The 230,686-nt window shown below is 41.2% G+C and carries 174 protein-coding genes, 1 tRNA gene, 10 pseudogenes and 2 riboswitches (2 of these 187 running past the window's edge); of the genes and pseudogenes, 82 read left to right on the top strand and 103 right to left on the bottom strand.

Annotated features, from left to right (window positions below):
* From NLP_RS02170 to NLP_RS02160, 3 genes are all read right to left on the bottom strand, one after another.
* Positions 1 to 1,107, bottom strand: the 5' end (the start) of a protein-coding gene (locus NLP_RS02170) for an FUSC family protein (RefSeq protein WP_104904951.1). Its footprint begins 1,182 nt before the window's first position; the window shows 1,107 of its 2,289 coding nt (coding positions 1-1,107); its start codon is at positions 1,105 to 1,107; its stop codon lies beyond the left edge, outside the window.
* A gap of 108 nt (positions 1,108 to 1,215) precedes the next feature.
* Positions 1,216 to 1,404 (bottom strand): hypothetical protein, encoded by a 189-nt coding sequence (locus NLP_RS02165; protein WP_104904950.1) that lies wholly within the window; start codon positions 1,402 to 1,404, stop codon positions 1,216 to 1,218.
* Positions 1,405 to 1,473: 69 nt separating this feature from the next.
* Positions 1,474 to 2,826 (bottom strand): hypothetical protein, encoded by a 1,353-nt coding sequence (locus tag NLP_RS02160; protein WP_199784741.1) that lies wholly within the window; start codon positions 2,824 to 2,826, stop codon positions 1,474 to 1,476.
* 339 nt (positions 2,827 to 3,165) lie between these two features.
* On the opposite strand from NLP_RS02160, the gene NLP_RS02155 reads away from it, so the two are divergent.
* On the top strand, positions 3,166 to 3,690 hold the full coding sequence (locus NLP_RS02155) for a hypothetical protein (protein WP_234017175.1): 525 nt from the start codon (positions 3,166 to 3,168) through the stop codon (positions 3,688 to 3,690).
* A 96-nt stretch (positions 3,691 to 3,786) separates the two neighbouring features.
* Here the strand turns inward: NLP_RS02155 and purU are convergent, their stop codons facing one another.
* The 7 genes from purU to NLP_RS02120 all read right to left on the bottom strand — a co-directional run bounded on the left by purU (position 3,787) and on the right by NLP_RS02120 (position 11,010).
* Entirely contained in the window at positions 3,787 to 4,641 is an 855-nt protein-coding gene (purU, locus tag NLP_RS02150) for a formyltetrahydrofolate deformylase (protein WP_104904949.1), read from the bottom strand.
* A 26-nt stretch (positions 4,642 to 4,667) separates the two neighbouring features.
* On the bottom strand, positions 4,668 to 5,294 hold the full coding sequence (locus NLP_RS02145; protein WP_104904948.1) for a DUF4340 domain-containing protein: 627 nt from the start codon (positions 5,292 to 5,294) through the stop codon (positions 4,668 to 4,670).
* A gap of 50 nt (positions 5,295 to 5,344) precedes the next feature.
* A complete protein-coding gene (locus NLP_RS02140) occupies positions 5,345 to 7,159 on the bottom strand; it encodes a GldG family protein (protein WP_104904947.1) in 1,815 nt (604 codons plus the stop codon).
* 249 nt (positions 7,160 to 7,408) lie between these two features.
* On the bottom strand, positions 7,409 to 8,221 hold the full coding sequence (locus NLP_RS02135) for an ABC transporter permease (protein ID WP_104904946.1): 813 nt from the start codon (positions 8,219 to 8,221) through the stop codon (positions 7,409 to 7,411).
* Positions 8,222 to 9,226 (bottom strand): ABC transporter ATP-binding protein, encoded by a 1,005-nt coding sequence (locus NLP_RS02130; RefSeq protein ID WP_104904945.1) that lies wholly within the window; start codon positions 9,224 to 9,226, stop codon positions 8,222 to 8,224.
* A 346-nt stretch (positions 9,227 to 9,572) separates the two neighbouring features.
* A complete protein-coding gene (locus NLP_RS02125; protein WP_104904944.1) occupies positions 9,573 to 9,800 on the bottom strand; it encodes a hypothetical protein in 228 nt (75 codons plus the stop codon).
* Positions 9,748 to 11,010 (bottom strand): RNA polymerase sigma factor, encoded by a 1,263-nt coding sequence (locus NLP_RS02120; protein WP_104904943.1) that lies wholly within the window; start codon positions 11,008 to 11,010, stop codon positions 9,748 to 9,750. Before NLP_RS02120 ends, NLP_RS02125 begins: the two co-directional genes overlap by 53 nt.
* A 198-nt stretch (positions 11,011 to 11,208) precedes the next feature.
* On the opposite strand from NLP_RS02120, the gene NLP_RS02115 reads away from it, so the two are divergent.
* The 4 genes from NLP_RS02115 (at position 11,209) to NLP_RS02100 (ending at position 13,055) form a co-directional block, all read left to right on the top strand.
* Positions 11,209 to 11,640, top strand: coding sequence for a YciI family protein (locus tag NLP_RS02115; RefSeq protein ID WP_234017174.1), 432 nt, complete (start codon positions 11,209 to 11,211; stop codon positions 11,638 to 11,640).
* Positions 11,641 to 11,675: 35 nt separating this feature from the next.
* The gene (locus NLP_RS02110; RefSeq protein ID WP_104904941.1) at positions 11,676 to 12,119 is read left to right on the top strand and encodes a YybH family protein; all 444 of its coding nucleotides are present in this window, start codon (positions 11,676 to 11,678) and stop codon (positions 12,117 to 12,119) included.
* Positions 12,120 to 12,141: 22 nt separating this feature from the next.
* On the top strand, positions 12,142 to 12,552 hold the full coding sequence (locus tag NLP_RS02105; protein WP_104904940.1) for a VOC family protein: 411 nt from the start codon (positions 12,142 to 12,144) through the stop codon (positions 12,550 to 12,552).
* Between the two features lie 95 nt (positions 12,553 to 12,647).
* Complete coding sequence (locus tag NLP_RS02100) at positions 12,648 to 13,055, top strand: VOC family protein (RefSeq protein ID WP_104904939.1); 408 nt, start codon at positions 12,648 to 12,650, stop codon at positions 13,053 to 13,055.
* Positions 13,056 to 13,194: 139 nt separating this feature from the next.
* Here the strand turns inward: NLP_RS02100 and NLP_RS02095 are convergent.
* Positions 13,195 to 13,422, bottom strand: a pseudogene (locus tag NLP_RS02095) (transposase); the annotation flags it as partial.
* A 438-nt stretch (positions 13,423 to 13,860) separates the two neighbouring features.
* On the opposite strand from NLP_RS02095, the gene NLP_RS02090 reads away from it, so the two are divergent.
* The 8 genes from NLP_RS02090 (at position 13,861) to NLP_RS35945 (ending at position 20,069) form a co-directional block, all read left to right on the top strand.
* Entirely contained in the window at positions 13,861 to 14,148 is a 288-nt protein-coding gene (locus NLP_RS02090; RefSeq protein WP_104904938.1) for a Mo-dependent nitrogenase C-terminal domain-containing protein, read from the top strand.
* A 194-nt stretch (positions 14,149 to 14,342) separates the two neighbouring features.
* The gene (locus NLP_RS02085; RefSeq protein WP_104904937.1) at positions 14,343 to 15,017 is read left to right on the top strand and encodes a response regulator transcription factor; all 675 of its coding nucleotides are present in this window, start codon (positions 14,343 to 14,345) and stop codon (positions 15,015 to 15,017) included.
* A gap of 305 nt (positions 15,018 to 15,322) precedes the next feature.
* On the top strand, positions 15,323 to 16,291 hold the full coding sequence (gene arsM / locus NLP_RS02080; protein ID WP_104904936.1) for an arsenosugar biosynthesis arsenite methyltransferase ArsM: 969 nt from the start codon (positions 15,323 to 15,325) through the stop codon (positions 16,289 to 16,291).
* A 140-nt stretch (positions 16,292 to 16,431) separates the two neighbouring features.
* Positions 16,432 to 17,397, top strand: a complete 966-nt coding sequence (locus NLP_RS02075; protein WP_104909741.1) for an inorganic phosphate transporter — start codon at positions 16,432 to 16,434, stop codon at positions 17,395 to 17,397.
* A 43-nt stretch (positions 17,398 to 17,440) separates the two neighbouring features.
* Positions 17,441 to 18,448 (top strand): arsenosugar biosynthesis radical SAM (seleno)protein ArsS, encoded by a 1,008-nt coding sequence (gene arsS, locus NLP_RS02070; protein ID WP_104904935.1) that lies wholly within the window; start codon positions 17,441 to 17,443, stop codon positions 18,446 to 18,448.
* Between the two features lie 272 nt (positions 18,449 to 18,720).
* The gene (locus NLP_RS02065) at positions 18,721 to 19,491 is read left to right on the top strand and encodes an SDR family NAD(P)-dependent oxidoreductase (protein WP_104904934.1); all 771 of its coding nucleotides are present in this window, start codon (positions 18,721 to 18,723) and stop codon (positions 19,489 to 19,491) included.
* Positions 19,492 to 19,553: 62 nt separating this feature from the next.
* Entirely contained in the window at positions 19,554 to 19,871 is a 318-nt protein-coding gene (locus NLP_RS02060; RefSeq protein WP_234017173.1) for a hypothetical protein, read from the top strand.
* Positions 19,872 to 19,967: 96 nt separating this feature from the next.
* Positions 19,968 to 20,069, top strand: a complete 102-nt coding sequence (locus tag NLP_RS35945; protein ID WP_442946640.1) for a ribbon-helix-helix domain-containing protein — start codon at positions 19,968 to 19,970, stop codon at positions 20,067 to 20,069.
* Between the two features lie 155 nt (positions 20,070 to 20,224).
* On the opposite strand, the gene NLP_RS02055 is transcribed toward NLP_RS35945, so the two are convergent.
* The 3 genes from NLP_RS02055 to NLP_RS02045 all read right to left on the bottom strand — a co-directional run bounded on the left by NLP_RS02055 (position 20,225) and on the right by NLP_RS02045 (position 23,769).
* Positions 20,225 to 21,145, bottom strand: coding sequence for an alpha/beta hydrolase (locus NLP_RS02055; protein WP_104904932.1), 921 nt, complete (start codon positions 21,143 to 21,145; stop codon positions 20,225 to 20,227).
* A 437-nt stretch (positions 21,146 to 21,582) separates the two neighbouring features.
* Positions 21,583 to 21,807 (bottom strand): hypothetical protein, encoded by a 225-nt coding sequence (locus NLP_RS02050; protein ID WP_234017172.1) that lies wholly within the window; start codon positions 21,805 to 21,807, stop codon positions 21,583 to 21,585.
* 258 nt (positions 21,808 to 22,065) lie between these two features.
* Positions 22,066 to 23,769: a hypothetical protein gene (locus tag NLP_RS02045; protein WP_104904930.1), complete on the bottom strand. Its 1,704-nt coding sequence runs from the start codon at positions 23,767 to 23,769 to the stop codon at positions 22,066 to 22,068.
* An 87-nt stretch (positions 23,770 to 23,856) separates the two neighbouring features.
* On the opposite strand from NLP_RS02045, the gene NLP_RS02040 reads away from it, so the two are divergent.
* Positions 23,857 to 27,108: an alpha-mannosidase gene (locus NLP_RS02040; protein ID WP_104904929.1), complete on the top strand. Its 3,252-nt coding sequence runs from the start codon at positions 23,857 to 23,859 to the stop codon at positions 27,106 to 27,108.
* A gap of 632 nt (positions 27,109 to 27,740) precedes the next feature.
* On the opposite strand, the gene tnpA is transcribed toward NLP_RS02040, so the two are convergent.
* The gene (gene tnpA / locus NLP_RS02035; protein WP_104904928.1) at positions 27,741 to 28,142 is read right to left on the bottom strand and encodes an IS200/IS605 family transposase; all 402 of its coding nucleotides are present in this window, start codon (positions 28,140 to 28,142) and stop codon (positions 27,741 to 27,743) included.
* Between the two features lie 46 nt (positions 28,143 to 28,188).
* Between tnpA and NLP_RS02030 the strand changes: the two genes are divergently transcribed.
* Complete coding sequence (locus NLP_RS02030) at positions 28,189 to 29,313, top strand: RNA-guided endonuclease InsQ/TnpB family protein (RefSeq protein ID WP_104909740.1); 1,125 nt, start codon at positions 28,189 to 28,191, stop codon at positions 29,311 to 29,313.
* A gap of 58 nt (positions 29,314 to 29,371) precedes the next feature.
* Here the strand turns inward: NLP_RS02030 and NLP_RS32675 are convergent, their stop codons facing one another.
* The 3 genes from NLP_RS32675 to NLP_RS02020 form a co-directional block, all read right to left on the bottom strand.
* Entirely contained in the window at positions 29,372 to 29,749 is a 378-nt protein-coding gene (locus tag NLP_RS32675; RefSeq protein ID WP_158680253.1) for a hypothetical protein, read from the bottom strand.
* 484 nt (positions 29,750 to 30,233) lie between these two features.
* Complete coding sequence (locus NLP_RS02025; RefSeq protein WP_104904927.1) at positions 30,234 to 30,785, bottom strand: DUF2231 domain-containing protein; 552 nt, start codon at positions 30,783 to 30,785, stop codon at positions 30,234 to 30,236.
* Between the two features lie 33 nt (positions 30,786 to 30,818).
* Complete coding sequence (locus NLP_RS02020) at positions 30,819 to 31,559, bottom strand: LmeA family phospholipid-binding protein (protein WP_104904926.1); 741 nt, start codon at positions 31,557 to 31,559, stop codon at positions 30,819 to 30,821.
* Positions 31,560 to 31,814: 255 nt separating this feature from the next.
* Here NLP_RS02020 and NLP_RS02015 point away from each other — a divergent pair, with 255 nt between their 5' ends.
* The 4 genes from NLP_RS02015 to NLP_RS02000 all read left to right on the top strand — a co-directional run bounded on the left by NLP_RS02015 (position 31,815) and on the right by NLP_RS02000 (position 34,976).
* A complete protein-coding gene (locus NLP_RS02015) occupies positions 31,815 to 32,381 on the top strand; it encodes an HD domain-containing protein (protein ID WP_104904925.1) in 567 nt (188 codons plus the stop codon).
* A 184-nt stretch (positions 32,382 to 32,565) separates the two neighbouring features.
* Positions 32,566 to 33,102, top strand: coding sequence for a hypothetical protein (locus NLP_RS02010; RefSeq protein WP_104904924.1), 537 nt, complete (start codon positions 32,566 to 32,568; stop codon positions 33,100 to 33,102).
* A 42-nt stretch (positions 33,103 to 33,144) separates the two neighbouring features.
* Positions 33,145 to 33,981, top strand: a complete 837-nt coding sequence (locus NLP_RS02005) for a CheR family methyltransferase (RefSeq protein WP_104904923.1) — start codon at positions 33,145 to 33,147, stop codon at positions 33,979 to 33,981.
* Between the two features lie 215 nt (positions 33,982 to 34,196).
* Positions 34,197 to 34,976 (top strand): hypothetical protein, encoded by a 780-nt coding sequence (locus NLP_RS02000; RefSeq protein ID WP_104904922.1) that lies wholly within the window; start codon positions 34,197 to 34,199, stop codon positions 34,974 to 34,976.
* A gap of 300 nt (positions 34,977 to 35,276) precedes the next feature.
* Here NLP_RS02000 and truB read toward each other — a convergent pair whose 3' ends face one another.
* Positions 35,277 to 36,161 (bottom strand): tRNA pseudouridine(55) synthase TruB, encoded by an 885-nt coding sequence (gene truB / locus NLP_RS01995; RefSeq protein ID WP_104904921.1) that lies wholly within the window; start codon positions 36,159 to 36,161, stop codon positions 35,277 to 35,279.
* Positions 36,162 to 36,379: 218 nt separating this feature from the next.
* Complete coding sequence (locus tag NLP_RS01990) at positions 36,380 to 36,757, bottom strand: hypothetical protein (RefSeq protein WP_104904920.1); 378 nt, start codon at positions 36,755 to 36,757, stop codon at positions 36,380 to 36,382.
* A gap of 123 nt (positions 36,758 to 36,880) precedes the next feature.
* Between NLP_RS01990 and NLP_RS33970 the strand changes: the two genes are divergently transcribed.
* On the top strand, positions 36,881 to 37,054 hold the full coding sequence (locus tag NLP_RS33970; protein WP_199784740.1) for a hypothetical protein: 174 nt from the start codon (positions 36,881 to 36,883) through the stop codon (positions 37,052 to 37,054).
* An 89-nt stretch (positions 37,055 to 37,143) separates the two neighbouring features.
* On the opposite strand, the gene NLP_RS01985 is transcribed toward NLP_RS33970, so the two are convergent.
* The 4 genes from NLP_RS01985 to NLP_RS01970 all read right to left on the bottom strand — a co-directional run bounded on the left by NLP_RS01985 (position 37,144) and on the right by NLP_RS01970 (position 43,532).
* On the bottom strand, positions 37,144 to 37,803 hold the full coding sequence (locus NLP_RS01985) for an alpha-ketoglutarate-dependent dioxygenase AlkB family protein (protein ID WP_104904919.1): 660 nt from the start codon (positions 37,801 to 37,803) through the stop codon (positions 37,144 to 37,146).
* A 700-nt stretch (positions 37,804 to 38,503) separates the two neighbouring features.
* The gene (locus tag NLP_RS01980; protein WP_104904918.1) at positions 38,504 to 40,324 is read right to left on the bottom strand and encodes an ATP-binding protein; all 1,821 of its coding nucleotides are present in this window, start codon (positions 40,322 to 40,324) and stop codon (positions 38,504 to 38,506) included.
* Between the two features lie 306 nt (positions 40,325 to 40,630).
* Complete coding sequence (locus NLP_RS01975; protein ID WP_104904917.1) at positions 40,631 to 41,104, bottom strand: response regulator; 474 nt, start codon at positions 41,102 to 41,104, stop codon at positions 40,631 to 40,633.
* Positions 41,105 to 41,156: 52 nt separating this feature from the next.
* Positions 41,157 to 43,532 (bottom strand): ATP-binding protein, encoded by a 2,376-nt coding sequence (locus NLP_RS01970; RefSeq protein WP_104904916.1) that lies wholly within the window; start codon positions 43,530 to 43,532, stop codon positions 41,157 to 41,159.
* Positions 43,533 to 43,844: 312 nt separating this feature from the next.
* On the opposite strand from NLP_RS01970, the gene NLP_RS01965 reads away from it, so the two are divergent.
* Together NLP_RS01965 and NLP_RS01960 are read left to right on the top strand one after the other, a co-directional pair.
* Positions 43,845 to 44,087, top strand: a complete 243-nt coding sequence (locus NLP_RS01965) for an AbrB/MazE/SpoVT family DNA-binding domain-containing protein (protein ID WP_104904915.1) — start codon at positions 43,845 to 43,847, stop codon at positions 44,085 to 44,087.
* Positions 44,081 to 44,524, top strand: coding sequence for a type II toxin-antitoxin system PemK/MazF family toxin (locus NLP_RS01960; RefSeq protein ID WP_104904914.1), 444 nt, complete (start codon positions 44,081 to 44,083; stop codon positions 44,522 to 44,524). Before NLP_RS01965 ends, NLP_RS01960 begins: the two co-directional genes overlap by 7 nt.
* Positions 44,525 to 44,636: 112 nt before the next feature.
* Here the strand turns inward: NLP_RS01960 and NLP_RS01955 are convergent, their stop codons facing one another.
* Positions 44,637 to 46,346: an alpha/beta hydrolase gene (locus NLP_RS01955; RefSeq protein ID WP_104904913.1), complete on the bottom strand. Its 1,710-nt coding sequence runs from the start codon at positions 46,344 to 46,346 to the stop codon at positions 44,637 to 44,639.
* A gap of 501 nt (positions 46,347 to 46,847) precedes the next feature.
* Positions 46,848 to 47,768 (bottom strand): DMT family transporter, encoded by a 921-nt coding sequence (locus NLP_RS01950; RefSeq protein ID WP_104904912.1) that lies wholly within the window; start codon positions 47,766 to 47,768, stop codon positions 46,848 to 46,850.
* A 279-nt stretch (positions 47,769 to 48,047) separates the two neighbouring features.
* Between NLP_RS01950 and NLP_RS01945 the strand changes: the two genes are divergently transcribed.
* A complete protein-coding gene (locus NLP_RS01945; protein ID WP_104904911.1) occupies positions 48,048 to 50,201 on the top strand; it encodes a cytochrome-c peroxidase in 2,154 nt (717 codons plus the stop codon).
* Positions 50,202 to 50,425: 224 nt separating this feature from the next.
* Here the strand turns inward: NLP_RS01945 and NLP_RS01940 are convergent, their stop codons facing one another.
* Together NLP_RS01940 and NLP_RS01930 are read right to left on the bottom strand one after the other, a co-directional pair.
* Positions 50,426 to 51,748 (bottom strand): serine hydrolase, encoded by a 1,323-nt coding sequence (locus tag NLP_RS01940; protein WP_104904910.1) that lies wholly within the window; start codon positions 51,746 to 51,748, stop codon positions 50,426 to 50,428.
* Between the two features lie 1,164 nt (positions 51,749 to 52,912).
* Positions 52,913 to 54,091 (bottom strand): GNAT family N-acetyltransferase, encoded by a 1,179-nt coding sequence (locus NLP_RS01930; protein ID WP_104904908.1) that lies wholly within the window; start codon positions 54,089 to 54,091, stop codon positions 52,913 to 52,915.
* Between the two features lie 567 nt (positions 54,092 to 54,658).
* Here NLP_RS01930 and NLP_RS01925 point away from each other — a divergent pair.
* On the top strand, positions 54,659 to 54,979 hold the full coding sequence (locus NLP_RS01925) for a DMT family transporter (protein ID WP_104904907.1): 321 nt from the start codon (positions 54,659 to 54,661) through the stop codon (positions 54,977 to 54,979).
* Between the two features lie 53 nt (positions 54,980 to 55,032).
* Here NLP_RS01925 and NLP_RS01920 read toward each other — a convergent pair.
* Positions 55,033 to 55,404 (bottom strand): annotated as a pseudogene (locus NLP_RS01920) (NAD(P)/FAD-dependent oxidoreductase); the annotation flags it as partial.
* 33 nt (positions 55,405 to 55,437) lie between these two features.
* Complete coding sequence (locus tag NLP_RS01915) at positions 55,438 to 55,647, bottom strand: hypothetical protein (protein WP_104904906.1); 210 nt, start codon at positions 55,645 to 55,647, stop codon at positions 55,438 to 55,440.
* A 412-nt stretch (positions 55,648 to 56,059) separates the two neighbouring features.
* On the opposite strand from NLP_RS01915, the gene NLP_RS01910 reads away from it, so the two are divergent.
* The 4 genes from NLP_RS01910 to NLP_RS01895 all read left to right on the top strand — a co-directional run bounded on the left by NLP_RS01910 (position 56,060) and on the right by NLP_RS01895 (position 59,639).
* Positions 56,060 to 56,488, top strand: coding sequence for a class I SAM-dependent methyltransferase (locus NLP_RS01910; RefSeq protein ID WP_234017171.1), 429 nt, complete (start codon positions 56,060 to 56,062; stop codon positions 56,486 to 56,488).
* Positions 56,489 to 56,666: 178 nt separating this feature from the next.
* On the top strand, positions 56,667 to 56,894 hold the full coding sequence (locus tag NLP_RS01905; RefSeq protein WP_234017170.1) for a hypothetical protein: 228 nt from the start codon (positions 56,667 to 56,669) through the stop codon (positions 56,892 to 56,894).
* Between the two features lie 192 nt (positions 56,895 to 57,086).
* Positions 57,087 to 57,215 (top strand): hypothetical protein, encoded by a 129-nt coding sequence (locus NLP_RS35445; protein ID WP_267894904.1) that lies wholly within the window; start codon positions 57,087 to 57,089, stop codon positions 57,213 to 57,215.
* 159 nt (positions 57,216 to 57,374) lie between these two features.
* Positions 57,375 to 59,639, top strand: coding sequence for a cation:proton antiporter domain-containing protein (locus NLP_RS01895; protein ID WP_104909739.1), 2,265 nt, complete (start codon positions 57,375 to 57,377; stop codon positions 59,637 to 59,639).
* Positions 59,640 to 59,826: 187 nt separating this feature from the next.
* Here NLP_RS01895 and NLP_RS01890 read toward each other — a convergent pair whose 3' ends face one another.
* The 7 genes from NLP_RS01890 to NLP_RS01860 form a co-directional block, all read right to left on the bottom strand.
* On the bottom strand, positions 59,827 to 61,413 hold the full coding sequence (locus tag NLP_RS01890; protein WP_104904905.1) for a GMC family oxidoreductase: 1,587 nt from the start codon (positions 61,411 to 61,413) through the stop codon (positions 59,827 to 59,829).
* An 87-nt stretch (positions 61,414 to 61,500) separates the two neighbouring features.
* A complete protein-coding gene (locus tag NLP_RS01885) occupies positions 61,501 to 61,686 on the bottom strand; it encodes a hypothetical protein (RefSeq protein ID WP_104904904.1) in 186 nt (61 codons plus the stop codon).
* A 654-nt stretch (positions 61,687 to 62,340) separates the two neighbouring features.
* Positions 62,341 to 63,753: a TolC family protein gene (locus tag NLP_RS01880; protein WP_104904903.1), complete on the bottom strand. Its 1,413-nt coding sequence runs from the start codon at positions 63,751 to 63,753 to the stop codon at positions 62,341 to 62,343.
* A 116-nt stretch (positions 63,754 to 63,869) separates the two neighbouring features.
* Positions 63,870 to 64,541, bottom strand: a complete 672-nt coding sequence (locus tag NLP_RS01875) for an ABC transporter ATP-binding protein (protein WP_104904902.1) — start codon at positions 64,539 to 64,541, stop codon at positions 63,870 to 63,872.
* Between the two features lie 23 nt (positions 64,542 to 64,564).
* Positions 64,565 to 65,845, bottom strand: a complete 1,281-nt coding sequence (locus NLP_RS01870) for an ABC transporter permease (protein WP_442946639.1) — start codon at positions 65,843 to 65,845, stop codon at positions 64,565 to 64,567.
* A gap of 22 nt (positions 65,846 to 65,867) precedes the next feature.
* Positions 65,868 to 67,490, bottom strand: a complete 1,623-nt coding sequence (locus NLP_RS01865; protein ID WP_104909737.1) for an efflux RND transporter periplasmic adaptor subunit — start codon at positions 67,488 to 67,490, stop codon at positions 65,868 to 65,870.
* 99 nt (positions 67,491 to 67,589) lie between these two features.
* A complete protein-coding gene (locus NLP_RS01860) occupies positions 67,590 to 68,141 on the bottom strand; it encodes a hypothetical protein (protein WP_104904901.1) in 552 nt (183 codons plus the stop codon).
* Positions 68,142 to 68,561: 420 nt separating this feature from the next.
* On the opposite strand from NLP_RS01860, the gene NLP_RS01855 reads away from it, so the two are divergent.
* A complete protein-coding gene (locus tag NLP_RS01855; RefSeq protein WP_104904900.1) occupies positions 68,562 to 69,455 on the top strand; it encodes a tetratricopeptide repeat protein in 894 nt (297 codons plus the stop codon).
* A 248-nt stretch (positions 69,456 to 69,703) separates the two neighbouring features.
* On the opposite strand, the gene NLP_RS01850 is transcribed toward NLP_RS01855, so the two are convergent.
* Complete coding sequence (locus NLP_RS01850) at positions 69,704 to 70,102, bottom strand: response regulator (RefSeq protein ID WP_069073372.1); 399 nt, start codon at positions 70,100 to 70,102, stop codon at positions 69,704 to 69,706.
* 284 nt (positions 70,103 to 70,386) lie between these two features.
* Here NLP_RS01850 and gyrA point away from each other — a divergent pair, with 284 nt between their 5' ends.
* The 3 genes from gyrA to NLP_RS01835 all read left to right on the top strand — a co-directional run bounded on the left by gyrA (position 70,387) and on the right by NLP_RS01835 (position 73,864).
* Positions 70,387 to 72,894 (top strand): DNA gyrase subunit A, encoded by a 2,508-nt coding sequence (gyrA, locus tag NLP_RS01845; RefSeq protein ID WP_104904899.1) that lies wholly within the window; start codon positions 70,387 to 70,389, stop codon positions 72,892 to 72,894.
* A 157-nt stretch (positions 72,895 to 73,051) separates the two neighbouring features.
* Positions 73,052 to 73,369 carry a GNAT family N-acetyltransferase gene (locus NLP_RS01840; protein WP_104904898.1) on the top strand — a complete coding sequence of 106 codons (318 nt, stop codon included), beginning with the start codon at positions 73,052 to 73,054 and terminating at the stop codon, positions 73,367 to 73,369.
* Positions 73,370 to 73,678: 309 nt separating this feature from the next.
* Positions 73,679 to 73,864: a chlorophyll a/b-binding protein gene (locus NLP_RS01835; RefSeq protein WP_104904897.1), complete on the top strand. Its 186-nt coding sequence runs from the start codon at positions 73,679 to 73,681 to the stop codon at positions 73,862 to 73,864.
* A gap of 133 nt (positions 73,865 to 73,997) precedes the next feature.
* Here NLP_RS01835 and rpoD read toward each other — a convergent pair whose 3' ends face one another.
* From rpoD to gyrB, 3 genes are all read right to left on the bottom strand, one after another.
* A complete protein-coding gene (rpoD, locus tag NLP_RS01830; RefSeq protein ID WP_104904896.1) occupies positions 73,998 to 75,167 on the bottom strand; it encodes an RNA polymerase sigma factor RpoD in 1,170 nt (389 codons plus the stop codon).
* A 1,534-nt stretch (positions 75,168 to 76,701) separates the two neighbouring features.
* Complete coding sequence (locus NLP_RS01820) at positions 76,702 to 77,331, bottom strand: fasciclin domain-containing protein (RefSeq protein ID WP_104904894.1); 630 nt, start codon at positions 77,329 to 77,331, stop codon at positions 76,702 to 76,704.
* A 297-nt stretch (positions 77,332 to 77,628) separates the two neighbouring features.
* Complete coding sequence (gyrB, locus tag NLP_RS01815; protein ID WP_104904893.1) at positions 77,629 to 79,566, bottom strand: DNA topoisomerase (ATP-hydrolyzing) subunit B; 1,938 nt, start codon at positions 79,564 to 79,566, stop codon at positions 77,629 to 77,631.
* 196 nt (positions 79,567 to 79,762) lie between these two features.
* On the opposite strand from gyrB, the gene miaA reads away from it, so the two are divergent.
* Positions 79,763 to 80,665 carry a tRNA (adenosine(37)-N6)-dimethylallyltransferase MiaA gene (gene miaA / locus NLP_RS01810; protein WP_104904892.1) on the top strand — a complete coding sequence of 301 codons (903 nt, stop codon included), beginning with the start codon at positions 79,763 to 79,765 and terminating at the stop codon, positions 80,663 to 80,665.
* A gap of 60 nt (positions 80,666 to 80,725) precedes the next feature.
* Here the strand turns inward: miaA and NLP_RS01805 are convergent, their stop codons facing one another.
* Positions 80,726 to 81,433 carry a Uma2 family endonuclease gene (locus NLP_RS01805; RefSeq protein ID WP_104904891.1) on the bottom strand — a complete coding sequence of 236 codons (708 nt, stop codon included), beginning with the start codon at positions 81,431 to 81,433 and terminating at the stop codon, positions 80,726 to 80,728.
* Positions 81,434 to 81,853: 420 nt separating this feature from the next.
* Between NLP_RS01805 and NLP_RS01800 the strand changes: the two genes are divergently transcribed.
* The 13 genes from NLP_RS01800 to NLP_RS01735 all read left to right on the top strand — a co-directional run bounded on the left by NLP_RS01800 (position 81,854) and on the right by NLP_RS01735 (position 97,460).
* Positions 81,854 to 82,357: a WD40 repeat domain-containing protein gene (locus NLP_RS01800; protein ID WP_234017169.1), complete on the top strand. Its 504-nt coding sequence runs from the start codon at positions 81,854 to 81,856 to the stop codon at positions 82,355 to 82,357.
* A 237-nt stretch (positions 82,358 to 82,594) separates the two neighbouring features.
* Positions 82,595 to 84,067 carry a glycolate oxidase subunit GlcD gene (glcD, locus tag NLP_RS01795; protein WP_104904889.1) on the top strand — a complete coding sequence of 491 codons (1,473 nt, stop codon included), beginning with the start codon at positions 82,595 to 82,597 and terminating at the stop codon, positions 84,065 to 84,067.
* A 223-nt stretch (positions 84,068 to 84,290) separates the two neighbouring features.
* Positions 84,291 to 85,529 carry a glycoside hydrolase family 10 protein gene (locus NLP_RS01790; protein ID WP_104904888.1) on the top strand — a complete coding sequence of 413 codons (1,239 nt, stop codon included), beginning with the start codon at positions 84,291 to 84,293 and terminating at the stop codon, positions 85,527 to 85,529.
* On the top strand, positions 85,529 to 86,092 hold the full coding sequence (locus NLP_RS01785; protein ID WP_104904887.1) for a hypothetical protein: 564 nt from the start codon (positions 85,529 to 85,531) through the stop codon (positions 86,090 to 86,092). The genes NLP_RS01790 and NLP_RS01785 overlap by 1 nt, the downstream gene beginning before the upstream one ends.
* A gap of 325 nt (positions 86,093 to 86,417) precedes the next feature.
* Positions 86,418 to 88,667, top strand: a complete 2,250-nt coding sequence (locus NLP_RS01780; protein ID WP_104904886.1) for a sensor histidine kinase — start codon at positions 86,418 to 86,420, stop codon at positions 88,665 to 88,667.
* A gap of 63 nt (positions 88,668 to 88,730) precedes the next feature.
* A tRNA-Lys gene (locus NLP_RS01775) sits at positions 88,731 to 88,802 on the top strand.
* 672 nt (positions 88,803 to 89,474) lie between these two features.
* Entirely contained in the window at positions 89,475 to 91,118 is a 1,644-nt protein-coding gene (locus tag NLP_RS01765; protein WP_234017168.1) for a type I restriction-modification system subunit M, read from the top strand.
* A 130-nt stretch (positions 91,119 to 91,248) separates the two neighbouring features.
* Positions 91,249 to 91,530 carry a hypothetical protein gene (locus NLP_RS01760; protein WP_104904885.1) on the top strand — a complete coding sequence of 94 codons (282 nt, stop codon included), beginning with the start codon at positions 91,249 to 91,251 and terminating at the stop codon, positions 91,528 to 91,530.
* A gap of 474 nt (positions 91,531 to 92,004) precedes the next feature.
* Positions 92,005 to 92,262 carry a DUF2281 domain-containing protein gene (locus NLP_RS01755; RefSeq protein WP_104904884.1) on the top strand — a complete coding sequence of 86 codons (258 nt, stop codon included), beginning with the start codon at positions 92,005 to 92,007 and terminating at the stop codon, positions 92,260 to 92,262.
* Positions 92,259 to 92,681: a type II toxin-antitoxin system VapC family toxin gene (locus NLP_RS01750; RefSeq protein WP_104904883.1), complete on the top strand. Its 423-nt coding sequence runs from the start codon at positions 92,259 to 92,261 to the stop codon at positions 92,679 to 92,681. The genes NLP_RS01755 and NLP_RS01750 overlap by 4 nt, the downstream gene beginning before the upstream one ends.
* Before the next feature lie 20 nt (positions 92,682 to 92,701).
* Complete coding sequence (locus NLP_RS01745) at positions 92,702 to 93,952, top strand: restriction endonuclease subunit S (RefSeq protein WP_234017167.1); 1,251 nt, start codon at positions 92,702 to 92,704, stop codon at positions 93,950 to 93,952.
* Positions 93,949 to 97,131, top strand: coding sequence for a type I restriction endonuclease subunit R (locus NLP_RS01740; RefSeq protein ID WP_104904881.1), 3,183 nt, complete (start codon positions 93,949 to 93,951; stop codon positions 97,129 to 97,131). The genes NLP_RS01745 and NLP_RS01740 overlap by 4 nt, the downstream gene beginning before the upstream one ends.
* Positions 97,128 to 97,460 (top strand): M48 metallopeptidase family protein, encoded by a 333-nt coding sequence (locus tag NLP_RS01735; RefSeq protein WP_104904880.1) that lies wholly within the window; start codon positions 97,128 to 97,130, stop codon positions 97,458 to 97,460. Before NLP_RS01740 ends, NLP_RS01735 begins: the two co-directional genes overlap by 4 nt.
* Positions 97,461 to 97,468: 8 nt before the next feature.
* On the opposite strand, the gene NLP_RS01730 is transcribed toward NLP_RS01735, so the two are convergent.
* From NLP_RS01730 to petH, 4 genes are all read right to left on the bottom strand, one after another.
* The gene (locus NLP_RS01730; protein WP_104904879.1) at positions 97,469 to 98,083 is read right to left on the bottom strand and encodes a type II toxin-antitoxin system PemK/MazF family toxin; all 615 of its coding nucleotides are present in this window, start codon (positions 98,081 to 98,083) and stop codon (positions 97,469 to 97,471) included.
* 9 nt (positions 98,084 to 98,092) lie between these two features.
* Positions 98,093 to 98,578, bottom strand: a complete 486-nt coding sequence (locus NLP_RS01725) for a type II toxin-antitoxin system antitoxin SocA domain-containing protein (protein ID WP_104904878.1) — start codon at positions 98,576 to 98,578, stop codon at positions 98,093 to 98,095.
* Between the two features lie 530 nt (positions 98,579 to 99,108).
* Positions 99,109 to 100,395, bottom strand: coding sequence for a homoserine dehydrogenase (locus NLP_RS01720; protein WP_104904877.1), 1,287 nt, complete (start codon positions 100,393 to 100,395; stop codon positions 99,109 to 99,111).
* Between the two features lie 195 nt (positions 100,396 to 100,590).
* Complete coding sequence (gene petH, locus NLP_RS01715) at positions 100,591 to 101,937, bottom strand: ferredoxin--NADP reductase (protein WP_104904876.1); 1,347 nt, start codon at positions 101,935 to 101,937, stop codon at positions 100,591 to 100,593.
* 1,389 nt (positions 101,938 to 103,326) lie between these two features.
* Between petH and NLP_RS01710 the strand changes: the two genes are divergently transcribed.
* Both NLP_RS01710 and metK read left to right on the top strand, forming a co-directional pair.
* Positions 103,327 to 104,331 (top strand): phosphoribulokinase, encoded by a 1,005-nt coding sequence (locus NLP_RS01710; protein ID WP_104904875.1) that lies wholly within the window; start codon positions 103,327 to 103,329, stop codon positions 104,329 to 104,331.
* 262 nt (positions 104,332 to 104,593) lie between these two features.
* On the top strand, positions 104,594 to 105,868 hold the full coding sequence (metK, locus tag NLP_RS01705; RefSeq protein ID WP_104909735.1) for a methionine adenosyltransferase: 1,275 nt from the start codon (positions 104,594 to 104,596) through the stop codon (positions 105,866 to 105,868).
* Positions 105,869 to 106,195: 327 nt separating this feature from the next.
* Here metK and NLP_RS34550 read toward each other — a convergent pair whose 3' ends face one another.
* Positions 106,196 to 106,675: a DUF6985 domain-containing protein gene (locus tag NLP_RS34550; RefSeq protein ID WP_234017166.1), complete on the bottom strand. Its 480-nt coding sequence runs from the start codon at positions 106,673 to 106,675 to the stop codon at positions 106,196 to 106,198.
* Here NLP_RS34550 and NLP_RS01695 point away from each other — a divergent pair.
* A complete protein-coding gene (locus NLP_RS01695; RefSeq protein ID WP_234017165.1) occupies positions 106,660 to 107,130 on the top strand; it encodes a hypothetical protein in 471 nt (156 codons plus the stop codon). The genes NLP_RS34550 and NLP_RS01695 overlap by 16 nt on opposite strands.
* A gap of 18 nt (positions 107,131 to 107,148) precedes the next feature.
* Positions 107,149 to 107,286: a hypothetical protein gene (locus tag NLP_RS32670; RefSeq protein WP_158680252.1), complete on the top strand. Its 138-nt coding sequence runs from the start codon at positions 107,149 to 107,151 to the stop codon at positions 107,284 to 107,286.
* A 34-nt stretch (positions 107,287 to 107,320) separates the two neighbouring features.
* Here NLP_RS32670 and NLP_RS01690 read toward each other — a convergent pair whose 3' ends face one another.
* From NLP_RS01690 to NLP_RS01675, 4 genes are all read right to left on the bottom strand, one after another.
* Positions 107,321 to 108,505 carry an anion transporter gene (locus tag NLP_RS01690; RefSeq protein ID WP_104904872.1) on the bottom strand — a complete coding sequence of 395 codons (1,185 nt, stop codon included), beginning with the start codon at positions 108,503 to 108,505 and terminating at the stop codon, positions 107,321 to 107,323.
* Positions 108,502 to 108,852, bottom strand: a complete 351-nt coding sequence (locus NLP_RS01685; protein ID WP_267894926.1) for an MFS transporter — start codon at positions 108,850 to 108,852, stop codon at positions 108,502 to 108,504. Before NLP_RS01685 ends, NLP_RS01690 begins: the two co-directional genes overlap by 4 nt.
* A gap of 534 nt (positions 108,853 to 109,386) precedes the next feature.
* Positions 109,387 to 109,842, bottom strand: coding sequence for a pentapeptide repeat-containing protein (locus tag NLP_RS01680; RefSeq protein ID WP_094353507.1), 456 nt, complete (start codon positions 109,840 to 109,842; stop codon positions 109,387 to 109,389).
* 302 nt (positions 109,843 to 110,144) lie between these two features.
* Complete coding sequence (locus tag NLP_RS01675; RefSeq protein WP_104904871.1) at positions 110,145 to 111,008, bottom strand: alpha/beta fold hydrolase; 864 nt, start codon at positions 111,006 to 111,008, stop codon at positions 110,145 to 110,147.
* Between the two features lie 159 nt (positions 111,009 to 111,167).
* On the opposite strand from NLP_RS01675, the gene NLP_RS01670 reads away from it, so the two are divergent.
* The 9 genes from NLP_RS01670 (at position 111,168) to NLP_RS01635 (ending at position 119,835) form a co-directional block, all read left to right on the top strand.
* A complete protein-coding gene (locus NLP_RS01670) occupies positions 111,168 to 111,866 on the top strand; it encodes a DUF1206 domain-containing protein (RefSeq protein WP_325034712.1) in 699 nt (232 codons plus the stop codon).
* Positions 111,847 to 112,038, top strand: coding sequence for a DUF1206 domain-containing protein (locus tag NLP_RS35745; protein WP_325034750.1), 192 nt, complete (start codon positions 111,847 to 111,849; stop codon positions 112,036 to 112,038). Before NLP_RS01670 ends, NLP_RS35745 begins: the two co-directional genes overlap by 20 nt.
* A gap of 33 nt (positions 112,039 to 112,071) precedes the next feature.
* Positions 112,072 to 113,226 carry a glycoside hydrolase family 10 protein gene (locus NLP_RS01665; RefSeq protein WP_104904870.1) on the top strand — a complete coding sequence of 385 codons (1,155 nt, stop codon included), beginning with the start codon at positions 112,072 to 112,074 and terminating at the stop codon, positions 113,224 to 113,226.
* A gap of 30 nt (positions 113,227 to 113,256) precedes the next feature.
* Positions 113,257 to 113,667 (top strand): DUF2358 domain-containing protein, encoded by a 411-nt coding sequence (locus NLP_RS01660; protein ID WP_442946655.1) that lies wholly within the window; start codon positions 113,257 to 113,259, stop codon positions 113,665 to 113,667.
* A 419-nt stretch (positions 113,668 to 114,086) separates the two neighbouring features.
* Entirely contained in the window at positions 114,087 to 115,082 is a 996-nt protein-coding gene (locus tag NLP_RS01655; protein WP_104904868.1) for a helix-turn-helix transcriptional regulator, read from the top strand.
* A gap of 273 nt (positions 115,083 to 115,355) precedes the next feature.
* Entirely contained in the window at positions 115,356 to 118,049 is a 2,694-nt protein-coding gene (locus NLP_RS01650) for a TonB-dependent receptor (RefSeq protein WP_234017163.1), read from the top strand.
* Positions 118,050 to 118,058: 9 nt separating this feature from the next.
* Complete coding sequence (locus tag NLP_RS01645) at positions 118,059 to 118,292, top strand: TonB-dependent receptor plug domain-containing protein (protein WP_158680251.1); 234 nt, start codon at positions 118,059 to 118,061, stop codon at positions 118,290 to 118,292.
* Positions 118,293 to 118,595, top strand: a complete 303-nt coding sequence (locus tag NLP_RS35940) for a hypothetical protein (protein WP_442946638.1) — start codon at positions 118,293 to 118,295, stop codon at positions 118,593 to 118,595.
* An 85-nt stretch (positions 118,596 to 118,680) separates the two neighbouring features.
* On the top strand, positions 118,681 to 119,835 hold the full coding sequence (locus tag NLP_RS01635) for a PepSY-associated TM helix domain-containing protein (RefSeq protein ID WP_104904866.1): 1,155 nt from the start codon (positions 118,681 to 118,683) through the stop codon (positions 119,833 to 119,835).
* 290 nt (positions 119,836 to 120,125) lie between these two features.
* Here the strand turns inward: NLP_RS01635 and NLP_RS01630 are convergent, their stop codons facing one another.
* The gene (locus tag NLP_RS01630) at positions 120,126 to 121,304 is read right to left on the bottom strand and encodes a PepSY-associated TM helix domain-containing protein (protein ID WP_234017160.1); all 1,179 of its coding nucleotides are present in this window, start codon (positions 121,302 to 121,304) and stop codon (positions 120,126 to 120,128) included.
* Between the two features lie 80 nt (positions 121,305 to 121,384).
* On the opposite strand from NLP_RS01630, the gene NLP_RS33965 reads away from it, so the two are divergent.
* From NLP_RS33965 to NLP_RS01615, 3 genes are all read left to right on the top strand, one after another.
* Positions 121,385 to 121,639: a hypothetical protein gene (locus NLP_RS33965; RefSeq protein WP_199784739.1), complete on the top strand. Its 255-nt coding sequence runs from the start codon at positions 121,385 to 121,387 to the stop codon at positions 121,637 to 121,639.
* A gap of 646 nt (positions 121,640 to 122,285) precedes the next feature.
* Positions 122,286 to 124,079, top strand: a complete 1,794-nt coding sequence (locus NLP_RS01620) for an ABC transporter ATP-binding protein (RefSeq protein WP_104904865.1) — start codon at positions 122,286 to 122,288, stop codon at positions 124,077 to 124,079.
* Positions 124,076 to 125,890 carry an ABC transporter ATP-binding protein gene (locus NLP_RS01615; protein WP_104904864.1) on the top strand — a complete coding sequence of 605 codons (1,815 nt, stop codon included), beginning with the start codon at positions 124,076 to 124,078 and terminating at the stop codon, positions 125,888 to 125,890. The genes NLP_RS01620 and NLP_RS01615 overlap by 4 nt, the downstream gene beginning before the upstream one ends.
* 155 nt (positions 125,891 to 126,045) lie before the next feature.
* On the opposite strand, the gene NLP_RS01610 is transcribed toward NLP_RS01615, so the two are convergent.
* From NLP_RS01610 to NLP_RS32665, 35 genes are all read right to left on the bottom strand, one after another.
* On the bottom strand, positions 126,046 to 127,599 hold the full coding sequence (locus NLP_RS01610) for a glycosyltransferase family 39 protein (RefSeq protein WP_104904863.1): 1,554 nt from the start codon (positions 127,597 to 127,599) through the stop codon (positions 126,046 to 126,048).
* 102 nt (positions 127,600 to 127,701) lie between these two features.
* Positions 127,702 to 128,463 (bottom strand): class I SAM-dependent methyltransferase, encoded by a 762-nt coding sequence (locus tag NLP_RS01605; RefSeq protein WP_104904862.1) that lies wholly within the window; start codon positions 128,461 to 128,463, stop codon positions 127,702 to 127,704.
* Between the two features lie 242 nt (positions 128,464 to 128,705).
* The gene (rfbA, locus tag NLP_RS01600) at positions 128,706 to 129,626 is read right to left on the bottom strand and encodes a glucose-1-phosphate thymidylyltransferase RfbA (protein WP_104904861.1); all 921 of its coding nucleotides are present in this window, start codon (positions 129,624 to 129,626) and stop codon (positions 128,706 to 128,708) included.
* A gap of 46 nt (positions 129,627 to 129,672) precedes the next feature.
* A complete protein-coding gene (locus tag NLP_RS01595; RefSeq protein WP_104904860.1) occupies positions 129,673 to 130,782 on the bottom strand; it encodes a DegT/DnrJ/EryC1/StrS family aminotransferase in 1,110 nt (369 codons plus the stop codon).
* Positions 130,782 to 131,225, bottom strand: coding sequence for a sugar 3,4-ketoisomerase (locus NLP_RS01590; protein ID WP_104904859.1), 444 nt, complete (start codon positions 131,223 to 131,225; stop codon positions 130,782 to 130,784). Before NLP_RS01590 ends, NLP_RS01595 begins: the two co-directional genes overlap by 1 nt.
* A gap of 7 nt (positions 131,226 to 131,232) precedes the next feature.
* Complete coding sequence (locus tag NLP_RS01585; RefSeq protein WP_104904858.1) at positions 131,233 to 132,204, bottom strand: glycosyltransferase family 2 protein; 972 nt, start codon at positions 132,202 to 132,204, stop codon at positions 131,233 to 131,235.
* A 49-nt stretch (positions 132,205 to 132,253) separates the two neighbouring features.
* Positions 132,254 to 132,640 carry a GtrA family protein gene (locus tag NLP_RS35935; RefSeq protein ID WP_104904857.1) on the bottom strand — a complete coding sequence of 129 codons (387 nt, stop codon included), beginning with the start codon at positions 132,638 to 132,640 and terminating at the stop codon, positions 132,254 to 132,256.
* A gap of 88 nt (positions 132,641 to 132,728) precedes the next feature.
* Positions 132,729 to 134,093 carry an MATE family efflux transporter gene (locus NLP_RS01575; RefSeq protein WP_104904856.1) on the bottom strand — a complete coding sequence of 455 codons (1,365 nt, stop codon included), beginning with the start codon at positions 134,091 to 134,093 and terminating at the stop codon, positions 132,729 to 132,731.
* A 4-nt stretch (positions 134,094 to 134,097) separates the two neighbouring features.
* Positions 134,098 to 135,129 carry a sucrase ferredoxin gene (locus NLP_RS01570; RefSeq protein ID WP_104904855.1) on the bottom strand — a complete coding sequence of 344 codons (1,032 nt, stop codon included), beginning with the start codon at positions 135,127 to 135,129 and terminating at the stop codon, positions 134,098 to 134,100.
* A gap of 44 nt (positions 135,130 to 135,173) precedes the next feature.
* On the bottom strand, positions 135,174 to 136,379 hold the full coding sequence (locus NLP_RS01565; RefSeq protein ID WP_199784738.1) for a tyrosinase family protein: 1,206 nt from the start codon (positions 136,377 to 136,379) through the stop codon (positions 135,174 to 135,176).
* A 297-nt stretch (positions 136,380 to 136,676) separates the two neighbouring features.
* Complete coding sequence (locus tag NLP_RS01560; protein WP_104904853.1) at positions 136,677 to 137,240, bottom strand: siderophore biosynthesis protein; 564 nt, start codon at positions 137,238 to 137,240, stop codon at positions 136,677 to 136,679.
* Positions 137,240 to 137,710, bottom strand: a complete 471-nt coding sequence (locus tag NLP_RS01555) for a hypothetical protein (RefSeq protein ID WP_104904852.1) — start codon at positions 137,708 to 137,710, stop codon at positions 137,240 to 137,242. Before NLP_RS01555 ends, NLP_RS01560 begins: the two co-directional genes overlap by 1 nt.
* A 109-nt stretch (positions 137,711 to 137,819) precedes the next feature.
* A complete protein-coding gene (locus tag NLP_RS01550; protein ID WP_104904851.1) occupies positions 137,820 to 139,289 on the bottom strand; it encodes an aspartate aminotransferase family protein in 1,470 nt (489 codons plus the stop codon).
* Positions 139,290 to 139,318: 29 nt separating this feature from the next.
* Complete coding sequence (locus NLP_RS01545; protein ID WP_234017159.1) at positions 139,319 to 140,224, bottom strand: class I SAM-dependent DNA methyltransferase; 906 nt, start codon at positions 140,222 to 140,224, stop codon at positions 139,319 to 139,321.
* Between the two features lie 145 nt (positions 140,225 to 140,369).
* On the bottom strand, positions 140,370 to 143,465 hold the full coding sequence (locus NLP_RS01540; RefSeq protein ID WP_104904850.1) for a thioester reductase domain-containing protein: 3,096 nt from the start codon (positions 143,463 to 143,465) through the stop codon (positions 140,370 to 140,372).
* Positions 143,466 to 143,571: 106 nt separating this feature from the next.
* Positions 143,572 to 146,967 carry a non-ribosomal peptide synthetase gene (locus tag NLP_RS01535; protein WP_104904849.1) on the bottom strand — a complete coding sequence of 1,132 codons (3,396 nt, stop codon included), beginning with the start codon at positions 146,965 to 146,967 and terminating at the stop codon, positions 143,572 to 143,574.
* On the bottom strand, positions 146,964 to 153,503 hold the full coding sequence (locus NLP_RS01530; RefSeq protein ID WP_104904848.1) for a non-ribosomal peptide synthetase: 6,540 nt from the start codon (positions 153,501 to 153,503) through the stop codon (positions 146,964 to 146,966). Before NLP_RS01530 ends, NLP_RS01535 begins: the two co-directional genes overlap by 4 nt.
* Before the next feature lie 218 nt (positions 153,504 to 153,721).
* Positions 153,722 to 154,765, bottom strand: coding sequence for a guanitoxin biosynthesis L-enduracididine beta-hydroxylase GntD (gene gntD / locus NLP_RS01525; RefSeq protein WP_104904847.1), 1,044 nt, complete (start codon positions 154,763 to 154,765; stop codon positions 153,722 to 153,724).
* Positions 154,766 to 154,933: 168 nt separating this feature from the next.
* On the bottom strand, positions 154,934 to 155,881 hold the full coding sequence (locus NLP_RS01520) for a class I SAM-dependent methyltransferase (protein WP_104904846.1): 948 nt from the start codon (positions 155,879 to 155,881) through the stop codon (positions 154,934 to 154,936).
* Positions 155,882 to 155,946: 65 nt separating this feature from the next.
* Positions 155,947 to 157,338 carry a hypothetical protein gene (locus tag NLP_RS01515; RefSeq protein ID WP_104904845.1) on the bottom strand — a complete coding sequence of 464 codons (1,392 nt, stop codon included), beginning with the start codon at positions 157,336 to 157,338 and terminating at the stop codon, positions 155,947 to 155,949.
* Positions 157,339 to 157,414: 76 nt separating this feature from the next.
* Positions 157,415 to 158,560, bottom strand: a complete 1,146-nt coding sequence (gene vioD / locus NLP_RS01510) for a capreomycidine synthase (RefSeq protein WP_104904844.1) — start codon at positions 158,558 to 158,560, stop codon at positions 157,415 to 157,417.
* Positions 158,561 to 158,589: 29 nt separating this feature from the next.
* Positions 158,590 to 161,979 carry a non-ribosomal peptide synthetase gene (locus NLP_RS01505; protein WP_234017158.1) on the bottom strand — a complete coding sequence of 1,130 codons (3,390 nt, stop codon included), beginning with the start codon at positions 161,977 to 161,979 and terminating at the stop codon, positions 158,590 to 158,592.
* Between the two features lie 55 nt (positions 161,980 to 162,034).
* Positions 162,035 to 163,105, bottom strand: coding sequence for an LLM class flavin-dependent oxidoreductase (locus NLP_RS01500; protein WP_104904842.1), 1,071 nt, complete (start codon positions 163,103 to 163,105; stop codon positions 162,035 to 162,037).
* A 96-nt stretch (positions 163,106 to 163,201) separates the two neighbouring features.
* Complete coding sequence (locus NLP_RS01495) at positions 163,202 to 167,872, bottom strand: type I polyketide synthase (RefSeq protein WP_104904841.1); 4,671 nt, start codon at positions 167,870 to 167,872, stop codon at positions 163,202 to 163,204.
* Between the two features lie 104 nt (positions 167,873 to 167,976).
* On the bottom strand, positions 167,977 to 170,676 hold the full coding sequence (locus tag NLP_RS01490) for a TonB-dependent siderophore receptor (protein WP_104904840.1): 2,700 nt from the start codon (positions 170,674 to 170,676) through the stop codon (positions 167,977 to 167,979).
* Between the two features lie 186 nt (positions 170,677 to 170,862).
* Positions 170,863 to 174,111, bottom strand: coding sequence for a non-ribosomal peptide synthetase (locus tag NLP_RS01485; protein ID WP_104904839.1), 3,249 nt, complete (start codon positions 174,109 to 174,111; stop codon positions 170,863 to 170,865).
* 317 nt (positions 174,112 to 174,428) lie between these two features.
* Positions 174,429 to 182,327 (bottom strand): non-ribosomal peptide synthetase, encoded by a 7,899-nt coding sequence (locus NLP_RS01475; RefSeq protein WP_158680250.1) that lies wholly within the window; start codon positions 182,325 to 182,327, stop codon positions 174,429 to 174,431.
* A 44-nt stretch (positions 182,328 to 182,371) separates the two neighbouring features.
* Positions 182,372 to 183,442, bottom strand: a complete 1,071-nt coding sequence (locus NLP_RS01470) for an HAD-IIIC family phosphatase (protein ID WP_104904837.1) — start codon at positions 183,440 to 183,442, stop codon at positions 182,372 to 182,374.
* 3 nt (positions 183,443 to 183,445) lie between these two features.
* Positions 183,446 to 184,630, bottom strand: a complete 1,185-nt coding sequence (locus tag NLP_RS01465) for an acyl-CoA dehydrogenase family protein (RefSeq protein WP_104904836.1) — start codon at positions 184,628 to 184,630, stop codon at positions 183,446 to 183,448.
* A 40-nt stretch (positions 184,631 to 184,670) separates the two neighbouring features.
* Positions 184,671 to 184,919: an acyl carrier protein gene (locus NLP_RS01460; protein WP_104904835.1), complete on the bottom strand. Its 249-nt coding sequence runs from the start codon at positions 184,917 to 184,919 to the stop codon at positions 184,671 to 184,673.
* 19 nt (positions 184,920 to 184,938) lie between these two features.
* Entirely contained in the window at positions 184,939 to 185,793 is an 855-nt protein-coding gene (locus NLP_RS01455; RefSeq protein ID WP_104904834.1) for a 3-hydroxyacyl-CoA dehydrogenase family protein, read from the bottom strand.
* Between the two features lie 63 nt (positions 185,794 to 185,856).
* Positions 185,857 to 191,718: a type I polyketide synthase gene (locus NLP_RS01450; protein ID WP_104904833.1), complete on the bottom strand. Its 5,862-nt coding sequence runs from the start codon at positions 191,716 to 191,718 to the stop codon at positions 185,857 to 185,859.
* A complete protein-coding gene (locus NLP_RS01445; protein WP_104904832.1) occupies positions 191,711 to 197,041 on the bottom strand; it encodes a non-ribosomal peptide synthetase in 5,331 nt (1,776 codons plus the stop codon). Before NLP_RS01445 ends, NLP_RS01450 begins: the two co-directional genes overlap by 8 nt.
* Positions 197,042 to 197,535: 494 nt before the next feature.
* On the bottom strand, positions 197,536 to 198,528 hold the full coding sequence (locus NLP_RS01440; protein ID WP_104904831.1) for a DUF3102 domain-containing protein: 993 nt from the start codon (positions 198,526 to 198,528) through the stop codon (positions 197,536 to 197,538).
* A gap of 303 nt (positions 198,529 to 198,831) precedes the next feature.
* A complete protein-coding gene (locus NLP_RS32665) occupies positions 198,832 to 199,026 on the bottom strand; it encodes a hypothetical protein (protein ID WP_158680249.1) in 195 nt (64 codons plus the stop codon).
* 364 nt (positions 199,027 to 199,390) lie between these two features.
* On the opposite strand from NLP_RS32665, the gene NLP_RS01435 reads away from it, so the two are divergent.
* The 5 genes from NLP_RS01435 (at position 199,391) to NLP_RS01415 (ending at position 202,491) form a co-directional block, all read left to right on the top strand.
* Entirely contained in the window at positions 199,391 to 200,116 is a 726-nt protein-coding gene (locus NLP_RS01435; RefSeq protein ID WP_104904830.1) for a VOC family protein, read from the top strand.
* 52 nt (positions 200,117 to 200,168) lie between these two features.
* The gene (locus tag NLP_RS01430) at positions 200,169 to 200,504 is read left to right on the top strand and encodes a hypothetical protein (protein WP_104904829.1); all 336 of its coding nucleotides are present in this window, start codon (positions 200,169 to 200,171) and stop codon (positions 200,502 to 200,504) included.
* Between the two features lie 15 nt (positions 200,505 to 200,519).
* Positions 200,520 to 200,846, top strand: a complete 327-nt coding sequence (locus NLP_RS01425) for an MbtH domain protein (RefSeq protein ID WP_104904828.1) — start codon at positions 200,520 to 200,522, stop codon at positions 200,844 to 200,846.
* A 317-nt stretch (positions 200,847 to 201,163) separates the two neighbouring features.
* Positions 201,164 to 201,391, top strand: a complete 228-nt coding sequence (locus NLP_RS01420) for an MbtH family protein (protein ID WP_104904827.1) — start codon at positions 201,164 to 201,166, stop codon at positions 201,389 to 201,391.
* A 281-nt stretch (positions 201,392 to 201,672) separates the two neighbouring features.
* Entirely contained in the window at positions 201,673 to 202,491 is an 819-nt protein-coding gene (locus NLP_RS01415) for a thioesterase II family protein (protein ID WP_104904826.1), read from the top strand.
* Positions 202,492 to 203,303: 812 nt separating this feature from the next.
* Here NLP_RS01415 and NLP_RS35930 read toward each other — a convergent pair.
* A pseudogene (locus NLP_RS35930) lies at positions 203,304 to 203,510 on the bottom strand (IS630 family transposase); the annotation flags it as partial.
* A gap of 11 nt (positions 203,511 to 203,521) precedes the next feature.
* Between NLP_RS35930 and NLP_RS35925 the strand changes: the two are divergent.
* Positions 203,522 to 203,674: pseudogene (locus NLP_RS35925) on the top strand (penicillin acylase family protein); the annotation flags it as partial.
* Here NLP_RS35925 and NLP_RS35740 read toward each other — a convergent pair.
* Entirely contained in the window at positions 203,607 to 203,789 is a 183-nt protein-coding gene (locus NLP_RS35740; protein WP_325034710.1) for a hypothetical protein, read from the bottom strand. The pseudogene NLP_RS35925 and the gene NLP_RS35740 overlap by 68 nt on opposite strands.
* A gap of 40 nt (positions 203,790 to 203,829) precedes the next feature.
* Between NLP_RS35740 and NLP_RS01405 the strand changes: the two genes are divergently transcribed.
* The gene (locus NLP_RS01405) at positions 203,830 to 204,651 is read left to right on the top strand and encodes a hypothetical protein (protein ID WP_199784737.1); all 822 of its coding nucleotides are present in this window, start codon (positions 203,830 to 203,832) and stop codon (positions 204,649 to 204,651) included.
* Here the strand turns inward: NLP_RS01405 and NLP_RS01400 are convergent.
* The 3 genes and pseudogenes from NLP_RS01400 to NLP_RS01390 form a co-directional block, all read right to left on the bottom strand.
* A pseudogene (locus NLP_RS01400) lies at positions 204,580 to 205,394 on the bottom strand (ribonucleotide-diphosphate reductase subunit beta). The gene NLP_RS01405 and the pseudogene NLP_RS01400 sit on opposite strands and share 72 nt — an antisense overlap.
* Before the next feature lie 200 nt (positions 205,395 to 205,594).
* Positions 205,595 to 206,182: pseudogene (locus tag NLP_RS01395) on the bottom strand (IS630 family transposase); the annotation flags it as partial.
* A gap of 63 nt (positions 206,183 to 206,245) precedes the next feature.
* Positions 206,246 to 207,340 carry a ribonucleotide reductase N-terminal alpha domain-containing protein gene (locus NLP_RS01390; protein WP_234017157.1) on the bottom strand — a complete coding sequence of 365 codons (1,095 nt, stop codon included), beginning with the start codon at positions 207,338 to 207,340 and terminating at the stop codon, positions 206,246 to 206,248.
* 314 nt (positions 207,341 to 207,654) lie between these two features.
* A riboswitch (cobalamin riboswitch) is annotated at positions 207,655 to 207,802 on the top strand.
* A gap of 375 nt (positions 207,803 to 208,177) precedes the next feature.
* Here NLP_RS01390 and NLP_RS01385 point away from each other — a divergent pair.
* Both NLP_RS01385 and NLP_RS01380 read left to right on the top strand, forming a co-directional pair.
* On the top strand, positions 208,178 to 208,432 hold the full coding sequence (locus tag NLP_RS01385; RefSeq protein ID WP_104904822.1) for a hypothetical protein: 255 nt from the start codon (positions 208,178 to 208,180) through the stop codon (positions 208,430 to 208,432).
* Between the two features lie 23 nt (positions 208,433 to 208,455).
* A complete protein-coding gene (locus NLP_RS01380) occupies positions 208,456 to 209,457 on the top strand; it encodes a methyltransferase domain-containing protein (protein WP_104904821.1) in 1,002 nt (333 codons plus the stop codon).
* A gap of 1,152 nt (positions 209,458 to 210,609) precedes the next feature.
* Here NLP_RS01380 and NLP_RS32650 read toward each other — a convergent pair.
* The 3 genes and pseudogenes from NLP_RS32650 to NLP_RS01365 form a co-directional block, all read right to left on the bottom strand.
* Positions 210,610 to 210,795, bottom strand: a complete 186-nt coding sequence (locus NLP_RS32650) for a TonB-dependent receptor (protein ID WP_234017156.1) — start codon at positions 210,793 to 210,795, stop codon at positions 210,610 to 210,612.
* A gap of 108 nt (positions 210,796 to 210,903) precedes the next feature.
* Positions 210,904 to 211,851: pseudogene (locus NLP_RS01370) on the bottom strand (TonB-dependent siderophore receptor); the annotation flags it as partial.
* 314 nt (positions 211,852 to 212,165) lie between these two features.
* Entirely contained in the window at positions 212,166 to 213,212 is a 1,047-nt protein-coding gene (locus tag NLP_RS01365; RefSeq protein WP_104904818.1) for a helix-turn-helix transcriptional regulator, read from the bottom strand.
* 80 nt (positions 213,213 to 213,292) lie between these two features.
* Positions 213,293 to 213,436, top strand: a riboswitch (cobalamin riboswitch).
* Between the two features lie 388 nt (positions 213,437 to 213,824).
* On the opposite strand from NLP_RS01365, the gene cobW reads away from it, so the two are divergent.
* The 3 genes from cobW to NLP_RS01350 are packed head-to-tail and all read left to right on the top strand — an operon-like array spanning position 213,825 to position 216,210.
* A complete protein-coding gene (cobW, locus tag NLP_RS01360; RefSeq protein ID WP_104904817.1) occupies positions 213,825 to 214,883 on the top strand; it encodes a cobalamin biosynthesis protein CobW in 1,059 nt (352 codons plus the stop codon).
* Positions 214,867 to 215,331 carry a hypothetical protein gene (locus tag NLP_RS01355; protein WP_104904816.1) on the top strand — a complete coding sequence of 155 codons (465 nt, stop codon included), beginning with the start codon at positions 214,867 to 214,869 and terminating at the stop codon, positions 215,329 to 215,331. Before cobW ends, NLP_RS01355 begins: the two co-directional genes overlap by 17 nt.
* Before the next feature lie 18 nt (positions 215,332 to 215,349).
* Positions 215,350 to 216,210: a class I SAM-dependent methyltransferase gene (locus NLP_RS01350; RefSeq protein ID WP_104904815.1), complete on the top strand. Its 861-nt coding sequence runs from the start codon at positions 215,350 to 215,352 to the stop codon at positions 216,208 to 216,210.
* A 25-nt stretch (positions 216,211 to 216,235) separates the two neighbouring features.
* On the opposite strand, the pseudogene NLP_RS34530 reads toward NLP_RS01350, so the two are convergent.
* Positions 216,236 to 216,544: pseudogene (locus NLP_RS34530) on the bottom strand (methyltransferase family protein); the annotation flags it as partial.
* A gap of 51 nt (positions 216,545 to 216,595) precedes the next feature.
* Positions 216,596 to 216,947: pseudogene (locus tag NLP_RS34525) on the bottom strand (energy-coupling factor ABC transporter permease); the annotation flags it as partial.
* Between the two features lie 459 nt (positions 216,948 to 217,406).
* Here NLP_RS34525 and NLP_RS01340 point away from each other — a divergent pair.
* Genes NLP_RS01340 through NLP_RS01330 form a run of 3 tightly spaced genes read left to right on the top strand, consistent with a single transcriptional unit; the run spans position 217,407 to position 220,389 of the window.
* The gene (locus tag NLP_RS01340) at positions 217,407 to 218,987 is read left to right on the top strand and encodes a DEAD/DEAH box helicase (protein ID WP_104909731.1); all 1,581 of its coding nucleotides are present in this window, start codon (positions 217,407 to 217,409) and stop codon (positions 218,985 to 218,987) included.
* Positions 218,917 to 220,131 carry a DUF790 family protein gene (locus tag NLP_RS01335; RefSeq protein WP_104904814.1) on the top strand — a complete coding sequence of 405 codons (1,215 nt, stop codon included), beginning with the start codon at positions 218,917 to 218,919 and terminating at the stop codon, positions 220,129 to 220,131. The genes NLP_RS01340 and NLP_RS01335 overlap by 71 nt, the downstream gene beginning before the upstream one ends.
* 15 nt (positions 220,132 to 220,146) lie before the next feature.
* The gene (locus NLP_RS01330; RefSeq protein WP_104904813.1) at positions 220,147 to 220,389 is read left to right on the top strand and encodes a hypothetical protein; all 243 of its coding nucleotides are present in this window, start codon (positions 220,147 to 220,149) and stop codon (positions 220,387 to 220,389) included.
* Positions 220,390 to 220,630: 241 nt separating this feature from the next.
* On the opposite strand, the gene NLP_RS01325 is transcribed toward NLP_RS01330, so the two are convergent.
* A complete protein-coding gene (locus NLP_RS01325) occupies positions 220,631 to 221,323 on the bottom strand; it encodes a PD-(D/E)XK nuclease family protein (protein ID WP_104909730.1) in 693 nt (230 codons plus the stop codon).
* A gap of 614 nt (positions 221,324 to 221,937) precedes the next feature.
* Positions 221,938 to 222,165: a hypothetical protein gene (locus NLP_RS01315; protein WP_234017155.1), complete on the bottom strand. Its 228-nt coding sequence runs from the start codon at positions 222,163 to 222,165 to the stop codon at positions 221,938 to 221,940.
* A gap of 191 nt (positions 222,166 to 222,356) precedes the next feature.
* Between NLP_RS01315 and NLP_RS01310 the strand changes: the two genes are divergently transcribed.
* The 3 genes and pseudogenes from NLP_RS01310 to NLP_RS01305 all read left to right on the top strand — a co-directional run bounded on the left by NLP_RS01310 (position 222,357) and on the right by NLP_RS01305 (position 225,760).
* On the top strand, positions 222,357 to 222,728 hold the full coding sequence (locus NLP_RS01310) for a hypothetical protein (RefSeq protein WP_104904812.1): 372 nt from the start codon (positions 222,357 to 222,359) through the stop codon (positions 222,726 to 222,728).
* A 78-nt stretch (positions 222,729 to 222,806) separates the two neighbouring features.
* Complete coding sequence (locus NLP_RS35920) at positions 222,807 to 223,043, top strand: NB-ARC domain-containing protein (protein WP_442946637.1); 237 nt, start codon at positions 222,807 to 222,809, stop codon at positions 223,041 to 223,043.
* A gap of 32 nt (positions 223,044 to 223,075) precedes the next feature.
* Positions 223,076 to 225,760, top strand: a pseudogene (locus NLP_RS01305) (tetratricopeptide repeat protein).
* 465 nt (positions 225,761 to 226,225) lie between these two features.
* Here NLP_RS01305 and NLP_RS32640 read toward each other — a convergent pair.
* On the bottom strand, positions 226,226 to 226,420 hold the full coding sequence (locus NLP_RS32640; protein ID WP_234017154.1) for a hypothetical protein: 195 nt from the start codon (positions 226,418 to 226,420) through the stop codon (positions 226,226 to 226,228).
* Between the two features lie 13 nt (positions 226,421 to 226,433).
* A complete protein-coding gene (locus NLP_RS01300; RefSeq protein ID WP_267871505.1) occupies positions 226,434 to 226,688 on the bottom strand; it encodes a type II toxin-antitoxin system HicB family antitoxin in 255 nt (84 codons plus the stop codon).
* Positions 226,689 to 226,914: 226 nt separating this feature from the next.
* Between NLP_RS01300 and NLP_RS01295 the strand changes: the two genes are divergently transcribed.
* Positions 226,915 to 227,196 carry a hypothetical protein gene (locus tag NLP_RS01295; RefSeq protein ID WP_234017153.1) on the top strand — a complete coding sequence of 94 codons (282 nt, stop codon included), beginning with the start codon at positions 226,915 to 226,917 and terminating at the stop codon, positions 227,194 to 227,196.
* Between the two features lie 148 nt (positions 227,197 to 227,344).
* On the top strand, positions 227,345 to 227,554 hold the full coding sequence (locus NLP_RS01290) for a hypothetical protein (protein WP_104904811.1): 210 nt from the start codon (positions 227,345 to 227,347) through the stop codon (positions 227,552 to 227,554).
* A gap of 248 nt (positions 227,555 to 227,802) precedes the next feature.
* Here NLP_RS01290 and NLP_RS01285 read toward each other — a convergent pair whose 3' ends face one another.
* Positions 227,803 to 229,566 carry a Rieske (2Fe-2S) protein gene (locus tag NLP_RS01285; protein WP_104904810.1) on the bottom strand — a complete coding sequence of 588 codons (1,764 nt, stop codon included), beginning with the start codon at positions 229,564 to 229,566 and terminating at the stop codon, positions 227,803 to 227,805.
* Between the two features lie 503 nt (positions 229,567 to 230,069).
* Positions 230,070 to 230,686 carry the 3' portion of a zinc metalloprotease HtpX gene (locus tag NLP_RS01280; protein WP_104904809.1) on the bottom strand. It continues 253 nt past the right edge of the window, so the window shows 617 of its 870 coding nt (coding positions 254-870); its start codon lies off the right edge, out of view; its stop codon occupies positions 230,070 to 230,072.

Genomic DNA, 230,686 nt, shown 5'->3' with positions numbered 1-230,686 from the left:
ATCAGTATGAATTTGCTCTGCCAGCTTTGTCAGACTGGCTGTAATTTTCCCAAGGTTAACTAGATCGGAATATTCATCTGTCTGAGCAGTGATGGTTTGATTGAGGACTTGAGAACGCAGAACTTGCCTTTGGTGTTCTAGTGCTTCAATACTTCGATCCAGATCCCCTAAGTGAGGTGAGTTTTTTCCTTTAGCGATCGCTCGTGATAACATTTGCAGAGCAATTGCCAATTGTTCTATCACTTGCTGAATTTCTGGCTGTAACCGAGAAAATAGTTGATGTTCGGATGCGATCGCTAATAGTTCGTTCAGTGCTACAACAGAATTGACAATTTGATTTATATCCTCAATTAATACGAGTAACTGATTTCCTCGTAGGTTAGCTCCTCTTTGCCTAGTCCAGATAGTTGTCCAGACGCTACGGGCAGATGTCAAGTTCTGAATGAGTGTATCCTGAGCTTGCAAAAATTGCTGTTCCCACTGCTGACGATCTTTTGGATTTAATGCTCTGTGGCCTGCCAAGTCCACAAAATTGCTTAATGAGAGATAACAGTTAGCGACTATCTGCATTGCAGGTACATAAGGACGCACCACCCACAGTCCTAATGACAAGACAGTTGTCCATGTTCCACCAGCCAGACATAGCCCACAGTGTTGAATAAGAGTAGACAAATTAGAAAATGCAGCGAATCTAGCCAGCGCAATCACAAACATGATCGAAGTAATCAAGCTGACAGATGCAGCCACGTTGCCATAGAGATTTGCTAAACCTGTGATAAATATTACCAAGAATGTGGTCGGGACAGCTAACCAGAGATGACTGCTAACCAGACTTGCGATTAGGAACATCACAGTTACCCCAATCGTAGCTGCGATCATCGCAATCGCTCGCTGACGGTAGGCTCCGTCAACATTTACCATCCCAACGAACCAAGCTGCCATAGTGGCGATCGCACTTTCAGCAGCATGACCTGTAATGATTCCAATTCCAATCGGGACACCCAGTATAAAAAGGCTACGCAATCCAGAGGAAAGGGCGGGCTTACCTGGCTGGAGTTGAAACTGCTGCAACAACCAACCCAGAGGACGTTTATCTGTAAATTGCATTATGAAACTGGCGACTATAACAAAGCGCGATCGCTTCTTAAAGCATTTTAGCCAGATATAACTGCGTGGAGGATGGTTGTAATATGTCTTTTGAGGTCATTCAGTTGTTTAATTTTTACTATCACTGGTGCATTTACTGAGAATGACTTCTAGCCCATTTTGTACTTGCTCAAGTTCTTGGCGCTTTTGGTAAATCCACATCTTTTCAGCCTCACGTTGTTCCAGGGTTTCATTGTGAGCTTTTTCCTGCTGTTCGAGGAGATTTTCGTAAAGTGCGATCGCTTGTGAGTGTATCATCTTCATCAATTCACCATCGTCAGGAGCAAGCTGAGAGAACCGCTTTCTTCTGAGCAATAGATTAAGGTTTCAACGAACAATCTTCATCGTGTGCACCCCGCGCGTGACCGGAACGGAGTAATTTGTCTTGACCAGTTCGACGCGCTGCGGCTCGGTGCGGCTTTCAACGAGCCGCCAAAAATCTATCGAACCACCCTTTTGCTGCTGGTCGAAATCGGTGAAGTTAGTGACGGCAAGATAGCGACTGGAGTTGTCGAACACCGCTGTTTCTGGCAATACGCCGTCGAACGCGAAATCGCCGACGCGGTTTAAGAAACCGTTTTCGGAATCGAGCCGCAGCAGCGTCAGCGACGAGAAGAATTCCTGACGCGGATCGTTTGGGGCAAACGTGCTGTTTTCAAGATTGGTCGTCACGATCCATCGTCCGTCGGGACTGATGTTTAAGCCTTCAGGGATAAAACCCGTGCTGGCTCGCGCAATCATCCGGTGAATAGGCGTACCGTCCGCCGCTGTATCCGCCGCGAGCCGGATGCTCTGCACCGAGCCGCGCGGCGAAAAGAAATACGAGCCGGGACCGGTGATGGCAGCTCCAGTGTAAGCCGAGTTGATGATGGCGCAGCGTCCGTTCGGAGTAAAACGCATCTGAAACGGATTGAATTCTATCTGAATCGTATTGCCCCAAGGCGCGAGTGTGATGCCGCTTCCGTTATCGCTTACTCGAACGAATGAGAGAGTCGGCTTTGTCTCGTTGACCAGCGCGAGAATGTTCTCTGTCGGGTGAAACTCAACGTGCGATAGCGAATCGCCCGCCGTCCAGCCAGGAATCTGCGGCACGAGCGGCGCACTCAGTTTGCCATTTTGCAAACGGTAAACGGCGAGCGGTGTCGTTTTGCCGTCGCCGCCCGGTCTGTATGAAACGGCGACGAGCGTACCGTTGTAGTTGATCGCCACCGCTATCGGCTGCCGAAAGCCTTCGATTTGCTGACTGACGCGCGGACGGTCGGGGTTGGACAAGTCAACGACTGTGATTGTGCGCCCTAAAGGAAGGTCTTTGAGCTTTTGATCTGACCTACCTGCCGTGCGCTGTCCGAGTGTTTCGATGACGACGGCGTATTTGCCGTTGGGCGTGACAGCGAGAGATGAGGGAGGACCCGTGACCGAATTGCTGGCAGGAATTTCGATCGCTTTGAGTTCGCGCAGCGGTCTGTCCAGGCGAATGACCGAAAGCGCGTCCGCCCCGTCCACCGCACCGAGATTGCCGTCAATATACGCCGAAGGAACCATATCTGCGTCCGACACCGAGACGAGCAGGCGACCTTTAAAATCGAATCCCGGAGCGGCGGCGCTTTCCTGACCGACAACTGCAAAGGCCGCGGCAAAGAGCAGCCAAGCAGCGCAATTCATCAAATTCACCAGTTTCATATTTTCCTCATCGTCTAATCTCATCCTACAAAAGCTACACCGAAATTTTCGCGGAATTTTTCAGTCCATTCGCGTTGCGGCTTTGACCGCAAACCACAGCGGAACCTCGGAAAATCTGAAATAGGGGATTTTGCCGTTCATCACTAGAGCCAGAGAAACAGCCAAAAAAAGAGATACTGTTTTAGCATCTGACTTTTACCGTAAAGTCTCGAAAAGCTTACTGACTAGCACCGAATTTTAATTACTGTACCGTATATGTTGTACTTTCTCTTAAATCTATTGTGAGTAACCCTTTGAAGACTTAATGGGAAAAGTCAGGTACAGAATGAGGTTTCAGCAGTGAGCGATCGCCTCATCCTACTCCAAGATAAAATCTGTCAAGATGCTCTCACTGTAATTAATCGTTGTGAATCACATGATGAGCTTGATTTTCTCTTTCCCGAAATTATCCGCATTAAAAATCATGATTTAGCAGTATTGGATTCGTGGCAAAATCATATTAATTGGATACAATCGCTTCCTTCATCAGAATTAAAACTTTTAAGTAGCGCTGATTTTAATAACTCAGATACTCACTACTCCACAATCAATTTAGCAGAACCGCCAGAACAATTAGTATATGAGAGTTTAGCCGAAAAATCTCATTTTTATTCGCTTCGTGACCAGTTACTATTTATATTCGAGCCTGAATTACGTAGAGAGTACGAATTTTATATTAGTGAACAAGCTGTAATTACTGGTTATAAAACATTAGTTACATCTAATTTGCAACAGGCATCAGACCTAACTGTTGGTAATCTTTATTACTACTTTAAAATCAGAGATGAATCGAAAGATGAGACAGAGGTAGTTTCAGCTAACTAAAACAGCTACGGCAATTCTTTAAATAACTATTTTCTAAAGTCCGCGTAGGCGGACTTTGTTTGTATAGTCCCGAATTAAATTCGTTCGGATATAAAATCACTCAAATACTACTGTTCTATTACCATACACTAATACACGATTTTGTAAGTGCGATCGCACTGCTCTTGCTAATACAATTCTCTCCAAATCTTTGCCTTTTCTCACCAAATCATCAACTTCATCACGGTGACTGACTCGCACCACATCTTGTTCAATAATTGGGCCTGCATCTAAATCAGGAGTGGCATAATGGGCTGTTGCGCCAATAATTTTCACACCACGTTCAAAAGCTCGGTGATAAGGGTTGGCTCCAATAAAAGCTGGTAAAAATGAATGATGTATATTAATAATTTGCGGAAATTGACTAATAAAACTTGCACTAACAATCTGCATATACTTCGCCAATACAACTAAATCTATTTTGTATTTACAAAGTAATTCTAGTTGTTGAGCTTCTTGTTCTGATCTATTATCTTTATTGATGGGAATGTGCTGAAATTCGATATTAAATTGTTCTGCCACTACATTTAAATTAGAATGGTTACTAATAATTAAAGGAATTTCAGCAATAAATTCTTTGGCGCGTTGTCTCCAAATTAAGTCAAATAGACAATGGTCTTGCCGACTTACCCAAATAGCAATGCGTGGTACTGTATCAGAAAAACGTAATTCCCATTTAGCACCTAAAGGTTGTGCGATCGCATTAAAAGCCGGGGCAATAAATTCTCGTGGCAAATTAAACCCATCTAGCTGCCATTCAATGCGCGTAAGGAATAACCCAGCAGCAAAATCTGTGTGTTGATCTGCATGGATAATATTACCACCGTTAGAATAGATGAAATTGGCAAATTTTGCCACTAGTCCCCTTCGATCGGCACAGGAAATCAGCAATGTTGCTGTCGGATTTGTCATAATAATATCGCCAGAATTGGAATTAATTATTTGCTGTTTGTCGGAGTCGGATTGGGAATGGTGAGCGGAGGAAGTTTCTGACTATTATCTACAGGTTGTTTCCACTCTGATAGTTCCCGATTCACGGCATTGGCAAAATCTGTAGATACCAACAGCACATTTATATTTCCATCAGGTTTCGCAGTAGGGTCAGCTTGAGCATACAAGAAACGACCGTTAAAGTTAGATTTACCCAAAATAAACTGATGGCTTTGTCGGTTTTTCAGGGTGATATTAATAGTTGCTTGGGGTGGTTCTAAGGCAAATTCTTCAAGCTGTTTTGCTGGAGTTGGTAAAGTACGCTCGCTATTACCCTTGACCAACAAATCCATTAAATAAGAAACAATAGCATCATTTGCTGGCCCAGATATCGGAGATTTGATTAACCACTTGGGGTTACTAGAAGATTCAGGGTTACCTTCCAGATTCAGGGTGAGTTTTTTTGTCTTGACTGTTAAAGACTGCACATCATTTTCTCCAAAAGAGAAAATTTTCTGCTTTTGCTCTTTTGTTTCTTCTCGCACAGTTGCACCCCGAATTTCATAGAAGTAAACAAAACCACCTAAACCCAGTGCTACCAGTATCAAAATTAAAGTCGTTCGCGGCAATTTCATTTTTTAGTCATTTGTCATTTGTCATTGGAATTGAGAGAGAATTCTTCACTCTACCGTCGTTTCCACCAAATAATAACTGCGATCGCAAACCCAATTAAAGGTAAAAGCAACAGAGATGACAATATTAAAAGATTACCTTGTGTGGTTGTCAGGGTTATCCGCCGATTTTTCGGTTCTTTGGGACGAATGGAAAGGGGTTGCTCATCCTGTTGACTCAGCCAAGTAACTGAGTTGAGGAATACATCTCCATTTAATTGCTGTTGAAACAAACCATCGGTGGCGAAATCGGAATTTCCTAAAACTACTAACCGTGACTCCGTAGCTGTTTGAGATGAGGGAGTAGGGGCAGGAGCGGGGGGGGAGGCAGGGGGAGTAGGGGAAGCCTTACTTTGAGTGGTTGGTGATGGTAGAGGTAACGCTTGCGGAGTCTTGGGGGAAGGGGAAGCAGTAGGGCTAGCCTTGCTTTGAATGGTTGGTGATGGTAAAGGTAAGGCTTGCGGAGTCTTGGGGGAAGGGGAAGCAGTAGGGCTAGTCTTGCTTTGAGTGGTTGGTGATGGTAGGGGTGAAGGTGTAGGTGCAGCTTGGGGAGTGGAAGCAGATTTGGGTGTTTGTTTTCTTGTTAAGGCAACGCCCAAGGTTAAAGGCCCTTTCAGGTCTTTATCTGCATTAAACTCCAATTTTTCGCTTTGGAGGTCGCTTTCTGCCCAACTGCTGGGGTAGGGTTTGGTTCGTAGCAGTGGAGTAGCCTGAACACCAGGCACAGAGGTAATTTCCAGTGGGCGGGCAATCGGATAAAAAGAATTACCGTTACCGAAATCTTTGGTAATTGGATGTTTTCCGTATTCTGTTACTAAGGGCGCAGCAGGGCCAAGTCCTACAACGCTTTCGCCAGAGACATCGACTGCTAAACGATTATCCAGACGAACACCCCACTCTTGTAGCAAGCTATTAAGTTTGGGATCGGTATTAGGATCAATCATCAGCAGTAAGTTACCGCCGCGATTAAGATATTCTTGCAAAGCTTTGACTTCACCCTCAAACAGTCCTCGTTTGGGGCCAGCTAGTATTACGACAGCCGCATCTTGAGGAACTTTGGAAGTTTCTCCTAAATTCAGGGGTGATGTTGTGAAATTTTTATCGCCTAATCCCTGAACTGCTTGTGATATTGCATCTTTACCAGGCGAAAGTTGGCGTTCGCCATGACCTTGCAGTAAGTAAACTTTGGCTGTGGTTGAATTTGTTAGTTGTTGCAGGCGACTAGTTAATCTGATTTCTGACAAACGCTCATTTTGATTTACTGTTTGTACTAATTGCCGTTTATCGCCAGATTCTAAATAAACTTCCCCGTAATCTTTGACGCCAAACTTTTCTGCAAGTCCTGGTCTAGCTTGGGGGTCGATATACTCGTATTTAAATTTTGAGCTTTGGCGTTGATAATTTTCTAGTAGTTCTCTGTCTTGGGGATTTTGGTTAATATCAAATACCCATACTTTAACTGGCTGTGGTAAAACCCTTACTAATTCACGTGACTGGGGTGCGAGGGTAAATAATTGAGCTTCTGTTAAGTCTGCCCGCAAGTGATAGCGAGTTCCCAAAAAGTTAATCAATCCCAAAATTGCTAATATTGCCAGAGTTGCCACTAGGGCATTAGTCCCAGCTTGGGTAGAACGACGGTTCCACCAGTTACTCTGGTAGCTTTGCCATATTAAGCCTAACCCACTGATGACAATTCCCCCAATCAAAAATACTAAGGGAATTAATCCCCACTGTTCAGAGACTAACCCAACTGTTAAGCCAACAGTAATTAGGAATGGGCCCAACCAAAACAGATATTTCCACAGTTTCTTTTTTGCAACTATCTTCATATTATTAGACTGAAGTGAGGAGTTAGGAGTTAGGAGTTAGTAGTTTTAACAAAACACAATTCAGGAGTCAGGAGCTATAATTCAGAACTAATTTAATTATGTATGACTGCTGGATAGCGCAGTGTCTCATAGAGAGCGTCTGAAAAAACGGGTTTAAGTCTCACACTTTCTTGTTCTGAATTCTGTATTCTGTATTCTGGATTTTTCTTAAACTCCTTACTCCTAACTTTTAACTCATAACTTATATAACTACTGCCTTTGAAAGCGCAGTGCATCAATTGATTGAGCTGTGAGAAAAATGCCAAAAAAAATGTAACTGGCGAATAAAATCAAGGCGCTGGTATCAAAAATGCCTTGAATAAAAGTGTTGTAATGTTTCAGCAACGACAGATAACTTAAAGCTTCGCCCACGGGACCAGGGACAATTTTGGCGATTAAATCAATCAATAACAATAATAAAATTACTGCAAAGGTAAAAACGGCAGATAGAATTGTGCTGTCTGTTAATGAGGAAATAAACATTCCTACAGATAAAATTGCTGCTGCTAGTAAGATTAATCCAAAATGACCGAGCAAGGGAATTGAGGGTGTCATTGGTGGATTTGAGCCACTGATGGCGATCGCTTCCAACACTAGCATAGGTAGAACCATTGTGATAAAAAATGTGACCACACCTAATAACTTACCTACAGCTACCGCCCAATTGGTGATTGGTGACGTGGCTAATAATTCTAAAGTGCCCCGCTTACGTTCTTCGGCATAGAGTCCCATCGAAAGTATTGGCAGGATAAACAACAATAGCCATCCCATACGATCTAAAAATGCCCGGATAAATTCGTAGGGGACATCTATCGGTGGTACTGGTACTCCCAGTTGTTGCCCTTGTGCATCTATTGCCGCGACTCCAACCAAAATGCCGTCTGGCCCTAGCAAAATCATTACGAAGAATAACCCGGCGATGAACCAAAATATGCCTGCGATCGCATAAGCCAAAGGTGATACAAAATAACTCTGTAACTCTCGGCGATAAATGGCAATAATATTACTCAGCACTATACCCATTTACGCTGCTTCTCCTTCGTTGTCTGCTGCTAAGTCTACCTCAGTATCGAAATTTTTCTCTTCTGTGGTCAGTTGCAAGAACACATCTTCTAACGTGGCGTTAACTCGCCGCAGTTCATGTAAACCAAATCCTGCACGCACTAATGTTGTGGCAATATCCTTTCCTGGTTCTTTTCCCGGTTGCGATATTACCCGCAGGTAAGCGCGATTTTCCTGGGGTTGATGACCTCCGGCTGTGGGAATTGATTCTATCAAACTTACACCCGCGACTTTTTGCAATACCTGTTTCGCTAGAGCAGCTTCTCCTTCTATTTCCAACTCATACCCTGAACCGCCTGTCAACTGAGTCATCAGATTTTCTGGTGTATTAGTTGCCACAACTTTACCGCAATTAATAATGGCGACACGGCTACAAGTCATACTTACTTCTGGCAGAATGTGCGTGGAAAGAATAATTGTGTGAGTACCAGCAAGGCTTTTAATTAAATTCCGCACCTCAATTATTTGCCGGGGATCGAGTCCGACGGTGGGTTCATCTAAAATGATCGCTGGGGGATCGTGGACGATCGCTTGAGCAATTCCTACTCTTTGGCGGTATCCTTTAGAGAGTTTACGAATAATCACCCGCCGCTTGTCTTCTAAGTTGCAGCGTTCGATGGCGCCTGTTACCTTGTTGGGGCGATCGCCTGCTGGAACTCCCTTAATTCGGGCGACAAAATGCAAAAATCCCTCCACCGTCATGTCTGGATATAACGGCGGTGTTTCGGGCAAATAACCAATGCGTTGGCGCACAGCGAGGGAATTTTCATGGACATCATAACCAGCAATCCGCGCATTTCCATTAGTTGCCGGTAAATAACCAGCCAGAATCCGCATGGTTGTAGTTTTACCAGCGCCATTGGGGCCCAATAACCCTAAAATCTCCCCAGGTTCGACGCTAAAAGTGACATCAGTAATCGCTGGGGTGGAGCCGTATATTTTACTCAGATGTTCAACTTCAATCATCGGTATAGTGGCGATCGCAATTTATAATATACCCAACAATCTTAGATCGCAATATTGGGTATGGGGGACTGGCACTAAGATTAGCCGACAACGGGTAAAGTTCCTGAGAAATCTCTTTATATCAAAATAATTGATAATTCATAATTGATTATCTATATGAAATTAAAAGAACTAATTGCATCAGTTCTATTAATTACTTTTATTTTTGGTTGTACAGATTGTGAGGCTAAAAAAACAAACATCTGTAATCTCTGCATTTGTTCCACCAAAAACAACGAATTTCTGAGACAACGGTAAGACATAAGCTAGCTTCTCCATTTAGAACTTTTGTAGAGATGTAGCACTGCTACGTCTCTACATTCTTTTGTAAATGACCTGGAAATGCGATCGCTAATAAAGAGATGCCAACACCAGTAATTAGAACCGCAGGTAAGACAAAACAGACGCCTGACACAATCAGCCCCAGCCATCCTGCACAGATGTATCCTATATGAATGCTTCTTGGTAAAATTCCCCTGTCCTTAAGGCTGAACTTCGCGCCGCCGACGCTCCAGAAAGCGGCGTTCGCTGTCATTAGTGACTAGCATGAGCGCGATCGCGTAGCTCTGTGCGGCTGACGCTGAGGCTCCGATGCGGCGCAGCATCTCGGCACGGGTGGCGTGAAATAGATGGTAGCCATTAAGTTGGGGGGCAAGCCGATCAATCAGTTCGAGGGCCGTCTGAGGACTCTCTATCATTGAAATCGCCACCGCCCGGTTCAGCGACACAATTGGCGAGGGCTGCAAGCGTTCGAGCAAATCGTAGAGGCGGACAATTTGTAACCAGTCCGTTTCTTCTGCTTGTGCTGCCTGACAATGTAGTGCCGCGATCGCTGCTTGCACTGCAAACGAACCAATCTCGCCCCCCAGTGCCTCTTCAACGAGCGGTAGCGCCTCAGCAATCTGCTGTTGGTTCCAGCGACGACGATCCTGATCTTCGAGCAACACCAGATCGCCTACCTCATCCAAACGGGCATCGCGCCGGGAGTCGTGCAGCAACATCAACGCCAAGAGTGCAGTCACTTCTGAGGGCGGTTGCGGTGCCATCAACGTCCTTACGAGGCGACCCAGCCGAATCGCTTCTGTGCAGAGGTCAGCCCTCACCATCATCTCGCCCCTAGTTGTCGCGTAGCCCTCATTGAAAATCAGATAGATCGCCGTCAGCACTGCGTCTACCCGCACAGACAGATCGGTTGTGTCCGGCACTTTATAGGGAATACCTGCATCCCGAATCTTGCGCTTGGCACGTACCAGCCGTTGCGCCATCGTTGCCGTGGGTACGAGAAACGCCCGCGCAATTTCATCTGTTTCAAGTCCGCCCAGGAGGCGCAGCGTCAAAGCCACCTGCGCCTCAATCCCTAGTGCTGGGTGGCAGCAAGTAAAGATCAGCCGCAGCCGATCGTCTGGAATTTTGTCTGTGTCGTAAGTTGGCTCCTCGCGAGTTGGAATCAACCCGGAGGCGGCGTACCATTCCAGTTTTTCCGTCAGCCGTGTCCGCCGTCGGAGGCGATCGATGGCTTTGTATCGGGCTGTTTTGACGATCCATGCACGTGGGAGATCGGGCACGCCGCTAGACTGCCATTGATTCACGGCGGCTATAAAAGCTTCCTGTACCGCTTCTTCAGCCACATCGAAATCTCCCACCAACCGGATGAGGATGGCGACGATCCGCCCCCATTCAGCCCGATAAAGGGAGGCGATCGCTTGGTTTACGTCTGTTTTTGCGTTTGGGATTATACCTGACATAAAAAATTTTTGGCGAGGTGTCGATTTGAGGCAGCACCGTTCGACTTACGAAAAAAGGGAATAAGGGAGGTATACCCCGATCGTACTAAACGATCAAAATTTTTGGCGGAGTGTTGTCGATTTGAAACAGCACCGTTCGACTTACGAAAAAAGGGAATAAGGGAGGTATACCCCGATCGTACTAAACGATCAAAATTTTTGGCGGAGTGTTGTCGATTTGAAACAGCACCGTTCGACTTACGAAAGAAGGGAAATAAAGGAGGCAACCCGATGAAATATTTGCTGCTGATTTACCTGGAGGAAAATGCCCTGAGCCAAACCGAACGGGAACATTGTTATGTAGAATCCGCGCAACTGGCACAACAACTCAACTCGAAGGGGCAGTATCTTGCAACCGCCCCACTCCATCCTGTGGCAACTGCAACCAGCGTTCGGCTGCGCGACGGCAAACCGCTAGTAACTGACGGACCGTTTGCAGAAACTCGCGAACAATTGGGCGGTTTTTTTCTGATTAATGCTCAGGATCTCGACGAAGCGATCGCGATCGCCGCGCGGATTCCAGGCGCACGCGTCGGCACCGTTGAAATTCGACCTGTAATTGAAGTTGCAGGCTTACCAGAGAATTCGTAACTGCACTCAACTTCAACCCAAAAGGAGAGATGACAATGACAACCAAAAGCACGATCGCAACTAATGAAGTTCAGATTCGCCAACTAATTGCCGAGCAACAACGTGCCATCTGCACCAAGGATGTTGAGCAAATCATGTCCTATTATGCCACCGAGGTCATCATCTTCGATGTTAAACCTCCTTTCCAAACCCAAGGAAAAGATGCTTGGGGTCAAGTGTGGTCAGAATGTTTGCCTTACTTCCCCGACACCTTTGAGATTGAAACACGAGACCTCAAGATTACCGTCAGTGAAGACTTAGCAGTTGCACATTGGCTATTTCGCTTCACAGGAACCCAAGACCATCCAGCAATGCAGACGTGGATGCGCGTCACCGTTGTCTGCCAGAAAAATCAAGGCGAATGGCAGATATTACACGAACATCTCTCGGTTCCATTCGATCCAGAGACTTCTCAAGCTGTATTCACGCTAAACCCATAGGCTAATCTACTGAGCCAACGCCATGAAACTCAATCCTTATCTCATGTTCAACGGCAACTGTGAAGTAGCGTTCAAGTTCTACGAACACTGTCTTGGTGGCAAAATTGTCATGATGATGACCCACGGAGATGCACCCTCAGCCGAGCATATACCTGCCGGATGGCATGACAAAATCATGCACGTCTGCCTCGATCTGGGCGATCGCCTCTTGATGGGTTCTGACAGCCCGCCTGGGTATTTTGATACACCCCAAGGCTTTTACGTGCAAATCAGCGTTGACGAGCCAGCAGAGGCAGAACACATTTTTCATACCCTAGCAGAAAACGGAAAAGTGAAGATGCCGATCGATCAAACCTTTTGGTCTGTCCGCTTTGGCATGTTGGTCGATCGATTCGGTATTCCGTGGATGGTCAATTGCCAGAAAACTGCTTGACTTGTGGGGAGGCGCTTATAGGCATCTTCCCTAGAGTAAAACCTCAGCGCTTTTTCGCCGATCTTTCACTGTGCAATAATTCAAAAGAAGAACCCATGAGTACTCAAATTTTCGTTAATCTGCCAGTCAAAAACCTCAATCAATCGATCGAGTTCTTTACTCAACTAGACTTTGAGTTTAATTCTCAATTCACTGACGAAACTTCCACCTGTATGATTGTGTCCGAAAACATTTTCGTCATGCTCTTGACCCATGAGAAGTTTAAAACGTTTACTCCCAAAGAAATTTGTGATGCGACAAAAAGCACAGAAGTGCTTGTGTGTTTATCTTCTGATAGCCGAGAACAAGTCGATGAAATAGTTCGCAAGGCTGTCGCTGCTGGTGGAACAACCTACAATGAACCGCAAGATCATGGTTTTATGTATGGACATGGATTTGCTGACTTAGATGGCCACATTTGGGAAATTATCTACATGGAGCCAAGCGCAATAAATCAAGGTTGAAAATGTAATGTTTGAAGAATTCCCATTCAGATGCTGTACAACGTTATATCGCATCTGAATGGGAACCGCCATATAGGACTAATATTTGATTTCTGAAAAATCTCCGTACATTTGAAGAGTGGTAAAATCACTTTTGCGATTCTTCTTCCGGTAAACCAAGATTTACCTCGGCTAAAAAGTCAAGGACTTCATGGGAACGATGGTAAGAAGCACCATCCCAAAAAATAAGTAATTGTTGCTTAGGGGACTGGTCTAATAAATAACGTAGATAATCAATCGTATTTTCTGAGTTACCTGCACCATAGGCTTTAAGAAGTAATTCGCCTTTGAGATAGTCAACTGCTCCGTAGTACGTCTGCTGAGTCCTATAGAAGCATAAAGTATTGTCAGTGACCTGAAAAATTCTGCATCGTTAAGGTATTGAGCCGAAATGTTTGTCAAATAGTGCCAATTGGCTGAAAAGCATTATCCTGTCTACATTTCTGCCCTGAAAATCGAGCTTTCTTCGACTTGTGTGTATACCGTAGCTTATCAGGGGAGAGACTTTGATTTTTCCCCCTTCCCTACTAGGGAAAAGTTAGGGGGTTAGGTTTTAGGTTGGTTTTTCAATATGAAGTGAAAAGTCAGGACAAATTCTCAGGAACTGTAGTACTTGAATGTGTAGTTAACAGTACTCCATCTACCTCTGTAGAGAACCAAATAAAAAGTAATAAGTGCATAAAACTACAAAACCTAACTGTATTTATTTATAAAGGTTCAAATACAAAAAACTCAATCTAGTTTGAAATTATCAAGGTGAAAAACTATGACAAGCTTTATTCAAGTTCACTTACACAACGATTCACTACACCCAGTCCGCGAGTGGTTGGAAACCATAGAAATTCATAACTCCAAATTGGCTCATTTCCTATGCAAAGCTATTCCTGCTCAGTGTCCCTTTGAGCGAGACATCGCGCTGTTTGGTCGGAAGTTATTTCATATTCCACCTATGTGTAAATTAAATCCCCTATACGAGGAAGTGGTTGGTTTGCGTTTTAGAGCGCTCTGTTATCTTGCCGATGAATGTGGTGAAGATATCACAGCTTATTGCTAATAGCCAGTTGGATTGTTCTTCGATCGAGCAGCGATCGGTAATTGCAGATTTACGGTTGTTACTTATCTTAGGTTTATACTAAGCTAACGTACACCTAATTAGATGTTTGGCTATGTAAGTAGCTGACACCTCACTAAAGTGTTTCCAGACCGTATTGTTGCTTACCGTATCCTGCTGAAATCATTAACATCATCATGACGCACATCTTACTGATTGAAGATGAGGTCAAACTGGCACGATTTGTCGAATTGGAATTGAATTATGAAGGCTATCAAGTCAGTATTGCCTACGATGGATTGACTGCACTCACCGCAGCGCGTGAGTTACATCTGGATTTAGTAATTTTAGACTGGATGTTGCCAGGTTTGTTGGGGTTGGAAATTTACAGCCGTCTGCGAAATATTGTTGATAAAGTGCCGATCATCTTATTAACCGTCAAAGATGAAGTGAGCGATCGCATTGCAGGCTTAGACGCTGGTGCTGATGATTACCTCGTTAAACCCTTCAGCATTGATGAATTATTAGCCAGAGTCGGCGCTCACCTGCGAAGAAGCAAGCAACCAGAGACCGCAGATGTTTTAGAATTTGAAGACCTAAGTTTAAATCGTCGCACGCGGGAAGTGTATCGAGATCGGCGGTTAATTGAGTTAACTGCTAAGGAATTTGATTTACTAGAATATTTACTGGCTCATCCGCGACAGGTAATTAGCTGCGATCGCATTTTAGAGGAAGTCTGGGGTTACGACTTTATCAGCGATGCCAACATCATTGAACCTTACATTAACTACCTGCGGCTGAAACTTGAAGCCAATAACGAAAAATGTCTCATTCAAACTGTGATCGGTGTTGGCTACACATTGCATGATTGAATTGGGCATTGGGCATTGAGAAAGAGGAGGCAGAAGGCAAAAGTTCTTTAATTTTGAATTTTGTTAGCGCAGCATTAGCGAGTCCGTGAGCGTCATTTTTAATTTTTAATTGATTTCTCCCTCATCTCCTCTTACTTCTTCTTGGTCTTCCAGTGTCAAATAACGGTAAAACCCCAAATCTTTCTATCACAGAAGGATTTGGGGTTTTTGGCTATCTCAGCAAAAACTCATCCAACTCAGAGTTAATTATATTAGGATGCACAAAGCTGTGCTCGTCAAAATAAAAGTTAAAAACCCAAAATGGCATGACCTATCTAGAAACAGCAGCGCAATTCTATCGTGAAGTTGCCCAAACCCCGCAAGTTGGACTTTGTTGTGTACAAAGTACGCCCCTGCAACTACCAGGATTGAAAATTCCTTTGCCAATGCAGGAAATGAATTATGGTTGTGGCACTACTGTTCACCCGACTGAACTAGGAAAGCAACCTACTGTGCTGTACGTCGGCGTTGGCGGCGGCTTAGAAGCATTGCAATTCGCTTATTTTTCCCCCTATGCAAGTGCTGTAATTGCCGTTGAACCGGTTGGGGCTATGCGGGAAGCAGCTACACGTAATCTGGAAATTGCTGCTCAAGAAAATCCCTGGTTTAACACCAGCTTTGTAGAAATTTGCGAAGGTGATGCTTTTAACTTACCTGTTGCTGATGCTAGCGTTGATGTTGTGGCACAAAATTGCCTTTTCAACATCTTTGAACCAGAAGATTTAACTCGTGCTTTAAAAGAAGCATATCGCGTACTAAAACCAGGTGGACGCTTACAGATGAGCGATCCAATTGCTACTCGTCCCATTCCAGCACATCTTCAACAAGATGAGCGACTGAGAGCCATGTGTTTATCAGGCGCACTCACATATCAACAGTATACTGAAAGGATTATAAATGCTGGTTTTGGTCAAATTGAAATTCGTGCCCGTCGTCCTTATCGCCTACTAGATTCCCAGACTTATAATTTAGAAGAAAACCTACTTTTAGAAAGTCTGGATTCTGTCTCATTTAAAGTTGTAATTCCAGAAGATGGTGCTTGCATTTTCACTGGAAAAACGGCAATTTATGCTGGTTCTGAACCCTTCTTTGACGATTTAGCAGGTCATATACTTCAGCTAAGTATTCCGGCTGCGGTGTGTGATAAAACTGCTGCTAAACTTGCTGCTACCAAGCCAGCAGAAATAATTGTTACCGATTCAACCTGGCACTATAGCGGTGGTGGCTGCTGTTAATTTATCTAAGAAAGAATTCAGGTGTCAGGAGTCAGAATTCCGAATGGTTCTGTGCGACTGGGTAATGAATGCATAATTGGAATATTTCACTAATTACATTCTGGATTCTAAATTTTGACTTCTTCTTTATAAACTCCAAAATGCTGTTAATTAGTCTGTTTTTAGCTACGCTTTTTTTAGCATATTCAAATGGAGCAAATGATAATTTTAAAGGTGTAGCGACGCTATTTGGTAGTAGAACTAGCAGTTATCAAACAGCAATTTTGTGGGCAACTTTTACAACTTTTGCTGGTGCAATAACTGCGGCTTTTTTGGCAGGAGAATTAATTAAAAACTTCTCTGGAAAAGGACTATTACCTGATGCGATCGCTAATGCCCCAGAGTTTCATCTGGCAGTAGCGATCGCTACTGGATTGACTGTACTCATTGCTACCCTCATGGGGTTTCCCATTTCCACAACTCACAGTTTAACAGGTGCGTTGGTTGGGGCTGGATTAGTGGCGATCGGACTACAAGTTAATTTTGCCGCTTTGGGAAATTCGTTTATTTTGCCTTTATTACTCAGTCCAATTATTGCTATTCCCTTGGGAGCAGGAATTTACAGATTATCTGGCTATATTAATTCAAAATGGCATCTACCAGTCAACCAAAAAATGATTGATGCTTGTCATTTTCTCAGCGCTGGAATTGTCAGTTTTGCTAGAGGATTAAATGATACTCCTAAGATTGTTTCACTCCTCCTAATTATTGAGTATTTCTCGATTCAAGGAGGAACGATCACAATAGCGATCGCAATGGCACTTGGCGGTTTACTCAACTCTCAAAAAGTTGCAATAACCATGAGTGAAAAGATTACCTCAATGAATCCTACTCAAGGCTTATCAGCAAATATAGTAACTGGGGTTTTGGTCATTGCAGCTACTCGGTTTGGGCTTCCAGTTTCTACCACTCACGTTTCAGTTGGTTCTATTTTTGGTGTAGGATTAATTAGCAAAACATCTAAATCTAATACTCGTGTTTTTTATCAGATTTTACTATCGTGGATTTTAACTTTACCAACTGCTGCAATTATTAGTGCAATCACCTACAGATTATTGCAAGGTTAGAAAAATTGAATATTGTTGTGCAATTGTTTAGGAGTAGTAACTAATGCAAACTCAAACAAAAATTCTACTAGATACAGCAATCACAGCCTTTAAAAACAAACTCAGTTCACCCTTGAGCAAAAAAGGAATCACTGTTTTACAAATTAATCTAGGTAAACGTTGTAATCTTGCCTGTACACACTGTCATGTCGAAGCCGGTCCAAAACGTACAGAAGAACTTTCTCCTGAAATTTGCGAACAATTGATTTTACTAATCCATAAATTTCCCGAAATTAAAATTGTGGATTTGACTGGTGGTGCACCCGAAATGAATTATGGATTTAAGCCACTTGTAGAAGCAGCAAAAGCAACTGATAAACAAGTGATTGTCCGGTCTAATTTAACCATTTATTTTGAAGATGGATTTGGCGATTTACCAGAATACTTTGCCCAAAACCAAGTAAGAATTGTGGCTTCTCTACCTTGTTATTTAGCAGATAATGTTGATAAAATGCGTGGTACTGGTGTTTTTGATAGTTCCGTCAAAGCTTTACAGTGGCTTAACCAACTCGGCTATGGTAAAAACCAAAATTTAATTTTGGACTTGGTTTTTAATCCCCAGTTGCCCACCGATGAAAAATTTTCTTTAGCTCCCGAACAGAGTAACCTAGAACAAGATTACAAAATGTTCTTACAAGAACATTTTAATATTGTATTTAACAACCTCTTCACCTTTACTAACCTACCAGTTGGTAGAACCAAAATGCATTTAGAACGGAGAAAACTATACACCAGCTATTTGCAGTTTTTAGAGTCGCATTTTAATCCCAGCACAGTTGAACATTTAATGTGTCGCGATGAACTTTCAATTGACTATCTGGGCAATGTATATGATTGTGACTTTAACCAAATGATGAATTTGCCTGCAAAAACCCGCAATGGTGAAACCTTGACAGTTGGCAAATTGTTAGAAGCTGGCAGTTTAGACCTGATTAGTGAGGTACAAACTGCTGCTTATTGCTATGGTTGTACTGCTGGATGTGGTTCTAGTTGTGGTGGCGCTTTGCTCTAAGAACTAGAGCATTTACTTTTCTGGCCCGACATCTCTCAGGAAGAGTCAGCATTTGTACATGGCTTTGCAGTTCAACACTGCTGGCTTGATCTGTTGAACACGCACAAACACTTAGTAAACGTTATTTACGTCTAGATTGCGATGATTCGCGTCCGCGCCTGAGAGCAGTATATCAAGGCTTTGCTTTCCGCGATCGCAGCCAGAGACAAATTGGTGCTTATTTCGTCTCTCGCTATGAGTATCAAATACCTCCACAAATTATCTAAATTGATATGTCTTTTATTGATGAAATTAATCCTGTCAATGCTTTGATTGTGGGAGCCAGTCAAGGTATTGGTTTGGGTTTTGTGAAAAATTTGCTACAAGATCACAGAATAGCTAAAATTTATGCAACTTCTCGTCAACTGGAATCGGCCTCAGAGTTAATAGCTCTTGTAGACAAATATCCTGAGCGATTAATTTGTTTGGAGATAGATATTACTGAGGAGTTGCAGATTATTGAAGCTGTTCAAAAAATACATACTCAAGTTGACAAACTGCATTTGGTAGTCAACTGTGTAGGACTGTTACATGAAGATACTTTGCAACCTGAAAAAAGCTTAAGACAGATCAATTCAGAAAATTTGCTGCGCTACTTTCAGATAAATAGTATTGGTGGTGTCTTACTGGCTAAACATTTATTGCCTCTGTTTCGTCATGGAGAACGCAGCGTGTTCGCCACTATTTCTGCTAAATTGGGCAGTATTGGCGATAACCAACTTGGTGGATGGTACGGCTATCGGGCTTCTAAAGCAGCACTCAATATGTTGATGCGAACTGCGGCAATTGAGTATAAAAGAAGTTGTCCGAAAGCATTAATAGTAACATTGCATCCTGGTACAACTGATACCCGCCTTTCTCGTCCTTTCCAGGGAAATGTACCTGCGGAAAAATTATTTTCAGTGGAACGTACTGTTACCCAATTATTGGCTGTCATCGAACAGCTTCAAGAAGGCGATAGTGGACACTTTTTCTCATGGGATGGAAGCAGATTGCCTTGGTAACTGCGTTACGCTGGTGCTAATGAAACCTACGTTATTTGTAACCTCAGCCTATGAAGTTTTTTGTGCCAGCAGCCAAGGATGATATCAAAGCAGAGCAGGTATATAGTGCGATCGCTCAGTCTCTTAAAGCACCAATAACCGAAAAGCGTATTTGGAAGTTACAGTGGCGTGATAACGAAATTGATATGGAATGCGAGGTAGGGAAACCTTTACCATCCTCTTACCAAACAGGGAAAGAGCTAGTTCTGGCAATCTTTGAGTGTGAAAATCTTTATAAGATTTGTACTCTTACCCGTGGAGGAGTAAAGGGAGAACCTATTTTGGTTGGAAAAAACTCTCAATCCTCAGCAATATATTTTTCGGATAATACAAACAATTGACTCTACATTTAAAGGTGCGATCGCCTGTTTGATGGAAGTGGATGCGATCGCAGTGCTAACGTAGTAGAGAAAATCGCCCACCAGATATCTCAAGGTATGACTAACATTCAGATTTCCTTACCTGAGTCGATGAAAGTCTTTGTCGAGGAACAAGTAGCTAAGGGCGGTTATAGTTCAGCCATCAGCAGTGGTTCTTAAATCACCTTTGATAACATCAGATACCAAAATAAAGTACTACTTAGAAAAATACAATATAATTCCAGGTATTATCTCTTAGAACTATTAGATGTCTACGACGCGCTACGCTTACGCATTAGTTGACGATAGAGTAATCAAACCTCATGTACTGAAAGCTAAGAATTAGGAAACTCTAACTCAGCGCTTCCCCGTCCTAACTGCACCACCTCAGATGGTAGGTGTCGCTCTAACCAATCCTCTAAATCACCCATTACCTCGCGGTAATTTATGTCACTTTGAATCTCATGATAGGCTCCCGTATACTCAATTCTCAGCTTATCTGTGCAGTTTACCCGTTGGTAAAAGATGTCACTTCCCGCAGGTAAAGCTACTCGGTCTGCACCACCGTGAAGAATCAACAATGGTAATTGCCAATCACCTGCGTGAGCATTAATCCAATCAACTGTTGCAAAGAATTCTGTAGCCAGACGGGCAGTAGCAAGGGTATGTCGCATTGTATCCTGAGCAATGGCGGCTAAAACCTGCGGATCTCGTGAAGCAGCACTGATGTCAATACCTGTATTCAGGGTGAAACGCGGCCACACCCGTGAGAGCATTTTTCCTAAAAGTACCCGAATAGGTGAAACCCCAACTTTCCCCAAGGTTGGTGCAAGAGCGATCGCACCCTGCAATAATGATGCTTGTTGGGGATAGCGCAGAATGTAATCTAAGACAATCACTGCGCCTAAACTGTGACCCAAGAGAAAAACTGGACATCCAGGATTCTGAGTCTGAATTAACTGTAAAAAAGCTCCTAAGTCTTTACAAAACTCACTCCAAGCGTTGATATAGCCTTGCTGACCTGGTGAGCGTCCATGACCGCGCAAGTCTAAGGCGTAGACAGCGTATTGCTTGGGTATCAAATGCTCAATTATATTACTGTAGCGATCGCTGTGCGCTCCGAGTCCATGCACAATGGCTAATATTGCCCGTACTTTACCCTCTGGATGCCAGCTTTGGTAATACAGTTCAAGTCCTCCAACACCTTGGAATCTGCCTTCTTTACGAGAAGCTAGGCGATCGCTATGGTCAATCATCTGGTTAATTTTTTACGTATTTTCCCAACAAGTTACTAAAAAGTCAACATCTATATAATTATGTACAAGTCTACAAGAATTCAAATTATGAAGATTGGGTAAAGAAGCTTACCTGACTTTGCTTCAGCAATCAAAAAACAGGGAACAAGAAACGAGGAGCCAACATTGTATTCTGATTAAGAGTAAGCAGTTCTTGCTGGAGGAAAGAAGTATTAACAAAAACTTTATTTCTCAGTATAAAGCTCAGTTGAAAAAGAAGATACTGCTATGATTTGAACCTGTGGCATTTTGTCCAGGATATATGCGCGGTTGTGCTTTTCATGGCGACTTTGCGATCGTCGGAGTTTCTTAGCCCAGGCACAACAAAACTTTTTATCATGAACCAACAGGATTAAAGCTTTTAGCTTATTTTCTCAATCATATATTGTGGTGAGAGATTATTGTTCTAAAAAGTTTGTAACTTTGAAATTTGATGTTCCCTCCCAACAGTGGTTCAAAAATGCGTTTACCTGAGCATCTGCTGCATCAACCGATTCCCTAGATGCATTAAATTGCACTGCTGTCACAATGTACTCAAAGATAATTACAAACTCCTTTTGGGGTGAAATTCTTTCGACTACAATTGTTTCACCTATCTTCGGTATTTGAGGCAGATTTACCACAAACGTCTCAATTTTCGGTTTATCTAATGGATTTTTGAAATTAAAGTATTTACAGTAGACAATAATTTTTACTTAGACAACTACCAATAACATTATAGATAATCTTGATTATCCTTAAATTGAAAAATTGCTATATTATAATAGTTTATTAAAAAATCTCTGCCAGCTTATACAAATTCGCCAAAATTAGGCTACAGATGTAAACCTGGAAACCCAGATGCAATCTGACAAATCTTAATTACGAATTACGAATTACTATTATTTCCCTTGCCATAGCTGCCGCAATGACTGAAAAATCTTTACAAATCTCTCTTCTAGCCAGACCATAACATAATCAAGCCATTCCAAAAGTTGCTCTAAGGGGTGCTTTTCATAGCCAGTTGAAGTTGCTTTGGTTTCTATCCAGTCTGGCTGCGCCTCAACTTGACTGCTTTGATTAGACTGCTGTTGCAAAATTTCCCCTTTACGACTCTCACTTTTAGTTTGGGAAATGCTGGTTCGGGTTTGTTTTGCAGAGGCGACTTTTCCAGAGGTTTTTTGACTTGAGGTAAGATTACTACTTGGTTGTTTTCTTTTTACCAAGCCAGATCCAATTTTAGGTTGTTTTACACTCAAATTCTTTTGTGGAAAATGCCCTACTGATAAACTTGGGGCTAAAGCAGGATTTATCTTCCCAGAAAATTTAATTGGCTTATCAACAACGGCTTCGGTGTCACCAAATAAATCATTCAACCTTAGCCAAGGATCATCTGTTAAATCCTGATTCTCTACCAGAGGGCTTTTGGACAAAGCTTTTCTAAGGCGTGATGGAAATAGTTTACCTGGCAATCTCTCATTACTGGTTGTTGTCTCAAGTGTTTTTCTATTACCAACACCAAAAAAGTAATTAAGCGCCGCCTCAATCAAAGCCTGAAAATTCTGTGAATGAGTTTCTAAACCATCAGCGTTGGGTGCAATTTCTCCTTTGGTAGCTAATTGCTCTTTGCCATAAAGAAATATGTTTAACTGAGTTTGGGCAACTTGGACAATTTCCTGGCTACGTTCTTGCACTGGGACTAAAGCATTCGATTCCAACTTAGCAATGGCTATATCTAGAAATGTTAATAATCTATCTGTATTGAGTAAATCTTTTGGTATATCCTCCGCTAAAACTGGAATTTCATCTGGATTTGCGTCAGTGAGTTTTGCTAATAATCGGTCAATTTGTGGTAATAGCTCCGTTTCTTTTTGAGCTACAATCAAACGCTTTTCCTTCTCTACCAGAGGCTGCGCCAACGGAACGCTACGCGAACGCGCAGCCTCTCGTAGAGAAGACTGCCAGTACTTAGCAACTTCGTTAATAATTCGATCTTCTAATTTTGCCTGTTGTTCGGGTGTTAAGATATCTAGAATTTCATTGTCGGCAGTAACAAGTACTAAATTTCGACTGATCAAATTTGTGGCAATTCCTCGCACTATTGGAAGACGCTGTTGAAGGGCATTTTCTAATTGTGAAGGGTTGAGACTGACAGCTTGATTATCTGTAATATTTGATGATTGAATAAGATTAGAGTTATTTTCAACGAATTTCAGCCGAAAAACTCCCAATAAAGCCAAGGGATTCAAATGTTTAGATGCTTTCGTAGGAGTCGAGGCGGGTTCATCTGATGACAGGTAATTGACTGCCTCTAGTACATTTTGAATGGGAGTATCAGCATTGGGTAGAGTTTCAGGCTGGAAATCGGTATCATTTGGTTGTAACTTTAATCTAGCTTGTGGTTCTTTAGTATGTAGCGTTTTCCCAGATGATTCAGATGACTGAAACAGTAGATACACGGGGTAAAGTAGTACCTCGACACCCCACTTAGTGGCAACTTGCAAATGCCGAAAGGTATGTTCCCACTGTTGTGTCACCCGCCGAGATTGCTGGTGGACAAAGTTAAATAGTCTGCTTTGATAACGACCAGAGGAACCAGAAGACATAGTAGTAATTTTTTAGTTCAAGTCTTGTTAAGTTGTGAGACTCGCGCCAAACAATAAAAATAACCAACACCTCATCTTAGCGAATATATGACCCCGACTGTCTCTCAATCCCAGACCAAATTTATCTCACAAGCAATTGAGCAACTGCGCTCTTTTTGTCAAGTTAATCTTCAGTCTACGTGGCTGTATCAGGAATCTAACTTAGTTATTACTGATGTTGTAGCTGCTGATTTGTCTCATTGGCAACCAGTCCAGTTGAATGCTAAAGAACATATTGCTTGGACGGGCGGGAAAAAAGTGCTATGGCTAGTGCAAAGATTGGTAGTTCCCCAAGATTTACACGGTTATCCCTTAGCTGGGTTATCTTTGCGGCTGGCGCTGGTTTGGTGGGCGGATTCTGCTGAGATTTATGTAAATGGCAAGTTAGTGCTGGAGGGTGATTTATTTGATTCTTCGCCGAGAGTACTTCTCAGTCAAGGCGTAACGCCAGGGGAAGAATTCATTGTAGCTTTGCGATTAGTGAGTCCGGGACATTGTGATGGTGCTTTAGTGCGATCGCTCCTAGTTTATGAGTCTACTGTTGATAATAATCCCGATCCGGGTTTTGTGGCTGATGAGTTAGCTGTAGTGCAGCTTTATTTGGAAAAGTTTGCGCCACAGAAGTTGGATGTTTTGGCGGCGATGGTGGGGGAAGTTACGAACCACAGAGGCGCAGAGAACACGGAGGAGAATAAGGGAGGGTTGGTAAAGTCGTTTTTATCTCTACGCCAAAATTTAATTCAATCCAAAATCCAAAATCCAAAATCTAAAATTTTCCTGTTGGGTCATGCTCACTTAGATTTAGCATGGTTATGGCCTGTGAGTGAAACTTGGAATGCGGCGCAAAATACTTTTGAGTCGGTTCTGAAGTTGCAAGAAGATTTTCCTGAGTTAATTTTCTGTCATTCAAGTCCCGCACTTTATGCTTGGATTGAAGAACATCGCCCGGATTTATTTAGGGCGATTCAAGCACAGGTAGCTGCTGGACGTTGGGAAGTTGTCGGTGGAATGTGGGTGGAACCAGAACTCAACCTAATTGCTGGTGAATCAATAGTCCGTCAGCTACTGTATGGTCAACGCTACATCCAGGAGAAATTTGGCAAGCTTTCAACTGTGGAATGGGTTCCAGATTCTTTTGGTTTCTGTGCAACTTTACCGCAGTTTTTCGCTAATGCCGGAATTGAGTATTTTGTGACGCAGAAGTTGCGGTGGAATGATACTACTAAATTTGATTATGGGGCTTTTTGGTGGCGATCGCCTGATGGCAGTGAAGTCTTTAGTTTGATGTCTGCACCCATAGGTGAAAGCATTGACCCAGTTAAAATGGCAACTTCTGCTCTTGAATGGCAAACCCAAACTTGTTTATCAGAATCCCTCTGGCTTCCCGGTGTCGGCGACCACGGCGGCGGCCCCACCCGTGATATGTTAGAAACCGCCCAACGCTGGCAAAAGTCGCCTTTCTTCCCAGACTTAGAATTTACCACGGCTAAAAAGTATTTACAGCAAATTAGTAAAGGAGGCAGGAGGCAGGAGGCAGGAGATAATAGTGATGATTCTCCCTTATTTCCTACTTGGAATGACGAACTATATTTAGAATTTCATCGCGGTTGCTACACTACCCACGCAGATCAAAAACGCTGGAATCGTCGTTGTGAAAATTTATTATATCAAGCTGAACTATTTGCTACCTTGGCAACTGTAAGCTGTGGTGTGAGATATCCCAAGGCAGAAATTGAAGCAGCTTGGAAATTGGTGTTATTTCAACAGTTTCACGATATTTTACCTGGTTCTTCAATTACCCAAGTTTACACAGATACCTTGCCCCAATGGCAACAAGTAGAACAAGTAGGAACGAAAATATTACAGGAATCACTTTTAGCGATCGCATCTCACATTACCCTATCAGAACCACCAAAACCCGATAGTCTGCCTATTTTTGTTTTCAATTCTCTCAATTGGCAACGTTCTGAGGTAGTCTCTGTACCCTTACCCACACCACCAACAACTACCCAAGAATGGCAGATTTACGATGCTTCTAACAAGCAGCTTGTCTCCCAATTATCTGAACCATCAACGCTACTATTTCTCGCCAGCGAAATTCCACCCGTAGGCTACCGCATATTTTGGCTTTCCCCTTCACTCCCCAGTACAGACGAGATTAATCGCGTCTCTCCCTCATCTCCCCCACTCCCCCCAGACTGGATTTTAGAAAATGAATTCTTGCGAGTTGTTATAGATCCTGACACCGGAGATTTATCAAGTGTTTTTGACAAAACTTATCAACGAGAAGTTTTGAGTGGGGCGGGGAATCAACTGCAAGCTTTTAAAGACAGTGGGCAATATTGGGATGCTTGGAATATAGACCCCAATTATGCTCAACATCCCTTACCCTCAACAAATCTTCAATCTATTCAGTGGTTAGAACAAGGCCCGGTGCAAAGTCGTGTACGCGTGGTGCGTCAGTTGGGTGAATCGGAATTTTGCCAAGACTATATTCTGCAAGCTGGTTCACCTCTGCTGAACATCGCTACAACTGTCAATTGGCAAGAAAATCATGTATTAGTGAAAGCTGCTTTTCCTCTAAATATTGAAGCCGACTTTGCTACTTATGAAATTCCCTGTGGCGCGATTCGCCGCCCCACTAAACCGCAAACCCCGGCAGAACAAGCAAAATGGGAAGTTCCTGCTTTGCGTTGGGCTGATTTAACAGCAGAGGACAGACAGACAAATACCGCAATCCCAAATCGTTATGGTGTCAGTTTGCTCAATGATTGTAAATACGGTTATGACAGCAAACCAAATCAACTCCGCCTAACGCTGCTACGCAGTTCTAATTGGCCAGACTCAGAGGCTGACCGAGGTTTTCACGAATTCAAATATACCTTGTATCCTCATGCTGATAGTTGGGAATCAGCCCATACAGTACGGCGTGGCTATGAATTAAATATACCGTTGCAAGTGATATTGAATTGGCCACTGGCTCAACCCTCCACTACCGCTAACAGCACTATTGAAGGAGTGAGTTTCCTAGATTTATCAGCTGAAAATTTAATCTTGATGGCCTTGAAGCCATCTGAAGATGATCCACAGCAGTTAATTCTGCGATGTTATGAATCTCACGGAGAAACAGCCGAGTTATCTTTGCAAAGTGATTTAGGGTTGAATCTCGGAAATCCAGTAGATTTATTAGAGCGTTCTGCCAGTACTGAATTTTCATCTCAGCAACAAATATTAATGATACAACCTTGGAAAATCGCCAATTTCAAGGTGATACCAGCGATTAATCCCAGGCTGGAGTGAGCCACTATAGTTAATGGTTAGTGATTAATAGAACAACCACTAACCATTAAAGAGACATCTGGTGAAATTAAATATGTGTTATCCAAACCTTTGTAGAGATGTAGCAGTGCTGCGTCTCTACATTCTTTTTCACCAGATTTCTATTAACAATTGGCTTATATAGCGCTTCTCGTTTGTGTGAGGTACACCTGTAGGGGCACGGCACTGCCGTGCCCCTACACCCCGCGATATAATGTTGTACCGCATCTGAATGCGAACCGCTATATCATGTCCGGCTAATTAGTTATAATTCCCAAATCTATGCAGAAAGAAAGACCAAAAACCCGTCCCCTCTACCCCTCTGCACCTTTGCCCCTCTGCGGTCTTAATGATAAGTCTTTAACCGGACACGATATTATTTGTATCACCAGTCCTCAATAGACATCTCTCGAAACTAATTATCTGCCTTATCCAAAATCCTTAGTAGGCAAAATTCATGTAGCCGAAGGCTTCCTATACCACTTGGTGGAAGCAAGCTACGCGTAGCGTCTCTGTTATGAGAAGGGTATTATGCCTACGTCATTTTTACGAGTCGTGATGCGTAAAGCCCCCGTACTTCAGTCGGGGGATATAAGCGAACGCGCTGAATTTATTCAGCCGTGATGTGGATCATTGATATAGTCCAGTACTTTTTGTGTGCTGACTTTTCCTGTGGTATCAAACATATAAGAATGTGTCCACAAACTAGGAAGCTTAAGTAAATCAGGAAATTCTTGCCTCAAAATCCGTGAGGAGCGTCCTTTAAACGCTTTCACAACCTGAGCAATTGAATGATGCGGATCGTATTCTACCAGCAAGTGGATATGATCTGGTGCAATTTCTAAAGCTTTGATAACCCATTTATTGTCATTGGCGACAGACTGAAATACTTGAATACATCGAAATTTCAAGTCTTCGTTATTTGCAAATACCCTTCTACGCCTGCATGGTATCCAGACTAAGTGAACAGTTGCTAACCCTAAGCTGTGATTGTAATGATTGTATACAGTTTTCATGTAGATGAGTATTGATTATCTACATGATAAATGGTATTATGTTTACATGAAGACATTAAAGTTTAAGTTGTACCAACACAAGCGAAATAGATACCTCAAAGCTAATATTAATGCTGCTGGGGTAATTTACAACTATTGTATTGCTCTCCACAAAAGATATTATCGGATGTGGGGAAAACACTTAAACTGTGCAAAACTTCAAGCTCATATTGCCAAGATACGCAAGCGTAAAGAGTTTTGGCAGTCGGTTGGCTCTCAGGCAGTGCAGGATATTTGCCAACGCATAGAGAAAGCCTACCAACTATTTTTTAAGCACAATAAATCATGTGTCAGACCCCCAGGATTCAAGAAGGTTAAGAAGTATAAATCATTCACCCTTAAACAAGCTGGCTATAAGTTCTTAGGTGGCAACAGAGTAAAAATTGGTAATCGAATATATCAATTTTGGAAGTCTAGAGACGTTGAGGGAACAGTCAAAACGTTAACAATTAAACGCACCCCATTAGGTGAGTTATTTATGGTTATTGTTGTTGACGATTGTTTTGAACCAGAAATTAAATCCACGACTGGTAATATAGCGGGTTTTGACTTTGGACTCAAGACATTCCTCACTTGCTCAGATGGTACAAAAATTGAATCTCCCCAATTCCTCAAACAGTCTTTAAATGCGATTAAGAAAGCAAGCATTCATCATTCCACAAAGCTAAAAGGTTCCTCCAATCGGGAACGGGCGAGGAAGAATCTAGTACGCAAATACGAGGATATTTCTAACCGTAGGCGCGATTGGTTTTGGAAGTTAGCCCATGAATTAACCAATAAGTTCGATGTACTGTGTTTTGAAACGCTGTACCTCAAGGGAATGCAACGTCTTTGGGGTCGCAAAATATCAGATTTGGCTTTTGGTGAGTTTCTGCAAATCCTAGAATGGATTGCCAAAAAGAAGAATAAGCAAATTGTATTTATTGATAGGTGGTATCCATCCAGTAAAACTTGTTCTTGTTGTGGTCATGTTTTAGAAAGTCTTGATTTGTCAGTTAGAGAGTGGCGCTGTCCTTATTGTCAATCAGTCAATGGAAGGGACGAAAACGCAGCGCGGAATATTTTCAAAGTCGGGGCATCGACTGTTGGGTTAGGTGATGTCAGACTGGCTATGCCAGCATTCGCTGCTTGAGCCTAGAATCCCCCGAATAAAGCGCTAGCTGATTCGGGGGAGTATGTCAATCATATCTCTAATACCGTCGTCGGAAATTTTCGTATCGTCCGTAAGGCTGCCGTCGTTCGATTCGCTGATATCGTCCGTAAGGCTGCCGTCGTTCGATTCTCTGATATCGTCCGTAAGGCTGCCGTCGTTGGATTCTCTGGTATCGTCCGAAGCCCTGCCGTCGTCGCATTATCTGCCGTCGTCGGATTCTCTGGTATCGTCCTGACCGCCGTTGAGCAATCAAAAGCTCTCCGGTTTGATTTCCAACCAGGTTAGCATCTCGTGCAACGCTCTGTTCACTCAGAGCATTACTTAAAGAAATATCTTTCGCTTCAGCTAATGAGGGCGGGGACACAAAGGCAAATAGCAATACTGCTATTGAAGATAACTTCCTGAAACCTTTCATGTTTTTGCTTCTCTAAACTTTCGGTAATAACTTTATTAAAACACTTTAAAATCGGAAATTTACCGCTTGTACACTTTTTTAAACTGAATTTAGGATGAAATTAAATATTACAATTTCACCCTTTTGTACAATTGTAATTTTTATAAGCTTGTGTATATAAATAGTTAGGATCTAACGGGATGTAACTTTTTTTACTATACAGATAAAGTATACAGTTATTAAATAAATAAGCTACATTTTTTCTTGTGAGATGGGTTCAAAAGCCTTATTGGTTAAGGAAAATATCTTCCATAATTTTTATTTAGGAAAACTTTATATCGGACTTATCTCCATCCCACAAGATATATCAAAACTGTATCAAATACAAACGAGAACTGCTAAATATTCTTAGCGGAAGCTGTAAATAATAATCTGTCACTAGGTTTGTAGCTCCGACTAACTATCTTGTTAAGTGCTGCATTTTTCCTATCTTCCTCCTTTTCCTTTAAGGATATCTTTTGCTACCTCCACCTACTACACCAATTTTGTGGCGATAGGAAAGTTCAGCACCGAACCAACCAGAAGCACTGGTTAATGTACCAACAACGAGCGAGATTAATAGTCCCCAAGGTACTATTCGGGACTCAGCGTCGCCCAAACGTAGGAGAAAGTTAACGAGTGATAAAACTAGTATAGAAACGTTAAGTATCAAATGCGTCCAACCGGCGCTGCGTTTGCGGACTCGTTCAATTTTCACAAAGTCGCTAAGACCGATCGCAGATGCAAGGACACCTCCAGCTAATCCAAGTCCGATTAACCATAGCGAAGCCCTAGCCCAAAAGAAATCGCTAGTTAACCAGTAACCAATGTCACTTCCCAAGGCGGCGGCTAAAAAGGCTATGGGAAAAATCACACTCAACGGGTGTAGGGGATGTCCAGCGATCGCAACTGTACTCGGTACACCAGTATCACGATACTCACTGTCGTTACTTTCAATAACTGGTGGAATATTTGGGAAAGGTGTTGAACCTATTTGCGTTGTTTCTGTAGTTTCCATTATTAGTATCCTGAATTTATCAACGTTACATTTTTAAGCTGAAGGAATTTTTTCCACATGAGCTTCAGCCTGTAAGATTAATTTGCCTACTTCTACTTTTAGTTGATTGACTTTTAGAGTCATACCTTCTAAATCAAAGTTACTTAAATTCAAAATTTCGCTAGTTTGATCTACCAAAGCTTTTGTCAAATCTGGCGATATTTCCTCACTTTCGCCATACTCAATATTTTCCAAAGTCACACTTTTTCCATTGCTGTTAATTTTAGGAACTGCGGAAAAAGCAACTTGCTGATTTTCACCAGTTTCTACTAATTTGATGCTGGCATTCAGTGCTACTTTCCCATCACCCGGTAATCGAAACTCCACTTCTTGAGGTTCAATAGTCGTCAGCTGTCCGTTAATATGTATTTTTTGACTTTGCAATTGCGATCGCACATATTCTGAGTTGAAAGCACGATTGATATCAGCTTCGGTTAATACAACCCGTGTATGAGCTTCAGTCGGTTTAGTGAGTTCAATTTTGCCAAAAGCCACACTTAGAGGATTAATAGCAACATTAGTCATTTGCATTTCAAATTCCTCTATGCGAAGGTCTTTCTGCATAACTAAACCTTCACCTTCAATCGTGACTTCATCCACCTCTCCCTGAACCAGTTTCAGCGGGTCTGTCTTGATGTCTACATCTAAATTTTCTACTTCATCTAATTGACTAGATAATCCTATTTCTGCCGCTTTATTGAGCGCTTGCTCTCCTAATCCAGGATTGTCTGACATTATGTAAGTTAACTCCTAATTTAAAGTACATCCTTGAGTAAATTTAATAAACTAACAGCAGAGTTTTATCTATCTGGCGATGGAATGTAGATTTAAATGTTGTCTATCTAACTAATTTCAAATTTTAAATTGAAATTTTACCTCTATACCCCTTTCATCTTTTATTACCTCTGCACTTGGAGCGATTTGTTATAAAATTGACACAAACCCAATATTTCGGTTAAATTCTTCTGACTGCTGGATTTTTTTTATACAATGCTCTCCGAACGTTTTACCGTAGCCCTTACCTACGCTACCCAACTTCACGCTAACCAAGTTCGTAAAGGTTCAGGTGTCCCCTATATTGCCCATTTATTAGGTGTCACCAGTATTGCTTTAGAATACGGGGCAAATGAAGATGAAGCGATCGCAGCTCTGTTACACGATGCGATCGAAGACCAAGGTGGTGCTGCAACACGAGAAGAAATTCGCCGTCGCTTTGGTGACAATGTAACGGCAATTGTAGATGGTTGTACTGACGCTGATACAACTCCAAAACCCCCTTGGCGACAGCGCAAGGAGGCATATATTGCCCATATTCCTACTGCTTCTCCATCAGTTCTGCTTGTGTCATTAGCGGATAAACTTTACAATGCCCAATCTATTCTCAAAGATTATCGCATTTTGGGCGAATCACTTTGGGAACGTTTTCATGGGCGTAAAGAAGGCACTCTTTGGTATTATCGGGCGCTTGTAGATGCTTTTAAAAAGACTGAAAGTCCTGTAATTATTGAAGAATTAGAACGGGTGATTTCGCAAATTGAGGTGTTAGCATCTAAATAAAAATTTTATTCCCCCAGAAGTAGATAAAAGATTTACAAAAATTACATAAATAGCTTTTTTACAGACACAATATAGTGATGTATCTCACGAATAAATTTTGGCTTTTAGGTTCTCTCTCTAGATAAAAAATCTTTCTCTCGGTAGATAGGTGTACTGATATTATTCTGACTGCTAAGTTACTAATATGACGATAGTAAGAAAAAACACCCTAAATCCAACTGTAAATCCTTCTGTAAGTCCTCCAGAAAACTTGGCAGAAAAGTATATGGAAGCAGAGCGTATGCATGATGTTCTGCTTTTACTGCAAAACTTGATTAACAGTGAAGAAGCCACTGTGAAACTAATTCTGGATTGTCTTTATGATGTTGGTTCAGTGAATCTGATCAATCAAAAGCTTCGCTTGAAACCCTTAAATAGGGTGATGAAATTAATTGCCCGAATGTCCAAACCAGTTTTTAAAACCTTAGCTTTAAGTTGGTTTAAAAAAAATTGTCCCCAACTGATTACTAATTGGTTACATACGCAAGTCTCTTTTGAAAAGCCTCAAAAGACACCCGAACAAGTACCTATCGAAGTTGTAAAACTGGAACCATATTCCATACCACAGACAGAAAATCTGAGCCAAGAGATTAAAAATCTGCGCTATCAGGTAAGATGGCTAGCCGGAATTTCAATAATTGCGATCGCTGTTTTAGTAGTAAAAGCCACTTGGTTAAACTGAAACCTATGAATGATGAATTATGAATGATGAATTATGAATATTATGTCTCTGCCAAAACCGCTCTTGGAGGATATAGAAATACACCTGCTCTTAGAGGGTGTGTATCAGTACTATGGTTATGACTTTCGCAATTATGCTCTTTCCTCACTCAAGCGTCGTATTCAGGGCTTCATGCAATTAGAAGGGTTAGCAAATGTTTCTGCATTGCAAGAGCGGTTACTCCACAATCGTCCCTATTTAGAACGATTTTTGCTTGCTTTGACAGTGAATGTAACATCAATGTTTCGCGATCCCAGCTTTTATAATACCTTCAGAAATCAGGTTATTCCCTTCTTACAAACCTATCCGTTTATTCGCATCTGGCACGCTGGATGCTCAACTGGTGAAGAAGTCTACTCAATGGCAATTTTACTGCAAGAAGAAGGACTTTACCACCGTTGCCGCATATATGCCACTGATACGAATGAGAAGGTATTACAAAATGCCAAAAGTGGGATTTTCTCGCTGAAAATGATGCAAGAATATACTCATCTTTATCTGAAAGCAGGCGGCAAGAAGTCTTTTTCAGAATATTATACAGCAGCTTATGATAATGCTATTTTTCGGTCGTCCCTAAGAGAAAATGTTGTTTTTGCCCAGCATAATTTAGCCACTGATAGTTCTTTTAATGAGTTTAATGTGATTCTTTGTCGTAACGTCCTCATATATTTTAATCAGGTACTTCAAAAGCGGGTACATGAACTATTTTATAATAGCCTTTGCACCTTTGGTATTTTAGGTTTAGGAAGACAAGAATCTATCAGGTTCACCTCTTATGAGCAGTACTACGAAGAGTTAATTAAGGGTGAAAAAATATATAAGAAAATAGCAGGTGGGTGAAGAGAGTGCTTTGAGTAGGGAACTGAATTAGGAATTATCCTAAAATAACTAATGCCCAATGCCCCAAAAATTATAAATAAAATTGCGTAGGCGTAGCCCATTGTAGATATCGCTGTCAAAAGACAGTCTGTCAAACATTTTTTATTGTGTTCATAAGATAAATTTAGCGATCGCTTAAGGTAAATTACACATTAAAGTCTTAAAGGAGATTGTCGATGCAACTTCTCGAATGTCCTGCTGTTGCAGTCATTGCTGGAGAAAATGCGGTTCATATTTCTCAACTACCTTCTACATGGCAAGACATTGCTAGAGGAACCACGAGCGTTGGACTTTCCCAACCCCAAAGCTATGTTGAGATGGCACAGTTATTTTTGTATAAATTAGAACATGGCGATGTTGATTTATTTAGCGATCGCCCCCAACTAGCTCACCTAATACCATCATTTTCCCAGTTATTTGCACAACTAGCATGGGAAACCTTAGAGTTTTTTGGGCAAGACTTTCTCAAACACAGCTATCCGAACTTTGCAGAAATTCTCCGTGATGTGGAGTCAAAAGGAATCGATTACGCTGATGAAGTAAAAGTGGCTCGTATTGGCATAGATTTGTTCAATGAATTTGGTTATGAACTACCTGCTAGCTTTTATCACGTGCATTTAGCACCAATTTACCGCGATCATGTTTTTGAAGAACGAGCCTTGCGATATGATCGGCGCGATATTGAGCATAAACGTGCTTGGGATGCCATACTCCATGCAGGTAAGGTGTTTGCTATCCAAATGAAGGTGCAAAGTATTGCTTCTCAATATGGTTTTACTTATCAGCATGGCTGCGGTTGCAACTCTCATCTATCTTCTATTGATGTATCTCGTGGCGCGTTTGAATATGAATTGAGTCTCGACAAGCGTCAGCGATGGATTCGCAGTTTCATCTGGACTGCTTGGTACGAGTATGCCTTCTTTGCGATCGTACCTAATACAAGTTATTTGGTTTAACAATAAAGAATTCAGGAGTCAGGAGTCAGAATTCAGAATTAAATTGTGTGCGACTGGTGGATAGCGCAAGGGTAGCGAATCCGCCTACCCTTGCAGCGAACAAACCAAGCTACACGCAGGGTCTTGTAGAGAACATTTTGATTCTTACCGGAGGCGGGGTGTCTCCGGCTACACTCCTAAATTCTGACTTCTGAATTCTTCTTCAATAAGACTTATGCAAAAACTCTCTGAAACTCTTGTTCCTTTGTGTCCTTTGCGTCCTTTGCGGTTCGTTTTTTCATGATTTTGCGTAAGTCCTGTTCAAGAAATTGGTTCAAAAACCATTTGAGGAATTAACACTTCATCTTGTAATTGTCCAACACCTAAAAAGCGAGTCTCTTCTTGATAAACTCGCACTATCCCAGTAACATCAGAATTTAGAGAAACTCGCTGACCTTGACACCATTTTTGAGCAGATGTTGCTGGTAAAGTCACAGACAACAAATGTTGTAAGGCTGCATCAGGGGTAAGAGGTTGAAATGTCCCGCCTTGCAATTTAGTTTCTAAGTCGGTGAAAGTGAGACTATCTGTTAAATCGAAACCACTGCTTTGGGTACGGATCAAAGCCGCAAGAGTGCCACCAGTTTCTAAGATTGCACCTAAGTCACGAGCGATCGCTCTAATATATGTACCAGATCCACAGGCGATCGCCACATCCAATTCGGGAAAATCTCCTTCTCTCCAGTCCAAAACTTCTATCTGAAAAATTTCCACTGTCCGCACTGGAACTTCTACTATTTTCCCTTGGCGTGCTAAGTCGTAGAGACGTTTGCCATCCACTTGAATTGCACTGTAATTCGGTGGTATTTGCTCAATCTTGCCTTCAAATTGTGCCAGTGCAGTTTTAACCTCTGCCAAACTCAATCCAGCACAAGCTTGAGAAGTGATGATTTCACCTTTTAAATCATCAGTTGTAGTCCGCACACCCAGCCGAATGGTAGCCTTGTAAGCTTTGTTTTCTGGCAGATATTGCAATAATCTTGTGGCTTTACCAAGTGCGATCGGTAACACCCCAGTAGCTGCTGGATCTAAGGTTCCTGCGTGTCCCACACGTTTGAGGCGCAACAATTTTCGCACCCGCGCTACGCAGTCGTGGGAAGTCCAGTCAAATGGTTTGTTTAAGTTGAGAAAACCTTGAAGTAACACAATAGCAATAGTTTTATTTTTTTCTGTCTCAAATACTCATCTAATGCTCAAATATCTTAATTTCAGCATAAATATAAAATCATACTCGTTAATCATGCTCATAAAATGCTCGTTCGTTTAAGGTTATTGGTGGGGTGTTGTGTTATGTAGAGACGTTGCATTGGAACGTCTCTACAAGCGTTATCGATAGACAAATGATCTTATCCTAACCCTATTGATTACTGACTCAGTAACCCGATCGCCATTTCAAGATACATTTTTGCTTTATGCAAAGCTAGCAGTTTTTCTTGGGTGTACCTATCTGGGTAATTCATGATTTTTCCTTCCATCGTGATTTTGATCAGTGCAGCTTGCTCATCTGTAGGAGCATTTATCTCATCTATAGCGTTACTCAGTGCTTGCATGAAAGCAAAGGTAGGAGGTTTTAACCCTTTACCTGTCTCGAATTGAGATAATGCCATTCGAGGGAATACCATCAAAGATGTAATCCATGAGGTCTTGTACCCTTTATTCCCAGTTGGTTTGATACCGTAGCGTAAGCATAAGTCATGAAGTTCTTTGATGGTTTTGATTTCGAGTTCCGAACGTGTAAACATAGAGTTACCATTTCTCAAAAGTGGTATCGGTGAGTTACAAGTTTTCCAGACAGTACGCTCACCGAGTTAAAACTATACACCGATGGTTTCGTCGGTCTAAAGCTATATTTACATCTCTAAACAATGTCTGACCGCAAGGGTAAACCTGAAAATTTTGGTAATCCACAAAGTAAAGAACTAAATCAGCAGCTTAGTTTTCGTGTCACTAAGGAAATGAAGGATGCGGTTAAAGCTAAGGATGACCCGCCTGAATTTTGCCGTCAAGCTATTCAGAAGGCACTAGATGAGGGTGTGTAGTTAATTGTTCAATAACTTATTGAATATAGAAAAACCTTCCTACTGTGTAAGGGAGGCTGTATATTGCAAATGATTGTTTCCAAATATCATCAACGGCAATGACCAATTACCCTGAAAGTTAGATTAATTCTTGGTTGAACCTTCTTCGATGTTTTTGGGATCTGATGCTGCCAAAAATGCTGCGTTGCTCCCGCCATAACAAGGAGGCTGCCATGTATTAACTCAATTTCTGCTTTCAAATCCTTATCGTGCTTATGCCTAAACATAAACCTTCTTACTCCACCAAAACTAACAGAAGCAATTACAGGATTGTTACCTAATTCGGGTTCAGCATCAGTGTGCCAGGAAATTCCATCATTTCCATCTCGGTAAAGGTTGAGCAAAACGCTGTTAAACTTAACTTTTGCAATTTCATCAACTTTCTCTTTTACTTGTAGCAATGTAGGTGTCCAAGGTTCTGGTTCGAGATGAATACCTGAGAATGTATATGACTTGTTTCTATCTCCATACCAAGCAGTTTTTCTTGGCAAGTTTACTTCCTTACCGTAAATCTTCATCTTGTCTTGTCGCCATTTGATTTCGTTAAACAAGGTTTGAAAAAGCTCGTCGCTCTCTTGCTGATTGAAAAAATTACGATAGAAAATCACATCTGCATCTGGCATAGATAAGACTTCTTTCTCTGCACTATTCTTTGGCTCATTGATAGCAGAGTCAAACCCAGAAAATAAGTCACCTTGAATTGTATTCATAGCTGATATATTTTTTGTAAAAGCTTATTTAAAAGTTTTATAGTAAACTGTCTTTCATATTTTTTTATTTCTCTGATTTCAAATTTACTACTTTTAACATAAAAAACTTCTTTGGTAATTGCTATACTGGTATGAAATGAATCTTGAACTTTAGGAAAATTGTCGAATAAATTATAAAAAGTATCTATTCTGGAGTTTGCTTCATATCGTGACGGACTTGTGCAAATAATACGATTGTTTCCTTCAAAGCAATTAATTATTAGTTGATACAGTTTTTCTCGTTACCCACATTTTTTAATCTCTGGCTTCGTTGCCAACCCGTCTCTTAATCAATTCCCTCTCTTATCCTAAAGTTCTCTTGAGTAGACTTGAGTTATGAGCCGCTGAACTTAAGTTCTGGGCTAAATGTGGGACAGCAGGATAATTTTACTGTTACAAAAATGTAAGTAATTAGGACTTACGCACTGTACAAATTAATCATAGTATGTTTCACGAAAATAGGTCGTTTTAGCCTTTATTAATTGTTCTTTGATGATCAGTAAACCCGCGCTGTAGGGGCACAGCATTGCTGTGCCCCTACGACAGATGTGGTTTTTAAAGCCTTACATACTATGTATTTTGTGTCAATGCGTAAGTCCTAGTAATGACAAGCTTTTAAGTACGGAAATTAATTGATAACTGATAACCAAATTGCCACAAGTCAAGTAGATGATGAAGATAGTTTATTTGTTGGGTACATCTTTGGTAAGCTAACTGTAACTTTAGTTCCTTGCCCTACTTCACTTGACAAGGCAATATTGCCACCATGTAACTCGACACAAGCTTTAGCGATCGCTAGCCCTAAACCTGTACCAGGAATGGTGTCAACGTTACTTGCACGACTGAAGGATTGAAATAAATTTTCTTGATCTGCCATCGGGATACCAATTCCCCGATCTTTGATGTAAAAAATTGCTTCTGATTCTTTGCCGATCAGGTGGAATTCTACACTACCTCCATCTGGAGAGTACTTAATTGCATTGGACATTAAGTTAATAAAAATTTGCTGCAAAAGTCCGCGATCGCCCCAAAATCCATGATTATTACCAGTAATTTTAAAAATTAATTCGTGGCGCTCATTTGCTGTTTCTCGCTCTTGTTCAATGAGGTCAGAAAAAAATTCTAGTAAATCGACAGAGATTGGCTTAAGCTTGGGTTTTTCCAGTTCAAGTTGGTTAACCAGAAGCATATTATCCACGAGTTTGGACATATACCTTGCTTTCTGTTCAATGATTCCCAAGAACCTCTGTTGTTTAGACTCATCCAGTTGCTGGCTATGTTTTACCAAAGTTGATGCAGCAGCCAGAATTGAAGTTAGCGGCGTTCGATACTCATGGGAAACCGTTGCAATTATTTGGGATTTAAATAGATTGAGTTGCTTTTCTTTGGCAAGAGCTGCTTGAGTTTGGGCTAACAATTCCGCCTGTTGAATAGCAATTGCTAGTTGCACTGATACTTCATTGAGCATTTCTGCATCATCAGTTTGCCACTCTCGCTCCCCAGAATTATGGTGAGCAATCAATAAACCCCAAAGCTTGGGGGTTGGGTTCCCATTGTTGCTCAGATTAATCGGAACTACCAGATTTGCCTTAGTATTAAATTGCTCTTCTAGGTTGACACAATTACACAAGCCAAGCTCATAGATATAAGGGATTGGAGATTGTGGATTGGGCATAAGAGGCACAGGGGCACAGGGGCACAGGGGCACAGGGGAAAGACCTACTGCAACTTCCCCTTGGTCACTGAGCGACTTGCCCTCTTGGTAGTCGTTGGCGCAGCCTCTCGTAGAGAAGGGAGCCGAAGTGCTGCTCCCCTGGTTACTGAGCGCAGTCGAAGTATGCTCCCCAATCCCAGTGCCAACGCGATCGCACAATGCCACAGTACGGTATGACTCAATTGATGAGGCAACTATCTTACCATCTGTATCGGGGGCAAACTGATACACTATCACGCGTTCGCACTTCAGAAGTTGCTGTACCTCGGCTACAGCCGTATTCAAAATTTGCTCTAGATTAAGAGACTGGCGAATTCGTAAAGCAGTTGTGGCAATTAGGCGTTGTCGCTCTTGAGTTTTGATCAGTTGGGCTTGCAAGCACGATTGCTTGATGGCGTTGCGGACTGCTAGTTGCAGCACATCCTGTGTCAAATGTTGCTTGACTAAATAATCTAAAGCACCCCGTTTCATTACCTGCACAGCGATTTCTTCATCGCCGCGCCCTGTCAACATAATCACGGGGACAGAAGTCTTAAATATCTCCTGCTGTATGCGATCGAAAAGTTCTAACCCACTCATATCAGGTAGGCAAAAATCCAGCAGTATGACATCACAGCGTTCTTTTTGGCACAAAGCAAGTCCTTCTTCTGCACAGTCTGCCTCCAAAATCTTGTAGGACTGATGCCGATCTTTCAAAAGATATCGACGATAGATTTTCCGATCTGCGGCACAATCATCGATGATAAGTAGCGTCCATGTGTCCAACATAAGGTTATGAGGATCAGTGAGCGATGTAGATCCCTTTTATCCAGATTGTGTTTTTATTGCATAATTCTAAAACTAATATAAAAGTAGTATAAATAAATAAATAAATAAAATCTAAATTCTTTAGTGATTTTAAAGCAATACAAGCAGTTGAACACAGTCGGAAAAACAGAACGATCAGAAAACTCATCTACAACAGATAAGTAGACACAGTGACTCAAAGAGGAAAATATGGCTGTGCCCTGTGAGCCGTCTTTCTTGTTGTCCTTTTGTCCCTACTGCTTCATCAATAGAAAATAAATAAACAAATTAATCGAAGACTGGCGGTGTATTGGCTTCAAGCCAGTAGTCCACAAACGCCTGGATCGTCTTTTTTAGTTCCTGAGCATCCATCGGTTTTACCAGATATCCATTTGCGCCCTTTTGGTAGCACAATTCAATATCCTTGGGGTTAGATGATGTGGTAAAAACAACGATGGGGATTCCCTTGAAACTCTTGTCTTGCTTGAGCCGATCTAAAATGTCACGGCCATCAATACCTGGCAAATTGAGATCGAGCAAGATTACAGAGGGTCGTAATGCTACTTTAGAATTGGGTAGGTCTTTGTCTTGAGCGTAGGCATTGTTTCCCTGTTGAGAAAGGAACTCTAAAACCTCATCTCCATTAGTACAACGGTGTATGGGGTTCTGGACGGACATACGCTGCATCAGACGTTGTAGCATCCGAAAATCTTCATTGCTGTCCTCAACAACGAGCAGCGGTTCATGAAGTTTTTTTGTCATTCGTGGTCTTAAAAGAACTTAACAAAAATATATATTTAGTCATTATCTTAAACTATTGCAGCGTAAAATAGAACATCGAGCCAATGCCTACGTTAGATTCAACCCAAATTTGACCGTTATGAAGCTCAACAATCTTCTTAACAATAGCTAGTCCCGCACCTGCTCCTCCACCGTATTTTTCCTGAGAGTGGAGCCGCTTAAATAATCTAAAGATGATTTTTAGGTGATGCTCTGGAATTCCAATACCGTTATCGCGTATATAAAAGATTGGGCATGGGGCATGGGTTATTCCTCTTGTCTCCCCCTGCCCCTCTGCTCCCCCGGTCAGCGTTAGGGGTTCCTGCCATAGACCTCTGCCCCCCCGGTCAGCGTTAGGGGTTCCTGCCATAGACCTCTGCCCCTCTGCCTCTTCTTGAGAAAAGTAGCCAATCTCAACCCATTTTTCCGCCTTATCGTTGTATTTGAACGCATTCCCAAGCAGATTACTGAAGACTTCATTAACGAGAACTCGGTCGCATAAAACTGTTGGTAAAGGCCGAGGAATGCGAATATCCACAAGCTCAGAGTCTTGGCGACTAGCACGAAAAACGTCAATTACTTGGTTGAGTAATTCGTTGAGGTCAGTTGCTTGCAAACGCAGTTGTGCTTGTCCTAACTGCGATAACCGCAGCAGAGCATTAATCAGAGTTTCCATGCGTACAGACAAGGCGACTACTGTTTGCAAGCACTCAATTCCCTCATCATCTAATACTTGGGCATAGTCTTCTAGCAGCACTGTCGAGAAGTTATAAATGCCCCGCAAAGGTTCCTTGAGGTCATGGGAAGCGGCGTAGGCAAAGGATGCTAGTTCTTGGTTGCTGCGCTCTAACTCCAGGTTGATTTTAGCTAATTCATCCGCTTTCGAGAGTACAATACCAACGATCGCATTATTCAAAGCGATCGCACTGTCAAGTTCACAAGGTTTCCAGGGTAGAGAAGTTAATCTAACCGTTTCTTGCCATTGTTCAAAGGATTTTCGTACAGACAGGGTAAAGCTACCATCTGCCTGTGCTTGCATGGATTTTTGTGGATTTCCTGCCCAGTGTACTGTTTGGATAACTTCGGGGCGAAACCAAAGGATGTAATAGCGCCGGACTTTAGAAATCCGCAGTAGCAACAAGCCACTAGCAGTATCTTTAAATATCAGCGCCTCTTGGTAAAGCTTCGGCAGAGAATCAGTAGAAAACAGGTTGTCACTAACTTGAGTATCCGCCCATTCAATCAGCGCCCTAACTTCATCAATATTCGGTGTTGTCCCCACAAGGTTAATTTCATTATCTAGACAAACCGCCGCTCCTGAAGCACTAACAAGATCCAACAAGCGGATTTCCGGTTTGATTAGGGCATCGATAAAATTGTCGGCTTGGGAAATAGATTCTAGAAAATCAGACTGTAGCGATTTGAGCTTTACTTTATAATCCCATTCCGAGTAACTGATTTTGTGCGCTAACTCTGAAGACGCAATCTGTCCCAAAAATTCGCACATCTTGCGGACTTCGTAAGAAATATACTTTGGTGTTTGATGGTGACAGGATATTAATCCCCAAAGCTTCTGCTCTTGAATAAGTGAAATCACCAAAAGAGCTTTTACTCCCATATTTTGATGATATTCAGTACAACACCAATCAAAACTCCGTAGCAGACAGTAGCTTAAGTCAAGATGCTGATGTGTTGTCGGATTTTCCGTTGGAACTAGTTTGACAGGTTCGGCAGTCAAATCGGGGAGAAATCTCAAAAAGCAGCGCGTGTATAACTCCCTAGCCTGCGCTGGAATATCTGTAGCGGGATAGTGGAGTCCTAAATAAGGTGATAAATCTTCCCGTTTAACTTCTGCAACAACAGAACCCGCTTCTGACTGGTCAAATTGATAGACCATCACCCGATCAAAACCGATGATTTTTTGGATTTCTTCAGCGACCAGATGCAAAAATTCTCCCAGATTAGATGTGCTTTGCATTTTTGCGATCGCTTCACTCGCCAAACTATGAAAGTTTAAGAAACTCACCTCAGATTCCGAGTCAGTTGGTTCTAGCTCCAGAATCACAGCTTCTTCTGTACGATGAGCAATAGCATCAAAGTATATTTCCCCATATAAAGTATGTATTAGTACTTTAAAAGCATTAGCACTGCCAATCTTTTTTACTAAGCACTGCTTGACAATTTCCACTTGCTGAGGGTCAAGTAAATAGCTCAAAGGTTGACTGAGCAAATCTTCTGGAGCTTTGCCCAAATACACTTGGGTATTGTTGCTAACTTGCAGTATCTCTAGCTGAGTACTGAGTGCCAGGAGAACGCCATGAGGTTGAATAGAGCCAGGTATGTGAATAGGTTTGCGATCGTGGTTAGTCAGGGCATTAGCTTGGGCTGTAGTATATTCAGGCTGGCTCATAACTGAACTTATGTAAAGCTGACTTTTACAATAGCGCAATTAAATGTCACATTTCTTTAAAGTATATGTCGAGAAGTATGAATGCGATCGTATATATCTGTGCTGGTTACAGTTTTTACAGTAATTAAGCCAAGTGCAAATAATTAGAACATGGTGTAATTAGGTGGCAAGGCTTCCGTAACATAGCGAAAATACAAATTATGGTATATTCAAAGTAGATACGTAAAATAGTCTAAAATAGGCGTGTCAAGCTTTGAAAGTTTTATGTTTGGGTGTGAAATTGTCTAAGAAAGCATTTATTTTGAGGTACTTATGACTATAGTTGTTGCTAAGTGGGGAAACAGCCTAGCTATTCGACTTCCGAAAGCTTTGGCTGAACAAGTTAATGTCAAAGAGGGGACAGACATAACTTTCAGCATTTCAGGCAATAGTATTGTCATCACGCCGCAGCAGCGAAAAAAATATACGCTTGATGAATTATTGGAAGGTATGACTCCAGATAATTTCCATTCTGAAATAGATACTGGATCTGCTGTGGGGAATGAAGTTTGGTAGTTAAACCATACATTCCAGATAGAGGTGATATTGTCAAGTTGGACTGCGGAACTACAAAGCAAATTACGGCTGATTCGATCCGACGTGTATTAGCCCTGAGAACATCAGGAATGTCATTTGAAGATATTGCTGAAACACTTAATGCTGAACTAAAACCTCAAGGGCGTGAGCAGATGGGCTATCGTCCTTTTTTAGTTATGTCGCCATTAAAATATAATCGAATGGCTTCTATAGTTCTAATTTGTCCAATTACTAATCAAAAAAAAGGTCTTAACTTTGAGGTTCCGCTTCCTGACGGAATAATAACCAGTGGCGTGGTGCTAGCCGATCAGATCAAATCACTAGACTGGAAAGTTAGAAAGGTTTTGTTTGTCGAGAAAGTTGAACAAGAGCTAATTGAAGAAATCCAAGCAAAAATTGAGCCTCTAATTTTATAAAGACGCAAATAAACTTATACAGACGTAATTAATTACGTCCGTACAAATCAAATAAAAATCATCACATGCAGCAATGCAACACCAATATCCAACATCCAAAATCCGAAGCTGACTATGGTGTTGGGAACTTTTTTTTTACGAGTTTGGCTCCTTTAATATCCAATAATTGCGCTAATTCGGTTGTATTCAATGACTTGACGAGACTCAAACCAAGAGACTTACTAGAAATGCTTTGAGTGTAGGCGGCGTTCAAGTACGGTGTGTATTGCGGCTTTCCTGAAATGTATGTTTGGAAGAAAGGTAAACTTAAAACATTCATATAACGACGTGCTTGAGAAGCATCGCCAATCATATCGGCAGGTAATGCTACTTGTTGATTTGCAGGGTTTGCATTGCCAATGATGGAAAAGTGTGTGCCACCAACAAGCATGACGAGATACTTTTGGGAATTTGCCAACCAGGAGAAAGGTAAAATTTGCTCGGATAAAGCTGGTGCAACTGTATCATCACTACTGCTGACAATCATCACTGGAGTTTTAATTTGACTTAAACCAGCTTTGCCGAAAATCGAACTAGTAATGGGATTAACTGCGATCGCAGCTTTCACTCTCTCATCCCGCAGGTTATAATCTTTGCCAGACTTGCTAATGCTCAATTCTAAAGCGCGACACTGGAGCAGTAAAGACATATTCCAGGTTTTTTGCAGTGCTGCTGGTTGACAGTCTTGTTTTAGCTGCTGAAAGTTAATTTTAGCGCCTGCCAAGGCCAAGGCTGTGTAGCCTCCCAAAGATTGACCAAATACTCCAACTTGTTGCAGATTTAAGCGACCTTTAAATCGTGAATCAGATTGATTGCCTTTTTGCAATTGATTCAGTATATATGTTATGTCCATTGGTCGGTCTTGAAATTCGCTTGGTTCTGCTACTTCAATGGCGCGTCCTTTTAACAGAGAATGCAATTGTTTCGCATCGCTACCAGGATGATTGGGAACAACGACAGCAAATCCGTAAGAAGCTAGATGAGTAGCTAAATATTGAAAGTTACTGCTGTCTAAACCCAAGCCGTGAGAAATTACAATTACCGGTGCAGTTTTCTGGACATTGGGAATGTAAACATCAGTCAATAAAAGCCGATTGCGGGTTGAGTCGAAAAAGTTCAGGGTGTATTTTTGCGACTTAAATTTTCCCGGAACCTTTAAATCGGGCAATTGCGAGAAATTTGGTTGGGAAATGCTATCAGCTTCTATTTTAGACTTTTGGGAAACAGCTGCGATCGCCCGATGGGTTTGGTTAACAAGTCCCTCTAATTCCGTACCTATTTCCAAAGTCTCGGCGACATCAAGGCGAATGCTGCTGGTGGGATATTTACGCAACACATTTAAAAGTGTCAAGCCTCCCGATTCACCAGAGGCTAAAATTAGCGCCGAACGCAAAGTACCCAATTCTGGTTCTGGTTGACTAGTTTTAATCACTTGCGCCAACCGATGCAGCAAAAATTCTCCTTGCGGTGTGTAGAGAAGTTGCGAAACTACTACCGGACTAACTTTCACACGATTAAGTAAAATCCGCCGCAATTCTTGAAGCTGTTCTAAAGGCAGATATTGCTGATAGGCTGCTAAGTCTTCGTTAATTACACCTGTTTTGGCGTAGTTCTCTAAAGTCGTGACTGAAATCGAAAGCTCCAAAGCTGAATAAGATGCATAAATCCGCTCTGCTGCCAAGACGGAATTACTAATTCCAAATGTTGGCAGCACCATTGAAAGAACCAGCAATAAAGAATTTTTTCTGAGGGTGCTGGCCCAATTACCAAACAAACTATTCATCGCTCAACTATTTCGGTGGTCTGGTTTTATCGGGTGTTGGCTTTGGTAGTTATTCGGGCGCCCTGCTTAATTTACTTAAAGTTATTAGCCTCAATTTTATCAAAACAGAATTTAGGAGTCAGGAGTTATAAATCAGGATAAATTATGTATGAATTGCGAATGTAGCTTGCTTATAATGATGGGTTTGAAATCCCTACTAAATCTTAGTTTTGGTAGTTTTAAAAAGTAGTAATTCCTAATTCCCTAGTAATGTATTCTGACTCCTAAATTCAGATTTTTGAATTCTTATTCAAGGATATTTCGGCTAGAAAGTCAACAATTAAATACTACAAAATCACGCAGATGGATAAAGTATCTGGCTGACTTCAGTAGTTTGCCTTCACTATTAAATCATAACAAATAAAAAATAGTCTGCCTCAGTATTTATGTTGTAGCTTTGAATATTGCACAAAATCACTAGCTGAAAAATCTAGTAAAAATCTGGAAAAACATTGCAATTAATCAGCTTTTTCCCAAGGCGATCGCTACTGAACCTGTAACTACTAAACCCGCTCCAAATATTGCTATGAGGGTGAAGTGTTCTGGTGGTGTCCAAGAAGGTGCAATAACTGATACAACCGCGACTGATATTAATGTCACAATGGGAGCTAAAGCTATTACTGCACTTACTCGTGATGCTTCCCAATGTTGTAATGATTCAGAAAAAGCACCGTAAGCGATAAAGGTATTTAAGGCACAAAAAATCAACATTCCTAAATGGAAAGTATCAAGTATAAAAAGTGATTTAATTTTAGCTAGAGGAGTGAATAATAAAGCACAGCCTCCATAAATGATCAACATGATGCTGGTGGAAGATAAAGATTGTAATAACTGCTTTTGTGCCAAAGCATAAATAGCCCAAGCTGTCGATCCTAGCGCGATTAAAACACTACCTAGTATATATGTGCCATGTGCTGTAATTAAATTCGTTAGTTGTTCGTGGAAAAATAAAAGATAACCGCAAATCATTACACTAACGCCAATCCATTGAGACAGCCGATAACGTTCTTTAAAAATTACTAACCCTCCGAAACCTAATAAAAGGGTAGATAATTGAATGAGAACTTCAGCATTAGCAGGCGATGTTAATGCTAAACCTTGGGTAAATGAAAAGTAATTAATCCCTAAGAATATTGTGGCGATCGCTAATAATTTTCCAGAAGCAGAGCGCAGTTGTCCTAATTTTGGTAATTTGCCGCGTATCCCTAAATACATAGCAAGCAGTATAAATGATACCAAAAAGCGAAACCAAATAACGGTATAGACATCAAGTACTTGCAGAGTTACTGCTAGGGCAATAGGTAAAATTCCCCACAATAAGACCGTCAATAGCGATAACGCTAGCCCTAAGCGCCACCGACCAGAACTTTGATGTAGTAACATTTAAATCTCCTACACAAAGTAGGGCTAATAATAAGTTTGAGATATACCTAACTGATTTTATCAAACTCTTGTTGAGAAAATATATTAATAGCTTAGTTGATGCAAATTCAATATAAAATAATCTACTGATCCAACTTAATTTATTATTCGTAGCCGAAAGAGGGTGTTTTTTTTGTTCACGTAAAATTCGTAATTTATGTGCTTATTTTACATGAATCTTAAATTTCAAACTTCCTCGTAAATGTATACTTTATCTCGGTGTTACTTTATAAAACAACTATGGGGATTATACCCATAATCAGCTTAGTAATCTTGACCACTGCCTTATCAAGTTGCTTACTGCTGACCTCAAGAGGTCGATTTTTGCTCAAATCTTTGGTGACAAAAATAAAGCGGCAAGAGTGGAGATTCAGATATGGCAAGCCCAACTACTTGAGATCGAGATTTTCAAGGACTATAACAATTGCTGCCATTATTCTGGTAGCAGTAATAGCCGGAAATACTGTATCAGCAGAGGTTACAGGCCCGTCTCCAGTTTCGCTCAAGAGCGTATCGGTTCCAGAACCTGACAATCTTGGAGACTTCGTAAAAGACAAAACAGCTGCAATCAAGTTAGGAAAGACTCTTTTTTGGGATATGCAGGTTGGGAGCGATGGAAAGACCTCCTGTGCGAGTTGTCACTTCCATGCTGGAGCCGACAACAGATCCAAAAATCAGATCGCTCCTGGGCTTTTGCGGGTCAACGCCGATGGTACAGAGAATCCAGATTCAGTTTTTAATATCGGCGGGCTACCAAACTATCAGCTCAAACCAGAAGATTTTCCCTTCCACAAGCTGTCAAACCCAAATGATCCTACGACTATTGTATCTGACAGTAACGATGTCACTTCTTCTCAGGGGATCTTCAATACGAAGTTTGTGGATGTCACACCTGGTAATGCAGAAGACAAAGTTACAAACGAGCCAGATCCGGTGTTTCACGTGGGAAGTATCAATGTGCGACGCGTCGAGCCGCGTAACACGCCAACCGTGATTAATGCCGCATTCAACTTCCGTAACTTTTGGGATGGAAGGGCACAAAACATCTTTAATGGGGTGAATCCCTTCGGTTTAAGAGATCCTAATGCCGCTATCGCCAAGGCTGTAAACCCAATTAGTAATCTAGAATTTGTGAAAGTCAGCCTGAAGAACTCGTCTTTGGCATCCCAAGCAGTTGGGCCGCCACTTAGTTCCTTTGAGTCGTCCGCAGATGGTCGCACTTTTCAAGAAATTGGTGATAAGTTCGGGCGAATTGACATAAGATCCCTCAGCGTTAGTAAGGGTAAAAAGCTCCCTCGAAAACTTGCGAAAAAGTTATTACCTCTTAGACCACTAGATAAACAGCTTGTTCATCCACAAGACAGCGTTTTAGGTGAATATAGTAGATCGCCTAAACCTGGACTTAGAGATAGAACCTACACTCTAATGATTCAAGATGCCTTCAAGCCTGAGTGGTGGAAGTCTAATCAACTCATCCAAATTGACGCTGACGGTAAACGCACTGTCATCAAGAAACTTGATCGCTCCTTGGAGACTAATGAGTACACATTGCTAGAGTACAACTTCTCGCTATTCTTTGGGCTGGCAATTCAGTTGTACGAGTCTACACTCATTGCCAATGATACGCCCTACGATCGCTTTTTGGAAGGAAACACCAGCGCTCTAACCGCGCAGCAACAACAAGGGAAAGGACTGTTTGAGGGCAAAGCACTGTGTATTGCTTGCCACACTGGAGTAGAATTAACAGCGGCTTCAGTAAGCAGCGTGGCTAAAGACGGACGAATCAAACGTGCGCCGTTCGGGACAAAATCCCCTGAAGATACTGGTTTCTTCAATATCGGTGTCAGACCGCCCACAGACGACCCCGGCTTGGGTGGTAATGACGGTGTGCAGAATAACAGTCAACGTTATCCGCTTTCAGAGGCACGATTGGCTCAGTTGGGCAAATTTAAGGATCTCCTTGGCGAAAACCCCCCAACCCTTAATCCACCGTTGAATTCCAGTGAAACTGTGTTTGCAAAAGGAGCTTTCAAAGCACCTGGACTTCGCAATGTGGAACTCACTGCTCCCTACTTCCACAATGGAGGTCAGGCGACTCTAGAGCAATTGATTGATTTTTACAATCGGGGTGGTGATTTTGGAGTACTTCCGCCGCTAAATCTCTCACCAGAAGAAAAACAGCAATTGGTCGCCTTTTTAAAAGGGCTGACTGATGACCGAGTTCGGTATGATAAAGCGCCCTTTGACCATCCACAATTGTTTATCCCTGATGGACATGTGGGTAACTCTAATAACGTTGTCAATGACGGCACTGGTAAAGCTAAAGATGACACAGTGGAAATTCCTGCTGTTGGTAGGAATGGTAATAGTGGTACACCAAATTTCCTGAGTTAATCTCATTTCACGACGAAATACCTGAATACAGATAGATATGTAGGGATGTACAGATGTACGTCCCTATTTTTGCGATTTGGTGCAATAGTGGTGGTAGTTTGTCCGATTTAAATATGATCAGTTTGTAGTCAGCACAAAGCGTGCTTAAAAATCCAGGACTAAAGTCCTTACTACGAACTTATTCACCCGCCAAAGTTGATCTGGTGGACTAGACGATCGCTTGACTAACGAGTGCGTAGGCGTAGCCCGCCGGAGGCATCGCCAAGTATCGGTTGTATATTGCTAATTTTGGTATTGTCTAGGTAATTATAGACTCTTCTGGAAACTTCACGGACAAAATCTCCAGCTTTGGGATCGTAGTTTGGTCTTTGCACCAAAACACCTGCTAAATAGCTTTTGCCATTGGGCATTTGAATAATACCCGCATCACCAATGATAAATCTCAACGTACCAGTTTTGTGGGCGATGGTAGCTCCTTGTCCGATACCAGCTGGTAGTAAACTATTGGTTTTGACATGGCGCATAATGCCTAAAACTTGATTGCGGCTAGTTGGGGATAACAAACGATTATTAGAAACTAACGCCGCCAATCTGACCAAATCTTTAGAACTAGTTGTATTTGTGCCAGCGATGTCTGGAAGTAGATTCCGAAGTGCTGTATTTTGCAATCCCCAGCTCCGAAAACGCTGACTAACTTTTGCAGCACCACCCAAGCGATCGAGAACTAGATTTGTGGCGGTATTATCGCTGATTGTCATCATCAAGGTAGCAGTTTCCAGGACACTAAATTTAGTGCCGATAGGTTTGTATTGCATAATTCCAGATTCACCAACCTTTAAATCGCGCCGCATCACTAATTTATCGGTGAGTTTAATTCTACCTGCATCTATTTCTTGGAAAAGAGCCACTAATAAGGGAAATTTGATTGTACTAGCAGCAGCAAATCTTTTTTCGCCATTAATATCTATATAGTTTCCTGTATCTAAATCCAAGAAAAATATTCCTGGATTCAATGTTTTATAACTTGCTAACAAACTGCGAATCTGAGAAGTGATACCAACCATTTCTTGACCAAGATTCACAACTCCAGCAAATGTCGATGCATCTGTGGATTTGATGGCAATATCTTCTCTGTTTTCTCCCACAATGGGATTACTTTGGCGGTTAAATGAATTGAATTTGAAAATCCAATGAGAACGGGAATCTCCTTTAATTGATATATTTTGGGGAGTAACATCATAACCAGGAGCTAACTCGACGACAAAACGAGTGGTTTGAGAGTCTGGTTTGCCGAGGCGAATTTCTTTCACCGCCTTACCAAAACTTTGTTTGACAGTATCAGAATTAAAATTAGTTCCAGGTAAGTCAATCACCAATCGATTAGGATTATCTAATAAAAAGGCTTTTGGTTCTATTCCCGAAGTGGTAGTTAAGTCTAATTGATTTTGGCTAGAATCATAGTACCAAGACTGTAATTGTGACGCTTTAGCTTGTCCTGCAACTAGAACCAAACTACTTAAACCAATCGCCAGTAGATGTGATTTCATTTTGTGAATGTGGGTGTGCAAGTAAGGATCGACTAATCAGGTTTACTTAGATTGTTTTCTGATGACTGTGCTGAACTTCCGGAGAAAAAGTCATAAATCTCGGTGAGTTATTTTTTGAGATGAGTTTTGAGATTAGATAAGCACGATAAATCATCATTACTTATTAAAAGTAAATCGCTGACAGTTTTATTTATGGTGTGAGTTGACAACAATAGAAATTGTTAATCTAGCGGAAGGACGAGCGAAGGATTAATTATGTTTCCAACTTATGTTTTGTAGAGAGAGAAAGTAAAGCCCATTCACTAAAACCCTAATACATATAGATTTCGCGTAGGGGCTGATATTGAGTTCATTCACTTACGGTTACTCACCGCGTCATCCCACCCCGGTTTTGTCTAAAGCCCAATAACCGCCCCTCCCCGATGCCTTGGGGCTACGGTGTACACACAAGTCGGAAACAGCTGATTAACCAGGGTTTTTCCCCACCCTAACCCTCCCCGATGCATTGGTGAGGAAACTAGATTTCCGGCTTCCACCCAATGCATCGGGGGGATTGAGGGGGGTAATTTAACTGTGTGTACACCGTAGTCTAAAAGGAGAGAGGCTTTGAGGCTTACTCCCCTTCCCTCTCTTCTTTACGAGACGCTGCGCGAACGCAGGGAAGGAGCTGGGGGTTATATCTGTATTTCCCGCAATTGAGAACCGCTATATTTGTTATTTCGGCGAACGCATTTGTTATTTCGGCGAACGCATTTGTTATTTCGGCGAACCCATTTGTTATTTTGGCGAACCCATTTGTTATTTTGGCGAACCCATTTGTTATTTCGGCGAACTCATTTGTTATTTCGGCGAACGCATTTGTTATTTTGGCGAACCCATTTGTTATTTCGGCGAACCCATTTGTTATTTTGGCGAACTCATTTGTTATTTTGGCGAACCCATTTGTTATTTTGGCGAACTCATTTGTTATTTCGGCGTGTCCATAACGCACTCTACTAGCGTGTCATTACTCAAATGTTGCAATTTTCCCACTTTTCCTATCTTTTTGACGAGACGAAGCGAAGCGTGACAAAATTGAGACGGGATCGGCTGGTTTAACTACACATTACTGTCCCCCCTTACAGACTTGAACTGACGCAGAGAAAGGTTGGTTGACATCTCACGTTAAAAGAAATCAGCCACCCAAGGAGAACTACCTGCAAATATTTGCGTAGCTGCTGAAATAGCTGTTTCTGTTCCATGCAGTTTTCCGGCTATTTGCAAATGGTAGGGAGAGAACAAACTTGTATATAGTGGTGCTAGTTCTCGGACATCTAACTGTAACTCACCTTTTCCACCTTTTGTAACTTCACCGCGTCCATTGGCAACAGAAAGAATGAATTTACCATTGTTTGCATCTAGCAAATTATCTTGAATATCTAGGTGCAGTTCAGTTTCAATTCCCGATGGATAACCCCGCATCTCCAGCGCCTTGACTACATCTACTACCCGCAGCAGCCAACGCATCGTATGCTTGAGCTTGGCAGTTTGCTCTGGTAGCAGCAATGTCAAGGAATCAATTGCAGAACTCCTCCATCTCACCTGTTCAATTTGGGAGCGATGACTGGCAAGAAAAGACCAAAATGTTTGTGCAGCCGCAGTTGTGAGAATTACCCAATCCTTTACCCGCAGGATTGCGCCATCCTCTGTTGAATGTTGACTAAAAAGGATGTAGCCTTCAGGTTTCTCTTTTGTACCGATAAAATATGCGTAAAATGTTTCCTTGTCATCTGGTTGAATTAAGCGCTCCCAGATTGCGGGATGTCGGTCTAAATATCCATGCGTTAATCTGGCCTGCTGCTGATAGAGTGCGTGAAAGACTTGATGATTGATGCTCGCTATTGGTTGTAAAGGTAGGGGTTGGCCCCGCACTTGGATACTTTTAGTCGGAACTTCCCAATTACACCAGCTACCCCCCTGCTCATATCCGACTTTTCGATACAAGCCTTGAACTGCTGGATAAAGAGCAGAGAGCGGTATACCTCTAGCATAAAGTTCCTTGAGCGTCTGCTGCATGAGAGCGATCGCAGCTCCCGAACCACGATACTCTGGAGCAATACCCACTACAGCAATTCCCGTCATTGGTACACGCTCACCACCCCACCACTGACCCATATCCAGAGTTGCCAATCCACCAACTAATTGCTCTGCATGACGAATAATGCGAAAGTTTTCTATGCCAACCTGGTTGATATAAACTTCCTCAGTGCCAAGTGTGTTGACAAAACACTGGTCAAAGATAGCCCCAAGCTGCTGAATATCCTGTGGATGGGCAAGAGTGCTGTATTCAAATTGAGCCGTCATCTCTTATACCATTAGTAGGGCAAAAACACAATCATACTACAGCAGATGTTGCCCCAATGCTTGAGCAATTTCATCGCCATAAAGCCCCGGAATCAGCCTCAATTATACTACTGCACGTTTGGTTTAAAATGTTGGCACACTTGTATCACAATCAATAGATATCTTGCACAAATGCAAAATTTGCCCACCCTGCGGGATCTTGCTACATCCCCTAACCCCTTCTCCCAAACTTGGTAGAGGGATTTAGGGTGAAAGCTCATTGATTCATGTAAGAAGTCTAATATGTTCAATTAAAGGTTATTGGTGTAGATAATTAGTCTTTCAAAACGCGATAAATCCGTGATAAATCGCGTCTGTACATTTGGGTTTTGTTGCTCATTCTGAACTGTATTTACTTAGATCGTTTCTTTGTCATGCTGCATATATTTACCCTCACCTACGCCTTGCCCCCAAAGCATCTTCATCGAGAATTGATATTATACTTGTAAAAATTTTTCATGAGTTACTTCAGGACTGTTTATTCTATTTTTAGGGCCAGTTGCTCTTAACAAACCACTTACAAAAAATATGTCAACAAGTTGGATTTACCTTATATTAGCAATCCTTTTTGAGGTTTCAGGCACAACTTGCATGAAATTATCACAGGGATTTACCAAAATAGTTCCTTCAATATTAATATTTGTCTTCTATGGACTTTGTTTTACTTTTTTGACCTTTGCCCTCAAGAGACTTGAAGTGAGTGTCGCCTATTCTGTCTGGGCTGGATTGGGAACTATTTTAATTGCTCTGATTGGTATTATTTGGTTTCGGGAATCTGCCACATTAATCAAACTTGTGTCGATCGCCTTAATCATCATCGGCGTAATTGGCATCAACGCAAGTCAATGAAGGAGGCAGGGGAGAAGGTTTGCAGATTTTACACAGCTTAGTAGCTGCTTTAGCTAAACATTACTTAGGTAGCGGTGAACAAATTGAATGGCGATCGAACCTTCTCCCACACCGGATGCCACCCGTTTAATTGAGCCGTAGCGGACATCTCCGGCTGCGAAGATTCCGGGAATGTTGGTTTCTAATAAGAAAGGAGAGCGTTCCAAAGGCCAACCACGAGGAGATTTGCCATTATGCATCAAGTCTGGCCCTGTGATGATAAACCCCTGAGCATCGCGTTGAATAACGCCATCGAGCCAATCAGTTTTGGGGCTAGCACCAATGAAAATAAACAGCGACGCCGATACAGTTTCCGTTTGTCCAGTCTTGGCATGGGCGATCGCTATTGCTTCTAAATATTCTTCTCCCTTGACTTCCACGACGCTGCAACTGTCTTCAAAAATTTGTCGTCAAAATATCTACTGTTTAACCAGTTGCTTTAAACGAAAGTATGCTTCTTCTGGTGTCAGAGGTTCCGATTGACTTTCATTGGGTATATAAAATACCCAAGTATCAGGAAAGTAATGTACCACAAAGCTGGGAATTAAACCCAACTTTACTGCTTGCTTTCCGAGTTTTTCAGTTTGTTCCTCTAAACTCAGTTGGTCATGAAATGGGTGTTCAACCATACTTTTTCATCTCCCTGTACTTTATTTGACTCTGGAAGAAGGTTCAAAACCAGTATTGCACAAATCAACTTTCGGTAATTCACCATTTACCATGTTCCAGAATCAGCTTGAGAATATTTTGGTAGTAGACTTAAATAATTTCAAATATGCTTTCGTAGAGAATCATAAAACTATTTGGGTCATTCAGGGTAACTGAAATTAGATTGAATAAGGCAGCAGGGTACTCCTTCGATTGAGGTATTGGGAAATCATCTGGACTGTGGATTATGCGTTGTTCCTAAACAGCGTAGGCGTAGCCCGTCGTAGACATCGCACTAGTCGCGGCTTATGCTGTCAGAGTTGGATTCAGCTGCAAGCAACTGAATATCGCAACAAGAGTTATTATAAAGTGGAGAAAATTTAACATTTGACTATGACCGATCTGGATATTTATAAGCAGCAACTAAAAGAATTTTATGGTAGTAGAACAAATTATGACCATGAGAAAGATACTCGCCATCCTTTAGAAGCCAAGATTTTACTTGAATTTGTGACACTACATTCGGGACAGAAAATCCTTGATGTGGCGACTGGAACAGGTTTAGTTGCGATACCCGCAGCTGAAAAAGTTGGTTCAGAGGGCTATGTGATTGGAATTGACATCACCCCTGGAATGTTGCATCAAGCAAGACTTAAAATTGCAGCAGCAAGATTACAAAATATCGAGTTGATTGAGGCGGATGCAGAGTATTTCAACTTTAGCGATAATACTTTTGATGTTGTTTTTTGCTGTGAGGCAATTGTACTTTTTCCTGATATAATCGCTATTTTAAAAAAGTGGTATAAACTGCGTCCACGTTGAAAACCGTAGTTCTGTATGAATAGAAAAACCCTCATCCCCCAGCCCCTTCTCCCAATATTGGGAGAAGGGGAGCCGGAAAGAAGTCCCTCTCCCAAGTAGGGAGAGGGATTTAGGGTGAGGGCAAAAACTACGGTTCTCAACATAGATGAGGTTTAGCTTCTTAAAACCCGGAGGATTTGTGGCATTCACCTGTCCTCCCGAAACTGCTTTTATGGCATCTTTTCAGCAGAGGATCTGCACTAGGGTTTTGGGTGTATCGCTACCACATATCCTTGAACCACTGGGAACTCCAGAAAAATGTCGTAATTTGCTTAATCAGGCAGGTTTTAGAGATATCGAAATTAAGATTGAACCATCAGGACGTTATCGCCCTCTAAGAGGTTGTTTGAAAAGTATTTCACTGTGATTTTAGGCACTTTTAGATCCCCCCTAACCCCCCTTAAAAAGGTGGGAACCGGAATCAAAGTCCCCCTTTCTAAGGGGGACTTAGGGGGATCTAGAACTTTTGATACCGACAATACGACTTTTCAAACATCCTCTAAGGGATAACAGATTATCTGAGACACTAATTAAGATAAATTTTAAAGGTAATCCCCTGTTGTCAAAATTATCACCAGAACAATTAAATCAGTTGCAAGTTGAGTACAAAGCAGAAATTGAGCAACTAGCAACCGATCAAGGTATTTGGGAAGACACTACAAAGTTGTTTGTTCGCGCTCGAAAATAAATTTATGACCTTTGTTCTTGAACTGACACATGAGGGCGATCGCACATGATAATCTTGCCGATGACAGTTTAATCCCTAGACCGATGTAGAAGTAAACGTTTTCAGATTTACTTGAAGCAGCCCCTTGAAAAATTTGTAATCCAACCTTTGGACGCTTATATGCAAAACCTGTCCCTGATATTAGTGCCTGTACTCGCTGCACAGAAAGTAGCAGGTGACGGTGTAATTAAACCTCTCGGTCATCATGAACTGCTGTTGGTACTAGTACAACTGTCACTGTTGCTTTTGGTAGCGCGGGGATTAGGTGAGTTGATGCGCCGGATTAACCTACCGCCTGTTGTTGGGGAATTACTGGCGGGTGTGTTGCTTGGCCCTTCTCTATTTGGTTTGCTCCTTCCAGACTTACAGGCGCACATCTTTCCCAAAAGTCAAGAACAGTCTAATTTACTTTCGGTGATTTCTTGGTTAGGCGTGTTGTTTTTGCTGATTGTGACGGGGTTGGAAACGGATCTCAAGCTGATTCTTCGTAAGGGTAAAACGGCTCTTTTGATTTCACTGGGCGGAATTATTGTCCCGTTTATCACCGGATTTGGACTGGGCTGGCTATTGCCAGATAGTTTTTTAGCCGACCCAGAAAAGCGATTGGTATTTAGTCTGTTTATCGCCACAGCAATGAGTATTTCGGCAGTACCAGTGATTGCGAAAGTGCTGATGGACTTAAACCTGATTCGCCGTGACATTGGTCAAGTCACCTTAGCTGCTGGGATGACTGACGACACCATCGGCTGGATTTTACTTTCTGTGGTTTCAGGTCTAGCTAGTAGCGGTAAATTTGACCTTGGGACAATTTTCCATTCTGTGAGCGCTGCCATATTATTTCTAGCGATCGCCTTCACAATTGGGCGTACGATTGTAGATCAGATATTGCGCTGGGTTGATGACTACATTGGTGGAATCTCCGCTAGTATGTCGGTTGTGCTGATTCTTTCGCTCTCGGCAGCAGCACTTACCCACGCATTAGGTCTAGAAGCTGCATTAGGTGCTTTCGTGCTGGGAATTCTGGCAGGTCAATCCCGCCGCTTTAGCAATGAAGCTGGACACATGTTAGAAGTTTTCACAGCAAGCTTTCTAGCGCCAATTTTCTTTGCTTCTGCGGGCTTGAAAGTTAACTTACTAGCTCTGTTAGTCCCTCAAACATTGATATTTGGCTTGATTGTTCTCGTTGTCGCCTGTGTTGGCAAATTTACAGGTGCTTACCTTGGTTCTCGCGTCGGTGGCTTGAGTCATTGGGAAGGTTTGGCCATGGGTTCCGGGATGAATGCTCGCGGGGCGATGGAAATTGTCGTTGCTACGATTGGTTTATCTTTGGGAGTGCTGAATCCCCAGATGTACTCGATTATAGTCATGGTAGCGATCGTCACTTCCCTAATGGCTCCACCCCTGCTGCGGTGGACTTTATCAAAAGTGGTTATGGGTGAAGAGGAAGCTCGACGTTTGGAACAAGAAGAACAGGATAGCCGCAGTTTTATCAAGCAAATCCAGCGTGTTTTAATACCTACTAGTGGTGGCCCCAACATCCAACTCGCAGCGCAACTAGTCGGTTACATGGCTCACCAAAACTCGATAGAAGTTACATCTCTATTTGCTCTGAGTGATAAGCAACCTCAAAGCAAAGCCCGCCGGATGGAGGCAACCCAGCTTAAAGACACAGCTGCCGAGCAAGCTTTAGCTGCTGTGACTGAGGAAATGCAGCTACCTGCTGATACCACTCTGCAAACAAAAACGGAGTCTGGGCGTAATAAAGCAGAGGTAATTCTGAATGAAGCAAACAAAAACTATGACTTGATTGTACTAGGAGCTTCGGAACAGATAAGTCCCCAGAAAGCATTGTTTAATTTGCTTGTCGATCGGGTTGTCCAAGAAGCGCCTTGTGCAACGATGGTGGTGAAGTCGCACCTACACCATCCCAAAAGTGAGATATGTAAAATCGCTCAACAACAGCTGAAAAAGATTCTGGTGCCAACGGTGGGGACAGAATATAGCAAAAATGCTGTAGAGATGGCAAGTACGATCGCAGCTCAAACCGGGGCATTAGTGATGATCGTTAACGTAATTAATTTGCCACAGGTTGAGTATATTCTTTACGAACAGCGATCGCTAGCTCCAGTGAAAGAAATTGCTCACGATATGCTTGAACAGCAAGCCGCAATGGGGCGCAATCTGGGTGCTGATGTCAAAACCTATATTCTTCAAGGAAGCAGTCCAGAAAGGGAAATCCTCAAGTTTGCCCAAACCCAGGAAGTTGACTTAATTCTTCTAGGGAGTAGTATCCGAATGGTTACGGGTCGCGTTTTCTTCGGTCACAGAGTGGATGCAATTCTGAGTAAAGCCCATTGCCCAGTAGCGGTAATTACTGTGCCATAGTCGTTCTAAGCTGAGATGCATTTAGGCAACTTTATCGTTTGTGCATAATGCTCGAAGACGAGGTAAAGCTTTGCTTTGAAGCCTCCTTGAGTCTTTTCAAAAGCTAGATACCTGGAATCCCGGTTGAGCATTTCCTGAATCTCTGTTTTGTGAATCATCGTTATCTTTAGGCGATCGCGCCAGTGAGTTAGTTTGCTATTGCTTTGTGTACTTGCTGTGAAACGCTAAGAGCGGCTTTAATTAAATCGGCTCCTTTCTCGCCGATCATAATCGTGGGCGCGTTCGTATTTCCCCCGACTAGAGTTGGCATAATCGATGCATCAACAACCCGCAACCCCGTAACACCGTGTACCTGGAGTTCGGGATCGACAACCGCCATTGGGTCAGTTCCCATTTTGCAGGTGCCGACAGGATGATAGCCCGTAACACAAAATTCCCGGATGTAAACTTCGAGTGCTTCATCGCTAGTCACCTCAGCACCGGGACTGATTTCCTCACCTCGAAACTGATCAAAGGCATTTGTATGAAACAATTTACGCATTATTTTAATCCCAGCAACTAGCTTTTGCACATCGGATTGACTTTGTAGAAAGTTCATCCGAATAATTGGTGGGTCTTTGGGGTCAGGCGAGGACAAACTGACACTCCCAATGTTTTGGGGATGAGTCAAACTGACTGTAACAGTGAATCCCAAACCAGAGAGGGTTTGTCCAGGAGATATCCATAGAATGGGACCGAAGAAAAACTGTAAATCTGGCGTGGCATCCAGATTACCTTCGGTATGCAAAAATAATCCGGCTTCAGCGTTACCATTACTGCTAATTACCGGGTGTAACCCAGCAATTACCTGGGGTGCCACAGGACTGGTAATTATCTGGTGTGCCACAGGAACGAGAGAGTGGTCTTGGAGGTTTTGACCGACACCTGGCAAATCAACGACGACAGGAATCCCCATTGCTTGCAGTTGTTCTGCATCACCAATGCCGGAAAGCATCAGCAGCTTGGGCGAATCGAATGCACCAGCACTTAAAATCACTTCTTTGTTAACCTTGGCTTGGTGCAGCGTTCCCTCGTGCATATATTCCACCCCAACAGTGCGGGTTCCCTCAAACAATAACCGAGTCACTAACGCTCCTGTTGTTATTGTTAAATTGGGACGCTTGAGAATTGGCAAGAGGAATGCAGCAGCAGCACTGTGACGTTTACCATCCTTGACCGTCAACTGATAAATTCCCGCACCTGATTGCTGTATCCCATTGAAATCAGGATTGTGGTTGTATCCGATCGCCACGGCTGCTTCTACAAATCGTTGGGATGCCACAGCACTTTCTTGAATATCGGTGACGCTCCACTCCCCATCAACCCCGTGGTATGCGTCGGCACCGCGTTGCTGATTCTCAGATTTATTGAAATAGGGCAATACATCTTGGTAACTCCAACCAGGATTCCCCAATGACTGCCAGTGGTCATAATCGTGATGATTGCCCCGGATATAAATCATGGAATTAATCGAACTGCTGCCACCCAAGACTTTGCCACGGGGACAAAAGATTTTGCGGTTATTCAGGTACGGTTCTGGTTCAGAGAAATATCCCCAGTCCAGCTCTGAGCCGGGTAGGTTGGGGGATGACAACGGGATTTGAATCTCTGGTTTAGTATCTGGGTTGCCAGCTTCGAGTAATAACACGGTTGTTTCACTATCTTGTGTCATCCGGTTGGCGACAACGCAGCCTGCCGAACCCGCACCAATCACAATATAGTCATATTGAGTCATCACATCCTCGCTTGTAAATTCAACTACTTCAAGAACTGCAACTTAAAGATTGGTTAAAGCTTGAAGTTTAAGAATCTGACTGTTGCATTACGACCAACACAGAGATTCATGCTGAATCTCTGACGCTAATTTTTCTACTGATTGTGCAAAATTTGGGTCAGATTTCATTATCTCTTGTAAGTAACCAACTACCCGATCTAAATTAGCCCTTGACCCTTTTTCTGCCTCTACTAAAGCTGTTACTGCCTCTTGTTTACCTCGAAGCTTGTCCAAATCTTGTCACGTAGCGCTTTTATCTTTGTTAGAGTTGCTTGTGTCAGCTTCTCATATCATGTCCGGTTAAAGACTTATCATTAAGGCAGCAGGGGTGCAGAGAATCAGAGGAGAGAGGCTTTTGGGCTTTCTGCATAAATTTGGGAATTAAAACTAATGAGCCAGACTTGATATCAATTGTTTTTCCAAAAGCTATTTTCAAAGGCTTTGTTACGATTGCCTTTGGCACTGCCCCGATTGCGATCGCTAACTGCTGGCTGTCGGCAGTAATCTTTTATGTGTTTATATAGCGGTTCCCATTCAGATGCGGTACAACATTATATTGCGAGGTGTAGGGGCACGGCAATGCCGTGCCCCTACGGGTGTACCTTACGTAAACGAGAACTGCTATATTTAATCTTTTTAAGTAATAAATGTATTTTTGTACTGAAGATAGTCATTAGTAATTGGCTGTATGGTTGTGCCAAAGGCAATCGCACGTTTTTTGCCCAACTTCATTTGCATCGCCTTGTTCCCTCCCCAGCAGGGTCGCTAGATTGTCTTTGCGAATGCAAGCCAATGCGTTAACAATGCAGGCAGGGTATTGCCTTTCTTTCATTCGCTACGAATTCATGAAATGCTGTACTAAGCAAACTTTTCTTTAATGATTTGACCTTAGCGCGAAGCCCTAGATGTTACCGATCTTTGCAAATTAGCTAGAGCGCGATTGTAATCCAAAATAGCTTCAACTCGATTACCTTCTGCTCTTGTCAGGTCATTTTCAGCATCAATCACCTCTGTTTGAGTGCCCACACCAGCTTGGAACCTCAGCCTTGCTAAATTCAGAGCTTCCCTGGCTTGATTTAAAGCCACACTAGAAGTCTGCACATTATTTAAATTGGATTGCAATTGAGCATAATACTGTTCTACATCAAAGCGAATTTGGTCGCGCTGGGTAGCAAATTGAGTCTCTGCGATCGCAATATTAGCTCTCGACTGATCTGCACGCGCTTTTGCTGCTCCCCCTTCAAATAAAGTTAGATTTCCTTGAATTCCTGCGGAATAGCCATCAGTAATGCTAACGCCATCGTTATACCGATCTAGCAGATTGTAGTTACCGACCAAACTAACTTGCGGCCCTAGCTGTGAAAGTGCCTGTCGTCGCTGTTGCTCGTAAATATTACGTTGTCCCAAATACTGTTGCAACTCTGGACGATTTTGAAACGCTTGGACAATACTTTGTTCTACCGTCTGCGGCCAAAGACCCGCTAACTGTACAGGGTCAGAGGCACTGATATCAACTGACTGCGATAAACTTAACAACGTAGCAAGCTGACGACGGGCAATTTGCTGCTGTGAGATCGCATTAGTCAGTTGTTGTTGGGCGTTTGCTAAATTTACCTGAGCTTGCAGCACATCGAACCGCGTACCTACTCCAGCCTGTTCTCTGGCTTGAGTATCGCGTAAACTAGCCTGGGCATTTATCACAGCAGACTGATTAATTCTGACTAGTTGATCTGCTTGTTGCAAATCGTAGTATTGAGTTGTGGCATTCAAGCTAATTGTCAAAGACTGACTTTCAACATTTAATTGATCTACCCGTAGCTGTTCCTCTGCGGCTCGGATAGTCGCTTGTCGGTTCCCAGAATTATAGAGATTATAATTCAGTTGGGCTGAACCATTAAAAGAGGTGCTGGATTGAGATGAATTGTTATTAAAACCATTACCATTATTAGTCACGCTACTGTTAATACCAAGAGTCGGAAACAAGGCAGCTTGAGACTCGCGTAGCGCCGAGCGACTGCGTTCTAGCTGTAATATAGCTACCTGTAAGTCTCGATTGTTACGTTTTGCGAGTTCCAGAGCTTGTGCCAAACTGATTGGCACAGTTCCCTGAATTTTTACTTCCTCTGGTTTAGTCGGAAATTGGAGAGGATTGGGATTGGGGTTGAGGCGATCGGGAACTTGTACAGAGCTTGAAGAATTCTGTGCTTTTGGGGGAGTTGCTGCATTTACTAAAGTTGGAAGAAAAATCGCGAATGCGACAGTAACCCAGGCAGAATGCACGAAAAATAAGCTGAAATTCATAATCTAAATATAGTCATTAATTAGGTTTTTTGAGGATATAATCAAAAGTTTCCATCCTGATTGACCTACAGAAGTTTAAATCTTAAATTCCCCCTCAAAAGGTTAATCTTAACAAATTAGCCGACAATCAAACCATCCTGAACTCGAATAATCCTTTGGGTTTGAGCAGCGATATCTGGTTCATGAGTGACAATCACAATCGTGATCCCTTGGTCATTAAGTTCAGTCAGTAAACTCATCACCTCATGCGAAGTTTCAGTATCTAAAGCTCCTGTTGGCTCATCTGCCAAAACTAATGCAGGTCGGTTGACCAAAGCACGAGCGATCGCTACTCGTTGCTGTTGTCCGCCAGATAGTTGACTAGGACGGTTAGCGATGCGTCCCCCTAATCCTACCTTTTCTAAGGCTTCTAATGCCCTTTCTCGGCGTTTTGGCTTAGGCAAGTTAGCGTAAACCATTGGCAACATGACGTTTTCTAACGCTGTCGCCCGCGCCAATAGGTTAAATTGTTGAAACACAAAACCTATCCTTTGGTTGCGGATATAGGCTAATTCATCATCATCAAAAGTTGTCAGGTTTCTGCCTTCAAAAATATAGTCTCCAGTTGTCGGACGATCCAGGCATCCCAAAATATTCATCAGAGTAGATTTACCCGAACCTGACGCACCCATAATCGAGACGTATTCCCCTTCCTCAATAGAGAGTTCAATTCCCTTGAGTATGGGAACACTAACTTCTCCCAAGTGGTAGGTCTTAGTAATAGATTCCATCCAAATCATGGTTGGCATAAGAGTTACGAATTACGAATTATCTAGTCACTTCTTAAAGCGTTAATTGGATCTAATTTAGATGCGTTCCGTGCTGGAATCACCCCAGCGATTAAGCCAACAGTTAACGAGAGTACAAAGCCAGCAACGATCGACAATAAAGAAATTACAAACGGAAACTTGAAAACGTTTGCAGCTACAAAGGCTAATAAAACGCCAGTCACCATCCCAATACCTCCGCCGACAATGGAAATCACGATCGCTTCCGCTAAAAATTGATTGAGAATAGCTGAATTAGTGGCTCCTACGGCTTTGCGAATCCCGATTTCTCGCGTCCGCTCAACCACAGAAACTAGCATAATGTTAGCAATACCAATGCCACCAACCACCAGAGAAATTCCAGCGATCGCTACCACCATGACTGTAAATAAACCCACAATACTAGTAAAGGTACTAACAATATCAGCTTGATTAGTCAGCCGAAAATCATCAGCTTGTGGCGGATAAATGTTATGACGCAGCCGTAAGAGATTGGTAACTTGAAACTGAGCGGCTTCTAACTGCTCCTGATTAGCGCCTTTAACTAAAATTCCATTGACAGAAACGCCTACTAACGCATTGTTACCAACCAGTCTTTTCGACATAGTAGTTAGAGGAATAAAAATCTGGTCATCTCGATCCATCGGCCCTTGAGCGCCTTTAGGTTCCATCACCCCAATTACTTCATAAGCCTCTCCCTGAACACGAATTTTCTCGCCGATCGGATTTACACCCTGCCCAAAGAGTGTTTTTTGGACTGTGGGGCCAAGAATGGCAAACTGTGCGGCAGTATCTAATTCTTCTTGAGTAAAATATCTCCCTTGTTGGGGGTGAGTATTTCTGACTTCTGGGTAGTTCAAATCTGTGCCATAAATGGTTGTTGAGGTGTTCTGTCCTGCATATACAACTTGAGCAGTCCGTTGGAGATAAGCAGAAACCATCTGTGCTGATGGCGCTTGTGTAGCGATCGCTTTCGCATCTTCCCAGGTCAAGGTACTGCTAGAACCTACTCCTTGACGGACATTCCCGCTTCTTGCCGCACCCGCTAAGATTTGGATCACATCTGTACCCAATGCTTGTATCTGTTGCTCAACTCCCTTTTGCACTCCCTGACCGACAGAAGTAATGGCAATAACTGAAGAAATCCCAATAATCACGCCCAACATAGTTAGACCTGTGCGTAATTTGTTACTCCACAGAGTCTCTGCCGCCATTGTCAAGATTTCCAGCAATGGTACTGTACGGGTATTCTTCGCTTTATAAAAGCCCTTAAATATCTTAAACATAATGTTTTATTTAAAACTAACTTTAAGGGGAACCACCGCCTTGAGAACGACCACCACCACCAGAACTGCCGCCGGAACGACCTCCGCCGCCACCTGCTCCTCTTCCGCCTCCTCCTCCGGCTCCTCCACCTCCACCTAGACCAGGGAAAACTCCTCCTCTTGGTGTTGATTGCGGACGCGATCCTGGTGGGAAACTGAGCAACACCCTTTCGTCTCCTGTCAATCCAGACTTAACTTCGGTAAAGTTATTCGCGGTGACGCCAGTCTCAATGCGAGTAAACACAGGTCTGTTATTTTTTCCTTGCACAAACACGCCTGTGGCATTTTCTTGGCGTACCACCGAAGCTGTTGGCACTACTAAAACATTTTGAACTTGACCGACTTGAAAATCTACTTCCGCATTCATTCCAGACCGCAGGAGTCTTTGAGGGTCTAAAAGCGATACTCTCACTTCAAAACTGGTGACGTTTTGCTCTACTATTGCTTGGGCAGCAATTTGGCTGACTTTACCTTCAAAGGTTTTTCCTGGATAGGCATCTGCTTTAATCGAGACTTTTTGACCAAGGCTGATTTTGGAAATATTTGTTTCCGCTAAATTGGCGACAACTTCATTTGTGGAAGCTAGAGACAAGATTGAAGAAGAAGAAGAAGAAGCTACTTCACTACTGGCAGTTGTGGGTGTCACGAAAGCGCCTGGATCGGCATACTTCTTTGTCACTACACCATCAAAGGGTGCGCGAATGATCGTGTCGTTGATTTCGGCTTGGATGTTTTGCAGCGAACCACGAGCCGATGTTACTTGGGCACGAGCGGCATTAATATCTTCTTGGCGCGTTCCGGCTTTCAGGAGTGCCAAAGCTTGCTGTCTCTGCTTTACTACAGCTCGTGCTTGCTCAACATCCTCTGGACGTGACCCGGCTTTTTGCAGAGCCAGTGCTTGCTGTGCTTCATTGACATTAGCTTGGGCACTGTCACGATTGGAGCGGTTTTGGTTGAGAGTCTGAAGGGAAATACCGCCTGCATTGTAAAGTTGCTGATTGCGAACAAAATCATCTTCTGCTTGGCGAAGGGCAGCTTGAGCGCTTTGCAAGCGTGCCTGTGCTTGGGCAATATCTTGAGAGCGATTACCTGCGATCGCTTTTTGCAGATTCGCTTCGGCTTCGTCTAATGCTCCCTGTGATTGGGCAATATCTTGAGGACGATTACCTGCGATCGCTTTTTGCAAATTCGCCTCGGCTTGTGCCAATTGTCCTTGAGCAGAGGTAAGTTGCCCCCGGAGGTTGGAATCATCCATGTAAGCGACAATCTGTCCTTGTTTGACAATATCTCCTTCTTTCGCCAGCAGGCTTTTCAAGATGCCGGAGTTTTTTGGGCTAAGGTTGATTGACCGCTCAGGTTTCACCGTTCCGTTCGCTGAAACTGTGATTGTTAAACTCTGCCTTTCTACAGGTCTTGTCAGTACTCTGCGTCTGGCTTCTTGACGGGGAGCAACCGTTACTTGGTAATAAACGGCATAACCAATTCCACCCAAAAGGCAAAGAGCAATTAGCCAAGAGAGCCAATTACGTCTGCCTTTTTTTTTCTTTACCTCTGGAACTAAAACTGATGAAGATGAATCTACGGTATTTGGTGTATCAATTTTCATATCCATTTTGTCTATAAGGAACGGCTACCGAGCTGTTATTCACGGCTAAAACTATAGCCTGGTAGCCTAATACTGACAATGATTTTGAGTTTTTAGTGTTTAAAGGTTTATTTGCAGTACTAATCCACTAGGAAGTCTGAAGTAATCATCACGCACTCTCACTAATCTCCCAGCAGGAACAATTTCTTGATTGGGAAGAAGAATATCCCCGTTAGGAAGTCTGAAGTAACCTTGATCGCGCAGTCTGACTACGGATCTAGCAGGAATAATTTGCCCATTGGGATATCTGATATCACCATTACCAAGTCTGACTACTCTGCCATTAAATTGGTTGTCACGGTTCCAATTATCCCGATCTCTGGGGTTTCTGACTTCTCTAGAATTAGATCTGCCGTCACGGTTCCAATTATCCCGATCTCTAGAGTTTCTGACTTCTCTAGAATTGGATCTGCCGTCACGGTTCCAATTATCCCGATCTCTAGAGTTTCTGACTTCTCTAGAATTGGATCTGCCGTCACGATCCCAATTTTGATCGCGATCGCCAACAACGTAGACTTTCGTCTGGGCACTTGCAGGTGCAGTCAAGAGAGTGGGAATAACGATTAGGGCAGCAGCAGCTAATACAATCGATATACGGTTTGGTTTCAACATGGAATTGACTCCTTATTTACATTAAAGTTCTATTCTGCTGAGGTATGGATGAAGCAATCTTAGACAGTTGCTTTTTTTGATATCAAAGTGTTTAATATCTACCTCATCGTATAAATTCATACATAATAATTATCGTTCAAAACATCTAAACTGATGTATGACCAAAGTCACTAGTAATTCCAGACTGATATATGACCAAAGTCATCAATTGTTTAATGGGTATGGGGCATTGAGCACTTGTACTGAGCGACTTGCCCTCTTGGTAGTCGAAAGGAGTCGAAGTCTGCTCCCCTGCTTTTCAACTCCCTCATCTCTCCACATCCCTATTCCCCAAGATTGGTAAGATTTTGCTACCGCCAACAGCGTAGATCGTTTAAGCTAGCTGAAAGATTCTTTGATTAGTGGCTTAAAGGCGGTAGTGTGCCTAAACATGTTCGTTTGATTTCTCTTTTAATGGTCTGTAGTTTATGGAGTATGCCAAAAGCCGCTAACGCGCAGGCATTAATACCCCATACGCTGCAATTAGATACGACAAAGTTAGAAAAGCAAGGGTTGAGCTTGGCACAAGAGGCGGCTCAACTAGCTCAGTTTCAACAGGTTGAATTAGCTTTGCCACGAGCGCGGCTGGCTAGTCAACTGGCTCCTGGGAATGACAAAGTATGGTTGCTGTTAGGTGGATTGCAGTTGCAATCCAAAGAGTTTGATGGGGCGATCGCTAGTCTGAAAAAAGCGCAATCTCTCAACCCCAAAAATGGTGATATTTTGTTTGCTTTGGGTTCAGCAAATTTTCAGCAAAAAAATTACCAGGCTGCTGTTGTTAATTATCAAGATGGTTTGAAATTAAAACCCAACGATCCAGAGGGGTTATTTGATTTGGGTAATGCTTACTATTTGCTGGGTAAATTGCCAGATGCGATCGCACAGTACGATAAAGCTGTCTCTCAAGATAAAAAATTCTGGCCGGCGCTCAACAACATTGGCTTAATCAACTACGAACAGGGTAATATCCCTGAAGCAATTAAGCGATGGCAATCTGCTGTAACCCTTGAAAAACAAGCGGCAGAACCTTTATTGGCCTTAGCAGTGGCACTGTATACTAAAGGCGATCACCAACAAGGACTAACCTTGGGAGAAACTGCACTCCGTATCGATTCGCGCTATGCTAATTTGAATTTCCTCAAAGAAAATCTCTGGGGCGATCGTCTACTGTCTGATACGAAAAAATTCCTAGAATTACCCCGTATTCAAGCAGCCATACAGCAACGAGAAAACTCATCATCAGCGCCTACGCCTAGACAACAGCCTACTCAATAGGCAGTGCTGAGTGTTGAGTGCTGAGTGAGGAGTTATGAATTTACGAGTTCAAATATTTAACTGTTAATTCCAAACTTCTAACTCCAAACTCTTTACTCAGCACTCACTACTCAGCACTCAGCACTCCTCCTTACCACTTGCCTAAGAGTACCTTTTCGTAGTACATCTATACTAAATACAGACAGGAACTAGTTGCCCAAAAACATTGGCGGGCGAGCATTCCTGAAATAAGTCGTTAATTCCCAGTGTTAGTCTGTGGGTAGAAGTGCGATGATTTGGTCAACAAACTGTTGATGGTCAACAACTGGCTTAGAAATGTAGCCATCAGCACCACTTTGCTTGAGAAAATTCTCGCGATCGCCTTCCATAGCATGTGCTGTCACCAGAATCACAGGTAAGTTTGCTGTTTTTGGATCGGATTTTAACATTTGTGTAATCTTGATTCCATCAACAGACTTGCCTTGGTAAACACTTCTAGAGAGAGAAACATCCATCAAAATCAGGTCAGCTTCTCCTGATTGGGCAATTTTAATGACTTCTTCGACATTTTCAGTGTGTTTCACACCCAAGCCACCACGCTTGGACAAAATTTTGGAAAAAACACGAGCATTAATTAGATCGTCTTCGACAATTAAAACAGTTTTCATGAGAATTTTAGTTATAGAGGTGAGGAGATTCAAGAATTCCAGAATACAAAATTAAGAAATGCAATCATGGTAAGTATCATGGCTACTAAGTTTATGTAGATTATACTCGTGTGCATCCTTTTTAATAGTCAATGTACATCTTCGTCATCAAGGATGATACTACTGCTTTTTCTTCTGTGACTATGAAAATTTTGTTATGAATCTCATTTCATCCGTTATGCTGTGGTTGCCGCAGTGTTGAGTTGCATTGGCTTTTGTGTAGTTAAATTTCAGGGAAAAAACTCATGGCAAAACAGTTAAACCTTCTCTCAACGGGACAGGTAATTCCAACAGCCCTGCACACCGAGATGCAACGGTCTTATCTAGAATATGCCATGAGCGTGATTGTCGGGCGAGCGCTACCAGACGTGCGTGATGGCTTAAAACCAGTGCATCGTCGCATTCTATATGCAATGCACGAACTCGGTTTAGTACCAGATAGACCTTATCGAAAATGTGCCCGTGTAGTGGGTGATGTGTTGGGTAAATACCATCCTCACGGCGATCAATCAGTTTACGATGCTTTAGTTAGGCTGGTGCAGGATTTTTCTAGCCGCTATCCCTTGCTAGCAGGACATGGTAACTTTGGTAGTGTCGATAATGACCCGCCAGCGGCGATGCGCTACACAGAAACGCGCCTCGCACCGATCAGCCATGAGGGAATGCTGACAGAAATTGGTGAAGAAACTGTGGAATTTGTCGGTAACTTCGATAATTCCCAGCAAGAACCAACGGTGTTACCTGCTCAGTTGCCGTTTTTGTTACTCAATGGCTGTTCTGGTATTGCCGTGGGAATGGCAACAAATGTACCACCGCACAATTTGGGGGAAGTTGTCAATGGGTTAATTGCTTTAATCGACAATCCAGATTTGCCAGATGAAAAATTATTTGAGCTAATTCCAGGGCCAGATTTTCCCACTGGTGGGGAAATAGTTGGTGAAGCGGGAATTCGGGAAGCGTACACCACAGGTAAAGGTGGAATTCTGCTGCGGGGAGTCGCGACTTTAGAAGAAATTCCAGCCAGTAGAGGAAGCAAGCGCCGGACGGCAATTATCATTACAGAATTGCCTTATCAAGTGAATAAAGCTGCCTGGATCGAGAAGGTAGCGGACTTAGTAAATCAAGGACGCTTGCAGGGAATTTCCGATCTTCGGGATGAGAGCGATCGCGAAGGGATGCGAGTAGTAATTGAACTCAAACGCGATACAAATCCCCAAGAAGTTCTCCAGCATTTGTATCACCAAACTGCTTTACAAATGACTTTTGGAGCGATTCTCCTGGCAATAGTGGATGGACAACCCCGCCAGTTAAGTTTGCGTCAACTGTTGCAGGAGTTTTTGAGTTTCCGCGAAGAGACACTGAACCGTCGCTACAATTACGAGTTGGGTAAGGCTCAAAGTCGTGTGCATTTGGTAGAAGGTTTGCTGAAAGCGCTGTCTAATTTGGATCGAGTAATTGGAATTTTACGGCAAGCTCCCGATGGGAGTACGGCAAAAATAAATCTTTGTAGCCAACTAGATTTGAGTGAGGTACAAGGAGATGCAATTTTGGCTATGCCGTTGCGCCGCCTCACCAGTTTAGAACAGCAAAATTTGCAGCAAGAATTTGAGCAGATCAGTGAACAAATTAATTTGTTGGAGCAATTACTCAACGATCGCCGCGAATTATTGAAGGCGCTGAAAAAAGATTTGCGATCGCTCAAGCGCAAGTATAACGATCCCCGACGGACGAAAATTGGAGAGGAGCAAAAGTCTAAAGCAGAGGAGCAGAAGTCTAGGGCAGAGGGGCACAGAAGCACAGGAGCAGAGGAGGAAGAACTTAAATTTTCTCAACCAGTAGAGGAAGCGATTTTAGAATTTACCCAACGGGGTTATGTCCGCCGCACCCAGCCATCTGGGAGAAAGTCAAAAGCTGAAAATGGTCTACACGATAATGACTTCATTATCCAAACTATTTTAACTGACACAGAAAAAGACCTGCTAATACTAACTGGTGGCGGCAAAGTCTATCCTGTGAATGTGGGAGAAATTCCCCCAACTACTGGGCGTTCTCCACGGGGAAAACCTTTGATTACGATGCTCAGTAATACTGCTCAAGGCGCTCAAGAAGCTGTGGTCAGCCGCTTTTTGCTGCCGGAAAATCTTGAAACTAGGCAGATGATTCTTTTAACAAAACAGGGAAGAATTAAGCGTCTGTCTTTGGGAGAATTTACTAACCTGACTCGGCGCGGCATCACAATTTTGAAACTAAAAGAAGATGATGAATTATCATTTACCCAATTCACCACACCAGGAGCGCATCTGATTTTAGCTAGTTCCGGTGGGCGAATGTTGCGCTTTCCAGTCAATGATGAACAATTGCCGGTCATGGGACGCACAGCAATGGGTTTACAAGCATTTCGATTATTGAAAAATCAGCAAATGGTTGGCTGTGTCACTGTCGGTAAAGATGACCAACTGCTGCTAGTTACTCAAGAAGGATATGCCAAGCGGATGGCTGCAAGTCAGTTAAGAGCGGCGAATCGGGGCGATTTAGGCACGCAAGCGCTGAAATTTGCTAGCAAAACTGACAACTTAGCTGGTATGGTGATGGCGATCGCATCTGGCGAAGTAGCTTTAGTAACGAATAAGGAGCGGGTAGTGCGAATACCTGTGGAAACAGTGCCGATTTTAGGTAGGGATGTCAAAGGTGAAAGTATCCTCCAACTCAACCGCGATGAAAAAATCATCACCGTGGCCGAAGTGCGATCGTAAATTAGGATGATGTTCAACTTGCGACAAGCCAACTTGTAGGACTTAGAGGCGCTAATTCAACTGCGTCTTGAACTTCTGCGGGAGGCTGGCAAGATTAAAGGTGACTCTGACATCGCAAATTTAGCAGAAGCGACTCGAAAATATCTTGGCGAAATAAATGCCGTCGGGTGAGTTTTTAGCTTGGGTAGCTGAAGTGGATAGTCAAATTGTTGCCACTAGCGGCTTGGTATTTTTTCAACGATCCCCTTACAACGACAATCTCTCAGGCTTAGAAGCCTACATTCTGAACGTTTATACAATTCCGATGTGGCGACGCCAGAGAATTGCAACAGCATTATTAAAGGAAATTATTAGCTTTCTGAGAGCAACTGAGGCAAAACGCCTCTGGCTTTATACCACTGAGGATGGTAAACGTATCTACGAGAAGCTTGGTTTTGTCTCGACTTCAAAAGAAATAGAAATGGTCTGGTACTAACTTAAATTATCAATAAACTTTTTATTTTAAAATGCGATATATATTTAAAATAAAGCAATTTAACTAAATTAGTTGATAATTAATATCAATAGTATAATATTGTTTATAAAGCTAAAAGTCTGGATAAGATTTCTTCTACCTCAGTAAATCTCACTAAAGGTTGATGTTTTAGTCTCTATTAATAGCTTATTTATATTTATGTCAAGCTCTGGAAACAAAAATATAAAAAATGTTGCCTTTATGAAAATATTTGTTATATTAGTTTACATAAGGCAATAAACCTTAAAAATTAAGTTTGGAGTCCTAACCATGACAAATGCAAGCACAACAAAAGTCACTACTCCCGTAATTGAAGATCGTAACGCTTGGCGTTGGGGCTTTACCCCACAAGCAGAAATTTGGAACGGTCGCTTGGCAATGATTGGCTTTTTAGCAGCCGTTTTGGTTGAGCTTTTTTCTGGTCAAGGCTTTCTACATTTTTGGGGCATTCTATAAGTTTTAATATTTAAGATGACCTATAAATAAAAAAACCTGGAGTGCTAATTCACTACCAGGTTTTTTATTTGTTTTGTCATTTGTCAGTTGTCATTTGTTTATTCACTAATGACCAATGACTAATGACTAATTACTACCGAATATACTCTTTGAGAACGCTGTTACGATTTGGGTGGCGTAACTTGCGCAGTGCCTTCGCCTCAATTTGACGAATCCGTTCGCGGGTAACGTTGAAAATCTGTCCGATTTCCTCAAGGGTTTTCATCCGACCATCATCCAAGCCGTAACGCAGTCTGAGAACATCGCGTTCGCGTGGGCTGAGACTGTCGAGGACTTTTTCGAGGTCTTCGCGTAGAAGATTTTTGGAAACTTGGTCTTCCGGCGTCTCACCATCAGATTCAATAAAATCACCCAATCGAGAATCTTCTTCTTTACCAATTGGCGTTTCTAATGAGATAGGTAACTGGGCGGATTTAGCAATGAACCGCAACTTCTCAATGGTCATTTCCATGCGAGTAGCGATTTCTTCTTCAGTGGGTTTGCGACCCATTTCTTGAGATAGCAGTTTGGTAGTTTTCTTAATCCGAGAAATGGTTTCGTAAAGGTGAACTGGAAGGCGAATTGTGCGGGATTGATCTGCGATCGCGCGGGTAATTGCTTGACGAATCCACCATGTAGCGTATGTAGAAAACTTATAACCTTTTTCGTGGTCAAACTTTTCAGCGGCACGAATCAAACCGAGACTGCCTTCCTGAATTAAGTCTTGGAATGACAAACCACGATTCATGTACTTCTTAGCAATTGAAACTACAAGACGGAGGTTAGATTGCACCATCTTGTCTTTCGCCCTGCGACCAACATGCAGGCGATAACGAAAGGCTGGTAGTGGCAGTTGTACTGCTTCTGCCCATTCACTATCTCGAGGATCGCGATCTAATTGCTCACAGAGTCTTTCGCGTACCCTCTCTAATTCCAGCAAATCGGCTATCTTCCGCGCCAATTCAATTTCTTCGTCTGCCCGCAACAGACGAATTCTACCAATCTCTTGCAAGTAAAGCCGAATTGAATCTTCGGTATAGTGCTTTTTCTTGCTTTGTGTCCGACGACGCGATTTAGCGGCTTTTCCAGACTTTGCGTCGTCCTCATCAGACTGAGGCTCTAAAAATTCCTCGTCACCTTCATCTACGATCAGCAAGTCCTCTTCATCGTCTATTAAGAGTTCTTCTAACTCGAGCTCAGGCTGATTCATTATTTCTAGGTCAGGCTGATATATGCTTTCGAGTACGTTGTTAGCCTGGTTCATGCCGCGTTCCTCATGCTCCTTGCAGAATCAATTACTCAAGATGTGTTTAGCGCTCTTTTAAACGAGCCAATTGCCAACCGAAAATAAGCTTTTTGGCAGATTTGCCAGAGATATTTTCGGACGTTTTAGACCTCCGGTAGGAGGGTTTTTACTTTAGTTTTAGCAATTACTAAAGGTGACTTGCTCACTTTGGTAAATGTTATATGTGTTGCTATCACATATTGCTTTCAACTAACTGGTCAAAATAAAGACTCGCCTTTATCAAAAAATTTGCCACTCTATACAAATGAGTTCATACTGTTGGCAGATTTTCGTATAAAGACTCTTCCGATTGTAGCCTGTTTCACAGAAATTGCACTCTTTTTGTGTATAAATCATGAATTCATTAAGCAACTGTTAGCTATTTTCACCAAAAAGACATTGAAAACGGGATTTATACCCTGAAATTTTTTCTCCACTTTTCGGAATTGCAGTGACGCTCTTATTACATTACGAAGTAAGTACGCTTGCTTCTGCCGAATTTCATGTATTTTACACAACATTAATTACTGAGAAAGAGCGCATTTTATGTTAACTCAGACTATTCGTCTTAACCTACTCATTTTTACATTTCCTTCATAAATTAAACATCCCTTAGACTAAAACGGGTATTGTCCTTGGGTAAATACAACAACGGTGGTGGTACTTGCCTGAAAGCAGTTAACCTTCTGCGTACTAACTACCTTAACTGAGGAGTTGAGGCGGTGGCAGATCGATCCGATCGCAGATCAATTTAGGTTTACTAATTCGGTCTTATTCACACGTTAGCGCACTGTGGCGATTTCAGCCCTATGAAACTTGACAAACTTTTTTTATTGTATACAAAGATATTTTAATCAATTCAAAAACAATTTGTCCTGCGAACTTGCCAATATCGTCTTAGTCTTAGGCAAAAGTATATTAGATACATACGATACAATAGCGATCGCCACGGAACTATATGAAGATATTAACAAGTTTTCAGCTTTATAGTGTGTACTTCCAACAGCTATTACCACGAACACAGAGAACCCAGCAGATTACCTGATGATTTAGTTACAAAGATTTTTTGCGTAAGTAAATTGTAAATTTAAATACTTTTATTTCGGTAATTTTCTGTCATCTGATGATGAGAAATCCTCAAAATACTTATTAATTGCGATTGGATAGATGATATTTAGTTATTTTCTTAAAGCATAACAAATGTGTTTCTAGCAGGTGGTTCAAATTAATCAGCGAGTTAGAGCAAAGAGTATTATCTGGACTAAATTTCCAATAAAGTTAGTAGTTATGTTAACAATCGAGCATTGATTGTTTGGAAAGTATTGACAATAAGCGAATTATATGATTTTTCTAACCGATAAATTTGGAATATTTGTAGTTTTTGTATTATAAAATATTTGCTCTTGTAACAAGTCAACCTAAATTTTTAATTGATTGTTTGCGACTAGTTCAAAGTCAGGGAGGCTTTCAAAGCTATCCCTAATTAAAACTGGGGACTATGAACTTTGCTGAACTACCGTGGTGTTGGGGTGGTGTTTAGACTTGCAGGGAAATTAGGTGGCAGAAGTACCTGGTCAACTACATGAACGATGCCATTGCTAGCTGGGATATCTGGCTGAGTCACCTTAGCATTGTTAACTGTGATTGAGTTACTGGCACGATCAACTGTGATTTTAACGGGACTACCCTCAATTGTTTTAACTTCTCCAGATGTCAATTGCTGGGAGGTAATTCCCCCAGGTATAACGTGGTAGGACAGAACCTTGATTAATTGTTGTTTGTTTGCTGGCTGTAAGAGTTGGTCTAGAGTAGCTTTGGGTAAAGCAGAGAAAGCTGCATCAGTAGGTGCAAATATTGTGTAAGGGCCTGGTGTAGCCAATTGTTCAGTCAATCCGGCAGCTTGCACTGCTTGGATGAGAGTTTTAAACTGTCCTTGACTAGCTGCTGACTTTGCCAATTCTGCTAAATTTTGGGTGGCAATAGTCGCAGTAGGAGTTGGCGTGACCGACGGGACAGTTGTTGAAGGGACAGTTGCTGTAGGAGTTTCTGCGACAGGTTGAGCGCAGGCAGACAGAGCAACTAAGCTACCTATGCCAATAATATTGAACAATGCTTTTCCTAGTATGCCTTTGCTCGCTTTCATAGCTTTGTGTAAAATCCAGTTAAATAAGGAATTATTAATAATAGTTAATGAATTTGTGAATATAGTCACTCATCTAACGACATAATTTGTAGTAGTAAAAATCTTAATACAATAAATTTATAAATTACATAGTTTGCCATCAGCCAAAAGAGGTAATTTTTACAGAAATTTTGGATATAAAGTCTTTAGCAAAATCTGTTGCAGGAATGTCAAGCAATATTTCAAAGTTAAAGATCCCCGATTTGTTTGATAAATCGGGGATCTTAATTTTTTACGAATGATTTAGGACTGCTGAGATTAAATATCTAAATCGGTGAAGTTGAGTTTAGAGCCATAGGTTTCGATGAATTCTCGTCTGGGTGCGACGCGATCGCCCATTAAAATTGTGAAAATGCGATCGGCTTCTGCGGCATCCTCAATTTCGACTTGCTTCATTTTACGGGTTTCTGGGTTCATTGTGGTGTCCCAGAGTTGTTGTGGCATCATTTCACCCAAACCTTTGAAGCGTTGGATGGTGTAGTTGGCGTTAGCAGGAAATTTGGCGATCGCTTGATTTTTTTCGCGATCGCTATAGCAATACTCATGATTACGTCCCCGTTCTACTTTAAACAATGGGGGACAAGCAATATAAATAAAGCCTTGTTCGATGAGCGCTCGCTGATATCGATAGAAGAATGTTAACAACAAAGTCCGAATGTGCGCTCCATCTACGTCAGCATCCGTCATAATGACTATGCGGTGATAGCGCAGTTGAGTAGAATCAAATTCATCACCTTTGACACCTAAACCGAGGGCTGTAATTAACGATTGAACTTCGTTATTTTTATAAATCTTAGCGTCGTCGGTTTTTTCAATGTTGAGAATTTTACCACGGAGAGGCAAGATAGCTTGAGTGCGGCGATCGCGTCCTTGTTTGGCGCTCCCACCTGCTGAGTCCCCTTCCACGATGAATATCTCAGATTCGCTAGGGTCACGAGAACTGCAATCTGCCAATTTACCAGGTAATGGCGAAGATTCCAGCACCGATTTGCGCCGAACTAATTCCCGCGCATGACGGGCTGCTTCTGCGGCTTTGAAAGCTTGGATAGCTTTATCTAAAATTGAGTCTGCTATAGCAGGATGAAATTCGAGATACTCAGTAAGGACTTCTCCCACCAGAGAATCAACAATTCCCCGAACTTCGGTGTTACCGAGTTTGGTTTTGGTTTGTCCTTCAAATTCTGGATCGGGGACTTTAACGGAAATTACGGCTGTCAAACCTTCGCGGACGTGTTCGCCACTGAGGTTAGGTTCATTCTCTTTAATTTTATTGCGCTTGCGGGCGATCGCATTTAATGTCCGCGTCAAAACCGCCTTCAAGCCTTCTAAGTGCGTACCACCATCCACTGTGCGAATATTGTTAGCAAAACCTAGCACATTATCCGTGTAAGCATCAGTACACCACTGCAATGAAACTTCCACTTGTACGTTGTTGCGTTCCCCTTGCACATAGATAATTTCTTCATGCAGTGGTTGCTTCTCGCGGTTCATGTAAGCAATGTACTCTTTGATCCCACCCCTGTACTCGTAGGTTTCTACCTTGGGTGTATCGCTTTTTAGTAATTCTAAACGGTGGTCAGTAAAAGTAATTTTGACACCTGCATTCAGATACGCCAATTCCCGTAGGCGACCTGATAAAGTGATGTAATCAAACTCAATGCTAATAGTGAATATTTGGGTATCTGGTTTAAAAGTAACAGAAGTTCCAGTTCTAGCTTCTTTGTAAGGTTTGACTTGCAGATCGCTAACTGGGATACCGCGTTCATAGCGCTGAAGATGAACCTTTTTATCTCGCCAAACCGTAACTTCTACAACCTCAGATAGGGCATTAACAACAGAAATACCAACCCCGTGCAATCCTCCAGAAACTTTGTAGCCACCGCCGCCAAACTTTCCACCTGCGTGCAGTACCGTCATTACGGTTTCCAAAGCCGATTTCCCGGTACGCGAGTGAGTATCGACGGGAATACCACGACCATCATCTGTTACAGTCACGGAACCATCAGCGTTGATATCTACTTCTATATGAGTGCAATGACCCGCCAAAGCCTCATCAATTGAATTGTCCACCACCTCGTAGACTAAATGGTGGAGTCCTCGCGGCCCAGTGGTACCGATGTACATTCCTGGTCTTTTGCGGACGGCTTCCAGACCTTCCAGAACTTGAATCTGATCGGCACTGTAACTGCTCGTCATGTAAACTCTCCTGATGCGTGGGGTTGAAATCGCCGAAAGGCAAATAAAAGTAAAAACACTCCAAAATTGTAACACAAAAGCCTTGCTGGCGTCTGTAGGGCATTTAAAAGAGAAGTTTATACTAGGGTTGCACTACCGTGTCAGAGGGGCAAAGGGGCAGGGCGAAAATAGCTTAATGACTAATGACTAATGACTAATGACTAAATTAATTGTGATTTGTGGAGCGACAGCAACGGGTAAGTCGGGTTTAGCTTTGGCTTTGGCGATGCGCTTGGGTTCTGTAATTCTTAGTGCCGATTCTCGTCAAGTTTACCGTGAGTTTGATATTGGGACGGCAAAACCAGCTGTGGCTGAACAAAAATTAGTGCCGCACTATTTAATAGATATCTGCGACCCGACAGACACGATGACAGTAGCAGACTACCAGGAACAAACACAAGCCTTAATTGCTTCTATTGAAGTTATGCCACTTTTGCTAGTTGGTGGTACTGGTTTATATATCCGTTCCATTGTCCAAGGGATGAAAATTCCTAGAGTTGCACCACAAATAAAATTGCGATCGCAGCTTGAATCTCTTGGTCAACTACAACTATACGCAATGTTACAACAAGTTGACCCCGTTGCAGCACAAAAGATTCATGGCAATGATTCAGTGCGAACTTTAAGAGCATTAGAGGTATATTATGTCACTGGTCATCCAATTTCAGAACAGCAAGGGGAGAATCCACCAAATTATCCGATTTTGCAAATTGGTTTAGATTGCGATGTTGAAAAGTTGCTTGCTCGTATTCAACAACGTACTGAGCAAATGATAGCAGATGGTTTGGTCGCTGAAGTGGAGTATCTTTGTCAAAAATATGGCGCTGATTTGTCTTTGTTGAATACTTTGGGCTATCAAGAAATTAAGCAATATTTGGCTGGTAATATTTCCTTAGATGAAGCGAAAGAATTAATAATTTTGCATACCCGACAATTTGCCAAGCGACAACGTACTTGGTTTCGATCATATCCACAAATTAAATGGTTTGATGCGGATGCTCCAGATTTATTAGAGAAGGTTTGGCATCGGATAAATGAGTTTATAAGTTGCACAAGTTAGTGAGAATTTTTTTGCTCATGCAAAGATGCAAAAAAACTTTGCGTCTTTACAGCAAGTGTCTTATAGAGTGTCGGGATCTACGCCCATAGCGCGTAGCCTATCTGCTAATAATTGGGTGCGTTGTTCTGCTTGTTCAGCACGTTGTTGTTCCTGTTCGGCGCGTTCATCCCCAGTCAGCAAAACATTACTATCTTGGTAGCACCAGCGTAACCAATGATCCTGTCTACCTTCAAATTCACCTTCCCACAGAGTTATACCTAAACCAACTTGTTCAAGCCAAGTTTCTGAAGTTTCAAAGTAACGCCTTCCCCTAAGTTCATAAATGCGTAGTACTTTTTCTCCTAATTGCTGGTTTGGGTCATATACGATGTAGTAACTAGCCCGCATGTGTTCATAAATTTGTAGCTTTTTGCCCAGTTCATCACCTTCTTTATTTGAGACAATTTCGAGTACAACTTCCGGAGGTTTGCCAAAACGCCAAACCATATAACAACGATTTTGTTTTTCCCACCATTTTTCAGGCACTTGAACATCTAAGCTGAGAAAGACATCAGGTACAATGGGGGGCTGAAGGTCTGTGTAGTAAATGCCCACATTAGCTTCAGCTAAAAAAGTCTGATGTTGTAGAGAACTGTAAAGAGAACTCACTAAAAGGCGTTGTTGTTTTGCAGATGCAAAATTATCCACAGGTGTATCATTTTCAGTGATTAGCTGGTTGGCATCTGGCACATAGTAATCATCATTATTGATTAGAACTTGCTGAACCATGATTTTATCCAGTATTTGAGAGCGTTATTTATAGGTTAATTGATTTTCTAGGTTAGTTGATTAATGAAAGATAGAGGTTGTGACAATATAGAGATTTCATTGCCGTACTTGTTTGCTTAGTGGGATTAAAAACTTAAAACTAATTCACCCTAATCCAAAGCTCTCCATTGCTTTCAACAGATTTTGCCGTAGCTACGTTAAGTTTATTGCAAATTCAGGGAATTCTAATAATAGAACAAAATTATAGAGGCTTTGGGGAAACGTATGGGGCAAGTATGGTATCAGGTTCACATATTTAATGGAGACTCTAGTTGGTTTAGGGGTGTACGCTCTACCTCGGTAAATTTAAGCCGCCAGATTCTTGCTTGCGGGAGTGACGACAGCATAATTCGATTATGAAATTTGAATGCCGATCAACTTTTGAATTACCAATTAAAACATACAAATTCTGTTCGTTCTATAGCTTTTACTACTACAGGAGATGCTCTCATAAGTGGTGGTGACGATGCTATTATCCGAGTTTGGGATTTAAACACATGTCAAGAGTTACACGCTTTTAATACCCACAGCAAATCAGTGACAACAGTTGCAGTAATCCCTATCTATAACTTTCTTGTAAGCGGAAGTGATGATAGTACAATTAAAATTTTTAATTTGAAAGACAGAAAAGAAATTCAAACACTGAGAGGACATTCAGGTTATGTACAGTCTATAGCAATCAGTCCTGATAGTACTTTGATTGCAAGCGTTGGTTGCGATCGCAATGTCAAAATATGGAAAATTGGTACTTGGGAAGAAGTTTCTTCTTTTGCTGCTTACTCAAATGATGTTCGTATAGTTGCTTTTAGCACTTCTTGTTGCTGTTCGGGTGCTAGGGTTTGCAGCTTGGCAATTAATTTTGAGGTGGAATCTAAAACTTGGTAAGTTATTTCACCCTCTGCTGTTAAATGTCTGACTCTATGTTACTTTAACCCCATACTTAACTAAGTATAGAATTTTACCATCATTCAACGCACTCGTTAAGAGACATCGCACCTTCCGTACTTAAATTATGCGATCGCTTTTACTCACTTTTGACTGCTATTCTTGCAACAATAGTAATTAATGCGTCCCAAAAGAGCTTGCAATCCTCTATACATCTACCTTGAACTTTAAAAAACTATGCTTACCCAAGATAAAAAACAACTCAACTGGAAACCCATTATCAAAGCATTCGAGGCTGTCCTTGGCAAAAATGGTGTGGTGCAACGCCGCGAAGAACTCATTACCTATGAATGCGATGGTTTAACTGGCTATCGCCAACGTCCGGCTATAGTAGTGTTACCCAGAACTACAGAACAAGTTGCGGAAGTTGTGAAGATATGTAATCAATATTCTATACCCTTCATCGCACGCGGTTCTGGCACTGGTCTATCTGGCGGTGCTTTACCAGTAGAAGATTCTGTTTTGATTGTAACCTCATTAATGCGGCAAATCCTCAGTATTGATTTAGAAAATCAACGGACAGTTGTACAACCAGGGGTGATTAATAGTTGGGTAACACAAGCTGTTAGTGGTGCTGGATTTTACTACGCTCCTGACCCTTCCAGTCAAATTATTTGCTCTATTGGGGGCAATATTGCTGAAAATTCTGGTGGGGTGCATTGTCTCAAATATGGTGTTACGACTAACCACGTTTTGGGATTAAAAATTGTTACGCCAGAGGGGGAAATTATCGATTTAGGCGGACAAATTCCAGAAATGCCTGGTTATGATTTAACAGGTGTTTTTGTTGGTTCTGAAGGCACTTTAGGAATTGCCACAGAAATTACTTTGCGAATTCTCAAAAGTGCAGAATCAATTTGTGTGCTGTTGGCAGATTTTACTAGCATTGAAGCTGCCGGAGCAACTGTTTCTGACATCATCAGTGCCGGCATTATTCCTGGTGGTATGGAAATGATGGATAATTTTAGTATCAACGCCGTTGAAGATGTTGTTGCAACTAACTGTTATCCCCGTGATGCGACTGCTATTTTGCTGATAGAAATTGACGGTTTAGAAGTGGAAGTTGCAGGGAATAAGCAGCGAGTTACCGAAATTTGTAAAAAGAATGGGGCGCGGAATGTCACTTCTGCTACTGACCCAGAAACCCGATTGAAATTATGGAAAGGACGCAAAGCCGCTTTTGCTGCGGCTGGGCATTTAAGCCCAGATTATTATGTACAAGATGGTGTAATTCCTCGGACTCAGTTGCCTTATGTATTACATGAAATTGAGGCATTAAGTAAACAATACGGTTATCGTGTTGCTAATGTGTTTCACGCTGGCGATGGCAATCTTCATCCACTAATTCTTTATGATAATTCTATATCTGGAGCATTAGAGCAAGTAGAAGAAATGGGTGGAAAAATTCTCAAACTTTGTGTGCAAGTCGGCGGTAGTATTTCTGGGGAACATGGCATCGGTGCAGAGAAAAAGTGCTATATGCCACAGATGTTTAGCGAAGTTGATTTAGAAACTATGCAATGGGTGCGGCAAGTTTTTAATCCTAAAGGGTTAGCAAATCCTGAAAAGATATTCCCCACACCACGAACTTGTGGTGAAGCAGCAAATGCATCGGTAATCAAGCAATTTGAAGGCGTGGAAAGATTTTAATAAGTAAAGAGTTTAGGAGTTAGGAGTTAGGAGTCATAATTTATTAGGTTTTGGTATCGTTAAGTATATTCATCACCAAAACTGGCTCCGTATTATTTCAAAGATTCTGACTCCTGACTCCTGATTTCTGATTTCTGAATCATCATTTCTTTACATCATCCGGAGGATTACAACTTTATTTTGTAGTTATATATATTCCGATCGCACTAGGTCACGCTTACAAATGAATCGGGTTGTTCGCCGTTGTGTTGCTTGCTTGCTGTGTTTGGGATTAGTAGTCGCTTTAACAGTTTTTTTACCCTCTTCACTGCCAGTTTATTCCCAAAAAACAAGTCCTTTAACTACAGAAATTCGCGGCGTTTGGCTCACTAATGTTGCTAGTGGTGTACTATTTGTCCCTTGGGGTATTAACCGTGCTATAAATCAATTATCGGCTCTCAACTTTAATACAATTTATCCTGTAGTTTGGAACCGAGGACATACTTTTTATAAAAGTGCGGTAGCCAAAATCACTACAGGCTCAGAAACTCAACCTTTGCTTAACTTCATGCACGGTGGACAGGATGTTTTAGCAAAGATAGTAAGACTTGCCAAAAATAAAGATTTGAGAGTCATTCCCTGGTTTGAATACGGGTTTATGACGCCGCATTATTCACAATTAGCAAGGCGTTATCCCGATTGGTTGACAATTGGGCAAGAAGGTATAAAGTCTACTCAAGATGCCCCACCGGAAGAAATCGACAATATTTTAGTAACTAAACTGGCCTGGTTGAATCCCTTACATCCACAAGTGCAAGAGTTTATCCAAGGGTTAATTTTAGAAGTAGTCAGGGATTACGATGTAGATGGTATTCAGCTTGACGACCATTTTGGGATGCCTGTACAGTTCGGCTACGATCGCTTCACTATTGAACTCTATCAACAAGAGCATCAAGGCAAAAGTCCCCCTCATGATCCTTTTAATTCAGAATGGATGCGGTGGCGGGCAGATAAAATTACTGATTTTATGGCAGAAATCTACCAAGCTGTGAAGGCAGTTAAGCCCAAACTCAAAATCTCTCTGTCTCCCAACTATCAAGCTTTTGCCTACAAATACTATTTGCAAGATTGGGAAAATTGGGTAAAAAAAGGTTTAGTTAATGAGTTAATTTTGCAGGTATATCGAAATGACAAAAAGTCTTTTATCGCTCAACTAGAACTTCCATCTATAAAATTGGCTCAAAGTCTAATTCCTGTAGGTATTGGTATATCAACAGGAACAGTAGGTAATCCGGTGAAAATGGCACAAGTTAGAGAACAGGTTCAGGTAGTGCGCGATCGCAATTTTGATGGTATCTCCTTTTTCTACTGGGAGAGTTTGTGGGGTTACATCGTACCTGAATCACCCCAACAGCGACGCAAAGGTTTTTTTGAGATGTTTAATGCAAGAACTGTCAGACTATTAAAAACAAAGAAACTTTGATGCCATTCGCGCCTAAAAATACTAGATTTGGCTTTACATTGCTGTGGACTTTAGCTACTTTTGGCGGATTTTTATTGAGTTTACTCTTAATTGAAGTCGGTGAAAAGCCAGATGTTGGGGTGGTAGAGGCTGCTATTGGCGGATTTGCGATCGCACTTCCTCAAGGTTGTCTTCTCAAAGAACCTATATCTTGTATCAGGTGGATTTTGTCAAGTCTTTTGGGTTGGAGTCTCATTACTGCGATCGGTATTGGTGCGGTGGGTTGGATTGTACCTAGCACTCAGATTCTTCCCCTAAGAATTTTGTCAGGGGCGGTTTATGGTGCCCTTGGCGGCTTGGGGATTGGATTAGCACAATGGTTAGCAATTCCCCAGGCTGTAGCGTGGCGATGGATATTTGTCTCTGCGGCAAGTTGGGCTGTTGCTGTCCCCGTGGGTTCTACTGTGGGGACGATCTGGCGCTACTTAAGCCAGTTATTTTTAGGTGAAGTCATTGGATTAGGCATCACTTGGCTACTAGTTGGTATTCTCACAGGAATCAATGCTCACAAATTGCGATTGTAACTTCCCTTATTAAGAATTATAAACTTAATTGATATATACTTAGGTTTGCATTTAGATATATGCAACAATTCTAAAAAACTCTTAAAAATAAATTACAGAAAGTTTGCCCTCACCTGCAAATGTATTTTCACCTTCAAAAAGCAGGATTTTGTTAAGCTGACTTTTATTAGCTTTCCTAGATTTCTGACAAGAAGTAGAGAAAGATCAAAATTTCGATGAGCAACAGCTGACAATACTTTGCTATAGGCGCTAAAGTGCATCTACTATAAGCTTAACGACAAGAGAGCGCCTAGAAGAGTCAGTAATACAAGAGTGGGACTCTCGCATGAATATAAATCCAGTGGAATCAACTATGGAGTTGACAAAATTATCACCACCTCAAATTCTTTTTGGCACAGAAGTAGATGAAAAAAGTAGTAGCGAGCAGTTTCTACTAAGCATCTACGATTCTGTAGAGGCATCAATATTTGTAGTTGATGTTTTGGAGGATGGAGATTTTCGATATGTGGCACTGAATCCCACTCATGAACGGTGGATAGGGATTCGCTCAGACGATCTCCGGGGCAAAAAACCAGAGGATATTCTCTGTGCCATTGATGCTGCAAAGGTGCGTCAACATTATGCTGACTGCGTGCGATTCGGCACAACTATTTCTTACGAACAATGTTTGCAATTCCAGGGAGTTCCCACTTGGTGGAGTACGACTCTCACCCCATTAAAGGATGCTAACTCCAGCGTTTATCGACTGATTGGTACTAGTAGTAATATTACCCCTGTGAAGCAAGCAGAACAAGCAGTTGGACTCCAGGTTGAACGAGAGCAATTGCTAGAAGCGATCGCTGGACGAATTCACCAATCTGTAGAATTAGAGACAATTCTGCATCAGACTACAATTGAAGTGCGACAATTTTTGAATTGCGATCGCGTGTTGATTTATCGTTTCAAGGCTGATGGTAGTGGAGTAATCATTGCCGAATCAACTGTAGCTGTCAGCGATCCCCTATTGGGAAAAAACATCACCGATCCCTGCTTAAGTGGCAAACATCCAGAACACTACGGACGAGGTTGCATTCAAGTTGTCGAAGATATTTATGCAGCCGACTTGCATCCTTGCCATATAGATTTCCTGACATCTTTGCAGATAAAAGCTAATCTCGTCGTGCCGATTTTCCAAAAGCAAGATATGTGGGGGCTATTGATTGGCCAGCATTGTCACCAATCGCGTCAATGGCAGCAAACAGAAACTGACTTACTCAAACAGTTGGCAACTCAAATCGGCATTGCAGTCCAACAGGCAGAACTTCATCAGCAACTCCAGGATCTCAAAGCCAATATGGAGTTACAGAAGCAGAAGCACATCAATCAGTTGCAGCAGGTGCGAAACTTTGAAGCCTTGGTGCGACGTATGACAGAACAAATCCGCGACAGTCTGGATCAAACTCAGGTGTTGCAGATACTTACCCAGGAATTAGCAAAGTTACTAAACCTTGAGCGTTGCCAAATTGAACTCTATAGTACCTGCCAAACTCTAGTTACGATTACTTACGAATACTGCATTAACTTCCCCCAGTGTCAAGGATTAACTAAACAGGTTGCAGAGCATCTTGAAGTTTATCAGCCGCTGTTGCAAAAACAACCATTGCAATTTTTGGAAATCGTACCGGGATGGGAACCAAAGTTGCTAATTATGTCCCAGATGGCTTGTCCAATTTTCGATACTCAAGGGATTTTGGGAAATATTTGGCTGACAAGACCATCACAAGAGGCTTTTGACGAATTTGAAATTGAGCTAATGCAGCAGATAGCAAATGAATGTGCGATCGCCATTCGTCAAGCCCAGCTTTACAAACAAAACCAGGCACAGGTAAAAGAACTAGAAAAAAGCGATCGGCTCAAAAATCAATTTCTCAGAACCCTATCCCAAGAACTGCGGACACCAATAACCAGCATTAGCCTTGCAGTCCAAACTCTCGAAAGTGTCCTCACACCAGCAGAAATATCAGAAATAGAAATAGTGCCGCAACTCTTGCAGATTCTGCATAATGAGTGTGGGCGAGAAAGCAAGTTAATTAACGACCTACTCACACTCACATATCTCGAAGCCGAACCCGATCCCCCAACCTTGATTGCTATTGACTTTCAAAGCTGGCTTCACCCGATTATCGAGTCTTTTCGACACCTCACCAACTGCCAGCGACAGCAGTTAAACCTGACTGTCGATCGTGCGCTGCCGCCTTTGGAGACAGATATCACTGATTTGGAGCGGATTGTCACCGAACTGCTCAACCATGCCTGCAAATACACCCCAGCCGGGGAAGCGATCGCAGTCTCTGCTCGGTTGATAGGGGATACAGTCGAGCTTAATATTACCAATTCCGGAATAGAGCTTACCAGCAATGAACTCTCACGGATTTTTGAACCCTTCTATCACCTTTCCAAACACGATCCTTGGAAACATAGCGGCACAGGGCTGGAATTGGCATTAGTGCAGAAAATGGTCAGACATTTAGGCGGCTCAATTTATGTAGAGAGTGCAGCAGGTCAAACCACCTTCACCATCAAATTCCCCTTTTAATTAGTTTTTTGGGTGCGGCACTAACTAAATTGTCGGAAGTTATGCTAAGATTGTTATTCGTGTGGGTGACTAGCTCAACGGTAGAGCAGTAGACTCTTAATCTATTGGTTGCGGGTTCAAATCCCTCGTCACCCACTTTTTAAGTATTTTATGTCGATTGCCAAATTAGATGTCCGCGTTGGCAAATTAGCGTACTATTAAACAGCAAACTTGTCAAGGTTCGGTGTTTTGTCAATCAGTTTATTTTGCGGGAATGGTAAGCCGCGATACCTACGGCGGGCTACACCTACGCTAATTCTTTCGCTTTCTCCTGAGGACTACCTCGAATTGGCAGTTTTGACTCTTCTATAAGAATTCCAGCTTTAGCAGCCTGACTTTGAACACTAGAAATTAATCTGCCGTAGCTCCACTGATGGACGTTAACTTGGTATTATTTAGCATACTGTTTTTGAACTTCTATTAAGTCTGATTTTTGTTTAGCTTTGGCTTGAACCTCACTTTGAACTTGTTCTTCGCATATTGTCCAACTTAGGTAGAACTTTTCTGAGGCGTTCAATCTGAATTTAAAGTTTACGACGAGGTTGAGCAAATTTTTTAGCGTCTTCCTCTTTCTCGTTCATCTTGCAACCATTTTTGAGCATAATTCACCAATGCGATGTCTGACAACAAGCCGCTACGCGTCTACGCATCTCTAGAACAAGGTTGTGATTCCTGTGTGGTTAGATATCATTTATCAACAATTAGCCGAGAAACTGCGAAAATAGGGATTCTCTTTCATAAGATAGAAGCATTGCAGGAGTAAGTATAGTGCCGCGTGGAACAAGGAAAAACAGCAAAAATCCAGCAGAGAAAAACGGTTCTCTTGATTTACCCCTTCTACAGTTAGCGAACCAAGCTGATGAGCGTTTGGATATTCCCGCAATGGAACAATGGCTGTGGGATGCTGCTTGTAAGATACGCGGTGCGACGGATGCACCAAAATTCAAAGATTTTATTCTGCCGCTAATTTTCTACAAACGGCTGTCTGATGTGTTTGATGATGAGTATGAAAAGTGCGCCGAGAAATTTGGGGGTGGAGACTTAGCCCGTGCTTTCATTGAAGCAGATCATCAAGATGCAATTAAAAATAATCGTCAGCCGATTGTCCGTTATTATGTACCGCACGAATACCGTTGGGATGCAATTCGTTTTCATCCGAAAGATGGCTTAGGAGAGTTTGTCACAACGGCGATGCGGGAAGTGGCAAAGCGCAATCCTGGGTTATCAGGAACGCTGACGCTGAAGGATTATAACGAGAAGCAAAGCAATCAGCGCGTTTTAGATGATGACCATTTAAAGGACTTGATTGAAGTCATCAGTCGGCATCGGTTGGGGTTAAAGAATACTAATGCAGATGTTTTAGGGGAAGCCTATGAGTATCTGCTGCGGAAATTTGCCGAAGGACAGGGGCAAAGTGCGGGGGAGTTTCTCACACCATCAGAGGTGGGTTGGTTGATTGCGGAAATTATTGACCCTGAACCCTACACAAAGATTTATGATCCCACTTGTGGATCGGGAAGGTTGTTGACTAAGCCGCGTCTGGTGTTCAACCGCAAGCATCCAGGGGAAGAGAGTAAAGCACCTCGGTTATTTGGGCAAGAGTTGAACTGGACAACTTTCGCGATCGCTAAAATGAATATGTTTTTGCAGGATTTTACTGATACTCAAATTGAGATTGGCGATACATTCAGGCAACCAAAATTTACGGTTGACAAGAAGGTAATGCGCTTTGATTATGTGGTTGCTAATCCGATGTGGAATCAGGACAACTACGGCGCAGATGCTTACGAAGAAGATTCTTTTGAACGGTTTAAAGACGGAATTGCCTCCAAATCTTCAGCAGATTGGGGATGGGTGCAGCATATTTGGGCATCGCTGAAAGATAACGGACGGGCGGCGGTTGTTTTGGATACAGGTGCAGTGTCTCGCGGTTCCGGGAGTCAGAACAAAAATCAAGAAAGGGACATCCGCAAAGAATTTGTGGAAAAAGACAGAGTTGAAGGGGTGATTTTGCTACCTGAAAATTTGTTTTATAACACCACTGCGCCAGGGGTGGTAATTTTATTAAATCGCCTGAAACCTCTGAATCGTAAGGGCGAGTTTTTGCTGATTAATGCTGCTGATTATTTTGTGAAGGGCGATCCGAAGAATATTTTGACAAAGGAAGGGATTAAGGCGGTTGATGAGGTTTATCGCAATTGGGAAACGCGAGAGAAGCTGAGTAAAGTTATTAAGTTAGAGGAATTGAGAGAAGCGGATTATAATCTTAGTCCGTCGCAGTTTGTGGATGTTAGCGATAAAGTTGTGCATCGGGCGATCGCAGATATTTTGACAGATTTGGCGGTAGCAAGACAAGACAGGGAATGGGCTGATAAAGATTTAGCTGAGGTGTTAGCAAAGTTGAATTTATAGCAATACAGTTCAGATAATACCAAAACACTTGTAGAGACGGCGATTTATCGCGTCTCGAAAACCCACAATTTTGTACAAGTAGCCCTTAACCCAAGCGTATTGGAATTTATAGCGTTTTTCATATAAGGCGATGCTTAAGGCTGGCTACGCCTACGCATTTGTTGATTCGGGGTTCGCATTTGTTGATTCGGGGTTCGCATTTGTTGATTCGGGGTTCGCATTTGTTGATTTGGGGTTCGCATTTGTTGATTTGGGGTTCGCATTTGTTGATTCGGGGTTCGCATTTGTTGATTTGGGGTTCGCATTTGTTGATTTGGGGTTCGCATTTGTTGATTTGGCGATCGCATTTATTGATTCGGCGTTCGCATTTGTTGATTTGGCGAACGCATTTGCTGATTCGGCGTGGCCATAACGCACCCTAATACGGTTCGGATAAGATCCCCCCGCCTGCGGCGACCCCCTTTTTAAGGGGGTAAAGATTAGAAAAAGCCCCCCTTTTTAAGGGGGGTTGGGGGGATCTTCGAGAGAAAAACAGGTTAACCGAACCGTATTGTAATGCACCCTACGAAACTACTAGAAGAGTTGAAACCTATGCTGGTCATACTTGTGTGTACACCCTAGCCTACAAGGAGAGAGCCTTTAAGGCTTACTCCCCAACGCTAATAGGGAAGGGGTTGGGGGTTAGAATATTCGTAGGTTGGGTTGAGGCTTTGCGAAACCCAACAAACCCTGCAAAATTATAGGTTTTGTTCCTCAAACCTACCTACACATTTTACGCTAGCTGATCTCTGAGTATTTAAGTTTGTCTGCAATGAGTAGTAAAGTTTAAATTGCTAAAGTTTCAATCAGCTACAAATATCTTATTATTTTTATCCAGGATACAGCAATGACTCAAGCAATTGATCGAGAACAAATAATCATTGATGAATTTAGAAAATTATCTCCAGAGAAGCAGCAGGAGGTAATTGATTTTATTCAGTTTTTGCAGTATAAGGAGATGCAAAAGCAGGATGTACAGCATAAAGAAGAAAAAGAACCTATTTCTGCCTATGAAGCAGCCAAAGAGTTTGCTGGTTGTGTTGATGGAGGGCCTGGCGATTTAGCTACCAACAAGAAGTATTTAGAAGGCTACGGTTGGAAATGAGGAAAAAGGTACTTCTAGATACAGGCCCCTTAGTTGCATTTATCAATAATCGGGAAAATTCGCATGATTGGGCGGTTAATGAATGGAAAAAGATTAAACCACCCTTATTAACTTGTGAAGTAGTGATTAGTGAAACGTTTTTTATATTGCGAGATTTTTATGGTGGACAGGATGCGGTTATGTCTTTACTAGATACTCGCATAATTCAAATCTCTTTTCGTCTCAGTGATGAAATAGGAACGGTTAGAGAGTTGTTGAAGCGGTATCAGAATGTACCAATGTCTTTAGCTGATGCGTGTTTGGTAAGAATGAGTGAGTTGATTAATGGTAGTAGTGTGTTAACTCTAGATAGTGATTTTCGGGTTTATCGGAAGAATAAGAATGAAATGATAGATTTGATTATTGCTGATGGAATATAAAAGGGGTAGGGATGGATGAGATGCAAGTACCGCCTCATTGGAGGATAGTGAAATTGGGAGATATAGCCCAATTAAAGAATGGTATCAATTTTAATAAAGAGCAAAAAGGAAGTGGTACTCTCACAGTAGATGTTCTGAATATGTATTGTGAAAGTTCATTTATATCAATGAATAAACTTTATAGAGTAGATATTAAGCTTAAAGATGATTATCTACTTAAAAAAAACGATATTTTATTTGTACGCTCATCTTTGAAGCAGGAGGGAGTAGGTTGGGCTTCTTTATTTCTTGATTTTACAGAGCCTGTGACATTCTGTGGGTTTATAATTAGGGCGCGATTAGAAACACAGGAAATTGAACCTATCTTTTTAGTTAATTATCTCCGTCGAGATACAGTTAGAAAAATTCTTATCTCTAAGTCTGGGAAAGTAGGAGTTACTAATATTAATCAGGCAAATTTACAATCATTGCCAATTATTATCCCTCCACTCCCCGAACAAAAAACGATCGCACACACTCTGCGAACCATCCAGAAAGCCAAAGAAACCCGCCAGCGAGAGTTAGAACTGGAACGGGAACGCAAAGCAGCACTGATGCAGTATCTCTTTACTCATGGCACTCGCAATGAACCGCGCAAGAAGAAGGGAATAGGGGAAATTCCTGAGAGTTGGCAAGTTGTGAAGTTAGGGCAAATTAGTCAAATTACATCTGGCGGCACGCCTAGCAGAAGTAATGCTAAATATTGGAATGGCGATATTCCTTGGGTAAAAACTGGAGAAGTCAATTACGGAATTATTACCGATACAGAAGAGAAAATTACAAAAGAAGGATTGAAAAACTCAGCAGCCAAGATAATTCCGCGTGGAACTCTTTTAATGGCTATGTATGGGCAAGGAGTAACGCGGGGTAAAGTTGCAATTTTAGGAATTGATGCAACTCTAAATCAAGCTTGTGCAGCAATCTTATTACAACAAAATATTTTAAATGATTATGTATTCTATTTTCTAGCTGGAAACTATGAAAAAATTAGAACGTTAGGATATGGAGCAAATCAAACAAATTTAAATTCAATGATTATTAAATCTATTACTATACCTTTACCTATTTTTGGTGAACAAAAAGATATTGCTCTTACCTTAAAAGCCTGCGATCGCAAAATTCAAGCCCTAGAAAAAGAAATCGCCCTTACTGACGAACTCTTCCACGCCATGCTAGAACAACTGATGACAGGTAAAATTTCCACCCAACCCTTAACTGAGACTTACGTATGAGCGAAGCTTCCGCCGTTCAAAGACCGATGCTGAAATATGCATATCAAATTGGCTGGGAATACCTAACTTCAAAAGAGGCATTACAACGGCGGGAAGGGAAGGGAGAGGAAAAGCTCAAAGAACGCTACTTTGCCGATGTTCTTCGCAGTCAACTAATTAAACTAAATCCTGGCGTAGTCACCTCTAACAACATAGATGAAATTCTGCGCCGCCTGCGAAACATTGACAGCACCATCGAAGGCAACCGCGAAGCATTAAACTGGTTGCAAGGCAAACAATCTATTTTTGTCGCCCAAGAAAACCGCGACAGAAACATTACCCTCATCGACTTTAACAACCCGGAAAATAACATCTTCCAAGTCACTGATGAATGGTCGCAAAAAGGCGTAAAATTTCCCAACCGCGCTGATATTATTTTTCTAATTAACGGTATTCCCGTTGCCATTGCTGAAACCAAAGGAGAAAAGAAAACTGATGGTTTAGCACTAGGGATTGACCAAATTCGCCGCTACCACAACCAAACCCCAGAATTGCTAGCCTTTCCCCAAGTTTTTGAAGTCACAGAATTGTGGAATTTCTGGTATGGCTTAACCTGGAATACCAACCGCAAAAACTTGTTTGAATGGAAACTTACCTCTCCCCTAACCCCTCCCCTGCAAGGGGAGGGGAACAACAATATTACTCCCCCTTCCCTACAATGGAAGGGGGCTGGGGGGTTAGGTTCGATTATCCAAGAAGGCGACTACGAAGAGAAAATCAAAACCTTCTTCGACCATCAACGCTTTTTAGAGATTCTCAGATATTACATTGTTTTCCTAGAACGCGATGACGGCTTAACCAAAGTAATTTTACGCCAACACCAGACGCGTGCAGTCAAAAAAGTCCTGCAACGCATCCAAGATCCGAATAAAAAACGCGGATTAGTTTGGCATACCCAAGGCAGTGGTAAAACCCTCACGATGATTACAGTTGCCGCCCAACTCCGCAATATTAGCGGCGATAATACTGTAATCATGATTGTTGACCGCAACGAACTAGAAAACCAACTAGACAAAAACCTCAAAGCTTATGGCATCAAAAGTTATGAAGTCGCAACCAGTAAAGCAGACTTAGAAAAACTCATCCAAGATGATTATCGCGGGTTAATCGTCGCCATGATTCACAAGTTCGACAAGATGAAGGTAGAAAATAAGCGTTCTACGATTACCGTCTTAGTCGATGAGGCACACCGTAGCACTGGCGGTAATTTCGGCATATATTTGATGGCTGCCCTCCCCAACGCCACATTTATCGGTTTCACAGGTACACCCGTCAGTAAAGCAGCTAAAGGACAAAGCACCTTCCAAACCTTCGGCGAACCTACTGACCCGAAATACAGCCTAGATTCCTATTCAACCGCCGACTCGGTACGAGATGGCACAACCCTGAAGCTAAATTATGCCCTGGCTAAATCAGAGTTTCGTGTTCCCCAAGAAATTTTAGAAAAAGAATTTTTCCAACTCCAAGCCGCAGAAGGCATTAACGACATAGAGGAACTTGATGGCATTCTCGATCGCGCTGTTAAATTAAAAGAGTTTCTCAAAAGTGCAGATAGAGTAGATAAAGTAGCGAAATTTGTCGCCGCACACTTCCGTGACTACGTTGAACCAATGGGCTTTAAAGCTTTTATGGTTGGTGTAGATCGGGAAGCTTGTAGACTTTACAAACAAGCCTTAGATAAATATCTCCCTAGCGAATACTCAACCGTCGTTTATTCCCGGACTACAGCCGCAGGACTGCGGGAGTACAACCTGACTGATGCCGAAGAGAAAGAAGTCCGCAAAGCCTTTATTAAAAAATCCGTCGTTTCTGCCAAAATATCCTTACCAAATGCAGTCATCGACTTTATCGAATCTCGCCCGAAAGATTTTAACTACGACACCACCAAAACCCTAACTTTTACAGGTTATTGTTCTGCTGAAGATGCCCAAAATTTAGAAACCCTTTGCGGTGGCGATGCTGATGCTGTGACCAAAATTCGCCAACTTTACGAAGACTACCGCAAAGCATTGCCGAAAATTCTCATCGTCACCGAGAAACTACTAACGGGCTTTGATGCACCGATACTTTACTGTATGTATCTCGACAAACCAATGCGCGACCACGTTCTCTTGCAAGGAATCGCCCGTGTGAATCGCCCCTATGAAGATGCACAAGGTTTAGTTAAACCCTACGGCTTTGTTCTAGATTTTATCGGTATCTTTGGCGACAAACTAGAGCAAGCCCTGGCCTTTGAGTCCGGAGAAGTTAACGACATCATCCAAAATGTTGATGTGATCAAAAACCTGCTGCAAACGATGATGGAAAATACTGCACCTGAGTATTTACCGCTAGCTAAGGGATGGGATGACAAAGCAAAAGAACGCGCTGCGGCTTATTTTGCAGACAAAGATTTGCGCGAGAAGTTCTTTAAATTTGTCCGCCAACTACAATCAATTTACGAAATCCTCTCTCCTGACCCCGATCTGCGCCCATTCATGGAAAATTATCAAGCGATCGCCAGGCTTTACGGAACAATACGCGCTGCTTACAATACTAGTCCCTACATTGATCTTGAACTCACCGCCAAAACCAAAGAACTGGTACGCCGCAACGTCACAATCGGCGAGTTGGAAATGCCAGGAACAATCCACGAACTCAATGCCCAACAATTAGAACAATTCCGCCAAAATAGCACCACAGATACAGTAAAAGTTCTAAACTTGAGTAGGGCATTGTTGAAAACAGTAAACGAGCAAAGTCAGCGATCGCCTTTTTTGATTTCCATTGGCGAACGTGCCGAAATTGTCCGCGCTAGCTTTGAAAACCGCCAAATAGAGGCTCACGTTGCTTTAGCGAGACTAGATGAAATTGCCAATGAATGCGTAGAAGCAGAAGTCTTACGCCAACGGCTCAAAGTTGATGAAAACACCTTTGCCATTTATATTGTGATCAAGCAAGCAGGCGATCGCCTTGATATCAGCCAAGCCGAAAGCATCAACGCCATTTATGGCAACTTCCCTGATTACTGGTGGGATGCGCGTCAGGAAATTGATTTAAGAACCGAACTTTACGCTACTATTTATCCTATTACAAGCTCAGTCGAGCAAACAATAGAAGTCACCAACAACCTGCTGAAACTCGAACGAGTCGAATCATGATTGCTAGCTGCGACAATCGAAAATGGAAAGACGCGCAAGCACTTAAGGACGCTGTGGGAGAATGGAGCGATCGCATTAAAGTCCAAGTCAAACAAATTCAACTGCGTCCGATGAAGCGCAAATGGGCATCTATTTCTACTACAGGACGCTTAACGCTGAATACTGAACTCCTAGATTTACCAAAAGAATTGGGTGAATTTGTCATTGTTCACGAACTCCTACATCTCCTCGTTCCTAACCACGGTAAACTATTTAAGTGTTTCATGTTTGCTTATCTGCCTGACTGGGAAGAGTTAGAGATAAAGTTACAGAAAAATTGTCAGCAATGACTACTGATTTACGAGCGGCCTAAATTGTTTATTAATTCTTCTATGGCTCTATTTTTTGTATTTTCGTCAGGCAGAAAATAAAAAACTTTTTGTAAAAGCTCTATAGTTGCATTTTGAGCAAACCAGTCATCGCTAGGATTGTCTAGAATATTTAAAAAATACTTTAAACGCTGCTCTATAGCATCTTTATCTGCTTTAGCTAGTTGTCCCATGCGTTCCAACCAATTGCCTGCTGAGTCTTTGAAGCAATTAGCATCAACAGTACACAGTTGATGAACCAGGACATAAGAATTTTTCTCAAGACCGTTTTGGCTAGTAGGGTTAATTGGATACGTTGTTGGTAAACCGTTAGATGTTGTTTGTGAGGTTAGAGGAATAACAGAAAAAGTTGCTATATAACCTGACTCATCCTGAAACTCATCACCTGTCCAAACTACATAAGGATGCGTTCCTCTAAAAACTCTACTAGAATTGATGTTTTCAGTGCAAGAGATAGTCAGACATTGTACTTCACCTGGCTCATCCAAATCATAAATATGAGTGTGTCCAACTCTGCAACGTAGAGATACCCTATAGGGATTAATAAAATAGATCCAACCTTGTCTAGGTTTTTGTCCAGCCACCTGATAATCCTAATTGCCTAACTCATTGATTAATCTATCTCTTTCTGCTTGTAAGTTAAGTTTAACTTTTTCTTCAGGTCTGTAGATATCTTTTACTTCCATCATGGGAGCAGTGTTATATACATACTCTAGTAACTGAGTAAGTTTATCTTGTCCTGCACCAGCCCATTCTCTCCTAATATTATCCAGTACTAACGTCAAACTTACAGGCAATTCTAAATCATCTACATTACCTGCTTGGGCACCAAGTTTGATAAGTATTGTATCTCCCTGAGATTCTTGAGATATTTCTTTACCATCCATTTGATTTAAAGTATTATCTATATCCTCATTCCAAGGGCCATAGTAATAATAACGCCAATCTAGATGTGTCAGCTGCTTTGCTGTCCATTTGACAGAGTAAAGATCAGCTAAATACAAAAACTTGATTAGCTGTGTTTTTGTAATATAACCTTTTGTCGCGTAGACAAAATATTTTATGAGCTTCTCCAACATCGTTCTCTCTCTTTGCTAACCATAAGACTTTTGTAGGAATTTAATAAATATTAATAGGTAAAATCATTCCATTGACAACTCTACTGTTTGAGAGCTTTTCATGGATTGATATCGCTTTATTATAATGAGTTGTATTCAGATCTTGACACTTTCAGGTTTAGATGCCAATACGAATAGTTCATGCGTACTATCTATTTTAGTACATGATGCAGTTTATGTAATCACAAAATTTGTAACTAGCATTTAATCTGTTGGTGACAGTTAATAAGCGTTGTGGGTAGTTAGTCAGCCTTCTGCAACTTTATCATTTCCTTGACGGGCAAAAACACTACAGACATAACCTATTGGAGCAAGAGCGACTTGACGAGCCTCACTCCCGACTCAATACGGTTCGGTTAAGGTTTTTTGATGAAAATTATCGATCGCCAAAGATGCGAGAAATTGCCGTCAAGACGAAAGACTGATTATTGTAGAGACGGCGATTCATCGCGTCTCTACCTTAACCAAACAGTATTGACTCCCAACTAATCTCAAAGTACACGCAGTAAGCTGGGAATGCTTTCGATCGCTGAGAAATTCCGAATTTCTGCCAAAGCTTGCCGAAAGTTGCCTTCTAGCACATCATGGGTAACAACCACAATCTCTGCTAGTTCCCCTTGAAAGCCTGTTTGGACAATTGACTCTAAGCTAACGCCATAATTGCCAAAGCAAGTACCCAATTTGCCGATAACTCCAGGTTGATCATTCGTAAGGAAACGGGCGTAAAACCGAGTTATCAATTCTGCCATCGGCGCAATTTGACAGTATTCCTGATGCCCACAAGTTAATAATGGATTTGTAACTGCTGTATTAGTTTTGAGGACAGCAACTAAATTCAAAATATCTGACGTGACAGCACTGGCGGTTGCACCAGCACCAGCACCTGGGCCAAAAAACATTACTTGCCCGATTGGTTCTCCTTCGACAAGAATGGCATTATAAACGCCGTTGATGCTAGCCAAAGGGTGGGCTTGAGGCACTAAAGTAGGATGAACTCTGACGGAAAGGGGGGATGAGGGAGTATCACGTTTAGCGATCGCTAACAATTTAATCACAAATCCCAATTTTTCGGCGTAGGCAATATCTGTTTTACTTACTTGCCGAATCCCCTCAGTATAAACATCTTGTAGGTTGATGCGTCCCCCGAAACCTAATGATGCGAGGATGGCAATTTTATCTGCTGCATCTAAGCCATCTATATCAGCTGTGGGGTCAGCCTCAGCATAACCTAATCGCTGGGCATCAGCTAAGACATCATTAAAGTTGCTGCCTTCTGTTTGCATCCGCGTCAGGATGTAGTTCGTTGTACCGTTAACGATACCCGTTACTGTGTGAATTCGGTTAACACTTAAAGATTGCTTTAGAGGTTGAATCACTGGAATACCACCACCCACAGCGGCTTCTAGCATCACGTATACGCCAGCTTGATTGGCAGTGGTGAAAATTTCTGCTCCGAAGCGGGCGATCGCTGCTTTATTGGCTGTGACTACATGCTTACCATTACTTAAAGCTTTGAGCATTAGCGATCGCGCCGGCTCCAGTCCACCCATCACCTCAACCACAATATCTACCGCCGGATCGTTGACAATAGATTCTAAATCTGTAGTTAAGACTTCCGTAGACAATTCTACTGCACGGGGTTTATCTAGCGATCGCACTCCCACCCGATAAATTTCTATCTCTTGCAACAATGGGTGACGCCCAGCGCTATCTTGCAACAACTGCACTGTTCCCGTTCCCACGGTGCCTAATCCCAGTATTCCTAGTTTCACACCCATTTTGCACCCAATTCATTTTTAAGTGCCTCGGCTTAGAGTGCTGAGTGCTGAGTAGTAACAAGTATTTAATACTTTACCCCCCAGAACTGAGAACTCTTTCCTCAGCCATCTATATAAAACAATTGTAGGGTAGGCACTGCCCACCCTACTCATTCATAACTTAGAACTCAAAACTCAGCACTGGGTACTCAGCACTTAGTAAGTTTCTACGTGCCAGCGATGAGCTTTCTTAAGTTGCTTCTGGTAATCACTCCAGGTTACGCCTTCCTTAGCAGCAGCAGTAGTCAAGGCTGCATCAATACCTTCTTCCATACCTCGCAAACCGCAAATGTATGTGTGGGTTTTTTCATTTTTAATCAACTGCCACAATTCATCAGCATGTTCTGCTACGCGGTCTTGGATGTACATTCTACCACCTTGAGGATTTTTTTGTTCCCGGCTGATGGCAGGAGTGAGGCGGAAGTTTTCAGGATATTTTTGTTGGATTTCTTCCAGTTCTTCCTTATATAAAAGGTTTGGAGTTGTCGGTACACCAAATATTAGCCAAGAGAATCCTTTAAATTCGTATTCTGAGTTAGCTGCTTTTTCTGCATCTTTAAACTGACGCCACAGATAAGCTCGCATCGGGGCAATACCTGTTCCAGTTGCCATCATGATCACATTAGCATCAGGGTCATCAGGTAACAACATTTCCTTACCCACAGGCCCTGTAATTTTCACATCTGTCCCTGGTTCTAGGAAACACAGGTGTGTAGAGCAAACACCGTAGACTGTTTCGCTAGTTTCTGGGTGCTTGTACTCCAACTGGCGGACGCACAACGATATTGTCTTATCATCCACATCATCGCCATGACGAGTTGAGGCGATGGAATAGAGTCTAAGTTTTTCTGGCTTGCCGTTCTTGTCTAATCCGGGTGGAATAATCCCAATACTTTGACCTTCTATATACTTCAAATCCCCGGCGGAAATGTCAAATTTAAGGTGTTGAACAATACCAATACCACCTTCTTTGACTAGCGGTTCATTAGATATTACCTTGCCAATAAACGGAGCATTGGGACGGTAAGTATTAACAGGTACGTCACCGTGGTCTTTTTTGGCTTTCGCTTGAGTCATGGTGTTGCCTTTCTTGTCCTTGTTCTTGAGCTGTTCTTCAGCTGGTGGTTTAGCAAAACCTTTGGTTTCACTATCAGCATTTACAGGTGTGGCTTTACCATTCCCTTCACTGTTAGCAGTTTCCTCAGTTGTAGCTAACTCGCTGACAACGCTTGTAGCATTCCCAAGTGAGGCTTTACCATTAACTGGCTCTAGAGCAGTTACAGACTGGATGCTAACAATTGTGCCGCCTAGACGAGTGATACGTCGCATTTCTTGATTCATCCGGTTGTAAGGCACTCTGATGAACACACTGCCACTTTTCCGAATTGGGTAGTTAGTTTGATCGGTTTCTTCGCTCTGACGCAAACCTACTACTTCATAAAGGAAGATGCGGCTACCTAATTCTGTGTTGGCAGCACCCTCAACAGCACCTTGATTGTACATTCGTTCTACCACTCCGATAATTTACTTAACCGTTTTTCAAAAAAAACTATTCCCCTACCTTGCCAGCTTTAGTTTACCGGATTTTCGTTTCACAAAACTAGCCTTGAAGGAAAAACGGCATCAATAAATTAATGCCTTGCTAAGTACACTCACCAAAGACATGCAGGCATAGCAAAAAACACACCTGTTCACCTTCTAAGGTAAAGGATAAGTCTTGTGGAGAATGTTAATAATGAATCAATTTAATCTTTTTTTCGTTAACTACCACCCCCATCAGGGAGATAGCTTTTTACCTTAGTACCCAATGAGCAACTCACAATAGCAGATATTCTCGGAAGATTGCTTTGATCGGTGGAAGCTACCGCTCAGTTTACCTCCAAAATCTGTTCTTGTGCTTGCTTACTCTAGGGGTTTAAATCGGAGAATGCCAAGAGAGGAAGGTTTTCTTCACGATTGGTTTTACTTCTCCAAATCTACTATTCTTCTGGAATGTTGTTAGCTATCTTCATTACCTGTCTATAGATAATTACATAACTAGGATAACTCCAGCTACAAACATAACAAGATAGAGAATCGTAATTCAAGCAACTGTAATTAGTTTCAGTTGATGCGAAAAATCTATCAACCTTGTATCAGTACTTTGCCATAACGTCAACGCTTCTATATGAGTATATCTATAAATTTACAACCAACAATTTGAGTAATGCAAGTTGTTTCCTCATTCGTTGGATAGATTTTTGCTTTGAATATATTAAGTATTGTCGAGCAGGAATTACAATTTAGGAACATTAGAAAATTTGCGGCAATAATAAATTATACCTTATAGTCTTGATTCTATAGAGTCAAAAGTAGCAGAGTGATAAAGGTGCAACGCTGATGGGCGGTACTGATCCCCATTTTTAAATTAACAACTAAATTAACAAAAAAACAATTGATGAACCATGTTAATTCTTCTTGACAGCAATCTTGTATGGGATACCCCCTTCTGTTAAAATAAAATATATCACTAGGATTAAATACTTACCGGCACCAACATTCAGGCTAGTCCGACGAGTAGCAACTTAAAAGAGAAGGCAGGAGGCAAAGGGCAGAAGGCAAAATGAATTTTTTATTTCTGGGTCAAAAGCCCAGTTTAAAAATAAGAATTGTATTGAGCGAAAAGTGCCGCGAGATTCGAGGCATCTACAGCTTAAGTCCCACGCTTTTAAACGTGGGTTACTCCTGTTTCCTACCTCCTGCCTTCTGATTACTTTGTTGCCTACCCGCTTGGTGTCTTATAGATGTGCTAGGTAGCAAGAACGCAGGATAAACCAAAGGGGTAAACTCCTGGCTTCAGAATCTGCTGTGTGAAAAATTATTGACACAACTTTAGTATTTTAGAGGAGATTTATGACAAGAAAGCCAGAACGCGTGGTACTGATTGGAGTAGCCGGAGACTCTGGGTGCGGTAAATCTACGTTTTTGCGTCGTTTGATAGATTTGTTTGGTGAAGATTTAATGACAGTCATCTGCTTGGATGACTATCACTCCTTGGATCGCAAACAGCGCAAAGAAACGGGGATAACGGCACTAGACCCCAGGGCAAACAATTTTGATCTGATGTATGAGCAAATTAAAGCGCTCAAAAGTGGTGAAGCGATTGATAAGCCGATTTACAACCACGAAACCGGCTTGCTCGATCCGCCAGAGCGGATCGAGTCGAATCACATTATAGTTATTGAGGGGCTGCATCCTTTATATGATGAGCGGGTGCGATCGCTAATCGACTTTAGTGTTTATTTTGACATTAGCGATGAGGTCAAAATTGCCTGGAAAATCCAGCGAGATATGGCTGAACGCGGTCATCGCTACGAAGATGTGTTAGCGCAAATCAATTCCCGCAAACCTGACTTTGATAAATTTATCGAACCGCAAAGAGAATTTGCTGATGTGGTTCTCCAGGTATTGCCCACAAACTTGATCAAAAACGACACCGAACGTAGAGTCTTACGGGTACGTATGCTCCAGCGGGAAGGTAAGCAAGGCTTCGATCCAACGTACCTATTTGATGAAGGGTCAACAATTAATTGGACTCCCTGTGGACGTAAGCTGACCTGTTCTTATCCTGGTATGCAACTATACTACGGTTCAGATGTTTACTACGGCCGCTATGTCTCAGTACTAGAGGTAGATGGTCAATTTGACAATTTGGAAGAAGTCATTTATATCGAAACTCATCTCAGCAATACATCCACAAAATATCAGGGTGAATTGACTCACTTGTTACTCCAGCACCGCGAGTATCCAGGTTCCAATAATGGAACTGGTTTCTTTCAAGTGCTTACAGGTTTGAAGATGCGTGCTGCTTATGAGCGGTTGACAGCTACGGAAGCAAAGTTAGCGATTCAGGTTTAAAGCAGCAGTGTTTATGTCAAAGCTTTTGGGGGCGCTTCCGGGTGCCCCCCTTTTTTTGTGTTATTAAATACATTTAAAATAAAAAATAATTAGCATACATTTATCTTACTTACGAATATTTACCTTATTATTAGTGGTTTTTATCAATATCAAGAAGATACTAACGACTGAAGTATAAATATTGTTATGATTTCATAAATTAGTAGTTGAACTAAATGCCTACATTTAATCAACGAAAAAACTCTCGATGGAGGAATTTCCTTTGTCTCGTCGATATCTATTTACCTCTGAGTCAGTTACCGAAGGTCATCCAGATAAAATCTGCGATCAGATTTCTGATACCATTCTGGATGCCTTATTGACACAAGACCCTAGCAGTCGTGTCGCAGCTGAAGTCGTAGTTAATACTGGTTTGGTGCTAATCACTGGTGAAATAACTACCAAAGCTAATGTAAATTTCGTCAATCTCGCCCGGAAAAAAATTGCCGAAATTGGTTATACCAATGCTGACAATGGCTTTTCTGCTAACAGTACCAGCGTTCTGCTGGCTTTAGACGAACAATCACCCGATATTGCCCAAGGCGTTAACACCGCCCAAGAAACCCGCCAGCAAGATAGTGATGAACTATTTGATAAAATTGGTGCGGGCGATCAAGGTATAATGTTTGGTTTTGCCAGCAGCGAAACACCAGAACTGATGCCTTTACCCATCAGTCTCGCCCACCGCATTGCTCGGCGATTGGCAGCAGTCCGTAAAACAGGTGAATTGTCATACCTGCGTCCTGACGGTAAAACCCAAGTAACTGTGGTCTACGAAGATGGACGCCCAGTAGGTATTGATACGATTCTAATTTCCACCCAGCATACAGCTAGTATTGGGGAAATTACGGATGAGGCGGCGGTACAAGCCAAAATTAAACAAGACCTCTGGTCAGCAGTGGTCGAACCTGTTTTTGGCGACATTGATGTTAAGCCTAATCAGGAAACACGTTTTTTAGTCAACCCCACTGGCAAATTTGTCGTTGGTGGCCCTCAAGGAGACTCTGGTCTGACAGGACGGAAAATAATCGTTGATACCTACGGTGGCTATTCACGACATGGTGGCGGCGCTTTTTCTGGCAAAGACCCCACGAAGGTAGACCGTTCTGCTGCTTATGCGGCTCGTTATGTCGCGAAAAATATTGTCGCTGCCGGGTTAGCAGAAAAAGTTGAAATCCAGCTATCTTATGCCATTGGTGTAGCGCGACCAACAAGTATCCTAGTGGATACCTTTGGCACCGGTAAAGTGGATGAAGAAACCTTACTGGAATTAATCAACCAACACTTTGAACTGCGTCCAGCAGGGATTATCCATACCTTCAACTTACGCAACTTACCAAGTGAACGAGGCGGACGTTTTTATCAGGACGTCGCGGCTTACGGTCATTTTGGGCGGGCTGATTTAGACTTGCCTTGGGAACAGACCGATAAAGCCGAATTGTTGAAGCAAGCAGCGAACGAGTCACTTTCGGCAGTAGTTGCTCAGGCAGTAACTTAGACTTATACGCTACTGTAAAAATTTAGTTTATCTACGTGAGGGTATTAGTAACTTGACAAGTTACCAATAGTCTCATTTTTTAGTAACCACCTGAATCTCGAAAAGTAAAACAGGAGTCAGGAGTCAGAATACTCTACCCATGTTCGCGCAGCATCCCGTAGGGATGTCAAAGTCAATTTTTTTAGGACTTAGGCAAGAACTCTCTGAAACTCTTATTTCTCCGTGCCCTCTGCGTCCTCTGCGGTTCGATTTTCTGTTACCTGTGCGTAAGGCTATGCCTATCCTACTGCCCTCATAAATGCATCAGATCGCAAACAAGATAAGCTGTTACCGTCCTGTTTCACCTATCTGATCTGCATCGTCTGCTACTCCATTGCGAAAGCGCACTTCTAAGCCGTGTTCTGGCTCCCAGGAACACTCAGCTATCAACTTAAAGGTAGCAATATGCAGGTCATACTCAACGTGGGGCGGCACATAGATATATGAGAAAGTGACCTCATCCCAGACCTGAATGGGATTAGCCAGGGGCGGCATTTCCTCATCTCCAATCATGTCACGATATACATCATAATTTTGCAGCACCAGAGGAGCAGTGATGCGTAACACATCAGGTGGCAAGGCTAGAGCTTGCCGAATAGCTTCACGCTGGAGCGATGAAAGTTCCCCAATCTGCCCCTGTTCAAAATCCAGGCAAATCGGTACACAGCGATCGCCCAAAACAGCACATTCTGCTAAAGTCCAGTGGTTATCTTCGATTCTCATCTGTCCAAACTCAGCATCGTAGTAACTCCTTGGGGGTTTCATCATCTTCAGGTACTACCTTTATTTATCAAAATGTTGAGCGCCAGCAAGTTTTTTTGCAGAGTCAGGATAAATTAGACTTAGTGTCTACCCCTCAGCAATTAGTAGCTCAATCGGTGGGACTTAGTAACTCTACAGTCAGCCTGATTGTGCGGGGACGGTATATATTAGTTTGCGATCAACACAGTCGGATAATTCCGTTGCATTCACTATGTGTTGCTGTAGGAGTAGGCGGACGTACTCCTCAACAAATCCAACAGATGCTAATACAGTTAATTGTAGAAGAATCATCCGCCAATCCTTATACTGATGAGCAATTAGCCCAGCTTTTGAAAATCCGATTTTGTTTGCCAATCACTCGCAGAACAGTCACAAAATACTGTAAAATTGCCCGGATAAAGTCATCACATTACCGCAAGTTGACTGAAAAGATGGAATTGAGGACTGGGGATTGGGAATAACGCCGCGACCCTTAAAACATGGAGGTTGAGCCTTTTAGCCTCGAAGTTGAGCCTTTTAGCCTCGAAGTTGAGCCTTTTAACCTCGAAGTTGAGCCTTTTAACCTCGAAGTTGCACCTTTTAACCTCGAAGTTGAGCCTTTTAGCCTGAAACTTTAAGTTTGGTTGTTGACAAATGACCAATGACTAATGACTAAATCCAAAAATAAGCCAGGATGAGAGTCAGCACAGTTAACGGTAGACCAAAACGTAGATGTTCCCAGAATGACAATTGATAACCAAGTTTTGCAACAGCCTCAGCAACAATTAAATTGGCAACTGAACCTAACAAAGTTAGATTACCTGCTAAGGTAGATCCTGCTGCTAATAGTAACCAGGTTTTGGTGTCTGGATGGGGAAGTAAATGTTGTAGTAACAATACTGCTGGAACATTAGAAACTAAATTTGAAAGCAGAGCAGTAATTCCTAATATGTTTAGGGGAGTATAAACTAAACCGCTAAATAAATTCAATATTCCTAATTTTTCTACTCCAGCAGTCACAATAAATAGTCCAGAAAACATTACCAGTAAATCCCAATCCACTTTATTTAAAACTCGTTGCGGTTTGATTCGCCTAGTAATGAACAGTAAACCAGCAGCTACGAGTGTTGCTTGGGCTGGGGGTATCCCAATTAAGAATGCAATTAATAGTCCTCCGGTGATCAATAGGCTTTTAGTAAGTAACGGTTTAAATATGCGGTAACGCACGGGGGTTACACTCGGACAAGACTTAGTAGAACGGACATCAGGATAAAGCCACCACAATAACCCAATTTGGATCAACAAACTTACTAATGCGATGGGAGTCAATGCTTTCGCAAAATCGAGATAGCTGATACCAGAGAAGGAACCAATCAGAATATTTTGCGGATTACCACTTAAGGTAGCTACTGAACCTAGATTAGTTGCTCCAGCTAAGGCAAGTAAGTAAGGAATAGGATTGAGGTTCAAAGTTTGGGTTAATCCGAGAACCAAAGGAGTCAAAATTAGAGCAATGGTATCGTTTAAAAAAAAAGCAGAGAGAATTCCACTGCCAAAAGTTAAAACAATCAGTAAACCCAAAGGGCTGCGGGTAAAGTGTGTAACTGTATCAAGGGTTAATTGGAAAAAACCAGCGTAAGCTAAGTTTGTGCTGATTACCATCATGCCAAACAGGAAAATCAGCGTTTTATAGTCTATCGCTTGCCATGCTTCTTTGAGGTCTAATACCCCAAATCCTATCAGCAAAGATGCACCAACTAAAGCAATACTGGCTCGGTTCATCCGTAAACCAGGTAAATATCCTAAACCCAAACCTATATAAGTCAGCCCAATAATGATGTATCTGAAAACAATCATGATTTCGCTAAATGCTTTTGATGTGATGCCTTTCTATTAACTCCTGTTTTTGTTTCAGGTACACAGAACCAAAAAACTGCTAAAGCCACAACTGCGATCGCTGCTAAGATCAAAAAACCAACATTGTAACCAGCACTTTTAACCACAAACCTAGCCAGCACGTTGCTCAAACCTGCACCAACACTAATGGTAGTGTTGAGCATCCCTTGGCTAACATTAAAACGTCCTGTGCCGTTAGTAAAATCAGCTACCATCAATACGGAAAGCACACCAAAAATCCCGCTTTCAATACCATCCAGAATTTGCACAGAAACGAAAAAATAAGGATTGTGCGAAAGCGTATACAGGACTCCTCAAATCGGTAAGACGGCAAAGCCAAGCAGAAATATGGGTTTTCGGGAAAAAAAGAATTTGGCGATCGCAAACTCTTCTCACTTGTTCTTCGCTGTTTTTGCATATTTTACTGATATCTTGTGAGCTATGGAGAGGTCACAATACTCTTATGCAAATAATCGTGCCAAATCAATGGAGTCCGGCTGCATCTAGCGAAAAAACCTTATTTGTGCATATACACAACTTACGCAAATAATAGCCGAAACCCTGATTTTGAATTAGGGCTAGTAAAGTCCTCTAATGAGAAATAGTAAAGATTTTTAGATTTTAATTGCACTTTTTTGTATGGATATCAGCGCGATCGCAAAAAGAAACCCCCTCTGCTTTTGCCATAGTAAAGTGATTACAACGCAGAGGGGTTTCATTTTTCTTAATATTTTTGTAGAGGCAGGTTTTAACGGATAATTCTGGCAAAAAAGCTCGTTTATTTGATTTAAAACCCGCCAAAACCTATGTTGTATTGATTTTAAGCTGTGTACTCAGTTGGACTATTTCCAATCGGGAATTTCAGCGTCTTCTCCACCAATCCCGATTCCGGTGTTAAATATTTCCGCATCAGTAAGATTTAGATCGTTCATTGATGCTTGATACACATTAGAATCGTGAATCGTAGCACGAGTAAAATTTACTCCGTTGAGATTAACTTGCTTCAAATTCACATTGGTTACATAAGCAGATGTTAGGTTAGCACCTGCTAAGTTTGCACCAGTTAAGTCAGCACCTTCGAGGTTAGCTCCTACAAGGTTAGCTCCTTGCAGCTTCGAGCCTCTCAAGTCAGCACCAATTAAATGAGCGCCACTGAGGTTAGCTCCTGATAGTTCGCACTTAACACATTCCCCAGTTGAAAGCAGCTTTTGTAAATCCTGTGGATTCTCGGCTCTAACCGAGCTAGCGAAAAATAGGGGTGTTGCTAAGGCCATGGCCGCTAATAGCTGGAGTTTCATAATTTTCCCCCTTAATAATCGAGTTGCGTCCGTTCTGTCCCTCACAGTTCTATTATCTCACTAAATTTCGTGAGGTCAATCTATCTTGTGACAATCTATCTCCCGACAAGTTAGTTGTGATCTGAAACACAGATAAAAGTGATATCAAAAATGCCATTAATTCTGAATTTCTGGCAATTTTTACCCAATAATTCTTCAAAAAACGCCAGTATTAAATTACTATTAAATCTTTTTAAAAGTAAAAGCTGGCGCTACTTACTATAGCTGATAAAATAAGTATTTATACTTATTAATAGTTTAGCTTAAGTCCTCAGAAATTCTCGCATATACTGATTAACAAATTCCGGCTGTTCTTGCTGCACCCAATGGCCACAATTAGGAATGTATTTGATTTGAAAATCCCTGACATAAGCGGAGGTATCGTATGTTAGTTCCTTGCCAAGTGCAGTGTCGTTTTCTCCCCATATAATCAGTGTTGGCACTTCCAGAACGCCCCTATTTAGATTTAGCATTCTCTGCTGAAAAACATTGCGGTAGTAGTTCAACATTGCTGTGAGGGCACCGCGTTTTGCAGCAGCATCTTTATATGCGTCAATATCCGCTTTAGTGAAAGCACTCTTGTTAACTGCTGTACCTTTAAAAATTGTTTCAATTGCTTGGTAGTCTGAAGATTGTAAGAATAATTCTGGTATCCAAGGTAGTTGAAAGAGGAAGATATAGTAACTTCGCTGCAACTGTTGGGGAGTACGTAAGCCTTGGGCAAATTTGGCAGGATGAGGCATATTAAGGATAATTAATTGCTCTACCATTTCGGGATAAGCATAAGCAAAGGCCCAAGCGATCGCACCACCCCAATCATGTCCAACTAATACACATTTTTGGTATCCTAATCCTTTAATTATTCCTTCAACATCTTTAATCAACTCATCCATGACATAAGCTGATTGCTCCTGTGGTTTATCACTGTTGTTGTAGCCACGCAAGTCAATGGCAACTACTTTAAAATGTTGGGCAAATTCTGGTATTTGATGCCGCCAAGAATACCAAAATTCAGGAAACCCATGCAACATCAACATTAAGGGGCCTTCACCTTGGGTGACGTAGTGTAGCTTCACCCCATTAGTAGTTATATATTCGTGTTTCCAAGAATTTTCTATTAGAGACATAATTAATTCTAATTCAGCATTATAAAACACTAAATAATAATACTGTACTTAATAAATGTAATCTTATTTCAAGCAACCTCACATCTATTAAAAGACAGTACTACAATAGTGATTTATTACAAAATAATTAGAAAATTTGCTCTGGGATAGATGTGAATCGTGGGTAAATTTTGGTATAATACTATATATAATAATTCTCCAACTACCATGACACAACAGTTGACAAACCATGTTTCATTGTGGGTTGAGCGACTGGGACGATTTGGCTATGTTTCCAAAGGAGTTGTTTACGGTCTAGTTGGAATACTGGCAGCACAGGCGGCTTTTGGCAAGGGTGGTAAAACAACTGATACCCAAGGCGCTCTCCAAACAATTGTCAACCAGCCATTTGGTAAATTTTTGTTGGCTTTAGTTGCAATTGGTTTAATTGGATATGTAATCTGGCGGTTTGTACAGGCAATTAAAGACCCAGCAAATAAAGGTAATGATGCCAAAGGTTTGGCAGTGCGAATTGGTTACGCAGTTAACGGCTTGATTTATGCAAGTTTAGCCTTAAGTGCTGTGCAAATCGTGATGGGTACAGGCAGCGGTAAAAATAGTAGTGATTCCACTGAAGATTGGACAGCACGTTTACTTTCTCAACCCTTTGGTCAATGGTTAGTTGGAACTGGGGGGGTGTTGATAATTGCTCTAGGTTTTTATCAATTTTATCAAGCTTTTAGTGGCAAATTTCGTAAAGAACTCAATTTAATTGAGTTAAGCAACACAGAAGCCCAATGGGTAATGAGAATTTCCAGATTTGGTTTAGCGGCACGGGGTATAGTATTTTGCATTATTTATTGGTTGGTTTTTAATTGAAGCAGCAAGGAAATCGAACGCCGCTACCGCAGAAGGTTTAGATGAAGTATTACAGACCATCGCGCAACAACCTAACGGAGCATGGCTTTTGGGTATTATGGCACTAGGTTTAATTGCTTATGGTATTTACACAATAATACAAGCGCGGTATCGTCGGGTAGTTAATGTTTAGATGGTGCAAGGCTGAGAATTTCAATTTATAAAAATGGCAATAATAGAAACCCGTGGTATCTGGCTGACTACTACTGATAGTAAAGTTCTCAGATCGAAGGAACGCATTGCCGAGGCAATGGATTTCCTAGCCGAGACGGGATTTAATGTGGTGTTTCCTGTTGTTTGGAATAAGGCAGTAACTTTATATCCTAGTCAAACAATGCGGCAGACTTTTGGAGTTGAGATTGACCCAATCTTTATAGGTCGCGACCCTTTAGAAGAAGTGGTAATTGAAGCGCGGCGAGTTGGGTTGAAAGTTATTCCTTGGTTTGAATACGGTTTTGCCAGTTCTTACAATTTGAATGGTGGTGTACTTTTACAGAAAAAACCGGAATGGGCTGCGCGTGATTATAACGGCAATTTACTGAAGAAAAACGGCTTTGAGTGGTTGAATGCCCTTGACCTACAGGTGCAGGAATTTTTGTTAAACTTGGTGCTGGAAGTTGCAAATAATTACGATATTGATGGTGTTCAAGGTGACGATCGCTTCCCGGCATTACCCTCTGAAGGTGGCTATGATCGGGGAACTATCACCCGCTATCGCCAGGAATTCGATCGCAATCCGCCAGAGAATCCCAAGAATAGGCAATGGTTACAGTGGCGTGCAGATATGCTGACTGAGTTTTTGGCGCGTCTCTATCGGGAGGTGAAAGCGGTGAATCCTAATTTATTAGTAGCGATCGCACCTAATATTTATGATTGGGCATTCCAGGAATATCTGCAAGACTCGCCCACATGGCTGAAGCGGGGAATAGTTGATATGATTCAGCCGCAGATTTATCGCCGTGACTTTAGGAGTTATGCTGCGATCGCTGATAAACTGGTAAACCAGCAGTTCACAGATGTGACCTTGCCGAAGTTAGCACCGGGAATTTTGATGAAGCTTGGCTCTTATTGTATTAGTTCAGAATATCTAGTGCAGGCAATTGAATACAATCGCCAACTTGGTATTCAAGGAGAGGTATTCTTTTTTTACGAAGGTTTGCGAGAGAATAACAATACCCTAGCTAAAGTTTTGCGAAATGGCCCTTATGCTAAGTCTGCATCATTTCCTACTCTGTTAGATTTGAGTGCGGGTCGCGTGAGTTATAAGAGGACATTTTCAATTTGGCCAAGAGTGGAAAATTTGTTAAAAAAGATTTTTTAAGGAAAAAGGCGCGTGGAATATAAATTGCCAATGGAAAAGGTAATTAATACTTTAAAAGAAGACTTACCAACACTTTTTGAAAAAGATATCTCGTATCAAATTTATACACAGGATATCTATTTTAAAGACCCGGTAAATACATTTAAATATAAATTTAACTATCGCATTATATTTTGGACTTTACGATTTCACGCTCGGTTATTTTTTACTCAGAGTTACTTTGATGTGCATGAGGTTTATCAGTCAGATGAAGACACAATTCTAGCAAAGTGGACGGTGCGGGGAGTGTTGCGCGTTCCCTGGAAAGCTGGGTTGCTTTTTAATGGCTATTCGACGTATAAACTCAATCCAAATAATTTGATATACGAGCATATAGACACCTGGGATAGAAAACCAGGGGAGATTTTACGGCAGTTTTGGCAAAGGCAAGAAGATCGCTAATTAGCTGTTATATCATTGACAGACTAGTACCGCAAGGCGGAAGTCAAAAGTCAAAAGTCAAAAGTCAAAAGAATTGTATTTCGTGCTTTTGCGCCATTTTAAATGGTATGTTTATTTCCGCACTGTTGTACTATTAGGGTGCGTTACGGACTTTGGCTAAACATATTTTACTAGTCTATGAAGAGTGCTGAGTCCCGTTAGCGGTAGCGGTGCGTTTAGCCCGTGCTGAGTAATAATACTAGTCCTAAGTCACTCTTTCATGTGTTCTTCTGTGAGGATTCCTCAGTCTAAGGCTAGCGATCGCTCCTAGCAGCTCCCCAAACCCTTGCATTTATCAAACGTTAAATATCCAAATTATCATGGACTCTTGCCCTAGTTCCTGTAAGATTATTGCTAATCACTAGCATTAATCGCCAGCAATGACTATTACCATGACAGCGCAGGAAGAAGAGGAACTGTGGGATGAGGTTGCCCAGAGTGTTATATGTGATGCTATCTCAGAACCCTTTGAATTCACTTTGGATGTGCCTAAGCAATTAGGTAAAGGTAGTTCTCGCGCTGTACAAGTCCATCCTGAAATTTGGCTGGCGATTATGGACTATGAATATCATAATGATGTCATCATACAAATTTCCGAATGGGAACATCCCTTGCAATTTGGCGTTTTGCTTTCAGGCAGCGTCATAGATGAATACGGAGGAAAAGTTGGAGAAGGATACACTTGTATCTCTGGTAGTGGTATCCAACGCCAAATGTCGATTAAAATTCCGCAACCGCGACGTGTGGGTGTGGACATTCATATGTCCCCTGATGTGTTGAGAACCTTTTTCCCGACAACAGATGGAGAAATTTTGCCCCAGTTGCGTTTTTTAGCAAAGGGTGATGATTGGCAAACTTTAGTTTACCCAGAAATTACACCAACTATCCAAGGAGTGGTACAACAAATTATTAATTGTCCTTACCACGGTGTAACCAAACGGATGTATTTGCAAGCGAAGGTTTTGGAATTGATGACATTGCAACTAACCCCGATTTTGGCACATCAGGAGGGATTGCAACCATTACCGAGATTAAAGTCAGGAACTATTGCCAGAATCCATCATGCTAGAGAAATTTTGCACTCTAATTTAGAAAATCCACCCTTATTACTAGAATTAGCACAGATGGTAGGAATAAGCGATCGCACTCTCAGACGCGGATTTCAGGAACTCTTTGGCACAACAGTATTTCGCTACCTGACAGACAAGCGCATGGAGTGGGCAGAACAGTTATTACGTCAGGGAAACACCACTGTTGGCGAGGTTGCCCACCAAGTCGGTTATTCTGAGCAAGGACGCTTTGCATCTGCTTTTAAACGTAGATTCGGTATCATGCCGAGTGAATGTTTATCTGGGAAAAAGTCCGTTTCGGACTGACGATGCCGTTTTTGCCATAGACTCAATAACCAATTCTTCTTTATACTCACTCTCACTAGAGAATAAAAATAATTTGCAATAAACCAGATTTTGTTTAAAATTCTGGGCTTGTGTGCATATTCAATAAAAGCTGAGTGGTTTGATTCCCTGTTACAGGGAATTAAGTTTTTAGTCATTCAACTCCTTGAATGATCAATCTCTACTTTTTGAGATGCTCATTGCAAATAGTGTCAATAAAGTTAGGTTTAGCAAGTTAGTGTTTGAGGAGTTGTGATGAAAAATTCGTGGTTATATAGCGGTTTTCAGTTGTGGCTGTTACTGAGTATTTCAGGATGTTTGAGTGCTTTAGTAGTTATGCCTGCATCGGCACAAGTGAAATCAGAAAATAATGTCGATTCCCGTACTTCCAGCAACCTTACTACCCTTTTGAAAGTTGGCAGGGGCAATGCCAAAGGCGGGCTACGCCGAAACAATTATCCTATAATTCGACAACTAAGCGAAGTTGAACCCCCCATTACCAATGCCCAACTGTTACTAGTGCAGTCGCCCACGCCACAAATAACACCAACTTCAGAAATAGTACCAATAACGTCCGTTAAAGCAAATCCCACTGCTCAAGGTGTAGAGATAATTTTACAGACTCCTCAAGGGACTCAACTGCAAGTCAGAAATCGCAGTACGGGTAATAATTTTATTGCCGACATATCTGGTGGGCAGTTGCGTTTACCGTCAGATGAGGCTTTTACATTTCGTTCCGAGAAACCTAGTGCGGGAATTACTGAAATAACAGTTACCAATATTGATGCAAACACTGTCCGAGTGACGGTAGTAGGTGAGAAGGCTTTGCCCACAGTTGAATTATTTGATGATGATGCCGGGTTGGTTTTTGGTATAACTTCGGCTACAATAGCGACACAGCCACCACAGCAACCCCAAACACCGCAAACTCAAGAAAAGCCTTCTAGTGAGACACCGCAAGAGAAACCAGCAGCACAGGATGAGCCGATTGAGTTGGTAGTGACAGGGGAGCAGGATGGCTATAATGTGCAAAATGCGACAACAGCGACAAGAACCGATACCCCCTTGCGAGACATTCCCCAGTCAATTCAAGTCATTCCCAATCAGGTGATTAAAGATCAGGGCGTGAATCGACTGCAAGATGCAGTGCGAAATAATGCTCCGGGTGTCTCACAGTATTTTGGTCAAAATCAAAATTTTGTTATTCGCGGATTTAGACAAGATTTCAACCTCATAAATGGGTTTCGTAGCGGTGTCAGAGCACCCGCGGATGTGGATCTTGCGAATATAGAACGCATTGAGGTGTTACGCGGACCGGCATCGGTTTTGTTTGGGCAATTGCAGCCCGGAGGCGTGATCAACACGGTGACGAAACAGCCTCTGAGTGAGCCTTATTATAATGTCAACTTCACAGGGGGGCAGTTCAGCTTTTACCGTTCAGAGCTTGATCTTTCAGAACCCTTAACTGATGACGGCAATTTGCGGTATCGGCTTAATACAGCCTATCAAAACAATGGCAGTTTTCGAGACTTTGTGAGTGAGCAGCGCTTTTCTGTGGCTCCTGTCCTGCAATGGAATATCAGCAAAAATACGACCTTAACGGTTGACTTCTCCTATACCTATAACGATCCACAGCTTGATTATGGTGTATTAGCCCTCAGTGATGGTTCTCTGGTGCTGCCGATTAATCGAGCCTTGTTCTATCCATCCCTGGACAGGTATACCGAGGAGCAATATCAGGCGAGTTACCGATTTGAGCATAAGTTCAGTGATAACTGGCAGCTTCGCAATGGACTTTCTTTCTCTAATACATCTTCCTCTGGTGGCTATACATACGTAGAAAATGACTTCCGTGATGATCGCTTTCTTGATAGACTCTATGCGGATGGGGTTTCCATAGCCCAGAGCTATCAAATGCAGACCGATCTAATTGGGAAATTTGCCACGGGTTCCATTCAGCATCAGTTATTAGTCGGGTTTGATCTTAGTCGCACTACCGACTATTTCACGTTTGGTACTGCTTTATTACCGACAATCGATATCTTCAACCCAAATTACAATGTTACTCGACCAAATGTCCAAATCGAGAACTATGGCACAACTTTCACAGACACCCTGGGTATCTATATTCAGGATCAGATTGACATTACCGAGAATTTACACTTGCTAGTCGGTGGACGCTTTGACTTCATCGATCAGTACGATACTTTGGGAACCTTTTCTCAGGCGGATCAAGCGTTCAGTCCTCGTGTGGGCATTGTCTATCAGCCTATTAAACCGATTTCTCTATATGCCAGCTACAGTCAATCGTTTAATCCGGTGATTGGGCGATCGCGAACTCAAGAAATCTTTGAGCCTGAGCGAGGCAACCAATACGAAGTTGGCATCAAAGCAGACATCAGCAATAAGCTGTCTGCCACGTTAGCTGCTTTTCAGATTACTAAGAGCAATGTGCTAACCAGTGACCCTGTTGATCCGATCAATTTCTCGATCCAAATCGGTGAGCAACGCAGTCGAGGAGTTGAGTTCACCATTGGGGGGGAAATCTTACCGGGATGGAATATCATTGCAGGCTATGCTTATACCGATGCGCGAGTCACCGAAGACAATGACATTCCAGTGGGTGAACTTTTGCAGAACGTTCCCAAAAACGCGGCGAACCTGTGGACAACCTACGAACTTCAAAGCGGTGACTACAAAGGATTAGGCTTTGGATTTGGGCTAGTCTTTGTGGGCGAACAGCAAGGCGATTTTCCCAACAGCAATTTCCAGGTTCCCAGTTACGTCCGTGCTGATGCTGCCTTGTTTTACCGCCGAGACAACTGGAGAGTTGGGATCAACGTGAATAATCTTTTTGATACAGAATACTATGAGACTGCTTCCAGACGAACCCTCGTCTATCCAGGCGCACCGTTTAATGTGCAGGCAACGATTTCCTACGAGTTCTAAATCAGGTGCTTGATTCAAAATGCAGGGAATCTTTTCTTAGAGGTTTACACCCCTTTGCGCGATATTCCCCAATCAATTCAGGTCATACCGCGACAGGTGCTAGAAGACCGCAATGTGAAAACTGTGACCGAGGCAGTGGAAACGATCAGTGGTGTTGGCAGTGCAGATACCAATTTTAATTCACCTGCCGGAAGCTATATTATCAGAGGATTTGAACAAGGAGGAAATTTCCGAAATGGCTGAATGATAGTGCGTTCAGCCCCCGAATCGGGTTGGTGTATCAGCCTAGCAAATCTGTTTCTCTTTACACCAGTTACAGTCAATCTTTTAACCCTGCCCAAGGATTTAACCCTGATAGTAGCCAGTTCGAGCCAACCAAAGCAACCCAATATGAAGCGGGTCATTAAAGCTGACTTTCTAGAAGGCAGACTTTCGACAACATTGGCAGTCTATCAAATCACTAAGACGAATATCGTAACAGACGATCCCAATAACTCTAACCCTGATTTCTTTATTCAGGTATTAAGAGTCCGAATTACGAATTAGTAATTATTTACTGTGTTACATTATGATTTATTGATAAAATTTATCATTACAAATAACTTGTTTTTTTAATTGTAGAGCTTCCACCATGCAAGTTAAACACTTTCGTCATCTAGTTTTTACCCTACACCGCTACATTGGTTTAGCTGTAGGACTGATTGCAATTATCGTTGGCTTGACTGGCTCTATATTGGTCTTCCACTCAGAAATTAACAGCTTCGATCAGCAGCGCCGAATTAGCACAATTACTCCTCAAGGTAAACAACTGCCAATTGAGGTTGTCCTTAACACGGTGAAAAAGACATATGCAGATCAACCAGATGCAACTCTTCAGACGATTTATCTGCCCTCAAAGCCAAATGAGCCGATGAATGTTGTGCTGAAAACCAAGGAAAATGACTGGACAGAAAACTACGTTAACCCTTACACAGGAGCGATTCTCGGCAATAACTTAAAGCCAAGTTTTGTGAGTAAGTTTTATGAAATCGCCTACCCACTCCATTATACTCTTTTAGGCGGTGACATTGGCTATAAGTTTGTGGGCATTATTGGTTTACTGATGTCCTTCATGAGCATTACAGGCATTATCCTTTGGCCCGGTTGGCGCAGGTTGATTTCTGGCTTCAAAATTAAGTGGAATGCTCATCCCAAACGGGTTAACTTTGATGTTCACAAAGTTGCTGGCGTTGTCGCAGCAGTATTTCTGATATTTGCATTCTTTACAGGATTTTGCTGGAGCTTCAGTGAGTTCATCAACCCAATGATTTACGCAGCTACCTTCAGCAAAGAGCAACCAACTCCGGTATCTATTCCCATTGCTGGTAAGTCTGCGCTAGGACTAAAGGAACAATTAGAAACTGCTCAAGCTGCCTTACCGGATGCATCGCCCAGGAGAATTTACTTTCCAAGTAAACCAGAAGAAGCCTTAACAGTTAGCTTTAAGCTGACCCAAGAAGATGTAGACTCTGGTGAAAGCACTGTTTATCTCGACCAGTACAGTGGTAAGGTTTTGCGAGTAGATAGTTCTTTGAAGGTATCATTAGGCGATCGCATCATCAACTCCTTTGTCCCTCTCCACTACGGTACTTTCTGGGGACTGCCATCCCGAATTTTCTACGTCTTTGTTGGACTTGCACCGTTAATTTTGTTTATTACTAGCTTTGTGATGTGGCGGTATCGTTATCGGGCTAAAACTAGTGTAGGCGATCGCTCACTAGAAATGTCACAGTCAGGTCGAAACTAACTGACAACTGAGATTGTATACACCAAAGGGCGATGCCAAAAGCATCGCCCTTGTTGGGTACTCTATGCGTAGCCGTAGCTAGCCTTCTCTACGAGACGCTCCGCGAACGGCATGGCCTAATCATTCAACGCTTTGAGTAGTGCGATCGCCTTTTTGGGGTACTAACTAAGGTCTGTTGGATGCGATTCTCCTTTGGAGACGCTACGCGATCGCCTACAGATGACTACGTCTACGCATCACAAGTTTGGGAGGCAGACTCGTCTCCTTTTTTTGTCACTATCAATTGTCAGTTAATTTTGACCTGACTGTGATATATCTATTGTGCGGCTAACTACAGTTTTTGCCCGATAACGATACCACCACATCACACAACCAGTAACAAACAGAATTAATGGTGCAAGTCCCACGAAGATGTAGAGTATACGTGTTGGTAAGCCGCCAAAAGTACCAAAATGCAATAGTATAAATGAGTCTAAAACTTTGTCGCCCAGAGATTTCTTGAGTGCATCTTCGATCTGAATAGTCTTACCTGTGTATTGGTCTAGGTACACACCTGAACGACCTAAGATTGCCTCTTCATGAGAATATTTCTTACGTATATAGATAGCTGCTTCCGGGGTCTGAGGTAAATAAACAGCAGTGGTAACGGTGTTTGGTAGGGCGGCATCTGCGAGTTGCAGCAATTGTGTTAGGCTTAACGCCGTTGAGCCAGCAATGGGTTGGGAAACCGGGTCAGGTGGATTAGGAGTGAAAGTAACAGTATAAATAATCGGTGTAACGAAGCCTCTAAAATTCAAATAGAATCCAGTAAACCCTGTGAAAGTCAGAAACACAGCAGCAATAATTCCTGCTACTTTATGGATATCAAAGTTGACTCGTTTGGGATGTGCATTTTTCCATTTGATCTTAAAACCAGAAATGAGTTTTCTCCATCCGGGCCAGAGGATGATACCTGTAAGGCTGAGGATGAATAGTAATAGTGCAGCTACTCCCATTATTTGAGTTCCAGTTTCGCCAGCGAGCAGTTGTTCATGTAGTTCAAGGGTGAATGTCGTGAATGTGCGATCGCTAATACGGCTGCCTATAATTGCGCCAGTGTAGGGATTGACATAGACTTCTGTGGTTTCGCCTTGTGGAGGTTCGAGGTTGAGTTGATAAGGAGCATCTGGTTTTTTTGGTGTGTAGATGGTTTGAACTTTGAGTTCTGGCACTTTGTTGTATGCTGCCTTAACGGTATCTACTACTGACTCGAATTGCACTAAGAAAAGCTCTAAGCTATACAGGGTAAGCGCTACAGATTTTAAAGCTATAAACAGTGTCGGGACGGGGCAGGGGATTGTCCTTGATGAAGTGTTGCGATCGCTAATGAAGTTTGCTGCGGGCGTAACCGCCCGCCTGTTGGGATGCCTGCGGCGGTAAACTACACCGTGCCTGACTCTAGCCAGTGCAAAGATGTAGGAGTTGTCCAAAAAATTTTTAGGTAGGAAAAGCTTACTGGTTCATTCCATACTTACTTTGAGACGAGCAAGCAAACATCATAAATACTACTGTGACACTACGAGTACAAATCCTCAAGGATAAATTTAATTCATCTTTGGGATTACCTTTTAAAGAACTGTTACCAACAAGTGTAATTGAGCAAGCACTCTTGGAGCTAAAAACTAGATACTATAGACGATTATTTGATCCAATAGTAACGCTTTGGGCATTTTTATCTCAGGTTTTGGATACTGACAAAACTTGCCATAATGCCGTGAGTAAAATAATTGCTCATTTGGTAGAGGAAGACGTAGAAATCCCTTAAACTGATACAAGTGCTTACTGCCAAGCACGGTCGAGATTGCCGGAGAAATTACTGGAGAAACTTTTCAATTACTCAGCACAAAATCTAGACGAAAAAATGACAGAAGAACATTTATGGTGTGGTCGCAATGTAAAAGTGATAGATGGTTCAACTGTGTCCATGCCTGACACTGTAGAGAACCAGCAAGAATACCCTCAATCCAGTAGTCAAAGCCCGGATGTGGATTCCCAATTGCCAAAATTGGTGTGATATTCAGTTTGGTGACAGGAGCTGCTGTTGCTCAATTAGTAGGTCAGGATGAAAAAGCAGAATAAATTCTTGCCCAATATCAAAAAGGAGTGTAAAAAATACGACAAAATATGAGCAACACGTTATAAGTAAAAGATATCTCCGTCATTGAATCTGATGATTCTAGTTTTTGGATTAAGCCGAAAGATGAAAATTACTTTCAAATTTTGAATTATATTGGTGTACACCTAAAACCAATTTCCAGCAATCTAAATGAGTTGCCTTCATATACCATTGAAGTTATAGACAAAATTGATGCAGACATTCTATTTATTAGTGATGAAAACAAGGAGTAATGTAAAAAAAATTGCAAAATTGAGTGATGCCAATGTAACCAAAAGAATGATTAATTAAGACTATGCAAAGCTCTTGCAGTTACTATATTTCCATTTTACTCAGGTATCTCCAACCCCTGTGGCATAAGTCACTTTTGCTACTAATTCTCTTGCTGATTGGTATTGGCTTACGGTTGCTTAATCCTCAGATTTTAGCAACGTTTATTGATACAGCGATGTCTACGACGGGCTACGCCTACGCTGGGGCAAAATTTTCTCGACTAATCCAATTAGCGTTGCTTTTTTTAGGAATAGCCTTAGCAACTGGGCTAATTTCTTTATTAGAAACCTATCTAGCAGCAGATATTGGCCTACGAGCCACAAACCGACTGCGGGCGAATCTGACGCTGCACTGCTTGCAACTCGATATGTCCTTTCACAATAACCAAACACCAGGGGCTTTAATCGAACGCATAGATGGTGATGTCAGCCAATTGAATGACTTTTTTTCTCGGTTCGCCATCGACTTTGTGGGTAACAGTATCTTTGCTGTGGGTGTTTTTATTGCCCTGTTTCATATTGACTGGCGAATAGGGCTAACAGCGATCGCAATGGTAGTCATCCTTTTGTTTACTTTTAATCATTTCAATAATATAGTCATTCCTTATTTTCAAGCGGAACGTGCCTCCAGTGCAGCTTTATTTGGTTTTTTGGCAGAGCGACTCTCTGGTACAGAAGATGTGCGTTCCTCTGGTGCGTCAGCCTACGTCATGCACCGTTTCTACGAACGCTCACGAGATTTGTTTCCCAAGTTGGTTAAATCACAGACCTTTGGTCTTGGAGTATTTAGCGCTTGGAGTGTTTTCTTTACTCTGGGAAAAACAGTGATTTTGGGGATGAGCATCGTGCTTTTTTTCAATAACGCATTTGCGATCGGCACAGTTTATCTCATCTATCGCTACATCGAGTTATTGGAACAACCAATTCAACAATTTGGTCGCCAAGTTCAAGATTTACAAGAAGCTGAAGCTGCTTTAATTCGGGTACGAGAATTACTCACAACCCAAAGTCGTCTTCCAGATATTGGTCAAACAACTCTTCCAGATAAGGCATTGAGCGTAAGATTCGAGAATGTTGACTTTCGTTATCCTACTCCTGACAGAGATGCGATCGCAACACAACCGGATTTAGTATTGCGCGATGTCTCATTTTCCTTGTTGCCTGATACCATTCTCGGTCTACTTGGTCGCACAGGCAGTGGCAAGACTACTATCACCCGCCTTCTGCTGCGACTTTACGACCCCACACAAGGAACAATTCGTTTAGGCGGGGTCAACTTACTCGATATACCTTTGGCTACACTGCGGGAACACGTCGGTATGGTAACGCAAGAAATTCAACTTTTCCACGCCAGTGTCCGCGATAATCTCACTTTGTTTGAGTCATCTATCCCCGATCAACGCATAGAGTCAGTTATTCAGGAAGTTGGCTTATGGGACTGGTATGAATCTCTCCCTAGCGGTTTAGACACTTTACTCGCTCCTGGTGGTAGCGGACTATCAGCAGGACAGGCGCAGTTATTGGCATTTGTGCGGGTGTTTCTCAAAAACCCTGGTTTGGTAATTTTGGACGAAGCCTCATCCCGCCTCGACCCGGTTACAGAGCATTTGTTAGAAAAAGCGATTGATCGCCTACTCGTTGGGAGAACTGCCATCATTATTGCTCATCGTTTAGCAACAGTAAAGCGAGCCGATCAAATCATGATTTTAGAAGACGGTCATTGTCTAGAGTGCGGTCAGCGCCAGGAATTAGCTACTAACCCTGACTCCCGCTTTGCCCAATTACTGCAAATCGGGTTAGAGGAAGCTTTGGCATGAGAACAAAAACTGCATCTTCCATCCCAACTTGGCGGTATTTACTGGAGTTAATTCGCTACAAACCTTTATTTTACTTAACCAACGGGTTGTTAGCGAGTGGTCTATTTTATTTCTTTCTCTTGATACCCGGACTGATTATCCGCCAGATTTTCGATACCATCACAGTCAAAACAGCCGCAGGGTTAAACGTTTGGACATTGCTGGCTTTGTTGGTTGGGAGTGTTATCACACAGCAAACATTTATGTTGATTGGTGTCACAGCTGATGGTGTGTTTCGGATGCATGTTGCAACTCTGCTCCGCAAGCATTTACTCGCTCGCATCTGGGAACGACCAGGCGCACAAGCATTACCAAGCTCATCTGGAGAAGCGATTTCCCGTTTTCGTGATGATATCCAAGCCATCCTCGATTTTTTGACCTTTTCTTTCGACCCAATTGCTCAGGGGCTAGCAATTACCATCGGCTTAATTATCCTAGCTCGCGTTAATCTCTTGTTAGCACTGATAGTATTTGCACCTTTAGTAGTGACGATCGCAACCATCAATTTAGCCAGTAAGCGCATCCGCAAATACCGACAAGCAAATCAGGAAGCCATTGGGGGAGTGACGGGGTTATTAGGCGAGATTTTCACAGCAGTACAAGCAATTCAGGTTGCTGGGAGTGAGAAGCGTGTTGTGGAATACTTTGAGAAAGTGAATGAAGTTCGCCGCCAAGCCGCTCTCAAAGATTTGTTACTCGGACAGGTACTGTATTCGTTTTTGACAAATATAGCAAATCTGGGCACAGCCATCTTGCTGCTGGCGGCGGCTGGGATGATGCAAATTAAAACAGGAACGACTTTAACAGTCGGTGATTTTGCTTTATTTGTTTCATATTTGGGGGAGTTTGCAGCGATCGCAGGATTTTTCAGTGAGTCTTTAACAGGTTACTACCAAACTGAGGTTTCCCTACTCCGACTGGCCGAACTCATTCCTGGTGTGCCACCTCTAAGTTTAGTCAAACACGAAAAAGTTTATCTTCGGGGTAAATTACCCCAGTTGCCTTACACTCCCAAGACTGGGCAACATCGTTTAGAAACGCTGGCACTCAGGAACTTGAGCTATCACTACCCTGGTACAGAGTGCGGTATTGCCCATGTGAGTCTGACTTTGAAAAGGGGTACTCTGACGGTAATTACCGGGCGCATTGGTTCGGGTAAGAGTACTTTATTGCGCGTGCTTTTGGGGCTTTTACCCAAACAAGCAGGAGAGATTTTCTGGAATAATCAGCAAGTTGCAGACCCAGCCGCTTTTTTTGTCCCACCCCGTAGTGCTTATACTGCCCAAGTTCCGCAACTTTTTAGCGAAACGGTACGCGATAACATTTTGATGGGACTGCCGGAGGATGTAGTGGATTTGGCAGGTGCTATTCATTTGGCGGTGATGGAAAAAGATGTTGCCAATTTAGAAAATGGCTTAGATACTATTGTCGGGCCAAGGGGAACAAAACTTTCTGGTGGTCAGATTCAGCGTGCGGCTGCGGCGCGGATGTTTGTCCGCCAGTCTGAGTTGTTGGTTTTTGATGATTTGTCTAGTGCTTTGGATGTGGAAACAGAACGCACTTTATGGCAGCGTCTGTTGGCAACGGAAAATTTTACCTGTTTAACTGTCTCTCATCGTCAAATCGCTTTACATCAAGCCGATCAAATTATTGTCCTCAAAGATGGTCGAGTTGAAGCGAGTGGTAAGTTGGAGGAGTTGCTGGCAAACTGCGAAGAAATGCAGCGTCTCTGGTCTGAAGATATGGGACAAATTAGATCGAGTTCGGACTAATAGGACTTAGACAAAAAACACCCGCAAAATAGCCTCAAAGCTATTGAAGGATTCATAAAGCTGTATTTTTATTCGGGATAATAACTCGCGAATAAGTTCATGTGTCTTTCTATGCCTAGACTCAAAATAAAAAAGTTTGAAAAATTACAGTTCCTTCACCAATGATTTCTAAAATTTAACCAGCTTTGCTCTAGAGGAATTTTGATTTGTCTACACAGATAAATCGGTGTATTACTACTTTTTCCAACTTTTTGATTGGTTATCATAGCTACTTGATTAACTTGATTGAATAGCTGTTTTAAGTAATTTAAATCACCTCCAACACTAATCACAATCTCACCAGAATATTTTCTTGGTCCCCAGAAATAATAACCTATATCGCCACTGATTGATTTTGGCAAATCATAGGCTCCACCTAAAACATCAATCGCCCCAGCATAATTGTAGTCCCAAGCTAAAATGGCACATTTTGCTTGCTCGCTTGGCAAAAGGCTATGGTAAACTTTAGCCACTGTCGCGACAGCTTCCTGCCAACCAAGTGTCCATCTGTGTGGTGCCGTCACCTGTTTTGGCTCTAGCATGAAGGGATATTCCCAAATCGGCAATAAATAGCGTGAGAAACGTGAGTAGCTGATGAAGGTTTCTAAGGGCAGGACAGGAAGTGAGGCAGGCATTGTTATAATACCACCAGTAATTAGAACAGCTAAAATAATAGATTTTAAACGCCTGCGATTGTAAATCAACTTCTCAACTTGGACTGCCCCAGATGCCCAAAGCAATGGATAGATAGGAGCTAAATAATAAATTTCTCTGGCTTCAAGAATTATCAGTAGTCCAAAAACAACAATACATAACCATCCTATAAAACGATATGATTTACCTTCTTTGTCTCTGAAATAATAGTAAAATCCTGCTAATGTAATTGGAAACGTCAGGGGATGCATCTGGAATATCTGTTGTAGGGTGAAATTAATAGTAGATATCCAAAAATCGACCTGATAATCTGCTTTAAGTGCTTTTTGTATCTCAAAAAAAGGCCAACCATGTGTAGTTTGCCAAATTAGATTTGGTAAAGCAATTGTAAATGCAATTAAGCCAGCTATCCAAATGTATCGAGTAAGTAAAAGCTGTCGGTTTGAAGTAATCAATAAGCCAACTAATAAACCAAAGCAAAAGAAAACAATTGAATATTTGTTGAGCCATCCAATACCTACTATTAAACCAACTAGCAACCAAAGTTTAGGAGAGTTATGCTTAACAATGAGAATCGTAATATAAGTACACAGCAACCAAATTAGTGGCTCAAATGCATTCATTGTCAGCACTGTGTGATGCCACAAATACATCGGTGATACGATTACACAGAACGCTGCTAGGCACTGAGCAAATCGACCACCACCAAGTTCACGTACCATTAGTCCTGTGAACAAGACAGTTAGGCTTCCAGCTACGGCAGCAAAGAAGCGAAGCGCGAAAAGTGAATCTCCCAACAGCCAACGGCTGATATTAGCGATTGCAAAAACTAAAGGTGGATGATCGGGAAAGCCCCAATCAAGATGTTCGCCACCAGCGATAAAGTAAAATTCATCAAAAAAGTAACCATATTGTCCATTTGTGAGAAAATGCAGTAATAATTTTGCTAATGATAAGTAACATAATATAGCCACATCACTTTGCAAAAAAATGATTGATTTTTTTGAGTTAATCATCTTCGATTCCCTTCATAAAAATAATGCCTTGAGGACGAAAGCGACGGCTAGATATTTTATTATTGGTAAAGGTCTTTTCAGTCTACTGATTATGGTTATCTTTTACGATAACAGACGTTTCTGAGCCACAATAAATAGAGAGCTTCCAAAAGGCTTGTATGAGAAAAATCTGTTTTCAAACGCTGTTAATCGATATAAAATTTCGTTAATAACGAGATGGGGTAATGAAACATCAGAGGATATCGTCTTTGTTCCATATCGCAGTCGAATACGTTGTGCAACCCGAACAATATAAATGAGCGGAGAAAGGAGAAATGGCCAAAAAAAGGTTGTATGTATTGAGAACAGATGAGAGGGGAAAAACGTAGGAATGTCGTTTTGATTTACTCTCGATAAGATGCCAACACTTATATCATGAATGCCACGAAATGCCTGCCCTGAAGGAAGATTGCAAAGTACATATCCGTCTGGAGTTAGTGCGTTGTAAAACTGACGAGCAACATCTTCTCGCTCGGTTAGAGACAGATAGCAGAGCACATCATTACAGATAATACAGTCGATAGATTGAGGCGTAATTCGTTGTGACATCTCTTGTAGGCTACTAAGCTCAAGCGAGATACCCTTCCTTCGCGCATAGTCGATAGCATAGGGAGATATATCAAATCCACGAAGCTGATAGTATCCATGCTGCTTTAGAAAGCTGAGCAGTCCTCCCGTTCCTGCACCTGCATCGAGAATGGTAAATGCTCTATCGTTCGATAACTTCAAAAGTGTAGCGAGTACTAATTCATGGAGCGCTCGATACCACCACAGAGTTTCCTCTACTTCGGCCATCTTTTGGTATTCGATCTCGTTTTTAATCATAAAAAGATGTTGTCTAATAAAAATTGGGACATCGCCAACGCGAGTTTCAAAAACAGGAGTAATAGAAATTTTATTTCCGCTAATTTCTTGACAAAGTTGAGTTGCTTCATAGAGGTAAAGTTTGTTATTTAATCCTCCACCAATATTAAACGCGATATGATATTCCTACTTTGTCCAAAAAAGCTCTTTCGTTATAACTTTCAAAAAAAGCCACGTTCGTCTAGCCTCAGAAAATTTTTGCTCTAAAACACTAATTGCTCTTGTTTTATACTCTTTTTTCTGAAATTAGAGTCAGTCTCATCATCTAAAATTTGCATCAAGTAATGACCATAGCTACTTTTAGCCATAGATTCAGCTATGTTACCAACCTGAACTGAGTCAATATATCCTTTGCGATATGCAATCTCTTCAACACAAGCTATTTTGAATCCCTGTCGTTGTTCTAGGATCTGGATAAAGTTGGCCGCCTGATGCAATGATTCGTGTGTACCAGTGTCTAGCCAAGCATATCCTCGACCCAGTATTTCCACTTGCAGTTGACCTCGACGAAGGTAAACTAAATTCAAATCAGTAATTTCTAACTCATTTCGAGGGGAAGGCTTGAGACTAGCAGCAATTTTAGTAACTTGGGAATCATAAAAGTAGATCCCAGGTATAGCATATTTGGATTTAGGAATTATTGGTTTCTCCTCAATACTAATTGCTTGTCCGTAGGCATCAAATTCAATCACGCCGTAGTTTTGAGGTTCTTTTACCTTATAACCGAACACTAACCCTCCTTGACAAAGAGTGGCAGCGCGAGTAAGTATTTCAGTTAAACCGTCTCCATAAAAGATGTTGTCTCCCAAAATCAAGCATACTGGTTCATTGTCAATAAAATCTTTGCCCAATATAAAGGCTTGAGCTAAACCTTCTGGTTTAGCTTGCTCAACATAATTAAACTTGAGGCCCCATTGACTACCATCCTTAAGAAGTTGCTGAAAAAGAGGCAAATCTGTAGGACTAGAAATAATCAAAATCTCTCGAATTCCAGCCAACATTAATACCGACAAAGGATAGTAAATCATTGGTTTGTCGTAAACACACATTAATTGTTTACTGACAACATAAGTTAAAGGATAAAGACGTGTACCAGAGCCACCAGCTAAAATGATGCCCTTCATTTTACAATCCTCATAGACTAAAAATATCGCTTCTCATAGTTCTGTTTCATCCCGTTTTGGTATACACTTGTAAAACCTCCGCAACATTATTAATCGTTTTGTGCGTTATATGAGGACTAATTGGTAAACTTAGTACCTCTTGAGACATCTGTTCTGTGATCGGAAAACTACCTATTCCCCATTGATTTTCTGCGTAAGCATCTGATAAATGAGGAGGAATAGGGTAGTGAATCAGTGAATCAATTCCGCATATTTTTAAATGCTGCTTGAGAATATCCCGCTTGGGATGGCGCACTACAAACAAGTGCCACACTGGCTCTGCCCAAGTAGGTACAAAAGGAACCATTAATTCAGTAATGTCAGTCAGTTTGTCTATGTAATACTTTGCTAATTCCTCCCGATGAGCATTCCACTTATCCAGTTTTGCTAACTTCACTCTTAAAAATGCCGCTTGTAATTCATCAAGCCTGCTGTTAAAACCTTTAATTTCATTCAAATATTTAACATGAGAACCATAGTTTCGCAGCAGGTTAATTTTATCTGCTAGTTCACCATCATTTGTTGTTACTGCTCCACCATCTCCTAATGCTCCTAGATTCTTAGTTGGATAAAAACTAAAGCCCGCTGCATCTCCTAAACTACCAACTCTTCTCCCTTTGTAACGTGCGCCATGAGCTTGTGCAGCATCTTCAATTACCTTAAGTTCATATCGTGCAGCAATCTCGTTAATCGAATCCATATCAGCAGGTTGACCGTAAAGATGAACTGCTAGAATTGCTTTTGTTTTAGAAGTAATTGCTACTTCAATATTCTTTGGTTCTATATTGTAAGTTTTTTCATTAGGTTCAACAGGAACTGGTGTAGCTCCTGCATGAGAAATTGCTAGCCAAGTCGCAATGTAAGTGTTGGCTGGAACAATTACTTCATCACCTAAGCCAATATTCATTGCTCTTAATATCAGATGTAGTGCATCCAAACCGTTTCCGACACCAATGCAGTGCTGGACATTACAATAAGAGGCGAATTCTGCTTCAAAAGCTTCTAACTCTTGCCCAAGAATGTACCAGCCAGACTCGATAAATTTTCTATAGGCTTCATCTAATTCTTGTCTTATTTCTAAACAAGATGCCTTTAAATCAAGAAACGATATTTTCATTAGCTGCCTTTTATAGCATTAACAAAATCTTTGTAGTTGCGATAATAATCAGATTCGTCATAAAAATCTGATGCCAAAACCATACAGACCGCTTCCGACGAAAAATTATTAATTTCACACCAGATCATCGAGCCGAAATAAAGACCAGAGTGTGAGCAATTCATGTGATATTTTTTCTCTTGATAACCGTCATTAATTTTTACATCGAAGCTACCTGATATTGCCACTACAAATTGCTGTAACTCGCGATGAGCATGTCCGGCTCTTTCTTCGCTAATAGGCACATCATAAAGGTAAAAAACTCTTTTTATCTCAAAAGGGATATGTCTATTCGCTTCAATAAAAGTCAAATTGCCACGAGGATCAGTAATCTTTGGCAAATCAATTAATTGATATTGCTGAATGCTAGTCTGATTTTCTTTCAAATCGCCTGTAACTTTCATTGTCTCGTTACCTCCCTGAACGGTTACTTAAATATAACCTTGATGCACTGCTGTCCTTACTATCCGAATATTGTCTAATGATATAAAGTGGTCTTTTTTTTGTCTCATCAAAAGTTTTACCTAAGTAAAGACCAATGATTCCTAAAAAAGCAATAATAATTCCACAGAGAAAATACAAAGAAACAATCACGCTAGTCCAGCCTGTAACGGTTGTTCCGTAAAGTAAGGCATCAATAAAAGTATAAGTGCCATATAGAAAAGCTAGGAAAGATATTAAGAAACCCAGCTTGATTGATAATCGCAGAGGTTTATCAGAATAAGCAACTAAAGTTTCGCTTCCCATTTTCCACAATTTCTTAAAGGTGTATGTACTTTTTCCGGCGAACCGACTACCATGTTGAACGTCAATACTAGCAGTAGGAAAACCAATCCACTGTACCAAAAGACTAAAAAATCTTAGTTGTTCACGCAAGACACGAAAACTGTCTACAACTTTCCTAGAAACAATACGAAAGTTGTTAACTTGTCCATCGTAATTAATATCTGCTAGATAGTTGAAAACTTTATAAAATAGCGAGGAAGTAAGGCGCTTCAGAATAGGGTCTTTTCGCTTACCTCTCTTAGCTAATACTATATCATAGCCTTCTTGTGCTTTAGCGTATAAACGAGGAATTTCTTCAGGACGATCCTGCAAGTCACAGTCCATAATTACAACCCACTCTGCATTACAGTGATCTAAGCCAGCTGTAATACCATATTGCTCACCAAAGTTACGACTAAATTGAATCCCTTTAATTCGTGGATCTTTATTAGCTAATTCTAGTATGATTTCCCAGGAGCGATCGCCTCCACAATCCTCAACTAAAATTATCTCAAAGTCTTCAGAAATAATTTCAATAGAGGCTTTTAATCTTTGATAAAGCTCATGTAAACAACCTTCAGCTTTATAGACAGGAATGACAACAGAAATATAAGCCAATGTTAAGTCCTCCGTAATTTTTAATTTTTGCAGATAGTATCTGGATAATTTACATTTTTATTTGTTTATATTTTGGGAAAACAAATATTTTATTTAATGTATATGAGACTAAAGCAAGAGGAAATAGAATTAAAGCTTCTGCTACAAAAAGATTAATTTTGTAAGCTAATAATTGTTTTAGCAAAAATAATTGTAGTAAGTATATGATAATATAGACTAGTATAAACTTAAAAATTAATTTGTTATTTTTGTTTTTGAAAACGAAAGTTCCTGTAGTTTTAAAATTAAATAATACTCCACACGTAGTTGATATTAATACTGCCATTTCATAGCGAAAGTTTAATAAAATTAACATAACAAATATCGAGTAACCAAAAAGTGTATTGATTCCCCCTACTATCAGAAACTTTATAAATCTCTTTGAACAATAATGCATAAGCTTGATTTAATATCTCTTTTACTTTTTTTGAGTTAAAAAAACTTTAAAACCTACGAAACTATTTTTAGATAACTTATAATTTGTATTATTCAACTTTTAGTTTACTTAAAGACTGGAATTCTAAAACAGTTAGAATAAACACAATAAACATAAATATTACATCTGCAAAAAGCATTCCATAATATATACCTTTTAATCCATATATCCTTGAATAAAATAACACCATTGGTACATATAAACATATAGTTCTTAATAAAAGAACTACTAATATAGTTTTACCTTTACCTATAGATTGAAAAAGAGTATTACTAAAGGATGCTAAAGGCCATACTGGTGCTAATATGCTGAGAAGTCTAAAATTGAAGATATCATCTTCTGTAAAATTAACACTTGGTAGAATTATACCCAAAAATGTCCTTGGAGAGAGTTGTAGAGGTAGCCAAATTAATAGTAATAAAATAGTTCCAATAATTGCAAAAGTTAAGTAGGCTTTTTTGATCCTCCTATGATTTTTTGCCCCATAATTCATACCAATTATTGGTTGTAATGCTTGTGCAAAACCGACAACAGGAATAAATACTAATGAAGTTACTTTTTGTGTTGCACCAAAAAAAGCAATGTCATTGTTTGTTCCATAGTAAGAAATTGAATTAAAAACTACAAACCCTTGAGCCAACATCATAACTGGAGCAAATAGTGATGACATTCCTACTGACAATGTTGCGGGTAGTAAATCTATTGCGATCGCTAATTTTTTAAGATTCACTGATATAAAACTTTTACCAAAAATAAAATAAGCTAAGTTCACAATACTAGAAAAAACCATTGCAATAATTGTGGCAAGGGCAATCCCTGAGGTTCCCCAATGAAATACAGTAAGAAATATATAATTTAATAATATGTTAATGATTACAAAAATCGACATAGATATTGTGGTTAATCTAATTTGTCCCTCTGAACTTATGATTTCACCACAAGCTGTTCCTCCAATGAAGAAAACAGAACCTAGTATATAAGTCTTCAAATATTTCGTCCCTTCTAAAGCTACTTGACCACTTCCTCCCATGAATGCAATTAATTCTTTACCAAATACATAGCCAATAATTGTAATAAAAAATGAAATTACAACACTCATAATTATGAGGTTGCCAAATATTTTAGATTGAGTTTTAATATCTCCAGACCCAATAGCTCGACTGAGAACAGAAGCAGAACCTACCCCAATCAAGGCAGCAAATCCTTCTACTATACTTGTAAATGGTAGTGCAAGTAAGATGCCAGCCAAAGCTGTTTCATTAAGAAATCTTCCTGCAAACAAAGCATCGATAAAAGAGTTTAAACTAACCATCAGTGTTCCCAGAATACTAGGAATTGATAACTTAAACATCAATTTAATTAGATTGCCTTGAAGGATTTCGTTTGTAATTTTAGATTGTTTTTGAGCAGTCATTTAATTACTCAACCTTAACAAAACGGCTAACATGATACTGCTTTACTGCTTCTAATTCCATTTCTTTTGCTGAGTTGTATGCACTCATAACCTCACTACAAACTTCAATTCTGGCTTCATACGCACCTGTTGTATTACCATCAGTTGCAGCAAAATCAATCCGAACTTCTGCCCAATTTGCATTCTGCCCTTCAGCTACTTCTTCTATAGCTAGCACTTTACCTGCTTTCAAGTAATCTAACCAACTCCAGCCAGACTTTATCCAAATTTCGCCCTCGGCAATTTGCTCAAATTTACTTAAACCAGTCCATCCTCGGTAGTATTGACGCAAGCCAGAGACTGAAGCATTTCGCTGTACCAGTAAATCCAATACATCTGGCTCTAGATGTCCCCACAATAATCCTTGAGGTAAATCAATTAAGGTAGGAGCAAACTGATGACCGCCAAAATGAGTTGTTTGCCAGACTCTTAACTTTCCGTTGGAAGCAGGAGCATATTTTTTCCGTAATTGTCGATATATAGGAGTCCCAAATCTGCCACAGGCGAGGTCTACTTGAGTATGGGTGCAAACCATGAGTTCGCGAATGTGACTTGTTTGTTGTTGATATTGCTGAAATTCTGATAAATCATTGGGTTGTTCCATTAACTGCTTGAATATTGCCGTCACTAGAGCAGCAGCTTTGTTTTCTGGAACAATAAATTCCTGTTTCTCAAATTGAGAAAACAGCCTTGCAGGGCGATAGTAGTATAATACACGGGTAAAACCAGCATAAGAATACTCGCGATCGGGAGCAATTAGTATCGGTTTTAAATTAATCCCATGCTGAAAAACTAACTCTTGGAATAAACCTATCAATGATTGGATAGTTGGATTTTCCTCAAAGACTTCTTCCGGCCAAGGTTGTGGAGTTTCCATGATCAGCCAATGGTCGCAAGTACCTGCTGTACCAATTGGGTCTTCTCCGTTAGCTTTAGAAACCAAAGAGCAAAAACGGCAATCTATAAGGTGAGTTTTATGAGTCTGTTTTATTTCCATATTTGCAGATCAACTAAAAAAAATTAACTATAACTTAAGTCGTTTTAGGTTTTTGGAACTAGACGAGTTGTATCGTATGTATAACCCAGTTTCCTGAAATCTAGAACGTCCATAGGCGTGACCACTACATTAGATTGGATACTTGACACTAAAGAAGCGATATCTTCAGAGCCAACATTTCCTGGTATGGACAAACCCTTATCCCAAGGCCACATTAGGTCGTGCAAGTTGTGTCCAAATGGCATACCTTTAGATGGATAAAAACGGCTACTGGTGTGTCCTCGATCTTGCCATTCAGCCCAAAGGCGGTCTACGTTAGCATGATTTAACCAGAATATTGGATCGTAGGGAGAACTGGGAATACTGTCCATTGTCCCTAAAATTTGAGTTTGCTGGGGTACACGGTTTGGTTCGAGCTTGTCAACAAGACTACCACCAATAAGTGAATGGATATAAGCGTGAAGTTCCCATCCCTCAACCCAATTGTTTTTCTCATCCAACTTTAATGCTCCTTCTAAAAGAGCGTTAAAAATTTCATAATTATCGAACTCAAAGAGTTTTTCTACTTTCGCTTTAGGTATAGGATATTTATCGCAAGGTGGTAATTTAGTAAATCGCTTGAGTTTCGGACCTAATGACTTTCCAGTAATGGGATCAAAATGAATTTTCTCATTCAATGTCCACTCAGCAAATGGACCGGAGGAAACTAAACCTCCTTGGAACGTTCCCGCACCTGGAATTTCAATAGTCACTCCTTGTCCTCGCGATCCTAGAAAGTCGTCTTGAAGAATAATCTCAAGTGCTTTGGGGTCTGTCCAATCCCAGTAAGGAACAGTTACGCTGGGATCAATTGCTTGTAAAGCTTGTTCAAATACCCGCAAAAATTGACGATGCCAAGGCAGAAATGCAGGCTTCCCATGGGCTGGGTTGACTTTAGCTGAACCTTTAGCTCCGCTAGATAAACTAAAACCCATTGTGAGAACGTGTTCTAAAACTAATTGGTCATAAATACTGAGCTTACTCCCTTGTGGAATTGTGTTTTTTAGGGCATGAACCGCTTTGACAAAAACGGCTTTTTCCTTTGATGTGAGGTCAACAACATTCTTACGAACAGAGAGGTTAGCCGATGAAATGAACTGAGGATAAACGGGTGCTGGTACAGGTGAGTTTATAGCCGGAGGTGTATAGGTATAAGGATAACTTCGATATATGGAGGTTGTAATTACTGACCCAGCTATGATAACGACCATAACAATGAAATAAATTAATGAGAATTTTCTTAATGTCAATAATTTTTTCATATCAATTTTTAGTAAATCTTAATTTCAGTTAGTTAATTACCCGCTAGTTAGGCTAAAGTTAATAACTTTGTGATGGGTTAAAATCCGGTATCAAGGCAACTCTCCCAGCAAGTGCCATTTTATAATAATTCATTTTGATGGAATTAAAGCAATCCTAAATTATTCTCGAAAAGAACAAATGACTATGGACTAATAACTAAGAACAATTAACACAACAACTTTCACAACTCAAATAGGATACCTATATCACCCATCAGTGACTTTATGATTTGGATCAATAAGCTTTAGGCGATTTTGGGCGAATATCTTTAATTTACTTACAGCCGTACTTTTGTTACAACGTAAACTTCCTTTTTCATCACCGCCAAATCGAGTGCAAACTGCTGTATGAGCACTCGATAATGTAACATAAGCATTTACAAACTGGCTGTGTTGAGTATGGAGTTCAACAGGTAGAGCCTGAAAAACTGGACTAAGTCTTTTCAAAATTTTAATTAGCAAGGCATGATCCCAAGACATTAATCCGCTAAAGTTTTCCGATTCAACTTGAGGAGGCTTCATAGTTGGAATAATTTGATTCTCATACTCCTTTCTACTGAAGCTGCCAGCAAGTTCCATTGCTGCTCCAGACGCTAACATTAACTTAGTTGCCGTTCCTAATTCCACTTCAGCTTGGCAAAGATTACCTGCTGCAAGTTCGATCTCAAAGCGTCGCAAACAGATAATCAGCCCTTGGACATCCACAAAAAATAACCAGTGGAATCCCTCCCAAAGTTGCTTTAGCTTGACTTGAGTCTCTATTTTAGTCATTAGATTTCCTCCAAAGATAAACTGAAAACTCTTCCTAACAGATAAACATAGCTTTTAAGTCCTTCTTTTAGATCCTTGACTCGATCAGGGTCAAATTTTTTACCATCTTCATCAAGTATGAGCAAAGTTTTATAAACGATTAGCAGTCCCCAAACAATACAGACGCTTGATTCCTTTGTTGTGACGTAAGTTGCTTTAAAACAACGGTTAAAGTCTTCAACTTCCCAAGGCTCTAGTGACGTTTCAGTAGAAGATATTGAGGCAGGAGATATATTGCTGACATCAAGATTGGCCAATTCTTGATTAATAATGGCAAGGGCTTTCCGATGGGACAGTTCATCTAAAGCTTGCAATAAGTTTTTGAGTACTTGACGTGTTTTTACTTGGTCTGATTCACTAAGTTGTTGTTCAATTGGTAAGTTCCAAGGAACGAGTAGATAAAGTTGAGAGGGAAGAGAATTATGGGTCATTTCAAAATGGGGTTTAGTTGAAAAATAATTTATCAATAGCCCTGTTGACCTAACTAAATCCCTCAGATGGACTAGTGAATATGCCTCAGAATGATGAAGTTTGCTTAAGTTACGGGATGTGAAAAAAGCCAGCTTCCTGTAGTTCAGTAATGCTGTCTTTCATAGCTTTAAGGATCGAGTTAATATCTTCATCGGTATGAGCAGTAGATAAGAAACCTCCTCCTTCTCCCCTAAGCAAAATACCTTTATCAAAAAGGTGATAACGTAATAGCTCGAAACCCATAAGAAAACTTTTTGAGGAGACAGCATCTTCAGTAAATACAGGACCAAAGAAAGAGCCAAAATTCGCCATTTGAATTGGTAGTTTATTGGCTTCAAAGTAAATATTTAATCTTTCTACAAACTGAGATGTTCTTTGGTTCAATTGCTCTTGAAGACTGGGTCCCTGATTTTTTAAATACTTAAGTACTGCTCGACTCGCTGCGATCGCTAGAGGGTGCTTGCAGTGAGTGCCTGCGAAAAAGGTTTTTTCTACTTCAGGAGAAGAAGCATCTCCATAGTTCCACATACCCCCATCAATACGATCCAAGTAGGCTCTTTTTCCGGCAATAATTCCAATCGGCATTCCTCCACCGACAACCTTACCATAAGCAGCGATATCTGCTTCAACACCAAACCAAGCCTGAGCTCCTCCTTGATGAAGACGGAAGCCTGTTACCATTTCATCAAAAATGAGGGCAATTCCTGATTTTTGAGTTAATTGCCTGAGTTGATGTAGAAACTCTTTCGGCTGTAGATTGGGTTTACCGGTCTGGATGGGTTCTACTATAACTGCTGCTAATTTTCCCTGATTAGCTTTAATAATGTTGAGAGATTCAGGGTTGCCATACTCTAGCATTAAAACATTTTTGCTAACTGAGTAAGGAATGCCACGAGATGCTGGAAAGGCTAGGGAATTAATACGAGAAGTTAGGATATTACCACCTAGCTTTTCAAGTATTTTAGGCAACTTGAGACCGAGAGATCCGACTAAAACACCATCGGAATGACCGTGATAGGAACTAGTAAATAAAGCAATTTTATTGCGCTTTGTATGGGAGCGAGCCAACCGAATTGCTGTCATTACAGCTTCCGTGCCAGTATTGCTAAAAGCTACTCTTTCCATCCCTGTCAGTTCGCTAATTAACTCCGCAACTTCACCAGCGTATTCTGATTGTGGGCCTAGGGAAAATCCTTTTTCAAGCTGCTCCTGAATTGCTTCTTTCACGAATGGTGGATTATGCCCTAAAAGATTGCTGCCGAACCCCATGATGATGTCGATATATTCATTTCCATCAATATCCCAAACTCGAGATCCTTGAGCTTGTTGACTGATGATTAAATAACACATCTCTTTAACGGAAGCATCGAACCATTCTGGAACTCTGGGGTCTGCTAGAACCGAACGGTAAGCTTGGGTCATTTGTTTTGACTTTTTTGTCCGTTTGGTGTAGCGTTCGATTAATGCTTGTAAATGTTTCTGTTGTAAATCTGCTTTTGTCTCTGTAGAAACAGGTGAAGTTTGTTTATTAGTTATCATGTTTTTGGAGTGTTATTTACCTACATTTTTTAGTCTGATTTTGATAAACTGAGAGAAGCAGAAGGTTTACGTCCTACAAAATAGGCATACTTATTATTTTCAGGATCTGCTAATTCACCGTTGGAGTTATAAATACTAAGCGACGTAAACCCTACTTCTTCCAAAACTGACTGAATTTCTGTTTTGGAATAAGGCTTGACTGAAAAATTAATTTCTGAGGGTTGCCAGTCTTTTTCTACAAGTTGCAATAAAGCTGATGGTTTAGTGCGACGCAAAAATTTATTGTAAACTATGCGTTTTAAATTTTTTATTAGTAAGCTAATTGAGTTTGGCTTTTTGTCTAATTTATTGTCATTTTGCTGGAACATTGTAATTGTAAATGTACCAACTTTTTCTTCTGGATTGTAAGTTTCGCCCACAGTCCAGGCATAATTTTCTTGCATTTCACCATCATTAACAAAGATGTTGGCATATCGCTTTTCTAAGCCTATATCAAATAAAAATAGGCCGTTTTCTTTCAAGACCTTATATACATTACTAAAAACACTTTTGAGTTCTTCAAGACTCATGATGTGGTTGAGGGCAGAATCAGTACAAATAGTAGCTTCAAATGTGTAAGGAAGTTTAAAATCACGAGCATCACCTAAAATAAACTCAGCATCTGGTGCATTTTGGCGAGCATAGTGCAGCATTTTTTCAGAGCCATCTAGTCCAACAATTTCATAACCTTTAGCGATTAACTCTTGCGATAATTGCCCTGTACCGCAGCAGAGATCGAAAATTTTCGCTCCTTTAGAAAGGTGTGGCAAAAGTAATTTCTCTATGTTTGGCAGTAACCCTTTACAGGCTAGTTCTGCTTCTGATTTATTGTATAACCAAGCCCAAGGGTCGTAATCTGTATAGCGACTTTCTGGAGATATGTCAGTTTTGTTCATGGTGTTTTCTCAAATGAAAATACAAAAATTATAATTTGGGCAAATTTTGGTTCTTAACCACTTTTTTCAAGATTTTGTATTATGTCTACATTCCACTTCGTTTAAGTTACAATGACATAGCTTAGATTTGTTGACGCCGTTATACTTAACTCTGTGTTAGCGTCAAATTTGAGAAAATGTACTCATCGTGGCTTTTTTGAGCGCTATTTTTAATGGGTGGTGGTACTAAAAAATTGTTTTTAATGAGGTATGAGAAGTAAATATTTAGCAATTGATCATCGATAGTAGGACAAGTAATGGATGTATTTTTTAAACCATTGAGTGTATTTTGAAAGTCAAATTTTAAAACTGCTGAATCAGAAGTTGGTGCTTGGGAATTATTATTTCTACCAGGGAGCAGAGAAACTAGAGGATATAAAGCGTGTTCTGGAGAATTCTGTGCAATGTTTAACAGTTGAGTGTGCCATTGATCGTAAGAAATTTGTTGAATCGGATAGCCAAGCGATCGCAACTTCTCGAAAAACAGGTTTGTGGAAACTGGTTGAGGATGAGTCAAGTGAAAGGCTTTACCCCAAGAGTTTTGCAGTTTCGATAGATGAATAATAGCTTTGCTTGCATAATCTACAGGAATAATATCCTGTATCAACTCAACATCGGGAATACTGCCGAGTTGGACGCAACCGATAATCAATCTATACAAAAAGTCATTGACATTAAAGACACCCGTTAGGCTGTGTCCTGATATGCGTCCGAGTCTATAAATACAAACTGGAAGTCCGCGATCGCGTGCAGCGTTGACTAACTTTTCTGCTACCCATTTACTCTGGTTATAGCCCCCGAATGGGACTTGACCATTATCAATATTATCCTGTTCTCGAACTACTCTCACTCCAGAATCACCAACTCCTGAGAACACGCTGGTAGCAGAAATCAAATGAACTGGCTTCACTTTCGTTTGGCACGCCAATCTCAATACTTCTTGAGTTCCCAGGACATTGGTGGCTTTGAGTAACGAGTAAGGAGAAGCGTGATGAACCCACGCCCCATTATGATAGATAACATCAATTGTATCAGCAAGCTCGTGAAATTGTGACTCAGAAAGTCCCAAAAGTGGCTGTGATAAATCTCCAATAACTGGAATAATCCTGCTACTAAAACCTTCCTCCCAAAGTAGATAGGATTCAAGGTAGTTTCGCAGCTTATTGTGAGCTAATTCAGTACTGTTGGCACGAATTAGACAATAAACATCGCAGGAAGTTTGTTGCAGGAGTTCGTAAAGTAAAAAGGCTCCAACAAAACCAGTCGCTCCAGTTAATAATATACAACTGGGTTCAACAGTCGGCTGGGTCAGTAATTCAGCGCGAATGGAAGAGTCTAGAATCGCGTCAGCATTGAGTAACGCTAACGTTTCGCTACCATTAGACTTATTGCTCAGAAACTCCAGAATTTCTGCTTTGCGATCGGAAAGCTGAGTTTTTAAAGTTGGTGTCAGCGCTCCTTTTGGAGCGTTACAGCGCAAACGATCTTCATCTACCCAAAGCTTGATATCGAGACGGCTAAGTTTAGCTAAAAACTCATCAACGCTTTGAGTAACTTTCTTTTCGTTTAAGTGTTTGTTATAATTTGTAGCAAATTTTACATTTGGTACTTGTTTGGGATTTTTTTCTAATAAAATTTCTTTTTTACCCAATAGCCGTTCGCTAAAAATATTGCGATTTCTACACGCTTCTACTAACTTATTTGACTCAATAATAGGACGAGATTCTTCAGTATATTGAATTGATGTGATATAGATCAGCCAAGGTTCTTGTCCCATTGCATAAACATAAACCTGTTGCGGATTAAATTGACTGACAAGTTCAAATGCTCTGTCAGCATTTGAACCATCTAATCTCCGAGTTGCACCCATCTTTCTGGGTATTGATTTTGTGAGTAAGGAGCCATAAGCCCAGCTAAAGGGCGCTCCATCACATTCCATACCGATAAAAATTACATCAATATCTCCAAATATTTTTTGAATTGTTTCATAAAGTTTAGGCTCAATATTATTAGAATCTGCTAGACAAAGAATAGATTGTCCTTTTAATTGAATCAGATAAGCGGCTTTGGCGCTAATATTTAAATCCCCATGTTCACCTAAAAAAGGTAAGGCAACAATCTGTCCTTCATTAATGTCTATCGCTTCCAGGTTGTCAATTTCTATAACATTGGCAAAGCCAATTGTTTTTAAGATTAATTTCATAGAAGGATCGAGTAAAACCCCACTGTTACTCTTCGGCACCACTAAATGCTTGATTTTATGTCGCAACTGCAACAATGTTTCAAACATACAGTGGTCTTGATGATTGTGGGTAATCAGCGCGTAGTCAATCGTTTCCGGTAAATCGGCATAGGTGTAGCGGGGAATGCCCTCTTGATGCTGATAGCTGATTAATGGGTCTAATAAAATACTGATGTCTTTAGTTTCAATTAAAACACAAGCATGACCGAAGTAACGAATTCTGACTGAATCACCGCTATATTTTGGCTCTTTCTGAGGAGGTTCTTCGGTGAAGAACAATGAAAATAATGCCTCATCTTCCTCAGCTATCCCCAACAGATTTTTGATTTGAGTATAGGGTTGAGGAATATCCCTCATTTGAAAGAGGCGATCGAGTCTGGAGTCGTTGAAGGGAAAATTTAAATGTAAATAACGCTCATCTTTTAAACGAGGCGTACTGAGGACAAAGGAACGTTCATCCTCTTGACCTAAATATAAAGCAACAGTTTGGGATGCAGGATTATAGTACTGACTTTTATAGAGAAGTCCTTCAATAAAGCGAATAGAAGGATGGTTGTTTGAGTCATAAACTAACTCTACATATCCTTTTAATGCTTCAGGAACGTTTTGATAAAGAGGTTCTAAGGAATATCCCTTGGCTTCTTCAGTTAGCATCGTGTCTAGCTGTGCGATCGCTTGACTGAGCTGCACCAGATGTGCTTGTTCTTCTTTCGTTTTTTCTAACAAAGCTTTTATTTGATGAACTCGGTCAACCTCATAGTTAATAAAGGGAGCGCCCATCATAGCTGGATTTTTCAGTGCTGACTGATGAACCTGTGGAGCATCGACAAACGACTGCATAATTTTGAGATGCGATTCAGTAATATACCGAGCCGCTGTTGCTGGGAAGATGAGGTACGACCAGGCATACCATTGATTAAATAATGGCTCTACGATAACGTTGGGTTTGAGATAAGGCATAATTCGTAATTAAGATGTACTGTACAGAATTCCATGAATTCGTAGCGAATCAAAACTCAGCCTCCCTTTGCGCTTACTCTGCGTTTAAAAAGACAACTCTACCTCCTCATATTTCAATTTCCTCTCTTTCCTCAACCATCTCCAAAGGAAGAGACCAAAGCTTCTCCAAAGTCTGCATTTTCTCGATGCGTTCAGCTAAACCTGTTACAGTAGGTGCTTCAAATAGGTCAACAACTGTCACCTCTACCTCAAATGTTTTGAGCAACTGAGCAACTAGTTGAGTTGCCAGCAACGAATGTCCTCCCAACTCAAAGAAATTGTCATGAGCACCTACCTGCTCAACCTCCAGCACTTTGGCAAAAATGTCAGCCAAAATTTGCTCTGTAGGGGTGCAAGGAGCGACAAACGCTGATTCTAATTCTGGTCGAGCCGTATCTGGTACAGGCAGAGCAAAACGGTCTACTTTGCCGTTGGGATTGAGCGGTAGGGCATCGAGCGTTACGAACGCCGCAGGTATCATGTAATTGGGTAATTTTTCTGCAATAAAGCGGCGTAAATCGCCAATTGTCGGGTTATTTTCCGGATCGGGGACGATATAAGCGACGAGCCGTTTATCTCCTGGTTGATCTTCACGGACGATGACTATGCTTTCTCGCACTCCTGGGTGTTGGGTTAACAGTGCTTCAATCTCTCCCGGTTCAATCCGAAAGCCGCGAATTTTAACCTGATGGTCGAGGCGACCAAGAAGCTTGATATGACCGTCACTCAGGTAGCAAGCTAAGTCCCCAGTTTTGTATAGACGGCTTCCTGGTTCATCACTAAAAGGATTAGGGATGAATGTCTCGGCAGTTTTTTCTGGACGGTTGAGGTAGCCCCGCGCCAGACCGACTCCACCAATGTGCAGTTCTCCTGGCACGCCGATGGGAACAGGTTGGAGATGTTGGTCTAGGATGTAAAGCTGTTTGTTGGCGGCGGGACGCACGGTAGGTAAAGATTGACCGTCGTTGCCGCATTCCACCATACTCGCGTTGACTGTCGTTTCGGTCGGTCCGTAGGCATTGATGAACAGTCGCCCTTTTGACCATTGCGCGATTAGTTCGCCAGAAGGAGCTTCTCCTCCCACTAAAACCATTTCCAAAGCAGGTAGTTCGGCAGGGGGCAGAACCGCCAGGGCTGAGGGAGGGAGCGTAATATGGGTAATGGCTTGTTCACGTAATATCTGCATTAAGGCGGAGCCAGGAAGCAAATCTTCCGGTGTTCCCAGATGGAGGGTTGCACCAGAACCCAGAGCCATAACTAATTCTGGAATGGAAGCATCAAAGCTCAAGGAGAAGAATTGGAGAATGCGGCTGTCGGGTTGAACTTTACACGTCCGAATTTTGTCTTTCGTTAGGTTGCCTAATCCTTGATGAGTAACCAAGACTCCTTTCGGTGTCCCTGTAGACCCAGAGGTATAAATAAGGTAAGCCAAGTTTTCGACGATAGCACCACTATTGAGGTTCTGCTTGCTCTCCTGTGCAATAGTTGCCCAATCGGTATCTAGACAGACGACTTTGGCGATATGTTGGGGTAGTTCTGTGACTAATTTCTGTGTTGTCAGAAGTATGGGTACTTGTGAATCTGACAGCATGAAGGCAAGGCGCTCTAACGGGTAAGTTGGGTCTAGAGGGATATAAGCGCCACCCGCTTTGAGAATGGCTAATACTCCGATGACCATAGAGAGCGATCGCTCTACACAAATCCCAACTAATACCTCTGGTTTCACGCCCAGTTTTTGTAGATGGTGTGATAATTGATTGGCGCGTTGGTTGAGTTCTCGGTAAGTTAGTTGTTCATCCTTGAAGACAACTGCAACAGCATCTGGCGATCGCTCCACTTGAGCTTCAAATAACTCATGGAAACATAAATCTCTGGGATACAGGCTCTGGGTGTCATTCCACCCCAGTAGTAGTCGATGTTGTTCTGCTTCAGTGAGTAGGAGCAATTCAGAAATATGTTGCTCTGGATTCTTGAGAATACCCGACAACAAACTGCGGAAATGCTCCACCATCCGATTAATCGTAGCCCCGTCAAATAGGTCTGTGTTGTACTCAAACACCCCCATCAGTCCCGAAGCAGTTTCATACATATCCAGGCTCAAGTCCAACTTAGCTGTTGAGTTTTCTGAGTGCAGAAAACTCAGCGTCAAACCGGGAAGTTTCAAGTCTACCTTTGGGGCATTTTGCAGCATGAACTTCACCTGAAACAGCGGACTGTAGCTCAAGTCTCGCTCTAGTTGCAGTTCCTCGACCAATTTTTCAAAGGGCAAGTCCTGATGGTCGTAGGCGTCCCAAGTCACCTGCCTCACCCGCCTCAAAAATTCCCGGAAGGTGGGATTGCCCGATAGGTCAGTACGCAGCACTAAGGTATTGACAAAAAAGCCAATTAGTAGTTCTGTCTCCATCCGGTTGCGGTTAGCAATGGGTGAACCCACTAGGATGTCCTCTTGGGAGGTGTAGCGGTAAAGCAAAGTCTTGAATGCTGCTAGTAATGTCATGAAGAGCGTTACCTCTTCCTTCTGACTCAATGCCTTGAGTGCCTCCGTGAGATCGGTAGGCAGAGAAAATGATTGCCCTGCACCTCGGAAGGTCTGAACTCTTGGTCGGGGGTAGTCTGTAGGTAATTGCAGAATTGGAAGATTACCACTGAGTTGTTTTCGCCAGTGAGATAGCTGGGCGTTCAGTACCTCACCCTGGAGCCACTGGCGCTGCCAAGCAGCAAAGTCAGCGTACTGGATTGGTAACTCTGGGAGTGGGGACGGCTGACCAGTGGAAAAGGCTTCGTAGAGTGTACTGAGTTCTCGAATAAGTATGCCTGTAGACCAAGCATCGGAAATAATATGGTGCATCGTCAACAGCGCCACATATTCAGCTTCATCTAAGCGTACCAGAGTTACTCGCAGAAGTGGCCCCTTAGCTAAGTCGAAAGGCCGTTGAGCTTCCTTATCAGCCAAGCGCTGGACTTCAGCTTCTCGTTCGTCGTGCCTTAACTGCCGCCAGTCTAGTATGGGCAGTGCCAAGGTTAAAATCGGGGAAATCAACTGAACTGGCTGCCCATCTAGCGTCTGAAAGGTGGTGCGTAATGCTTCATGGCGTCGCACAATTTCGTTGAAACTTTGCTCCAAGGCGGCTATATTGAGCGAACCCTTAAGACGTACAGCCGCAGGAACGTTATAAAGGGGGGTGCCAGGTTCAATTTGATCGAGAAACCATAACCGTTGCTGGGCAAAAGATAAAGGTAAGTCTTCGGTTCTCGAAACAGGTAAAATAGCTCGCTTTGACTTTGAAGTCTGATTAGTGCGATGGAGAAAGACTAAAATTTCTTCTTTGCGTTGGGAAAGCTGAGAACTGAGACTGGATGTTAACACCTCTTCAGGAGCATTACAACACAGGCGATCGCCTTCGAGCCAAAGCTTAACGTCTAGACTAGAAAGATAAATTAAGAATTCATCAATAGTTTTCATAATTTGATTTCCTTTCGACCTTTTTCTTGAGCAATCGGAGGGCGTGAAATTTGCTTAATCGTTAAATTAGTAGTTTCAATACTTTCTGCTAAACTCGCTACAGTTGGTTTCTCAAACAAGATACGTAGAGGAAACTCTATCTCGAATGCCTCACGCAAACGAGATATAACTTGGGTCGCCAGTAAAGAATGTCCTCCTAATTCAAAAAAATTGTCATTAATACTAATTTTTTCTTGTTTTAAAACTTCTGCATAGATGGTGGCTACTTTCTGTTCTGTGGAATTACGAGGTAATACAAAGGCAAGATCACTCCTCAATATATTTGGTGCAGGTAAAGCTTTGCGATCAACCTTGCCATTGGGTGTTAAGACTAGTGCTTCAAGGATGACAAAAGCTCCTGGTATCATATAGTTTGGTAGCTTTGACTCCAGGAAGCTACGTAGTTTGGAAATAGTCAGTTTTTGTTCTTTTTCTGGGACTACATAGGCGACTATTTGTTGAGAATCTGATAAATCTGAGCGTACTACAACTACAGCTTCTCGCACTGCTGGATGCTGATTGATTAGAGCCTCAATTTCTTTGAGTTCAATCCGGAAACCACGTATTTTTACTTGGTGATCAATACGACCTAAGTATTCGATGTCTCCATCCAGTAAATAACGAGCTAAATCGCCGGATTTATAAAGGCGTGCGTTAGGTTTATTGCTGAAGGGGTTGGGAATAAACCTTTGAGATGTTAGTTGTGGCCGGTTTAAATAACCTCGTGCCACACCAGCACCGCCAACATACATTTCACCTGGTACGCCAATGGGTACTGGCTGTCGATATTTATCTAGCAAGTAGACTTGTAAATCACCAATGGGACGCCCAATGACACTTGCTGATGCCGCTTCTAAATCTACCATCGTTAGTGGACGATAGGTAACATGCACGGTTGTTTCCGTGATCCCGTACATATTTACTAATTGTGGCAACTGATCGCCATGACGTTCAAACCAAGGTCTTAGACTCTCGAATTGCAATGCTTCTCCACCGAAAATGACTTTTCGCAGACTTAGCTTGTTGGAAGTTCCCCAAGATTCTTCTGTCTGTATAAGCTGGGAGAAAGCTGAAGGCGTTTGATTGAGTACCGTCACTTGCTGTGTTAACAATAATTTGTAGAAGTCTTCTGGTGAACGACTTAGCCAGTATGGTACTACTACTAATTTTCCACCATACAGCAGGGCACCCCAAATTTCCCAAACAGAAAAATCAAAAGCTATGGAATGGAACAGTGAAAAGACATCTTGTTGGTTAAAGTTGTACCAGGATTCAGTGGCTGCCAACAAACGAACAACGTTACTGTGATTGACTAACACACCTTTTGGTTGACCCGTTGAGCCGGATGTATAGATGACGTAAGCTAGGTTGTTACTTGTACATTCACTCACTAGGTTTTGTGAGTTTTGTTGAGCGATACTTTGCCAATCTGTATCTAGATCAATAACCTTAGTCTGAGATTGCGGTAAATTCTCTATCAGGTGCTGCTGTGTTAGTAATATTGGTATCTGAGCATCCTGCAACATGAAAACTAAGCGTTCTTGAGGATAGCTAGGGTCTAGTGGGATGTATGCACCGCCTGCTTTGAGGATGGCTAATAGTCCGATTATCATGTAAAGCGATCGCTCTACACAAATCCCCACTAATACCTCTGGTTTTACTCCCAGTTGTTGCAGGTAATGCGCCAATTGATTTGCTCTAGTATTCAGTTCCCAATAAGTTAGCTGTTCATCTTCAAACACAACTGCTACAGCATCAGGTGTTTTTTGTACCTGTACTTCAAACAATTCATGGATGCATAGCTGTTGAGGATATTCAACTTCTGTATCATTCCACTCTTGGAGTAATTGGTGTTTCTCAGTTTGGGTTAGCAGTGATAATTCCGACAAACTTGCTTGTGGATTTGTCACAATTCCAGACAGCAACGTTTGCAAATGAGCCGCCATTCTTTGTATGGAATTTTCCGCAAATAAATCAGTATTATATTCTAAATTACCAACTAATCCTGACTCGGTTTCACTCATGTAAAGAGTCAAATCAAACTTAGCAGTATTGCTATCACTTTCTACAGGACTCAAAGTCAAATCAGGCAACTCCAAGGCAGACATCGGTGCATTCTGAAGCACAAACATCACTTGAAACAGTGGTGTATGGCTTAAATCTCGCTGTGGTTGTAGTTGTTCAACTAACAACTCAAACGGCAAATCTTGATGAGCATAAGCTCCTAATGCGACTTCCCGCACTCGTTTGAGTAGTTCCTCGAAGCTAGGATTACCTGTCAAGTTAGTTCTCAGCACCAAAGTATTGACAAAAAATCCAATTAACCCTTCTATCTCTGCTCGGTTGCGATTGGCGATAGGTGAACCAACCACAATATCTTCTTGCCCTGTGTAACGCCATAGCAGTGTTTGGAAAGCTGCTAACAGCGTCATAAATAAGGTACTTCCCTGCTGCTGGCTCAATTTATTCAGGGCTACAGACAGTTCATATGATAGCTCAAATGAATAGGTTGCACCTCGAAATGTCCCAATTGCTGGTCTGAGGTAATCAGTGGGTAACTCTAATACTTTGGGTGCATCTTCTAACTGTTGTCGCCAATAGGATATCTGCGATTGTAATACTTCTGCCTCTAACCATTGTCGTTGCCAAGCGGCGAAGTCTACATACTGTATTGGTAGTTCAGGTAATGGTGAGGGTTGATGATTACAGAAGGATGGATAAAGTGTTGCTAACTCTTGCACTAGTACGCCAACTGACCAACCGTCAGAAGCAATGTGGTGCATTGTCAGTAGTACAATGTGTTCTTGTTCATCCAGACGTAATAGTTTTACTCTCAGTAAATAATCGCTGCTGATGTCAAAGGGCTGTTGTGCCTCTTGTGCAGCTTGTTGCCTGATTTCAACTTCTTGTTGAGCTAAAGGGAGTTCGCTAATATCGATTGTTGGTAATCTTAAGGGCTTTACTTCAGAGATCACAGCTATTGCTTGCCCTTCAACTGTCTGGAAATTGGTTCTCAATGCTTCGTGGCGGCGTAGAATTTCGTTTAAACTTTGTTGTAACGCCTTGATGTTCAGTTCTCCTTTCAGGCGAACAGCCGCAGGTATGTTGTAGAATGAACTGTCTGGTTCTAATTGAGCTAGGAACCATAACCTCTGTTGAGCAAATGATAGCGGTAATTGTGGCGATCGCACTATCGGCTCAATCTTTGTTGTTTCAATTCCTAAGCCTGCTTTGTTGGTTGTTTCAATTTCTTTGGCTAACTCTGCGATTGTCGGTTTTTCAAATAAACAACGTAAAGGCAGTTCTATTTGAAATACTTGCCGAATTTGTGACATCACGCGAGTGGCGATTAAGGAATGACCACCTAGTTCAAAGAAATTGTTATCAATACCTACTTTTTCAATACCAAGTATTTTTGCCCAAATACCTGCTAATAAATTCTCTATTGGTGTGGTAGGCGCAACATAATTGGGTGATGATAGCTGTATTAATTCAGGTGCTGGTAGTGATTTCCGGTCAACTTTGCCATTGGGTGTCAGTGGTAGTGCTTCAAGGATGACAAAAGCGCTTGGTATCATGTAATTTGGTAACTTTGATTCCAAAAAAACACGTAGTTCAGAAATATCCAGTTTTTGTTCTTTTTGAGGAACTACATAGGCGATTATTCGTTTAGAATCTTCTGCATCATCGCTGACTACAACTACAGTTTCTTGCACTGCTGGGTGTTGAGTAATGAGCGCTTCAATTTCTCCGAGTTCTATACGGAAACCACGTATCTTAACCTGGTGGTCAATGCGACCAATGTACTCTATTTCTCCATTCGGTAAATAACGTGCTAAGTCTCCTGTTTTGTACAGACGGGCTGCTGTTTCTTTGTTAAAAGGGTTAGGAATAAATTTTTCTGATGTTAAGTCGGGACGGTTTAAGTAACCCCTACCTACTCCCACACCACCAATATAAACTTCACCTGCTACACCAAAAGCAACAGGATTAAAATACTTATCAAGTAGATAAATTTGAATATTTGCTATTGGTCGCCCAATCGGAACTGTTGTTTGGTTGGTCAAATTATCCTGACACTGCCAAAAAGTCACATCTACAGCCGCTTCTGTTGGTCCATAGAGATTATACAGTTGGGCATCAAGTCGATTAAAGAAGCTCTGTTGTAGTTGGACTGGTAATGCTTCACCACTGGCTATGACTCTTACCAAAGACTGACATTTTTCTAATCCTTCTGCTGACAGGAATGCTTGCAACATTGATGGGACAAAATGTAAGGTCGTAATTTGCTGCTGTAGAATCAAGTTAACTATGTAGCTGGGATCTCGATGACCTTCTGGTTGAGCTACTACTAACCGCGCACCTGTCATCAACGTCCAGAAAAATTCCCACACAGATACGTCGAAACTGAAGGGCGTTTTCTGCAAAACACTGTCTGCTGCTGTTAATTGATAAGTATCCTGCATCCACAGTAAGCGATTGCAGATTCCCTGATGGGTGTTCATTGCACCTTTTGGTTTTCCTGTGGAACCAGAGGTGTAAATAACGTAAGCAAGGTTATCAACTATGATATTACACGCAGGATTTTCTCTGTTTTCATCGGCGATTAGTTCCCAGTCGCTATCGATGCAAATTACTTGAGCTTTGTGATTTGGTAAATTTTCTAATAAATATTGTTGTGTTAACAAAACGCCTCGCTGAGAGTCTTCTAACATATAAGCCAAGCGTTCCGGTGGATAGGCTGGATCTAGTGGTACGTATGCGCCACCTGCTTTGAGGATAGCTAATAGTCCGATGACCATATCCAAGGAGCGCTCTATACAAATCCCCACCAATACCTCTGGTTTTACTCCCAGTTGTTGCAGGTAGTGTGCAAGTTGATTGGCTCTGGCGTTGAGTTCCCGATAGGTCAACTGTTCCGATTCAAATACAACTGCTACAGCATCAGGCGTTTTCTCTACTTGCGCTTCAAATAAGTCATGAATACATTTATCTTGAGGATATTCAACTTCTGTATCATTCCACTCTACTAATAATTGCTGACGCTCTGCTGCTGTTAATAATGGTAGTTGTAAGAGCTTGACTTTGGGATTAGCAGTTATGGCTTTTAACAATTCATGAAAATGAGCCATCATCCGCTCAATCGTACTTAGTTTAAATAACTGCGTACTGTATTTAATTGCCCCTGCTAATCCTGTTTCTGTTTCATTTATTAAGAGTATTAAATCAAAAATCGCGGTTTTACTTTCTTGTTTTAGATAACTTAAAGTTAGCCCCGGTAGTGTTAATTTTTTCCCTCCGCCATTTTCCAGGGTAAACATAACATCAAACAGGGGATTGTGGTTGAGATGTCTTTCTACTTTTAGCTCTTCGACTAGTTGCTCGAAGGGTATATCTTGATGACTATAGGCTGCTAAGGTTACTTCTCTGACTCTTTGTAATAACTCTCTAAAACTGAGATTGTTTTCTAAGTTGGTTCTCAATACCAAGGTATTAACAAAGAAGCCGACTAAGCCTTCAATCTCGGCTTGATTACGATTGGCTATTGGTGTTCCTACTGCTAGATCTTCTCGATTAGTGTAACGCAACAAAAGAACTTGGAAAGCAGCCAGCAAGGTCATAAATAAGGTGACTCCTTCTTGCTGTGCCAGTGCTTTAATTTTTGCAGTTAATGATGAGGATATTTCAAATGTAAGGGTTGCTCCTTGATAAGTTATGTTTGCTGGTCGAGAGTAGTCTGTGGGTAAATCTAGTCTTGGTAAATCTTGTAATTGATGTTTCCAATAGTTAAGTTGTGTTGAGAGAACCTCTCCAGTTAACCATTCTCTCTGCCATAAGGCAAAATCAGCATATTGAATTGGTAATTCTGCTAATGGTGATGGTTTTCCTTCCAGAAATGCTTGATAAAGAGTGGCGATTTCTTTGACTAGGATTCCAATTGACCACTCATCGGTGACTATGTGATGTGTGGTGAAGAAGATTATGTGTTCTGATGGGTTGAGTTTTATTACGGTTACTCTAAGTGATAAATCTTGTTCTAGGTTAAATACTTTTTGGGCTTCTTGATTAACTAGTTGCTTTATTTCTTGTTTTTGATTAGTAGAGTTTAATTGTTCTAGGTTGATGATTGGTAAGAGTATTTCTGCTGTTGGATGGATAATTTGTACTGTCTTTCCTGCTGCTGTAGTGCTAAAGGTTGTTCTTAATGGTTCGTGTCTTCTGACTAATTCTGTTAGGCTTTGTTGGAGAATAGGGATATTTAGTTGTCCACTCAGTCTTAAGGCTGTAGGTTGATTGTAAAATGGATTTTCTGGTTCTAGTTTGGCTAGAAACCACAGTCTTTGTTGGGCAAAGGATAATGGGATTTCATTATACTGATTCCTCCGAGCAATAACTTGCTTTGTCGGAGCTTTGATAGACTTTTTCTCGATGTGTTTGGAAAGTAATGCCAGCTTGTTTGGGGAAATAGTTGAAAGGTATTTTGATAAATCGCTCATAAGTTCACTACCAGATATCTATATGTTACAAAGCAAAATATTATCAAAAAGTATGAAACCTAAACTTGACCTTGGTTATTTTCGGATCTCTCAAAGTTTTTCCAAACTGACAGAAATATGTACAACTATTCAAAATAGACAAGGTTTAGGACAGATTTACTGAAGAAAGTTGTTATTTTCAGCTTACTATCTGCCCTTTGTCTTATCCAGAACTGAGGTTAAAAAATTATTCTAGATGTAGCCGTAGGTCTAGCACTTCTTGATTTTCTCAAATCTCTGGCGATAATTATTCTTTTAAGCCAACGATGTTGACCATCGTATATAGTTGTGTATGGTTTTCTTCCATGTACTGTTTTGTAATTATCAATAAAGCAAAAATCTCCGGGTTGTAAAACGAGATCGGTTAAATTAATATCAATAGATTTCATTAATTTAGTCAGGGTTGTTAATGCTTCATTATCATTTTCTAGTTTATCCATATCCATGAAGTAAGGATCGATACGAACATATGGACATTTCGGGTCTCCATAAAACACAGATATTTTTTCTGGTTCGCTATTTATATTGCTTATTTTATGGTAGGCAGAACTGAGTAAGTTATTATTATTTGCTTGAGTTTTTTGTGAATCAGATTGATTTTTGACTAAATGGGATTCATCTGGACGAATTGTGAAGCGTGGCTCGAACAAAATTGCTATTTCATCTGGGTTTAGACAGTAGGCTGCATCTACAGGCGCAACAGTAGTAGCAGCTTTTTCTTTATTTCGCAGACACATCATGCCTAGATAATCGCCTCTATAAGGATGAAAGGCATCTTCATTATGCCACCACAGTAACTCTTTACTACTACTACCTAGTTGTTCGTGTTCGTGACCTTTAATTGGAATAACATCATGAACAATATGCCCAGCTTGCTGAGTAGACCAACCAATTACTTCGCCTAATAATGAGCCAAATAGCATAAAAACTATTTCTTCTTCTAGAGCAGGTGAAATCTCAGGTCTATATTGCCAATGAGAAGGTGTCTTGCCAATTTTTTCATCTGAGATTGGGTAACCAGAAATTACACAAACCCCTGATGATGGTTCTAATAATCTGAAATCGTTAATAAATCTACGGATTCTTTTAGGAAGCTCGTGGGCAATTATTAATACGTCTTTAAGAAAGTCATCATCTTCTACTGAAGAGTATTGATGAGTAAGGTCTTTAACTAGTGAGTTAATCTCATCAATTTCGCGATCTGATAAAATAAACTTTTCCATGATTTTCACCTACAATTGTTTTTTGTCGATTTTCCTGCTGTTTCTTTTATCTCAGCTATGTCAGGTTTAAAACGGAAATTGTGATTATAATTCTTGCATTAACAGTTATTTAACTAGTTGAATTCTACCATTACATAAGAATGCATTTAACAACTATAAATCACTTTTCTAAAAGGATGTCTTTGTTACTAAAAATTGATCTGCTTCGTAAACAACGCTTATTTTATTATCAAATGCTCTTAAAAAAGCGTCTATGCCAATTTGTGTATTTTGCCCGGATTCATTGGGAAATGTAAAACTGTAATCATCGAAAATGATTAGTCCTCCTACTTTAACAAGTTCCCAGCCCATAATAGCGTCTGTAAGGACATCACTTGCTAAATGAGAGCCATCAACATAAAGCATATTGTAATTATTTAAAGGAAGCGAACGCATTATATTTTGCGATCTACCTACAATTTTTGTTACTTTCTTTGATGTTCCTGTCTTAGCGATATTAAAATCAAAAGTTTTTTCTAAAGACTCTAAACTTTTTTCTACGTATTTTATTTCCTTATCATCATATTCAACTTTTGGCTCTCCTTCAAAAGTATCTATACAAGTTATAGTTGATGATTCGTGAGTAAGGATATTATCTAAAAGCCAGCAAGCAGACATTCCTTCCCAACTACCTATTTCTAAAAAATTAAGGTTAGGTTTATTAGCTAGATGTGATAAATACTTTTCCCAGATAGGAATATTTCCGCTAAACCAATCGGTTATGAACGTATATCCTTTTTTTTTCTTCCAGGATTCATTACTTGCTAAATCGTCCGCAACATTTGTATAATAACGGAGTTTTTGAGCTAAATCAAGGTCAGAGGCTGCTTCGCGTTTGCTAGCTTCTGTTTTTAGTATTTCATTTAACTCTGCTGTCCAAAGGTTGACTTGTTCTATATTTGCTTTTTCAATAACCGATAGCCAAATATTCTCAGCTTCTGATTCTTCTCCTTGAAGCAGTAATGCCAAACATAAATGGTAATAATTAGACATTAAGGTGGGATTGTTTTTTGTAGCTCGCTTGTAGAATGATATTGCTTCGCTATTCTTTTGTTGATCAAAATATTGAAAATGCATTTAAAAAGTCCCTTTCTTTGAAAAAATTTTCACATACAGTAATATACGCTTGATAGATTTAAATGTCATTTAATTATTTTAATGCCACCATTACCTAACAATGTATTTAACAATCCTAATATGCCCTCAACACTGTAGTCCCTATGCTCATCTTTATTAGCTAAATCTGAATTTTCTAAAATGATTTTGACGCTCAGGGCATCTCCAGAATTTATAGTTTCAATTATCTTCTCAATGTTTCGATATAAAGGAAATACTGTGGGTATTCCATTAACTGCGATCGCAATTTCATTTTTACCTACCTTTCTCCAGAGAATTTGACGATTAGGTGATACTTCAATATAATCAGTACTCGTTATTAGATCCCATTTTGTTTCTAAAAATTGCTCTGATATCAGTGGCATGAATCCGTAGCCAGTAAGCATACTCAGCCATAATTTAGTAGAGGCGATTTCGACAACTGACGAATCTATAAAATATTTGAATACCTTCGCAGCTGATTGAATAGCATCTGGGATATTATCGGCACTTTTTTGCAAGTTATTTGAATCAAAAAAAGCTTTTTTATTACCTTTTCTCCTTGAGAATTTCAATATAACTTCTCCTATCTTTTCCAAAAGATGCTTTTTAAGAGAATTACCATATATTTTTTCTATTTCTTCTTTAAGAATATATGCTAATGGTTCAACAAAATTATTTGAATTGTCTATAGCAATTACTAATGAAACATCGCCTCCTTTTGAATCTCCAATATGCCATCTATCTGACGGCCAGTACAGCATTCCGCCAGCTTCAGCCTTTAGAAGCGTCGAATCTTCAAGAAATTTTTCATATTGAGTTGACCTTCTTATTTGTTTATTTCTTTTGACAAATTCTGGAGTCCATATTCTCATTGATTTATTTCCTTCTATGGGAAAGTAGAAAGCAGATTGTGCGGGTTCTCCTGGATAATTATGATCGTGTACTCCAAATGGAGTTTTACTATAATTTCCATAGAATATAGACCAGAAGTGACCGTAATTAAGAAAACCTAACGAATTATATAAATTTTGTAGAAATTTATATGTCCAATCCCAAAGTGAATAATTGACTAAAAGAGCGTCAATTATTAATACGTATTCTTTATTTCCACAAAGAGAACAAATACGCCGATCATAACCAATAAAAGATTTATCTTCTAGTTTTGGGTAGTAATCTGCTCCTTCTAATTGCTGTTTATTTCCTTCAATATAAAAACGTTTTGACACAATAAAATTATTAGTAACATTTAAATCATTAGTAATAATCGAGAATAAATCATTTACTGCGATAGGAGTATTGATAAATGAGTTTGGTATCGCAAGAGTTTCTTTTTCCCAGATACTTTCTGTAAATTGAGTCCAGAATTGCTCTGACAATCTTATTTTTTGACTAGTGTTAGTTATAGCTGAAGTTAAAAAGTTTTCTTGAGATTTCATTAAATTTCAAACTCCTTTTGTTTATTTTTATTTCGTTTTTTAATTTAAGTTTGCTGGATTATAAAGATTAGACACCTTAAAATTTAAAATCTGTTACTAAAGCTTTTGATAAACGACTTAGACCTTCGTTAAGGTCGGATGTAGCACCTCCAAACCCCAACCTCACATGACTTGAGTGGTTAAAACAAGTACCTGGTACAAGCAAGACTTTATGAACATTTGCCAGATGATGGCAAAAGGCTTCAGAATCTGAAATATATCGTAAACGCAAGAATGTACAAACACCACCTTGCGGACGCGACCACTCTACAAACTCTTGATGCTGCTCGACCCATTTAGATAAAATGTTCAAATTGACGCGGGCTTGCTGCAAACGAATACTAAGAAGATTGTCTGCTTTTTCTACAACTCTGTGGGCAATCAGTTCAACCAATGGAGAAAGATGGAGAGTCATATAGTCGCGTAAATGAACAAAACGCTCCAACATTTCTGGCGAAGCTAAACACCATCCAAATCTCAATCCTGGCAACCCATAGCATTTGGAAAAAGTTCCCATCGAGATAGAGCGCTTGTAACGTAAATTAGGATTAGGAAGTGGAGAACCCTCGTAAACTATATCGGCAAAAGCTGCATCCCAGACAAGATAAGCTCCTACTTCTGCTACTGCGTCGATTAGAGCGTCTTGTTCTTTCTTCGTCAACGAAGCACCAGTAGGATTATGGGGAAAGTTGACAATTACCATTCGGGTACGTGGAGTAATTAGCCTTTTAGCTTCTTCAATGTTAGGAAGAAAATGTTGCTCGAACCTAAGTTCCCAACGTTTCAACTGGCATCCAATAGATTCGGCAATAGAAAAGAGTTGTTGATAACAAGGATCTAAAACAACTACTTCGTCATCGGCATTAAGAAGTCCATTCATGATTAGGAAATTAGCTTCACTTGAGCCGTGAGTTACCATAACCTGCTCTGGATCTCCATTGCCCCAACGTAAAGCAATTGCTTTACGCAACTCAAAATTTCCAAGGCTTGAACTATCGTGAAAGACAATGCGATCAAGTTCTTCTTGTGTAAGGTTAGTAAGTTTGTAAAGCTCAGTTAGTGAAAAGTTTTCCACACCACTGCTACCGATATCAATCTCGGTACTAAAGTAGTAATCTCTCATCCAACTCTCTAAAAGAGCAGGTGCGATTTTATTGATAGAGTTTTTTAGTTTTGTCATCATTTTGGTCTTTATTGATGATTTAGCTAGGTTTAACTTGCAAGCATTGATTCAATCTCCTCTTCTGAAAGATCTTTCATCGCTGCCAAAAACTGTACTTTTTCTTCGTTATTCATTTGTTCGATCTGGCTTTGTACGATAGTTACAGCTAGTTCGGCTATGGTGGGGAATTCAAAGATATAACGCAGTGGCAACTCTACTTGAAAAGCTTTCCGTAGACGAGATACTAATTGAGTTGCTATCAATGAGTGACCACCCAAATCGAAAAAGTTGTCATTGATACCTATTTGATTGACATTCAGAAGCTGAACCCAAATTTCGGCGATCGCCTCTTCCAAAGGCGATTGAGGTGGAACAAAGGTTGCTTCTGCCTCAAGTCTTGTCCAGTCTGGGACTGGTAATATTTTACGATCTATTTTACCATTAGATGTCAAAGGTAAAGTTTTTAATTCGACAAAAGCAGAGGGAATCATGTAGTCTGGAAGTTGACTTTTGAGAAAACTCCGCACCTGCGCGATCGCGAATTCTTGTGATTCTTCAGTTACTAAATAAGCAACCAATCGTTTCTGATCTGGTATATCTTCTCGGTCAATAACTACACACTCTTTAACTTCTGGAATTTGCGATAATATTGACTCAATTTCTCCAAGTTCAATACGGAAGCCTCTGAGTTTGACTTGATGGTCAATTCTACCAATGTACTCAATATTGCCATCTGGTAAATAACGCGCCTGATCTCCTGTTCGATATAATCTTGCTCCTGCATTCTGGCTAAAAGGATTAGGAATAAACCTTTGGGCAGTTAATTCAGGACGATTGAGATAACCTCTGGCTAATCCTGCGCCGCCAAGATAAATTTCTCCTGGTACTCCTACTGGTACTGGTTGTAAATAAGAGTCGAGTAAATAAATTTCTGTGTTAGCTACTGGTTGTCCAATTGGTAACTCTGTTGCTGCTTCTAGCAATTCTGCATCGCTATTTAAGTGATAGAGTGTTGAAGTTACTGTGGTCTCAGTTAATCCATAAACGTGAATTAAGGATGTGGATAATTGCTGCCATTGTCTTAGTCTTTCACCTAAGATTCTTTCTCCCCCTACAATGGCTAAACGAACACAAATTGGTACTGTTTCTTGAACCGAATATAATTCTGATACCCATTGATGCCAGTAGGCTGTAGGTAGCTCAAATACCGTTAATTGCTCAATCTCAATTAATTGCTGAAACTCTTGACAAGATAAGGTTTTACTAGTGCCTGGAAGAACAACCGTTGCTCCTTTTATCCAAGTAGGAAAGAGTTCTTCGACTACTACATCAAAACCAATTGAAGCAAACTGTAAGACGCGATCGCTCTTTTGTAGCTTAAACTGATTAGCAATTTCTAAAGCGTAGTTGACTAAAGCTTGATGAGTGACTGCTACTCCTTTTGGTTTTCCTGTCGAACCTGATGTGTAAATTACATAGGCTAAATTTTCTGAATTTGCTTGACTATGACAATTATCGGTCGGTTGCTCGGCAATTTCTGACCTATTGCTGTCTAAAGCTACTAATTGTCTTGACTGTTCCTCTAGCAAAACTTCTAGATGCTGTTGAGTTAATATAATCTCTATTCCCGCATCTTTTGAAATCTCTGTAATCCTTTGAGTTGGATAATTGGGATCGATGGGAATATATACTCCACCTGCTTTGAGAGTAGCTAGTATAGCTACTGCCATTTCTACAGACCGTTCAACACAAATTCCTATTAATACTTCTGGTTTTACTCCCAAACTTTGCAGATAATGGGCTAATTGATTTGCTCTTGCATTGAGTTCCCAATAGGTTAGCTGTTTTGATTCAAACACTACTGCTACAGCATCAGGTGTTTTCTTTACTTGTGCTTCAAATAATTCATAAATACATTTATCTTGGGGATATTCAACTTGCGTCTGATTCCACTCTACTAATAATTGCTGCTGCTCGGATTCAGTCAATAATTGAAACTCCGACAAACGCTGCTGTGGATTAGCGACAATTGCTTCGAGCAATCTTCGCCAATGATCCACCATCCGAGTAATCGTCTTTTCCTCAAATAAATCTATATTGTATTCTAACCTTCCCTCTAATCCCGACTCTGTTTCTGTCATAGATAATATTAAATCAAAGTGAGCAGTTTTCCTTTCACTTTTAATTGGAGTTAAGGTCAAACCAGGTAACTCTAACACTGACATCGGGAAATTATGAAGCACAAACATTACTTGAAACAGTGGTGTATAACTTAAATCTCTCTGTGGTTGCAGTTGCTCAACTAACAACTCAAACGGCAAATCCTGATGTGCATACGCTCCTAATGCTACTTCCCTTACCCGTTTTATTAGCTCCTCAAAGCTAGGATTTCCTGCCAAGTTAGTTCTCAATACCAATGTGTTGACAAAAAATCCAATTAACCCTTCTATTTCTGCTCGGTTGCGATTGGCGATGGGTGAACCGACCACAATATCTTCTTGCCCTGTGTAACGCCAGAGCAGTGTTTGGAAAGCTGCTAGCAGAGTCATGAATAAGGTACTCCCCTGCTGCTGGCTCAATTTGTTTAAGGATGCAGATAATTCTTTTGATAACTCAAATGAGTAATTTGCACCCCAGAATGTTTGAATTGCCGGTCTGAGGTAGTCTGTAGGTAATTCTAGTAATTCTGGTGCCCCTTGCAACTGCTTTCGCCAATAAGATAGCTGCGATTGTAGTACTTCTGCTTGCAGCCATTCTCGTTGCCAAACAGCAAAGTCTACATATTGTATTGGTAGTTCAGCTAAGGGTGAGAGTTGCTGATTAAAGAAGGCTGGATAAAGTTTTGCTAACTCCTGCATTAGTACGCCAACTGACCAACCATCAGAAACAATGTGATGCATTGTCAGTAGAACAATGTGTTCTTGTTCATTTAGACGTAATAGTTTTACCCGCAACAAGAGGTCGCTCGTTAGCTCAAAAGGTGTTTGCACTTCTTGTAGAGCTTGTTGTCTGACTTCTACTTCTTGTCGATTTAAAGGTAGCTCGCTAATATCGATTTTTGGTAGTATTAGAGGTTTTGCTTTAGAGATAACAGCTATTGCTTGCCCTTCCACTGTCTGGAAATTAGTTCTCAAAGCTTCGTGACGACAAACAATTTCGTTGAAACTTTGTTGTAGAGCGTTGAAATTTAATTCTCCTTGGAGGCGCACAGCCGCAGGTACGTTGTAGAAAGGGCTATTTGGTTCTAATTGAGCTAGGAACCATAACCTCTGTTGAGCAAAGGATAGAGGTAAATTATAAGAGTCTTTTCTACTGTGAACTTTTATTTTAGGTATTTCTGACCTTCGTAATTGATTTAAGCCTCTCTGCTTCAGACGCTTTTCAAATATCACCCGTTGCTCTGGAGAAAGAGCAGCTATTTGTTGAAAAAAATCGTTCACTACTATAATCTCCACAATAACTTATGCTCAAAAAAGAATTTAAGTTCAATAACACTTAAGATAGTGACATCATTTTTTCTTTTTCAAGATTACACATATTCTTCAAATCTTTTAGATAAGGTAAGCTTGTCATTACATCATCAAAATTATCATTGAAGTCAATCAGACAAGCGACTTCATCAACACCAGCGTTCTTTAGACGCTCAATCATTTCCATACAAGTTGTTTTTGACCCAATCAAAGTTCTTCCTTTCAGCCAACCTTCATAGGCAAACCGCAAAAGGCTATTCATATCTGCTTCTGTGAACTTTTTTAAATCTACATTAATTCCAGCATTCTTTGCTAAGTTTTCTAATAGCTCTATGTGGGTTTTCAGGTAATTATAAAAAGGTTCTCTCGCTGCTTCTTTTATCGTGTCAAAATCTTCTCCTAAAAATGTATGTATCATCATTGCTACTTTCCCTGCATTAGGGTCATAACCATGTTGTTCCAACGATTGGCGATATAATGATATTTGTGGAGCAACTTCCTCTAAAGTTGCTCCTAATAGAGAAGTGAGTATATTAGCACCAATTTTGCCAGCTTCAATAAATGTCGCTGAAGATTGACACACAATCCAAGTCGGTAGCTTGGGCTGTATTGGTCGTGGGAAAGTTTTCACATTGAAACTTTTTCCAGTCGCATCTTTGAGTTCAACTTGTTCACCTTCCCAAAGCTTTTGGACTGTCTGAATTCCACGCCACATCGTTTCTTTACGGTTGGCATGACTTTCAGTAGAAAGTACAAAGTCATCTATCGTCCAACCTGATGCAAAACCAATTGCAACTCTACCATTTGAAAGATTATCAACTACAGACCACTCTTCAGCTACTCGTGCTGGATTATGAAGTGGCATAACAACACTACCAGCGCGCAATTGAATTTGCTTGGTAACCATTGCCAGTGCTGTACAAGTTAAGGATGGGCTAGGATAAAGTCCTCCAAACGCGTGAAAATGCCTCTCTGGAGTCCAAACAGCAGAGAAATTATTTTTATCTGCAAATTTTGCACTTTCTATTAATAAATTATACTTGTTACTTTCAATTTTTGAACCATCTCCAGAAAAATAAAATAAACTAAATTCCATTTTTCAACTCCTAATTTTATACAGAACAATTATTCAATCTCTAATGTTTTTGTTCGTCATATTAAAAAGTTACGACTCTTTAAACGGTGAAATTTACTAAGAATCTGTCGCTATCTCTTGTTGAATTTCTTCTAGCGAAAGACTTTTTATTTCTTGTAATAAAGCTGCAATTTCTTGGGTGTCTTCTTGCTGCGGTTGACGGGCACTAATGACGTTAGCAAGTCCAGCTACAGTAGGAGCATCAAAAAGAATAGTTTGTAGGGGTAATTCCACTTGAAAAATCTCTCGCAGACGAGAAGTAACCTGAACAGCTAGCAATGAGTGTCCTCCCAACTCAAAGAAATTATCATGAACACCAATCTGCTCAACACCAAGAATCTCTTGCCAAACGTTTGCTATTCTTTGTTCAATCTCATTGCTAGGAGCTATGTACGTTGTTTGTAATCTCGGTCTGGAGTAAGACTTTAAAGAATCCGCTTGCAGAGATTGATTATAATTATCTAGCTCTTGGAGAGATTTATATCTAAATGCTTGTTCAAGCCTAGCTTGTAAATCTCCTGTTGACACGACTACTTGTCCTGTCGAACCCATAGATAAAACTAGCTCAAAAGATTCCCAGACTTCTTTTGGCGTCATTGCCAATTCTGTTAATGCAACTTCCTGTTCTTGTTCTGAACTAGAGTGAAATGCTTGTCTATTAATAGTAAACCAAGGAATAGAGCTAGTTTGGTTTTTTTGGCGAACAAAGGTATCGATGAAATGATAGGCTGCTGAATAAGCAACTAAACCTAATCCTCCTAAAATTGTTGATAGAGAGGATTGTACAAGACAAAAATCAATTTTTTTTCCTTGCAAAACTTCGTCTAATACCAATAATTCACACACTTTTGATTTAAATTGTAACTCACAGTCAGCTTGGCATATATCTTGCATTAAGTTAGCTGACTTAGCAGCAATTTCTGGTACATAAAACACTCCATGAATTACACCAAAATGCTTATATGCTTGATTTATCGCTGCCAACATTTGTTTTTCATTAGCCATATCAGCTTTCATTATGAGAAATTCTATTCCTGATTTCTCTAAAGCTTGTATTTTTCTAATGCCAGAACTAACATTATCCTGTTCATTATGAGTTGTTAACCATTGTTCCCACTCATTTTTTTCGGGCAGATTTGAATTTTCAATTAAAATTAGTTTAGCTTGTATTGCCTGAGCTAGATACTCCGCAAAAACTAAACCTAGACCTTCTATTAAATCACCTGCGATTAAGTATATTCCCTCTTTTTTTAATCGTGTTCTTTCTTTAATGGCTTTATCCAAGCAAACAGCCTTAAAGGTTTGAATCCATCGATTACCACCGCGATAGGCAATAATTAGGTTATTTGGTAGTGTTTTTAATTCTGCTATTAGCTGGTTTACTAACTTATCAGCTTGCCATGTTTTTAATTCTGGGATAACAACATCAATGCTACGGCAGACGATATTCGGATACTCCTGTGGAATCACTATACATGGTCCTAAGACAGTCGCTTTTTCTGGACACATTTGTTCGTCACCAATAACATCTTGCATCTTGTTAGTGACAACAGTGATTTGGATAGGAGTAGTAATATTATGTTTTCCAAGTGCTTGTGCTAAGAATAGCAAACTATAAAATGACAGAAACTGATAATTCTCAAAATCTGCAATGCTTGGCGTGTCTTCGTTTAGCTTATTGCTTTGTGGTTTAGCATTCAATGTAATGCCCCACAAATGAGCAATTAGATTTGGAGTTAAATCTTGCAAACGAAGAGCTTGAAGCAAAGCGTCATAGTCATCTTGTTTTTGGGGATTAATGGTATATGCATGAGAACTAAGTTGGCTGAATTGTTGACCCACACTTATAGTGATGAAATCTTGATCTTCTTGTTTTAGTCGTTCGGCAATTTGTGAACCTATTCCATCAGTATCAATAAAAATTAACCAGCAGGCTTTTTGCTTTTCTTGTTTTTGAGCATCAATATACTCAAGTGGTATATCTCGTTCCCAAGAAGGAGTATAGAACCAATCAGCAATATTCGGCTTTCTGCCTAACAATTCTTGAGATGTATTTACAGGGGTAAATTCCGATGGTGCTTCTATCCAGTATCTTTGTCTCTCAAATGGATAGGTAGGTAATGGAATACGGTGACGTTGTTCCTGACTATAAAAGTAATACCAATCTACCTGTACCCCTGCTAGCCAGAGTCTGCCTAAGGTGTTTAGTAAAAACGCTACGTCCGACTGTTGGTCTTTTGGATGACGCATTGAACTCAAAACTATTGCATCATCAGTTTGTTGTTTGGCAAAAGTATTTAATGTTCTACCTGGACCAACTTCCAATAATACTTGCTTTGAATCTTTAATCAACTCAGCAATACCCATAGCAAAGCGTACTGTGTGCCTTAAGTGCCTTGTCCAATAGCTGGGATTAGTTGCTTCAGATGTGCTAATCCATGTTCCTGTAAGGTTGGAGATAAAAGGAATTTTAGGAGGATTTAAATTAACTTTTTTAATTTGCTCAGTAAATACTTCCAAAATAGAATCCATCATTTGGGAATGAAAGGCATGGTTCGTATACAAACGTCTACAACTGACACCTGCGGATTGTAGTTCTTGTTGCAATTGGTCTATTGATTCTTCCGAACCTGATACCACACACAAAGAAGGTGCATTAATTGCCGCCAGAGAAAGATTTTCATCAAGATAAGATTTTATTGCTTTCTCAGAAAGTGCAACCGAAAGCATGGCACCAGATGGAATCTGTTGCATGAGTCGTCCACGAGTAGCAACCAGAGTGAGAGCATCTTCTAGAGAAAACACACCCGCCAAACAAGCAGCTACATACTCTCCAATACTATGACCAATCATTGCCACAGGAGATATACCCCACGCTATCCACAACTGAGCTAGGGCATACTCAATTACAAACAGAGCAGGCTGAGTAATCTGAGTTTGTTGCAGTTGTGGTGTCGCAACTTCTTTCTTCCCTTCATCTGGATATAAGATTGTGCGTAAGTCAATACCAAGATGAGATTTGAGGATTTCACAGCAATCGTCTATATGTGTCCGAAATACTGGCTCACTCTCATATAAATCTCTTCCCATGTTTACATACTGTGAACCTTGACCAGGAAACATAAACACAATTTGTCTATTGCAAGGTTCTTGGAAGTGGGTAAATGTTCTTTGTGAATCTAAATTTTCCAGAACTGTAACCGCATCCTCATAATCCTGGCACACTAGCATACAACGATGCTCAAATGCTCGCCGACCAACCTGTAGAGTATATGCAATATCAGCCAAGTTTAACTCAGGATGCTGTTTGAGATGAGTAACTAGATTTTTGGTGGCAGTTTCTAATGCTGATTCAGTTTTCGCAGAAAGTAATAACAACTGCCAAGGGCGAGAAAGACCAGAAGGTTGAGTAGGTGGAGCTTCTTCTAGAATCACATGAGCATTGGTTCCACCAATACCGAATGAACTTACTCCAGCACGGCGGGGAGTGGCGTTAGTTTTCCACTCTGAAAGTGTTGTATTAACGTAAAAAGGACTGTTATCGAAATCAATCTGAGGATTGGGCTGCTGAAAATGCAAGCTCGGTGGTATTTGCTTGTTTTTAAGGGCTAAAACTGTTTTGATTAAGCCTGTAACACCTGCTGTAGTATCAAGGTGTCCAATATTTGTCTTGACAGAACCAATAGCACAGAATCCTTTCTTCTGAGTGCCCGCACGAAAAGCTTGCGTTAGTGCTGCAATTTCAATCGGATCTCCTAAAGATGTTCCTGTTCCGTGTGCCTCAATGTAGGTAATAGTCTCTGGGTCAACTTCAGCAATTGTTTGAGCTGTTCTAATTACCTTTGCTTGGGTATCGATACGAGGTGCTGTGTAGCTAACTTTGAGAGCGCCGTCGTTATTAATAGCTGAACCTTTTATGACAGCATGGATGCAATCTCCATCAGCCAGAGCATCTTCTAATCGCTTTAAAACTACAATGCCTACACCACTACCAAAAACAGTTCCTCGCCCTTTAGCATCAAAGGCACGGCAATGACCATCTGGAGATAAAATCCCACCTTCTTGATAAGAATATCCAGATTTTTGTGATGGGTTGATTGCAACACCACCAGCTAAGGCAATATCACATTCCCCACTCAGTAAACTTCGGCAGGCTAAATGTACAGCGACTAATGAAGTTGAACAGGCCGTTTGAACATCTACAGAAGGACCTTCTAGCTCTAATTTATAAGATACTCTTGTTGTGAGGAAATCTTTGTCATTTGCAAAAATAAGCTGTTGAGGATCAATAGAATTTCTGATATTCTGATTGGAATAAAGATTAATTAAATAATTACTAATTCCTGTACCAGCATAAACTCCAATCGAACCTTGATACTGTTTAGAATCATATCCAGCATTTTCTAAAGCTGACCAAGCACATTCCAAGAAAATACGCTGTTGAGGATCGATAACTTCAGCTTCTCTGGGATTGAATCCAAAAAAGGAAGCATCAAATAGTTCTATTTCTTCTAATATAGCTGCCGCTTTAACATAATTATCATTTATATTGATAATGTCTATTCCTGAAGATTTGAGTTCTTCATCTGACAAAGAGAATATAGATTCTATACCATCACGTAGATTTTGCCAAAATTTCTCAATATTTTTGGCACCAGGAAAACGACCTGTCATGCCAATAATTGCTATTTCTAAGCCATTAAAATTGCACTCTAGATAAGTACTCATTTGTCTTTAATTCTCTTACTGAGTTATTAGAAACTGTTTGATACGACCCTTGTTATTCGGTTCTAGTATCAGTTTTATGAAAAAATAATGCTTGATTATCAAGGTCAAAATTCCCAAGAAATGGTTCCCCGAACCGTGAATGGTGCGCCGGCAATTAGCTCAAAATCACCAATGCCTTCAAAATAGTTCACGTTGAATAAGTTCGTGAAGTTGAGCGCAGCCCGATATCGACCTCGTTGGTAAAAAATTGCGGCATCGGTGCGGAAGTAGCTGGGTAACACATAGGTCGGAGTATTGTCTAAATCTCCTTGGCGCTCCCCTACATAGAATAATCCCAGGCCAAACCCCAAGCCTTGCAGTGAACCCTGTTGAATTTGATAGGTTGTCCAGAGGTTGAACGAATTGTATGGGACATCATTCAAACGATTACCCACAGGAAAGACGTTGTCTTTAGTGATTTGGGCATCAATGTAAGAATAGCCTGCAATAACATTCAATCCCGGTAAGATTTCACCCCCAATATTAAATTCAATGCCTCGGCTGCGTTGTTCACCCGTTTGAATCGAGAAGCCCAAATTGTTTGGGTCATCGGTTGAAACGTTAGTGCGGGTCAAGTCATAGAAGGCAAGGGTGGCTGAAAGTCGGTTGCTTAAATCTGCTTTCACTCCCACTTCATATTGAGTTCCTCGCCCTGGTTTAAATGGACGCCCATCGACTGAATTTCCAAATAGGCTTGGGGTAAAGGAACGGGCATAACTGGCATAGAGTGAAATTGGTGGTATGGGCTGATAAACGATGCCGACTCGTGGGGAGAATGCACTATCAGCTTGACTATATCTGAAATCACTAGTCAGATCCCGAAAGTTGTAGTCCTGAGTGTCGTAGCGCAAACCCAGTAGCAATTTCAGATTGCTTGTTAGGCTCACTATATCTTGAATATAAATCCCAAGTGAATCGCTTCCGTAATTACTGCTAAAGTCGATTTCAAAAGGTTCTTCTGCTTGCGGTTGATTATAGATAGGGTCAAATATATCAAGTGACGGAACCCCCGTCCCCCTGCTCCTTCGTGTATATGTTGTATTATCACTATTCCAATCAAACCCAACGAGCAATTGGTGTTTGATTGAGCCAGTAGAGAAATTCCCAATCAGGTCTGTTGTCAAGATATAGGTTTCGCCATCACCTTCATTAGTTACACGAATACGATTGAGGGTTCGATTATCAGAATCCAGGCTTCTAGCAACAACAGCGTCTACATCAAGTGTCGAAAATTTTACTTGGAAGGCGTTGCGTAGCGACCAATTGTCGCTGAATTGATGTTCTAATCTGTACCCAACTCTACTGTTCTCTGTGCGGACAAAGTCACTAGGTTCACCAGAGTTGAAACTGCGGGGAATTTTACCATTTGGATTGGGAAAAACAGTGCCGACAGTCGGTAGACCGACATACGATCCAGCATCAATGCTGGCATACTCTCCCTGTAACGTTAAGTTGGTGCGATCGCCAAGCCTAAAACTCAGGCTAGGTGAAATACTCAGGGATTGTCTATCAAAAAAATTGATAAAACTACCAGAGTTCTCGTAGCCGACATTTAGTCTGTAGAGAACTGATTTAGAATCATTTAAGGGTCCTGATAAATCAACCCTTCCACTGTAGAAATCATAATTTCCGATCGTTGCCTCTACCTGGTAAAAAGGGTCACGAAGTGGCTTCTTAGTGACAAGATTAACTGTTCCACCTGGAGCAGCAGAACCATACAGCACTGAAGCTGGACCTTTAAGAACTTCTACTCTATCAATATTAAATAGGTCGGTTCCGAACCCTTGCCCAGTCACACCGCCCGCCGAATCAAACAACCCATCCCTGAGAACATTCCCTGAGTCACTCGCATCAAAGCCACGAATTGTAAAATTAGTTGCCGAGGAATAAAGCCCGCTCCTTTGAGTAACACCAGGGACATTTTTGAGAGCATCTTCTATACGGGTCGCTTGCTGATCGCGAATCACCTGCTGCGGGACGACTTGAATCGATTGGGGAATGTCACGCAGGGGGGTGTCTGTTTTCGTTGCAGTGCTGGCATTCGGGACGCGATACCCATCTTGCTCTCCCGTCACCACCAACTCAATCGGCTCATCTTCCTGGACTGATGGTTTCTCCTGCGGTGTTTCACTCGTTGGCTGTTCACCTTCAGGCTGCTGTGGTGGTTGCATTGCTGTTGCAGCAGGTGTCAAACCAAAAATCAATCCTTCATCACTGTCAAATAACTCAACAGTTGGCAATCCTGATTCACCCGCCACTGTCACCCTGATAGTATTAGCATCAAGGTTTGTAACGGTTATCACAGTAATACCCTCAGCTGGCTTTTGCGAACGGAATGTGAAAGCATCACCATTAGGTAAACGCAATTGAGCATTAGGTATATCAGCGATAAAGTTATTCTCAGCACTGCGATTTGTAATTTGCAGTTTGTCTCCACCAGTCGTCTGTAAAATTACCTCCACACCTTTCTGGGTAGGTTTAGCTTGCACTCCCGTCACTTGGATTACACCCCCCTCAATCTTCTCTTGATAAGGGGGAACATTTGGTGCTGGTGACTGTACTAGCATTCTGGCACTAGTATTAGGAAGCTCTATCTGATTGAGTTGGGTAATCTCTCTAATTATTCGGGATTTACGTAGCAAGGATGCAATAGATTTACTCTGTATTTGTGACTTTGCTATTTCTTGAGCCGTTACGCTCATTGCACAAAAAAGCCAAACCGAACTTGTTAATAATAAAATTTGCGATAACTGCTTTGGTTTCATTGGCTACTCTATACACTTGGCTATACTATAGAAAATCAGTGTCAGTAGTATTTATGACTTACTTTACTATGATTTCGAGAATAAATCTTACAGGAAATGGCTCACCAATTGCAAGTCTTTATCATTTATTCTTTACAAAAATATTTACATAACGATCTATCCTTAAGCATGGTTCCCGATGTGACTTTATTTCACTCTCTTACTGACTTTCAGAAATTGTTTCATTCGAGTTTTACCTTCCTGCAACTGTTGAGTTCTAACATCAGTTTGATAAGAATTTGATGATTGTTTGCTGTTGGCTAGATTGATAAACTCAGCTAAAGAACTGATAGTCGGATATCTAAATAAATCGAGTATTAATAAATCTTTTTGAAATATTTCCCGCAGTTGGCTATGAACCTGAACTATTAATAATGAATGTCCACCTAGCTCAAAGAAGTTATCGTTAATGCCAACCTTTTCTATTTTCAGTGTCTTCTGCCAAACCATCGCAATAGATGTTTCTAAATCATTTTGTGGCTTGATGTAGGTGGTTTCTAACTGTGGACGAAGATTATCTGGTATTGGCAGTGATTGTCGATCTACTTTACCATTAGGTGTTAATGGCAGAGCCTTCATTGATACAAAGGCAGCGGGTATCATATAATCAGGTATTTTGTCTCTGAGAAAACTCCGTAATTCACTAATTTTAAGAGTCAATTCCTGTTCAGATACTACATAGGCTACTAGCTGCTTGTCTCCAGACATATCTTCTCTGACTACAACTACAGCTTCTTTAATAGTAGGATATTGAGTTAATGTGGCTTCAATTTCTCCAGTCTCAATACGGAAACCGCGTATCTTAACTTGGTTATCAATGCGACTAATGTACTCAATATCTCCATTTGGTAGATAGCGTGCTAAATCTCCTGTCTTGTACAGACGTGCAGACGGCTGCTCGCTAAAAGGGTGAGGAATAAACTTCTCTGCTGTCAAATCAGGACGGTGAAAATACCCCCGTGCCAGTCCTTCGCCACCTATATGCAATTCACCTGGTATACCTACAGGAACTAACTGATGATATTGGTCGAGGATATAAAGCTGTGTATTTGCAATTGGGTGACTAATTAGTACAGTGTTGTTAACGGTTTCTACTAAGCTAGCTGCCGACCAAATAGTGGTTTCAGTCGGTCCATACATATTCCATAAAGAATGACATCGTTGCCGTAATTGATTGGCTAGGTGTCCAGGTAAGGCTTCACCACCACAGAGAATTTTTAATTGATAATTACCATCCCAGCCTGCGGCCAAAAGTAACTGCCATGTCGCTGGTGTGGCTTGCATAACTGTAGCTTGGGAATCAGTTAACATTGCTGATAGTTGTGTTCCATCCCAGGTTACTTCCCGACTAGTAATTACCAAGCGACTACCTACAATGATTGGCAAGAACAGTTCTAAGGCGGCAATATCAAAGGAATAGGTCGTGACTGCTAGTAAGGTATCTTCTTTAGTAATACCTGGACTTTGCTGCATCGCAAAGAAGAAGTTGCTCAGAGCAATGTGGGGTATTTGCACGCCTTTTGGTTTGCCTGTGGAACCAGAGGTATAGATTGTATATGCTAGGTTATCAGTTGTTAGTTGGCAGAATAAATTATCTTGCCTTTGTTGGGCAATCAGGTGCCAATTAATATCTAAACAAACGACTTGAGCATTTTGTTGCGGTAATGCCGCAACGAGCGATGCTTGAGTCAGCAACACTGGCGCTTGAGTATCTTCTAGTATAAATTCTAATCGTTCTTTAGGATAACTAGGGTCTAGTGGTATGTATGCACCACCTGCTTTGAGGATGGCTAATAATCCGATTATCATGTAAAGCGATCGCTCTACACAAATCCCCACTAATACCTCTGGTTTTACTCCTAGCGATCGCAAGTAATGCGCCAATTGGTTAGCTCGTTGATTTAGTTCACCATAGGTTAACTGTTGGTCTTCAAACACGACTGCGATCACGTCGGGTGTGCGTTCTACTTGGGCTTCAAATAATTCATGAATACATCTATCCTGGGGATACTCAGTTTGTGTATTATTCCACTCGTGCAGTAATTGATGCTGCTCAACTTCCGTCAATAATGGCAACTCTGACAAACGCTGCTGTGGATTTGTAACCATGCCCTCTAGCAAAGTCTGCAAATGTCCTAGAATTCGGGTAATGGTATCGAAGCGATCACTATCATCGCAAGCAATCTGGAGCGACAACTTTTCACCTGGAATCACAGTTAGGGTTATAGGATAGTTGGTTCTTTCAAAGCTAGAAAAATCCTCTATCTTAAAATTGACATCCCTCTGTTGTACAGAAGCGTCTACAGGATAGTTCTCAAAAACTACTATATTATCAAACAGAGCAAGACCTTTGGGAACTTCACTCCATCCCTGGACTTTTACTAAGGGACTATATTCGTATTGACGCGCTTCAACTAATTGAGTTTGAATTTTTTGCAGCCAAGGTAAAAGAAATTCTTCGGACGATATTTTTACTCTAATCGGTAGTGTGTTGATAAACAGCCCTACCATAGACTCGGCTTTAGCTAGAGTTGCGGGACGACCAGAACCTACTGCCCCGAAAACTACATCTTCTTGACCACTGTAGCGGCTTAACAGCAAAGCCCAAGCTCCTTGTACCAGAGTATTTAGCGTTAGTTGATGCTGCTGTGCTACAGATTGCAATGCTGCGGTTGTGACTGCTGAAAGTTGAATCTTCTGTTGGGTATAGTCATCTTCTGGAGTCAGTGATTTTCTAGCTTTTTGGTCTGTCCACAGCTGTGTTGGAGCAGTAAAACCTTTGAGCGCCTGTTGCCAGAAAGTCTCAGCCTCGGATAGGTTTTGTTGTTGTAGCCAGACAATGTAATCCCGATAAGAGCGAATAGGTTCTAGGTATACGTCTTCACCGTTGCTGAAAGCTTTATAACAAGCAAGAACTTCCTTAAAAATTAGGGCAACAGACCACCCATCCAGTAACAGATGATGATGACTCCAGATAAAGTTATAGGATGTATCTGAAAGTTGAACCAGTGTGAAGCGCATCAATGGTGGTTGCGTCAGTTCAAAGCCACCAGAGCGATCGCTTTCCAAGAAAACCTCTAACTTTTGTTGTTGTTCATCTGGAGACAGATGCTGCCAATTATACTCCTGCCACGGTAGAGTTACCTGTCCATGTACAACTTGTACTGGTTCTTTTAAGCCTTCCCAAACAAAACAGGTTCGCAGAATTGAATGGCGCTCTACAACATAGTGCCATGCGCGATGGAATGCTGGAATGTTAAGTTTTCCTTGGAGAGTCCAGCTAAATTGTTCAAAATAGTTGCCAGATTTGGGGGCTGCAAGACTATGATAGAGAATGCCCTGCTGCATCGGCGAGAGGGGATAAAAATTTTCAATGTTTTTGTTTTTTACCGTCATATCAAATATCTCCTGTAGCTGCTGTAATGGCATTTACTATCACCGAACTTTTCTAATAAAAAATCAAGTTCAATATTGGTATTAGTATTAACATTACTTACTTCTATAAAATTATTGATTATAGTTGCAATTTGATAATCTATTTTTTCTTCTATAGAGAATGTATGAATTGCCGGAGTAAATAATTGCATTCCTTTCTCTGCAATTTCATGTTAAAATTTTCTTTTTGCTTCAATCAAAATCTGTTTTGGTGATATTTTTTGCTCATTCAGTTTCATATTTAAATCCTTTTTAGAAGCAAAAGAAAAATGATTAAGTCAAATATTTCCGATGACAGCTGTGATGGCATCAAGATCGGATTGCTCCCATTGGCTTTGCTGAAACTCAGCGAAATCGGAAGGGGTAAAGCCTCCTGCATCAGGAGATTGGCAATGAGTAATCAGTACTCGCAATGCCTCAATAAAGCTTTGAGCAAGAGTTTCAACTGTGGTTTGACTATGCAACTGATTGCTGTAAGTCCAGTTTATTTGCAGACGTCCTTGAGAAATACCACCGTTAACTTCCAGCAAGTGATTTCGTTTGCTTTGCAAACTATTACTCGGACCGGTCGATTCGGTAGCAAAGCCAAATAAAGACGATTGTGGTAAAACTTGGTCAAACTGTCCTAGATAATTAAAAACCACTTCCGCTTTTGGCAAACGACTGAATCGTTGGCTAATTTCCATATCTTCACTGAGATAGCGCAACACTCCATAACCAATACCTCGATTTGGAATCGCCCTGAGCTGCTCTTTAATTGATTTGAGGGCTTTTCCTGGTGAGTCGAAAGCACTATTGAGACTCAGATGTACCGGGAAGATAGTTGTGAACCAACCCACCGTCCTCGATAAATCTATATCCTCGAACAGTTCTTCTCGACCATGCCCTTCTAAGTCAATTAGTAATGAAGTTTCTCCTGTCCATTGGCTAAATGTTTGCACAAGTGCAGTTAACAACACATCATTAATTTGCGTCTGATAAACTGCTGGTACATGTTGCAATAAAACTTGAGTTTCTTCCGCAGTCAGCGATACAGTCAAAGTACAAGCAGATTCTTCTAGATTGTTCTCATAGCTAAAATCTATGGGTATAGGCTTAACAGGTTGCTGCTCTATTGTCAGCCAGTATTCTAGCTCCGAACGCAATGCAGACGATTGTGCATACTCTTGTAGATAACTAGACCACTGCTGGAGAGAAGTTGTTTTCGGTGGCAGTTGTAGTGCTTTGTTTTGACAAATTTGCTCGTAAGCTGTTTGAAAATCTTCAATCAAAATTCGCCAAGAAACTCCATCAACAACTAAGTGATGAATCACCCAAAGTAAACGACTTGGTTGATTTGCATCCAAGTCAAAAATAGCAACTCGGAATAATGGTCCTTGTGTCAAGTTCAAGCTGGCTTGTAGCTGATCTGACATTATTTCCATCTGTGCCACTTGTTGATCTTTTGGTAGTGCTGACAAGTCTAAATATGTTGTTGGTATTACATTGTCAGGACTGACTATAATCGCTTGAAGACCTAATTCCTTTTTTATAAATCGCGAACGTAGAGCATCATGATGCTTTTGTAAATCTTCTGCTACCTTTTCTAAAGCTACAGGGTTAATGCGCTGTTTGACTTCTAGCATTACCGCTTGATTCCAGTGGTGTGGTTCTGGTTGCTCTTGTTCAAAAAACCAATGCTCAATAGGTGTTAACTCTAGCGAACCAGTGATTAGGTTTTGTTGTGCTGAAATTTTCTGAGTTGTGCCAGCTACAGCAGCTAGTTTTGCTATGGTTTGGTGTTGAAATAATTGCTTAGGAGTTAGGTGCAGCCCCGCAAGGTTTGCTTTGGATACTATTTGAAGAATGAGGATAGAATCTCCTCCTAATTCAAAAAAGTTGTCGTTTATACCTACTTTTTCCAAATCTAGTACTTGTGTCCAGATAACAGCCAATTGTTTTTCAGCGGTCGTCTGAGGTGCGATGAAAGCTTTTTCTAGTTCTGGACGTGCTGTATCAGGTGCAGGTAATGCCTTACGGTCAACTTTACCATTGGGTGTCAGTGGTAGTGCTTCTAATGTGGCAAAAGTTGCTGGTATCATGTAGTTTGGTAACTTTGACTCAAGGAAGCTACGTAGTTTGGGAATTACTAGTGTTTGCTCTTTTTGTGGGACTATATAGGCGACTATTTGTTGAGAATCTGCTTGTGAACAATAAACTGCAACTACAGTTTCTCGGACTGCGGGATGTTTAGTAATGAGCGCTTCAATTTCTCCCAACTCAATGCGGAAACCACGTATCTTCACCTGGTGGTCAATCCGACCAATGTATTCTATTTCTCCAGTTGGTAGATAGCGTGCTAAATCTCCTGTTTTGTAAAGACGCCCTGCTGCTTTATCACTAAAAGGATTGGGGATAAATTTTTCTGCTGTCAAGTCGGGGCGGTTTAAGTAACCCCTACCTACTCCCACACCACCAATATAAACTTCACCTGCTACACCAAAAGCAACAGGATTAAAATACTTATCAAGTAGATAAATTTGAATATTTGCTATTGGTCGCCCAATCGGAACTGTTGTTTGGTTGGTCAAATTATCCTGACACTGCCAAAAAGTCACATCTACAGCCGCTTCTGTTGGTCCATAGAGATTATACAGTTGGGCATCAAGTCGATTAAAGAAGCTCTGTTGTAGTTGGACTGGTAATGCTTCACCACTGGCTATGACTCTTACCAAAGACTGACATTTTTCTAATCCTTCTGCTGACAGGAATGCTTGCAACATTGATGGGACAAAATGTAAGGTCGTAATTTGCTGCTGTAGAATCAAGTTAACTATGTAGCTGGGATCTCGATGACCTTCTGGTTGAGCTACTACTAACCGCGCACCTGTCATCAACGTCCAGAAAAATTCCCACACAGATACGTCAAAACTGAAGGGTGTCTTATGCAACACACAATCTGCTGCGGTTAATTGGTAGGCATCTTGCATCCACAGTAAGCGATTGCAGATTCCTTGATGGGTGTTGATTGCACCTTTCGGTTTTCCTGTGGAACCTGAAGTGTAAATGACGTAAGCAAGGTTATCAACTGTGATGTTACACCCAGGATTTTCTCTGTTTTCATCAGCGATTAATTGCCAGTCGCTATCGATACAAATTACTTGAGCTTGATTTGTTGGTAAATTTTCTACTAAGTGCTGTTGTGTTAACAATAGACCTGGTCGAGAGTCTTCTAACATATAAGCCAAGCGTTTTTTGGGATAGCTAGGATCTAGTGGTACATATGCTCCACCTGCTTTGAGAATGGCTAATAGTCCGATTATCATGTAAAGCGATCGCTCTACACAAATCCCCACTAATACCTCTGGTTTTACTCCCAGTTGTTGCAGGTAATGCGCCAATTGATTTGCTCTAGTATTCAGTTCCCAATAAGTTAGCTGTTCATCTTCAAACACAACTGCTACAGCATCAGGTGTTTTTTGTACCTGTACTTCAAACAATTCATGGATGCATAGCTGTTGAGGATATTCAACTTCTGTATCATTCCACTCTTGGAGTAATTGGTGTTTCTCAGTTTGGGTTAGCAGTGATAATTCCGACAAACTTGCTTGTGGATTTGTCACAATTCCAGACAGCAACGTTTGCAAATGAGCCGCCATTCTTTGTATGGAATTTTCCGCAAATAAATCAGTATTATATTCTAAATTACCAACTAATCCTGACTCGGTTTCACTCATGTAAAGAGTCAAATCAAACTTAGCAGTATTGCTATCACTTTCTACAGGACTCAAAGTCAAATCAGGCAACTCCAAGGCAGACATCGGTGCATTCTGAAGCACAAACATCACTTGAAACAGTGGTGTATGGCTTAAATCTCGCTGTGGTTGTAGTTGTTCAACTAACAACTCAAACGGCAAATCTTGATGAGCATAAGCTCCTAATGCGACTTCCCGCACTCGTTTGAGTAGTTCCTCGAAGCTAGGATTACCTGTCAAGTTAGTTCTCAGCACCAAAGTATTGACAAAAAATCCAATTAACCCTTCTATCTCTGCTCGGTTGCGATTGGCGATAGGTGAACCAACCACAATATCTTCTTGCCCTGTGTAACGCCATAGCAGTGTTTGGAAAGCTGCTAACAGCGTCATAAATAAGGTACTTCCCTGCTGCTGGCTCAATTTATTCAGGGCTACAGACAGTTCATATGATAGCTCAAATGAATAGGTTGCACCTCGAAATGTCCCAATTGCTGGTCTGAGGTAATCAGTGGGTAACTCTAATACTTTGGGTGCATCTTCTAACTGTTGTCGCCAATAGGATATCTGCGATTGTAATACTTCTGCCTCTAACCATTGTCGTTGCCAAGCGGCGAAGTCTACATACTGTATTGGTAGTTCAGGTAATGGTGAGGGTTGATGATTACAGAAGGATGGATAAAGTGTTGCTAACTCTTGCACTAGTACGCCAACTGACCAACCGTCAGAAGCAATGTGGTGCATTGTCAGTAGTACAATGTGTTCTTGTTCATCCAGACGTAATAGTTTTACTCTCAGTAAATAATCGCTGCTGATGTCAAAGGGCTGTTGTGCCTCTTGTGCAGCTTGTTGCCTGATTTCAACTTCTTGTTGAGCTAAAGGGAGTTCGCTAATATCGATTGTTGGTAATCTTAAGGGCTTTACTTCAGAGATCACAGCTATTGCTTGCCCTTCAACTGTCTGGAAATTGGTTCTCAATGCTTCGTGGCGGCGTAGAATTTCGTTTAAACTTTGTTGTAACGCCTTGATGTTCAATTCTCCTTTCAGGCGAACAGCCGCAGGTATGTTGTAGAATGAACTGTCTGGTTCTAATTGAGCTAGGAACCATAACCTCTGTTGAGCAAATGATAGCGGTAATTGTGGCGATCGCACTATCGGCTCAATCTTTGTTGTTTCAATTCCTAAGCCTGCTTTGTTGGTTGTTTCAATTTCTTTGGCTAACTCTGCGATTGTCGGTTTTTCAAATAAACAACGTAAAGGCAGTTCTATTTGAAATACTTGGCGAATTTGGGACATCACGCGAGTGGCGATTAATGAGTGACCACCTAATTCAAAGAAATTGTTATCAATACCTACTTTTTCAATACCAAGTATTTTTGCCCAAATACCTGCTAATAAATTCTCTATTGGTGTGGTAGGAAGAATAATATTCGATGATGATATCTGTGTTAATTCAGGAATTGGTAGCGCTTTCCGGTCAAGCTTACCATTAGGTGTAAGTGGGAGCGCCTCTAATATGATAAAAGTCCCTGGTATCATATAGCTTGGCAACTTTGACTCTAAGAAATCGCGTAGCTTAGAAATTGTCAGTGTTTGTTCTGTTTGAGGAACTACATAAGCGACTAAACGTTTAGAATCTCCCGAATCTTCACTTACAACAACTACAGTTTCTTTAACTGCTGGGTATTGGTGGATAAGTGCTTCAATTTCTCCCAATTCAATGCGGAAACCACGAACTTTTACTTGATAGTCAATACGACCAATGTACTCTATTTCTCCATTTGGTAAATAGCGTGCCTGATCTCCTGTTTTATATAACCTTTCTCCTGGCTGGTTTGTGTAGGGATTGGGAATAAATTTATTCGCAGTCAGTTCAGGTTTATTTAAATAACCACGGGCTAAACCTGCACCACCAAGATACAACATCCCAGGTACACCTACAGGAACAGGTTGGCAATTTTTATCTAATAAATAAATCTGTGTATTGTGAATTGGACGACCAATAGATGGTGTGTTGCTACTACCTTTTTGTATCCAGGCAGAGGTTGAATAAGTTGTATCTTCCGAAGGACCATACAAGTTAAAAACTTGTTGTATATTCTCCTGCCGATAAAGTTCTTGTACGAGTTGATTATAGAGTGGTTCACCTGCAATATTTACAGTTTTCACTGAAGTGGGAATGCAGCCATTTCTTAGTAACTGTGAAATCACACTTGGGACGGTATTAATTAAGGTTACATTCTCAGATGTTGACAAGGTTGGTAAATATAGTGCATTCTCGATTAAAATCACTTTACCACCGCAACACAAAGGAACAAATATCTCAAACACCGAAAGGTCAAAGCAAATTGAGGTTGATGCCAAAACTCCTTTTTTAGCTTCAATCTCAAAGGTTTTATTTGCCCAATCCAACATTGCAACTGTGCTAGCGTGTTTAATCATTACACCTTTTGGTCTGCCTGTGGAACCAGAGGTATAAATCACATAAGCTAGGTTATCAGGAGTGACTTCCGAGAATAAATTTTCTTTGCTTTGTTGAGCAATATAATACCAATGTGCATCTAAACAAACAACTTGAGATTTCTGTTGTGGGATTGCTTCAACAAGGGAAGTTTGAGTTAGCAGCACTGATATTTGGGCATTTTCTAATATAAATGCCAATCGCTCTTGAGGATAGCTAGGGTCTAGTGGAATGTATGCACCACCGGCTTTAAGGATGGCTAATAGTCCGATGACTATATCTAGCGATCGCTCTACACAAATCCCCACCAATACTTCTGGTTTGACTCCTTGCTTTTGTAAGTAATGCGCTAATTGGTTAGCTCGTTGATTTAGTTCCCGATAGCTTAACTGTTGGTCTTCAAACACTACTGCTACAGCATCAGGCGTTCTTGCTACCTGCGCTTCAAACAATTCATGGATACATTTATCCTGGGGAAAATCAGTAGTTGTATCATTCCAGTCAACTAAAAGAGTCTGACGCTCAGGTTCAGTTAATAGCGGTAACTCCGACAAACGATTTTCCGGTTGGGTAACAATACCCTCAAGCAAATTAGTAAAATGCCCTACCATTCTTTCAATAGTTCCAGCATCAAATAAGTCTGTATTGTACTCCCACCATCCCCAAAGTTCTGGCTTTGAATCTACTACATATAGTGTTAAATCAAATTTTGCTGTTTCACTATTGTTGTGAAGCCACTTTAGAGTCAGATTAGGTAGCACCAAATCTTTTTTAGTATCTTCCTGCAAAGCAAAGGTTACTTGAAACAGCGGCGTATGACTGAGATTTCGCTCAGGGTGTAGTTCTTCCACTAATCGCTCAAAAGGCAGGTCTGCATGAGTATAAGCTCCTATGCATACTTCGCGTACTCGACCAAGTAATTCTAAAAAGCTTGGGTTTCCAGAAAGGTCAGTACGAAACACAAGAGTATTGACAAAAAAACCGATTAACCCTTCAATACCAGTATGGTTCCGATTAGCAACTGGAGAGCCAATGCAGATGTCTTCTTGACTTGTATAGCAGTACAATTGTGCTTGAAATACCGCTAACAAAGTCATAAACAGGGTGACTCCCTGCTGTCTGCTCAAAGACCTCACCATATCACTCAAGTGTGATGATAGCTTGAAAAATCTAGCTGCTCCTTTGAAACTTTGTACTGGAGGTCGCTGACGGTCTATTGGCAGGGACAAAGTGGTTGGAGCATCTGCCAATTGCTGCTTCCAATAAGAAAGTTGAGTTTTTTCTCGTTCACCTTGCAACCACTGATGCTGCCAAATAGAATAGTCTGGGTATTGAATGGACAGTTCTAAAAGTGGGGAAGATTTTCCAGCAGAGAAAGCTTCATATAATACTGCTAATTCTTGGTTAAGCACTTGTATCGACCAGCCATCACAGACAATGTGGTGAACAACTAACAACAATAAATTTTCTTGTTCACTAGTCTGCAATAACATCACTCGCAGCAATGGACTGAATGCTAAGTCAAAAGGCTTTCGAGCAATTTCAGCAGATAGCTGCTCAACTTCAGCCTCCTGCAATGCTTGCGGTAAGTTGCTTAAATTCACCACTTGCAATTCTACACTCAAGGTGGGATGAATTACTTGAACTGGTTGATCATCCAAAGTTTCAAAAGAAGTACGCAGAGATTCATGACGTTTTACAATCTCATTAAAACTTTTCTCTAATGCTGCACAATTCAGAACACCTTTTAATTGTATACACGCAAATTCGTTGTAAATAGAACTTTGGGGTTCTAACTGTTGGAGAAACCATAATCGCTGCTGGGGTGCAGACAGAGTAATTGGACTTTTTTGAGTGCGGCGAGGAATAACTATTTGTTGAATATCAGGCTCACTCTCACCCTGTAAGCGCTTTTCTAAAATTGCTTGTTTAGCAGGTGAGAGCTTAGAGCGTCGTTTAATAATATCATCTGTTTTGCTATCCATAATATTATATTTATAATTTTTATCACTATTTTAGTAAAAACAAACTAAGCAATTACTTGGAAATTTACATAGGAAGGTACAGGTTGAATTCGAGTTAAATCATTTTCAAAAATAACCAAGTTACTATTATTATTAATCTCTTTAAAACCTGCAAATTTATAAGATATATACATCATTCTGTTGCGATCGTTTGGTACAAACTCTGCACAAAGATGGACATTATTGCTTTGAGCTAGACTCATAATATGATTCATCATTATTGTCCCAACTCCCCTCGACATGACGCGACAAGACATTAGCAAAAGCTTGATTGTCCATAAATTAGACTCACATTTAATCAGAACTAAACCTATCTTACCATAGCTACCATACTTATCTTCCAGACTTGCAATCAGCAGTTTATGGTTGTCTGATTGGCGAAAATGATTGAGTTCATCGTAGGAATAAGTATAACCAGTTGTATTCAATTGGTTGGTTCGTAGTGTTAATTCTTCTGCACGCTGCAAGTCTTCTTCTTTAGCAGAAGATATAGTGAAATTCATATTGAGAGTAGCTAGAAATTCATCTGCTGTGCCAACAAATTCTTTTTCTGCATTTTGACGCTCAATATCACTAGCATACATCAATCTTCTGATTTGTGAATCTTCCGTAATAAAACGTGGATTCATGACAGGCATATCTAAAATGTTCTCTATCTCATCTGCGTTTATACACAGGATTTCTGGTAAAGAAAATTTTACTTCTTCTAGTTCAAATAATTGATCGTCGATAAAAGAGATAGCATCCATCCCAATATTAAGAGATTTAGCAATTTCTTTGATAGAAGCAGCCTTAGAGTTCCAATTTATTTGTGGATATAAAAAATACTCTTTTAAACCAAACTCTTTTAGTTTAGCTATTGCTGTAGTATATTCGTTCTTACTAGCTATAGATTGTATGATACCACGACTATCTAAAGTCTGAATAAGATTTACTATATTTTCTCGCACAGAGACTTTATCATCTTCCAGCAAAACTCCGTGCCATAGGGTATTATCTAAATCCCAAACGACACATTTAATAACTTTTTTGTCTTTTTGTTTACTATTTACGTCTTGTTGTTGGCTACTAATCATATATTAACTTTTCTTTGCTAATTTCTTTTCAAAGCCAGTAGTAACAGTTGAAAAAAGATAATCTTGATAACCTGAGTCGGCGATAGTAATTTCTTGAATTTGAGTAGTACCTTCAATGATTTCCATGATTTTAGAGTCACGTAAATACCTTTCCACTGGGTACTCACTACTACAACCATTGCCACCATGAATTTGCACAGCATCATTTGCTATTTTAGTAGCTACTGTAGATGCAAAGTACTTAGCAATAGAAGTTTCTAAAATTGAGTTTGGGTCGTTAATATCTTTGAGATAACCAGCTTGATAACACAGCAGTCTTGCTGCTTTCACGTTAGTGATCATCTGACTAATCATTTGGCGGATTAATTGATGTTCTTTAAGGTAAACGCCAAACTGTTTTCGTTCGTTTGTATACTTGATGCAAGCTTCCAAACAAGCTTGAGCAATACCTACACAACCTGATGCCACACTATATCTACCATAATCAAGTGCAGTAGCAGCAATGTAGGAAAATCCAAAACCCAGTTTACCTACTAAATTTTCTAAAGAAACCTGACAGTTACTAAAGTGCAATTCTGCTGACATTGAAGCCCTAACACCTAAAATCCCAGACATTGGTTTTACTGACAGTTCAGGACTATTTTTTTCAACTAAAAAAGCAGTGGGTTTTCCCTCACATTTAGCAAAGACCAAAAATACATCTGCTATTTGTCCATAGGTAATCCATTTCTTTTGCCCATTTAAGAAATAAACATCACCAGCAAGTGTTGCTGTTGTTTCTACACTTTTAGCATCGCTACCTATATTAGGTTCGCTTAACGCAAAAGCAGCAATAGTTTCACCAGATGCAAATTTAGGAAGCCAATACTGTTTTTGAGATTTATTACCCCATTTACACAAAGCATGAGCCACCATGTTGTGAACTGTCAGCAAACTCCGCACAGAAGAACATCCCCGTCCAATTTCCTCGTTGAGAATGCCATAGGTAATCATGTCCATTCCTTGTCCGCCATATTCTTGGGGTAATATAGCACCGAGAAAACCACGTTGAGCTATTTTCTTAATTAGTTCTGGCGGGGTAAATTCTTTCCTATCCCATTCGCCAGCATCAGGGCATATTTCCTGATTAACAAAAGCTCTAAATTCAGCCTTAGCGTTTTTTTGTTGAGTAGACAGTTCCAGCTTCATAGTACCATTTTTGCCACATAAAATGGCAATTTATATTTTATTACTGCACGAAAATAGCAGTTTTACGTTCAATTAAATTGGTGAGAGAGTTGATTGTACGGAAATTTTCAAATTCCAAGTCCTCGTTTTCAATAGCAATCTTAAATTCTTGTTCTACAAATAAAACAAGTTGCATAGCAAACATAGAATTGACAAAACCTAGAGCAAAAATGTCTTCATCTGGTTGTAAATTATGATTGCCAAAAAATTTTGAGAGAAAATTTTTGATTTTAGTTTGAATTTCGTTCATTAGTCTTGATATTTCCTATTTATTGATATACGTAAAACCCTTTACCACTTTTTCTACCATGCAACCCTGCATCCACCATTTTTTTGAGTAAGGTGCATGGCCTATACTTGCTATCGTTAAAGTTTTCGTACAAGACTTCGATAGAAAATAAAATTGTGTCTAGCCCAATTAAATCTGCTGTTTCTAAGGGCCCCATTTTGTGACCAAAACAGCCTTTAAAGATTTTGTCTACATCTTCTGCTGTAGCAACTTGGTCTTGTAATAGAAAAACAGCTTCGTTAATAGTTAACATCAACACGCGGTTGGAAACAAAACCTGGTGAATCATTGACAATGATGTATTCTTTACCCATCTGAGCCAACATTTTTTTTGCTGTTTCAATTGTTGTTTCAGAGGTATGATAGCCGCGAATCATCTCCACCATTGGCTTCATTGGTACAGGATTCATAAAGTGGATACCAACAACTTTCTCGGCACGCTTGGTGACTGAAGCTATGCGGGTAATGGGAATTGCTGATGTGTTAGCAGCAAATACACAATCTGGGAGGCAAATAGAATCTAGTAGGGGATAAACCTTTCTTTTAATATCCCATTTTTCTGTGACATTTTCTATGATAAAATCTGCATTTTCTAAACTTTTATAGTATGTTGAAAACTCTATTTTACTGAGGATACTATCTGGAGTTTGTGTGTTGTCATTTTTTTTGAAAAAACCCTGAAAGCGGATATTATTTCTGATTTCGTGTTTAGCTTTATCCAGGATATTTTCAGAAATATCTACAAGAACCACTTTATGACCTGTTTGAGCGAGGTTTTGTGCAACCCCTACTCCCATTACCCCTGCACCAACAACACCTACTGTTTGAATGTTCATAATTAATCCTAGAAGCGAATATTATCATGATTTTTATTTAAGCTTTTCCAAACTTAAATTAGCTTAAAATTCAGATAGTCTTTCTAACTCCTCTATGATTATTTCTTCAATAAGTATAGCCAATTCAGATACAGAGGGTGCCTCAAATAGTGAACGAACTGATAGTTCTACCTGGAAATTTTTACGAAGCTGAGAAATTAGTACAGTTCCTATTAATGAGTCTCCTCCTAACTCAAAGAAGTTGTCATGAATACCTACCTGCTCAACTCCTAGTAACTCTTGATAGATATCAGCAATCCTAGACTCGGTCTTGCTGGTAGGAGCAACATAAGCATTTCTCAATTGAGGCCTTTGGTATACCGATTTAGATATGTTGGTTTTCTCTAGGACTTCTAAGGAAAATTTCTGCTCAACCTCAGTCAGCAAATCTTGTGTTGACACAACTATCTGAGGCACCATACTACTCAAAAGAATCCGTCTAAATACCTCAACGCCTTCTTTTTGTGTCATTCCTGGCGCAATCTCTTTTCCTGTTTTCGCTTTATATAGTAAGTCAACATCTACTGCTCTCCCTATATCGCTCCATCTATCCCAGTTAATGGCTCTGGTAAATCTGCCATGTTTAGAGACACTGTAATGAGCAAACGTGTCAATAAAGGCATTTGCAGCAATGTAGTCCACCATACCCACTATAGGTTTAAATATATTACTTGATGAACAGAGTACAAAGAAGTCTAAGTTGGCATTCTTAAAGAGAATATCAAGGATTCGTGTTCCTTTTACTTTCGGCGCAAGACCACTGGCTGCTGCTTCTTTTGTTTTTAGTTGAATAAGACCTCCCTCTAGAACTAATGTGGCATGAATCACGCCATGAATCTGACCAAATCGATTATTTGCCTGAGCGATCGCTGCCGACATTTGTTGTAAGTTAGTAACATCGGCGCTGACTACCAATACCTCCGCACCTAATGCCTCGATCGCTTGTAATTTTCGGATTTTACAGCTGATGCTGTCGGATTCATCATGAGTGGATAACCATTGTAACCACTGGTTGCGATCGGGAAAAACTGAACGCCCAGTTAGTATCAGTTTTGCTTTGACGGTCTGTGCTAGATACTCGGCCAGCACTAGACCAACACCTCCTAATCCACCCGTAATTAGATAAACTCCCCCTTCCCTTAAGCGTGGTTTTTCTTCAACAACTTCATGCAGTCGGATTGGCTCAAAGGTTTGCACCCACCGATGATTACCACGGTAGGCGATAATTTGATCAGGTAGTTGAGTAGTGAGTTCTGTCAGTAGCTGGTCTACGAGTTTATCGCTTTGCCAACTTTCTATTTCGGGAATAACGACATCAATACTACGACAGTTGATATTTGGGTACTCCATCGGAATGATTTTACAGGGCCCAATAACTAGCGCTTTCTCTGGAGACAGCACCTCTTCGCCTGTTAATTCCTGTATATTATTTGAAACGATTCCAATTTCAAGGGAATCTGTAAGATTTTGTTCTCCAATTGCCTGTGCTAGAAATAGCAAACTATAAAAGTCTAAATCTTGAGAGTCTAACGATTCAAGTCCTAATTCTGTGCGATCGGGTGGTGTAACACTCCATAAATAAACAATTGTTTTTGGGATCAAGTCCAGGGCGCAAAGTTCTTTGAGTAGAGTGTGGTAGTCATCTTGTTGTTGAGGATTGATCGTGTATGCGTGTTGATCGAGTCCATCTGGAGAAGATTTGCTCTCGCTACTAAATTGCTCTCCTATCTTGACGGTAATAATATTCTGGTTCTCAAGTTTGAGTCGCTTCACTACTTGGATACCCAAGCCGCACTCATCAAGAAATACTAACCAGCATCTTGGCTGAGTCAATTTAAAAGGCTGAGGCGGCATTGAGCGTTTCCAGGAGGGAATATAAAACCAGTCGGCAATGTCCGGCTTTTTATGTGACAAGACTTGAGGCATCTTGTCAATATCTTTTTGATCGACTAAAGCTGTAAATGCTGTTGGTGCTGATAATGCTGCTGACGAAGAAGCTTGAGCAACAAAGATATGTTCTCCAAAGGCTTCCAATTCAGACAAAGCCGCCACTTCAACAAAACCACAGGAGTTTAGTGCTTCCTGCCACTGCTCCTTTGATAAAAATGGATTACCCATGTTGCGGCTACCTTCTTGATCCTCTATGGGATTCATGAGCAGACCGTCAATCATGTCAAACTCTCGTTTAGGTTGAGTGATCTCCCAGAGCAGTAAGAAGCCTCCAGGAGCTAATAAAGAGTGAACATACTGAAGGGTTTCTTTGATGTTGCGGATTGTGTGCAATACATTGACAGCTACCACTACGTCAAAACTGTGGCTATTGTACCCCTGCTCTTGTGGCGATCGCTCGATGTCTAGTAAGCCATATTGGACAAAAGGATAGGCACTAAACTTATTTTTGGCTTCTTTGACAAAAAAACCGCCCACATCGGTAAAAGTATAGTTTGTTTGCGGGGATGATAACATAGGTAGTATTTCTGCCGTGGCAATCCCAGTTCCACCGCCGATTTCTAAAATTCTGAGGTTCACGTCTGCGGGTAAAGTCATTGCCAGCTTTTCCACCATTGCTCGCATAATGTCTCTGAAGTAAACCTCGGAGGGCAAGTTTTCTCGATAAATTTCTCCTTGCTTGACTAATGTAGCAACATGCAACTCCAATGGTTCTTTTTGACCAGTAAGCACAGCTACCAGATTTTCACCAAATAGTTGGATCAAATCTATATTTTGAGGTGTATCTGCCCATCTGACTCTGACTTCTTCTAAAAGAGTATTGATATAGTCTGTGGATGATGGTAAAAAGTTTGTAAATAGGCCCTCTTCTTGCTGTAACTGACCTTCCTCTACCAGTACTTCCAGCCATCTACACAACAATTCACGGTATTTAGGAATAATAGAACATTGCTCAAATAATTCCTCAAGAGAATACTTTTTGGCTAGATCGCTAAATGCACCTAAATGCTTCAGAGCAAGGCTCATGTAAGCAGTACATAAACGATCTAACCATTGTTCGTTGGCTCGATAAGTTTGGTCGTCAAATTCTAAGCTCCCTTGAATCGCTTGTATGTGTGCAACTTCTACCAGAGATTTCCAAAGCTCTGATGCTGTTGGTCTTGGGTGAAACTGTCTGAATGAAGGTGATAGTTGTTGTGGTTCAATCCAGTAACGTTGGCGCTCAAAGGGATAAGTTGGTAAAGGAAGGCGATGACGGCGCTCCGCAGCATAAAAGCCCGACCAATCAATCTGGACTCCTGAGAGCCACAACTGACCTAATGTCTTAAGCAAGAAAGCTAAATCTGACTGTCGCTCGTAGGAATGCCGGAGCGAGGGTAGTATAACTTGATCTGTAGAGGAACCGTTATCCAAACACTGTAAAGCTAAACTGCTTAGTGTCTGTCCCGATCCCACCTCCAACAGAATCGGATTTTGTTTTTTCCACAATTGTTGAACTCCATCTGCAAAACGCACAGTTTCGCATAGATGCTTTGCCCAGTATGTGGGATCTGTAGCTTCGGTCGCTGTAATCCAAGTTCCCGTGACATTAGATAAATAGGGAATTTTGGGTGGATGGAGGGTGACAGTTTTTACCAAGTCGGTGAAGGGTTGTGCGATCGCATCCATCATTTTTGAATGAAAGGCATGGGAGGTTTGCAAACGCCGACAGGCTAATCCCTTTTGAGTCAACTTGCTTTCTAATTCATCCACAGCGTCTATGACTCCAGCAATCACGCACTGTTGGGAACCGTTGATTGCTGACAAAGAAAGATTCTCATTCAACAGAGGATGCACCTGTTCTTCCGAAAGGGGAACAGCCAACATTGCGCCACTTGGTAATTCCTGAATCATTTGTGCTCTTTTAGCGACGAGAGTCAGAGCATCTTCAATAGACAACACCCCTGCTAGGGTAGCCGCAACATATTCACCGATGCTGTAGCCAATCATAGCCGTTGGACGAATTCCCCATGACATCCACAACTGGGCCAAGGCGTACTCAATGACAAAAATAGCTGGCTGAGTCAGATAAGTTTGATTGAGTTTTTGAGTGTATATATCTGCTTGTTCTCCCCCACGACCTAACATTTTTCGCAAATCTAGCCCAGCAGTAACAGTGTTTTGTTTTTGCTGAGTGTCATTCTCACTGTTTCTATTGGGATATAGGACATCTCGCAAATCTTTATCTAGAAGTGGTTTGAGAAATTCACAACAGTAGTCAATTTGTTTTTGAAATGTCAGTTCAACTTGGTAAAGTTCAAGAGCCATGTTGACATATTGAGTACCCAGCCCTGGAAACATGAAGGCTAGAGGACGTTCTTCAGTTTCTGGAACACTGGTAAGTAAGCGCTTTGGATCTTCAAGTGCAGCGATCGCATCTGCAATATCTTGACAAACAACTGTCTGCCGATGCTCAAAAACTTGTCGTCCACACTGCAACGTGTAAGCAATATCTGCAAGGTTTAAATCAGGATGCTGTTTTAGGTAATCTGCAAGATTGACAGTAGTACTTTTTAATGCTGAGTCTGTTTTTGCTGAAAGTACTAATAACTGCCAAGTACGAGAAGGGCTAGATTCTGGAAGAGTCGGGGCTTCTTCTAGAATTACGTGAGCATTAGTCCCACCTATACCCAGAGAACTCACACCTGCACGGCGAGGAGTATGAGTAGTTTTCCATTCCCTCAGCTTGGTATTGACGTAAAAAGGACTATTGGCAAAATCAATCTCAGGATTGGGTTCTTCAAAATTTAAGCTAGGGGGTATTTGTTTTTGTTTGAGAGCCAAAACAGTTTTGATTAAACTTGTAACCCCTGCTGCTGCATCTAAATGACCAATATTCGTTTTGACTGAACCAATTGCACAAAATCCCTTTTTATCGGTACTTTCACGAAAAACATTTGTTAAAGCAGAAATTTCAATCGGATCGCCTAAGACAGTTCCTGAACCGTGAGTTTCTATATAGCTAATGGTTTCAGGTTCTACCCCAGCTAAAGCCAGTGCTTCCGCTACTACATCTGCTTGTCCGTTAACGCTTGGTGCTGTGTAACCTACTTTACCAGAACCATCATTATTGATGGCGCTACCTTTTATTACAGCATAGATATTGTCACCATCGGCGATCGCGTCAGCTAACCGCTTTAAAACTACTACTCCAGCACCATTACCAATAATTGTTCCTTTTGCTTTGGCATCAAAGGCACGACAGTGACCGTCAGGTGATAAAATTCCTCCTTCTTGATGCAAATACCCTGTTTTTTGGGGAATCCGAACAGATACTCCACCAGCCAAAGCCATATCGCATTGATAATTCAATAAGCTTTGACAAGCTAAAGAAGTTGCAACCAAGGAAGTAGAACAAGCTGTTTGTACCGTTAAACTTGGACCAGTGAGATTTAATTTATAGGAAACGCGAGTAGCAAGAAAATCTTTATCATTACCGATCATTTTCTGGAAAGTATTCCCTGACCCAATTTGATCGTGGTTTAAATTAAATGATTGATAATTATTTAAACTAGCACCAGCATAAACAGCAATTTTACTTTCATAGCTTTGGGAAGCATAACCAGCATTTTCTAGTGCTTCCCATGCACATTCTAAAAACAAACGATGCTGCGGATCTGTAATTTCTGCTTCTTTAGGATTAAAACCAAAGAATGAGGCATCAAATAAATCGATATTTTCTAATATTGCTCCAACTTTTAAATAATTAGGATCGCTGAGTAGTTCCGGTGAAATTCCAAAGGCGATTAATTCTGCATCTGTAAACGCAGAAGTGGACTCAACTCCATCACATAAATTCTGCCAAAAACTGGAAACATTCTTTGCACCAGGAAAGCGCCCAGCCATCCCAATAACAGCAATACCTTCTAGGAGATAATTATTTGTAGTATTATTCATAATTCTTTTTACCTTGTTTACTCAATAACTGCTTTTGGCGATTGATAGCCTCAATTTGCTTTTGAGCGCGATGGCGTGTTCCTGTAAAATAAAGCTGTTGTTTTTGACTTAAATATTGCGCCAGGGAGTAAATAGTTGGGTTCTGAAACATGGTGACAACTGATATATCTCGCTGCAAAATTGCACGCAGTTTATGATTAACCTGAATCATCAGTAGTGAATGCCCACCAAGGTCAAAGAAATTATCATGAATACCCACTTTATCTAGATGTAGCACTTCTTGCCAAAGCTTTGCTATCTGCTGTTCGATTTCCGACTGGGGTACTTCATAGGTAGTCGTCAATGTTGGACGCAAGGCTTCTGGTACAGGTAAAGCACGACGGTCTACTTTTCCGTTAGGTAAAAGTGGTAAGGTGTCTAGGAAGATAAAAACACCAGGAACCATATATTCAGGTAGTAGTTCTTTGAGATAGCTTCGTAGTTCACTAATTGTAGGTGTTTGGTCTGGTAAAAGAACAATATAAGCCACCAATTTTTGAACACGTGGTTTATCTTCTCGCGCCAAAACTACAATTTCCCGCACTGCTGGATGTTTGAGCAATGCATTCTCAATTTCACCTAACTCAATCCGAAATCCTCTAATTTTAACCTGATGATCAATTCGCCCTAAATACTCTAAATTTCCATCTGGTAAATAACGAGCTAAATCTCCAGTTTTATATAGCCGTGATTCAAGTTTATCATTGAGGGGGTTAGATATAAACCGTTCCTTTGTTAACTCTGGTCGGTTTAAATAGCCTCTAGCTAAACCAGCACCACCAATATAAATTTCACCTGGGACACCAATTGGTACTGCTTGCAACTTAGTATCAAGCAGATAAATTTGTGTATTGGCAATGGGACGACCGATAGTTACGTTGCTATCCTTATTTACTTGAACAAATGTAGAGTAGGTTGTATCTTCAGAGGGTCCGTAAAGATTCAAAACTTTCTGAATACGATCGTTTTGATAAATTTGCTGCACAAGTTGATTTTGCAGTGGTTCACCAGCAAGATTAACCGTCCTAACGGAAGCAGGTAAACCATCTACTTGTAGTAATTCTGCAATGATGCTTGGGACTGTATTAACCAAGCTTACCTCAGCAACCAACGAGGGTAAGTGCAAAGCATTCTCGACAAGAATCACTTTACCACCCCAACTCAGGGGAACAAACAGTTCAAATACTGACAAATCAAAGCAAATAGATGTTGATGCTAAAACTCCAGCAAGGTCATTATCTGTAAAAATCTCTCTTGACCATGTTAATAAAGCAACACAACTTTGATGTTCTATAGCAACACCTTTTGGTACACCAGTAGAACCAGAAGTATAAATGACATAAGCTAGATTATTGGATTTTACTTGACTAAACAGATTTTCTCTACTCTGTTGGCTAAGTAATTGTGAATCTCTATCAATCCAAACAATATGCACATTCGATTTAGCAAACAATTCAACTAGATGGCTTTGAGTCAGCAGCACCTTAGTCTGACTGTCTTCTACCATGAAAGTTAAGCGTTCCTGGGGATAGGCTGGGTCTAGGGGTACGTAAGCCCCGCCTACTTTTAAAATAGCCAACAATGCAATCAGCATTTCTGGGCTGCGCTTCATGCAGACACCTACAATTACTTCTGGCTTCACCCCTAGTTTTTGTAAGTAGTGTGCTAGTTGATTCGCTCGGTTGTTTAACTCCTGGTAGGTTAATTCTTGGTTTTCAAATATGACAGCAATATCAGATGGTGTTTTTTCTACTTGTGCTTCAAACAGTTGATGAATGCACTTATCTTGTGGGTAGTCTGTCTTAGTATCATTCCACTCAACTAATAATTGCTCTAGTTCAGATGATGTAAGTAATTGCAAGTCTGAAATGCGTTGTTGGGGATCGCTAACTATGCTTTCTAGCAAAGTCTTGAAGTGTCCCAGCATCCGAGTAACGGTATCTGCATTAAATAAATCCATGTTGTACTCGCAAGTTGCAACCAACCCTTGCTCGGAATCCTCCATAAACAATGTCAAATCAAACTTAGATGTCCTGTTGTAGCCCTCTTCATAAGTAACTGATACATCTGATAGGCTTAGACTAGGTTTTGGCACATTCTGGAGAACGAACATCACTTGAAATAGTGGATTGTAACTCAAGTCTCTATTTGGCTTTAGTTCTTCTACTAACTTCTCAAAAGGTAAGTCTTGATGAACATAAGCTTCTAAAGCTGTAGACTTCACTCGTGCTAGTAACTCCTGAAAACTTAGGTCGCCAGATAGGTCTGTACGCAATACTAAAACATTGACAAAAAATCCTATTAATGAATCAACTTCTGCTCTGTTGCGATTGGCGATTGGCGAACCGACTAAAATATCGGTCTGACCTGTATAGCGATACAGCAAGGTTTTGAAGGCTGTAAGCAAGGTCATAAACAGAGTTACTCCCGAATGACGGCTTAAATTCTTTAGCTCTTTTGTCAGAGTTTGGGAAAGAATTAATTTCGCTTGACCGCCTGTGAAGGTTTTAACTGGCGATCGCGCACGGTCTGTTGATAAATTCAGTACAGGTAGCTCACCCTGCAATTTTTGTTTCCAATAAGCCAATAAAGGTTGAATACGCTCGCCATCAAGCCATTTTCGTTGCCAATTGACAAAATCTCCATATTGAATAGTTAATTCCGGAAGTGGTGTTCGCGTAGCGTGTCGCAGAGAAAGTTTGTCTGTTGACAATGCATCATATAGTGCACCTAGTTCTTTAATCAGAATACCAATAGACCAACCATCTGCAATTATATGATGCAGAGTCACCAGCAATTGATAAGCTTTATCATTTAATTGTAAAATTTTACTACGCAAAAGTGATTGAGCAGATAAGTCAAATGGCTGCTGTGCGAATTCTATAGCCAAACGTTGGGCTTCTTGGGTACGCTCATTTTCTGATAGTACACGCAAATCTTCAACCACTAAAGTTAAAGGTACAGCTTGATTGATAACTTGAATGGGTTGTCCATCTGACATTGTAAAGCTTGTACGTAAGACTTCGTGTCGTCTAATAATCTCGTTAATACTATCCTCTAAGGCTGTTAAGTTTATACAACCTTTGAAGTTAATAACTATAGGAATACTATATGTAGGAGTATCGGGACTTAGCTGATTGATAAACCATAATCCCTGCTGGGCAAAAGATAGAGGATAAATGGATGTGTTTTTCTCTTGTTGAGTAAGGGATATTGAGCGTATTGCGTCTGTTGTCATTTGAGCAAGGATCTTTGTAGCTAGCGATCGCCCACTTATCCCTTCAAAAAAATCTGCTACCGATACTTCTACTTCTAAATCAAGCTCAATCCGGTTTTTCAACTCAAATACTTTTAAGGAATCAAGTCCCAGCGTGCTTAATGGTTCTTCAAGATTAATATCATCTGTTGCAATTGAAAGTACTCGCCCCAAGAGTTCAATCAGATATGATTCTAAAACTGGTTGACACTCCCTTGGGGAAAGTGCCAACAGTTCAGAACGCTGTAATTGAGTTTCGTTTCTGGCAATATCACTAATTTTGAGAATGTCACTTTCAACTATATTCAGTTCGCCATTTTTAAACTGAGTGCGAGTTGCACGACGTTGAATCTTACCGCTAGAAGTTTTAGGTATACTACCTGGTTTTATTAAAACTACACCATAAACTTGTACTTCATGGTCTTGGGCGATCGCTTGCCGAATTGCACTAGCTACTTCTGCTAAATTTGGCTTGGCGCGAAACTCTAATTCTTGTACGATTACTAGCCTTTCTTCGTTGTTCACCTCTAGTGTAAATGCTGCATTAGCACCGGAACGTAAGGAAAGATGGCTGCCTTGGGCGGTTAATTCGATATCTTGCGGGTAAAGATTACGACCGCGAATAATAATTAAATCTTTTGCTCTACCTGTAATGAAAAGCTCACCATTGTCCAAAAAGCCTAAGTCACCAGTCCGTAAAAACGGCCCCTCTTTTGTGTCTTTCAGATAAGCGTGGAATGTTTCCTCTGTTTCTTCTGTTCGATTCCAGTAACCCTGACCTATGCTCAGTCCAGATACCCAGATTTCCCCAACTTCATCTGATGAACAGCGAGTTAGTGTTTCAGAATTAACAATGACAATCTGCTGTTGAGGAATAGTTTCACCACAACTGACAAAGCTTTGGATATCTTGACTCTGGGCGGTTGCTTCAACTATCTGGCTCTGTGAAAGTGCAGATTTGTCTACAGTTTTTACTGGGGCTAAGGCTGTTTTGATCCCACCAGAAACTATCAAAGTTGCTTCCGCCATGCCGTAACAAGGGTAGAATGCTTCCTGATGAAAGCCACACTCAGCAAAGGTGGTTGCAAACTGCTCAAGAGTATCTCGCCGGACTGGTTCAGCACCATTAAACGCAACATTCCAACTACTTAAGTCGAGAGTTTCTTTTTGTTCTTGAGTAATCCTTTGAACACATTGTTCATAAGCAAAGTTGGGACCACCACTCGTTGTGCCTTTGTAGTGAGATATAGCTTGTAACCAGCGGTAAGGTCGTTGTAAAAAAGATGCTGGAGACATTAAGATACAAGGAAAAGCACCATACAAAGGTTGCAAAATCCCACCAATCAACCCCATATCATGGTAAACAGGCAGCCAGGATACAAACTTGCTGCTGGGTGAATGTTCCATCATTTGGTAAGTTACAGCGGCGTTGTGCAGCAGATTGCCATGACTGAGCATGACTCCCTTTGGCGTGCCTGTAGAACCTGATGTGTATTGTAGAAAGGCTAAGGTATCCCCATTGATTGCAGGTTGTTGCCAAGAATCTTCTATACCCTGTGCTATGTTGTCAGTTGTCAGCCAGTGAAAATTTCCCTGTTTTGTTTCGGGTGTGAGTATTGATTGTAATATGGGAAGCATTGCTGTTGTAGTGAGAGCAACACTTACCTGTGCATCTCTGCTAATAGCTTGTATTCTGGGCGTTTTACGTTGATTGCGAGGTGGATAAGCTGGAACTGCCACTACCCCAGCATATAGACAACCGAAAAATGCTGTTAGGTAATCCAGTCCAGGAGGATACAGTAATATGGCACGTTCTCCACTCAAACCAAGAGCTTGGAGTTGAGCTGCTACAGCCCGACTACGCCGATCTAATTCATGGTAAGTCAGGGTTAATTCCTGAGTTTCTCCATCTTCAAGGAAAGTAAAGGCTTGTGTGTGCGGCATCTTGAAACTGCGATCGCGCAGAATATCAACGATAGTCGCACACTGAGGGAGAATTTCTTGGAATTTATTGAAAAATTGAGTCATTATTATGCCTCACGTAATCAGATGCACGCAAACAATAGTGGCAAAATTAATCTCACACTCACTCCTTACTGAACAAGGCTTTTAGTCAGTTTTTGTGGGTATCTTAAAGTTATAAAAATTTACTCACATACAGCAAACACAAACATTGACAACTCTTTATCGCTCAAAGTGCTGCTTTTACAGAATTATTTAGTTCAATTGCGAAAACTCTTGAACAGACCTGAATGCTGGCTTAGGGAAGACAGGGCGAAATTAGTAACTTAGTCATGCAAACTTATATATTGCTAGTAATTTTCATTTAGACTTTATTACATTACTAGAGATTGTGGCATTTTGCAATCTTGTAATTAATAGCGAATAATTATCAATAATTTAAATACGTGTCATTTTAGACTATTATCAAAATGTTCTATGACTTTTGATAGATGTCAACGGCTGGAAACATTCTGGCGCTTTCAATGGCCTGATTTTAGCTGAAGATGAAATTCCGTAGTCTAAGGATAGTCTAATGGATCAATTGTTAATCGGGATTGTGCGATCGCCTGACGACAACGCTCAATACTCGGATCTCCCGCAAACACTCGCCGATTTAGCTGATGAGCGATTTCGATGGTATCCGCACTTGGTAGCCAGGGAAAAATCACTATGTCCCCAGATACCGTAAACATCTTGATTAGCTGTTCAATCAGCTGCTCCTTTAAATCTGATTCCGGAAAGATAATCACACTCTTCGCCCGTTCAACTAACCAATCGTGATCCCAGTCATCAGAGGTAATGGCAATAGCAAGCGTAGCAAAGGGTATGCGTTCGATAAATTGTGGTGAAGCTGTATCGCCACAGAACAGAAAATGTTGCTTTTCCAGTAAAAACCAACCCGAATGGATTTCATCAAGATTCACAATAACAGGCGAAACTGAGGTAGCTTTTGCTACATTAACTTCTAAAGCTGGTGTTTCAGCTTTAACTACCTGCTTCGGAATTATAGTCACAATTTCTGGTTTAGAAGTAAGAGATTGCTGTGGCTCAGAGGACGCAGGAGGAGAGACAGACTTCGATTTTTCCGACTCAATTACTTGACGAATACTTTTATGAGTTATGGTTTGGCCTTCATGAGCACGTTGTATAAATTCCTCGCGGACGTTTTGTGGAGTTGATGGTGCTGCCAAAAGGTAAAGCGCAGACGTGGCAATATCTATTTGTGCAAAATTTGCACGTTCAGCCAATGTTTCATAAACATTAATAAAATTGTAAGCTGTCCGTCGGCTCCAACCAAACTCAGCTTTCAGCCAAGTCTCAAACTGTCCGTGTTTGAGCCGAGAACGCACGTCAGCCAGCTTCTGACCAATTTCCCAAATATCCTGTGCTGAACGCCGTAAGCGCTCTTTAATTTCTCCAGTTCGCTGCTGAATAACAAGACGCTGTTCAGAATCCAAAATTTCATAGTCGAAGCCAGTGACTACTTCAGTCTGTTTTTTTAACTTGCTCACAATTTATCTAAACTATTTTCTACACAAAATTTATCATAGTCAATCATGAATTGATTATTATCCGTGGAAAGTTAAATTTAAATATTTTTTGTCAATACGTCTAAATGAAATAAATTTATTGAAAGCGCCATAACGTACAAGATGCAGAGGTATACGGCACAGAGGAAAGACTTACTGCCACATCTGCTCCCCATTCCCTTTGTGGACATAGTTTTTTATACAAGAAGAATAATAATCACGTTCAAGAAGGAGAAGGAAATACAGTAGCTTGATCTTTTCTCAACTTAATGATAATCTTTATTATTAAGTTGAGAAAAGATGAAAAAGGTTTCCAAAGGTCTTACCAGCCCTTGATTTGAGATGGATAATACAATCCTCTAAAATCACCTTAGAATCTACCTGTTGGCTAACTTTGTTATGGATTGACTGAGGAGCGATCGTATATTGCGGGTGCTTTGTGCCATCGCAACCACTGATGATTACCAGTTTCCCAAACATTGGCGCAAACCCTGATTCTTTTTTTAGTTTGCAAAACTTTTGGATTTAGTGAACTGACTCTATTGACAATGACAAAAAATAAAACCTAGCTTCTAATACCAAAATTATGTATAGTTCGACTTAAGTAATATTCCTAACTAGTGGCACAACACCTGTGGGATCAGTAATCTATTACACTTCCAACAACTCCACTTGTTTTAGTACGGGTAAGTAAAGTTTACCCAAAGTAGTCTCTAGGTTATAAGTCTTAGAGACTAAGAGTTAACTTTCCACACACGGGTTCCTGAGCAAGGCAAATCTCTTTATCTAGCTAGAGTCTAGATTTGAGTCCAGCAAAAAAAATCAAAGCCTCGTATTAGTTGCTATGCAAACAACGTCACCCCAGGTAAGCGCGGATGATTTTTTTCTAGAGGTAGATCACATTTTTGTCTGTACGACCAAAGACGCTGAAAGTATTTCAGTTCTTCAAGAACTTGGTCTTCACTGCTCTAATCAGGCGGTGCAACATTTCAAACAAGGAACAGCCTCAAAAATAATTTTTTTTGAGAATACTTATCTTGAGTTAATTTGGATAGAAGATAAACATTTAGTGGAACAGCAGTCTGTAGACACAGGCGTTCATACGCTAAGTCGTCTTCATGGGCAGCATACAAGAGCATCACCCTTTGGTGTCGGTCTACGTAGGAAGTTTAATCATGGCAACTTGCGATCCCATTCAAATTTATACTTGTCTGAGTGGATGCGCTCGCAGATGTCTATTAGTTTTGCAGCAGAAAATCTTGTGAATCAGGAAGAACCTTTTTGCTTTATGATTCCTGACAGTATTGCTCTGACAGCTTGGCTTGATCCCTCATTAACAGCGCATCAGAAGTTAATTTCTCATCCCTTGGGTGTAAAAAAACTAACGAGCGTAAAAATCACAATTAATAGCGACAAACATTTGACTGATGCTATGTCTCTGCTTAGTACACACAGTGCTGTCGCTATTGAACGGGGGGAATCCCCACTACTAGAGTTAACCTTTGACGAGGGTATCAGAGAAAAAAATCTCGATGCACGACCAATTCTGCCAATTTTGTTGAAATATTAAAACATAGCCTGATAACATCACTAGCGAAAAGAATGTAAACTGAGGTATTAGTATGGCAACAATGGGAAAGTATTGCAAAGCTTACTCTTTGAAAAAATTACGTGAGTTCAGTCAGTGGACTGAGTGTGCTGAAAATACTAAGAGAGAAAACAAATCAGTTGAGGGTAAGGAAGTCGAAAGTAATAGACAGTTAACTGATGATGACTTTCTTTACCTACAAGAAAATTACGTAGTGACTGATGGGATTTTCAAGGATGAGAATATCATTTTTGACAATATAACTTCCGAATGGAAGGAGTTTTGCCACAAGACCTTAGCATTTGAGATTCCAGTCTACGAGCCTGTACTTGTACAAGCATCAACAAATAAAAACGAAAGTGACTCTTAAGAGGGAGACATCTGTATGAATGAATTAGTGCAACGTTTGTCATCCGGGGAACATTCTGTTGAAGCAAGCTTACGACCCGAAAAAACAGCTATAGCACTGAAAGAAAGTATTGACCGAGGGTACGTACATATCAAATTCACAAATACTAGCGGAGGTACTGATTTAGGTGTCAGACTCGACCCAGAAGCATCTAATTTGCAAGAAGCTGACTTTGAGCATCAAACAGGGAGGGTTCATCTGGTTGGGAACTTGACACTGAATTACGTGAAAGTTCGATGTATTGCAGATATTGAACTGGCAAGTTTAGAAGGTAAGGGACACCTTGAACCAGTGGAATCGTGAGATTTCCCCGTGCAAATTATTAACGGGACTTAGACTAATAGACATCGGGGTAAATAAACCACCCATTTGAAATGCCTGAAACCCTTGTTCAAACTTAATTACGTAGTTTCCTTCTCGCCTTCATGCGAGTATTAGGAATTATAGGCAGTTAGTACTAGTAGTCTGCCAAGTGTAATTATGAGAGGTTAAACGAGTTAGTAGTAAGCACTTTATTGCTTAAACGACGGCTAGAGCAGCCGACTACTAACTTTTTGTACTGAAGTACTGGATTATCAAATCTTAGAAAGCATAGCCAATTAAATAGAAGGAGACAAATTATGTACCAAGACGACAAAGAAGACACAACAATTTACAAAGTTGTAGTCAATCATGAAGAACAGTATTCGATTTGGCCTGCTGAGCGAGAAAACGCACTCGGCTGGAAGGATGCTGGCAAAAGTGGTTTGAAACAAGAATGTCTAGATTACATCAAAGAAGTTTGGACTGATATGAGACCACTTAGTCTTCGCAAGAAAATGGAAGAAGCTGCTGCGGGTAAATCATAACGCATTTGATTTTTCGTAAAGCTTGTCCAAGGTCAAGAGTCAAAGATAAAAAAACTCTGGACTCTTGACCGAAGCAACGTACTCCTACAGGGATCTTGCTAGCAATAGCGTCTTGTAGAAAGCATCTTCATTCTGATTCCTGGATTCTAAATTCTTCTTCAAGCGTCTTGTTGGAAAAAGAATAAATGACTTGTGACAGTCTTCTCTTGTGGTCGCCACTGTGCGTAGCTTAATTCCGCGGAGGGGTACACGAAATAAAAGTGCAATTTCGACATGAAAATATGACAACCACACAAACATTTAACTCCTGGCTAACATATACCAAACCAAATCCTCAGGCTTCAGTGCGTTTATTCTGCTTCCCGTATGCAGGTGGTAGTTCTGTAATTTTTCGCAGATGGGCTGAGAGTCTACCTAAAACTGTGGAAGTTTGCTCTATTGAACTTCCTGGACGAGGAACCCAGATGAAGTCAGCCCCATTTTCGCGGCTAAAACCTCTTGTGGGTGCGATCGCCCAAGCGCTGACAAGGAATCAGTTTGCTCCCGGCTTGCTTCCACATTTAAATAAGCCATTCGCCTTCTTTGGTCACAGCATGGGAGCGATCGTTAGTTTTGAGCTAGCCCGTTTACTCCGCAAACAGTACGGTCTTGAACCAGTACATATGTTTGTTTCCGGCCGCCGCGCTCCACAAATTCCCGATCCAGATTCACCTATCCATGCTCTAAGTGAACCTGAGTTCATAGAAGAACTACGCCGTCTCAATGGTACTCCCGAAGCACTGCTGGAAAATGCCGAATTAATGCAACTTCTTGTCCCAATTCTAAGAGCAGACTTTGAAGTTCTAGAAACTTATGTCTATGCTACCGAGTCACCACTTGATTGTCCTATTACTGCTTTTGGTGGCTTACAGGATCAAGAGGTTAATTATGATGAACTTCAAGCTTGGCGCGAACAGACAAATGCTGTATTCTCACTACAGATGTTCAGGGGCGATCATTTCTTTTTACACTCAGCCCAATCACTCCTGCTACAGTCACTTTCTCAAGAACTACAGCAAATTACCAGTAAAATAGACCATGTACAGGAGAATTCTGATTGACTCTGTATTCTTCTTGATTTTGCTTTGCATTTTTAATTAGTAAAATGTATTATCCACTTAGATTTTTTCAATCAGTATTTACACAATCCTTGAGCAGAGTGGAAATAAAAGTCTTCCCTAGTTGAGGAGGAATTCAGAACAACAAAGTGGCGGATACCCTGCGGGATCTTGCTACAGAATCGCCGCTAATTAGAGGCCGCTAAATCTTCTCCTTCTTCTATCAGAGACTGTACTCGAACGATTGAGCGCAATATTTCACCACTTATTCATCCGCTCTTCGGGTTCGACATTAGGATTCCAATTTCATGCTGAATTATGATTCATAAATTCTGTTTTAATCAACCAAATACAATACTTTGAAGGCATACCTTTACAAATTTTTCACTTCCGTTTAAGGATTAAGCGATATTGAATATTGTTGGTATAAGAAGTTTTTCAATTAGGATTGCATATGAGTACCTCTTCTTTATTGGGAATAAATTATAAGACTCTTAAGGGATTTAAAAGACAACAAAAGTATTTTCATTATCGGTATGCTCTAGTTCGCAAGTATTTACCTAAATTTGTCAATAAATATCAAAAAATATATACTGCTCAACTAGTAGATTTTGCTGTTTTACCTTCAGCAGGGATATTTAATACTTGTACATTGCAAACTGATTTTTATGAATTCTTTACGGAGATAGTATGCGACACTCCTGGTAATACAACTTATGCAAAATATCTGAAAATGACTTTCAGATAAGTTCCAAATCAAGCTTTAAATCCAGAATTTTTAGATACAGAGATAATTGATAATGAATATAGCAATCCTAAATGAGTTGTGAAAAAAATGAACCATACATAAATATCTTTGGAAAGTCAAAAACTTGATGATGAGTAACAAGTTCAAATAATCTCTTGACATGAGGAAATGATTTGCATAAGTGGTAAAACTCTCGAATAAAGTTTTTAGCGTGCAACCAGATATCCTCTACAGGATTTTGCGTTGGATCATGACGCGCAAATCGAATACAAGTAACTTGATATTCATCTACATCGAGTTCTACATTTTACTTTTGTTGTTAACCCAGGAACGATTGGAGGTATTAAACAGCAGGAATCAAAAGCAGGATCTAATGGTTGGGCGATCGCACCTTCACGTTCTGCCAGAGGTAAGGCCATGTTATTGGCAAATCCCCATTGCCAGTTACGCTTCTATGTGGAAGTAAGTCCGATATTCTCTCCAATACTGTAGGCAAACTTTCTTCTTGGTCTTCCAAGCCTAGCTTGTTCAAATAACAAGAGTGTTTATACATAAACCTACTTACTGAATTAAAAAATCTGGGAGTAGAAGAAGTGCAAATACATGAACCTGCACTTGTTTTAGGTGACGCTAATTCTTGGAAAGAACACTTCCAAACAGTTTATCAATCACTTTCGTTAGTTGGAATACCCGTACACTTGGTTACTTATTTTGATGATTTAGGTGAAACTTACCCTTGGGTGATAGATTTACCCGTTGCTGCTATTAGCTTAGACTTGACACGCGGACGCAACTTAGAGTTAATTAAAACTTACGGTTTCCCACCAAAGAAGCGACTAGGTGCAGGGATTATAGACGCAAGAAATATTTGGCAAATTCGTTCCGAGAAAGTTATTCCCATTTTACAAGATATTGTAGAGACTTTACATGGGACATATCTACATATTCAACCATCTGCTTCCTTACAATTTGTTCCCTACGATGCCAAACGAGAAAAACGATTACCATCACCACTACGTAACGTCTTGAGTTTTGCTGAACAGAAACTTCAAGAAGTGGTTTTCTTGGCTCGGACAATAACAGGAGAAAATACTAAAGCAGAGCAAGAATTGATCGAGACTAGCTGGAGTAAGTTTGAGGAGTTTAATCCAGCAAATCAGTCAGTTCAAGAAAGACTTAAAACTCTGAAGACTGATGATTTTCAGCGCTCCTTATCCTATGGATTGCGGCTTGATTCCCAAATTTCGCTTCCTCTGTTCCCAACAACCACAATTGGTTCCTTTCCCCAAACTTCTGAAGTTCGCCAACTCCGAATGCGTTACAAACGGGGTGAATTGAGTCAGTCAGAATACGAAACTGCAATTGATGTTCAAGTGAGGATATGGGCTTTTCTTGTAGATAGCTTCTGGAAATAATGGCTCTAAACCGATCGCCTTCAAGCGAGCATTTGCCAGATATTTTGTATACTGTTCTGTACTGTTTGCCGTAATCCCCAGAATATCATCTCCGACAATATGTCCTGTCCACTTGCATTCATGCTCGACAGCTAGAGCAAACATTTCATAGATTTGTTCGCGGCTGTGGGGGAAAACTTGCATCGCTTCTGGAATCAATTTTTGATACAGCCGCACATGGGAGAGTTCATCCCGATTAATCATTCTAAAGATATCGGCACTCCCAGACATGAGTATTCGTGATGACAGGTTGTAGAAAAATATAAACCCGTTGTAGAAATACACCCTTCCAACAAGTAATCCGCCAATAGCGATACGAAATAATTTTCTGGTGTCGCGTTATCGACATACTTTTGGTATAGTCCAGCGATGAATTCACATCGTTCTTTGAGAATGCGATCGCTCCGCCAAAAATCATAGACGTGTGTACGGCGATCGCTGGGAATCACCGTCTCAATAATGTATTGATAAGACTGATTGTGCATCGCCTCTTGGGAAATTTGTTCTGCCATACACAGCGCTATTTCTGGTGCAGTCACGCTATTTTTGATGTGAGGCACATTACAGGTTTGTACTGAATCGAGAAACGTCAGATAACTAAGGATGCCATCAAATGCACGTCGTTCTCCAGGCGTGAGATTGACGTAATCTGTTACGTCCTGAGTAATGTCTATTTTTTCGGGAATCCAAAAGTTCTCGCGCATTTGACGGTAGAGAGACACAGCCCACGAGTAGCGAACGTCGTTTAATTGCATTAAGTTCGTAGTCTCCCCGAACCATATCAAACGGTTTCCTGTATCATCATTCCCGTTCGGATTGAAAACGGGATTAATCGGCATTAATGATTGTCTTGGTTGGTACATCTTAATTCTGTTTTGATTAGTTTTCACGCTTACAGCAGTTTTCAGGTAAATAGACCACAGTGATTGAACCAACCGAAAGTATCATCTTCGGTAACATAATTTACAACTTCAGCCATTGCTTGATTAAGTGATTCAGAAGTACGGGCCTCACAGGAACGAAGAAATTGCTTGAGTTTAGACCAACAAAGTTCTATGGGTGATAAGTCAGGAGAGTAGGGAGGTAAGAACTTGACTTTTGCACCCACTGACTCAATTGCAACCCTTACACATTCAGCATGATGAACCTTAAGATTATCCATTACAACAATTGCTCCTTTCCATAATTGAGGTGCTAAGACCTGAGTTACATACGTAAGAAATACCTCAGTATTTGTACTTCCTGGCACAGTCATTGCAGCAACTAGTCCATCAATATTTATTGCACCAATCAAAGAAACATTCCCCCCTTTGCTTCCAGGAGTACTACCAACTGCCCGTTCGCCCTTTACTGCTCGAGCAAACAAGCGCGACATTGATAAATTTAATCCGGCTTCATCGACAAATACTAAATTTCGCACGTCAATTTTATCTAACCAACGACGATAGTCATGCCGTAATTCCTGTACTCGTGGTGTATCCTGCTCACTTGCATAAAGAGTTTTTTTTACAGCGTAAAGCTAATTTTTCTACCGCACGATGCATTGTAGTAATACTTACATCAATCCCTGTACGCTCTGCAAAGCGATCGCCCGCACCACTTTTTTCTGATCCAGTGTTTTATTTTCGACATAAAACCATAAATTATCCCGAATGTAAGGCGGTGCGATCGGTACTGAACCCTTTGCCCACTTTTCATAAAAGAATTTGCTGTAAACGGGTAAAACACTTGCTGTACAACCCTGAACTAAAGATGAAGAAGTATTGGGTGCGATCGCTGTATCATTCAACAATTTAATCCAGGGAACCACACCACCAGATGCATTAGCTTTACCCATTACCCAACTACCCGTTGCGCGAATGCGAGACAGATTCACACCCACACCGCCACCATTTTTGGAAATCCGAGGCGCATCATGAATACCATCAAAAATGCTTTCTAAATTGTCGTCCATCGCCGTAATGAAACAACTGGCTAGCGAACCATTAGGAATCCGCAAGTTCGCTAGAATGGGGGTTGCCAAAGATATTTGACGATTTGCTAACGCTTCATAAAATTGCTTTGCCCAGGTTAATCGATTCTCTGGTGTTTCCACGGAGGCAATCAATAACGCACAAGTTAAAAATGCTTCCTGTGGCAGATCATTCGTCAGAAGATATCGCTTCGTCAGTAATACTGCTCCCGCATAATCATAGTCGGCATCCCAGTCGGGATTTATCCAAGTGTTAGCAATCTCTAATTCTGCGTCCGTGTAGATAGAGATGCGGCGATCGTATTGTTCTGACAAAACTTTTGTTTGTACAGTCCGAGCATATTGCCCGTACTGATAGCCACGACTAACTGTTATTTCTTTCCACAAACTCCAAATGTGTAATCGCCCTGCTACATAGCGCCAATCAGGTTCTTCAGGACTACACAAATCCAAAGCACAGCGAATTAAATTATCTTGAATTTCTCTTGTGGTTATGCCAGGACGCAATCGAGTTGTTAGATGTGCTTCTAAAGCAATAGAATTTGCTGACAGTCCGCAACAAGCCCAATTAACCACTGTGCGAATTTTATTAATTTCTAATGCTGTCGTCGAACCATCACGACGAACAACATGGATATCCGTTGTGAAGTTCTCAAAAAGTGTGGATGAAGCTTGCATACAAGATGTGTTGATGAATTGTAGAAAAATAATTGCAAAAATGGAAAAGAATTGTTAACTAGGTTTGGCAATGTAAAAAATTGTCAACACTGAGCGTAGCCGAAGGGTTGACGGTGAGCGGAATCGAACCGTCAACACTATGTCAGCAAACGCTGGCAACCCGAAAAAGTTTGTTGGGTTGAAAAATTTCTAGAAGAATTGCCCAATAAAAATCTAGAGCAAGCTTTGGTAAAGAATGAGACTTGCCCCGATTAATGACGAATGCCAGTATAGATCGACCATTGATTTTTATGCAAGCAAATCACAGTTGTGTTAGTATTCAGATGAATCTCGGTTCTAGTGGGGAACAGCCGCTAGAGGAAACGGGGAAAGTCCGGTGTAAATCCGGCGCTGTCCCGCAGCTGTAATCAAGGCTATGCAAGCCTTGTGAGTCAGAATGCCCGCCGAAGTTGACTTGTAAATTTTGTACATCTGCGAGGCACAGATTAAGTATTTTTATGAAAAATTCTCCAACTACTCAGCTTTACGTTCTCATAGCCCCACATATCAAGACGCTACAGATTACGACTTTCTATGAGAGGGTAAGCGATTAATTTCTGGTGCAAGTTGTGTCTTGAGATGCAGCGATCGCTATAAGCCACTCCCTATGAGAGTATCGCTTAAAATATAGTCACAGCAACAACGAAACGCTGTATTAACTAACAGATGGAAGTTATTCAAAACAGGTAGCAAATGGCGTGTATGACGTACATAGTCTTGTTCCACTACCGAATAAATACTTTCCCAATTACGCATAGAAATTGCTAAGTTACTAAATTAATACTTCAGTTAATTATCATGCCGAAATTCTATCTTCAACGAGCTGGGAAGATTCCCACTGCTATTCATCCCTTTGTCAAACAAACGGCTCTCCTCCAAGATAAACACAAGCCCAGTCTACTTCAAGGGAAAATTATTCAAGATGTTCAAAACAGTGCAATGTCGGTGTATAGGATGATTTATATTGCGATTGCCGACCGTGGGCGGTTACGACATCGCTCGTCTGATTCAGGACGAGCAGCAATGAGTAAACCGTTAGATCGGCTCAAATAGGCGTATAGGAACGTTCAAAATTAATGTCAACGTTATTATATTCTGTAATTGGTTTTCTTCTGCTTTTGGTGATTGGAATTGCGGCTTATCTCCTGACTCCCCGCAAGTATCAATCCTCATCCACAGTCGCCAATTCCTACGATCAATGGACTCTTGACGGCATCGTAGAGTTTTATTGGGGGGAACACATTCACCTCGGTCATTACGGTTCGCCGCCACGAAGTAAGGATTTTTTGGCTGCTAAATCTGACTTTGTACATGAAATGGTTAAATGGGGTGGAATAGAAAAATTACCCCCTGGTACTACCGTCTTAGATGTTGGCTGTGGTATTGGCGGCAGCAGTCGGATTTTAGCGCGAGATTATGGGTTTGCTGTCACAGGGATTACCATCAGTCCACAGCAGGTGAAACGCGCACAGGAATTAACACCCCAAGGGCTAAACGCCCAGTTTGCGGTTGATGATGCGATGGCATTGTCGTTTCCAGATGCCAGTTTTGATGTGGTCTGGTCAATCGAAGCAGGCCCCCACATGCCAGATAAAACCGTTTTTGCTAGAGAATTAATGCGGGTGCTAAAGCCTGGTGGAGTCTTGGTTGTAGCTGACTGGAATCAGAGGGACGATCGCCAAAAACCTTTAAATTTTTGGGAGAAACCAGTAATGCGGCAACTTCTCGATCAGTGGTCTCATCCAGCTTTTTCCAGCATTGAAGGCTTTTCCGAGCTTTTGGTGGGGACAGAATTAGTTGAGGGGGAGGTAATTACGGCAGACTGGACGCAAGAAACCCTTCCTTCTTGGTTCGATTCGATTTGGCAAGGAGTGGCTCGACCAGAGGGATTAGTGCGTTTTGGGCTGTCTGGTTTCATCAAGTCTGTGCGCGAGGTACCGACGCTTTTACTGATGCGTTTGGCGTTTGGTGTTCTTCTGTGCCGATTTGGAATGTTCCGGGCTGTGCGGGGAAACTCACGCACAGAATTGATGGACAGAAACTTTGCTAAGGAAACTCCCTCAAGCTTGGTTGGGTAGCGATGCCTGCGGCGGGCTGCGCCTACGGATGGTGACCAATTTTGAGTTTCCATTTATTGGTTTTTCCCACGAAGGCTACTGCTGCGACTGATGACCGGGCTGTGGAGTTGCTAGCCACAACTTGAGGCTATATCTGGCGAGGAAGTGAGCAATGACACGGTAGCGTTAAACATTTAGCTTCTGATTTTGTAAAGGAAAACAAGAAGCAGAATTTGAGAAAAAGACTGAACTAGTGCTGAACGCTGCTAAACCAACATTATCGCCGCGGTTTATTGAATTCGGGCAGTCGTTTATTGAATTCGGGTAGTCGTTTATTGAATTCGGGCAGTCGTTTATTGAATTCGGGCAGTCGTTTATTGAATTCGGGCAGTCGTTTATTGAATTCGGGCAGTTGTTTATTGAATTCGGGCAGTCGTTTATTGAATTCGGGCAGTCGTTTATTGAATTCGGGCAGTTGTTTGTTGAATTCAGGCAACCACCAAGAATTCACGGAAAATAATTTATTGCTAATTTCTCGCCCTCTCTAAAGCGGGAGCATCCCAAATGTGCAAAATGCCCTTAAATGTCTACGCAGAATTAATTTTCACTCCTATGTCTATTTATAAACCTCATCTATGTTGAGAACCGTAGTTTTTGCCCTCACCCTAAATCCCTCTCCCTACTTGGGAGAGGGACTTCTTTCCGGCTCCCCTTCTCCCAATATTGGGAGAAGGGGCTGGGGGATGAGGGTTTTTCTATTCATACAGAACTACGGTTTTCAACGTGGACGCAGTTTAATTGCGATCGCTAGGTCAAAAACTCACACAAATTGTGCCTAGCAGTAAGATTTACGTACCCATTTTATGATGGACTGTACTTAGATTGGTGCGGCGATGACTACGCAACTTACCGACTAGAGATATAAATTTGGGCGTTGCTGAATCAAGTATGATTTGTCATTTTGAGTGCAACGAAGAATCCCGATAGATGCTTCATTTCGCTTTGCTCCATTCAGCATGATATACACATTCTTTCATACCGCAATCAGCAACGCCTAAATTTGATGTCGGGGAGCCAGTGCATTAGATTTAGATCCCCGAATTCTTGAAAAAGTCGGGGATCTAGGCGGCAACTCCTGCTTAAGTAAGTGCCATTCTACCCTACGGACTGCTGTTAAAACTGCATAGAAACCGTCCCTAGCAATGTCAACGGCACACCAGGATACACGCTGGTAATATAACTGACACTTTCAAAATAGTACGTATCAAATAAGTTCTTGATGTTCAGCCCAACACGCCAGTTGTCACGGCGATAATAAAAGGCAGCATCGATGCGACCATAACTGGGTAACAATACCACCAGATCACAAAACCAGTCCGATGAAGACGTAACTCTTGGGTTTGGTTTTGTTACCCTCCTAAGAAAACTTGTGTTTACACGGTAGTCTTTTCAAGGGACTAGAGAAGATCAAAACTCCCACGAAATTGTGCCTTGCACGGTGAACGGTTCAGCAGGATAAACACGCAAAAGATATTGAGCAGACTCAAAATAATCCACATCAAACAGATTTCTGAAATTAAGCTGTGCGTTGAGCTGTCCTTGTTTATAGAAAATGGCAGCATCAGTACGGAAATAGCTCGGCAGTTCAAAGGAATTGTCTAAATCTGCCTGGCGATCGCCTACATAGAATAATCCCAAACCAAAGCCGAGTCCTTTGAGACTACCAGATTGAATTTCATACTTCGTCCACAAATTGAAACTATTTTTGGGTACATTGTTCAGGTAATTACCTGGTTTGTAAGTCTCGTCCTCGGTGATTTTGGCATCCGTGTAAGCATAACCTGCAATCACATTCAAACCGGGTAAGATTTCACCGCCGATGTTAAATTCGATACCTTGGCTGCGCTGCTCACCTGTTTGAATTGAATAATTTAGATTAATTGGGTCATCAGTCAAGACATTGGAGCGAGTTAGATTATAGAAAGCAAGTGTTGCAGAAATTCTCTGATTCAAATCAGCCTTCACCCCGACTTCATACTGCGTGGAACGTTCTGGTTCAAAGGTGCTGCCATCAAAGCTAATTCCAATCGCTGGGGTAAACGAGCGACTGTAGCTGGCATAGAGTGAAATTGGCTGGATTGGCTGGTAGACAATACCGAAACGAGGACTAAAGGCATCTCCTGACTGGCTGCTTTCGGTGTTTGCTACCAAATCTCCATCCGTCTGTTTAAAGGCATCAAACCGTACACATAAGAGCAACTTCAGATTCTCACTCAGCGCGATCTGATCTTGGACATAAATACCCAGTGCATCTATGAGCAAGGACTCCTTTCGATCAGGGTTCAAAATTGCACCAAGGGATCGGTCATATACTGGATTAAACACGTCAATGGGTGCTGCAACACGATTACCATTAAATGAAGATACTGTCGCAGTTTCTACCTGAGCTAGCCAGTCCTTCACTGTCCTCGCAGGAACCTGAACATCATGGAGACGCAGGATTCGGTTAGGAGAGTTTTTTGGGCGTAGCGTTTGCGTACTTGTCACCTCAGCCCTAGCTGCTTGCCCACATAATAGTAGAAATGCGATCGCCAGACTGCCAATGCCCCCAGCGTAATTTGCCCACATCCGTTTTACCATGTTCACACCCAAAATCCGTCCAGCAATTATTAGTAATCTGTTGCAAGAAAACTATCAAAAAAGATTACGTGATGGGGCTACTCTGCAACTCAAAGAGGAGGAATTTCGATCCCGAAAGGAGGAATTGGCTTATTTCCTACCAAACATTCACGGGGTGTGATGCCATACTTGCGTTTGAAGGCTGCGGCAAAATGACCCGTATTTGAGTAGCCAACGGCATTCGCAGCTTCTGTAACCTTGCATCCCCGCTCTTGAAGTAATTGTCTGGCTTGCTCCATGCGGTAATCGCGCAGATAACTGAACAGGGTGGTACCAAAGACTTGGCGAAATCCCTGCATGAGTTTTTTGCGATCGCACTTCACCTGCTGCGCCAATTCACATACAGATGGTGGCTTAAGCCACTGAGTAAGTAAAATTTCCCTGGCTTGATAAATTTGCTCAATATCTCTAGGTTTAAGTGATGCTATCGGTAAATTACAACCTTCAGCTGCTGCGAGTTGATCGAGTTGCAATGCCAGTAGTTCTAACGCCTTACTTTCCAAAAACATTCGCTGGGCAATTCCTTGATATGATATGTTGCAAATCTGATGCAATACGCTTCGCATTGCAGGTGTAATTAAACCGACGGTACAGTGAAACTGGGGAGCGAGATCGCTCTCCAGAAATGGACGCAACTGTTGTGGTAAACTGTGACTACTTCCTATGAATGCTCGGAAAAATTCAGCATTCCAATCAATAATGATGGTGAGTATGCGATCACCAGCATAATAGTGTTCAATTTCTTTAATATTTGGCAGGTAAAACAAATAATTGTATCCACCCTTTTCTTCATAATTTGCTTCTACTCCTTCCACATTGGGGCAACTGACCGTAGAACAGCCTGAAAGATAGAATTTGGAAACTAAGGTATAAAAGTCAGAATGCTCGTTTTTGAGACCGAAGTTTCGATAATATAGTTCATCTGTAATCTTCATTCGGAAGTTGGGACGGAAGTTGGCGAATCGATGGTTAGAATTGTGCAATTGACTCTCAAACTTCTCCAAAAAATCGAACCCATTGATGTTGTAGTAAACTTCATTCTGTTTGAGACTTTCCAGCCAGCGTTCAACATATTCCTTGTGGGAAATGATTTCCATAATTTGCAAAAAGTATTCTAGGCTATTGCAATTTTCTCGCAATTTAGTTGCAACAATTCATCTAATCTAAATAGTGTGTTAATATGCAAAGGAATCTCGGTTCTGATGGGGAGCAGCCATCAGGCGCAAGGGGGAAAGTCCGATGTGAATCCGGCGCTGTCCCGCAGCTGTAATCAAGGCTTGCCTTGTAAGTCAGAATGCCCGCCGAAGTTGACTTGTAAATTTTGTACATCTGCGAGGCACAGAGAAGTATTTTTATGAAGATTTCTACAACTACTAAGCTTGACATTCTCATAGCTCCACATATCAAAACGCTACAGGTTACGGCTTTCTATGAGACAGTAGATGGTTAATTTCGGGTACAAATTGCGTAGGCGTAGCCCGTCGTAGACATCGCTCGCACTAATTCTCTTTGGCGTAACTATTCACAAAAAAGATGGATACGCTGATTTGTTTGGCTAATGTTCGCGCCTAATAAATTACCTTTCACATCACCTGCAAATTAGTAGAGAGGCGAAATTGAACTTCGTCACACATCTCTACTTCGTGATATCTGTGGTTAAAACTTCTTTCTTGTGATTGCAAAATTAATCAACAAACGACACACTTTATATGCAAAAAATTCCCGTCACAGTAATTACAGGATTTCTAGGTGCAGGCAAAACGACGTTAATCCGCCATTTACTGCAAAATAATGAAGGACGACGCATTGCTGTTTTGGTGAATGAATTTGGAGAAATCGGCATTGATGGCGAACTTTTGCGTGACTGCCGAGTTTGTGACGATGAAGACGATTCCAACAGTAATATTGTTGAACTCACCAACGGTTGTTTGTGTTGCACGGTGCAAGAGGAATTCTTACCAGCAATGCAAGAATTGCTGAAGCGACGCGCCAGCCTTGACTGTATGTTGATTGAAACCTCTGGACTAGCACTCCCAAAACCATTGGTGCAAGCATTTCGCTGGCCGGAAATTCGCACAGGCGCGACAGTGGACAGCGTAATTACTGTGGTGGACTGTGAAGCCTTAGCAACTAATCAATATGTAGGCGATTTAGCAGCCCTCTTAGCACAGCGACAAGCCGACTCTAGCATAGAACACGAAACACCGATTGAGGAACTATTTGAAGATCAGCTGGCTTGTGCTGATCTAGTATTGCTGACTAAAAGCGATCGCGTTGATGAAAAAACGCAAGTTAGGGTACAAGATTGGCTGAAACAGAACTTATCGCCTGGTGTAAAAGTCATTCCTTGCCAGGATGGTAAAATCAGTGGCGATTTGTTACTCGGTTTCAACGCTGCGGTAGAAGACAACTTGGATAGTCGCCCCAGTCACCACGACAACGAAGCCGAACATGAACATGATGAAGGGATTAATGCAGTGCAACTACTGTTAAACCAGGCATTTGAGCCGACAGCCCTAGTCAAACGCTTGCAAACATTGGTGCAACAGCAAGAAATTTATCGAATTAAGGGATTTGTAGCAGTTCCAAACAAAGCTATGCGCCTGGTATTACAGGGTGTCGGTAATCGATTTGACTACTTTTATGATCGTCCTTGGCAACCCCAGGAACCCCGTCAAACGCGATTAGTATTGATTGGACGAGAGCTTGAGCAGGTTCGCATTGAGTCAATTGTCTTGGGGGAGGAAATCAATGCGACCATCCAATAGTGTTTGGCAAGGAAATTTCGGCTACTGGCAAAATAGCTTTATTCATAACAATCTGCTGGTAATCGGTTACACAGGATGGAAGGGATTTCAGTCATTTGGGCGGGGAGTTGTTATTTGTGATGTGGATACTAAAGTTACTCACCCGACAAATACAACTATTGATACAGTTGCCTTCACTCTCCAATTTCTCCCCTCCGATCTGATTAGGTTTTACTTGCGATCATTTCAGGATGGCGGATTTATATCACATCCAATCTGCTCATCCATGATTTCATCAATTTTCCCAGCGATCGCAACATACAATCCCCATCAAGATATTCTTCTGGTGCTAAAGGCTGAACCTCAGATTGAGGTGAATTTTTTACACCAACTAAAAATTACTCCACCCGATTGCTACGAACAAGTTTGCAAGCGATGGTCAGAATTTAAACCAAGCTTAATACCCTAAAACTTACTTTAGTCCTCAATGCTCAAGCCAAAATCAAGCAATATTCCCAAAGCAACTCGCTACCAAAATGCAGCGATAGATTATTACATGGGACTTACAAATTCCTCTTATCTGCATTACGGGTATTGGGAACCACTACCTACTGTGGGTGAAGAATTAACTCTAACTCGCCTGCGTGTGGCGCAAGCCGCATATACAGCCAAACTTTTGAGTTTTATCCCAGAGGGGATAAAAACTGTGCTTGACGTAGGCTGTGGGATTGGAGGTAACGCAGCATATTTGTGCGATCGCGGTTTCAGTGTTGAGGGATTAGCACCCGACGCACTCCAGCAAGAGAGGTTTATTCAAAATACCAATGGTCGAGTACCTTTCTATTTAACGAGATTTGAAGATTTTCACAAATCATACTCCTATGATTTAGTTCTGTTGAGTGAAAGCAGTCAATATATTGCTGTTGACGATTTGGCTCAGGGTGCAGCTCATTTATTAAGTAATGGTGGCTACCTGCTGATTGCAGACATGATCCGTTCTGATGCCGAATACCGAGAAGGTATTTTTTCTAATTGTCATGTCGCCAGTGAGCTTCAAACAGCGTTGATGCAGACTGGATTCAAGTTAATTAAGACTGAGGACATCTCCACTCAAGTTGCACCAACGATTGACTTGTGTGTTGATAACTTCCGTACTTTTGGGCTGACAACGGTCAAATATATTGCTGATGTTGTGGCGATCGCACTTCCACCATTACACGCGATCGGTCGTTGGGCATTTAAGCGCTGGCTGGAAAAGTTGGTTGTTGAGGGGTTAGCAGCACGCGCAATTTTTGAGAGCCATTTATGTTATGAAATCCAACTCTGGCAGTTATCAAAAGGAGTTTAATCAAGATGACCCCAGAAACAAACACTCAAGGTTGGCAACAAGCTTTTATCACCACCAATATATTAGCAAGCTGACTAATATCGCCACCTAACCGTAGAAAGTCATTAATCAGTCCACCTGATTTTGTCAGCCATTGAGCCGAATCTTGGGTAAGTTGGTATTGCTGACCTTGCCGCTTTAAAAAGCCGAAACCATCAAGACTTTCTAATAAAACCTGCATCCCGTGACGATCGCAGTCCATCGCTGTTGCTAATTGATCTGCTGTTCTCGGACTCTCTTCGAGAGCATCAAATACATTTAAACGGATGGCAGTTACCAAAACTTGGCTAACTCCCATGCCCAGCATACCTAAGAGAAAAGGTTGCAGTTCTTTTCGACTCTGGAGCGCGATCGCATCTGCCAGAAATATAGCAATTTTTTCTTTACCACCCAACTTGATTGTCAAATTATATATCCAGTAAGCTGCAAATGGGTCGGCGATCGCCATCGAAAAAGCATTTGCGCCCAGTGTCCTCAAGCCGCCATGCGCTAGTAACAAAGCTTGAAACAACAATACCAAGCCACCCAAAACCGACATAGTAAGGGGGCCAAACAGCACCGCACCTAACCCTGTCCCCGTAGGATGAGAACAGCTACCTGTGACGGAAGGGATTTTTAAAGCCTACAGTACGAAAGTGAAAACCAGCCAAGCCTAGTAGTAGTTTTAGTTGCGGGTTAGCTTGGGTTATGCGAGTCAGAGGAGAAAAACTTTTTGGTTTACTGATCCTAAATAGCTTTCATTGGCAGACTGAAAACGAATGTCGCCCCCTGTCCAATTCCTGGACTTTCAGCCGAGACTGTGCCACCGTGTAATTCTACTAAGTGGCGGACGATTTTATTAAATTTTTAAATTAATTCCTTTTAGTATACAAGTCATCATTTCACCTTTACCTTTCACTTGAATTAAACCTCTGTTGCTGTTCTTTGTAGGATTCGGCAAAGTTATTGTTGGTTTGCCGATGGGACATTCCGTGACTAATGAGCGCATCTAATTGGGTTTTGTCAGAATTAGTTGGATGAATCATGCACTTTTTGCGTTATTAGTAATCAATAGACTAGAGAGTAAAGAAGGGAATAGGGTACAAGTTACAGGGTGGAGATTATTCCCTATCACCTGTCACCTCTGCCCTAATTCCAATGCCCAATACCCAATAATCATGGCTCGTACCCCTACATTAAATTTTGATCGTGGCACATTAATTTTGCATCCACCACCACGCGGCAAAGGTTGGATGGACTATGCTACGTGGGATGATAGAGTTGAAAAATTCCGCATCCCAGCAATTAGATACCGATCGCTAGTGGAAGCACTACAAGCGGAAGATGTTAATTTTATCGATGAGGCAAAAGAATTTTATCCTGTAGATTTGGTTCCTACCCTGGAAATGGAACCCTATCCCCACCAAACTGAGGCGCTAGCAGCTTGGAAACTAGCGGGTAGACAAGGGGTTGTTGTGCTTCCTACGGCGGCGGGAAAGACTTATTTGGCGCAAATGGCGATGCAGTCAACGCCACGCACGACGCTGATTGTAGTACCAACTTTGGATTTGATGCATCAGTGGTATGCACATTTAGTAGCGGCTTTCCCCGATGCTGAGGTGGGATTGCTGGGGGGTGGTTCGCGGGATAGAACGGCAATTTTAGTTGCAACTTATGATAGTGCTGCAATTCATGCTGAGACGTTAGGAAATCAATATGCGTTGATTGTTTTTGATGAATGTCATCATTTACCGACAGATTTTAATCGGGTAATTGCTGAATATGCGATCGCACCTTATCGCCTGGGACTCTCCGCAACACCGGAACGCACCGATGGTAAACACGCTGACTTAAATATCCTCATTGGTCAAGAAGTATATCGCAAACGCGCCGAGGATTTGGCAGGGAAGGCGTTAGCAGAACATGAAATTGTCCAAATTAAGGTTAAGTTATCGCAACTTGAACGGGAAAGATATAACCAGTTAATTCAAACTCGCAATGACTTTTTGAAGCAATCAAAGATTTCTTTGGGGAGTCTGCAAGGTTGGCAAATGTTTGTGCAAATGAGCGCGCGATCGCAATCTGGACGTAGGGCGATGTTAGCGCATCGAGAAGCCAAAGATATCGCTTTGGGTACTGATGGAAAATTGCGAGTTCTGATTAATTTATTAGCAGAACATTATCCGGCACGAATTTTGATTTTTACTGCGGATAATGCAACGGTTTATCACATTTCTCAAGAGTTGCTAATTCCGGCAATTACTCATCAAACTCCTGTGAAAGAACGGCATGAGATATTAACAAAGTTTCGAGAGGGTAAATATAATACTTTGGTTGCTTCTCATGTGTTGAATGAAGGTGTTGATGTACCTGCGGCTTCTGTGGCAATTATTTTATCAGGAACAGGTTCGGCTAGGGAGTATACTCAGCGATTGGGGAGGATTTTACGGAAGGGGAATATTGAGAATAAGCAGGCGATTTTGTATGAGGTGGTAGCGGAGGATACGAGTGAGGAAGGGACTTCGGCTAGGCGGAGAGGTGAGAGGAAGGTAGGGGAAGAAAAAGAAAGGAAAGGGAATTTACAGGTTGTGTATGGGAGTGGGAAAGAACGGAGTTTGAAGGCTGCGGAACAGTTAGAAATTAATTATTCAATCCAAAATCCAAAATCTAAAATCCAAAATTCAGCAGATGTTACCGACAGATTTACTGATGCATCGCCAAAACGGGGAAGAGATTATTCCGAAGAGACTGAAGATTGATCAGAAAACTTCGGAGTTGGCGATTGAGTTAATTAATTATTTTCAATCAGCGGTGGGAAAGACTCAGGGTGTGCTTGAGCGACAGCTGACTGATTTTGAAGGAGATTCTACAGATTATCGGCTGAAGCGGGGATTAGCTTATATTCTCAAAAGCAGTTTTTGCACTTTTGAGGTGATTAGTCCTCTGGAACCACAAATGTTAAGAGAACGGGTGTTTTCTTTGGCTGCAAAGTCTGTTTCTAGCCGAGAATCAACACAAGTTACTCTGGGTAAAGTTGCTGATGAGTTAACTCAAGAACTTGAGCGGGAAGTTTTATTAGAACAGGTTCGGAATGGATTATATGCTGATTTATCTGAAAATAAAATTTTGACTGTTTTTGATGCACCAATAGCACCAGATTTATTAAATAGATATAACTTATCTCAAGTACAAGGTGTATTTTATAAAGCCAGTCAATTAGTGTTAAATGCTCACCGGAATGTTCCGGGAGAATATAAGCTGTTATTTCGCTATTTAAAGTTGTTTCAATTGATGGCTTATATTGAGGGCGATGCTGACCACGGGTTTACAATTACGATAGATGGTCCGACGAGTTTGTTTAATCCTAGTACGCGATATGGATTAGCGATCGCTAAACTTATTCCGGCTTTACTTCACGTTACTAAATGGAGTCTTTCTTCGATTCTCCAAACCCGTGACGCTTATACAAATACTTGGAAAACTGGACGTTTTACTCTCAATTCTGAATGTGGTTTAGTATCCCACTATCCACCAGGTAAGCCCTACGATAGTATGTTAGAAGCATCTTTTGCTGATAAATGGGATGCGTTAAAAAGTGGTTGGGCGTTAGAGCGAGAAGTTGATTTGATCCCAATTCCCGGTAGTGTGATGATTCCCGATTTTCGCTTGGTGCATCCTGATGGACGCACCTTCTTGTTAGAAATTGTTGGTTATTGGCGACCAGAATATTTACAAAAGAAGTTTTCTCAGGTGCGGCGGGCTGGACGTGACGACTTAATTTTGGCAATTTCCGAGCGACTTAATTTAGAAAAGGCGGGAGTAAAATTAAATGATGTCCCCGCCAAAATTGTTTGGTTTAAAGATAAGTTATTGCCGAAAACTGTATTAGCTGTAATGGATTGATTAAGGAGAAATGAGATGAAAAGTATAGAAACAATTGCAATAGTTACTAAAGATGGTAAGATTACAGCGCAATTACCACTGGATATTCCAGAGGGTGAGCATCAGGTGGTAATAGTAATTGATGAAAAGCCTTTGACTGAGGAAGCAGAGAGGAAAGAAAAGCGTCCTCCTCTAAACTTTCCTGTACATAATTATGGCCCTTGGCCTGAAAATCTTTCTTTAAGACGTGAGGATATGTATGGTGATTGGGGGCGGTAATCCTGTTTTTCTAGACACAAATATCCTGGTGTATGCTAGTCAGATTCAGTTACAAAATTAGACTGCTTGCTGTAGAATAAAATTGTAAGTTGGGTTGAACGAAGTGAAACCCAACAAATCGCGAAGAATGTTTGGTTTCGTTCCTCAACCAAACCTACGCTCTTTAAGGTTTTTGACTAAATTTATTTATAGGGATTAAAAATGTTTGACTTTTGACTTTTGACTTCCCCAAAGGCGCTGATTAACCCCAAACACTTTTGCGTTCCCAAAACTGGGCGACTCTTTTTTCCCACTGCTCCCAATAATCTTTGATAACTGCTGATTCAAACCAAAATACCTCAGCTGGCATTTCTGGAATCGCTACTACCAACAGAGCGTGCTTTAGCTGAATGCCATAATCTTGATAATACTCGTTAGCTGCTCCTATGTATGCCGTAAGTTGCAGTGGATGTTCATATAAATGCTCAATTGAGCCTTTGGGTTTGTCTGCTGTTTTCCACTCGCAAATACAGGGAATACCTTGATAGCTGGCAATACAATCAACTTTGCCAGAATAACTCAAATCATGATGAAAAACAGAGCCTTCCACCAGTCTAACTGTGTCGATTTGTTCTAAAACTGGCTTGATACTCTCCCAATAAGGGCGACTTGCTTCGGGACAAACAGGGTTTTGACCAAGGAGGTAGCGCTCAATTTGCTTGTGTGTTTGGGTTCCCCGACGACTAGCAGATGTAGTAATGCGGGTAGCTTCTTCTGCGCCAACACGCGCTTTCCAGTTTAATAATCTGTCTCGGTCTGCTTGTGATTTGGTGGCATTAAGTATTGTAGTCACGCTGGGAAAGCGATTTCCCTTGGCATCTACATAATATTGTTTACCATTTTCTCTCTTGGATGTGGCATTAATGCGTGGTAGCAGTTGGGTATTAAATTGCATTATTAATTCGTAGTTCGTAATTAAGAAAGGGCGATTATATAGCGGTTCTTGTTTGGATGCAATATACTTTGACCTCTCTCCAAACCTCTCTCCTAAAAGGAGAGAGGCTTTGAATCTTACTCCCCTTCCCTTGTAGGGAAGGGGCTGGGGGTTAGGTCTGTATTTCACGCAGTTAAGAACCGCTATAAATTGCAGTTCATCTTGCATATAGGCAAAACTTGCTTTCGCAGGTTTTAAAACTTTAATTTTTATTAGTCCGCGTAGGTAGACTACCCTGCGGTAAGCCACAAAGCGTCTATGTTTGTATGGGCGCGAATTCTATTCGCCAAATTATTGAAAATGATTTTATTTGGGAAAATAACAATAAATATCTTTCCGGTGTAGTACTCGCTGAAATATGACTGTTTATCCATCAAAAATAAGTTCAATACGATAATCACCAACGTGGATGCGATAAGCATTTTCATAACCCTGAAGTTTTTTGAGGTTAGTAATTTATTCACAGGTTAATATTTGTGGTATTTCTTCAAAAGCAAGGGTTTTAATAGTCTCATAGTAAGGTGTACTTTTCAGAGCCTTGAGATCCTTGATAAAGCTGGGTAGATATTGGGTAATCACTTTTGTTCTAGTTGTGCTAATGCTTCATCAATATTCAGAGGTATTTCATGTTCCACTGCCTTCATTGCTAAGATAAGTCCTTCATCTTCAATAGCTTCTAGTAAGCGTAGATAGTCATCAAAATCTATGACTACTTTGCGGATATTACCTTGCATATCAGTAATCAATTCTTGAGCAAAAGGGTATTTATCAGCTTGCATTTGGGTTGTGATTTTAGTAGTCATACTATGACTTTAGCGTTAATAGATATAGTATGGCTTTAGTAAATGTATTTGTGAGATTTTACTCAAGAGAAAAACGCGATAAAATACCCCTTCTAAGATAAATATTAATAAATTTGTATTATTTATTCCTAAAGGAGATACATTAAATGTAGAATACCTCACAGCGTAATCTCGTAATTAATGGGTAAAATATGGAGCCTGTAACCCTGACAGCAGCTTGGATCGCAACCTTAGTAATTACGAAAGCTTTTGAAAAAACTGGTGAAATCCTGGGAGAAAAAGCTTTAGAGCAAGGTGGTAACTTATTATCATTGCTCAAGCGTAAAGCACCTACTACAGCGACAGCTATCGAACTGGCTCAAACACAACCTTTAGATTATGGTCAAGCTTCTCTGGTTGAGCAGGTAGAAGAAGTGGCAAAAAAAGATGATGAAATAGCTGAAGCTGTCGCAGCATTGGCTAAGGAAGCTCAACCGCAATTGACTCAAACTATTGAAAACTATAAAGGGATAAACATTAAAGGCGGAACCAATACTATTTCTGGCAATACCTTTAACTTCTGACTACAGTCGCCCGAACGGGAACGGGTAAAGTCAAATCCCTCTACTGAAATACCGCAAAATTTACCCCTAAGTGGGGTGGTGAAGTTTGTTGGACGTGAGGCTGAACTTCAAAACCTGCATGAGATGTTGCAGGAAAATAATCAAGTAGCCATTGCTGCGATCGCTGGCATGGGTGGACTGGGTAAAACAGAACTGGCCTTACAATATGCAATGGCTCACCGTGAAAACTACAAGGGTGGAATTTGCTGGTTGCTGGCAAAGGCTAGAGATGTGGGTATTCAAGTTGTGAGTTTGCCAGAACGCAACTTGACTTAAACCCACCAAAGGATTTGGATTTACCCGCCCAAGTGCAATACTGCTTTCGGCTTTGGCGCGAAGGTAATGTGCTGCTAGTATTAGACAATGTTGGAGAATATCAACAAGTTAAGCCTTATTTACCCTCGCCATCTTCTCGATTTAAAGTGTTGATTACCACGCGCCAACACTTAGGAGCATCTATAAAAGAATTATCTTTAGATGTATTGCAACCAAAAGCAGCGCTGGAGTTATTAAAGTCATTTTTTAAAGAAACACCACAGCGAATTGAGCAAGAATTGGCTGTTGCAAATCAGTTGTGTGAGTGGTTGGGATATTTGCCTTTGGGTTTGGAATTAGTCGGGCGATATTTGGCGCGAAAACAAGACCTCTCTTTCACAGAAATGTTGCGGCGGTTGGAGAAAAAGCGACTAGAACAACCCGCCCTTATTAAACCAGAAGCCGATATGACCGCACAAGGAGGTGTATTAGCAGCCTTTGAGTTGAGTTGGCAGGAATTAGAAGACAGCGATAAACAACTCGGCTGTTTATTAAGTTTATTCGCCGCTACACCTATACCTTGGAAGTTGGTAGAACAGTGCTTACCAGAAGAAGATGCAGAAGATTTAGAGGAAATTAGAGACGATAGCTTGCTGAATCTGCATTTACTCCAACGTAAAAGCAAAGGAATCTATCAACTACATCCACTGTTGAGAGAGTTTTTCCAATATAAGCTTACAGGTTTAGAACAGGCAGAGGAATTTAAGCGATCGCTTTGCCAGGTAATGGTAGCAGTCGCCCAATATATTCCTGACTCGCCCACCCTTGAGCAAATCACCGCTGTTTCTCCCGCCATTCCTCATATAGCTGAAATAGCGAATCATCTCATTCAATATCTCAGCAATGATGATTTACTTTGGCCTTTCGTCGGCAACGCTAGATTTTATGATGGTCAAGGTTTATATAACCAAGCTTTACCCTGGTATGAACAATGTCTAGAAGTCACTAAAAAGCGCTTGGGTGAAGAACACCCATCTGTCGCCGCTAGTCTCAACAACCTGGCAGGACTCTACAACTCCCAAGGCAGATACAGCCAAGCCGAACCCCTTAAAATCCAAGCATTGGCACTCACGCGTCAACTGCTGGGTGAAGAACATCCAGATGTCGCCGCTAGCCTCAACAACCTAGCGTATCTCTACTACTCCCAAGGCAGATACAGCCAAGCCGAACCCCTTTACATTCAAGCATTGGCACTCAGGCGCAAGCTGCTGGGTGAAGAACATCCAGATGTCGCCGTTAGCCTCAACAACCTCGCGTTACTCTACAACTCCCAAGGCAGATACACCGAAGCCGAACCCCTTTACATTCAAGCATTGGCACTCAGGCGCAAGCTGCTGGGTGAAAAACATCCAGATGTCGCCGTTAGCCTCAACAACCTCGCGTTACTCTACAACTCCCAAGGCAGATACACCGAAGCCGAACCTCTTTTCATCCAAGCATTGGCACTCATGCGTCAACTACTGGGTGAAGAACATCCAGATGTTGCCGTTAGCCTCAACAACCTAGCGTTACTCTACAACTCCCAAGGCAGATACAGCCAAGCCGAACCCCTTTTCACCCAGTAGTTGGCACTCACGCGTCAACTACTGGGTGAAGAACATCCATCTGTTGCCCAAAGCCTTAACAACCTGGCAGGACTCTACAACTCCCAAGGCAGATACAGCCAAGCCGAACCCCTTTTCATCCAAGCATTGGCACTCACGCGTCAACTACTGGGTGAAGAACATCCATCTGTCGCCCAAAGCCTCAACAACCTAGCGTATCTCTACGACTCCCAAGGCAGATACAGCCAAGCCGAACCCCTTTACATTCAAGCATTGGCACTCACGCGTCAACTACTGGGTGAAGAACATCCAGATGTCGCCGTTAGCCTCAACAACCTCGCGTTACTCTACAACTCCCAAGGCAGATACAGCCAAGCCGAACCCCTTTTCATCCAAGCATTGGCACTTAGGCGCAAGCTGCTGGGTGAAGAACATCCAGATGTCGCCGTTAGCCTCAACAACCTCGCCTTACTCTACAACTCCCAAGGCAGATACAGCCAAGCCGAACCCCTTTACATCCAAGCATTGGCACTCATGCGTCAATTACTGGGTGAAGAACATCCAGATGTCGCTCAAAGCCTCAACAACCTCGCCTTACTCTACAACTCCCAAGGCAGATGCATCGAAGCCGAACCCCTTTTCATCCAAGCATTGGCACTCAGGCGCAAGCTGCTGGGTGAAGAACATCCAGATGTCGCCCAAAACCTCAACAACCTAGCGTATCTCTACAACTCCCAAGGCAGATACACCGAAGCCGAACCCCTTTTCATCCAAGCATTGACACTCACGCGTCAACTGCTGGGTGAAGAACATTCTAATGTTGCATCCAGCCTCAGTAACCTGGCAGAACTCTACCGTTTCCAAGGAAAATACAGCGAAGCCGAATCCCTGTACCTGCAAGCTTTGGAAGTATGGCGACGCCTGCTAGGAGAGAAACATCCTAATGTTGCACTTAATCTCAACAATCTGGCTTTACTATACCACTCCCAAGGAAGATACACTAAAGCTGAACCCCTGTGTCTGCAAGCTTTGGATATTTGTGAGCGACAGTTAGGGGTAAATCATCCCAATACCGTTATTTTCCGTGAAAATTTGGCACGTCTTCGCGATCGCCTCGCCTCAAATCCAGAATAGACTACATGGGGCTACGAATTTACAGGTTTTGTGCAAAGCGTACCGTGATAAAACTTAAATACGCGATCGCCTAGACTAAAATTCATATTGAACTAAGTAAAAATGCTTGATTACTTACTCAAAATGGCATTTTACTTACTCAAAATCAGCTTTTACTTTCTCAAACCCCAGTTTGCTTACTCATTTTGGTGTTTTCCGCAAGCAAAAGCAGCTTTTACTTTTTCAAACCCCAGTTTGCTTTCTCATTTGAGTAATTCACGCAAGTAAAATAAGCTTTTACTTACTCAAAATCAGCTTTTACTTTCTCAAACCCCAGTTTGCTTACTCATTTTGGTGTTTTCCGCAAGCAAAATCAGCTTTTACTTACTCAAACCCCAGTTTGCTTTCTCATTTGAGTAATTCACGCATTCATTTTGGTATATCATTGAGCCGAAAGCCGTCGTAGACATCGCTTGTCGGCAAATCTTAAACGCTATTCCATTCTTCTAGCGTGATTTCCCGCTCTAAAATAACCTCAACTTCCCCAATCATCATCCGCAATTGCGGTACAGAATACTCATCATTAGAGGGAATAGTTAGGCGATATTCCCCGTAAACCATAAACTGATGTCTTGTTCCAGAAAAAGGGCCATCAAAGCCAAGCCATCGTAATTTCTTCACAAAATCCCGACGCTTACAGGGTATCCATCGGCTCAAGAGTCGGCTCCTTGTTGAGGTCAATATTATCAATTACTGGTAGAGAATGTCCCAGCTTTAGCCCAAGCAAAATCCAGTCTTCCAGTGTTGAGCGTAATTCATCCTCACATTCGCGCAAAGTTGATGCAAAAGCTATCACTCCTTTGCAAACAGGAATTCTACCTGCAAATGTACCATCTTCTAACTTGTCATAAATTGCCTGAGCGATCGCTCGATCAACATAGTCGCTCAAAATAAACCTTATCGCCATGAAATCTCGCGTTGTGCTACTATTTTAATCTTACGTTGAATGATGGTGTTTCGCCGATGAAGCGTCTACGCTCTACTTTCAAGTGTAAATCGACAGGCGATGTCTACGACTGGCTACGCCTACGCTTTTGGTATTTTAGAGATGAGTGCGTAGGCGTAGCCCGCCTTTGGCATCGCTTTTTTTTAGAGAAAGTTGTAAAAAAAGCTATATGACAAGGGTTTATCTAGATACCAGTATTTATAATCGTCCATTTGACGACCAAACACAGCCAAAAATCTTTCTAGAAACACAAGCTGTCATCTTTATTTTGCAAATGGTAGAAGCAAGATTAATAGAACTAGTTAGTTCTTCAGTACTAGAATATGAAAATAGCCGTAACCCTTTTGTTGCCAATCATAAATCAATGGAGCGATACTTACAAATAGCTACATTGAGAGTATTAGTAAATGAAAATATTAGAGGTAGAGCAGATCAACTAGAACAACAATGAATTAAACCTATTGATACACTTCATGTAGCGTGTGCGGAGGCTTCCCAAACTAATTATTTTATTACTTGCGATCGGAGACTAATCAACCGTTGTCAAGATTTGTCACTCAAGGTAATCAACCCAATTGATTTTATTTTAGAGGTATGAAATGAAAATTAAAGTTATTGACGAACAACAAAATTTCCAAGAAGTGATGCAGGTTCTACTCACCCACTTAGAACCATCGAAGGTAATGAAATTTTGGGCAGCTTGTAAACTAGGTGAATGCGATTATTTGGAACTTAAAGAAAAACTGTTTGCTGAAGAAACAGTTGCCAGTTTATATGCCAAAGTCAAAGAATATCAAGATGAAGCCTAGTACCGCAAGGCGGAAGTCAAAAGTCAAAAGTCAAAAGTCAAAAGTATTATGAAATAAGCTTTTTAGGGCTTTTCAATGGTCTGCTTATTTACGCCGTGCTGTACTAGTACCGCTGCGCGGAAGTCAAAAGTCAAAAGTCAAAAGTCAAAAAGCTCGAATTTCAGAGACGCGATTTATCGCGTCTTGAAAGACGAACGATCTACACCTTGGGATGTAATAGGATACAGTTGAAATTCTCCACTTTCCGGTCACGATTCTTCAAATAAGCGAGCACCTTGATGTAAACGTTCCGCAATTTGATAAGTTTGTCCTTGAGATCGCATTGTCGGAGAATGAGCGGCTAAATACCGAGATGCAGCCACTAGTATATGAATTCCAGCCGAAGTTTGACCGAGGAAAGAATACTGACGAAAAGCGGCTTCTATTTCTTGAATGACATGAAAATCACGGTTTTCTCGCAGCATCAATTTCCCTAATTTTGCCATCAGTCTTTCAGCACTACCACCACTGTATAAATAATTAGCAACTAATTGCCCTGTCTGGTTTACTTGCTGCTGATGGTTTAATAAATCTGGTAGCTGCTGGAGTAATTGTTCGGGATTTTCCACGATGTCTTTGGGTTCTGGTAGCCGTGCTGGGGGGACATTCAAAAAACGATTTAAATATACACTCATCGCCGCATCAAACACACCTCTTAGTAGTTCGACTGTTGGTACTCTTCGTAAAGCTTGATGTACGGCATTTGCAAACGTAAATGGATGGTGGGCTGAATTCCAATCTCCAAAGTCATTATTAGTGTGGAAACGAGCTACTCGTAATGCTGCTGTATAAGTAACTACACCAGCTAATTGTTCTTCAGTACAACCTGCTTTCAGTGCATTCAATAGCGAGTCTGCGATCGCTTGTGGGTCTTCACCCAATAAAATTGGTATTAGTTCATCTGTTTGTGACCAATTTCCTTGTCGAGATTTTCCTACACTTAATACAGTCGGTAATTGCTCAAAAGCCGACTCTAATATTGCCACCAAATCTACAGGATAGCGCCAGGAATTGGATTCTTCCATCCGCGAAGCATTGGCTAAACCCGAAACTAGGCTAGCCAGAATTGATTCTGCTGCTTGCCAAGCTATAGTATCAAGTGCTTCTAATGCTTTATTGATAAAATCAAGCGTATGCCCAACATCAAGATAGCGACGATCCGTGGCAGCACAGAACAGTATATCTGCTATTTGCTTTGAATTAGCTCCTGAACGAACAGCAGATACTAAACATCTTTGTGCTGCTTCAGCATCCCGTACCTGAATAAATTGGCGAAACCAGTTTTTGAGAGTCGCAAAATCTACTTTCGAGTTGGGTAATGGATGAACGACAAACTCTGGTGGCGCACCTGCACTATCATTAGCTACTGCCGACAGTCCGTGAAATAAAGCACGAGGTTTGTCTTCTACATCAAGATAAGGTAGTAGATTCATCATACAGGTATGGATAGTCAAACCTGAACTCCAACCCGCTTTGTTATAACGAGTGCCAAATTCTAGCCCCATGAGAAATGGTTCTGTCGGGTTCACTCCTATATCTAAAAGTGCCAGCGTTGATTTTGCAATCACTAAAGAAATATTCTGCTCTAAACCGTCTAGCAGACGTTGGCGGTGGTGAGCATAAGGGTTAACTGGTGGTGCTAAATTTATCCAAACTTCACCATCACGGATTTCTACCGGGAAACAAGGAACATCATCTGCCCACGAGTCAAACGTTCCACCACTAGCAAGATCAAAGCGGGCATAATGCCAAGGACAGGTAACAATACCATCTTTGCAAGTGCTTCCTTGTAAAGGAAAGCCCATGTGAGGACAACGGTTATCAATTGCGTAAACTGTATTATTTGAGTAAAACAAAGCAATCGTATGCTTTTCCTTGTGGACTAACAAACTACCTGCTGCCTGAACTTCTGCAAGCTGAGCAACACGGATATAATCGTCTGTTTTCGTCGCCTCTTCAAATATTTGAGTCATTTAATTACACATAAGTAAATGTCAAAACCCTTACTTCTACTCTGGCAAAGTTTTTTAAATTTGAGCATTTGTGCATTCTAATTTTTGTTAACTAATACCAATTAAAAAAATGTTTACGATAGATAACTCCACCCACGCTGACGCCCACCCTCCCCGATGCTTTGAGCTATCCATTACCCGGAGATGGATTCAGTAGATTCGATATTGTTAAACTGCGTCCACGTTGAAAACCGTAGTTCTGTATGAATAGAAAAACCCTCATCCCCCAGCCCCTTCTCCCAATATTGGGAGAAGGGGAGCCGGAAAGAAGTCCCTCTCCCTACTTGGGAGAGGGATTTAGGGTGAGGGCAAAAACTACGGTTCTCAACATAGATGAGGTTTATAAGTCATACTTAAAACATCCTTAATTGCAAAATTTACTCTCCAATAAGAATTGCACCCTATATTAATAGTCATTAGTCATTTATTTCACAAAGGACAAATGACTAATGACTAATGACAAATTAATAAGTTTTTGTTGGCAATTGTTGCTCTAATTTCAGCAATGCTGCAACTCGCATTTCTGTAGCAGGGTGACTGGAGAATAAGTTACCCAAAAACTGTCCAGAGATGGAATTGATAATTAATAACGGCTCATAAGCTGGATTAGCATTTAAAGGCATCTGCTTTGCTGAAGCTTCTAAGCGTTGCAATGCCCTAGCTAAGGCGCGGGGATTACCAGTTAATCTAGCAGAACCTGCATCAGCAGAAAATTCTCGTGTGCGCGAAATAGCTAGCTGAATGATTGTTGCAGCCACTGGCGCCAGCATGACAGTTAATAAAACTCCTATTGGATTTCCACGTCTGTTGTCATCTCGTGAACCACCGCCAAACCATAGGCTGTAACTAACCATTTGGGCTAAGAATGAGATCGCACCAGCCACAGTAGCAGCAACAGCTTGGGTGAGAGTGTCACGATTAATAATATGGGTTAGCTCGTGGGCGATAACACCTTCGAGTTCATCGTCTGGCAATATATTTAAAATACCTTTAGTGACAGCCACCGCAGCGTGTTCTGGATCGCGCCCTGTAGCGAAAGCGTTAGCACCTTGGCTTGGAACGATGTAAACTTTAGGCATGG

Source organism: Nostoc sp. 'Lobaria pulmonaria (5183) cyanobiont', assembly GCF_002949795.1.
Classification (GTDB): domain Bacteria; phylum Cyanobacteriota; class Cyanobacteriia; order Cyanobacteriales; family Nostocaceae; genus Nostoc.
Note: the sequence above shows the minus strand (reverse complement) of the source record. Positions and strands in the feature narration are given on the sequence as shown.

What these genes read in the sequence shown, in the direction of transcription:
- NLP_RS02165 (WP_104904950.1), bottom strand. Translation starts at nt 1,404, where the DNA reads ATGATACACTCACAAGCGATCGCACTTTACGAAAATCTCCTCGAACAG.
- NLP_RS02160 (WP_199784741.1), bottom strand. Translation starts at nt 2,826, where the DNA reads ATGAAACTGGTGAATTTGATGAATTGCGCTGCTTGGCTGCTCTTTGCC.
- purU (WP_104904949.1), bottom strand. Translation starts at nt 4,641, where the DNA reads ATGACAAATCCGACAGCAACATTGCTGATTTCCTGTGCCGATCGAAGG.
- NLP_RS02145 (WP_104904948.1), bottom strand. Translation starts at nt 5,294, where the DNA reads ATGAAATTGCCGCGAACGACTTTAATTTTGATACTGGTAGCACTGGGT.
- NLP_RS02140 (WP_104904947.1), bottom strand. Translation starts at nt 7,159, where the DNA reads ATGAAGATAGTTGCAAAAAAGAAACTGTGGAAATATCTGTTTTGGTTG.
- NLP_RS02135 (WP_104904946.1), bottom strand. Translation starts at nt 8,221, where the DNA reads ATGGGTATAGTGCTGAGTAATATTATTGCCATTTATCGCCGAGAGTTA.
- NLP_RS02130 (WP_104904945.1), bottom strand. Translation starts at nt 9,226, where the DNA reads ATGATTGAAGTTGAACATCTGAGTAAAATATACGGCTCCACCCCAGCG.
- NLP_RS02125 (WP_104904944.1), bottom strand. Translation starts at nt 9,800, where the DNA reads ATGACAGCGAACGCCGCTTTCTGGAGCGTCGGCGGCGCGAAGTTCAGC.
- NLP_RS02120 (WP_104904943.1), bottom strand. Translation starts at nt 11,010, where the DNA reads ATGTCAGGTATAATCCCAAACGCAAAAACAGACGTAAACCAAGCGATC.
- NLP_RS02110 (WP_104904941.1), top strand. Translation starts at nt 11,676, where the DNA reads ATGACAACCAAAAGCACGATCGCAACTAATGAAGTTCAGATTCGCCAA.
- NLP_RS02105 (WP_104904940.1), top strand. Translation starts at nt 12,142, where the DNA reads ATGAAACTCAATCCTTATCTCATGTTCAACGGCAACTGTGAAGTAGCG.
- NLP_RS02100 (WP_104904939.1), top strand. Translation starts at nt 12,648, where the DNA reads ATGAGTACTCAAATTTTCGTTAATCTGCCAGTCAAAAACCTCAATCAA.
- NLP_RS02090 (WP_104904938.1), top strand. Translation starts at nt 13,861, where the DNA reads ATGACAAGCTTTATTCAAGTTCACTTACACAACGATTCACTACACCCA.
- NLP_RS02085 (WP_104904937.1), top strand. Translation starts at nt 14,343, where the DNA reads ATGACGCACATCTTACTGATTGAAGATGAGGTCAAACTGGCACGATTT.
- arsM (WP_104904936.1), top strand. Translation starts at nt 15,323, where the DNA reads ATGACCTATCTAGAAACAGCAGCGCAATTCTATCGTGAAGTTGCCCAA.
- NLP_RS02075 (WP_104909741.1), top strand. Translation starts at nt 16,432, where the DNA reads ATGCTGTTAATTAGTCTGTTTTTAGCTACGCTTTTTTTAGCATATTCA.
- arsS (WP_104904935.1), top strand. Translation starts at nt 17,441, where the DNA reads ATGCAAACTCAAACAAAAATTCTACTAGATACAGCAATCACAGCCTTT.
- NLP_RS02065 (WP_104904934.1), top strand. Translation starts at nt 18,721, where the DNA reads ATGTCTTTTATTGATGAAATTAATCCTGTCAATGCTTTGATTGTGGGA.
- NLP_RS35945 (WP_442946640.1), top strand. Translation starts at nt 19,968, where the DNA reads ATGACTAACATTCAGATTTCCTTACCTGAGTCGATGAAAGTCTTTGTC.
- NLP_RS02055 (WP_104904932.1), bottom strand. Translation starts at nt 21,145, where the DNA reads ATGATTGACCATAGCGATCGCCTAGCTTCTCGTAAAGAAGGCAGATTC.
- NLP_RS02045 (WP_104904930.1), bottom strand. Translation starts at nt 23,769, where the DNA reads ATGTCTTCTGGTTCCTCTGGTCGTTATCAAAGCAGACTATTTAACTTT.
- NLP_RS02040 (WP_104904929.1), top strand. Translation starts at nt 23,857, where the DNA reads ATGACCCCGACTGTCTCTCAATCCCAGACCAAATTTATCTCACAAGCA.
- tnpA (WP_104904928.1), bottom strand. Translation starts at nt 28,142, where the DNA reads ATGAAAACTGTATACAATCATTACAATCACAGCTTAGGGTTAGCAACT.
- NLP_RS02030 (WP_104909740.1), top strand. Translation starts at nt 28,189, where the DNA reads ATGAAGACATTAAAGTTTAAGTTGTACCAACACAAGCGAAATAGATAC.
- NLP_RS32675 (WP_158680253.1), bottom strand. Translation starts at nt 29,749, where the DNA reads ATGAAAGGTTTCAGGAAGTTATCTTCAATAGCAGTATTGCTATTTGCC.
- NLP_RS02025 (WP_104904927.1), bottom strand. Translation starts at nt 30,785, where the DNA reads ATGGAAACTACAGAAACAACGCAAATAGGTTCAACACCTTTCCCAAAT.
- NLP_RS02020 (WP_104904926.1), bottom strand. Translation starts at nt 31,559, where the DNA reads ATGTCAGACAATCCTGGATTAGGAGAGCAAGCGCTCAATAAAGCGGCA.
- NLP_RS02015 (WP_104904925.1), top strand. Translation starts at nt 31,815, where the DNA reads ATGCTCTCCGAACGTTTTACCGTAGCCCTTACCTACGCTACCCAACTT.
- NLP_RS02010 (WP_104904924.1), top strand. Translation starts at nt 32,566, where the DNA reads ATGACGATAGTAAGAAAAAACACCCTAAATCCAACTGTAAATCCTTCT.
- NLP_RS02005 (WP_104904923.1), top strand. Translation starts at nt 33,145, where the DNA reads ATGTCTCTGCCAAAACCGCTCTTGGAGGATATAGAAATACACCTGCTC.
- NLP_RS02000 (WP_104904922.1), top strand. Translation starts at nt 34,197, where the DNA reads ATGCAACTTCTCGAATGTCCTGCTGTTGCAGTCATTGCTGGAGAAAAT.
- NLP_RS01990 (WP_104904920.1), bottom strand. Translation starts at nt 36,757, where the DNA reads ATGTTTACACGTTCGGAACTCGAAATCAAAACCATCAAAGAACTTCAT.
- NLP_RS33970 (WP_199784740.1), top strand. Translation starts at nt 36,881, where the DNA reads ATGTCTGACCGCAAGGGTAAACCTGAAAATTTTGGTAATCCACAAAGT.
- NLP_RS01985 (WP_104904919.1), bottom strand. Translation starts at nt 37,803, where the DNA reads ATGAATACAATTCAAGGTGACTTATTTTCTGGGTTTGACTCTGCTATC.
- NLP_RS01980 (WP_104904918.1), bottom strand. Translation starts at nt 40,324, where the DNA reads ATGTTGGACACATGGACGCTACTTATCATCGATGATTGTGCCGCAGAT.
- NLP_RS01975 (WP_104904917.1), bottom strand. Translation starts at nt 41,104, where the DNA reads ATGACAAAAAAACTTCATGAACCGCTGCTCGTTGTTGAGGACAGCAAT.
- NLP_RS01970 (WP_104904916.1), bottom strand. Translation starts at nt 43,532, where the DNA reads ATGAGCCAGCCTGAATATACTACAGCCCAAGCTAATGCCCTGACTAAC.
- NLP_RS01965 (WP_104904915.1), top strand. Translation starts at nt 43,845, where the DNA reads ATGACTATAGTTGTTGCTAAGTGGGGAAACAGCCTAGCTATTCGACTT.
- NLP_RS01955 (WP_104904913.1), bottom strand. Translation starts at nt 46,346, where the DNA reads ATGAATAGTTTGTTTGGTAATTGGGCCAGCACCCTCAGAAAAAATTCT.
- NLP_RS01950 (WP_104904912.1), bottom strand. Translation starts at nt 47,768, where the DNA reads ATGTTACTACATCAAAGTTCTGGTCGGTGGCGCTTAGGGCTAGCGTTA.
- NLP_RS01945 (WP_104904911.1), top strand. Translation starts at nt 48,048, where the DNA reads ATGGGGATTATACCCATAATCAGCTTAGTAATCTTGACCACTGCCTTA.
- NLP_RS01940 (WP_104904910.1), bottom strand. Translation starts at nt 51,748, where the DNA reads ATGAAATCACATCTACTGGCGATTGGTTTAAGTAGTTTGGTTCTAGTT.
- NLP_RS01930 (WP_104904908.1), bottom strand. Translation starts at nt 54,091, where the DNA reads ATGACGGCTCAATTTGAATACAGCACTCTTGCCCATCCACAGGATATT.
- NLP_RS01925 (WP_104904907.1), top strand. Translation starts at nt 54,659, where the DNA reads ATGTCAACAAGTTGGATTTACCTTATATTAGCAATCCTTTTTGAGGTT.
- NLP_RS01915 (WP_104904906.1), bottom strand. Translation starts at nt 55,647, where the DNA reads ATGGTTGAACACCCATTTCATGACCAACTGAGTTTAGAGGAACAAACT.
- NLP_RS01910 (WP_234017171.1), top strand. Translation starts at nt 56,060, where the DNA reads ATGACCGATCTGGATATTTATAAGCAGCAACTAAAAGAATTTTATGGT.
- NLP_RS01895 (WP_104909739.1), top strand. Translation starts at nt 57,375, where the DNA reads ATGCAAAACCTGTCCCTGATATTAGTGCCTGTACTCGCTGCACAGAAA.
- NLP_RS01890 (WP_104904905.1), bottom strand. Translation starts at nt 61,413, where the DNA reads ATGACTCAATATGACTATATTGTGATTGGTGCGGGTTCGGCAGGCTGC.
- NLP_RS01880 (WP_104904903.1), bottom strand. Translation starts at nt 63,753, where the DNA reads ATGAATTTCAGCTTATTTTTCGTGCATTCTGCCTGGGTTACTGTCGCA.
- NLP_RS01875 (WP_104904902.1), bottom strand. Translation starts at nt 64,541, where the DNA reads ATGCCAACCATGATTTGGATGGAATCTATTACTAAGACCTACCACTTG.
- NLP_RS01870 (WP_442946639.1), bottom strand. Translation starts at nt 65,845, where the DNA reads ATGTTTAAGATATTTAAGGGCTTTTATAAAGCGAAGAATACCCGTACA.
- NLP_RS01865 (WP_104909737.1), bottom strand. Translation starts at nt 67,490, where the DNA reads ATGAAAATTGATACACCAAATACCGTAGATTCATCTTCATCAGTTTTA.
- NLP_RS01860 (WP_104904901.1), bottom strand. Translation starts at nt 68,141, where the DNA reads ATGTTGAAACCAAACCGTATATCGATTGTATTAGCTGCTGCTGCCCTA.
- NLP_RS01850 (WP_069073372.1), bottom strand. Translation starts at nt 70,102, where the DNA reads ATGAAAACTGTTTTAATTGTCGAAGACGATCTAATTAATGCTCGTGTT.
- gyrA (WP_104904899.1), top strand. Translation starts at nt 70,387, where the DNA reads ATGGCAAAACAGTTAAACCTTCTCTCAACGGGACAGGTAATTCCAACA.
- NLP_RS01840 (WP_104904898.1), top strand. Translation starts at nt 73,052, where the DNA reads ATGCCGTCGGGTGAGTTTTTAGCTTGGGTAGCTGAAGTGGATAGTCAA.
- NLP_RS01835 (WP_104904897.1), top strand. Translation starts at nt 73,679, where the DNA reads ATGACAAATGCAAGCACAACAAAAGTCACTACTCCCGTAATTGAAGAT.
- rpoD (WP_104904896.1), bottom strand. Translation starts at nt 75,167, where the DNA reads ATGAACCAGGCTAACAACGTACTCGAAAGCATATATCAGCCTGACCTA.
- NLP_RS01820 (WP_104904894.1), bottom strand. Translation starts at nt 77,331, where the DNA reads ATGAAAGCGAGCAAAGGCATACTAGGAAAAGCATTGTTCAATATTATT.
- gyrB (WP_104904893.1), bottom strand. Translation starts at nt 79,566, where the DNA reads ATGACGAGCAGTTACAGTGCCGATCAGATTCAAGTTCTGGAAGGTCTG.
- miaA (WP_104904892.1), top strand. Translation starts at nt 79,763, where the DNA reads ATGACTAAATTAATTGTGATTTGTGGAGCGACAGCAACGGGTAAGTCG.
- NLP_RS01805 (WP_104904891.1), bottom strand. Translation starts at nt 81,433, where the DNA reads ATGGTTCAGCAAGTTCTAATCAATAATGATGATTACTATGTGCCAGAT.
- glcD (WP_104904889.1), top strand. Translation starts at nt 82,595, where the DNA reads ATGCTTACCCAAGATAAAAAACAACTCAACTGGAAACCCATTATCAAA.
- NLP_RS01790 (WP_104904888.1), top strand. Translation starts at nt 84,291, where the DNA reads ATGAATCGGGTTGTTCGCCGTTGTGTTGCTTGCTTGCTGTGTTTGGGA.
- NLP_RS01785 (WP_104904887.1), top strand. Translation starts at nt 85,529, where the DNA reads ATGCCATTCGCGCCTAAAAATACTAGATTTGGCTTTACATTGCTGTGG.
- NLP_RS01780 (WP_104904886.1), top strand. Translation starts at nt 86,418, where the DNA reads ATGAATATAAATCCAGTGGAATCAACTATGGAGTTGACAAAATTATCA.
- NLP_RS01760 (WP_104904885.1), top strand. Translation starts at nt 91,249, where the DNA reads ATGCTTAAGGCTGGCTACGCCTACGCATTTGTTGATTCGGGGTTCGCA.
- NLP_RS01755 (WP_104904884.1), top strand. Translation starts at nt 92,005, where the DNA reads ATGACTCAAGCAATTGATCGAGAACAAATAATCATTGATGAATTTAGA.
- NLP_RS01750 (WP_104904883.1), top strand. Translation starts at nt 92,259, where the DNA reads ATGAGGAAAAAGGTACTTCTAGATACAGGCCCCTTAGTTGCATTTATC.
- NLP_RS01745 (WP_234017167.1), top strand. Translation starts at nt 92,702, where the DNA reads ATGCAAGTACCGCCTCATTGGAGGATAGTGAAATTGGGAGATATAGCC.
- NLP_RS01740 (WP_104904881.1), top strand. Translation starts at nt 93,949, where the DNA reads ATGAGCGAAGCTTCCGCCGTTCAAAGACCGATGCTGAAATATGCATAT.
- NLP_RS01735 (WP_104904880.1), top strand. Translation starts at nt 97,128, where the DNA reads ATGATTGCTAGCTGCGACAATCGAAAATGGAAAGACGCGCAAGCACTT.
- NLP_RS01725 (WP_104904878.1), bottom strand. Translation starts at nt 98,578, where the DNA reads ATGTTGGAGAAGCTCATAAAATATTTTGTCTACGCGACAAAAGGTTAT.
- NLP_RS01720 (WP_104904877.1), bottom strand. Translation starts at nt 100,395, where the DNA reads ATGGGTGTGAAACTAGGAATACTGGGATTAGGCACCGTGGGAACGGGA.
- petH (WP_104904876.1), bottom strand. Translation starts at nt 101,937, where the DNA reads ATGTACAATCAAGGTGCTGTTGAGGGTGCTGCCAACACAGAATTAGGT.
- NLP_RS01710 (WP_104904875.1), top strand. Translation starts at nt 103,327, where the DNA reads ATGACAAGAAAGCCAGAACGCGTGGTACTGATTGGAGTAGCCGGAGAC.
- NLP_RS34550 (WP_234017166.1), bottom strand. Translation starts at nt 106,675, where the DNA reads ATGATGAAACCCCCAAGGAGTTACTACGATGCTGAGTTTGGACAGATG.
- NLP_RS32670 (WP_158680252.1), top strand. Translation starts at nt 107,149, where the DNA reads ATGGAGGTTGAGCCTTTTAGCCTCGAAGTTGAGCCTTTTAGCCTCGAA.
- NLP_RS01690 (WP_104904872.1), bottom strand. Translation starts at nt 108,505, where the DNA reads ATGATTGTTTTCAGATACATCATTATTGGGCTGACTTATATAGGTTTG.
- NLP_RS01680 (WP_094353507.1), bottom strand. Translation starts at nt 109,842, where the DNA reads ATGAAACTCCAGCTATTAGCGGCCATGGCCTTAGCAACACCCCTATTT.
- NLP_RS01675 (WP_104904871.1), bottom strand. Translation starts at nt 111,008, where the DNA reads ATGTCTCTAATAGAAAATTCTTGGAAACACGAATATATAACTACTAAT.
- NLP_RS01665 (WP_104904870.1), top strand. Translation starts at nt 112,072, where the DNA reads ATGGCAATAATAGAAACCCGTGGTATCTGGCTGACTACTACTGATAGT.
- NLP_RS01660 (WP_442946655.1), top strand. Translation starts at nt 113,257, where the DNA reads ATGGAAAAGGTAATTAATACTTTAAAAGAAGACTTACCAACACTTTTT.
- NLP_RS01655 (WP_104904868.1), top strand. Translation starts at nt 114,087, where the DNA reads ATGACTATTACCATGACAGCGCAGGAAGAAGAGGAACTGTGGGATGAG.
- NLP_RS01650 (WP_234017163.1), top strand. Translation starts at nt 115,356, where the DNA reads ATGAAAAATTCGTGGTTATATAGCGGTTTTCAGTTGTGGCTGTTACTG.
- NLP_RS35940 (WP_442946638.1), top strand. Translation starts at nt 118,293, where the DNA reads ATGATAGTGCGTTCAGCCCCCGAATCGGGTTGGTGTATCAGCCTAGCA.
- NLP_RS01635 (WP_104904866.1), top strand. Translation starts at nt 118,681, where the DNA reads ATGCAAGTTAAACACTTTCGTCATCTAGTTTTTACCCTACACCGCTAC.
- NLP_RS01620 (WP_104904865.1), top strand. Translation starts at nt 122,286, where the DNA reads ATGCAAAGCTCTTGCAGTTACTATATTTCCATTTTACTCAGGTATCTC.
- NLP_RS01615 (WP_104904864.1), top strand. Translation starts at nt 124,076, where the DNA reads ATGAGAACAAAAACTGCATCTTCCATCCCAACTTGGCGGTATTTACTG.
- NLP_RS01610 (WP_104904863.1), bottom strand. Translation starts at nt 127,599, where the DNA reads ATGATTAACTCAAAAAAATCAATCATTTTTTTGCAAAGTGATGTGGCT.
- NLP_RS01605 (WP_104904862.1), bottom strand. Translation starts at nt 128,463, where the DNA reads ATGATTAAAAACGAGATCGAATACCAAAAGATGGCCGAAGTAGAGGAA.
- rfbA (WP_104904861.1), bottom strand. Translation starts at nt 129,626, where the DNA reads ATGAAGGGCATCATTTTAGCTGGTGGCTCTGGTACACGTCTTTATCCT.
- NLP_RS01595 (WP_104904860.1), bottom strand. Translation starts at nt 130,782, where the DNA reads ATGAAAATATCGTTTCTTGATTTAAAGGCATCTTGTTTAGAAATAAGA.
- NLP_RS01590 (WP_104904859.1), bottom strand. Translation starts at nt 131,225, where the DNA reads ATGAAAGTTACAGGCGATTTGAAAGAAAATCAGACTAGCATTCAGCAA.
- NLP_RS35935 (WP_104904857.1), bottom strand. Translation starts at nt 132,640, where the DNA reads ATGCATTATTGTTCAAAGAGATTTATAAAGTTTCTGATAGTAGGGGGA.
- NLP_RS01575 (WP_104904856.1), bottom strand. Translation starts at nt 134,093, where the DNA reads ATGACTGCTCAAAAACAATCTAAAATTACAAACGAAATCCTTCAAGGC.
- NLP_RS01570 (WP_104904855.1), bottom strand. Translation starts at nt 135,129, where the DNA reads ATGGAAATAAAACAGACTCATAAAACTCACCTTATAGATTGCCGTTTT.
- NLP_RS01565 (WP_199784738.1), bottom strand. Translation starts at nt 136,379, where the DNA reads ATGGTCGTTATCATAGCTGGGTCAGTAATTACAACCTCCATATATCGA.
- NLP_RS01560 (WP_104904853.1), bottom strand. Translation starts at nt 137,240, where the DNA reads ATGACTAAAATAGAGACTCAAGTCAAGCTAAAGCAACTTTGGGAGGGA.
- NLP_RS01555 (WP_104904852.1), bottom strand. Translation starts at nt 137,710, where the DNA reads ATGACCCATAATTCTCTTCCCTCTCAACTTTATCTACTCGTTCCTTGG.
- NLP_RS01550 (WP_104904851.1), bottom strand. Translation starts at nt 139,289, where the DNA reads ATGATAACTAATAAACAAACTTCACCTGTTTCTACAGAGACAAAAGCA.
- NLP_RS01545 (WP_234017159.1), bottom strand. Translation starts at nt 140,224, where the DNA reads ATGAACAAAACTGACATATCTCCAGAAAGTCGCTATACAGATTACGAC.
- NLP_RS01540 (WP_104904850.1), bottom strand. Translation starts at nt 143,465, where the DNA reads ATGCCTTATCTCAAACCCAACGTTATCGTAGAGCCATTATTTAATCAA.
- NLP_RS01535 (WP_104904849.1), bottom strand. Translation starts at nt 146,967, where the DNA reads ATGAAAACTATTGATGAATTCTTAATTTATCTTTCTAGTCTAGACGTT.
- NLP_RS01530 (WP_104904848.1), bottom strand. Translation starts at nt 153,503, where the DNA reads ATGAGCGATTTATCAAAATACCTTTCAACTATTTCCCCAAACAAGCTG.
- gntD (WP_104904847.1), bottom strand. Translation starts at nt 154,765, where the DNA reads ATGGAAAAGTTTATTTTATCAGATCGCGAAATTGATGAGATTAACTCA.
- NLP_RS01520 (WP_104904846.1), bottom strand. Translation starts at nt 155,881, where the DNA reads ATGCATTTTCAATATTTTGATCAACAAAAGAATAGCGAAGCAATATCA.
- NLP_RS01515 (WP_104904845.1), bottom strand. Translation starts at nt 157,338, where the DNA reads ATGAAATCTCAAGAAAACTTTTTAACTTCAGCTATAACTAACACTAGT.
- vioD (WP_104904844.1), bottom strand. Translation starts at nt 158,560, where the DNA reads ATGATGACAAAACTAAAAAACTCTATCAATAAAATCGCACCTGCTCTT.
- NLP_RS01500 (WP_104904842.1), bottom strand. Translation starts at nt 163,105, where the DNA reads ATGGAATTTAGTTTATTTTATTTTTCTGGAGATGGTTCAAAAATTGAA.
- NLP_RS01495 (WP_104904841.1), bottom strand. Translation starts at nt 167,872, where the DNA reads ATGAGTACTTATCTAGAGTGCAATTTTAATGGCTTAGAAATAGCAATT.
- NLP_RS01490 (WP_104904840.1), bottom strand. Translation starts at nt 170,676, where the DNA reads ATGAAACCAAAGCAGTTATCGCAAATTTTATTATTAACAAGTTCGGTT.
- NLP_RS01485 (WP_104904839.1), bottom strand. Translation starts at nt 174,111, where the DNA reads ATGACGGTAAAAAACAAAAACATTGAAAATTTTTATCCCCTCTCGCCG.
- NLP_RS01475 (WP_158680250.1), bottom strand. Translation starts at nt 182,327, where the DNA reads ATGGATAGCAAAACAGATGATATTATTAAACGACGCTCTAAGCTCTCA.
- NLP_RS01470 (WP_104904837.1), bottom strand. Translation starts at nt 183,442, where the DNA reads ATGATTAGTAGCCAACAACAAGACGTAAATAGTAAACAAAAAGACAAA.
- NLP_RS01465 (WP_104904836.1), bottom strand. Translation starts at nt 184,630, where the DNA reads ATGAAGCTGGAACTGTCTACTCAACAAAAAAACGCTAAGGCTGAATTT.
- NLP_RS01460 (WP_104904835.1), bottom strand. Translation starts at nt 184,919, where the DNA reads ATGAACGAAATTCAAACTAAAATCAAAAATTTTCTCTCAAAATTTTTT.
- NLP_RS01455 (WP_104904834.1), bottom strand. Translation starts at nt 185,793, where the DNA reads ATGAACATTCAAACAGTAGGTGTTGTTGGTGCAGGGGTAATGGGAGTA.
- NLP_RS01450 (WP_104904833.1), bottom strand. Translation starts at nt 191,718, where the DNA reads ATGAATAATACTACAAATAATTATCTCCTAGAAGGTATTGCTGTTATT.
- NLP_RS01445 (WP_104904832.1), bottom strand. Translation starts at nt 197,041, where the DNA reads ATGACTCAATTTTTCAATAAATTCCAAGAAATTCTCCCTCAGTGTGCG.
- NLP_RS32665 (WP_158680249.1), bottom strand. Translation starts at nt 199,026, where the DNA reads ATGTTTGGGAAACTGGTAATCATCAGTGGTTGCGATGGCACAAAGCAC.
- NLP_RS01435 (WP_104904830.1), top strand. Translation starts at nt 199,391, where the DNA reads ATGCAAACAACGTCACCCCAGGTAAGCGCGGATGATTTTTTTCTAGAG.
- NLP_RS01430 (WP_104904829.1), top strand. Translation starts at nt 200,169, where the DNA reads ATGGCAACAATGGGAAAGTATTGCAAAGCTTACTCTTTGAAAAAATTA.
- NLP_RS01425 (WP_104904828.1), top strand. Translation starts at nt 200,520, where the DNA reads ATGAATGAATTAGTGCAACGTTTGTCATCCGGGGAACATTCTGTTGAA.
- NLP_RS01420 (WP_104904827.1), top strand. Translation starts at nt 201,164, where the DNA reads ATGTACCAAGACGACAAAGAAGACACAACAATTTACAAAGTTGTAGTC.
- NLP_RS01415 (WP_104904826.1), top strand. Translation starts at nt 201,673, where the DNA reads ATGACAACCACACAAACATTTAACTCCTGGCTAACATATACCAAACCA.
- NLP_RS35740 (WP_325034710.1), bottom strand. Translation starts at nt 203,789, where the DNA reads ATGTATAAACACTCTTGTTATTTGAACAAGCTAGGCTTGGAAGACCAA.
- NLP_RS01390 (WP_234017157.1), bottom strand. Translation starts at nt 207,340, where the DNA reads ATGCAAGCTTCATCCACACTTTTTGAGAACTTCACAACGGATATCCAT.
- NLP_RS01385 (WP_104904822.1), top strand. Translation starts at nt 208,178, where the DNA reads ATGCCGAAATTCTATCTTCAACGAGCTGGGAAGATTCCCACTGCTATT.
- NLP_RS01380 (WP_104904821.1), top strand. Translation starts at nt 208,456, where the DNA reads ATGTCAACGTTATTATATTCTGTAATTGGTTTTCTTCTGCTTTTGGTG.
- NLP_RS01365 (WP_104904818.1), bottom strand. Translation starts at nt 213,212, where the DNA reads ATGGAAATCATTTCCCACAAGGAATATGTTGAACGCTGGCTGGAAAGT.
- cobW (WP_104904817.1), top strand. Translation starts at nt 213,825, where the DNA reads ATGCAAAAAATTCCCGTCACAGTAATTACAGGATTTCTAGGTGCAGGC.
- NLP_RS01355 (WP_104904816.1), top strand. Translation starts at nt 214,867, where the DNA reads ATGCGACCATCCAATAGTGTTTGGCAAGGAAATTTCGGCTACTGGCAA.
- NLP_RS01350 (WP_104904815.1), top strand. Translation starts at nt 215,350, where the DNA reads ATGCTCAAGCCAAAATCAAGCAATATTCCCAAAGCAACTCGCTACCAA.
- NLP_RS01340 (WP_104909731.1), top strand. Translation starts at nt 217,407, where the DNA reads ATGGCTCGTACCCCTACATTAAATTTTGATCGTGGCACATTAATTTTG.
- NLP_RS01335 (WP_104904814.1), top strand. Translation starts at nt 218,917, where the DNA reads ATGTTACCGACAGATTTACTGATGCATCGCCAAAACGGGGAAGAGATT.
- NLP_RS01330 (WP_104904813.1), top strand. Translation starts at nt 220,147, where the DNA reads ATGAAAAGTATAGAAACAATTGCAATAGTTACTAAAGATGGTAAGATT.
- NLP_RS01325 (WP_104909730.1), bottom strand. Translation starts at nt 221,323, where the DNA reads ATGCAATTTAATACCCAACTGCTACCACGCATTAATGCCACATCCAAG.
- NLP_RS01315 (WP_234017155.1), bottom strand. Translation starts at nt 222,165, where the DNA reads ATGACTACTAAAATCACAACCCAAATGCAAGCTGATAAATACCCTTTT.
- NLP_RS01310 (WP_104904812.1), top strand. Translation starts at nt 222,357, where the DNA reads ATGGAGCCTGTAACCCTGACAGCAGCTTGGATCGCAACCTTAGTAATT.
- NLP_RS01295 (WP_234017153.1), top strand. Translation starts at nt 226,915, where the DNA reads ATGACAAGGGTTTATCTAGATACCAGTATTTATAATCGTCCATTTGAC.
- NLP_RS01290 (WP_104904811.1), top strand. Translation starts at nt 227,345, where the DNA reads ATGAAAATTAAAGTTATTGACGAACAACAAAATTTCCAAGAAGTGATG.
- NLP_RS01285 (WP_104904810.1), bottom strand. Translation starts at nt 229,566, where the DNA reads ATGACTCAAATATTTGAAGAGGCGACGAAAACAGACGATTATATCCGT.